The organism is Pseudomonas sp. F007 (assembly GCF_057814275.1).
Window position 1 is genome coordinate 1 of record NZ_JBVATA010000009.1, and the last position, 230,686, is coordinate 230,686.

A 230,686-nucleotide genomic window follows, 5' to 3' on the forward strand; every position below is an offset into this window, starting at 1 on the left:
AGCATTGGAACCACCTGATCCCATCCCGAACTCAGCAGTGAAACGATGCATCGCCGATGGTAGTGTGGGGTTTCCCCATGTGAGAGTAGGTCATCGTCAAGATTAAATTCCGAAACCCCTATCTGCGACTGCAGGTAGGGGTTTTGTTTTTGCGCGCGAAAAAGCCCTCCTTTCCCCACCTATACTCCAGGGACCGTCTTCGAAACTGCCAGGCGTCCCATCCGGGTTGATGCGTGGCATCGGCTGCCGTATCGATTCTGGAGGGCCTGCGATCTTGAGTCTGCGCGTCCTGTTGATGGTTCTGCTTGTGATCCTCGGTGGATGCTCCTCGGCGCGTCGCAATGAGCCGATGGCGCCCATCGTGATCAGCGAGGCGACCTGGCAGCAGATTGATCAAGACATTCAGGCCGCTTCCGCGTCCTCCAGGGAAACTGTCAGGACCTACACCCGCAAGGCCATGGAGCGCTGGCGTGAACAGGTTTTCCAACGCACCGAGACCGACTTCATTCCCTGGTTTACCGGCTACTGGACGCAACAGTGGCTGGGGGTAAAGGTCGGCTGGTACAAGATGAGCGCCAAAGGCGAGACGGATACGGTGGTCAACCGGTTGGCGGTGTACCTGCAGGAGCAATATCACGAACGGGTGTTGGACCCCGTCGCGAAAGTGACGGATCCGAACGTGATCATGGGCGATGCGGTGACCTTGTACCTGCAGATGCTCAGAGCCCATTTGCTGGAAATCCAGCAGCACTACTCAGTCCCCCAGAATCAGTTTGACCAGCGCCTCAACCTGATTCCGGCCATCACTCTCGCACCACCGCCGGCGCGCAACGCCTCGCTCTACCAGATCGTGCATGCCGAACCTGTCAACCGCCTGCCCGCCTATCTGGCGTTGGTCGAACAGGTGCGCAGTTCCAATAGCGGTGCCGGTGCCGGCTTGTCGGACGCGGGAATCTCCTCAGTGGCAAAACGTGCCAGTGAGCGGCTGGAAGCGCAGATTGCCTCGCGCAGTGTGGCCAGCGCGGTTGCCGCGGCCGTCGGGCGGGTCGCCGGCGCAGTGATTTCAGTGGTGTCGCTGGGCATTGGCGCCATGTCCAACGAAAGCGACCGGCCCGAAGCCCAGACGCAAATGCGCAAGAGCCTGAATGCGGCCTTCGACAAGGCGTGGCTGGGCTTGATGGAGAATGAAACCAATGGCGTGATGGCCGGCGTCAATTACATCAGCGGACAAATTGCCGGTGGACTTGCAGCCAGCGTGCCGGTCGAGCCCAAACCCAATGAAGTGTTCAGTCCGGACACGACCGACAGCGGCGTTGAATGAGCAACCCAGCTCAATCAAGGACAGCGCGTACTACTCGCCGCCTGGCGGATGGCGGCGGCCAGGCGTTTGACGTTGTTCTGATGTGCCACCACCAGATCATCGATGGTCGGGCCTGCCGGGGTCTGCACCGTGGTTCGGCACGTCAGGGCGCTCGCGTCGCTGCCTGTGGTGACGGCATTGCGCAATCGCCATTGCGCATCCACCAGCGCGTACTGTCCGGGAACCGTGTCAAAGCGCTGCACCTCGACCCGTAGCAACCACTTGCGGCCATTACCTGTGCTCGACAGTTGATCGACCAGCGCACTTTGTAGTTCTTCCGACAGACTCGCTCCCCACCATTCGGTTTCCAGAATCGCCAGGCCGCTGCTGCCTTCGCGAATCACCATTTGCGGGCGATCGACCTGGGGCGGCACGCTGACCGACTCGAATTGGATGTTCGCCCCGCCTTGGGCATCAGCCGCCGGTTGGGCGGGGATCAGGGTGTGATAGTGAATCGGATCGCTGCGACAGGCTGCGAGCAACAACAGGGCACCGACTAATGACACTTTCAACGGCAAAGACATGGACCTGCTCCTGTGGTCAGCGACGCGAAGACGGTTGCAGATTTTTCGGCGAGGCGTCGTCCGGACGGCCACGCAACAAGGATTCCGGATTCCGGCTCAGGTAATCCGACAACTCACGCAGAGAGCGCGACATACGCCCCAGTTCGTCCAGGGTTTCGGTCAACTGCTCGCGTTGTGGCGAACCTTCGGCGAGGGTCGAGTTGGCCGACTGCAGGGTTTTGCTGACATCTTCCAGGGTGCTCTGTACACCCGGCAGGGTCTGGCCGCTGAACTGTTTGATGCCCTTGCGCATTTCCGTCAGGTTGCTGTCGAGGTTGTTGGCAATTCGTTCGATCGGCAGTTTGTTGATCTTCTCGATCATCGCCTGGAACTGCGCCTGCAACAGTTCGAGGCTGGCTGGTATGGTTGGAATCATCACCGGACGGGCATTGGCATCGAACACCACTTTTGGCGCCTTGGGCACGAATTCCAGGGCGATATACAGCTGGCCGGTCAGCAGGTTGCCACTGCGCGCCTGGGCCCGCAGGCCGTTCTCGATAAAAGTGCCGATCAGGCGGATGCCGGCCTGCTCGTCCTCGGGGTTGTGATTGAGTGCCGCGAGCATTTTCAGATGGGCCTGGCCGAGGCGTTGAGGGTAAATCACGATGCCGACGTTGATCGGGAAGGTGCGGGTTTTTTCGTCGAAGTCCAGGTTGATCGCCACCACTTTACCGATTTCCAACCCCTGGAACTCCACCGGCGCATCCACCTTGAGACCGCGCAAGGCCTGGTCGAAGCGCAGCGCCAGATACTGTGGCTTGCCATTCGGCGGGGCGAGGGCGGTCACCTGGTCCTCAAACAGTTCGAAGTTCCGGTCTTCGCTGGCGGGCTTGTCACCCGGGCTATAGGCGGGCGCGCGGAAGGTGATTCCACCGAGCAGCAGAGCCGAGAGGGATTCGGTCTTGACCGCAAAACCATTGGCGCCGACGTCGATGTCCAGGCCACTGGCGTTCCAGAAGCGGGTATTTTCGGTGACGTAGGCATCGTTCGGCGAGGTCACGAACACCTCGATGTTCACCCCTTTGCCATCGGCATCCAGGGCGTAGGCGACCACCTGGCCAACCGGAATCTTGCGGTAGTACACCGGCGAGCCGATATCCAGTGAGCCAAGGTCTTCAGCGTGCAACATGAAGCGCTTGCCGGGTTCGCCATAGGTGATCGGCGGAGGGGCTTCCAGACCGATAAAGTGTTTTGCGCGATCATTCGACTGGCCGGCATCGGCACCGATAAAGTCGCCCGACAGCAGGGTATCGATCCCCGAGACACCGCCCGCGCCGATCCGCGGGCGCACCACCCAGAACTGCGAGTCCTTGCGGGTGAAGGATTCAGCGGTTTTCGACAGTTTCACTGTGGCGTTGACGCTCTTCTGGTCATTGCTCAGCTCGACCTCCGAGACGTGACCAATCACCACGTTACGGTACTTGACCTCGGTCTTGTTCGCCGTGAGGCCCTGGCCGGTCTTGAAGTTGAGGACAATCTCCGGCCCCTGCTGCATCACGTTATGGATCACCAGGGAAATGCCCACCAGCACTGCCACGATCGGTACGATCCAGACCAGCGAAACACTCCAGCGACGGGTCTTGATCCTGGCTGACCCCGGCTGCGGCTGCCCCTCAGTGACTCGCGATTCCATCCATGACCTCCTCTGATTGACGGTTATCCCAGATCAGCCGTGGGTCGAAGCTCATGGCTGAAAGCATGGTGAACACCACCACCATGCCAAAGAAAAGAATGCCGGCGCGTGGCTCGATATCGCCGAGCGCCTGGAATTTAACGAGTGCGGCCACCAGTGCCACGACAATCACGTCGAGCATCGACCAGTAGCCGATCAGTTCGACAAAACGGTACAGCTTGGAGCGCTCCTTGCGCGCCCACAAACTGCCCCGTTGCGCGGTGATCAGCAGCAGACTGAGGGCGACGAATTTGACCCCGGGTACGGCGATACTGGCGATGAAAATAATCAGCGCAATGTCCCAGGCGCCGTGCTCCCAGAACTCCAGCACCCCGCCAATGATGGTGCTGTCGGAGCCGCTGCCGAGCATGCTGGTATTCATCACCGGCAGCAGGTTGGCCGGAATATAGAACACCAGTGCCGCCAACAGGTAGGCCCAGGTCCGGGTCAGCGAGTCGCTCTTGCGCCGGTGCAGGGGCGCTCCACAGCGCTCGCACTCATGGGGCTCGCCGGTCATGTCACACGCCAGGCCACAGCTGTGACACAGGCACAGATTCAGGTCGCGTGCTTCAGGAAGATCGTTCATAGGATGTCCCACAACTCACGCACGTCGCGTCCGGCAATGCGGATCAGCAGCAGGCTGAGGACCGCCAGGGCAAACAGGCCGATACCGGGAATCACATCGAGTAGCCCGGCGAGCTTGAACACTGCGACCATCGCGCCGAGCAGGCAGACTTCGAGCATGCTCCAGGGACGCAGGGTTTCCAGCCAGCGCATGCACAGTTTGAACGCCGGTGATCGACGCGATGCCAAGGCGAAACTCAGGACCCAGATCAGCAGTAACAGTTGGAATGCCGGGGCAATGATGATGGAGATGGCTGCCACCAGGGCAATGAACAGGATCGGCCCGTCACTCAAGGCCACCACCGAGTCCCAGAGGGTTGCGCTGTTTTTCAGGCCCTTGAGGCTGATGCTCATGACCGGGTAGAAGTTGGCGAATATCCACAGCACCCCGGCCGTCAGGGTCAGCGCCAGGCGTTGCTGCACGGTCAAGCCGTTGTAGCGCTGCAGCACACCACCGCAACGCTGACAAACAGCAGTCTGGTGTTTGGCGAGCATGGCTTTTTCATACACGCCATCGCAGTGCTCACAGATGATCAGTTGGTCAGTCCTGGCCATGGTTAGCACTCAAGGGGAGACAGAACACTTCAGGGAGTTAAATGAATATAGAAGTGCCTCGCGATAGAGCAAATATAAAGTGACGAGGATTGCGTGGGCGCCAATAAAAAAACTGCGCGCCTCCCTGCAGGCAGGCGCGCAGTTCGTGGAGCCGGGAGAAAGTTATTCGCCGCGGATGTACTGTTCCAGTTGCTTGATCAACTCGGCCTGCTCGGAGATGGACTCCTTGACCAGGTCGCCAATCGACAGCAGCCCCAGCAGCACCCCGTCTTCGACCACGGGCAGGTGGCGCAGGTGTTTGTCGGTCATGATGTTCATGCAGGTCTGCACGTTCTGATGGGAATCAACGGTAATTACCGGCGAGTTCATGATCTCTTTGACTGGCGTCGCCATCGACGAGCGGCCCTTCAGCACCAGTTTTCGCGCGTAGTCCCGCTCGCTGATGATGCCAGCAATTTGACCTTCTTCCAGCACCGGCAAAGCCCCCACGTTTTCCTTCGCCATCAACAGCAGCGCCTCGAACACCGTCTGATGGGAATCGATGGTATGAACCTTTTGCTCGGTTTTCAGCTTGAGCAGTTGCGCGACGGTTTTCATGGAGGAGCCTCTGCAGTGTTGTCATTATTGGCAGGCGCCAGGCGCCCGGACATGAGTACAGCATCCTCGACGCCAGCCCGGGGAGCAAGTAGGCAAAGCGGCGTCAAGCGCATTCGATAACGTCACCGACAAGTCGGCGCCCACAAAAAAGCCGCTGATCACCCGTAAGGTCATCAGCGGCTGTGCGAGGCAACTCAGCAGTAGCGGTCGATGACACGTACTTCAGGCTTGGCCTGCAGGTTCTGCCATTCCTGGGTCAGGGTCGCCAGGACCCGGCCAACAAAGTCTCTGTCGGCGGCGGCTTTTTTACCGACATAACCCTGGCCGCGGCGGAACATCTTCATCCGGGCACGCAACTCACGGTTGTTCTTTTCGAAATCGTCTTCATGGGCGTGGGGCGACAGGCAGTCGATGTGTACCTGGCCAGACTCGGCAACCCACAGGATATGACTGTCGTGGGTGTCTTTCTGAGCGGCGATGATACGAGCCAGTTGATCGATAGTCGGTTGGTTGTTCAGATTCATGTTAAAGCCCCTTGACCAATGTTTGATCTGTCTAGTTGATTCGCACGTTCACTTCTCTAATTCGGTAAGTTGATATCTGGTACCGAAACCAGGGCGACAGTGGTTGTCTGCCGAATATCGGCAGGGCCTTGGATGGATGCATGTAGTCTTGCCGAGAAACTGCTACGCACTTGCGGCACAGCGGGGAGAAACAGCGATTGCCTGGAAGTTGCTACCGACTCTTGCCAGCTCGGCCACAAGCATCTTGAGGATTGATCGCCGGCGTTTCTCGCCCGAGTAGTGGACGCCCATGCCAGGTCAGCTTCATCAATCTGCCTTGTGGGCAGTACACATCCGGGAACAGCTCGGCGGTCAGTCGAGCCTTTGTCACAACACTTTTGCCTGAACTCCCGATCGGGGAGATGGCTGCATCATGCAAGGTGGAAAACCGCTCGTCAACGGTTTTGTAGTGAAATATTTCATTCACTACAAAAATAGCTACAGCCCGTGACGAAGCGGATTTCACCTTGTCCTACAATCCCTTGCGCAAGACATGCGAAGGCAACCTGATGCCTCAATGACAGGTAGAATCACCCTGAGATCATCTTCGAGGTAGCAGTGGTGGATTCACAGCAGGGCTTTGTCCTGACCCGGCATTGGCGCGACACCCCGGCCGGCACGCTGGTCGAGTTCTGGCTGGCTACCGATACCGGGCCCCGGCGCGTGCGCCTGCCCGTGCAACCGTCGGTGGCGTTCATTCCCGAACGCTTTCGTGAACAAACCGAGGCGCTGCTGGGCGAAGAGACGGGTGTCGAACTGCGTCCGCTGGGGCTGCAGGACTTCCAGCATCGCCCGGTGTTCGGTCTCTATTGTCAGCAGCACCGGCAGTTGATGCATTTGGAAGGCGTACTGCGTCGCGCCGGTATCGACATCTTCGAAGCGGACATCCGCCCACCCGAGCGCTACCTGATGGAGCGGTTCATCACCGCCCCCGTGACTTTTCGCGGTACCCCCGACGCCGAGGGCGTGCTGGTCGATGCCCACCTCAAGCCGGCTCCCGACTATCGTCCGCGCCTGAAACTGGTCTCGCTGGACATCGAGACCACCGAGCAGGGCGAGTTGTATTCGATTGCCCTCGAAGGCTACGGCCAGCGCCAGGTGTACATGCTCGGCGCGGCCAATGGCGATGACCAGGACGTGGACTTCGACCTGGAGTATTGCGACTCCCGCGCCGCGCTGCTGAAAAAACTCAACCAGTGGTTCGCCGAGCACGACCCGGACGCGATCATCGGCTGGAACCTGGTGCAGTTCGACCTGCGGGTGCTGCACGAGCATGCCCGTCGCCTGGCGGTGCCCTTGCGTCTGGGGCGTGGGGCGGAGGAAATGCAGTGGCGTGAACATGGTTCGGGCAACAACCACTATTTTGCTTCAGCGGCCGGCCGGCTGATTATCGATGGCATTGAATCGCTGCGTTCGGCCACCTGGAGTTTCCCTTCGTTCAGCCTCGAGAACGTCGCGCAAACCCTGCTGGGTGAAGGCAAGTCGATCGACAATCCGTACCAGCGCATGGACGAAATCAACCGCATGTTCGCCGAGGACAAGCCGGCCCTGGCGCGCTACAACCTCAAGGACTGCGAGCTGGTCACGCGGATTTTCGCCAAGACCCAACTGCTGACCTTCCTGCTTGAGCGCGCCAGCGTCACTGGTTTGCCGGCCGATCGCAGCGGCGGCTCGGTGGCAGCGTTCACTCACCTGTACATGCCGCTGATGCATCGCCAGGGTTTCGTCGCGCCGAACCAGGGCGAACGTCCGCCCCAGGCCAGCCCCGGCGGCTTCGTCATGGACTCGAAGCCGGGTCTTTACGAGTCGGTGCTGGTACTCGATTACAAGAGCCTGTACCCCTCGATCATCCGCACCTTTCTCATCGATCCCGTAGGTCTGATAGAGGGCCTGCGCCATCCCACCGACAGCGACTCGGTGCCAGGTTTTCGCGGCGCGCGTTTCTCCCGCAGCCGGCATTGCCTGCCGGCGATCGTCGCCCGGGTTTCCGAAGGTCGGGAAGTCGCCAAGCGCGAGCACAACGCGCCGTTGTCCCAGGCGCTGAAAATCATCATGAACGCGTTTTACGGCGTACTCGGCTCCAGCGGCTGCCGGTTCTTCGATACCCGCCTGGCGTCATCGATCACCCTGCGCGGGCACGAAATCATGCAACGCACCCGGCAGTTGATCGAGGCCCAGGGGCATGCGGTGATCTACGGTGACACTGACTCGACCTTCGTCTGGCTACGTCGTCCCCATGGCCAGGAAGAAGCGGCGCGGATCGGCCGTGCGCTGGTGGCGCACGTCAACCAGTGGTGGCGCGAGCACCTGTTGGCCGAGTTCGGCTTGCACAGTGTGCTGGAGCTGCAATACGAAACCCATTTCCGCCGCTTCCTGATGCCGACCATCCGCGGTGCCGAGGAGGGCAGCAAGAAACGCTACGCCGGCCTGGTGATGCGCGACGATGGCCGCGAGGAGATGGTCTACAAAGGCCTGGAAACCGTGCGCACCGATTGGTCGCCACTGGCCCGGCAGTTTCAGCAGGAACTCTACCTGCGGATCTTCCATCGCCGGCCCTATCAGGACTATGTGCGCGAGTTCGTGCGCGCGACCCTGGCCGGTGAACATGACGAGTTGCTGATCTATCGCAAGCGCCTGCGTCGACGCCTGGATGACTACGAACGCAACGTGCCGCCGCATGTGCGCGCCGCGCGCATGGCCGACGAATACAACGCCCGGCAGGGGCGACCGCTGCAGTACCAGCGCGGCGGCTGGATCAGCTACCTGATCACCGTCGCCGGACCTGAGCCGTTGGAAACACGCAGTGCCGCCATCGACTACGAGCATTACCTCAGTCGTCAGCTACAGCCTGTGGCGGACGCGATCCTGCCCTTTGTCGACGACGACTTCAGCACCCTGGTCGGTGGGCAACTGGGCTTGTTCTAGAAAGCAAAAAAACGTCCCGGGGCCGCAGCCTGGCGGTTATGCAATGCACAACCGCCAGGCAACGAACCAGGGACGTTCGAATCACCGTGGCCGAGGGAGCCCGGTGATTCTCCGTTCATATTGCCGCAGCGCTGGTACGCCGCCTGAACGGTGGTGCAAACCGCGCCCCCGACGGGCGCGGCAGATTTACTTGCCGAGTTTTACCCGGGTCCAGCCGCGGGTCATGATCCTCTGCGAGGTGATCGGCACGTCCGGCACCGCGTAAAGCGTCGCCATTACTGCCTCCGGCGGATACGACCCCGGCTCGTTGCGGATTGCCTCGTCCACCAGCGGCGTTGCGGCCGAGTTGGCGTTGCTGTAGCCGACGCTGTTGGTGATCTCGGCCATGATTTCCGGACGCATCAGAAAGTTCATGAACAGGTAGGCGTTGTCGACGTTGGCCGCGTCCTTGGGAATCGCCACCATGTCATAGAAGCTGCCGGCGCCTTCCTTGGGAATGCTGTATTCGACCTTGACCTTGCCCCCGGCTTCCTGGGCGCGGGCCTTGGCTTGCAGCACATCGCCGGAGTAGCCGACGGCGACGCAGATGTTGCCGTTGGCCAGGTCGGAGATGTATTTGGACGAGTGGAAGTACGCCACCGACGGGCGAATCTTCATGAACAGGGCCTCGGCCTCGGCGATCTGCTGCTTGTCCTTGCTGTTCACCGGGTAGCCCAGGTAGTGCAGGGCGGCGGGGAGCATTTCGGTCGGCGAATCGAGAAAGCTGATGCCGCAGGCTTTGAGTTTTTCCGCATTTTCCGGCTTGAACAGCAGGTCCCAGGAATTCACCGGCGCATCGCTGCCCAGTACTTCCTTGACCTTGGCCGGGTTGTAGCCGATACCGATCGAGCCCCACATGTAGGGGAAAGCGTGGGCGTTGTCCGGGTCGCTGGCCGAGGCGTTTTTCAGCAGCACCGGGTTGAGGTTTTTCCAGTTCGACAGTTTCGACTTGTCCAGCGGCTGATAAACCCCAGCCTTGATCTGCTTGGCCAGGAAACTGTTGGACGGCACCACGATGTCATACCCGGACTTGCCGGCCAGCAGCCGCGCCTCGAGGGTTTCGTTGCTGTCGAAGACGTCGTAGGTGACGCTGACCCCAGTCTCGTCCTCGAACTTCTTGAGGGTGTCCGGGGCAATGTAATCGGACCAGTTGTACACACGCAGAACCTTGTCATTGGCCTGGGCGCCGGTGGCGATCGCGCCCAACAGGGACAGTGTCAGCAGCGTTCTGCCAAACATTTTCATCGGTACAACTCCAATTCTTTTTTATTCAGGTCACAGGGTGAAGATTTTTTTTGTAGGAGCTAGCTTGCTAGCGATGGTCGTTAACGAAGACGCGCGCATTCTGGATGAACGCGGCGTCCTCGGGTTCTTCGCGAGCAAGCTCGCTCCTACAGGTTGGGTGGTGGACTCAGGCCGTTGCGGGTTGCTGCCACGACTCATTCGCCGTCTGTTCCATGGCTTCCTGAATCGCCCGCTTACGGCTGGCTTCGGCACGGCGGCCGAAGTACCAGACGAGGAAGGTCACCAGCGACACCGCCAACAGAATCAGGCTGGCCACCGCGTTGATCTCCGGCTTCACGCCCAGGCGCACCGCCGAGAACACTTCCATCGGCAAGGTGGTCGAGCCCGGCCCGGAAACGAAGCTGGCGAGCACCAGGTCGTCCAGCGACAAGGCGAACGACATCATGCCGCCCGCGGCCAGCGAAGGCGCAATCATCGGGATGGTGATCAGGAAGAACACTTTGAACGGCTTCGCGCCTAGGTCCATGGCGGCTTCCTCGATCGACAGGTCCAGCTCGCGCAGGCGGGCGGAGACTACCACTGCCACGTAGGCGGCACAAAATGTCGTGTGGGCGATCCAGATGGTGACGATGCCACGCTCCATCGGCCAGCCGATCAATTGCGCCATGGCCACGAACAGCAAGAGCAACGACAGACCCGTGATCACTTCTGGCATTACCAGCGGAGCAGTAACCAGGCCGCCGAACAGGGTGCGACCCTTGAAGCGGGTGACCCGGGTCAGCACGAACGCGGCCAGGGTGCCCAGCGCCACGGCGGCAATCGCGGTGTAGCAGGCGATTTCCAGCGAGCGCACGACTGAACCCATCAGCTGCGAGTTATCCAGCAGGCCGGCGTACCACTTCACCGACCAGCCGCCCCACACCGTCACCAGCTTCGAGGCGTTGAACGAGTAGATCACCAGGATCAGCATCGGCAGATAGATAAACGTCAGGCCGAAGATCAACATGAACTTTGCAAATCCGAAGCGTTTCATCCCCGTGCCTCCATCTCTTTGGCCTGGCTGCGGTTGAACAGCAGAATCGGCACAATCAGGATCAACAGCATCACCACCGCCAGGGCGGACGCCACCGGCCAGTCGCGGTTATTGAAGAACTCTTGCCACAGCACGCGACCGATCATCAGCGTCTCCGGGCCACCCAGCAGTTCAGGGATGACGAACTCGCCCACCACCGGAATGAACACCAGCATGCAGCCGGCAATAATTCCGTTCTTGGCCAGCGGCACGGTGATTTTCCAGAAGCTGTTGAAGGTGCTCGAACCGAGGTCCGACGCCGCTTCCAGCAGGCTGCCGTCGTGCTTGACCAGGTTGGCGTACAGCGGCAGCACCATGAACGGCAGGTAGGCGTAGACCACGCCGATGTACACCGCGGTGTTGGTGTTGAGGATTTCGATCGGGTGATCGGTCAGCCCGCTCCACATCAGAAAACCATTGAGCAGACCGTTGTTGCTGAGGATCCCCATCCACGCATAGACGCGGATCAGGATCGCGGTCCAGGTCGGCATCATGATCAACAACAGCAGGACGTTTTGCGCTTCCTTGCTGGCCTTGGTGATCGCGTAGGCCATCGGGAAACCGATCACCAGGCACATCAGCGTACTCAGTGTCGCCACCTTCAGCGAACCGAGGTAGGCCGACAGGTACAGCTCATCCTCGCCGAGCATGGCGTAGTTGCCGATGTTCAACAGCAGCTGGAATTTCTGTTCGGCGAAGCTGTAGATCTCGGAGTAGGGCGGGATAGCCAGGGCCGCTTCGGAGAAGCTGATCTTCATCACCAGGAAAAACGGCAGCATGAAGAACAGAAACAGCCACAGGAATGGAATACCGATCACGACCTTGCGACCGCTCGGCAACAACCGCTGGAACTGCTGAGTGAGGGTATTCATGCGCGCAGTACCACGCCGCTGTCATCTTCCCACCAGACGTACACCTGATCGTCCCAGGTCGGGCGCGCGCCACGGCGTTCGGCGTTGGCCATGAACGACTGGACGATCTTGCCGCCAGGCAGTTCGACGTAGAACACCGAGTGGCCGCCGAGGTAGGCGATGTCATGCACCTTGCCGCGGGACCAGTTGTATGGGGTCTCGGGCTTTTGGGTGCTGACCAGGGTTTTTTCCGGGCGGATCGCGTAGGTGATCGACTTGTCCTGCACCGAAGTGCTGACGCCGTGGCCAACGTAGATCTTCTGCTCGAGGTCTGGGCTGTGGATGATCGCGTGACCTTCGAGGTCTTCGACCACGGTGCCGTCGAAGGCATTCACGTTGCCGATGAATTCGCAGACCATGCGGCTGACCGGCGCTTCGTAGATGTCCACCGGACTGCCGATCTGGGCGATCCAACCGAGGTGCATGATCGCGATGCGTTCGGCCATGGTCATGGCCTCTTCCTGGTCGTGGGTCACCATCACGCAGGTCACGCCGACGCGCTCGATGATCTCCACCAGTTCCAGCTGCATCTGCGAACGCAGTTTTTTATCCAGTGCGCCCATCGGTTCGTCGAGCAGCAGCAGCTTCGGCCGCTTGGCCAGGGAGCGGGCCAGCGCCACACGCTGGCGCTGGCCGCCGGATAGCTGGTGGGGGCGGCGCTTGGCGTACTGGGTCATGTGCACCAGGCGCAGCATTTCCTCGACGCGGGCATCGATTTCAGCGGCGGGCAAACGGTCCTGCTTGAGGCCGAAGGCGATGTTCTGTGCCACGGTCATGTGCGGGAACAGCGCGTAGGACTGGAACATCATGTTGATCGGCCGTTCGTACGGCGGCATGTCGGTGATGTCCACGCCGTCGAGCAGGATCCGTCCTTCGGTAGGACGCTCGAAACCGGCGAGCATGCGCAACAGGGTCGACTTGCCGGAACCGGAGCCACCGAGCAGGGCGAAGATTTCGCCCTGATGGATCTCCAGGGACACATCGTCCACCGCCGTGGTCTCGTCGAATTTCTTGGTGACGCGATCGACTTTCACCAGAACCTTTTTCGGTTGCTGGTGACCCTCAAGAGCCTTCCTGTAAGTGCTGGAGGCGTTTGCCATGTGAAACTCCCAACAGGTTTCAGTCGCCGGGCCAACGCGGCCTGACTTAATAGTTGATTGCAAACCCAGCGTTATCTGCGTCCCTTTGTGTAGGAGCTGGCTTGCCAGCGAAGGCGGCCTGACAGACAACCTATGTCGACTGTCCGGGCCTCTTCGCTGTCAAGCCAGCTCCTACGCGCGGGGTTATGCATTGGCCGGGTTTATTCGGCGCCGCCGTCCTGGCTGCCTGGTAGTGCTTGTTGTTATCGCAGGGTGTTGCTGTCACGAGCGGCAGACGCGCAAAAGCGGCCCGCCATGCTCGTGGGGGCAGTAAATCGATGGTTCGGGTTTTTAAGTCAGCGCGCGTTGCGTTGCGCGGCCCGTTGCCGGCACGCGTCACCAAAGGCCTGGAAGATTCTCAAGTAGGGAGGGTTGGCCAGGACCTGCCACTCCGGGTGCCATTGCACACCGAGGGCGAAGGCCTTGCTGTGCTCGACGGAAATCGCCTCGATCAGCCCATCGGGCGCGACGGCTTCGCTGCGCAGGCCCGGTGCCAGGCGGTCGATGCCCTGGCTGTGGATCGAATTGACCTGGAACACCGGCGGCAGGTCGAGGGCTTCGAACACACCGCCCGCCAGCACATTGACCGGGTGCGCCGGTGCGTACTGCACTGCCAGGTCGGGATGATTGGCTTCGCGGTGATCGAGGTAGCCCGGTAGTTCATGGACCTTCTGATGCAGGCTGCCACCGAACGCCACGTTCATTTCCTGGAAGCCACGGCAGATGCCCAGCACCGGAATACCGGCCGCCACCGCCGCGCGGATCAACGGCAGGGTCGTGCTGTCCCGTTGCGGGTCGTGTTCGGTGCCGGGGGCGCTGGCCGGGCCTTGATAGTGGAAGGGCTCCACATTCGACGGCGAGCCGGTCAGCAACAGACCATCGAGCTGCGGCAGCAGGTCCTCGATTTCGGTCAGTTCGGCCAGGGAAGGAATGATCACCGGCAACCCCAAAGCCGCGACGCTGACGGCACGCAAGTACTTGTCGCCGCTGACATGGTAGGGGTGCAGGCCAATCTGTTTGACGCACGCAGTAACGCCGATCAATGGCTTGAATGCCATTTTTATCACCTCGAAGTTTGACACTTGAACGAGCTTTTCCAGAGCTTAGCCTCGTTGATTTTTTTTAACAACTCTCATGTAAATAATTCTAAACGGCTTGAGGTCTGGAACCCTGATTGGCTGCGGGTTTGCTGAAGGTTATTCGACGATGAGTGGCTGCGATGACCAATAAAATCAACAAAAAACACCGATTACCCCTGCTTGACTTCACATTGCCTTTCGGATTGACTGAGCTCCAGAAAGTGCAGTGAACATAATAATTAACAGCTAATAGGTGCATCATGTCGGTCCCTCTGCGTGCCGTTCAACTCAACGAAGCAAACGCATTCCTTAAGAAACATCCTGAGGTTTTGTACGTCGACCTTCTGATTGCGGATATGAACGGTGTGGTGCGCGGCAAGCGCATCGAGCGCACCAGTCTTCATAAGGTTTACGAGAAAGGCATCAACCTGCCGGCCTCGCTGTTTGCCCTGGACATCAATGGTTCGACGGTGGAAAGCACCGGGCTGGGCCTGGATATCGGCGACGCCGACCGGATCTGCTACCCGATCCCCGGCACCCTGAGCATCGAGCCCTGGCAGAAGCGCCCGACCGCGCAACTGTTGATGACCATGCACGAAATCGAAGGCCAGCCGTTCTTCGCCGACCCACGGGAAGTGCTGGCCAACATCGTGCGCAAGTTCGATGACCTGGGCCTGACCATCTGCGCCGCGTTCGAGCTGGAGTTCTACCTGATCGACCAGGACAACGTGAACGGTCGTCCGCAATCGCCACGTTCGCCGGTGTCGGGCAAGCGTCCGATGTCGACTCAGGTGTACCTGATCGACGACCTCGACGAATACGTCGACTGCCTGCAGGACATCCTCGAAGGTGCGAAAGAGCAGGGCATTCCGGCTGACGCCATCGTCAAGGAAAGCGCCCCGGCGCAGTTCGAAGTCAACCTGCACCACGTTGCCGACCCGATCAAAGCCTGCGACTACGCGGTCCTGCTCAAGCGCCTGGTGAAAAACATCGCCTACGACCATGAGATGGACACCACCTTCATGGCCAAGCCGTACCCGGGCCAGGCGGGTAACGGTCTGCACGTGCACATCTCGATCCTTGATAAAGAAGGCAACAACATCTTCGCCAGCGAAGATCCCGAGCAGAACGCCTCGTTGCGTCACGCCATCGGTGGTGTGCTCGAGACCCTACCGGCGCAGATGGCCTTCCTCTGCCCGAACGTCAACTCCTATCGCCGTTTCGGTGCGCAGTTCTACGTACCGAACTCGCCGAGCTGGGGCATCGACAACCGCACCGTGGCGGTACGCGTGCCTACCGGTTCGGCGGATGCCGTGCGCATCGAACACCGCGTGGCCGGTGCCGACGCCAACCCGTACCTGCTGATGGCCTCGGTCCTGGCTGGCGTGCATCACGGCCTGACCAACAAGATCGAGCCGGGTGCTCCGGTCGAAGGCAACAGCTACGAGCAGAACGAGCAGAGCCTGCCGAACAACCTGCGCGACGCGTTGCGCGTGCTGGACGACAGCGACGTCATGGCCAAGTACATCGACCCGCTGTACATCGACGTGTTCGTCGCCTGCAAGGAAAGCGAGTTGGCCGAGTTCGAGAACTCCATCTCCGACCTTGAGTACAACTGGTATCTGCATACCGTTTGATCCATCGATGTCGCCTGATGCATACCCTTCGCTGGCAAGCCAGCTCCTACAAGGTTGTGTGTCGGGCGCGACATCCGTGAGCGACAACGATCAACTGTAGGAGCTGGCTTGCCAGCGAAGGCGGTCGGTCAGCCAACGCCCCTCCGTCGCCTGACACACCGATATCCAATATTCCCCTGCGTCGAGTCACAACCATGACAAACACTCGCAGCGACTGGGAACAACGCTTCCAGTCCCTAACTATCGAAAGCCGTGCCTTCATCGACGGCCAATACTGCGCAGCGGCAAGCGGCGCGACCTTTGAATGCATCAGCCCGGTCGACGGCCGCTTCCTGGCCAATGTCTCCAGCACCGACGAAGCCGACGCCAATGCCGCTGTCGCCGTCGCGCGCCAGACCTTCGAATCCGGCGTCTGGGCCAAGCTGGCTCCGGCCGAACGCAAGCGCACCCTGATCCGCTTCGCCGACCTGATCCTCGCCCACCGCGAAGAACTGGCGCTGCTGGAAACCCTGGACATGGGCAAGCCGATCAGCGACTCGATGAACGTCGACATCCCGGCAACCGCCAACGCGATCCGCTGGACCGCCGAGGCCATCGACAAAATCTACGACGAAGTCGCCGCCACTCCCCACGATCAACTGGGCCTGGTCACGCGCGAGCCGGCCGGCGTGGTCGCGGCCATCGTGCCGTGGAACTTCCCGCTGATCATGGCCAGCTGGAAATTCGCCCCGGCGTTGGCGGCGGGCAACTCGTTCATCCTCAAGCCTTCGGAAAAATCCCCGCTGACCGCGATCCGCATCGCCCAGTTGGCACTGGAAGCCGGTATTCCCAAGGGCGTGTTCAACGTCCTGCCGGGCTACGGCCACACCGTGGGCAAGGCGCTGGCGTTGCACATGGACGTCGACGTGCTGGCCTTCACCGGTTCGACGGCGATTGCCAAGCAACTGCTGATCTACGCCGGGCAGAGCAACATGAAGCGAGTCTGGCTGGAAGCCGGTGGCAAGAGCCCGCACGTGGTGTTCGCCGACGCGCCGGACCTGCGCGTCGCTGCGCAGGCTGCGGCCAGCGGTATCGCTTTCAACCAGGGCGAAGTCTGCACCGCCGGCTCGCGGCTGTTGGTGGAACGCTCGATTCGCGAGCAGTTCATTCCGTTGCTGGTCGAAGCGCTGCAAGCGTGGAAACCAGGGCACGCACTGGATCCGGCGACCACCGTCGGTGCGCTCGTCGATCAGCGTCAACTGGACAACGTGCTGCGCTACATCGAGATCGGCAAGGAGCAGGGCGCCGAGCTGATTGCCGGCGGCCGGCGCACCCTCGAAGACACCGGCGGCCTTTACGTCGAACCGGCGATTTTCGACGGTGTGAGCAACGCCATGACCATCGCCCGAGAGGAAATTTTCGGCCCGGTGCTGTCGCTGATCAGCTTCGACACCGCGGAAGAAGCCCTGGCCATCGCCAACGACAGCATCTTCGGCCTGGCCGCCGGCGTCTGGACCAGTAACCTGAGCAAGGCCCACACCTTCGCCCGTGGTCTGCGCGCCGGCAGCGTCTGGGTCAACCAGTACGACGGCGGCGACATGACCGCGCCGTTCGGCGGGTTCAAGCAGTCGGGTAACGGTCGCGACAAGTCGTTGCATGCCTTCGACAAGTACACCGAGCTCAAGGCCACCTGGATCAAGCTCTAACTATTTTCACAGCAGCGGCGGCAGGCAGCAGCGTGCCGCCGCTCGGGAATTCAATCATGCAAAAACACGTAAACAGCTACTACGCCGCGACCCGCAACGAAGTCATCGACTTTCCGGTGCTCGAAGAATTGGTCGAGTGCGACGTCTGTGTGATCGGCGCCGGTTATACCGGTCTGTCCTCGGCCCTGTTCTTGAGCGAAGCCGGCTACAGCGTCACCGTGCTGGAAGCTGCCAAGGTTGGCTACGGCGCCAGCGGGCGCAACGGCGGGCAACTGGTCAACTCCTACAGCCGCGACGTCGATGTGATCGAGCAGCGCTACGGCGAAAAGACCGCTGAAGTCCTCGGCAGCATGATCTTCGAAGGCGCGGACATCATCCGCTCGCGGATCAAGCAGTACGACATCAAGTGCGACTACAAGCCCGGTGGCATTTTCGCCGCGTTGAACAAGAAACAACTCAAGGGCCTGGCCGAGCAGAAAAACGGTTGGGAGCGCTACGGCAACCACAACCTGCGCCTGCTGGATGCGGCGGAAATCGCTAGGGAAGTCGGCACGAAAAACTATGTCGGCGGCCTGCTGGACATGCAGGGCGGACACGTCCACCCACTGAACCTGGCCTTGGGCGAAGCCGCAGCTATCCTCAGCCTCGGCGGGAAAATCTACGAACAATCGGCGGCGGTGGAAATCACCTACGGCGAGCCGATCGTGGTTCGCACGGCCAAAGGCGTGGTGCGCGCAAAGTACCTGCTGATCGCCGGTAACGCCTACCTGCCGCAAGACCTCGACAACCGCGTGACCCGCAAAAGCATGCCGTGCGGTTCGCAGATCGTGGTCACCGAGCCGTTGTCGGAGAAGGTCGCCAAAAGCCTGATCAGCAACAACTACTGCGTCGAGGACTGCAACTACCTGCTCGACTACTACCGTCTGACCGCCGACAACCGCCTGCTGTACGGTGGTGGCGTGGTCTACGGTGCGCGCGAGCCGGACGACATCGAACAGTTGATCCGGCCGAAAATCCTCAAGACCTTCCCGCAGCTCAAGGACGTGAAGATCGACTACCGCTGGACCGGCAACTTCCTGCTGACCATGTCACGCATGCCGCAATTCGGCCGTATCGAGAAAAACGCCTACTACATGCAGGGCTACAGTGGCCACGGCGTGACCTGTTCGCACCTGGCCGGCAAGCTGATCTCGGAAATGATCCGCGGCGATGCCGAGCGCTTCGACGCATTCGCCTCCCTGCCGCACATGCCGATGTTCGGCGGGCGCACCTTCCAGGCGCCGCTGACGGCGATGGGCGCGGTGTATTACGCCATGCGTGACCGTTTCGGCATCTGATAACGGCATGATCGACACAGCTCCCGAGGCGCGGCGCAATCCGCCGCGCCTCGGGGGAACCGGCATTTGCGACACCGTTTATCGAAGCTACTGAGCTGCGGGGACAAACGTGATTTAATAGCCGCCTTTCACGTCTTCGGGACAGAGGAACGGCGATTTTCGCGACATTGGTCGCCCGCCATCCACTCGCACCACCCTTAAGTTTTTCTCACATAAGGCTGTCATGGACACGGGCTCTCGACTCAAATTAGTACGCGAAAGCTACAAACTCTCCCAGCGCGAGCTGGCCCGGCGTAGCGGCGTCACCAATGCCACCATTTCCCTGATCGAGCAGAATCGGGTCAGCCCTTCCGTCAGTTCGTTGAAGAAACTGCTGGAAGGCATTCCCATGTCGTTGGCGGACTTCTTCACCTTCGACCAGCCACCCCGCGAACACCAGTACATCTTCCGCGCCAACGAGCAACCCGACCTCGGCCGCCACGGCCTGCGCCTGCTGCTGATCGGCGCCTCGGTGCCGAGCCGGCAGATGCGCCTGCTGCGCGAGCAATACGCCCCCGGCGCCAGCTCCGGAGAAGAGCCGATCGTGCATGCCGAAGGCGAGGAGTGCGGTCTGGTGACGCGAGGCACGGTGGAGCTGACCGTCGATGGCCAGGTCAGCGTGCTCAATGCCGGTGATGGCTACTACTTCCCGACGACCCTGCCGCACCGCTTCCGTAACATTGGTGCGGATGAAGCGGAAATCATCAGCGCTAACACCCCGGCGAACTTCTGAGACTGGGCTGCCCGGCAGCCCGCTACCTCAATGCCGAACCTGCGGCTCGTGGGCGATATGTTTTGGCCCCGCCACCGCCCAGAGCACCAGCCCGATCAGCGGCACAAACACAATCGCAACAATCCACACGCCCTTGTTGCTGGCCTTGCCCTGGCTCTTCACCACCCGGTTGATTGCCCACAATTCGGCGAGCAATAGCAGCGCCGCGAGGGCGATCCACAGGTATTCGATTTGCATGCTTTACCTCCTGAAAAATCTCCTGATAGTCATCGGGTTAGGGCGATGGCACTGAGGACGGTTCAATTTTTTTCAGGAGCGGGGCTTTCTGTAGGAGCGAGCCTGCTCGCGAAAAACGTCAACGATTACGCGTGCATCCTGAATGCACGCGGCGCCCTCGAGTTTTTCGCGAGCAGGCTCGCTCCTACAGGATCATTGCCCGTAACGGTTATTGCACATCAGGTTGCATCAACAACGCCTCAGCCAATTCTGCATCCGTGGCATTCAGCCCCGGATTGTCCTGGCGGATCTGCTGGAGCACCGACTCCAAATAGGCGCCGCGGATGGTGCCGCCACTGGCGACGAAGCTGGAGAGGTCATCACGGGCGGGGACCACCAGTTTGTGGTCCTTGAAGGTCGAGTACAGCGAGGCGGATACCCCGGCTGAGGTCGCGACATCGCCGGCGTCGACATCGGCCATGGCCGAACCAAGGGGCAGGGCGAGCAACATGGGAACAAGCAGTAGGCGGCGCATGGTGTGTCCTCCAAAAGCGTGAAGCCTAAAGGGTTTGCCACATACTCATATGAGGTGCGCGCAGTCCCGGGAGTTCCGCTGACTGCACGGGTGGGCGACGGACGATGCACCGCGCTGCGGATTAAACCTGTCTGTTGCGGGCCTGACGGGCGATAATGCCGGGCATTCAAGTCTTCAACTTCGCCAGAGAGCGCCGCCCTGATGTTCGAGATCAAGCCGTGGAACCCCGAAACCTTTCGCCAGCAGACGCGCCGCAGCACATTGATCATCGCCGTGACCTTCATTGCCTTGGCGATGGCCCTGTCGACCTTGGCGGTGATGGCTTTCGGTGAGCCCGGTGGCGATAACTTCCGCTTCAACCTCGGTGGCGTGATCGCGGCGCTGCTGCTCTGTGCGGCGCTGATGAAACTGAAGTTCTGGTCCCAGCCCTGGATGGCCGCCGCCGTCTACGGCTGGCAGCTCAAGCGTAGCCTGATGCGCATCACCAACGTCATGCACCAGGTCACCGATGCGGTCCAGGCCGGTAACCCAAGTGCAATGAAACTGTTGCGTTTCTACCACCTGGGGCTGACGCAAATGCACCAGCTCGATGGCAATTCCAGCGACCACAGTCAGCTGATCCGCGAGGTCGACCAACACCTGGAGCGCATGCGGGCCCAAGGCCTGGACACCGAGCAGAGCCGACTGCAGCCCGAGTGGCTGGCAGCAGTGAAAGCCAAGGCCTGAGCCCACTCACTTTTTCCCGGACCTCTTCCTCGGAACCCCAGATCGATGTTTACCCTGAGCCATTTCGACACCCCGTGCCCGGAGACGGTGACCGACCAGATCCTGCAACTGGTGGTCGACAACCTGACCGACATCAGCAGCGTCGCCTTGCCGCCGAGCAACCCGCTGTTCGCCATCTATCAATACGCGGTGGGCTACGAGGTCCACCTGTACCTGCAGGCCCTCGATGGCACCCGCGGGGTCAACGTCGAATTGATCACCGCCATGGACGCCGCAGACCCGGACAAGGTCCTCGGTTTCGTGCTGTACCTGCCGGTCAAGGACAATCCCCAGGCCTGCGGCGTGGCGTTCGTGGCGGTCGATGCCACCCAGCGCCGCCGGGGTATCGCCCGCGCCATGCTCGAGGAGTTGCGCCAGCGCTGCCCGCACATCGAACTTTGCTGCGCGGTGGCCAAGGTTCCGTACTTCGAGGCGCTGGGCTTCCAGGTGTTGGGCGCGCGCGGTACGCAGGTGCTGATGAACACCCACGAGCAGGTCACCGACGGCCTGATCGCCGTGCTGGATGTGGCGCCGATCTACCGCTCCACCGAAGTGCGGCAGATCCACAGCTACCTGCTGCAACGCAACGGCAAGCGGGCGATGGTTGATGCGGAAAAACAGCGCGATCGTCACCTCGATCAACTGACCGCCAAGGTCCAGGCCTTTTTGCAGGAACGCCAGGCACGCTAGGGCTGCCAGAACCCGTCGTCGCCACTGAGCTTGCGATCGAGAAAACACGCGGCGCTGATCAGCGCCAGGTGACTCAGCGCTTGCGGGGTGTTGCCCAGGTGGCGGGCGTGGCTGTCGAACTCCTCGGCGTACAAGCCTAACGGATTGGCGTAGCGCAGCAGCTGTTCGAACTCCAGGTGGGCCTTGTCCAGTTGCCCGGCGCGAGCCAGGCACTCGACGTACCAGAACGAGCAAGCGACGAACGCGCCTTCGGTGCCACTCAAGCCGTCGATCTGGCTGTCGTCATTGTGATAGCGGTAAACCATGCCATCGCGCACCAGGGATTTCTGGATCGCCTCCAGGGTCGACAACCAGCGTGGGTCCCGGGCGCTGACGAAACGCATCAGCGGCATCAGCAACATCGAACCGTCGAGCGCAGTGCTGCCGATGTGCTGCACGAAATGCCCGCGTTCCTCGTTCCAGAAATTGCTCCAGATGTCGGCGTAAATCGCCTGGCGCGTCTGGTCCCAGCGCGCGAATGGCGCCGGCAGCGAGCGTTTCGAAGCCAAGCGAATCGCCCGGTCCAGCGCCACCCAGCACATCAGTCGCGAATGCAGGAAGTGATGCTGCTCGCCGCGCATTTCCCAGATCCCGACGTCCTCCTGCTGCCAGGTGGCGCAGACCTGATCGACCACTTCGACCGCATGCTTCCAGCCCTCATGGGAGATCGCCTCGCCGTATTTATTGACCAGATACACCGCGTCCATCAGCTCGCCATAAATGTCCAACTGCACCTGGTCATAGGCCTGATTGCCGATGCGCACCGGCCGCGCGTTGCCATGGCCAGACAAGTGATCGAGCGCCTGTTCCGGCAGCTCCTGGCGGCCGTCGATGGCGTACAGGACGTTGAGTTTCATCGAGTGGCCCTGGCAGTCGCTGACCCGCCCGCGCAACCAGCGCATATAGGCGTTGGCCTCATCGACAAAACCCAGGCGCATGAAGGCGTAGACGGTGAACGAGGCGTCGCGGATCCAGGTGTAGCGGTAGTCCCAGTTGCGGATGCCGCCCGGGGTTTCCGGCAGGCCGAAGGTCGCGGCGGCGAGTATTGCGCCGTGCTTGCGCGAGGTCAGCAGCTTGAGTGCCAGCGCCGAGCGATTGACCCTCTCGCGCCAGCGTCCACGGTAAGTCGAGCGGCCGATCCAGTCGCGCCAGAACTTGAGCGTGCGTTGCAGGCACAGGTCACTGTTGTCGGCCTGGAAGCGCGGGTCATCAACCGCACCGAGAATGAACTCGGCGCACTGCTCCTGGTGCAGTTCAAATCGGGCGCAGGCGGCGTTGTCGGTGATCTGCAACGGCTGGCTGCTGCGCAGGCGCAGGCCGCGCAGGCCATCAGCGGCAAAACACACATCTTCGCCAGCACGCTGCGCGGTGGTCGCGGCCCGGGCATAGTCAAAACGCACCGCGCAACGCAGGTCCAGGCGGGCGCTGCCGCTGACCAGGCGCACGCGACGGATCAGTAGCGGCAAATCATCTTCGCTGTCGCCGATGGCCAGCAGGTCGGTGATTTCCACCACCGCTCGCGCGCTCAGCCAGCGAGTCAGCAGGACATTGGTGTCGGGCAGGTAGATCTGTTCGCGACGAGCGTCGGGCAGGTCCGGGGCCAGCTGGAAGATTCCGGCGTCAGGGGTGTCCAGCAGCGAACAAAAGATCGACGGGCTGTCGAATTCCGGCCAGCAGAAAAAATCCACGCTGCCCTTGTCGTTGACCAGCGCGGCACTGCGCAGGTCGCCGATGATGCCGTGGGCATCGATCGCGCTTTGGCGTTCTTGATGAGGATCGGACATGCCAGCTCAGCCTTGCACGGAGGAGGTATTCAGCTGACTGGTACGAGGGGCAGGAGTTCCGGGATCAGCTCCGATAGCGCCCGCTGCTTTGATGCCACTCCAGACTGCCGCCCACCCAGGCCTTTACGCCGGCGAGAAACCGTACAAGCTCGGCGCACGCCCCAGGCAACACTGCCTGTTCCGCCATTTCGTAGGCCCGCACGATATCGTCATGGACCTTCGCGGTCAGGTGCATGGCGTGCGCCAGCGAACAGCGCTCATGGGCGACGAGTAATTGGGGCAGGTTGAAGTCCTGTTGGCTGGTCTGGCTTTCCTTGTGTGCCGAATAGAGGTCATTGGCAAGAATCGTCGCGCTGGCGGCAAGGGCAGTGACTCGGCGCACCGCCGGCGCCGAATAGAGATTGGCCGGCAGCTCGTAGCCACCGATGATGTCGATCAGCGCCAGGCACGGCAAAAAGCTGTTGACCTGACGGTGCGCCAGATACTCCCAGAGCCTGGGTGACCGTCCAGTGAGGCGCCACGAGGCTTCGGCGCCCATGGTCACGAACATGGCGATGATCTCGTGGCGGACCCTGGCCAGTTGCGCCGGCGTGGCGAACTGGCCGACGCGACTCATGTAGGCCAGCAGCCCCCTGAGCACCGGGTCGGCTCGCAGTCCCCGGCGCAGATCGGCCGCGTACTCATCGCTCAGGTGCGCCTGTTCCAGGGCGGCCAGCGCCAGGGACAGGCGCGCGCCCAGCAGCGTCGGCACCGAGCCGCGGCTGTCATCGTCACAGTAATAGTCATCCACTGCGAACAGTGCGGCGAAGCATTGCGCCGCCAGCAACAGCCGGTCGGGATCGTCGCTGTCCGGATGGCAGAGCATGGCGAAACGGCCAAACTGCGAGGCGCGGATTTTTGGCATTTGCTCGCTGAAAATGCCGACCGCTGCGACCCATGGCAACAACAAATCATCCACTTGCTGGCCGAGGCCTTCATTGATGCGCACAGGCAGCGGGCAGTGCAGCGCGGGAACGGACAGGTCTGCTGGCTTCATGACGAGCTCCTGGTGTTATGTAACGCTCAACGCGGATCGCGGGCCAATGCCTTCCAGCGCCGCAGCCCGGCGGCCCCGACTTGCTGGAAGATCTGCACGAACCACACGCTGAACGCCTGTGGGTCGTCTGCGATCAACGGTCCAAGGCCGGCAATGGACTGCCAGCGCCAGTGCAATGCTTCGTCCGGATTGGCCATGGGCGCACAGCGGCTGATGCCGACGAACACGTGGTCGTATTCATGCTCGATCAGATGATTGGACACCTGCTCGTGGTAGAGCAGGGTGTGCACCGCGGTCAGCTCGCAACGCAAACCCATTTCCTCGTACAGTCGGCGTTGGGCGGCCGCGCGGGTGCGCTCTCCCGGCCGCGGGTGGCCACAACAGGTGTTGGTCCACAGGCCTTGCGAGTGGTATTTGCCCAGGGCGCGTTGCTGCAGGAGCAGGCGCCCGTTGCTATCGAAAATGAACACTGAAAAGGCTCGGTGCAGCAGGCCTTGTTGATGCGCGCGCAACTTCGCCGCCGAACCGATTTCACGGTCTTGCGGATCAACCAGGATCAGGGACTCTTCCATCGCCGGGCACCCGTGTGCGGTCAGGCAATTACTATGCTGCAAACTACCCGGGCCTGCCTACTGACAGAACTGTTAGTCGTGCCGAGCATCCTCTGCAGCACCTTGGCAATAAGGGGTGGGTGGCGGGCCGCCTTTCCTGTGTCGACGCTTTATGGCAAGTTGCTCGCCCTCAAGGAGAGGTTGGACACCCATGGCAAACCCTTACTCGGCGCTTTTCACCGCCCCCGGCAGCCGCGCCTTTGTGCTGGCGGGGATGATTGCGCGCATGCCGATCTCCATGACCGGGATCGGCTTGATCACCATGCTCTCGCAGCTGCACGGCGGCTACGCGCTGGCCGGTGCGGTGGCGGCGACCTTCGCCCTGGCCACGGCCTTCTGTGCGCCGCAAGTGTCGCGACTGGTCGACCGCTATGGGCAAGGTCGGGTGTTGCCCATGGCCGCGCTGGTCGGTGGCGGCGCCTTGTTGCTGCTGTTGCTCTGCACCCGTTTGCAGGCGCCACAGTGGACCCTGTTTGTGTTTGCTGCGCTGGCCGGCTGCATGCCGAGCATGTCGGCGATGGTGCGGGCGCGCTGGACCGAGATCTATCGCGGCCAGCCGCAACTGCAAACCGCCTATGCGCTGGAGTCGGTGCTGGACGAGGTGTGTTTTATCGTTGGGCCGCCGCTGTCGGTGGGGCTGTGCGTGGTGCTGTTTCCCGAAGCCGGGCCACTGGCGGCCTTGCTGGCGCTGGCTATCGGCGTGACCGCGTTCGTCCTGCAACGCAGTACCGAGCCGGCGATCCATCCCCATGATCAACAGCAACCGGGCTCGGCGATTGCCTCAGTGCCCGTGCGCTGGCTGATCCTGCTGATGGTCGCCCTGGGCACCATCGTCGGTGTGGTGGATGTGGTCAGCGTCGCATTCGCCCAGCAGCAAGGCCAGCCTGCGGCGGCGAGCATTGTGCTGTCGGTGTATGCAATCGGTTCCTGCCTGGCCGGCCTGGCCTTCGGCGCCTTGAAGCTCGACGTGCCGCTGCCACGGCTGTTTCTGTATGGCGGAGTGGCCACGGCCCTGACCACCTTGCCGCTGCTGTTGGCCAGCGACATCCTCAGCCTGGCGTTGACGGTATTTGTCGCCGGCTTGTTCTTCGCCCCGACCCTGATAGTGGCCATGGCGCTAATCGAGCGCATCGTGCCGCCAGCGAAACTGACCGAAGGCCTGACCTGGCTGGTGACAGGGCTGAGCATCGGCGTGGCGGTTGGCGCCGCCGGTTCCGGCTGGCTGGTGGATGCCTATGGCGCCCGCAGTGGTTTCTGGTTGGCGATAGTCGGCGGGCTGGTGGTGCTGCTGGCGGCGCTGCAGAGTTATCGCAGTTTGAAGTGAGCGACCGCACACCCACCGCCGGCGCAAAAAAAACGCCGCTGCCCATCTCTGGGCCAGCGGCGTTGTGTTGCTCGGGGCAGTGATCAGAAGTTGTAGGTCATGTCCGCCGTGACGGTGCGACCCTCGCCGTAGTAGCAGTCCAGGGTGCTGTTGCAGCTGGCCACGTACTTCTTGTCTTCGATGTTTTCCAGGTTGAGCTTGACCTTGACGCCCTTGACCCGCAGTGGCGAACGCTCGAGGTCGTAGGAGACCATGCCGTCGTACACGGTATAGGACGGGATCTGGAACGAATCTTCCTCGTAGTCCGAGCCGTAGCTGCTGCGCACGTAGCGCACGCCGAGGCCGGCACCAAGGCCGGCGAGGGCTCCCTGGTCAAAGCTGTAGTCAATCCAGCCGGAGGCGGTCAGCGGCGGCATGGTAGCCAGGGTGCGGCCTTCGCGACCGTCATTGACGCTGTTCCACTTGATCTGGTTGCGCGACACCGCACCCAGCACCCGCAGGTTCTCGGTGACGTTGACCTTGCCTTCCAATTCCACGCCACGCGAACGCACTGAACCGCTCTGAATGCTGCGCCCCGGATTGTCGAGGTCGTTGGTCAGCATGTTTTCCTGGTCGATCTGATACACCGACAGTTGGATAAAACCATCGATGACTGTCGGCTCGTACTTCACCCCGGCTTCATACTGCTTGCCTTCGGTGGGCTTGAACGACTTGTTGTCGAAGTCGACACCGGCTTGCGGGAGGAACGACTCGGAATAGCTGACATACGGCGTCAGACCGTTGTCGAACATATAGCCAAGGCCGGCACGCCCGGTGAATTTCTCATCGGTGGTACGGGTGTCCGCCGCCGTGCTGCCAGGTTGGGTGTTCTCGGTGATGGCGTAGTCATAACGGCCACCGAGGGTCAGGAACCATTTGTCCCACTTCATCTGGTCCTGCACGTACAGGCCGGTCTGCTTGATGGTGTTATCCCAGCGATACGGTTGAGTGAAGGTGAACTCGCTGCCGTAGACCGGATTGAACAGGTCGATCGGCGGCCCACTGCGGTCGTACAAGCCGAGGAACCGGGTGTTGAAGTGGTAGTAGTCGACGCCCAGCAGCACCGTGTGGTCGAGTTCGCCGGTCTTGAATTTGGCCTGGGCGGTGCTGTCGATGCCGTACACCTTGTTGGTCTGCGACCAGTCGACGCCGTAGCGATTCTGGTAGCGTCGGTCGTTGGCCCCGGTGATCGGGTTGGTCGCGTAGGAGTAGCCGTGCAGCGGCGCGACGTATTGATCATCGACATAGGCGTAGCTGGTGCGCTGCTTGAGGGTCCAGATGTCGTTGAGTTCGTAGGCGACGTCGTAGCCCATCACGAACTGTTCGCGGTCGTACTTGTTCAGGCCCGGCTCGCCAATGAACAGGTCGCGGCTGATCTTGCCGTTGGGGCTGTCGAACACCGTGCCTTCAGCCGGCAAGCCCTGGGCTTCCGGGGTGTCGCGGTCTTTCTGGTACTGGGCGAATACGGTCACGCTGGTGCGGTCGTTCGGCAGCCAGGTCAGGCTGGGCGCGAGCAGCATGCGGTTGGTGTCGGCGTAGTCGATGTTCGAGTTGGCGTCGCTGGCCAGGCCGGTCAGGCGATAGAGGAATTCACCCTGATCGTCGATTGGCCCGGCGAAGTCGAAGGCGCCGTACTTGCGGTCGTAGCTGCCGGTGCCCAGCACCACTTCATGCAGCGGCGTGGCGGTCGGGCGCTTGCCCACCAGGTTGACGATGCCGCCCGGCTGGTTCTGCCCGTAGAGCACCGAGGCCGGGCCCTTGAGGACTTCGATGCGTTCCAGGGTGTAAGGGTCGATCTGCAGCGAACCGCCAGTGCTGCCGCCGCCGTACGGCAGGTGCAGGCCATCGAGGTACACCGGGGTGGGCGAGAAGCCACGGGAGGTCGGCTCGTCGAAAATCCCCACGCGATCGGAGAAGCCGCCACCGGTCATGCCGGCGGTGTAGCGCAGGGCTTCGGTGACCGTCTGCGCGCCGCGCACCTTGACTTCGTCGGCGGTGACCACGTTGATGGTCTGCGGAATTTCATTGAGTGGGGTATCGGTCTTGGTCCCGGTGCCGCTGCGCTTGGCGACGATCCCGTCGACCGGGCCGTAGGCCTGCTCCTGGATGGCGAACACGTTGGTCGGGTCGAGGTCCACCGAGTTCGCGCTGCTGCGCACCCGCAGGGTCACGGTGTTGCCTTGCACGCTGTAGTTGATGCCGGTGCCTTGCAGCAACTGGGCAATTGCCGCGTTGGCGTCCAGGCTGCCCTTGATCGCGGTGCTGCGCAGGCCGGCCACGTCATCCGGGCTGTACAGCACTTGCAGGTTGGTCTGGCGGCCAAATTCCTGCAGTGCACTGGCCAGCGCTTGGGCCTGGATGTTGACCTCGACCACTTGTGCCTGGACCTGGCTGATCAGCGGCGCGGTCAGCGCCAGGGCGCTAAGCGTCGGCAGGCGTGGACGGAAGGAATGGCGCAGGCGCAGAGCCTTGGTGAGTGGGTGGAGACCGAGTGGTGCGGGCATTATTCTTTTACTCTTCAAGGTGTTGACTGAGAACTATTTCTATTCACTGTAAGTAAGACGTTGCACCTCCGGGAAACCGGAAAGTTCCTACGTTTTTGTTTACGAAATGCTCTCAGTCATGCCCGCTACGGCTCTGGGACGAGCTTTTCTGCTGCGTTACCAACCCCCTCCCAATGCCTTGTACAAGCCAACGCTGGCTTGCACCCGCGCCAGGCGCAGTTGCACGTTGAGGTCCTGGGCGGCGTACAGGGTGCGCTGGGTTTCCAGCACCGTCAGCAAATCCTCGGCCCCGGCCTGGTAGCGGCTCTGGGCGATGTTGAAGGCGGTCTGCGCGTGACTCAGCTCCTCGGTTTGCCACTGGCGTTGCTGGTCGAGGCCGTGGATCGCGGTCAGGGCTTTTTCGACGTCGGCAAAGCCGTTGATGATCGCCCCGCGATAGTTTTCCAGCAGCTCTTGCTGGCGCGCGGTGGCGCGGTCGCGTTCGGCGCTGAGGCTGCCGTTGTTGAAGATCGGTGCCACCAGGCCGGCGGTGAGGTTGTAGAAAGGGCTGCGCAGCAAGTCGCCGAAGGTATCGGCGCCGGAGCCGAGGTTGGCCGTCAACGTCAGGGTCGGCAGCATCGCCGCTCGGGCCACGGTGACGTCGGCCTGGGCAGCGGCCAGTTGCGCTTCGGCGCGGGCGATGTCCGGGCGGCGGCGCAGCAGGTCGCTGGGCACGCCGGCGCTGATGTCTGGCCAATGCAACTGCTCGAAGCGCTCACTGCTGCGCGGCAGCGCCTGCACCGGTTGGCCGAGCAGGGCGGCGAGGGTAATCCTCGCTTCTTCGGCCTGCTGACGCACCAGCGGCAGTTGCCGTTGCTGGGCGGCCACCAGGCTTTTCTGCTGGGCCAGTTCCAGGGCGGTGGCCGAGCCTGAGTCATAACGGGTCTGCACCAGTTTCAACACGCTTTGTGCATTGCTCAGGTTCAGTTCGGCAATCCGGTTTTGCTCGATCAGCGCCAGGCTCTGGGTGTAGCTGTTGGCGACGCCGCTGAGCAGGGTCAGTTCGACGGTGATCTGGTCGAACTCGCTGGCGCGCACACTTCGCAAGGCGCTGTCGCGGGCGGCTTGGCGGCCGCCCCAGAAATCGACCTCATAGCTGGCGCTGAGGCTGGTATCAAAGTAATCCACCGCCTTGTTGCTGCTGTCGGCATCCAACTGGCTGTAGCCGTTGCCGCGCAGCAGCTTCTCGCGGCTGGCGTTGAAGCCGGCCTGCACCTGGGGCAGCAGCGGACCGCCGGCGACCACCGCGCTGGCCTGGGCCTGACGCACGCGCGCCATGGCTGCGGCGAGGTCATGGCTGCCGAGTTGCGCCTGGGCAATCAGGCGGTCGAGTTCGGTGCTGCCAAAGGTTGTCCACCATTGTTGGTGCTGTTCGGTGGCGGCGCGGGTGTTGGGTGATTGCCAGGTCGATGGCGCGACGATGCCGCTGTCCAACGGCTTGCTGGGAGAGGCGCAGGCGCTGAGTAACAGGCACAGGGGCAACAGGCTCAAAGGCGACTTCATGGCTCGATCATTCACTGGTAAGGGCCGTCACCGGGTCAAGCCGGGCAGCTTTACGGGCCGGCATGAAGCCGAAGACAACGCCGGTAACCAGCGCGCAGGCAAAGGCGCCGAGGACCGCGAACAGGGAAAACGCCACTGCCACTTCGCTGAGGATCAGCACGCCGCCGACCAGCAAGGCCAGGGCGATCCCGGCGATGCCGCCGACCACCGAGAGCATCACCGCCTCGGTCAGGAACTGGCGCAGGATGTCGCGTTGGCGAGCACCGGTGGCCATGCGGATACCGATCTCGCGGGTCCGCTCGCGCACGGTCATGAGCATGATGTTCATCACCCCGATGCCGCCCACCAGCAGCGAGATCGCGGCAATCGAGCCGAGCATCAGCGACAGGGTATTTTGCGTGCGCGCCTCGGCCTGGATCATCGCCGCGTTGTTGGTCAGCTCGTAGTCTTTCTTGCCGTCGTGCAGCTTGAGCATCAACTGGTCGATGGCCTGCTCGGCTTCCTTGACCTTGCGCGCGTCCGCCGCGGCGATAGCGATGTACTCCGGCTCGTACTTGCCGAACAGGCGCACGCTGGCGGCGGAGTAGGGGATGGCGATGCGGTCGTCGCTGTCCGAGTCCCCGGAGCTGGAGCCTTTTTCCGCCAGCACACCGACCACCTGGAACGGCACGTTTTCGATCAGGATGTACTGGCCGAGGGGGCTGGCCATGTCCTTGAACAGCTTGTCGCGGACCTTCTTGCCAATCACCGCCACGGCGGCGGCATTGCGTTCGTCGGCGTCGGTGAAATAGCTGCCCTCGACCACTGGCCAGTTGAAAATCTCCGGGAAGTTGGTGTCATTCCCGCCGACGTAACTCAGGTGGTCGGCATTGCCGAAACGCACCCCGGCTTCCGAGCCGTTGACCGGCATGATCCTTTTGACCTGCGGCAGGCGCGCCAAAGCGGCGACGTCGCTCAAGCTGACGATGCCCGGCGGCGTACGCGGATTGGGCGCCGAGCCACTGAGATAAATGATGTTCGAGCCGAAGGCGCCCATCTGCGCCATGACCTGGCGCTTGCTGCCTTCGCCCACCGCCAGCATCACCACCACCGACGCCACGCCAATGATGATCCCTAGCAGGGTCAGGGCGGTGCGGAAGCGGTTGATCCACATCACCCGCCAGGCCGCGTGCAACGCATCCACCAGTTCGCCTTTCCAGGCGCCGGTGGCGTCGCTGCCTTCGCTCAGGCGTTTGCGCAGATCCACCGCCTGCAAGGCGCCGGGATTGGCCGAGTGTTGCGCTTCAGGGTTGTCGACGGCGCTGTCGCTGATGATCAGGCCATCACGAATCTCGATCACCCGCTTGGCCCGGGCAGCCACTTCGCGGTCATGAGTAATGAGGATCACCACATGACCCTGGCTCGCCAGCTCATCGAGCAGGGTCATGACCTCGGCGCCGCTGTGACTGTCGAGGGCGCCGGTGGGTTCGTCGGCGAGAATGATGTGCCCGCCATTCATCAATGCACGGGCGATCGACACCCGCTGCTGCTGGCCGCCGGAGAGTTGATGCGGACGGTTGCCAGTGCGTTCGGCCAGGCCGAGACGGGCGAGCAGCGCGGCGGCGCGGGCATGGCGTTCGGCCGCCGGGGTGCCGGCGTAGATGGCCGGCATCTCGACGTTTTCCTGAGCCGAGCCGGACGGGATCAGGTGGTAGCCCTGGAACACAAAACCAAAGGCTTTGCGACGCAGCCAGGCCAGTTCATCGCTGTCCAACTGGGCGACGTTCTCCCCGGCAAAGCGGTACTCGCCAGAGGTCGGGCGATCGAGGCAACCGAGGATGTTCATCAGCGTCGACTTGCCGGAACCGGAGGCGCCGACGATCGCCACGAACTCGCCGGCGTGAATCGCCAGGTCGATGCCACGCAGTACATGAACTTCTGGGGCGTCACCGCCGCCGTAGGATTTACGCAGGTCTTTGAGGTCGATCAGCGGCGTGTGCATTCAACCCTCGTGACCGTCGAGTGGCCCGATCAGCAGGTGGTCGCCCTCGTTCAAACCGTCGAGGATCTGCACTTGCAGGCGATCGCTGAGGCCGGTGCGCACTTCCCGTGATTGGACATCACCGTTTTTCGCCACCACTCGTGCGCGTTGGGTGCCGGCCTGCGTGCCGTTCTGCAGGGCGGACACCGGTGCGGTGAGGACGTTTTTCGCCTCGCCGTTGACGAAAAATACCTGGGTGGTCATTTCCGCCATCAGCGCGTTGTCGGCGTTGTCGACGTCGAGCAACACGGTGTACAGCACCACTCGGCCGCTGCCGCTTTTACTGCTGCTGGATGGGCTGCCGCTGCCTTGGGCACTTTGGTCCAGGGGCTTGGGCGGGACCGGGAGGATCTGTCGTACCGTGCTGTGCCAGCGTCGCGTGCCGCCGGCGAGCGTGGTGAAGTAGGCCTGCATGCCGGGTTTGACGTGGCCAATATCGGCTTCCGAGACTTCCGCCCAGACGGTCATCGGCGACAGTTTGGCAATGCGCAGGATCAGCGGTGTCTGCTGCTGGGCGTTGAGGGTCTGGCCGGCGCGGGCGTCGAGCGCGACCACGGTGCCGGACATCGGCGCGTAGATGCGCGTATAGCCCAGTTCGGCCTGATCACTGCGCAAGCTGGCTTCGGCCTGGCGAATCTGCGCCTGGAACATCTGGATCCGCGCCTCGGTGGCGCGCAGTTCGGCGTGGGCGGTCTGCACGTCTTCTTCGCGGGTGGCGCCACCGGCGGCGAGGTTTTGCTGGCGCTGGTATTTCTGTCGCGCCAGCTCGTTCTGCGCACGCTGCTCGAGCAATTGCGCCTTGAGGTTGTCGATGGAAAACCGCCCGGCATCAAGCTTGGCGTTCTGGGTCGCCGGGTCGATCTCCACCAGCAATTGGCCTTCCTTGACGAGGTCGCCGACCTCGACATGGATCTTGCGGATCTGCCCCGACGCCTGGGCGCCAACGTCGACATAGCGTCGCGGTTGCAGGGTGCCGAGGGCGGTGACGCTGCTTTCGATGTCGCCACGGCCAACCTGCACAGTGGCGAATTTATCGCGCCCGGGGGGGATCATCTGCCAGGCGGCGAGGGCGATAGCGGGGATCAGGCACAGGGCGACGAGCAAGGCACGGCGCGGCTTTCGGGGGTGTTTCATGCAGGGTTCCGGTCAATGGAAATCGTCCCGTTGCCCAGCCGGCGGCGCTTCCCGCGCAGCACTGGGCGCCGCCAGGCCACTGGCAGCCAGGGGGAACTGTCCTTAGTACGAAGAAAAAACACACAAATTTAGGCGTCGACTCAAAGGTTTACACCCGTGCTCGAGCTTTATTTGCTGCGCAACGGAAGCGGTGCTTTAAATCTATATGAGAATTACTATAAATTACACGGCTGCAAGTTGCCATCATCGTGCCTTTACCTTTTTTCGCGAGCAGGGCTCGGATTCAGGGATTGAAGCCGTTCATTCAGGCGGTCGGGAGTCAGGTTGGAAAACTACTATCGCGAGCTGGTGTGTTTTATCAACGCCAAGCTGGGCAACCGTCAGGTGGCCGAAGATGTGGTGCACGACGCCTATGTCCGGGTGCTTGAGCGGGCCAGCGATACGCCCATCGAGCAACCCCGGGCCTTTCTCTATCGCACTGCATTGAACCTGGTGATCGACGGCCATCGGCGCAACGTCGCACGCCAGGTCGAACCGCTGGAAGTGCTCGACAGTGAAGAGCGCTTCGAGACGCCGTCACCCCACAGCAGCTTTGATCACGGCCAGCGGCTGGACCTGTTGCAACGGGCATTGGACGAACTGCCGCCGCTATGCCGCGAGAGTTTCCTGCTGCGCAAACTCGACGGCATGTCGCACCCGGAAATAGCCCAGCGCCTGGGTATTTCCCGCAGTCTGGTGGAGAAGCACATCGTCAATGCGATGAAGCATTGCCGCGTGCGTCTGCGGCAATGGGAGGGCCTGTGAGTGCTCCTATAGCCAGCCCGAGCGTTTGAAGCTCGCCCACAAACCAACACAACCGACGGTGATGAACCCCAGCACGCCGAAGTAGCCGTAGTGCCAGCTCAGCTCCGGCATGTTCTGGAAGTTCATCCCGTAGATCCCGGCCACGGCCGTGGGGAACGCGAGAATGGCGGCCCAGGCGGCGAACTTGCGTTGCACCACGCTTTGCCGCGAGGCCTCCAGTAGCACACCGATCTCGATGGTCTGGCTGGCGATGTCGCGCAGGGTGGTGAGATCTTCCACCTGTCGCGTGACATGAATCTGCACGTCGCGAAAATACGGGCGCATGTTTTTGTCGATAAACGGGAACTTGAGCTTCTGCAATTCCTCGCTGATCTCCACCATAGGCGCTGCATAGCGGCGCAGGCGAAGCACGTCGCGACGCAGGCCGTGGAGGTTCTGGATGTCCCGCTCGTTGAGAGCGCTGCATAACACGTTGCGCTCCAGCTCATCGATCTCGGCATGGATCGCTTCGCCCACCGGCTGATAGTTCTCGATCACGAAATCCAGCAGGGCATAGAGCACGAAATCTTCGCCGTGCTCCAGCAGCAGCGGTCGCGCTTCGCAACGCTGGCGCACATGGCCATAGGAGGCCGAGTGGCCATTGCGGCAGGTGATGATGTAGCCGTTGCCGGCAAAGATATGGGTCTCGATGAAAATCAGCACGCCGTTCTCGCGCACCGGTGAGTAGGTGACGATGAACAGGGCGTCGCCAAAGGTCTCGAGCTTGGGTCTACTGTGCTTTTCCAGGGCGTCTTCGATGGCCAGTTCATGCAGGTTGAACTGGCGTTGCAGGTTGGCCAGCTCCTGGGCGTTCGGCTCTTCGAGGCCGATCCAGACAAAGTGGTCCGGTTTCGCCGCCCAGGCCGCGCCTTCATCGAGGGTGATATTGGTGACTTTCTTCCCGGCGCTGTAAACAGCAGCCGCAACGACTCTACCCATAGTGCCTATTCACTTCTTCCAGTGACAATCAGCGTGCAGCTTAGCCTGCTTGTGAGTGGAGCGGGGCGCTCAAGCCGCCTGCAGTTGTCGATCCAGCCCGTCGATGCACTCGCGCATCTGCGCCTGGCACTGTTCGATCAGCGCGGGCATGTCATCCAGGGTCAGGCCGGCGGTAGGAATCGGCGGCAGCGAGCGGATCAGGATCTTGCCGCTGTTCCAGCGATTGAGGCGCATGTGATTGATGTAGTTGCTGACGCACACCTGGACAATCGGCACACCGGCAGCGATGGCCATGTGGAACGCGCCTTTCTTGAATGGCATCAACTCCTTGCCGAGATTGCGCGTGCCCTCGGGGAACACCCAGATCGAGGTGTCCTTGTGTTGCAGCGTATCGGTAGTGGTCAGCATCGCCTGGCGCGCCTTGTGGGCGTTGCCGCGGTCGATCAACACATTGCCGGCGAGCCAGAATAGCTGACCGAACAGCGGTACCCACTTCAGGCTCTTCTTGCCGATGCACACGGTGCGGTGTGGCACCACGTTGCCCAGCACGAACAGGTCATAGTTGGACTGGTGGTTGGCGATCACCACGCAGCTCTGCTTTTTGTAGGTCAGCGAGTCGACGTCGGCACTGACCCGCAACCGCAGAATGCACATCGCCGGCCAGGCATAGAGGCGGGCGCACAGGCGGCTGTTGTCCGGATTGAACGGGCGAAGCAGACCGAGCACCACGCCGAGCACGCCGGCCAGAACAAAATGCAGGCCCATCAACAACATACGGAACACAAACAGCATCTACAGGCCCACCAGGGACAAAAGGTGGCGCAGTGTACGGATGTGCACTGTTTTCGGCAATTACTCCGATAGGAGCAGGAGATGGGCGATGTTTAAGCGCATGTTTCCGACATTTGCTGTCAGGCGCAGGCTAGAGCCGTTGAGGCTGGATTCATCCATTGCGTAGGGAAAAGCCCGACTCGGTTGTCAGGCTTTTCTTTGCTGGTGGCTGAGCCGTTAAATCAGATGGGCCTGATCCTGGACGATCGCTGCATCCAGGGTATCCAGCAGGGCCTTGCGCACCTTGAGCTTGGTGTTCTTGTGCGCGGTCATATTGATCTTCTTCAGCTGACGCGCTGCCGCCAACGCGGCACCTTGCAGTTCTTCGGCGGTCACCACCTTGTCGAGGAACCCGGCATCCACTGCGCCTTGTGGATCGAACATCTCGCCGTTGATCACCGAACGATGGAACGCCGACTTGCGCAGGCGATCACGGGCCAGCTCGATGCCGGCGTGGTGCATGGTCATGCCGATCTGCACTTCGTTCAGGCCAATGCTGAACGGGCCGTCGACACCAATCCGGTAGTCGGCTGACAACAGGATAAACGCCCCCTTGGCCACCGCATGCCCCGGGCACGCGACGATCACCGGGAAGGGGTGGGCCAGCAGGCGGCGGGCGAGGGTGGAGCCGGCAGTGACCAGGCTCACGGCTTCTTTCGGGCCGGCCGTCATCACCTTCAGATCGTAACCGCCAGAGAGGATGCCCGGCTGACCGGTGATGATCACCACCGCCCGATCCGTCACCGCCTGATCCAGCGCAGCATTAAAAGCGCCGATCACGTCCGGCGAGATGGCATTGACCTTGCCATTGCTCAAGGTCAGGGTCGCGATACCGTCTTCGAGATGGTACGAAATCAACTCACTCATGACGCTATTCCTTATAGAGAAGTGGGGCAGACGTTACCCATGGCCGTAGGCCAGGTAAAGCGCCGTGACTGACCGGCCAGTCAGCCAAACCAGCGCCGCCCGCCACTGGCGGCCACGCGTGTGCAGCATTCGCTTCTATATAGACGGATGCACCTGGCCGAAGCTTGGCCGGTTTGCCCTGCCCGCAAACCCACGGGAATCAACAAATCGCTTAAGCGCATGAAAATTCTGAAAAAAAAGTTTGCCATCAGAAAAGCTTTCGACTACATTAGCGCGCCTCGACAGACAGAACTTGTTTGAAGAGATACGGTGAAGTGTCCGAGTGGCTTAAGGAGCACGCCTGGAAAGTGTGTATACAGGAAACTGTATCGAGAGTTCGAATCTCTCCTTCACCGCCACATTCTGTAAACACAAACCCCTGATTTTCCTAGAGAAAGTCGGGGGTTTGTGGTTTTTGGCGTGTGGAAAATGTGGCTTAGTTGTTCATGGCGCCGATGATGGCGCCACAGGGGGGGCGGACACAGCGTTCAAGTCGCGTAGAGCTTCCCACTTTAATGCTCTGCATTTCACTGCAAGGCGAACCTCACCAATCCTCAGAGCGCTCGTTGCGCTCATGAAGAATGCGCAGGATCTGGATCTGGCTACCGACGACTCGGTAGGGAGCGATGAAGGGGAGCCTGGACAGCACCAGCTCCCTGATATCTGGCATTTGCGAAGGTCTGCCCATGCCCGTGAACAGTTCCAGTTTTTCCAGCGCTTCGAAAATTTCGGCGATCACATCGTCTGTGAAGCGTGCGCCCCTGCAAGATGTGTAGTGCTCATGGATTGACGCTAAATCACTGTCCGCTTTGTCCGTCAATGCGATGCTTGGCACGATTCACCCATTTAGCCTTAACCGTATTCAGATCTGTGAGGTTGCCTGCATCAGCATCAGCGATGCCTTCGGCGATTGCATTGATGTGCCAGGATTCCGCCTCAACGTATCGGGCCAAGGCGCGTTTGAGATGGTACTGGCGATCGCGATCAGTTGCTTCAGCCAGTTGATCCAATTGTTGAATCAATAATTCCTCGACACGAAACGACAACACAGGCGAAGCCATAATTTGCTCCTTCAATAACATCTGTATACGTTGTAAACAATTGTCTGAAATGTAAACGATGCGGCGGGAGAAACCAATGATTTTGTCGTTGAAAAATGACAGTGGAAGATTTCGCAGGTTCAGCGGTCGCCGGTATGCTCCGCCACTGTCAATCAATGGTCAGGACTGTTCGCGAGGTACGCGCGCGCCGGGTCACGTGTCGAAAACAGCTCAATACCCACCCCCTCCACCCCCGCTCGAAGGCTCCCGCGCTTTTTTCTGGGCCATGCTCCATTCGGCGCAGGTCATGAAGCTTTTGTGATCGACCCGGCCGTTGCCATCGAAACTGACGTTGTAGTGTTGCGTGCGATCCGCCTGGGTCAGCAGGTAGTCGTTGCAGGTGCCGGGTTCGATGGTGCGAACGCTGGTGGAGAGGGGGTTGCCGCCGATTTGCTCGACTTGGGCCTGGCTCATGCCGTCTTCGACCTTGGCCACCAGTGGCTGATTGGCGAAGACCTGGGCGTTGGTGCTGCAGCCCGTAGTCAGCAGCAGGGCAATGGCCAGGGCAATGGAAGGGGTATTCATGGTGGGCTCCCGTTCGTGAGTGTCATGTCGAAACTCCTGGGTGCATCAGAGAAATTAAAGTCGAGTTCGGCGGGCGATGCCAGCGTCAGGGCGGATCTGAGTGCTGGTCGGCGAGGACAAGTGCAGCTACATTTTCCCTTTTGGGTGCAAGGAACAATTATGCGGATATGCATCGCGGCGCTGGCGGGTGTGCTGTTGGCGGGGTGTTCGTTGCCGGCTTCGCTGGTGCCGGGTGAGCCGAACCTGAGCAAGGAATCGGCCAAGCCGCCCAAGGAGGTCGCCGAGTGCGTGCTGCCGGCCTGGCAGCGTGAAGTGCCCAAGGCGAGTCAGACCTCGGTATCCAACGGTTACCGGATCAACGCACCTAGCCTGATCACCGCCGACGAGATTCTCGACATCGTCAAATACAAGGACGGCAGCAAGGTCTCGCTCTATCAGGGGCCGCCGTGGGCCAAGTCCGGGGCATTGCGCGAGGCGGTGCGCAATTGCCTGTAGGTTAGGGCTCGACCTGGGTTTCGCAGACGAAGTAGTTGCTTTGGCGGTTTTTCGCGGTAAGGTCGCGGGTCAATCGCTTGGCCTCGGCGACGCACAGTTGATAGGCGTCAGCCTGCACCCAATGTTCGACCGGGATCACCTGGCAACTGCTGCGCGACGCGTCGGTACACAGGTACAGCAACAGAAATACCGTCATACACACTCCTGCGCATCCTTGAGCGACAGGCAACTGCCGTCTTCATTGAGTATGTACGTCTCCAAGGCTTCGGCCAGTTCTACAAGGAACACTTCATGATTATCACCACCACCCACAGTGTCGAGGGCCGGCAGATTGCTGCCTACCTGGACGTCATCAGCGCCGAGTCGGTGCAGGGCATCAACGTTGTGCGGGATATGTTCGCCGGGATGCGCGACTTCTTCGGCGGGCGCTCGCAGACGCTGGAGAAAGCCTTGCGCGAAGCACGGGCCCAGGCCACGGATGAGCTCAAGGAACGTGCCGCAAAACTGCAGGCCGATGCGGTGGTGGGTGTCAACTTTGAAATCAGCATGCCGTCGGGCAAGGGCAGCATGTTGGTGGTGTTCGTTACAGGCACGGCGGTCAGGCTCAAATAAGCGGATTAGAGCCATTCGTCGGTTGCTTGTAGTTTGAATGGGTGGTCCTGGAATGACCGGCTAGTCTGGAACCTCTTGAGGGGCTGTGTTCTTTAGGCAATCAGTTGCTTGCCGGCGCAGGCCCATGTGGAGGGACGCAGAGATGAGCAATCCGTACATTGAAGATGATGGCGCTGAGTACCCGGTGAATAACTGTGTGCACTGCGGGCAGACGGATTACGTCTCGGGGTTTGGTGAAACGCCGACCAAGCCAGGCCAGGCCCGGTTGCCTTCGACAAGCAAAACCACGGCGAAACCCTTTATGCCCAGGGTCGCAATGCGCTTGCGCAAGTGATCCAGCGCCCCACTGACCCCGCCGATGTGCGGGGTTTTTTCTGTCTGCTTATTGGTGTCACATCTTGTATTGAAGTCGGTTGGGACGGTCCGGTCCTTTCACGTTTCTTTCACAACTCAGGTCGTAGTCTCGAATCATCCGTTAGAAGCAAGTTTGTCAGCCCGTTCCCCAGCGGGCTTTTTTTTGCCTGCGATAAAACTCTTGGCGAAAATGCTGTCCAACCCTCGCGCGCAGAAGGGTTGCCGCCGCGTTGGCTGAACGTAAACCCTTCATCAGCCGCGAATAATCAACGGATTCGTACACTTTTTGAGGTTCATGTCATGCGTTTAACTCTGCCTGCTCTGGTTCTGGGCCTTCTGGTTGCTCAAGGTGCGATGGCGGCCAGCAATGGCACCGCAGCGCTGGGCGGTGGCCTGGGTGGTGCGCTGGGTAACGTGGTTGGACAAAAGCTCGGTGGCAGCACTGGCGCAACCATCGGTGCCGGTGTCGCGGGTGCGGCCGGTGGCGCAGCCGGTGCGCACAAGGGCAACCGCACCAAGGCGGCTATCGGTGGCGGCGTTGGCGCTGCCGGTGGTTCGGTGATCGGCCGTTCGTTGGGTGGCAAAGACGGCGCCACTATCGGTGCCGGGCTTGGCGGTGCGGCAGGTGGCGCAGTGGGCAACAGCATGGGCAAGAAAGGGCACTGATCCTTCGACCTGTCTGCAGCATCAGAGCCCGGCGAAATGCCGGGCTTTTGCATGGCGCCGGGAAGGGCCCGTGAGGCGTTACAACTCCAGTTGATCAGCGCGGATGCCGAACGCTGCAGCGATTTTCTCGCGAGTCGCCCGGCGCGGTTTGTTGACCGCTTCCTGTTGGGCAAACGCCGGCTGGGAGATACCCAGGCGTCGGGCGACTTCATCCTGGGTCAGGTTCAGGTGTTCGCGCCAGGCGCGGATCGGCGTCGCGCCGTCGACGATACGGCTGACCACCGCGTGGGGAATCAGTTCGTCGCTGCCTTGCTGGGCGATGTACTGCTGGTAGGGGATGACCACGAAGGCAGGCTCGCCGTCAGGGCCGTGGATGATTTGTACGTCAGTAGGTGCGTTCATCGCGCTTTTTAACCTCTTGAATGCTGGTCACCTGAATCGCGCCGTCCCAATCGAACAACACCCGATAATCGCCGACTCTCAGCCGATAGCCATAGGTGTGCTGGGTGAGGACTTTGACATTGGGCACATCCGGCATCTGTTCGAGTTGAGTGATTGCATCGCGGATCCTGCCACGGTGGTCGCTGTGTATTCGCAGCAATTGCTTGACGGCTTTGCGGGTCCAGAAAATTGAATTCATGAGAGTTTAATAAGATATCCATAAGTTATGCAATGCTTTGCTTATTAAAATATAAGCAAATAATCCACGCTTTCCTTGCGCTCACGAACCACCTTAGTCAGGGATCGGGGGAGGTGGAGCCCGCAAATAGTTGCCCGATGTAAACCTGACTCGCTATGCTGCTGAACCCTTTCATCGCGCCAGGCTGCGGGGTGGATCGGGTCATGGCTTTACCTGAGCCGTTCCCGGAATGTTGTGTTGATAACGGATCAGATGCGATGAATGCACCGTTGAAGCTGGCCCCGATCAAGGCCGTTATTTTCGATATGGATGGTTTGCTGCTCGATACCGAGGGGATCTACACCGAGGTCACGCAGATCATTGCGCAGCGCTATGACCGGCATTTCGACTGGGCCATCAAGCAGAACATCATTGGTCGCGGCGCGCTGGACCTGGCGCGCTATGTGGTGCAGGCGCTGGACTTGCCAATCAGCGCCGAGGAGTTCCTGCGGATTCGCGAGCCGTTGTTGCAAGAGCGATTCCCCCATGCCCCGGCGATGCCGGGCGCACGTGAGTTGGTCGAGCACTTGAAGGCCCGGCGGATTCCGATCGCCATCGGCACCAGTTCCTCGAGCGGTTCATTCGCCCAGAAAGCCACCCGGCATGGTGATTGGTTTGCCCTGTTCGATACCATTGTCACAGCGGATGACCCCGAGGTGGGGGCGGCCAAGCCTGCACCAGACATCTTCCTCACTGCCGCGCGACGCCTGGGCGTGGCGCCCGCTGATTGCCTGGTGTTCGAGGATTCGCCGTTCGGCGTGACCGCTGCCAAGGCTGCCGGCATGACCGCCATTGCGGTGCCGGATGCGGCCATGGCTGATGAAAAGTATGTTCATGCCGACCGCATTCTGCGCAGTCTCGATGCCTTCCCGTTGCAGGCTTATGGCTTGCCGGTGTTCGAGACGGCCTGAACAAAACGCCGGGTAACCTGATCGGGGTTCCCGGCGTTGGTTTTGCTGGTCTCGCGTCAGGCGCCGAAACCACCATCGATCGTCAGGCTTGCACCCGTGATGTAACCCGCTTGCGGGCCCACCAGGTAGGCGACAAAGCTGGCGATTTCCTCAGCGGTGCCATAGCGACCCACAGCCATCAGCGGGATCAGGCTCTCGGCAAAGTCGCCATGGGCCGGGTTCATGTCGGTGTCCACCGGGCCGGGCTGCACATTATTGATGGTGATGCCCCGCGGCCCCAGATCCCGCGCGAGGCCCTTGGTCAGGCCCACTAGCGCGGCCTTGCTCATGGCGTAGGGACCGCCACCGGCGAAGGGCATGCGGTCGGCGTTGGTGCTGCCGATATTGATGATGCGACCACCTTCGCCCATGTGCCGGGCGGCTTCCTGGGTGGCGATGAACACGCTGCGCACGTTGATCGCCAGGGTCTGGTCGAAGTCTTCCAGTTTGAACTCGTCCAGCGGTGCGACTGCCAATACACCCGCGTTGTTGACCAGGATGTCCAACTGGCCAAAGGTTTGCACCGTGGCGTTGACCGCGCTGCGGATGGCCTCTGCATCGGCGCTGTCGGCCTTGATCGCCAGGGCCTTGCCGCCGTTGGCGGTGATGCTGTCACGCAGGGCTTCGGCCTTCGCGGCGGAGCTGACGTAGGTGAAGGCCACGGCGGCGCCTTCAGCGGCCAGGCGTTGGACGATGGCTGCACCGATACCGCGGGAGCCGCCCTGGATCAGCGCTACTTTGCCGCTGAGGGTTTGAGTGGTCATGTTGATCTCCAAAGTCCCGAGGCGGTATGCCTCGGTTGATGGAGCCTAGTATCGATTTCCGATTACCTGCTGTGTAGACGGTAATTGCGATAGTCTGTGTAAACCAGAAGTTTATAGTGGCCGCCATGGAAACCTTCAGCAGTATCGAATGCTTCGTACGCAGCGCCGAAGTCGGCAGTTTTGCCGAGGCGGCGCGGCGCTTGAGCCTGACGCCGGCGGCGGTGGGCAAGAGTGTCGCCAAGCTCGAGGCGCGCCTCGGTGTGCGGCTGTTCCAGCGCAGCACCCGCAGCCTGCGGTTGACCGAGGCCGGGCAGCTGTTTCTGGCGGAAGTCAGCACGAGCCTGCACACCATCCAGAACGCGGTCGCCAACCTGGCCAGCGCCGAGGGGCGGCCGGCCGGTACGCTCAAGGTCAGCATGGGTACGGTGTTCGGGCGCTTGTACATCGTGCCGTTGCTCGGCGAATTTCTGCGGCGTTTCCCGGCGATCAATCCGGATTGGCACTTTGATAACCGTCAGGTCGACTTGATCGGGCAGGGCTTCGATGCGGCCATCGGCGGCGGTTTCGAACTGCCCCAGGGCGTAGTGGCGCGCAAGCTGACGCCGGCGCATCGGGTGCTGGTGGCGTCTGCCGAGTACCTGGCACGAAGCCCTGCGGTGCATGAACCAGATGACCTGAAGCAGCACGACGGCATCCTGATTCGCTCGCCGCAGACCGGGCGCGTACGTTCCTGGCAACTGACGAGTCGTGATCAGCAACACAGTCCGTTGAGCCTGCGGGCGCGGATGACCATGAGTGATTCGGAGGCCGCTTGTGCCACGGCGGCCCAGGGACTTGGGATTGCCCTGGTGAGCATGCCGTTCGCGCTGGGTTATTTGCAGGCGGGCACCCTGCAGCGGGTGTTGCCGGATTGGTACGTCGACGACGGCAATATCTCGATCTATTACGCCGAGCACAGACTATTGCCGGGCAAGACCCGGGCGTTCGTCGATTTTGTCATCGAGCAGTTTGCCGAGCAGGGCCTGGCGCGGCGTTTCAGCGCGGTCTGAACCTCGAGTTCAGCGGGCGGGCCAGCCGACGATGGCTTTCGCCCGCGGGGCGGCATAGGTGCGTACCTTGGAGGTCGACAGGCCAAGGCGGACCAGCGATTCGGCCAAGGTCACCGCCGCCGTCACCCCGTCCACCACCGGTACGCCGCAGCGCTGGCGAATCTGCTCGGCCAGCCCGGCCATGCCGCCGCAGCCCAGGCAGATGACTTCGGCCTTGTCTTCGCGCACGGCGATGTCGGCCTGTTGCACGATGGCCCGCAAGGCGCGCTCGGGATCTTGCTCCAGTTCCAGTACCGCCAGCCCGCTGGCGCGCACCGAGGCGCAGCGTTGCCAGAGGCCGGAGAGCTTCAAGCGATCCTCGATCAACGGCACCGTGCGGTCGAGGCTGGTGACCACCGAGTAAGCGTGGCCCAGGAACATCGCGGTACTGGCCGCGGCATCGGTAATGTCGACTACCGGCACCTCAAGCAATTCCTGCAAACCCTCGCGACCGTGTTCGCCGTAGCCGGCCTGAATCACCGCATCGAACGGCTGGTCATAGGCCATGACCCGCTGCATCACCGCGACCGCTGCCAGATAGCTCTCGAAGTTGCCTTCGATCGAGTCGGCACCGAAGTGCGGGGTCAGGCCGATGATTTCGGTGCCGGGCGCTGCGATGCTTTGCGCCTGGCGAGTGATGGCCTGGGTGATGGATTCGCAGGTGTTGACGTTGACCACGAGTATGCGCATGGACCGTCCTTGCAACGTTCTGTTGTGGGTGCGGGAATGGCAGTTGTACCGTGGTTCGGGATGATTGCATACAAAAATTGCATGCAATATTTCTGGCGAGCAAATTGCACCCTGTAGGAGCTGGCTTGCCGGCGAATGCGATAGCGGCCGTTAGACCCTTCGCTGGCAAGCCAGCTCCTACAGGGGAGAGGGGAGTCAGGCTTTCTTGATGATGTTGCCCGCGTGCAAACCACACTCTTTCTGCGTGGCTTCTTCCCACCACCAGCGACCTTCGCGCTCGTGCTGGTTCGGCAGCACAGGGCGAGTGCAGGGTTCGCAGCCGATGCTGATGAAGCCGCGCTCGTGCAGGCTGTTGTAGGGCAATTCGAGCATACGGATGTAGCCCCAGATCTCTTCGCTGGTCATTTGCGCCAGCGGGTTGAACTTGTACAGGGTGCGCTCGGGGGTGGAGAACGCGCCGTCGACTTCCATCACCGCCACCTGGCTGCGGGTGCCGGGGCTCTGGTCGCGGCGCTGGCCGGTGGCCCAGGCGCGCACGGTGGACAGCTTGCGCCGCAGCGGTTCGATCTTGCGGATGCCGCAGCACTCGCCGTGGCCGTCCTTGTAGAAGCTGAACAGGCCTTTTTCCTTGACGAACGGCTCGAGCTTGCTGTGATCCGGAGAGACCAGTTCGATCTGGATGTTGTAGTGCTCGCGCACCTGATCGATGAAGCGATAGGTCTCCGGGTGCAGGCGGCCGGTGTCGAGGCTGAACACCTTGACGTTCTTGTTCAGCTTCCAGGCCATGTCCACCAGCACCACGTCTTCGGCACCGCTGAACGAGATCCACAGCTCGTCGCCGAATTCGGCGAAGGCCAGCTTGAGAATGTCCTGGGCGGATTTGTTGGCATAGGTCGCGGCGAGTTCGGCGACGTCGAACGTTGGGCTCATCAGGGCGGTTTCCTACAGGTCGGTGGCGCTAAGCGCTCTATATGTCGGCGATGGTAACAAAATCCCGGGGCGCCTGGCGTAATGCTATTGAGTCAAGACAGCGGGGGCCCGGTAGGAGCGAGCTTGCTCGCGAAAAACGTTAACGATAACGCGGGCATTCTGAATGGGCGTGGCGTCCTGAAGTTTTTCGCGAGCAGGCTCGCTCCTACAGAGGCCTGAACATCCAGGTGGCCTGGTGCGCTCGTCTGCGTTGCGCCGCAGGTGATGACTCGCTAGAGTTCGGCAGTCCTTTTGCTCGCTCAACTCAATAATCAGTACAAATGGGAGTGTGTTGTGGAAATTGCCTGTCTCGATCTGGAAGGTGTCCTGGTTCCGGAAATCTGGATCGCCTTCGCCGAAAAAACCGGGATTGAATCCCTCAGGGCAACCACCCGGGATATTCCCGACTACGACGTGCTGATGCAGCAGCGCCTGCGAATTCTCGATGAGCATGGCCTGAAACTGGCCGACATCCAGGAAGTGATCGGCACGCTGAAGCCGCTGGACGGCGCTATCGAATTCGTCAACTGGCTGCGCGAGCGCTTCCAGGTGGTGATTCTGTCCGACACCTTCTACGAATTTTCCCAGCCGCTGATGCGCCAACTGGGTTTCCCGACCTTGCTCTGCCATCGTCTGATCACTGACGAGACCGGGCGGGTTACTGGCTACCAACTGCGTCAGAAAGATCCCAAGCGTCAGTCGGTACTGGCCTTCAAGAGCCTGTACTACCGGGTGATTGCGGCGGGTGATTCGTACAACGACACCACCATGCTCGGTGAGGCAGATGCCGGGATTCTGTTCCATGCGCCGGACAACGTGATCCGCGAATTCCCGCAGTTCCCGGCGGTGCACAGCTTCGACGATCTCAAGCAAGAGTTCCTCAAGGCGTCGAATCGTCAGTTGAGCTTGTAAGAAGCTGGCGGGGGAGTGCGCTCCCCCGACCGGTTAGCGTCATAGCCCCTGCAAGGTGTCCAGCAGCACTTTGACCTTGGTGATCGATTCCTGGTATTCCGCCTGCCAATCCGAGTCGGCCACAATCCCGCCACCGCCCCAGCAGCACACCTGACCGTCCTTGACCAGCAAGCTGCGGATGGCAATCGAGCTGTCCATTTCCCCGCGTACGTCCAGATACAGCAGCGAACCGCAGTACAAGCCGCGGCGGGTAGGCTCCAGCTCGTCGATGATCTGCATCGCGCGGATTTTTGGTGCGCCGGTGATCGATCCACCGGGGAAACTGCCGGCGATCAGGTCGAGGGCATCCCGGTCGGCGGCCAGTTCGCCGGTGACGCTGCTCACCAGGTGGTGCACGTTGGGGTAGCTTTCCAGGCTGAACAGCTCCGGCACCCGCACCGAGCCGATGCGGCAGGTGCGGCCGAGGTCGTTGCGCAGCAGGTCGACGATCATCAGGTTTTCTGCGCGATCCTTGGGGCTGGCCAGCAGTTCGGCGGCGTTGGCTGCATCTTCGCTGGCGCTCGCCCCGCGTGGGCGGGTGCCCTTGATCGGCCGGGTTTCGACATGCCCGGCACTGACTTTGACGAAGCGTTCGGGCGACAGGCTGAGGATTGCGTCGCCGCCGGGCAGGCTCTGGAAGCCCGAGAATGGCGTCGGGCACGCCGCGCGCAAGGCGCAATAGGCGGCCCAGGCATCGCCCTGGCACTGGGCGCGGAAGCGTTGGGCAAAGTTGACCTGATAACAGTCGCCGGCCTGGATGTACTGTTGGATTTGCTCGAAGGCCTGCTGGTACTGGCTGGCACTCAAATCGGCCTGCATCGCGCCGGCGAGGTTGAAGCGTGAATCCGTCGCCGTCGTCGGCTGGCTGAACAATTCGATCAATCGCTGGCGTTCGCTGTCCGCCAGTTGCGGGTGAAACACCAATTGGCTGCTGCACGCCTGGTGATCGCTGATCAGCGCCCAGGGGTACAGGCCGAAGCGCGCATCGGGCAGTTGTAGATCGTCCTCGGCCTGAGAGGGCAGGGCTTCCAGGTGACGGCCGAAGTCGTAGCTGAGGTAGCCGATCAATCCGCCGGCGAAGGGCAGTTCAAGGCCGCTCGGCAGGTCGGCGTTGCCCAGTTGGTTGAGTGTCTCGCGCAATCGTTGCAGAAATGCCGCGCCGCTTTCCTCGGACGCTACCGCCAGGGTCGCCAATGGCCAGGCGCTGAGCAGGTCGAAGCGGCCACGTTCGGCACTCGGCCGCCCGCTGTCGAGGAGCACGCTGCCGGGGGCATGGCGGATCGCCGCAAAATACTCGGCGGGGTTGGCGCGGTAGGGCAGTGGGTGTACGGAACAGGTCTGCATGAGCGGGGTAGATCAGCCATCGAGGCGGGGTGGCGATTGTATTCCTCTGTAGGAAATGCCTCTAGAGGAGATGTCGGGAATTGGCAGGTTGAGGGCTGTGGTGTTTGTGAGATTTTTTCGCGAGCGGGCTCGCTCCTACAGGAGCGGGCCTGTCGCACCGTCGCGAAAATTCTGGATCAACCCTCAACCGGCGGAATATGCCCAAACATTTCCTGAACAAAGGCCACGCGCTCTTCAACGCTTTCCGTGACACCGCGTGCCTTCAGCGCTTCCAGGCGCGCCTCGACCGCGTGGGTGCGCAAGGTCAGCCCGCAGTCGTTGGCGATCTGGATGTTCAGCCCCGGGCGCGCATTCAGCTCAAGAATCAGCGGGCCTTTTTCCTGGTCGAGGACCATGTCGACACCGATGTAACCCAGGCCGCACAGCTCGTAGCAACCGGCCGCGAGTTTCATGAAACCGTCCCAGTAGGGCAGTTGCACGCCGTCGACGGCGTTGGTGGTGTCCGGGTGTTTGTTGATGATGTTGTTCAGCCAGGTGCCGCGCAGGGTCAGGCCGGTGGCCAGGTCGACGCCGACGCCGATCGCGCCCTGGTGCAGGTTGGCCTTGCCGCCGGACTGACGGGTCGGCAGGCGCAGCATGGCCATCACCGGGTAGCCCATCAGGACGATGATGCGAATGTCCGGCACGCCTTCATAACTGATGCTCTTGAAGATCTGGTCGGGAATCACCCGGTATTCGATCAGCGCACGGTCGCGGTGCCCGCCCAGGGAATACAGGCCGGTGAGGATGCTCGAAATCTGATGCTCGATCTCCTCGTGGCTGATGATCTTCCCCGACACCGTGCGGTAGCGGCCCTCGAAGCGATCGGCGATCACCAGGATGCCGTCGCCGCCGGCACCCTGTGCCGGCTTGATCACGAAGTCGGTATGGCCGTCGATGATCTCGCCGAGCTTGTCGATCTCCTTCTCGGTTGAGATCACCCCGTACATCTGCGGCACATGGATGCCGGCCTTGATCGCCCGTTCCTTGGTGATGATCTTGTCATCGACGATCGGGTACAGGCTGCGCTTGTTGTACTTGAGCACGTAGTCGGCGTTACGCCGGTTGATGCCCATGATGCCCCGCGCTTCCAGGGCCTTCCAGGTCTTCCAGAGCCCGAACATCAGGAGTCAGCCTTGAGGAAGGCTTTGAAACGCACCAGCTCGGTCAGGCGGTAGCCGCGATAACGACCCATGGCCAGCATGAAGCCCACCAGGATCAGCAGGATCGCCGGGAAGGTGAATACGAAGTACACCAGTTCCGGCACGCTCATGATCAGGTGCGCCAGGGACGCGGCGAACAGCGTGCCGATCGCCACTTTCATGGCATGGCCGCCACCGCGTTCTTCCCAGGTGATCGACAGGCGCTCGATGGTCATGGTCAGGATCACCATCGGGAACAGTGCCACCGACAGGCCGCGTTCCAGGCCCAGTTTGTGGCTGAACAGGCTGATGGCGGCGATCAGCACCACGACGAAGGTCAGCACCACCGAAAGACGCGGCAGCATCTGCAGCTTGAGGTGCTCAAGGTAGGAGCGCAGCGACAGGCCGAGGGCGGTGATCACGGTAAACAGCACGATGCCGAAGCCCAGTTGGGTCTCGCGGAAGGCCAGGGCGATCAGCACCGGGGTGAAGGTGCCTAGCGTCTGCAGGCCGATCAGGTTGCGCAGGATCAGGATCACCAGCACGCCGATCGGGATCATCACCATGATCATGAAGGTCTGCTGGGTCTGCAGCGGCAGGCCGTAAAGCGAGTACTCGAGGAAGTTGGCGTCGGTGTTCTCGTCGGTCAGCTTGGCCAGGCGAATGGCGTTCATTTCGCTGTTGTTCAGGCTGAAGGTCACGGTGGCTTTCTTGCCACCGTCGACGGTGATCAGGTTGTCATCGCCGGTCCACCACAGCAGGCGGTCGCTGGGCAGGCCCTGCTCGCCGGTTTCCGGATTGAAGTACAGCCAGTCGGTGCCATTGAAGCTGCGCAGCCACAGTTCAGGTGACTGCGGCTGGTCGGCCACGAGGCGAATGGTGTGGACCTTTTCCACCGGGACGTGGGCGATCGACAGCAGCAGTTCGACGATCTTGGCCTTGTGCGCCGGCGTCGGGTCGCCCGCCAGGAGCATCTTGGCGTTGTCGTCATTGCTGTTGTTGACCCGCTTGATCGCTTCGCTGATGAAAGTCTCGACGTCCGCCGAGTGCTGGCGAATCGGTGCGAGCAGGGCTTCTGCGGCGATTTTTTCCGGGCCTTCGATGGCGATGCTGTCGCGGAAGGTCGGGCCTTTGACCTTGGGTTTTTCCCCGGTGTAGCGCTTGGTCAGCACCAGGCGGTAGTAGAGGGTCTGGTTGCCCTTGGCGCGACGAGCCGACCAGGTGACCTTGCGGTTGCCGTCGACACGGTTGACCGCAACCCCATAGTTGTTGGAGATGAAACTCTCATTGAGGCTCACATAGTCGCGGCTCAGCGGCGGCACGAACATCTGGATCTTCACCGGATCCTTGGCGCTGGCGACGAACTCGACCTTGGCGTCGATGTTCCACAGGTCGTCGGTGGCGTCTTCGGTCACCGGAATGCCCAGCACGAAAATCTGGTAGGCCGTGACTGAAATGCCCAGGACCACCAGGATGGCGATGAGGACTTTCAGGTGGAGGGTAAGAGAGCGCATGGGTATTACTCTGCGGTGTGAGCGGCGGTGGCGCAGGCAGGCTTGCCAGCAGCGTATTTAAGGCTTGGGTCGACCAGTGCATCGAAGCGTTTGAGCGCTTCGGAGCCGATCAGGAGCGGATATTGGAATGCACTTCGGTCGGTCAAGTTCACTTCTATGCTGCGCAAGGCGGTGCCCATGCAGATATCCAGCTCGATGACCGGACGCGCGGTGTAGTTCTTGCCCTCTTCGGGATCGTAGTCACCGGCACGGCGTTTGATCTTGCTGACCCGCGCCAGAGGGCGCTCGATCGGGTGCGAGTGCGCAGCGTCGATGGCGAGGTAGAAGCGGACCCAGGATTCACCGTTGCGTTTGAAGCGCTTGATGTCGCGGGCACTCAAGGAGGCGGTCTTTGCCCCGGTATCGAGCTTGGCCGCGACTTCCAGGTCGATGCCTGACAGTTGCGCGTACTCGTTGAGGCCATACACGGTTTTTTCACCCGCGTAACCGAGGCCCGGCAGGCAGAACAGGCAGAGCAATAAAGGGAGGTGCTTGAGTCTCATAAATCCTGGCGCGTTGCGGTCCATTCTTCAGTTCAAGGTGACTGGCAGTAACTGCACAAGCGCCCTCGTATGCCTATCACACGAAGGTGACAGGCAAATGCGGGCGGCATTCTAACACGCTGTTTTTCTGGTGCCAGCGCCGAGGCGGTCCTTTGATTTCGCTTTAGCCAATCGGTTTATTAGACGATTGTCGACAATCTAACTATTTTCTTTGACTGTGATGAGGATATTGGTTAGTTTTTGCCTCACTGACTTGCAAGGTGTCGACAATATGCTGGATCAACTTGATCCCCCGGTGGTGGCCGCGGATGATTCGGAAACCCTTTCCGAAAACGTCTTCCGGCGCATCCAGGCGGCCATCGTCAAAGGTGACATCGCCCCGGGCAGCAAAATCTCCGAGCCGGAGCTGGCGCGCACCTACGGCATCAGCCGCGGCCCCCTGCGCGAGGCCATCCATCGCCTCGAAGGCCAGCGACTGCTGGTGCGCGTGCCTCATGTCGGCGCCCGTGTGGTGTCGTTGAATCATGCCGAGCTGATCGAACTCTACGAAATTCGCGAGTCCCTCGAAGGCATGGCCTGTCGCCTGGCCGCCGAGCGCATGAGCAACGAAGAGATCGACGAGTTGCGCCAGGTGCTGGAAACCCATGAGCGCGACGCCGCGTTCCAGGCCGGTGTCGGCTACTACCAGCAGGAAGGCGATTTCGACTTCCACTACCGAATCATCCAGGGCAGCGGCAACCGCACGCTGACCCAAATGCTCTGCGGCGAGCTGTATCAACTGGTGCGCATGTACCGCATGAAGTTTTCCGCCACGCCCAATCGGCCGCGCCAGGCGTTTGCCGAGCACCACCGGATTCTCGATGCCATCGCCGACCGTGACGGTGAGCTGGCCGAGTTACTGATGCGTCGTCACATCGGCGCCTCGAAACGCAACATCGCCCGTCACTATCAGGACGGCGCCCATCAGACAGTCACTCCACGAGGTGAGTCATGAGTTCCAACAAGAGCACACCAGGCCAGCGTTTCCGTGATGCGGTTGCCAGCGAGCAGCCGTTGCAAGTGGTCGGCGCGATCAACGCTAACCACGCGCTGCTGGCCAAGCGCGCCGGTTTCAAAGCTATTTACCTGTCGGGTGGCGGCGTCGCTGCCGGCTCCCTCGGCGTACCGGACCTGGGTATCACCGGCCTGGATGACGTGCTGACCGACGTGCGTCGCATCACCGACGTCTGCGACCTGCCGCTGCTGGTGGATGTCGACACCGGTTTTGGTTCCTCGGCCTTCAACGTGGCGCGCACCGTGAAGTCGATGATCAAGTTCGGCGCCGCGGCGATCCACATCGAAGACCAGGTCGGCGCCAAGCGCTGCGGTCACCGTCCGAACAAGGAAATCGTCACCCAGCAGGAAATGATCGACCGCATCAAGGCCGCCGTCGACGCGCGTACCGATGACAGCTTCGTGATCATGGCCCGTACCGACGCCCTGGCCGTTGAAGGTCTTGAGTCGGCGCTGGATCGCGCTGCTGCGTGCATCGAGGCCGGTGCCGACATGGTGTTCCCGGAAGCCATTACCGAACTGGAAATGTACAAGCTGTTCGCCAGCCGCGTGAAAGCACCGATCCTGGCCAACATCACCGAATTCGGCGCCACCCCGCTGTACACCACCGAGCAGCTCAAGGCCGCCGACGTGTCGCTGGTGCTGTACCCGCTGTCGGCGTTCCGCGCCATGAACAAGGCCGCGGAAAACGTCTACACCGCCATCCGCCGCGATGGCACCCAGCAAAACGTCATCGACACCATGCAGACTCGCATGGAGCTCTACGATCGCATCGACTACCACACCTTCGAGCAGAAGCTCGATGCGTTGTTTGCCCAAAAGAAAGGCTGATACACCCCCTGTAGGAGCTGGCTTGCCAGCGAAGGACGCTAACGATAACGCGCGGAACCTGATGACCGCGCAATGGCGACCACCATCGCGAGCAGGCTCGCTCCTACAGGGAATCCGCCGACCAGACAGGCCGGCGACAAACAAAGATTCTCTGACAAATTCAAGAAAACTGGAGACAGCAATGGCCGAAGCAAAAGTACTGAGTGGCGCCGGGCTCCGTGGCCAGGTAGCCGGGCAAACCGCACTGTCCACCGTTGGCCAGGAAGGTGCTGGCCTGACGTATCGCGGCTATGACGTGCGCGAACTGGCAGCCGAGGCGCGCTTTGAAGAAGTGGCCTACCTGTTGCTCTACGGCGAACTGCCGAGCAAGGCGCAACTGGCTGCCTACGTGGCCAAGCTGAGCAAGCTGCGCGACCTGCCGCAAGCGCTGAAGGAAGTGCTGGAACGCATTCCGGCCGACGCCCATCCGATGGATGTGATGCGCACCGGTTGCTCGTTCCTCGGCAACCTGGAAGCGGAGAACAACTTCTCCGAGCAACACGACAAGACCGACCGCCTGCTGGCTGCCTTCCCGGCGATCATGACCTACTGGTATCGCTTCAGCCACGACGGCAAGCGCATCAATTGCGTGAGCGATGAAGAGTCCATCGGTGGGCACTTCCTGCACCTGCTGCACGACAAGAAGCCGAGCGAGTTGCACGTCAAGGTGATGAACGTTTCGCTGATCCTCTACGCCGAGCACGAGTTCAACGCCTCGACCTTCACCGCGCGCGTCTGCGCCTCGACCCTGTCCGACCTGTTCTCCTGCATCACCGCCGCCATCGGCTCGCTGCGCGGCCCGCTGCACGGTGGCGCCAACGAAGCAGCGATGGAAATGATCGAGCGCTTCAGTTCGCCTGAAGAGGCGATCAAGGGCACCCTCGGCATGCTGGAGCGCAAGGACAAGATCATGGGCTTCGGCCACGCGATCTACAAAGACAGCGATCCGCGTAACGAAGTGATCAAGGGCTGGTCGAAAAAACTCGCTGACGAAGTGGGCGACAAAGTGTTGTTCCCGGTTTCCGAAGCCATCGACAAGACCATGTGGGAGCGGAAGAAACTGTTCCCCAACGCCGACTTCTACCATGCCTCGGCGTACCACTTCATGGGTATCCCGACCAAGCTGTTCACGCCGATCTTCGTCTGCTCGCGCCTGACCGGCTGGGCGGCACACGTGTTCGAACAGCGTGCCAACAACCGCATCATCCGCCCGAGCGCCGAGTACACCGGCGTCGAACAGCGCAAGTTCGTGCCAATCGAACAACGCTGAATGGTGGGGGGCAGTCACCGAATGATCAGGTGACCCTGTAGGAGCTGGCTTGCCAGCGAAGGCGTCGGGTCAATCGACGAAGAGGTTGAATGACCCACCACCTTCGCCGGCAAGCCGGCTCCTACAGAGGTCCTTGTTCATATCGGTTACCGCGTCTGGCCCCACCCTTTGAAACTACCGTGACCGAGTCCCGACGATGAACACAGAATTTCGCAAATCGCTGCCAGGCAGCCAACTGGATTACTTCGACGTCCGTGCGGCGGTCGAAGCCATTCAGCCAGGCGCCTACGACACCCTGCCGTACACCTCCCGCGTGCTGGCGGAAAACCTTGTGCGTCGCTGCGACCCGGCCACGCTCACCGAATCCCTGAAGCAGTTCATCGAGCGCAAGCGCGACCTCGACTTCCCATGGTTCCCGGCCCGTGTGGTGTGCCACGACATTCTCGGCCAGACCGCATTGGTCGACCTGGCCGGCCTGCGCGACGCCATCGCCCTGCAAGGCGGTGATCCGGCGCAAGTCAATCCAGTGGTGCCGACCCAATTGATCGTCGACCACTCGCTGGCCGTCGAGCGTGGTGGTTTCGATCCCGAGGCGTTCGAGAAGAACCGCGCCATCGAAGACCGCCGCAACGAAGACCGCTTCCACTTCATCAACTGGACCAAGAAGGCGTTCAAGAACGTCGACGTGATCCCGCCTGGCAACGGCATCATGCACCAGATCAACCTGGAGAAAATGTCTCCGGTGATCCAGGTCCGTGACGGCGTTGCTTTCCCCGACACCTGCGTCGGCACCGACAGCCACACCCCGCACGTCGATGCCCTGGGTGTGATCGCGATTGGCGTTGGTGGTCTGGAAGCCGAGAGCGTGATGCTCGGTCGTGCGTCCTGGATGCGCCTGCCTGAAAGCGTTGGTGTCGAGTTGACCGGCAAACTGCAACCCGGCATCACCGCCACCGACATGGTGCTGGCGCTGACCGAGTTCCTGCGCAAGCAGAAAGTCGTGGGTGCCTGGCTGGAGTTCTTCGGCGAAGGCGCCTCGGCCCTGACCCTCGGCGACCGCGCAACCATTTCCAACATGGCCCCGGAATACGGCGCCACCGCAGCGATGTTCTACATCGACCAGCAGACCATCGACTACCTCAAACTCACCGGCCGTGAAGACGAGCAGGTGCAGTTGGTGGAGAGCTACGCCAAGCAGGTCGGCCTGTGGGCAGACAGCCTCAAAGGCGCGCAATACGAGCGCGGCCTGACCTTCGACCTGTCGTCGGTGGTGCGCAACATGGCTGGCCCGAGCAACCCGCACGCCCGTGTCGCGGTGTCGGACCTGGCCGCCAAGGGCATCTCAGGTCAGTGGGAAGAAGTGCCTGGCCAGATGCCGGACGGCGCGGTGATCATCGCGGCTATTACCAGCTGCACCAATACCAGCAACCCGCGCAACGTGATTGCCGCCGGTCTGCTGGCGCGCAACGCCAACAAGCTCGGCCTGACTCGCAAACCATGGGTCAAATCTTCCCTGGCCCCGGGCTCGAAAACCGTGGCGCTGTACCTCGACGAAGCTGGCCTGACCAAAGAGCTGGATCAACTCGGTTTTGGCGTCGTGGCCTTCGCCTGCACCACCTGCAACGGCATGTCCGGAGCACTGGATCCGGTGATCCAGCAAGAGATCATTGATCGCGACCTGTACGCCACCGCCGTGTTGTCGGGTAACCGCAACTTCGACGGCCGGATCCACCCTTACGCCAAGCAGGCGTTCCTCGCCTCGCCGCCGCTGGTGGTGGCCTATGCCATCGCAGGCACCATCCGTTTCGACATCGAAAAAGACGTGCTGGGCGTGGTCGATGGCAAGGAAATCCGCCTGAAAGACATCTGGCCAAGCGACGAAGAAATCGACGCCGTGGTCAAGGCGTCGGTCAAGCCGGAGCAGTTCCGCCAGGTCTACATCCCGATGTTCGCGATCCACGAAGACACCGGCCCGAAAGTCGCGCCGTTGTACGAGTGGCGTGAAATGAGCACCTACATCCGCCGTCCGCCGTACTGGGAAGGCGCACTGGCCGGCGCGCGTCCGCTCAAGGGCATGCGCCCGCTGGCGGTGCTGCCGGACAACATCACCACCGATCACCTGTCGCCCTCCAACGCGATCATGATGGACAGCGCCGCTGGCGAATACCTGGCGAAAATGGGCCTGCCGGAAGAGGACTTCAACTCCTACGCGACCCACCGTGGTGACCACCTGACCGCGCAGCGTGCGACCTTCGCCAACCCGAAACTGTTCAACGAAATGGTCCAGGAGAACGGCAAGGTCAAGCAAGGTTCGCTGGCCCGAGTCGAGCCGGAAGGCCGAGTGATGCGCATGTGGGAAGCCATCGAAACCTACATGGACCGCAAGCAGCCGCTGATCATCATCGCCGGTGCCGACTACGGCCAGGGTTCGTCCCGTGACTGGGCGGCCAAGGGCGTCCGCCTGGCGGGTGTCGAAGCGATTGTCGCCGAAGGCTTCGAGCGCATTCACCGCACCAACCTGGTGGGCATGGGCGTGCTGCCGCTGGAGTTCAAGCCAGGCACCGACCGCAAGACCCTTGGCATCGATGGCACCGAGACCTACGACGTGGTCGGCGAGCGCACCCCGCGTGCGACCCTGACCCTGGTCATCACCCGCAAAAACGGTGAGCAGGTGTCGGTGCCGGTGACCTGCCGCCTCGACACCGCGGAAGAAGTTTCGATCTACGAAGCCGGTGGCGTGCTGCAGCGTTTTGCCCAGGACTTCCTCGAATCGGCAGCCGCCGTTTAACCCCGACGTGCCGCGCGGGACGCAGGTCCTGCGCTGGCCAAAAGGAGCATCATGGCTCACGCACCGCAAATCAAGATTGCCGCCACCTACATGCGCGGCGGCACCAGCAAAGGCGTGTTTTTCAGCCTGCAGGACCTGCCCGAGTCGGCGCAGGTTCCGGGCCCGTCCCGCGACGCATTGCTGCTGCGGGTCATCGGCAGTCCCGACCCCTATGAAAAACAGATCGATGGCATGGGCGCGGCGACCTCCAGCACCAGCAAGACGGTGATCGTGTCCAAGAGCATCAAGGCCGATCACGATGTGGACTACCTGTTCGGCCAGGTCTCGATCGACAAGCCTTTTGTCGACTGGAGCGGCAACTGCGGCAATCTCTCGGCTGCCGTCGGTTCCTTCGCCATCAGCAGCGGCCTGGTCGACGCCAGCCGTGTGCCCTACAACGGCGTGGCCGTGGTGCGCATCTGGCAGGCGAACATCAGCAAGACCATCATCGCCCACGTCCCGGTGACCAATGGCGCCGTGCAGGAAACCGGTGATTTCGAACTCGACGGCGTGACCTTTCCGGCTGCCGAAGTGCAGCTGGAATTCATCAGCCCGGCCGCCGAGGAAGAGGGCGCAGGCGGTTCGATGTTCCCCACCGGCAATCTGGTCGACGACCTCGAGGTTCCCGGCGTTGGCACTTTGAAAGTGACCATGATCAACGCCGGCATCCCGACGATCTTCGTCAATGCCCAGGACATCGGCTACACCGGGACCGAGTTGCAAGGCGCGATCAACGGTGATGCAAAGGCGCTGCAGATGTTTGAAACCATCCGTGCCTACGGCGCATTGCGCATGGGCCTGATCGCCAATGTCGACGAAGCGGCCAAGCGTCAGCACACGCCGAAGGTGGCGTTTGTCGCGCGTCCGACCGACTACGTATCGTCGAGCGGCAAGCCGGTGGCGGCCGGGGATGTCGACCTGCTGGTACGGGCACTGTCCATGGGCAAGTTGCACCACGCCATGATGGGCACCGCCGCGGTGGCGATCGGCACAGCGGCAGCAATCAACGGCACCCTGGTGAACCTGGCGGCCGGCGGTATCGAGCGCAACGCTGTACGCTTCGGCCATCCGTCCGGCACCTTGCGCGTGGGCGCCGAGGCCAGTCTGGTCGATGGCGAATGGACCGTCACCAAGGCCATCATGAGCCGCAGCGCACGGGTGTTGATGGAAGGTTGGGTGCGCGTGCCGGGTGATTGCTTCTAGTCACCCCGCACCCTTGCTCGCGATGGTGTTGGCATAGGCAGAATTGATGTTGCCTGACACTCCGCCATCGCGAGCAGGGTTGATCCCACAGTAAGTTTTCAGCGTTTGAACCACCTCTCCACCGGCAGCTTGGTGATCGCAAATCCCGCCAGCAGCACCGCCGAATAACCCATCAATTCTGCAGAAATCTCCTGCCCCTCGTACCACGCGCCAATCATCACCGCGAACACCGGAAAGATGATGAACACAAACGACAGGATGATCGGGCTCAAGCGCTTGAGCAGCAGGAAGTACACGATAAACCCGCCCACCGAAGCCACCAGTCCCAGGTACAGCAGGGCGCCCCATGAGCGTGCGCTGATGGCCGAAAAGTGTGGGTTTTCCAGCCCCAGGCCGGCGACAAACAGCATCAACCCGGCAATGCCGATGGGCAGGGTGTTGTAGGTGATGACGCTGATCGCGCTGCCGTGTTTCTTGGTCACCACGTAACACAGCGCATGCAGGATTGCCGCCGTCAGAATCGCCAGCACGCCGAACAGTTCCGCATGATCCAAATGCAAGCCCTGGCTGCGAATGATCATGAACAGGCTGGCAAAGCCGATGGCGATGCCCAGCACTTGCGAGGCGTAGATTTTTTCCCGCAGGAACAGCGCGGTGAAGATCAGGATGAACACCGGCATGCAACTGAACAGCAACGCGGTGAGCCCCGAGGAAACGTGCATCTCGCCGTAATTGAGCAGGTAGTACGGCAGGCTGAAGTACGCCAGGGTGACGAACAGGAAAAACCAGCGGCTGCCCTTGGGAAACATCAGCGGTTCGCGGCGCCAGGCAGCGAAGCCCAGGAACAGCGGAAAAGCAATCAAGAAGCGCAGCCCCGCGGCCGTCAGCGGCGGCACGCTTTCGACGGCTATTTTGATCCCCAGCCAGGTAGTGCCCCAGCTCAGGCACACCACGAGAAACAGCAGGCTGGTCACTGTACCTTTCAGCCAGTGGGTGTGAACCGTCGGTGCAGTGTCGCTTGCGAGAATTGATCTGGTCATGAAAAAGGTCTATCTCTGATTGAACCTGTTTTCGGCACGCTATTAGGGGTTGATATGGCTGTCAAAGTAAGTATTGCCATGGTGTCAATCCTGCGGGATGCCTTGCTCAATGGCGCCGGGGTCAAGTACCAGCGCTTGGCGGACGGCGTGGAGCAGGGCATCGCCGACGGTGTGATTGCACCGGGCTGCAAGTTGCCGCCCCACCGTTTGTTGGCCGACAGCCTCGGCGTGACCGTGGGCACCATCAGTCGCGCTTATGCCGAGCTGGAGCGCCTGGGCAAAGTGGTCGCCCGGGTGGGTGATGGCACCTACGTACGCGAGCAAGGTTTGGAGCGTGTGCGTGATGGCGGTTTTCGCAATGTCAGCGTCGAGCCACAGCCGTATTTCGACTTGAGTCGTAACCAGCCGATTCCCGGCTATGACACTCAATTGTTGAGTCGGGGATTGCAGGCCCTGGCCGCTGATCCCCAAGCCATGCAGCGCATTGGCGGCTACACCAACGACGCCGGACTAATGATCCATCGTGCGGCGGGTGCGCAGTGGATCAGTCATGGAAGTTTCGTTGCCGACGCCGAGCAGGTAATTTGCGTCAACGGCGCCCAGCACGGTCTGTCCTGCACCTTGATGGCGTTGCTCAAGGCCGGCGACACGCTGGTCACCGAGCAATTGACCTACCCGGGGCTGATCAGCATCGCACGCAGTCTCGGCATAAAACTCATCGGTCTGGCGATGGACGCTGAAGGACTGCTGCCAGCAGCGCTGGACGAAGTGTGCCGTCATCACCGGGTCGCGGCGCTGTATTGCACGCCGACTATCCAGAATCCCACGGCGGCGGTGATGTCAGTTGCCAGGCGGGCGGAGCTGGTTGAGGTGTGTCGAGCGCACAATCTGTTGATCATCGAGGACGAAGCCCACGCCGTGCTGGAGCCGGAGCGACCGCTGCCGCTGAGCCATTTTGCCCCTGAGCGCACGGTGCTGATTGCCAGCCTGAGCAAGGCCGTATCAGCGGGATTGCGGGTGGGCTATTTGCATGGGCCGCAGGCGTTGGTCAGCCGTTTGTCGGCGGCAGTGCGGGCGTCCTGCTGGATGGCGACGCCCCTGGCCATGGAACTGGCCCTATCGTGGATTGAAAGCGGTACGGCCCAGCAACTGCTCGCACAGCAAGTTGCCGAAATCAGCCGTCGTAAAGCGTTGGTGATGCCGCTGCTGCAGGGCTTGATTTATCGAACTCAGCGGCACAGTCCGCATGTCTGGATCGAGGTGCCGGAACCCTGGCGCGCCTCGCAGATCGAGGCCGAACTCAAGCAGCGTGGCTACCTTGTGGCCACCGCTGAAGCATTCGCGGTGGGGCATGGCGCGGTGCCACAGGGGATTCGGTTGAGTGTCTGCAATGCCAGCGGCGATGACCGGTTGTTGCTGGAGGGCGTCGAGGCGGTGGTGAGCGCGTTGGAGCAAGGGGCGGCAGCCGCAGCAATGGGGGCGTGATCGCCCCCGTTTGAGCCGCTGGCGGAGTTACTTGAACCGGCGCTCGACGCCTTTTTCAACGAGGATCTTCGCCGAGATTTCTTCCACCGAAAAATGCGTGGAATTGATGTTCGGGATGTTCTCGCGGCGGAACAGGTTTTCCACCTCGCGCACCTCGAACTCGCACTGGGCGTAGCTCGAATAGCGGCTGTTGGGCTTGCGCTCGTTACGGATCGCGGTGAGGCGGTCCGGGTCGATGGTCAGGCCGAACAGCTTGTGCTGGTGGGCGCGCAGGGCGGCCGGCAATTGCAGGCGTTCCATGTCGTCCTCGGTCAGCGGGTAGTTGGCTGCTCGGATACCGAATTGCATGGCCATGTACAGGCAGGTCGGGGTCTTGCCGCAGCGCGACACGCCCACCAGGATCAGGTCGGCCTTGTCGTAGTAGTGGGTGCGGGCGCCGTCGTCGTTATCGAGGGCGAAGTTCACGGCCTCGATGCGCTCCATGTAATTGGAGTTGTGCCCGATGGAGTGGGACTTGCCCACGGAGTAGGACGAATGCTCGGCCAGTTCCTGTTCCAGCGGCGACAGGAAGGTAGAGAAAATATCGATCATGAAACCGTTGGACGTGGCGAGGATCTCACGGATGTCCTGATTGACGATGGTGTCGAAGATGATCGGCCGAAAGCCGTCCTTTTCGGCGGCTGTATTGATTTGTTGTACCATGGCGCGGGCTTTTTCCACGCTGTCGATGTAGGGGCGCGTGAATTTGCTGAAGGTAATGCTTTCGAACTGCGCCAGCAGACTTTGACCCAGGGTTTCGGCAGTAATGCCCGTGCCGTCGGAAATAAAGAACGCAGATCGTTTCATTTGCACCTTGGGCCTTAAGCTAGTGACGATTCTTGGATATGATAGGCGCGATTTTGCCGGCCCGGATTGGCCCGCATTCTCACTTATTTTCCAGGTCCAGGCCATATTGCTGGCAAATGCTCCCCTGAGCCGCCGGTACCCTGAGCTTTTCCAACACAGTTAGTGGAGAGATCACCTTGGTAGAGTACGTAGTTTCCCTCGATAAGCTCGGCAAACACGATGTTGAGCATGTGGGGGGCAAGAACGCATCCCTGGGCGAGATGATCAGCAACCTCGCAGGTGCCGGTGTATCGGTGCCTGGTGGCTTTGCCACAACCGCACAGGCTTATCGTGATTTCCTCGAACTGAGCGGCCTGAACCAGCAGATTCACGACGCCCTGGATGCCCTCGACGTCGACGACGTGAATGCCCTGGCCAAGACCGGCGCACAGATCCGTCAATGGATCATGGAAGCCGAGTTCCCTGAAAAACTGAATACCGAAATCCGCACCGCGTTCGCCGCGCTGTCGGCCGGCAACCCGGACGTCGCCGTAGCGGTACGTTCGTCGGCCACCGCCGAAGACTTGCCGGACGCTTCGTTCGCCGGCCAGCAGGAAACCTTCCTGAACATCCGTGGCGTCGAGAACGTCATCCGTGCCGCCAAGGAAGTCTTCGCTTCCCTGTTCAACGACCGCGCCATTTCCTACCGCGTCCACCAGGGCTTTGACCACAAACTGGTCGCCCTGTCTGCCGGTGTACAGCGCATGGTGCGTTCGGAAACCGGCACTGCCGGCGTGATGTTCACCCTCGATACCGAATCCGGCTTCCGTGACGTGGTGTTCATCACCGGCGCCTACGGCCTGGGCGAAACCGTCGTACAAGGCGCGGTGAACCCGGATGAGTTCTACGTGCACAAGGGCACCCTGGCGGCCGGTCGTCCGGCGATCCTGCGCCGCAACCTGGGCAGCAAAGCCATCAAGATGATCTACGGCGACGAGGCCAAGGCCGGTCGTTCGGTCAAGACTGTCGACGTCGACAAGGCCGAGCGCGCGCGTTTCTGCCTGACCGATGCCGAAGTCAGCGAGCTGGCCAAGCAGGCGATGATCATCGAGAAGCACTACCAGTGCCCGATGGACATCGAATGGGCCAAGGACGGTGACGACGGCAAGCTGTACATCGTTCAGGCGCGTCCTGAAACCGTGAAGAGCCGCACCCAGGCCAACGTCATGGAACGTTACCTGCTGAAAGAAACCGGCACCGTTCTGGTGGAAGGCCGTGCCATTGGCCAACGCATCGGCGCCGGCAAGGTGCGGATCATCAAGGACGTGTCCGAGATGGACAAGGTCCAGCCAGGCGACGTACTGGTTTCCGATATGACCGATCCGGACTGGGAGCCGGTCATGAAGCGCGCCAGCGCCATCGTCACCAACCGTGGCGGTCGTACCTGCCACGCGGCGATCATCGCTCGCGAACTGGGGATTCCTGCCGTTGTGGGCTGCGGTAATGCCACCCAACTGTTGAAAGACGGCCAGGGCGTGACGGTTTCCTGCGCCGAAGGCGACACCGGTTTCATCTTCGAAGGCGAACTGGGCTTCGACGTGAAGAAGAACTCGGTAGACGCCATGCCAGAGCTGCCGTTCAAGATCATGATGAACGTCGGCAACCCGGACCGTGCCTTCGACTTCGCCCAACTGCCGAACGCCGGCGTGGGCCTGGCCCGTCTGGAATTCATCATCAACCGCATGATCGGCGTGCACCCCAAGGCACTGCTGAACTACGACGGCCTGCCAACCGACATCAAGGAAAGCGTCGACAAGCGCATCGCCGGTTACGACGATCCAGTCGGCTTCTACGTCGAGAAGCTGGTCGAGGGCATCAGCACCCTGGCCGCGGCCTTCTACCCGAAAAAGGTTATCGTGCGCCTGTCGGACTTCAAGTCCAACGAATACGCCAACCTGATCGGCGGCAAGCTCTACGAGCCGGAAGAAGAGAACCCGATGCTGGGCTTCCGCGGTGCTTCGCGTTACATCAGCGAATCGTTCCGTGACTGCTTCGAACTCGAGTGCCGTGCCCTGAAGCGTGTGCGTAACGAGATGGGCCTGACCAACGTCGAGATCATGGTGCCGTTCGTCCGCACCCTGGGCGAGGCGAGCCAGGTAATCGACCTGCTGGCGGAAAACGGTCTGGCCCGCGGTGAAAACGGCCTGCGCATCATCATGATGTGCGAACTGCCGTCCAACGCGATCCTCGCTGAAGAGTTCCTTGAGTTCTTCGACGGTTTCTCCATCGGCTCCAACGACCTGACCCAACTGACCCTGGGCCTGGACCGCGACTCCGGGATCATCGCGCACCTGTTCGATGAGCGTAATCCGGCGGTCAAGAAGTTGCTGGCCAACGCCATTGCCGCCTGCAACAAGGCCGGCAAGTACATCGGTATCTGCGGTCAGGGTCCATCCGACCACCCGGACCTGGCCAAGTGGCTGATGGAGCAGGGCATCGAAAGCGTTTCGCTGAACCCGGACTCCGTACTGGAAACCTGGTTCTTCCTGGCAGAAGGTCAGGCTTCGGCTTGATGATGTAGTGTGAGCGGCTCCCTCCTCTGATTTTGTAGGAGCGAGCTTGCTCGCGAAGGTCGTCAACGATGACGTGGTTCTAATGGATAAACGCGTCGATCTGAAGTCCTTCGCGAGCAAGCTCGCTCCTACAAGGTTGGGCGGGGGAGTCGTTCGGATTTGAAGCAGGGCGAGCTCCTCCGGATGCCGCCCTTTTTTGTGCAAGAAGAATATGCAAAGCAGCAGTAACCTGTTTCCTGTCGCCTTGATCAGCGCCGAACGTCGTGGCGATCTGAGCGAGGACGTCTATCGCCTGAAACCGGGCAACAGTCCCGATTTCACCGTCGAGATCGCGGTCACCCGCCTGGGCATGGCCGACGAACCCGCTTTGCGCGGCGTTCCGGTGATCTTGCTGCACGGCAGCTTTTCCAACCGGCGATTCTGGTTTTCCCCCAAGGGCCTGGGCTTGGGCGCGCACCTGGCGCGCGCCGGTTTTGATGTGTGGATCCCGGAAATGCGCGGCCATGGCTTGTCGGCGCGCAATCAGCAATACCGCAAGAACCGTGTCGCGGATTACGCCCGCTACGACCTGCCGGCCATTGCCGCGTTTGTTCGCGAGCAAAGCGGGCAGGCGCCGCACTGGATCGGCCACTCCCTGGGCGGTATCACCCTGGCGGCGGCGTTGGGTGGGCAATACCTGACTGAAACCGAGGTCGCCAGCGCGGCATTTTTCGGCACCCAGGTCAGCCGCACCTACTGGCCGCTGAAAATTCCCCCGGTGGAGTGGAGCGGGCGCTTCATTCTCAAGCGTTTCGCGCAACTGTCGGGTTCACGCCTCAAGCGTGGGCCGGAAGACGAACCGATCGGCCTGGCCATCGAAAGCATGCGCTGGTACGGCTTGTTTGGTCGCTTTGGCGATGCCTACAAGGACTGGTGGGCTGGCCTCGCCGAGGTCACGGTGCCGGTGCTGGCGGTCAGTGCCAGCAACGATCATCAGGATCCGGACTGGGCTTGTCGCAAACTGTTCGCGCAGATCGGCTCGGCGCACAAGCAGTTCGTATGCCTGGGCCGTGAGCAGGGCTTTGCCGACAACTTCGGGCATGTCGAAATGCTCGTCAGCAAGGCCGCGCAAGCCGAGGTCTGGCCGCTGGTTCAACGTTGGCTGGCCAATCCGCAGGCGCCGCTGCTGGCAAATACCCCCGACCTGGCCGCCGCCAGCTGACGCGAAGGCTCTGACAAGGGCGTTTCGCTTCGGGCGGTCAACGGTTAAGATATGACGAATTGAGCTTTTTTGGTCACTTTACGTGGCGATGTCGGCCTGGTGTTCGTGACAAATGCGCGTTAAACCACACCTCTCGACGCTCGTTTCATTTAAGGTGACAGCCTCGGTTGTCTTCCTCTTTACAGGAGTTTCTCGATGAATCATTACATCACTCCCGACCTGTGCGATGCCTATCCGGAACTGGTGCAGGTGCTGGAGCCCATGTTCAGCAATTTTGGCGGCCGGGATTCCTTCGGCGGCGAAATCGTGACCATCAAGTGCTTCGAAGACAACTCGCGAGTCAAGGAACAGGCTGAACTCGATGGCAAGGGCAAGGTGCTCGTCGTCGACGGCGGCGGCTCCCTGCGTTGCGCGCTGCTGGGCGACATGATTGCCGAGCGGGCGGCGAAAAACGGCTGGGAAGGCCTGGTGATCTACGGCTGCATCCGCGATGTCGACGTGATTGCACAAACCGATCTCGGGGTGCAGGCGCTTGCCAGCCATCCGAAGAAGACCGACCGTCGTGGTCTCGGCAACATGAACGTGCCGGTGACATTCGCGGGCATCACTTTCCATCCGGGTCAGTACATTTATGCGGACAACAACGGCGTGATCGTCTCGCCAAGCCCGCTGAAAATGCCTGAATAAATACCGACCAGACAGGGGTGAGGATGTTCGAGGAAGAAAACGCGCAGTGGGGGCTGGTTCACGCCCTGGTACTGGATGGCAAAGGCGGTGCGCGTTCGATTGCCCGGACTGAACTCGATGACCTGCAACTGCAAGCCCACGAAAGCCTTTGGTTGCACTGGGATCGCAGTCACCCGCAAACCCAGACCTGGCTGCGCAAATCCAGCGGCCTGAGTGAGTTCAGTTGCGACCTGCTGCTCGAAGAAAACACCCGGCCGCGCCTGTTGGCGCTGCCGGATGCCGAGCTGCTGCTGTTCCTGCGTGGGGTCAACCTCAACCCGGGTGCCGAACCGGAAGACATGGTCTCGGTACGCATCTTCGCCTCCGCCCAGCGGGTCATCTCCCTGCGTCTGCGGCCCTTGCGCGCCACCGACGAATTGCTGGTGCAACTGGCGGAAGGCAAGGGGCCCAGGACCACCTCCGAACTCATCCTTTATATGGCGCAGTACCTCACCCACAAGGTGCAGGATCTGGTCGGCGACCTCTCGGAAGTGGTCGATGAAGAAGAGGAAAGGCTGGATGCCGACGAACGGTATACCCCGGAGCATGGCTCGATTCTGCAGATCCGACGGCGGGCGGCCGGGCTCAAGCGTTTTCTCGCACCGCAGCGGGATATTTTCGGCCAGCTGACGCGGATCAAACTGCCCTGGTTCGTCGAGGATGACGGCGACTACTGGAACGAATTGAACAACAGCCTGACCCGTTATCTCGAAGAGCTTGAATTGACCCGAGAGCGCGTGGGGCTGGTGCTGGAGGCCGAAGACCGACGTCTTTCGGTGAAGATGAATCGCACCATGTACCGCTTCGGGATCATCACCGGCATCTTTTTGCCGATGAGTTTCCTGACCGGTCTGCTGGGTATCAACGTCGGGGGCATTCCGTTCTCCGAAAGCCCCTATGGCTTCCTGGTAGCGTGCCTGCTGATGATCTCGGTGGCGCTCGGCCAGTGGTGGTTGTTCCGGCGTTTGCGCTGGGTATGAAGGCGCGTCATGTGACCCGGGGAAATTTGATCGCGTCTTTCACAGATATCACGAGAGGTGCGTATGCACGATCCGTTTGAACAGTCTTTGCGTGACATGCTCCAGGCGTCCCCGTCCACTCGCGACGACGATGCGTGCCTGGGTCGTGTACTGAAAACCGCCAACCGCCAGGTCGGCGCCGGTGACCTGTTCAGTCTGCTGGGCCGCTGGCTGCCCGCGCTGATGATCGCCCTGAATAACGGATCGGCCCACGTCTCGCCGGTTTCCCGCAAGAAAACCTCTGCTCGTACTGCTGATAAGGCTGATTGAATATGGAACTTGATCTCTGGACTCAGAGCCTCGTCACGGCAATGACCGCCTTGTGGACCAAAGTCGCGAACTTCATTCCCAACCTGTTCGGCGCCCTGGTGGTGCTGCTGCTGGGTTTTGTCGTGGCCAAGTTGCTGGACACCCTGTTGTCCAAATTGCTGGCAAAACTGGGGCTGGATCGGCTGATGGGCGGCACCGGCCTGACCAAGCTGATGTCCCGTGCAGGGCTGCAGGTGCCGATCTCGACCCTGATCGGCAAGATCGTCTATTGGTTCGTTCTACTTATTTTTCTGGTTTCAGCCGCCGAATCCCTTGGCTTGGAGCGAGTTTCGGCTACGCTCGATATGCTAGCGCTGTATTTGCCGAAAGTGTTCGGTGGCGCGCTGGTGTTGTTGGTGGGGGTTTTGCTGGCGCAACTGGCCAATGGCCTGGTGCGCGGCGCCGCTGAAGGGGTAGGTCTGGACTACGCGTCGGGACTGGGTCGAATTGCCCAGGGCCTGGTGATCATCATCAGTATTTCGGTGGCGATCAGTCAGTTGGAGGTCAAGACCGACCTGCTGAACCATGTCATTGTCATCGTTTTGATAACCGTTGGTCTGGCTGTAGCCTTGGCCATGGGGTTGGGGAGCCGGGAAATTGCCGGTCAGATTCTTGCGGGAATCTACGTGCGTGAATTGTACGAGGTTGGGCAACAAGTGCGTGTTGGCGAGGTCGAAGGGCAGATCGAAGAGATCGGCACGGTCAAAACTACATTGCTGACCGATGAGGGTGAGCTAGTCTCACTCTCCAATCGGATCCTCCTGGAGCAGCATGTTAGTAGCCGCTAACCCGGCAAACCCTGCTAATGTATGCCGCCGCAAAATGCCCGATACCCTTGGGCTGCGGTGGACATTGACCTGACTGTCGGCCCGACTTGTTTTGAATAAAGCCCAATCGCTATCCACGCGCTACGACCCCCGCGAGCTCTCTGATGAGGAGTTGGTCGCGCGCTCGCACACCGAGCTGTTTCACGTAACGCGCGCCTACGAAGAGCTGATGCGGCGTTACCAGAGAACTTTATTTAACGTCTGTGCACGATATCTTGGGAACGATCGCGACGCGGATGATGTCTGTCAGGAAGTGATGCTGAAGGTGCTGTATGGTCTGAAGAACTTCGAGGGCAAATCGAAGTTCAAGACATGGCTATATAGCATCACGTACAACGAATGCATCACACAGTATCGAAAGGAACGGCGTAAGCGTCGCTTGATGGACGCTTTGAGTCTGGACCCCCTCGAGGAGGCGTCGGAAGAAAAGGCGCCGAAACCTGAGGAAAAGGGTGGACTCGATCGCTGGCTGGTGTATGTGAACCCGATTGACCGGGAAATTCTGGTGCTACGATTTGTCGCAGAGCTGGAGTTCCAGGAGATCGCAGACATCATGCACATGGGTTTGAGTGCAACAAAAATGCGGTACAAACGCGCTCTAGATAAATTGCGTGAGAAATTTGCAGGCATTGCTGAAACTTAGTTCGGCGCAAATATCTCTTACGTGTAGGCAAGTTCTGATAGACTTGTCGCCGAGTTGTCCCCCGGTTTGTGGGACTGCTTTACAATCACCAGATGGGGATTTAACGGATGAAACTGAAAAACACCTTGGGCTTGGCCATTGGTTCTCTTATTGCCGCTACTTCTTTCGGCGTTCTGGCACAAGGCCAAGGCGCAGTTGAAGGCGAGCTGTTCTACAAGAAGCAGTACAACGATAGCGTCAAGCACATCGAAGACGGCTTCAACCCAGGCGCTCGTATCGGTTACTTCCTGACCGACGACGTTTCGATCGATCTGAACTACGATCAGACCCACCACACCCGTTCGAACGACGGTACTGGCAACCAGAAAATCAAAGGTGACACTGCGTCCCTGCTGGGTACCTACCACTTCGGTCAGGCTGGCGTAGATTCCCTGCGTCCATACGTTTCCGGTGGTTTCGGTCACCAGAGCCGCACCAACGTGCAGGCTGATGGCCACAGCGGTCGCGATCAGACCACTCAAGCCATCGTTGGTACCGGTGTGAAGTACTACTTCACCGACAACCTGTTCGCCCGTGCTGGCGTTGAAGCAGACTACGGTCTGGACAACGGCAAGTGGGACTACTCCGCCCTGGTTGGTCTGGGTGTGAACTTCGGCGGCAACGCTGGCGCAGTAGCTCCAGCTCCAGTCGTAGCACCAGCTCCAGAACCAGAGCCAGAAGCTCCGGTTGCTGAAGTGGTACGCGTTGAACTGGACGTCAAGTTTGACTTCGACAAATCCGTTGTTAAGCCAAACAGCTACGCTGACGTGAAAAACCTGGCTGACTTCATGAAGCAGTACCCACAGACCACCACCGTGGTTGAAGGTCACACTGACTCCGTAGGTCCAGACGCTTACAACCAGAAGCTGTCCCAGCGTCGTGCTGACGCTGTTAAGCAAGTTCTGGTCAAAGACGGCATCGACGCTAGCCGCGTTAGCTCCGTTGGTTACGGCGAATCCCGCCCAGTTGCTGACAACGCAACTGAAGCTGGCCGTGCTGTTAACCGTCGCGTAGAAGCGCAGGTTGAAGCTCAAGCTAAGTAATTAGCTTCGCAGCTCTGAAAAACCCGGCCTCGGCCGGGTTTTTCTTTGCCTGCGATTCGGGTTCTACAGTGCCGCGCGGGCGCTCCCTTCGTGTTCGGGCAGAGCCTGTTCTATGGCAGTGCATGCTGCCACTGCACCGATCACCAGGATAGCCGGGCTTTTCAGCTGGAAGCTGTGGGCGTCGTCCTGCATGTTTGTGAGATTGCTCCGGCATTCGCGCTGATGGGGCAATGAAGCATTTTCGATCATGGCCACCGGCGTATCAGCCGCCATCCCGGCGGCCAGCAACTGCTGACGAATGTCCGCCAGCTTGGCCACCCCCATGTAGATCACCAGTGTCGTGCCGCCTTGGGCCAGGGCGCGCCAGTTGAGTTCGCTGTCGTCCTGAGTGTGAGCCGTCACCAGGGTCACGCCGCGCGCCACGCCGCGCAAGGTCAGGGAAATGTCACATTGTGTGGCGCCCGCCAGGCCGGCGGTGATGCCATTGACCAGTTCGACTTCGATTCCCCGTTCGCGCAACCACTGCGCTTCCTCGCCACCGCGGCCGAAAATGCACGGGTCGCCGCCTTTCAGTCGCACCACGCAATGGCCCTGGCGGGCGTAGCGCAGCATCAGGCGATGGATGAATGCCTGTGGCGTCGAGCGGCAACCGCCACGTTTGCCGACAGCAATCACCCGTGCCTGGGGGCAATGTTCCAGTACCGCGGGATTGACCAGGTCATCGATCATCACTACATCTGCCGTCCTCAGGGCCCGTACGGCCTTGAGGGTCAACAATTCCGGGTCACCAGGACCTGCACCGACCAGCCAGACTTTTGCGCTCATGTTCGATTCCTCACGAGGTGATGGCTAACGGCTGCACGTTGGCGGCCAATAGACGCTTGATTTCCGGGACACAGGAACCGCATTGCGTGCCGCAGCCCAGTTGTTGTTTCAGTTCCTGCAGATTCAGGCCGTCGTTGATTCCCGCGCAGACTGCGCCTTGGCTGACGTTCTTGCAGTTACAGAGGATTCTTTGCCCGCCTGGCGCACCGCCATCGCCGCCCGGAGGCGCACTCAACGGCGCCAGCAGCCAGCGCCGCAGTTGAGCGTCGACGCGACCTTCCAGCCACAGGCGCTGCAGCCAATGCTGGGCCAGGGTTTCGCCCGCCAGACGGATCGCGGTGATGCGCCCCTGTTCGATGCGCACCCGTTTGCCGATCGAGCGCCGTGGATCGTCGTAGGCCAACACCGGCCCTGAGTCGAGCCCCAGCAGGTGATCGATGGCCTGCAGGTGTTGCGGATCCGGTGCCTGGGTGCTGGCGGCGCGGATCAGCAGTGCCGGGCGTTCGCGTCCGGCAAGGCTGAGGCTGACGTAGGCAAAGTCCTCGCATAGGGGGCGAAGCGCCTCGAAGTGCTGTTGAACATCGCCCTCAACCAAGGCAAACAGGTTCCACGCCAGGGTGACGGGCTCGATGCGCACACCGCTGTGTTTCAGTTCCGGTTGTTTGGACAAAGGGTCGAACGCCGGTTGGGTGAGGACGTTGACCCCGCCCTTGAGGAAACGATCGCCCCAGTGCATGGGCAGAAAGGCCTGGCCCGGACGCACACTGTCATCCGCACCGACCGCCACGATCACGCGGCCTCGACGACTCTGCAGGCTGACCAGATCGCCGCTGTTCAAGTGCTGGTCGCGCAAATCGTCCGGGTGCAGGCTCAACAGCGCTTCGCTGACGTGCCCGAACAGTTGCGCGGCAGTGCCGGTGCGGCTCATGCCGTGCCACTGATCGCGCAGGCGGCCGGTCATCAGGGTCAGGGGGTAGTGTGCGTCACGCTGCTCCTTTGCGGCGTGGTAAGGCTCGGCTATGAACCGCGCGCGACCATTGGCAGTGGGAAATATGCCATCGGTATAAAGCCGTGGCGTTCCCGCTTTGGCGCCTTCGGGGAAGGGCCATTGCTGCGGGCCCAGCTGGTCGATCAGTCCGTGGCTGATCCCTGACAGATCGAGATCACGGCCCTGGGTCAGGTATTTGAACTCATCGAAAAGCTGTGCCGGATGCTCGAACCCGAAGAGGCTGGGTTGCCCTGGACGCAGCTTTTGCTCCAGGCGTTGTGCGAAATTCACGGTAATCGCCCAGTCCGCTCGCGATTCGCCGGGTGGGGTAATGGCGCGGCGAACGTGGGAAATGCGCCGTTCGGAGTTGGTCACGGTGCCTTCTTTTTCGCCCCAACTGGCGGCGGGCAGCAACAGGTCGGCGAAAGGCGCGGTTTCGGTGGTGCGAAACGCCTCTTGCAGGACCACGAACGGGCAGGCTGCGAGGGCGGCACGCACATGTTGTTGATCCGGCAGCGACTGCGCCGGGTTGGTGCAGGCGATCCACAGGGCCTTGATCTGCCCGCTGCGGACCTGCTCGAACAGTTCAATGGCGCTGAGCCCGGGTTTCTCCGGCAGGCTGTCGACGCCCCAGTATTCTGCGACCTCGGCACGATGCCCGGCATTGGCTGCGTCGCGATGCCCCGGCAGCAGGTTGGACAGGCTGCCGGTTTCGCGGCCGCCCATGGCATTCGGCTGACCGGTGAGCGAGAAAGGTCCGGCACCGGGGCGGCCGATTTGCCCGGTAGCCAGGTGCAGGTTGATCAGTGCGCTGTTTTTCGCGCTGCCGGCGGTGGATTGATTCAGGCCCATGCACCACAGCGACAGGAAGCTCGGCGACGTGCCAACCCACTGGGCGCATTGTTGCAGGTGCTCGACGCTGATCCCGCACAGTTGCGCCACCATGGCCGGGGTGTAGTCATGTACCAGGCTTTTCAGGTGCGCCAGGCCCTCGGTGTGGGCCTCGATGAATGCGCGGTCGGTCCAATCTTCCCACAGCAACAGGTGCAGGATTCCGTGAAACAGGGCGACGTCGCTGCCCGGCAGAATCGCCAGGTGCAGATCGGCCAGGTCGCAGGTGTCGGTGCGGCGCGGGTCGATGACGATGACTTTCATCTGTGGCCGGCGCGCTTTCGCCTGTTCCAGGCGGCGAAACAGCACCGGATGGGCGTAGGCCATGTTGCTGCCGACGATCATCACGCAATCGCTCAGTTCCAGGTCTTCATAGCTGCAGGGCGGGGCGTCAGCGCCGAGGCTGCGCTTGTAGCCGACTACGGCCGAGGACATGCACAGGCGCGAGTTGCTGTCGATGTTGTTGGTGCCCACCAGGCCCCGGGCGAGTTTGTTGAAGGCGTAATAGTCTTCTGTCAGCAGTTGCCCCGAAATATAGAACGCCACACTGTCAGGACCATGCTCCGCGATGGTGTGGGCAAACACCGTAGCGGCATGCTCGAGGGCGCTGTCCCAATCGGTGCGGCTGCGGGCCAGGCCCTTGCCCAGGCGCAGTTCCGGGTACAGGGCGCGGGCCGCGAGATCGCCGGTCAGGTGCAGGGTCGAGCCCTTGCTGCAGAGCTTGCCGAAGTTGGCCGGGTGCGCCGGATCGCCGCTGACGCCGAGGATCTGCTCGCCGTCATGCTCGATCAGCACGCCGCAGCCCACCCCGCAGTAACAGCAGGTCGAGGCAGTCGTCTGGCGGTTCATCAGCGTGCTTCCTGCAGTGCCGGCGTGTCACCGAACATCAAGTGATCGCGAATCTGCCGGATGTTGCACTGCTCGCGGATCTGCCGGAAATACCAGCCGCCATTGGCGGTGTCGCCGTACAGGCAGGCACCGACCAGCACGTCGTCCTTGATCACCAGCTTTTTATAAATGCCGTCGATGGGATCGCGCAGGGTGATGGTCTCGGTGCCTTCATCGCCCTTGAAATCCCCGGCGGAGAACAGGTCGATGCCGGTGACTTTCAGTTTGGTCGAGGTCACCGAGCCCGGATAACGGGCGAAGCCCAGTTGCGCCAGGTGATTGGCGCAGACTTTGGCCTGCTCGAACAGCGGCGCCACCAGGCCGTAGGTAATGCCGCGATGACTGGCGCATTCGCCGATCGCATATATCCGTGGGTCGTAGGTTTGCAGGGTGTCATTCACCAGGATTCCGCGATTGCAAGGCAGCCCGGCCTTTTCCGCGAGTTCGGTGGCAGGGCGGATGCCGGCGGCCATCACCACCAGATCGGCGGGAATCACCTCACCATTGTTGAACTGTACCGATCCGACCCGACCGTTGCCGGCATCGTGCAGGGCCTGGGTCTGCTCACTCAGGCGAAAATGCAGGCCGCGGCTTTCCAGCGCGGTTTGCAGCAGTTGCCCGCTGGTTTTGTCGAGTTGCCGTTCCAGCAGCCATTCGCCGATGTGCACCACGGTCACGTGCATGCCGCGCAACATCAGGCCGTTGGCAGCCTCCAGGCCCAGCAGGCCACCGCCGATGACCACCGCGTGGCGGTGGGTTTTTGCGGTGTCGATCATCGCCTGGGTGTCGGCGATGTCGCGGTAGCCGATCACCCCCTGCAAGGTATTGCCGGGAATCGGCAGCCTGAACGGCGTCGAGCCAGTGGCGATCAGCAGGCGATCGTACTCGGCCTCGGTGCCGTCGTCGGCAATCACCCGGCGCTTGATGCGGTCGATTTCCACCACTTTGCGGTTGAGCAGCAACTTGATGTTGTGGTCCTGGTACCAACTGAGGTCGTTGAGCACGATCTCGTCGAAGGTCTGCTCGCCGGCCAGCACCGGCGACAGCAGGATGCGGTTGTAGTTGGCGTGGGGCTCGGCACCGAAAACGGTGATGTCATACAGTTCGTTGCTCAGCTTGAGCAGTTCTTCTAGCGTGCGGACCCCGGCCATTCCGTTGCCGATCATCACCAGTTTCATTTTTTTCATCAGGTTCTCCGCAAGCCCGCTGCCTGGCTCGATGTTTTTTGCGCAAACAAAAAAAGGCGTCCCGCCAGTTACCTGGCGAGGACACCTTTGTCCTGAACCCGTTCTATCGGGTGGCCTGGTCTCCAACGTTGGAGGCCGGGCGTTATGTAGAGTGAGAGGACTGATGCAGCGGTTGTGCCAAGTCTGGTAAAGCGCGCAATCAGCGGCCTGCAAGCAACCTGAGCAGGCGAATAAGCGTGCAGATGCGCACCGATTGAAGGCAGTGTGCACAGGGATGGCGCGGCGGGTATCAGCCGTGGAACAGGGCGAACAACAGCAGCAGGTTGATCAGCAGTGAGACCAGGGCCAGGGTGCGCCAGACTTTCAGCGGTTCGCGCTCGAGCAAGGGCCGTGGCCGTGCGCTCAGGCTGCGCCGTTCGCCTTGTTCAAGCACCAGCAGCCATTCTTCGGCGGTTTCATAGCGCTCAGCCGGTTGGGCATTGACCCCCCGTTCCAGGCTCTGGCCCAGCCAGTCCGGGAGATCCGGTCGATAGCGCTGGGCGCTGACCGGCACGCCGAACCGTGGGCGCTGGAAGGCTTCGATCTCACCGTAGGGATAGTGCCCGGTGGCCAGGTAATACAGGGTCACGCCAACGGCATACAAGTCTTGCTGCGCTGTAGGAGTGTCGCCGTTGAACGCTTCCGGAGCGATGTAGCTGGGGGTGCCGGGCAGCAGGTTGGACGGATCGGCGGACAGTCCCGGACAATAGGCCAGGCCAAAATCCAGCAGGCGCAACTCGCCGTCAGCCGCCAGCAACAGATTCTCCGGCTTGATATCGCGGTGCAGGATCTGTCGTCGATGGAGCATGCCCACCGCCCGCAACAAGCGCTCGGCCAGCGCCCGCCACTGTTCGATGGGTAGCGGGCCGTGCTCGTTGAACAGCTGCGCCAGGGTCTGGCCCGGGTATTCGCGCATCACGTAGTACAGATGCTGACGCTGGGTCGCCGGGTGAATTTCCGGAAAGCTGCGACCGGCAACCCGCTTGAGAAACCATTCCTCGGACAACAGGGCCTGGGCCGCTGCCGGGTCATCACCCATCGGCAAGGTCTTCAACAGCCAGGGTTGCTGCTGGCTGTCGCGCACTCGATAAAGCAAGGATTGCTGGCTTTGCCCAATCAGGCTTTCGACCTGCCAGCCCTCGAACGCCTGACCCGGCTTGAGCGGCGGCGGTAACGGCCATTGCTGCAAGTGAATCAGCGCATCGCCGATGCTCGCTTCACCGAGGGCATCGACCCGCACCAGCAGCGCGCTGGCATTGTCCTGGCTGCCGGCCAGGTGCGCGGCGTTGACCAGGGTCTGCGCCGCGCTGTCGAGGTCCGGTTGATCGCGCAGGATAGCGGCGATAGCAGTGTCGCCCAGCGTCGCCCAGACGCCGTCGCTGAGCAGCACGAAACATTCGCCGGCGCGCAGTTCGCCATCGAGGAAATCCAGCACCAGATGCTGGTCCAGGCCCAGGGCACGCTTGAGCACATGCTGCATGCCCGGTTGTTCCCAGACGTGATCCTCGCTGATGCGCTGCAACTGTTCGGCGTGCCAGCGATAGACCCGGCAGTCGCCGACGTGGGCCAGGGTGAAACGCTGCCCGCGCAACACCAGCGCGCTGACCGTGGTCAACAGCGGCAAGCCGCCACCGTTGGCCTGCAACCAGCGGTTCTGCGCCAGCAGCAGGCGGTCCAGGGACTGCGCGACCCCCCAGGTCTGCGGTGTCGCGTAGTAGTCCAGCGCCAGCGCCTGCAGGGTGGTGCGCGCCGCCAGTCCGCCATCGGCGCATTGGCTGACGCCGTCGGCGATGGCAAACAGAAAGCCCTTGCTGGCGGCGATGTCGGCGGCCGGGGTCACCAGGCGCAGGGCGTCCTGGTTTTCCTCCCGTGGGCCGATGGCGCTGGCCTCGGCAAAGCTCAGTTGCAGGCTCATCGATTGATCAGACCCGCGCCGCGGTCACGGCCGCCGAACCCCAAGTGGTTCTCCAGCGGCGCTTGACCCCATGCAGGCCAAACCAGGCCAGCACGCCGAGGCTGGCGAACAGCCACAGGGCCAGTTGGTAGCTGCCAGTGCTCTGTTTGATCGCGCCCATGCCCGCCGCCAGGGCGAAGCCGCCAATGCCGCCCGCCATGCCGATCAGCCCGGTCATCACCCCGATTTCACGTCGAAAGCGCTGCGGGACCAACTGGAACACTGCGCCATTGCCGGCACCGAGACCGAGCATGGTGCAGACGAACAGTGCCAATGCCGCGTAGGAATTCGACAGGTTGAAGCCCACGGCCGCGATGCAGATGATGGCAACGCTGTACATCAGCAGCAGGGTGCGGATGCCGCCGAAGCGATCCGCCAGCGCGCCGCCGAGGGGGCGCATCAGGCTGCCACCGAACACGCAGGCCGCGGTGTAGTAGCCGGCCGTCACCGGGCTCAGGCCGTACTGGTCGTTGAAATAGCCGGGCAGGGCGCTGGCCAGGCCGATGAAGCCGCCGAAGGTCACGCAGTAGAAGAACATGAACCACCAGCTGTCGCGGTCGCCCAGGGCCTTGAAGTAGTCGGTCATGGACTTGGCTTTCGGGCGCTCCGGAGCGTTTTTCGCCAGCCAGGCGAAGATCACCAGGGTCAGGATCAGCGGGATCAGGGCGAAGCCGAAGACGTTGTTCCAGCCAAATGCCGCCGCCAGCAACGGGGCGATCAGGGCTGCCAGCACGGTGCCGGAGTTACCGGCACCCGCGATGCCCATGGCCTTGCCCTGGTGCTGCGGCGGATACCACTGCGAGGCCAGGGGCAGGGCGACGGCGAACGAGGCACCGGCCATGCCGAGGAACACCCCGAGCAGCAGGGCTTGTTCGTAGCTGTGGATGCCCAGCTTCCAGGCGCCGAACAGTGCGCAGATGACGATCACCTGGCCGATCAGCCCGGCGGTTTTTGGTGACAGGCGATCAGCCAGCAAGCCCATCACGAAACGCAGCAGGGCGCCGGCGAGGATCGGCGTGGCGACCATCAGGCCGCGCTGTTGGGTGGTCAATTGCAGGTCGGCGGCAATCTGCACTGCCAGCGGGCCGAGCAGGTACCAGACCATGAAGCTCAGGTCGAAGTACAGGAAGGCCGAGAACAGGGTCGGGGTATGGCCGGATTTCCAGAAGCTTGAATTCATCGCGCACCTCAGCGGTTAAAAGGGAGTCGTGAGCTTTGCGGTGGGGCGCCACAACTGCCGCACCACCGGCCCCGGGCTGTGGGGCCAAAACGAAAAAACGCCGCAACCCGCTGCGCTTGCGCGTAAGGGGTGTGCGACGTCGTTGTCGTGGATGGGGCAACCGCCGTTGGCTACCGGTAACCTTTACTTAGCGAGATCTGTGCCAACCGTCCGGGTACGGTCAAGACTGACCGCCCAGCAGCTCGCTCATGGCGATGATCTGTTCGGCGACCTGGATCAGCTTCTGCTGACGGCTCATGGCCTGGCGGCGCATCAGGGTGTAGGCCTGCTCTTCGTTGCAGTCCTTCATTTTCATCAGCAGCCCCTTGGCCAGCTCGATGCGCTTGCGCTCGGCCAGTTGCTGGTCGCGAGCTTGCAACTGGGCGCGCAGGGCCTGGTCGCTCTCGAAGCGCGCCATGGCGACATCGAGAATCGGCTGCAGGCGCGCAGCATGAATACCTTCGACTATATAGGCACTGACCCCGGACTTGATTGCCTGGCGCATCACGCCGGGGTCGTGCTCGTCGGTGAACATCACGATCGGCCTTGGCTGGTCGCGGCTGACCAGCACGACTTGCTCCAGCACATCGCGGCTGGGTGACTCGGTATCGATCAGGATCACGTCCGGGCGCACCGTTTCGACGCGTGCCGGCAGGTCGATGGTCAGGCCGGATTCGTCTATCACTTCAAAGCCGGCTTCGGTCAGCGCGGTTTTCAGGCGCCCGACCTTTTTTGCGGTGTCGTTGATCAGCAGGATACGCAACATGCTCTGGCTCTCCTGTCAGCGGCTGGCGTGCCGGGGGGCGATGTCGGCCATGGCGTGCAGGCGGAAGCTGCGGGCATAGGCAGCGGGGTCGGAGCCATCCCAGACTTTGCCGTCGATCAGTTGGCTGCTGCGCATTTCCTGGCGCTGGCCTGGCACACCAAGGGCGCCTGCGGCATCGTTATAGAGATCGAGTTGCTGGACCTGACGGGCCACCTGCAGGTAGTCCGGGTCATCGCGCAACAGGCCCCAGCGGCGGAACTGGGTCATGAACCACATGCCATCGCTCAGGTAAGGCTGATTGACCTCGCCGTCGTTATGAAAGCGCAGGGCATGCGGGTCCTGCCAGCAATTGCCCAGGCCGTCGTCGTAGTCACCGAGCAGGCGCGGGGCGATGCATTCCAGCGGCGTGTCGAGGTAGTCCGTGGCACTGAGTAATTGCGCGGTGCTGCGGCGATTCTCCTGACTTTGCTCGATGAATCGGCTCGCTTCGAGGATCGCCATCACCAGCGCCCGGGCGGTGTTGGGGTATTGCTCGACGAAGGTGCGGGTGCAGCCAAGGACTTTTTCCGGGTGATCCGGCCAGATCGACTGGCTGGTGGCCATCGTGAAGCCGAGGTTCTGTTTCACCGCGCTGGCGCTCCACGGCTCACCGACGCAGAAGCCGTCGATCCGCCCTGCCTGCAGGTGTGCGACCATTTGCGACGGCGGCACCACGACACTGTCGACATCCTGCAACGGATGGATGCCTTGGCTCGCCAGCCAGTAGTACAGCCACATGGCATGGGTGCCCGTAGGAAAAGTCTGGGCGAAGGTCAGTTTTGCGCGACTTTGGTGCACGTGCCGATGCAGCGCTTCAGGACTGCTCACGCCCAGTCCCTGCAGGCCATGGGACAGGTTGATGCTCTGGCCGTTCTGGTTGAGGCCCATGAGCACTGCCATGTCGGTAGCAGGCGTGCCGCCGATACCCAGGTGCACCGCATAGATCAGGCCGTAGAGGCTGTGGGCGGCGTCGAGTTCGCCGCTGACCAGCTTGTCCCGCAGGTTGGCCCAGGACGATTGGCGCTTGAGGTTCAGGGTCAGGCCGTAGGGTTGGGCGAAGCCCTGCGTGGCGGCGACCACCACCGAGGCGCAGTCGCTCAAGGCCATGAAACCCAGGTTGATGGTGGTTTTTTCCGGGGCATCGCTGCCATTGACCCAGGCCAGCGGGTCGACTGTCGGTTCGTTCATTGCTGGAGCACCTTGGCAAAATCGGTGGAGCGCGCGGCGGGCGCATTTTTTGCGGGCAGGCCCACTCCCGCAGGGACTGCGTTGCTGATAGCGCAGCGAGTGCAAGGCATATGCCATCGCCCATGGATTTGCTCGTGCGCCTCGCTTGCGGGCCCACGCCCGGCTATAATCGCCGGCTCATTTCGCCGCCCATCGAGTCAAGTCCGCCCATGTATACCCTGGCCCGCCAACTGCTGTTCAAACTCTCCCCGGAAACCTCCCACGATCTGTCCCTGGACCTGATCGGCGCGGGCGGGCGTCTGGGCCTGAACGGCTTGCTGTGTAAGGCGCCGGCGGCGCTGCCGGTGAACGTCATGGGGCTCGACTTCCCGAACCCGGTGGGCCTGGCGGCTGGCCTGGACAAGAACGGCGCCGCCATCGACGGCTTCGCCCAACTGGGCTTTGGCTTCGTCGAAATCGGCACCATCACCCCGCGCCCGCAGCCGGGCAATCCAAAACCACGGATTTTCCGCCTGCCGCAAGCCGAGGCGATCATCAATCGCATGGGCTTCAACAACCTCGGCGTCGATCACCTGCTGGCGCGGGTTGCCGCAGCCAAGTACAAGGGCGTGCTGGGGATCAATATCGGCAAGAACTTCGACACCCCGGTCGAACGCGCGGTGGACGACTACCTGATCTGCCTGGACAAGGTCTACGCCCACGCCAGCTATGTCACGGTCAACGTCAGCTCGCCAAACACCCCGGGCCTGCGCAGCCTGCAATTCGGTGACTCGCTCAAGCAATTGCTCGCCGACCTGGCCCAGCGTCGCGCCGAGTTGGCCTTGCGCCACGGCAAGCACGTACCGCTGGCGATCAAGATCGCTCCGGACATGAGTGACGAAGAAACCGCACAGGTGGCGCAGGCGCTGATCGAAACCGGTATGGACGCGGTCATCGCCACCAACACCACCCTGAGCCGCGTCGGTGTCGAAGGCATGGAACACGGTGACGAGATGGGCGGCTTGTCCGGTGCACCGGTTCGTGAAAAGAGCACCCACACCGTAACGGTGCTGGCCTCGGAGCTGGGCGGTCGTCTGCCGATCATCGCGGCGGGTGGCATCACCGAAGGCAAGCACGCGGCTGAGAAAATCGCTGCGGGCGCCAGCCTGGTACAGATCTATTCGGGCTTCATCTATAAGGGCCCGGCGCTGATCCGCGAGTCGGTGGATGCTATCGCCGCCATGCGCTGAGGCTGTTGCGCAGGCATAAAAAAGGGCTCCTCGAGGGAGCCCCTGGGCCGAAGCCCGCCGTCCGGAGAGGACGTGCGTGGTTAAGTCGTTAACTGCTCAAATTGTCGTGTCGGATGTGTGCCCTGATTAGCCGACGGCGTGAAGTTCGTTGAGTCTATGGATTCCCGCAGTGCCGGTCATACCGTCCCAGTTGTCGCCGCGTCCTTCTCGCCAGCCGTTAATCCAGGCTTGGCGTACCGACGGTAGAGTAAATGGGCAAAGCTCACGGGATTTGCCACCAACGCCATATTGATATCCGCGCAAAAATGCTCTTTCCAACGGATCACGCTTAAGTCTTCTCATAGGGTGTTGCCCTCACTTGTTGACTGTATGTGTCGCGTCGACCCCTATCGAGGTCAGGCAGAAAAACTCTGCCAATGGCGGCTCGCTGCCGGCGTGGCGAGCCAAGGTGTTGACGTCGTTGCGGCGTCAACCTGAGATGAGTTCTAACCAATGCGTCACATGGATGGAATGATCGTTTTGTCATAAGGACGTAACGATAAAGATGTTATGGCCATAAGTAATTTGCCGCGTTTTCCCGGGGTATCGGCCAAACCCCGGTATGATCAGCCTCTGGCAGAATGATGAGGCTAATCCCTTAGTGAGAATGTCCACCTGTTGCACTCAGGTACTATTCGACGAAGGGTCGAGTTATGACATTTTGTTTCGCAGAATTTTTTATCTGCCCGGGCATCTAAGCTCACTCCAGCCGGTTGGCTGGATGAGTGGCCGGGGTGGGACGGCACACTTTCGTGCCACGCGAGCGTTCTTTTAGAAAAGCGCTTGATTGAAAACCGAGCGGGCAATGCGTTGCCCGTTCACTTATTGCCAAAGGCACTGGAACCCCATGTCGGATCGTTACGAACTCTTCCTCACCTGCCCCAAAGGTCTTGAAGGCCTGCTTATCGAGGAAGCCGTCGGGCTTGGCCTTGAGGAAGCGCGCGAGCACACCTCGGCCGTGCGTGGCATGGCCACCATGGAAACCGCCTATCGCCTGTGCCTGTGGTCGCGTCTGGCGAACCGGGTGCTGTTTGTGCTCAAGCGCTTCCCGATGAAGGACGCCGAAGACCTGTACCACGGCGTGCTCGACGTCGACTGGCAAGATCACATGCTGGCGGACGGTACCCTGGCGGTGGAGTTCAGCGGCCACGGTTCGGGCATCGACAACACCCATTTCGGCGCCTTGAAAGTCAAGGACGCCATCGTCGACAAACTGCGCACGCCATCCGGCGAGCGCCCGTCGATCGACAAGCTCAACCCGGACCTGCGCATTCACCTGCGCCTGGACCGCGGCGAAGCGATCCTCTCCCTCGACCTCTCCGGCCACAGCCTGCACCAGCGCGGCTACCGCCTGCAGCAAGGTGCCGCGCCGCTGAAGGAAAACCTCGCGGCGGCGATCCTGATCCGTTCCGGCTGGCCGCGGATTGCCGCCGAAGGTGGCGCGCTGGCCGACCCGATGTGTGGTGTGGGGACCTTCCTCGTCGAAGCCGCAATGATCGCCGCCGATATGGCGCCGAACCTGCGTCGCGAGCAGTGGGGCTTCACCGCCTGGCTAGGCCACGTGCCGGCGCTGTGGAAAAAACTCCATGAAGAGGCGACCGAGCGTGCTGCTGCTGGCCTCGCCAAGCCGCCGCTGTGGATTCGCGGCTACGAAGCCGACCCGCGCCTGATCCAACCGGGCCGCAACAACGTCGAGCGTGCTGGCCTCAGCGAGTGGATCAAGATCTACCAGGGCGAAGTGGCCACCTTCGAACCGCGTCCGGACCAGAACCAGAAAGGCCTGGTGATCTGCAACCCGCCGTACGGCGAGCGTCTGGGCGACGAGGCGAGCCTGCTCTACCTCTATCAGAACCTCGGCGAGCGCCTGCGCCAGGCCTGCTTGAACTGGGAGGCAGCGGTGTTCACCGGCGCCCCGGACCTGGGCAAGCGCATGGGCATTCGCAGCCACAAACAGTATTCGTTCTGGAACGGCGCGCTGCCGTGCAAGCTGCTGCTGATCAAGGTTCTGCCGGACCAGTTCGTCACCGGCGAGCGCCGCACCCCCGAGCAACGCCAGGCCGAGCGCGAGCAGGCGGCCTACGAGCAGTTGCCGGTCGAGCCCGAGGAACGCAAGTACAACAAGAATGGCAACCCGATCAAGCCGGTGCCGGCTCCGGCGCCGGTGATCGAGCAGCCACGCCTGAGCGAAGGCGGGCAGATGTTTGCCAACCGCCTGCAGAAGAACCTCAAGGCCATGGCCAAGTGGGTCAAGCGTGAAGGCATCGACTGCTACCGCGTGTACGACGCCGACATGCCCGAGTACTCGATGGCCATCGACCTGTACCACGACTGGGTCCATGTGCAGGAATACGCTGCGCCAAAATCCATCGACCCGGAAAAAGCCTCGGCGCGCATGTTCGATGCCCTCGCGGCAATTCCGCAGGCCTTGAACGTCGACAAAAGCCGCGTGGTGGTCAAGCGTCGTGAGCGCCAGAGCGGCACCAAACAGTACGAGCGCCAGGCGGCCCAGGGCAAGTTCGTCGAGGTCAATGAAGGTGGCGTCAAGTTGCTGGTCAACCTGACCGACTACCTCGACACCGGGCTGTTCCTCGATCACCGGCCGATGCGCATGCGCATCCAGAAAGAGGCCGCGGGCAAGCGCTTCCTCAATCTGTTCTGCTACACCGCGACCGCCAGCGTGCACGCGGCCAAGGGTGGTGCGCGCAGCACCACCAGCGTCGACCTGTCCAAGACCTACCTCGACTGGGCGCGGCGCAACCTGTCGCTCAACGGGTTCTCCGACAAGAACCGCCTGGAGCAGGGCGATGTCATGGCGTGGCTGGAGGCCAATCGTGACGAGTTCGAACTGATCTTCATCGATCCGCCGACCTTCTCCAACTCCAAGCGCATGGAAGGCATTTTCGACGTGCAGCGTGACCACGTGCAGTTGCTCGACCTGGCCATGGCGCGCCTGGCGCCGGGCGGCGTGCTGTACTTCTCGAACAACTTCCGCAAGTTCCAGCTCGAAGAGAACCTCTCGGCACGCTACGCCGTCGAGGAAATCACCGCACAAACCATCGACCCGGACTTTGCCCGTAACGGCAAGATCCACCGTGCCTGGAAAATCATGGCGCGTTAAGGTCTGAATGGAGCCATGGAGCCTTGATCTGTCAGGGCTCCATGGTTTTTTTGTGCTGGCTAATCTAGTGGCTAATAGCTATAACTTCAGACATGGCCAAGGTGACGCCAAAGCTCGCTGGCGTTTGAGTTTTGCTTATGCCGTTGCATGTCGCACGCCCCAAAATTCTCGGCCTCATCAATGAAGATGCGTCGGCCTGGCTTATAGCCCTGCTGGCCCTGGTGGTCGGTGGCCTGCTCACGGGCCTGCTGGCGTGGGCTACCCTCAGCGTGCATCACCAGCAGGTGGCGCAGCGCTTTCAATTGCTGGTCAGCGAACGCAAGAGCCGAATCACCGAGCGTTTCCAGGACCAGGAACTGCGTCTCGACAGCCTGCGGCGGTTTTTCGTCAATTCTCGAAGCGTCTCCCGCGAGGAGTTCGCCGGCTACACCCAACCCCTGTTGCAGCGGACCCAGGCCTACGGCTGGGCGCCGTTGATCAGCCATGAGCAGCGCCCGGTATTTGAGCGGGAAGTGCGCGAGCAGGGGCTCAAGGACTTTGCCATTCTCGATCTGGACGTAATGGGCCATGTGCAAGTGGCAGCGCCACGGGAAGAGTACGCGCCGCTGTTGTACAAGCAGACCTCAAGGATCCCCGGAGCGCCCCTCGGGGCTGATCTGCTGGCCGATCCCCCCCGTCGTGCGGTGTTGCACAAGGCCCGCGAGTCGGAGGTGATGGTGGTCTCGCGACCGATGCTGTTGAACGGCGTCGAGCCACCTTTTTCCCGAGGCGTCCTGCTGGTCGAGCCGGTGACCAGGGCGTCGTCCGCAGCGCAGGCGGGTGGGGGCAGTGGATACGTGGTGGCGCTGATCAGCATGCGTCAGTTGGTGGCCGATGGCTTCCCGCCACCGGGCCAGGACAACCTGGTGGTGGACATCAATGGCCGCACCGCGGACGGCCAGCGCGAGGCGTTCTACGAATCCACCAACGCCATTGCGCAGGAGCCGTTGTACTACCATTCGATGCTGCGCTTGGGGGACCAGGTCTATGACCTGGAAATCCAGACCAGCGCGGTATTCGAGCGCGGCAATCATCCGCCAATTATCGGCCTGGTGGTGATGGGCGCTTTGTTGAGCCTGTTGCTCAGCGTCTTGCTGCAGATTCTGGTCAGTCAGCGCCGGCGCGCCCTGGCGCTGGTCGAGCAACGGACCGCCGAGTTGCACCTGCGCGAGCAGGAACTGCGTGGGGCCCATGCACAATTGCGCGGCTTGCTCGATGCCGCGACCCAGGTGGCGGTGATTGCCACCGACCTGCGCGGGGTGATCACCACCTTCAACGCCGGCGCCGAGCAGATGCTGGGTTATCGCAGCAGCGCGGTGCTGGGCCAGGTCACCCTCGAAAGCCTGCATCTGCCCAGGGAGCTGGAAGCGCGGGCCGTCGAGCTCAGTCAGCGCTACGGCAAACGGGTGCCGGCGTGCCAGGCGATGCTGGTGGAAGACGCGAAGGAGCCCGGGCATGTGCCGCGCGAGTGGACCCTGGTGCGCGCGGACGGCAGCCACCTGGCGGTGAACATGCTGGCCACTGCGGTGCTCGATGATCAGGGGTTGTGGGTCGGGCACCTGGCGATCTGCATCGATATCACCGAGCGCAAGCGCGTGCATGAATCCCTGGCAGCTCGCGACCTGCTGCTGAAGAAACTCAGCGCCCATGTGCCGGGCGGAATCTACCAGTTCATGATGGCCGCCGATGGACACTTCAGCGTGATCTACGCCAGTGACGGTATTCGCGATATCTATGAACTGGAGCCGGACGTGTTGCTGAAGAACGCCGAGGCGATTTTCCAGCGTATCCATCCGCTGGATGTCAGTCGGGTGCGCAACTCGATCGGCCTGTCCTCACAGCGACTCAGCCATTGGCGCGAGGAATATCGGGTGATACTGCCCAGCCGCGGAATGCGTTGGGTGCGCGGGGAAGCCACGCCGGAAGAACTGCCGAGCGGTGGCGTGCTGTGGCACGGTTATATCTCGGATATTTCCGATATGAAGCGCGTCGAGGATGAACTGCGCGCGTTGTCGGTGACCGATTCGCTGACCGGGATTCACAACCGGCGCTATTTCCAGGAGCGCCTGACCCTGGAGATGGCCCGTGTATCGCGGGGCAACGGTGAATTGGCGGTGATCATGCTGGATATCGATCACTTCAAGGCGACCAACGACCGACATGGGCATGCCGCCGGTGATCGGGTGCTGCAGATGGTCTGCGAGCGGATCGGCAATCGCCTGCGCCGCACCGATGTGTTCTGTCGCCTGGGTGGCGAGGAGTTCATGGTGTTGTGCCCGGACACGGACGGCCGTCAGGCTCACAGCCTGGCGCTTGAATTGTGGTTGAGCCTGCGCACCCAGCCGTTCGAAGCCATGGGCACGGTCACCGCCAGTTTCGGGATTGCCAGCTGGCGTGCCGGGGAGGGCGCCGACGAAATGCTGCTGCGTGCGGATTCGGGGGTGTATGCGGCGAAGCAGGCGGGACGGGATCGGGTCGAGGAGGAGTTGCCCTAGGGGGCAGGCAGGAGATCGCGGTGGGCGACCTCCTGCTGTGGGCCGTGGCCTAGAGGTTCGACGCGGTGGCGGCCAGTTTCGGCTGGCGGTACAGGTCCAGCAGGACTTGATCGAGCACCGACGAAGCGCCAAACGGCGCCTTGTCGTTGAGGATCGCGACCACGGCCCAGGTGTTGCCGTTGTTGTCGCGGCTGAACCCGGCAATCGCGCGGACGGTGTTCAAAGTGCCGGTCTTGACGTGAGCCTCACCGCGCATCGCGGTGGTCTTCAGGCGCTTGCGCATGGTGCCATCCATGCCGGCAATCGGCATCGAGCTGACGAACTCGGCCGAGTACGGGCTGTGCCAGGCCGCTTGCAGCATGTTAGCCATTTCCCGGGCGCTGACACGCTCGGCACGGGACAGGCCGGAGCCGTTTTCCATGACCAGGTGGGGCGCGGTGATGCCTTTCTTCGCCAGCCACTGGCGTACGACGCGCTGGGCCGCCATGGCGTCGTCGCTGTCGGCGCTGGTGCGGTACTTCGCGCCCAGGCTGAGGAACAACTGCTGGGCCATGGTGTTGTTACTGTACTTGTTGATGTCGCGGATGATTTCCGCCAGGTCAGGGGAGAAAGCCCGGGCCAGGAGCTTGGCGTCTTTCGGTACGGCGCCCTGCAGATCACGGCCCTGGATGCTGCCACCCAACTCCTGCCAGATCGCCCTTACGGCGCCGGCGGTGTAGGTGGCGTGGTCGAGCAGCGACAGATAGGTCTGCGAGCTGCAGCCGTCGCCCAATTGGCCGGCCACGGTCACAGTGACGCTGCCGTCGGCCTGGGTCACCGGGTTGTAGCGCACGCCACCGGTGCATTGTTTGGAGTTGATCGCCTTGACCGTGTTCTCGATGCGGATACTGGCAATCGGCGGCTCGACCGAAACCAGCACGCGTCCGGAGTCGTTGCGGGCGACGAAGCGCAGGGCCTTGAGGTTGACCATGGCCGCGTCGGGCTTGACCAGGAACGGCTTGTTGTCGTCGTTGCCGTCGTCATTGAATTGCGGCAGTTGCGGCTGGTTGAAGAAACTGCGGTCGAGCACCAGGTCGCCGGTCACTTGCTGCACGCCATTGGCCCGCAGGTCGCGCATCAGCAGCCAGAGTTTTTCCATGTTCAGCTTTGGATCGCCGCCGCCCTTGAGGTACAGGTTGCCGCGCAGGATGCCGCCGCTGAGAGTGCCGTCGGTGTAGAACTCGGTTTTCCACTGGTGGTTGGGGCCGAGCATTTCCAGGGCGGCATAGGTGGTCACCAGCTTCATGGTCGACGCCGGGTTCACCGACACGTCGGCATTGAACACGGTCGGGGTGCCCGGACCGTTCAGGGGAATCATCACCAGCGACAAGGCGCTGTCGGGCAACTTGCTGGCCTTGAGGGCCTTTTCGACGTTAGGGGTCAGGGCGGTGTTGACGGGAGCGGCAGAAACGGGGAAAGCCAGAGGAACAAGCAGGCTGGCCAGCAACAATGGACGCAAAGATTTGATCATCTGAAATAAGACCCTGCAGTCGAGGGGAAAAGAGATGAGGGCATGAAAATGAATTCCCTCGGCAGTCACGAAATTGTCGGCATTATGCCCAAGGTATAGCGCTTTGTGCCGCTTACCGGTGAGCTATTGGGCGATTTTTTTTACCGACGGTAGGACGCCCTCGGCAGAGAGTCGGGCAAACGGTGGCTGAAAATGCTAAAGTGCCGCCCGATATTACTTATGAGGATTGTTCCAATGGCGACTAACCGTTCCCAGCGTCTGCGCAAAAAACTGTGCGTTGATGAATTTCAAGAGCTGGGTTTCGAACTGAACCTGGATTTCAAGGAAGACTTGGCTGATGAAGCCATTGACGCTTTCCTCGATGCATTCCTCAAAGAAGCCATGGAAGCCAACGGTCTGGGTTATGTTGGCGGCGACGACTACGGTCTGGTTTGCCTGCAGAAGCGTGGCTCGGTCACCGAAGCACAGCGCGCTGCAGTAGAAGCCTGGCTCAAAGGCCGCACCGAGCTGACCAGCGTTGAAGTCAGCCCGCTGCTGGACGTCTGGTACCCGGAAAAGCCGATCAATCCGGTAGCTTGATGTTAAAAAAAACGGCGACCTCAGGGTCGCCGTTTTTTTTCGCCTAGGCTTTACGCCAGTTCAGCACCATCAGCGTCACCACCCCCGCGACAATCCCCCAGAAGGCCGAGCCGATGGAGAACAGCGTCAGCCCCGACGCGGTGACCATGAAGGTGATCAGCGCCGCTTCCCGCTCCTTGACTTCGCTCATGGCGATGCTCAGGCCATTGATGATCGAGCCGAACAACGCCAGCGCGGCGATCGACAGCACCAGCTCCTTGGGCAGCGCGGCAAACAGGGCGGCCAGCGTGGCGCCGAACACCCCGGCGATGCCGTAGAAAATCCCGCACCAGACGGCGGCCGTGTAGCGCTTGTTGCGGTCTTCGTGGGCATGCGGCCCGGTGCAGATGGCTGCGCTGATGGCCGCCAGGTTGATCCCGTGGGAGCCGAACGGCGCCAGCAGCAGCGAAGCGATGCCGGTCGCGGTGATCAGCGGCGAGGCGGGAACGTTGTAGCCGTCGGCGCGCAGCACGGCGATGCCGGGCATGTTCTGCGAGGTCATGGCCACCACGAACAACGGGATGCCGATGCTGATGGTTGCCGCCAGGGAGAAGTGCGGGGTGGTCCATACCGGGGTTGCCACTTCCAGGTGGAAACCGCTGAAGTCCAGCAGGCCCATGAACCCGGACAGCGCGGTGCCGATCAGCAGTGCGGCGAGCACTGCGTAGCGCGGTGACAGGCGCTTGACCACCAGGTAGGTGAAGAACATCCCCAGTACCAGGCCGGTGCGGTGCTGGGCAGCGACGAAAATTTCGCTGCCGATCTTGAACAGAATCCCCGCCAGCAGGGCCGCGGCCAGCGATGCCGGGATTTTTTTCACCAGGCGCTCGAAGCTGCCGGTCATGCCACAGAGGATCACCAGCACCGCGCAAGTGATGTAGGCGCCAATCGCCTCGCCATAGCTGACCCCCGACAGGCTGGTGATCAGCAGGGCGGCGCCGGGGGTCGACCAGGCAATGGTGATGGGGGTGCGGTAGCGCAGGGACAAGCCGATGGAGCACACGGCCATGCCAATCGAGATCGCCCAGATCCACGAGGAAATTTGCCCGCTGGTCAGGCCGGCGGCTTGGCCGGCCTGGAACATCAGCACCAGCGAACTGGTGTAACCGGTCATCATCGCGATGAACCCGGCGACGATGGCCGATGGCGAGGTGTCGGCCAACGGGCGGAGTTGAGTGTGGCTGGCGTCGTTCATGACGGCGGGGGTTCCTTAAACAGATGAAGATGTCCGCAGACTCTGGGGACAAGCCTAAACTCAAACGTAACTGATCGTTGCAATACAGCCGGGGGCGTAGTTGGCCGTACAGTCGTCTTGCCACCAGCAGTTGTGTACAATGTGCCGTGTTTTTTACGCGATACTTGCCAGCGACCTGCTGTGCCGTATTACAGTCACGGTAATTCGCCGCAATTTTCCCGACCCCGAGCGCCCATGAACGAACAGTTGCAGCCCCTCAAGAAACAACCGCGAGCTGGCAAGGCCGGCCGCAGCGGCACCCAGGACGACATAGTCTATGCGCACATCTTCGAGGCCATTCTTGAACAGCGCCTGGCGCCCGGGACCAAATTGAGCGAAGAGGCGCTGGGCGAGATTTTCGGGGTCAGCCGCACCATCATCCGTCGCGCCCTGTCGCGTTTGGCCCACGAAAGCGTGGTGTTGCTGCGGCCCAACCGCGGTGCCGTGGTTGCCAGCCCGAGCGTGGACGAAGCGCGCCAGGTATTCATGGCCCGGCGCCTGGTGGAGCGGGCGATCACCGAACTGGCGGTCGAACATGCCACGGCCGAGGATCTCGGCGAGTTGCGGCAGATGGTCAATGACGAGCGCGACAGCTTTTCCCGCGGTGACCGTGGTGCCGGTATCCGCCTCTCGGGCGAATTCCACCTGAAACTGGCCGAGGCGGCGAAAAACGCGCCGCTGATCAGCTTCCAGCGCAGCCTGGTGTCGCAGACCTCCTTGATCATCGCCCAGTACGAAAGCGGCAACCGCTCGCACTGTTCCTACGATGAGCACACCCAGTTGATCGACGCCATCGAGGCCCGCGACGCGACCCTGGCGGTGAACCTGATGATGCATCACATGGATCACATCGACAGCAAGCTCAACCTCGACGAAGAAAGCGCGTCGGACGATCTGCATGCAGTGTTCTCGCATTTGCTGCAGACCAAGAAGCCGGGGCGTTCGCCGGCGAAAATCTGAGAGACCGCGTCGCGCCTATCGCCAGCAGGCTGGCTCCCACAGTTGATCTTCAGTGGTCACAAATTTTGCATTAGACACAGAATCCTGTGGGAGCCAGCCTGCTGGCGATGGCGGCAGGACCGGCAATAAAAATCCCCCGGGCTGAAAAGCGACGGGGGATTTTTTATGCCCGAAAACCTTACCGCTGATGCACCAGGTTGCCCGCCGCATAGGTCTGCAGCACGGTGCGGTCATCACCCAGCGTCATCAGCACAAACAACGTCTCGGCAATGTTGTTGGCCTGTTTCAGGCGGTAGCTGAGCAGCGGCGTCGAGTTGTAGTCGAGCACCAGGAAGTCGGCGTCGGTGCCCGGTTGCAGGGTACCGATCTTGTCCTCGAGGCGCAGGGCGCGGGCGCCGCCGAGGGTGGCCAGGTACAGCGATTTGAACGGGCTCAGGCGCGCGCCCTGCAATTGCATGACCTTGTAGGCTTCGTTGAGCGTATGCAGCAGCGAGAAGCTGGTGCCGGCGCCAACGTCGGTGCCCAGGCCGACATTGAGGTTGTGTTTCTCGGCCATCGGCAGGTTGAACAGACCGCTGCCGAGGAAGAAGTTCGAGGTCGGGCAGAAGGCCACGGCCGAACCGGTCTGCGCCAGGCGCGCGCATTCGTCGTCGCACAGGTGCACGCCATGGGCAAACACCGAGCGCTCACCCAGCAGCTGGTAGTGATCGTAGACGTCGAGATAGCCCTTGCGCTCCGGGAACAGTTCCTTGACCCACTGGATTTCCTGCAGGTTCTCGCTGATGTGGGTCTGCATGTACAGGTCGGGGTATTCGCCCAGCAACTGGCCGGCGAGGGTCAGTTGTTCCGGCGTACTGGTTGGGGCGAAGCGCGGAGTCACGGCGTAATGCAGGCGACCCTTGCCGTGCCAGCGCTCGATCAGCGCCTTGCTCTCGAGGTAGCTGGATTCGGCGGTGTCGGTCAGGTAGTCCGGAGCGTTGCGGTCCATCATCACCTTGCCGGCGATCATCCGCAGATCGAGCTTTTGCGCCTCTTCGAAGAACGAATCCACCGACTGCGGGTGCACGCTGCCGAACACCAGCGCGGTGGTGGTGCCGTTGCGCAGCAGTTCCTTGATGAAGATCCCGGCGACTTCCTCGGCGTGGGCCTTGTCGGCGAACTGGCTTTCGCAGGGGAAGGTGTAGGTGTTGAGCCAGTCCAGCAGTTGCTCACCGTAGGCGCCGACCATGCCGGTTTGCGGCAGGTGGATGTGGGTGTCGATGAAACCCGGGGTGATCAATGCATCTTTGTGGTGAACCACTTCAACGTCCGCCGCCAGGCTGGGGAGCAGTTCGCTGGCGTGGCCGATGGCACTGATCCGGCCATTTTCCGTGACCAGCAGGCCGTCCTCGAAATACTCGTAGGAGGCGTCGATACCGACTACGGCAGGGTCGGCGATGCTGTGCAGGATGGCGGCGCGGTAGGCTTTGCGAGTCTGAGGCATGGGATTCTCAATTCGAGGCTTTCAGGTTTGCGGTTTGGCTGCGGCGTGAAGCAGGCAGCAGTTTGGCAATCGGTTCGGCGCTGGAACTTTGCTGGCCGAAGTTGGCGTTGTAGGTGGCGATGATTTCGCCGGCGATGGAGATGGCGATTTCCACTGGCAGCTTGCCCTTGACCTCGCCAATGCCCATCGGGCAGCGCATGCGCTGCACGACGCCGGGCTCGAAGCCGCGATCGCGCAGGCGGTGTTCGAACTTCACGCGCTTGGTCTTCGAGCCGATCAGGCCGAAGTAGGCAAAGTCGTTACGCTTGAGGATGGCTGCGGTCAGCTCCAGGTCGAGCTGGTGATTGTGGGTCATGACGATGCAATAGCTGCCAGCGGGCAGGTCGTCGATTTCATCCACCGGCTCTTCGCTGACGATCTTGCGCACGCCATGGGGGATCTGCTCGGGGAATTCATCTTCCCGCGAGTCGATCCAGCGCACCCGGCACGGCAGGCTGGCGAGCAGCGGCACCAGGGCGCGGCCGACGTGGCCGGCGCCGAAGACGGCGATCTGCGCCTGCACCTGGCCCATGGGTTCGAACAGCAATACCGTGGCGCCGCCGCAGCACTGGCCGAGGCTGGCGCCGAGGCTGAAGCGCTCCAGGTGGGTGTCCTGCTTGCCGCTGGCGAGCATTTCCCGGGCGATGTGCATGGCCTTGTATTCCAGGTGCCCGCCACCAATGGTGTCGTAGGCCTGCCTGGCGCTGATGACCATCTTCGAGCCGGCATTGCGTGGCGTCGAGCCGAGCTCCTCGATGATCGTCACCAGCACACAGGGCTCACCCTGGTTTTGCAGGTCGGCGAGGGCGTCGATCCAGTTGTACATGTTCACCTCAACATCTGTGGTGTTTTCCAGATCCTCTTCGCTGGCAAGCCAGCTCCTACGGGGTGGGTGTCGATTGCGCCACCGCAAATGTGTAGGAGCTGGCTTGCCAGCGAACCAGTCACCTCGGTCTTACAGCGAAGCCAACTCGGTTTCGGGCTCAACAGCCTTCGCCGCCTTCAACTGGCGCATCTGCTCGCAACCCCACAACACCCGCTCCGGAGTGGCCGGGGCGTCGATTTTCGGCTGGTGTTTGTAATCACCCAGGCTGGCCACGGCGTCCTTGATCGCGCACCAGGCGGCGATGCCGAGCATGAACGGCGGCTCGCCCACAGCCTTGGAATGGAACACCGTGTCTTCCGGGTTCTTGCGGTTTTCCACCAGCTTCACCCGTAGATCCAACGGCATGTCGGCCACGGCGGGAATCTTGTAGCTGGCCGGGCCATTGGTCATCAGCTTGCCCTTGTTGTTCCACACCAACTCTTCCATGGTCAGCCAGCCCATGCCCTGGATGAAACCGCCTTCCACCTGGCCAATGTCGATGGCCGGGTTCAGCGAGGCGCCGACGTCATGCAGGATGTCGGTGCGCAGCATCTTGTATTCACCGGTCAGGGTGTCGATCAGCACTTCGCAGCAGGCGGCGCCAAAGGCGAAGTAATAGAACGGACGGCCCCGCGCCTGGCTGCGGTCGTAGTAGATTTTCGGGGTCTTGTAGAAGCCGGTGCTCGACAGCGACACCTGGTTGAAATACGCCTGCTGAATCAGCGCTTCAAACGTCAGGATGTGATCGCGAACGCGCACGTGGCCGTTGTGGAACTCGACGTCTTCCTCGCTGACCTTGTACTGGCGCGCGGCAAATTCCACCAGGCGCTGCTTGATGGTTTCGGCGGCGTTCTGCGCGGCCTTGCCGTTGAGGTCGGCACCGCTGGACGCGGCAGTCGGCGAGGTGTTCGGCACCTTGTCGGTGTTGGTCGCGGTGATTTGCACGCGGTCCATTTCCACCTGGAACACTTCGGCCACCACCTGCGCGACCTTGGTGTTCAAGCCCTGGCCCATCTCGGTACCGCCGTGGTTGAGGTGGATGCTGCCGTCGGTGTAGATGTGGATCAGCGCGCCGGCCTGGTTGAGGAAGCTGGCGGTGAAGGAGATACCGAATTTCACCGGGGTCAGCGCCAGGCCTTTTTTCAGGATCGGGCTGTTGGCGTTGTAGCGGCGGATCGCTTCGCGGCGCTCGGCGTACTGGCTGCTTTCTTCCAGTTCGGCGGTCATTTCCTCGAGCATGTTGTGCTCGACGGTCTGATAGTAGTGGGTGACGTTACGCTCGGTCTTGCCGTAGTAGTTGGCCTTGCGCACCGCCAGCGGGTCGAGTGCCAGGTGACGGGCAATCGCGTCCATCACTTCCTCGATCGCCACCATCCCCTGCGGGCCACCGAAGCCACGGTAGGCGGTGTTGGAGGCGGTGTTGGTCTTGCAGCGGTGACCGTTGATGGTCGCATCGCCCAGGTAGTACGAGTTGTCCGAGTGGAACATCGCCCGGTCGACGATCGATGCCGACAGGTCAGGCGAGCAGCCGCAGTTGCCGGCGAGGTCGAGGGCGATGCCGTGCAGGCGCCCGGTGCTGTCGAAGCCGACGTCGTACTCGACGTAGAACGGGTGACGCTTGCCGGTCATCAGCATGTCTTCGACCCGTGGCAGGCGCATCTTGGTCGGCTGGCCGGTGAGGTGCGCGATCACCGCACACAGGCACGCCGGGCTCGCCGCCTGGGTTTCCTTGCCGCCGAAACCACCGCCCATGCGGCGCATGTCGACAACGATCTTGTTCATCGACACGTCTAGGACTTCAGCCACCAGTTTCTGCACTTCGGTGGGGTTCTGGGTCGAGCAGTAGACGATCATGCCGCCGTCTTCGGTGGGCATCACCGAAGAGATCTGGGTTTCCAGGTAGAAGTGTTCCTGGCCACCGATGTGCAACGTGCCCTGGATCCGGTGTTCAGCCGAGGCCAGTGCGCCGGCCGAATCGCCGCGCTGATGGGTATGGCTGTCGAGCACGAAATGGCGTTTGCGCAGGGCGTCGACCACATCCAGCACTGGCTCCAGGTCTTCGTATTCGATGACCGCGGCCATGGCCGCCTTGCGTGCGGTTTCCAGGTCTTTGGCGGCGACGGCAATCACCGGCTGGCCGACAAACTGCACAGTGTCGATGGCCAGCAGCGGATCGCCGGGCAGCAACGGGCCGATGTCTTTGAGACCGGGTACGTCTTCGTGGGTGATGGCGATGCGCACGCCTTCGAAGGCGTAGCAGGGCGCAGTGTCGATGCTGATGATCCGGGCGTGGGCGCGGTCCGACAGGCGTGCATAGACGTGCAGCTGATTGGGAAATTCCAGGCGGTCGTCGATGTACTGGGCTTCGCCGGACACGTGTTTGGCGGCGCTGTCGTGCTTGACGCTGCGGCCGACACCGGTGGTCAGGTCCTTGGCGAACAGTTCAGCCAGTTCGGCTTGGGTCTTCTCGATGGCGTGATGATTAGACATAAGCGGTCACCCGAGTCTCGATGTGCGGTGTTTGCAGTTCGATGAAGTATTTGCGCAGCAGGTTCTGCGCGCTGAGCAGGCGGTACTCCTTGCTCGCGCGGAAGTCCGACAGCGGGGTGAAATCATCGGCCAGGGCGATGCAGGCGCGCTCGACGGTGGCGTGGTTGAACGGCGCACCGAGCAACACCGCTTCGCAGGCAGCCGCCCGTTTCGGAATCGCCGCCATGCCGCCGAAGGCCACGCGGGCCTCGGCAATCACGCCGTTTTCCAGGCGGATATTGAACGCTGCGCACACCGCGGAAATATCATCGTCCAGACGCTTGGAGACCTTGTAGGCGCGGAACAGTTTTTCCGCACTGGCCCGTGGCACGATGATCTTCTCGATGAATTCGCTTTCCTGGCGCGCGGTGACCCGGTAATCGATGAAGTAGTCTTCCAGCGCCAGCGTGCGGCGGGTCTCGCCCTTGCGCAGGACAATCTGCGCGCCCAAAGCGATCAGCAGCGGCGGCGAATCACCAATGGGCGAGGCGTTGCCAATGTTGCCGCCCAGGGTGCCCTGGTTACGGATCTGCAGCGAGGCGAAGCGTTGCAGCAATTCGCCGAAATCCGGGTACTCGGCCTTCAGCGCTTCATAGCAGTCGGAGAGGGGGGTGGCCGCGCCGATTTCCAGGCGGTCGTCGAAGCGTTCGATGCGCTTCATTTCGGCGACGTTGCCGACGTAGATCATCACCGGCAGGGTGCGATGGAACTGTGTGACCTCCAACGCCAGGTCGGTACCGCCGGCCAGCAGGCGGGCTTGCGGGTAGGCGTCGTACAGGTCGGCGAGGTCGGCGATGGTCAGCGGCACCAGGCAGCGCTTGTCGCCGCTGTTCAGCTCGCCGGTGGTGTTCGGAGCGATGGCCTTGAGCCGGGCAATGGTCTCGGCCTCGCGGGCGTCGAACTGATCGGGCTGTTTGCCACAGCAGGCTTGCTGCGCGGCTTCGAGGATTGGCCGGTAGCCGGTGCAGCGGCAAAGATTACCGGCGAGGGCTTCGTGAGCCTTGTGGCTGTCGGGCTGCTCGCTGTTTTTCTGCAGGGCGAACAGCGACATGACGAAGCCCGGCGTGCAGAAACCGCACTGCGAGCCGTGGCACTCGACCATCGCCTGCTGCACGCTGTGCAATTGCCCCTGATGCTTGAGGTCTTCAACGCTGATCAACTGTTTGCCATGCAGCGACGAGACAAACGTCAGGCACGAGTTGAGGCTGCGATAGCGAATGTGTTCGCGACCCTGGTCGTCGGCCTGCAACTCGCCGACCACCACCGTGCACGCACCGCAGTCACCGCTGGCACAGCCTTCTTTGGTGCCGGGCTTGCCCAAATGGTCGCGCAGATAATTCAGCACGGTCAGGTTCGGGTCCAGGGCGTGCTCGCTACGGAGTTCCTGGTTAAGTAAAAACTGGATCACGGAAGGCCTCGCAGACGTATTTATTGTTGTTAACCGTTGTGCCTGAATCTATCAGGTCTGACTTTACGGTCAATGATTTTCTGACTTAAAGGTCAGGAAATTGCAATTTGTCGATCAACTGTCGTTGCTTTCATTATTGACCCTTTGGACATGACTCGCTTTTTGCTTGAATCGTGCCAATTTACCCGGCCCGGGTCCTGCGTTATCTGTGTCCAAGTGCGCTACACTGCGCCGCTTGTACAGTTCGAAGAGTTTGAAGGAAAACCATGACGTTCAAGGCGCCGGACAGCCTCGCCGAGCAAATTGCTCAACACCTCGCCGAACGCATCATTCGCGGCGAAATGAAGCCAGGAGAGCGCATCCAGGAACAGAAGGTCACGCTGGCGCTCAACGTCAGCCGCGGTTCGGTCCGCGAAGCCTTGCTGATCCTTGAACGGCGCCACCTGATCGCGATCCTGCCGCGTCGCGGCGCGCATGTCACCGAGCTTACGGCGCACAAGGTGCAGAGCCTGTGCACGCTGATGAGCGAGCTGTACATCCTGCTGGGCAATGCGGTGGCCAATGGCTGGAAGGTCCAGGCCGACATGGCGCCGTTCCTGCAGATCCAGCAGCGCCTGAACGCCAGCTACGAACGCCAGGACATCCGCACCTTCGTCGACGACAGCTTCAACGTGATGCGCGCGGCCTATCCGTTCGCCGACAATCCGTACCTGCAGGAAACCGTCGAGAACCTGCAACCGGCCATGAGCCGCGCCTACTTTCTTGCCCTGGACCAGCGCAAGGCGGAAATGAGCGAGTACCTCGAACTGTTCGACCGCCTGCTCGCGGCGGTGCTGGCCCGCGACCTGCCACAGATCCGCATCGTGCTCTCGGCCTACGCCCAGCGCAGTTGCGACCTGGTGCTGTCTGCCTTGCCGGCTGCCTGAGCATGCGGCTCAAGTGCATCAAGCTGGCGGGGTTCAAGTCCTTCGTCGACCCGACCACGGTGAACTTCCCCAGTAACATGGCGGCAGTGGTCGGTCCCAACGGTTGCGGCAAGTCGAACATCATCGACGCCGTACGCTGGGTGATGGGCGAGAGTTCGGCGAAGAACCTCCGTGGCGAGTCGATGACCGACGTCATCTTCAACGGTTCCACCAGCCGCAAGCCGGTGAGCCAGGCCAGCATCGAACTGGTGTTCGACAACTCCGACGGCACCTTGATCGGCGAGTACGCGGCCTACGCGGAAATCTCCATCCGGCGCAAAGTGACGCGCGACAGTCAGAACAGCTATTTCCTCAACGGCACCAAGTGCAGGCGCCGTGACATCACCGACATTTTCCTCGGCACCGGCCTTGGCCCGCGCAGCTATTCGATCATCGAACAGGGCATGATCTCCAAGCTGATCGAAGCCAAGCCCGAGGATCTGCGCAACTTCATCGAGGAAGCGGCGGGCATCTCCAAGTACAAGGAACGTCGCCGCGAGACCGAGAATCGCATCCGCCGCACCCACGAAAACCTCGCGCGCCTGACCGACTTGCGCGAAGAACTGGAGCGCCAGCTCGAGCGTCTGCACCGCCAGGCCCAGGCCGCCGAGAAGTATCAGGAATACAAGGCCGAGGAACGTCAACTCAAGGCCCAGCTGTCGGCATTGCGCTGGCAGGCCCTGAACGAGCAGGTCGGTCAGCGCGAAGCGATCATCGGCAATCAGGAAATCAGTTTCGAAGCCCTGGTGGCCGAGCAGCGCAATGCCGACGCGAGCATCGAAAGGCTGCGTGACGGTCACCACGACCTCTCCGAGCGCTTCAATCTGGTGCAGGGGCGCTTCTATTCGGTGGGCGGCGACATCGCCCGGGTCGAGCAGAGCATCCAGCACGGTCAGCAGCGCTTGCGCCAATTGCAGGACGACCTCAAGGAAGCCGAGCGCGCGCGCCTGGAGACCGAGTCGCACCTGGGCCACGACCGCACCCTGCTGCTGACCCTCGGCGAAGAGCTGGACCTGCTCATCCCCGAGCAGGAAGTCACCAGTGCTGCCGCCGAAGAGGCCGCCGCTGCCCTGGAAGAATCCGAAACCACCATGCATGGCTGGCAGGAGCAGTGGGACAGTTTCAACCTGGCCTCTGCGGAACCTCGGCGCCAGGCGGAAGTGCAGCAGTCGCGCATCCAGCAGCTGGAAACCAGCGTCGAACGCCTCGCCGAGCGCCAGCGCCGGCTGGGCGAAGAGCGTGACCAGTTGGCGGCCAATCCGGAAGACGCGGCGATGCTCGAACTCAGCGAGCAGCTCGCCGCCAGCGAAGCAACCCTGGAAGACCTGCAAGCCAGCGAGGAGTCCCAGGTCGAGCGCCTCGAACAATTGCGCCAGGAGCTGCAAACCGCGCTGCACAACCAGCAGCAGGCCCAGGGCGATCTGCAGCGCCTGAACGGTCGCCTGGCTTCGCTGGAAGCCTTGCAGCAAGCCGCGCTGGATCCGGGCACCGGCACCGCCGAATGGCTGCGCGAGCAACAGTTGGCCGAGCGTCCGCGGCTGGCCGAAGGCCTCAAGGTCGAGGCCGGCTGGGAATTGGCGGTGGAAACCGTGCTCGGGGCCGATTTGCAGGCGGTGCTGGTGGACGATGTCGGCGGTTATGACCTGTCCGGGTTTGCCCAGGGCGATCTGCGTCTGCTCAGTCCGGCCAGCGACGGCGTGCGCGTCGCCGGCAGTCTGCTGGACAAGGTCGAGGCGTCCATCGATCTGTCGCCCTGGCTGGGCCAGGTCAAGCCGGTCGATAGCCTTGAACAGGCGTTGGCGCTGCGCACGACTCTGACGGTCGGCGAGAGCCTGATCAGCCGCGACGGCTATTGGATCGGCCGGCACTTCCTGCGGGTGCGGCGCGCCAGTGAAGCCGAAAGCGGGGTATTGGCCCGTGGTCAGGAAATCCAGCAACTGGGGCTTGAGCGCGAAGAGCGCGAAGCCACGGTCGAGACGCTCGAAAGCACCTTGCAGAACTTGCGCGCCCAGCAGCGCCAGCAGGAAAACGGCCGCGAACACCTGCGCCGCCTGCTCCAGGACGAAGCGCGCCAGCAAGGCGAATTGAAAGCCCAGCTCTCCGCCGGCAAGGCCAAGGCCGAACAATTGACCCTGCGCCGCCGCCGGCTCGATGAAGAGTTGGCGGAGTTGGCCGAACAGCGCGAGCTGGAGCACGAACAGATCGGCGAGGCGCGCCTGCAATTGCAGGAGGCCCTCGACAGCATGGCCCTGGATACCGAACAGCGCGAACTACTCATGGCCCAGCGCGACAGCTTGCGTGAACGCCTCGATCGGGTGCGCCAGGAAGCGCGCCAGCACAAGGATCACGCCCACCAACTGGCGGTGCGCCTGGGTTCGCTCAAGGCCCAGCACGACTCCACGCGTCAGGCCCTGGAGCGCCTGGAGTTGCAGTCCGAGCGCCTGACGGAAAAGCGCGAACAGCTGAGCCTCAACCTGGAGGAGGGCGAGGCGCCGCTGGAAGAGATGCGCCTGCGCCTGGAAGAACTGCTGGAAAAACGCATGAGCGTCGACGAAGAGTTGCGCACCGCGCAGATCGCCCTTGAAGACGCCGACCGCGAACTGCGCGAAGCGGAGAAACGGCGGACCCAGGCCGAGCAGCAATCGCAGATGATCCGTGGTCAGCTTGAACAGCAGCGCATGGAATGGCAGGCGTTGAGCGTGCGACGCAAGACCTTGCAGGACCAATTGCTCGAAGACGGCTACGACCTGCACGGCGTGCTGGCGACCCTGGTGGCCGAGGCCAACGAGAAAGACGCCGAGGAAGAACTCGAGCGGATTGCCGCGCGTATCCAACGCCTGGGCGCGATCAACCTCGCGGCCATCGACGAATATCAGCAGCAGTCCGAGCGCAAGCGCTATCTGGATGCCCAGGACGCGGATCTGGTGGAAGCGCTGGAAACCCTGGAAAACGTCATTCGCAAGATCGACAAGGAAACGCGCAACCGCTTCAAGGATACCTTTGATCAGATCAATGGCGGTTTACAGGCGCTTTTCCCAAAAGTTTTCGGTGGCGGCAGCGCTTATTTGGAACTGACGGGCGAAGATCTACTCGATACAGGGGTGACAATCATGGCGCGTCCACCCGGGAAGAAGAACAGCACCATCCATTTGCTCTCCGGCGGCGAAAAAGCCCTGACGGCTTTGGCCCTGGTATTTGCCATCTTCAAACTCAATCCGGCGCCGTTCTGCATGCTCGATGAAGTTGATGCCCCGCTGGATGATGCCAACGTCGGACGCTACGCCAAACTGGTCAAGGAAATGTCGCAAACCGTGCAATTCATCTATATCACCCACAACAAGATCGCCATGGAAATGGCTGATCAATTGATGGGCGTAACCATGCATGAGCCGGGCTGTTCGCGCCTGGTGGCGGTGGATGTAGAGGAGGCGATGGCGATGGTGGACGCCTGACGGCGAGCATCAAGTTGCGAGCTTCAAGCTGCAAGTAAGGCAGCTTGCGGCTTACAGCTCGAAACTTGTCGCTGCGCAGCCCTGTAAAGTTACCTTTGGTCGTGCTAGTTTAAGATCAATTTTTCGTGTACGTGGGCAAAAGCCTGTCAGAACATAGAGTTGGCTCCACGTTTTAAAGCGGTTTACAGGTTGTAAACCCCTTATTTTTCAGCATTTTTCATAGAGGCACGGGATTACATGGAAATCGGTCTGCGCGAGTGGCTGATCGTCATCGGCATTATTGTCATTGCCGGTATTCTTTTTGATGGCTGGCGGCGCATGCGCGGCGGCAAGGGCAAACTCAAGTTTCGCCTCGACCGCAACCTGTCCAACCTGCCCGACGAAGACAGCGGCGCCGAAGTGCTGGGCCCGCCGCGCGTGCTCGATACCCACAAAGAACCGCAACTGGACGAGCACGATCTGCCGTCGGTGAGCATGCCGGCCCGCGAGCCCCGTGAATCGGGTTCCAAGCGTGGCAAGCGCGGCCACGGCGAGCCGGCCCAGGGTGACTTGAACCTAAACCTGGATCTGGATGGCGGCCCGAGCTTCAGCAGCCGTGACGACGATTTCCCGGACGAAGGCAAGGTTTCCAGCGGGTCCTCCGACAAGGAACAACCGCAAGCCGAAGAAGTGCTGGTGATCAGCGTAATCTGCCGCGATGCCGCCGGCTTCAAAGGCCCGGCGCTGCTGCAGAACATTCTCGAAAGCGGTCTGCGGTTTGGCGAAATGGATATTTTCCATCGTCACGAAAGCATGGCTGGCAACGGCGAAGTGCTGTTCTCCATGGCCAACGCGGTCAAGCCGGGTGTTTTCGACCTGGACGACATCGACCACTTCAGCACCCCGGCGGTGAGCTTCTTCCTCGGCCTGCCAGGCCCTCGTCATCCGAAGCAGGCCTTCGACGTGATGGTGGCGGCGGCGCGCAAGCTGTCCCAGGAACTGAACGGCGAGTTGAAAGATGACCAGCGCAGCGTACTGACTGCGCAAACCATCGAGCATTACCGTCAGCGCATCGTCGAGTTCGAACGCCGCGCCCTGACCCAGAAGCGCTGATATTGCCCCGTTGTGAATGATCCTTGTAGGAGCCGGCTTGCCGGCGATGGCGTCATCGAAGTCGCCAACGCCTACAATGAATCTGCACCGCATCTACAAATAGAGCAGCCTCGGCTGCTCTTTTGCATTATGAGAGAACACCGATGAACGCCGCCGAACAACGCATCCTGGCCCTGCGCGCTGAGCTCGATCAGCACAACTACCGCTACCACGTGCTGGATGAGCCGAGCATTCCGGATGCCGAATACGATCGCCTGTTTCATGAGCTCAAGGCGCTGGAAGCGGCCAATCCGGAGCTGATCACGGCCGATTCGCCAACCCAGCGCATTGGCAGCGCGGCGCTGACGGCTTTTACTCAAGTGCGCCACGAAGTGCCGATGCTCAGCCTCGGCAACGCCTTCGAAGAAGTCGACATGCGCGAGTTCGATCGTCGCGTCACTGAGGGCCTGGACCTGCCGGTCGGTGACCTGTTCGGCGCCGGCGCTGAGGTGGAATACAGCTGCGAGCCCAAGCTCGACGGCCTGGCGGTCAGCCTGTTGTACCAGGACGGCGCGCTGGTGCGTGGCGCCACGCGCGGCGATGGCACCACCGGCGAGGACATCAGCGTCAACGTGCGCACGGTGCGCAACATCCCGCTCAAACTGCAGGGCAGCGGCTGGCCGGCGACCCTCGAAGTGCGCGGCGAAGTCTATATGTCCAAGGCCGGCTTCGAGCGCCTTAATGCCACCCAGCTGGAAGTTGGTGGCAAGACCTTCGCCAATCCGCGTAACGCGGCGGCGGGCAGCCTGCGTCAGCTGGATTCGAAAATCACCGCCAGCCGTCCATTGGAGTTCTGCTGCTACGGCATTGGCCAGGTGTCGGCCGATATCGCCGACACCCACATCGGCAACCTGCAGCAACTCAAGGCCTGGGGCATGCCGGTCAGTCGCGAGTTGAAACTGGCCAAGGGCATCGATGAGTGCCTGGATTATTACCGCGATATCGGCGAGCGGCGTAATGCGCTGCCCTATGAAATCGATGGCGTGGTGTTCAAGGTCAACAGCATTGCCGCGCAGCGTGAGTTGGGTTTCCGCGCGCGCGAGCCACGCTGGGCGATTGCCCACAAATTCCCGGCCATGGAAGAAATGACCGAGTTGCTCGACGTCGAGTTCCAGGTCGGTCGTACCGGCGCGGTGACGCCAGTGGCGCGGCTCAAGCCGGTGAAAGTAGCTGGGGTCACGGTATCCAATGCGACCCTGCACAACATGGATGAAGTGGCGCGCCTGGGCTTGATGATTGGCGACACGGTGATCATCCGCCGTGCCGGTGATGTGATCCCGCAAGTGGTGCAGGTGGTCGCCGAGCGGCGTCCGGCTGACGCCCGGCCGGTGCAGATTCCCGAAAGCTGCCCGGTCTGCGGCTCCCACGTCGAGCGCACGCAACTGGTCAAGCGCAGCAAGGGCAAGGAAACCGTGACCGAGGGCGCGGTCTATCGTTGCGTCGGGCGCCTGGCCTGTGGCGCGCAGTTGAAGCAGGCGATCATTCATTTCGTCTCGCGCCGGGCCATGGACATTGAAGGCCTGGGCGAGAAGAGCGTCGAGCAACTGGTCGATGAGGGGCTGGTCAGTTCGCCGGCCGATCTTTATGCACTGACCTTCGAGCAGATTGTCGATCTGGAAGGCTTCGCCGAACTGTCGAGCAACAACCTGCTGGCGGCGATTGCCGACAGCAAACAACCGACGCTGGCGCGCTTCATTTATGCGCTGGGCATTCCCGACGTCGGCGAAGAGACCGCCAAGGTGCTGGCGCGCTCCCTCGGGTCGCTGGAACGGGTGCAGCAGGCATTGCCGCAGGTGCTGACCTATCTGCCGGATATCGGCCTGGAAGTGGCCTACGAGATCCACAGCTTTTTCAGTGACGAACATAACCGGCAGGTGATCAAGCAGCTGTTGGGGCATGGCCTGCAGATTCAGGATCAAGGTGAGTTGGGCGCCGAGTTTGCCGCCAGCACCACCCTCGGCGGCCTGCTCGACAAACTGCACATCCCTTCGGTCGGCCCTGGCGGCGCGCAGAAGCTGGCGGACAAGTTCGGCAGCTTGCAGGCGGTGATCGACGCCGACTGGCTGGACATGCGCCAGGCGCTGCCGGAGAAGCAGGCCAATGCAGTGCGCGAGTTCTTTGCGGTGCCTGAACACCGTCTGCAAGCCTTGCAGGCCGAGCAGCAACTGCGCGACTTCGGCATGCACTGGCAGAGCGAGAAAAAGGTCGTGGAAGGCTTGCCGCTGGCCGGACAGACCTGGGTGCTCACCGGCTCCCTGGAGCTGATGAGCCGCGACGTGGCCAAGGACAAGCTGGAAAGCCTAGGCGCCAAGGTGGCGGGTTCGGTGTCGGCGAAGACCTATTGCGTGGTGGCGGGGCCGGGCGCTGGCTCGAAACTGGTCAAGGCCAATGAGCTGGGGCTCAAGGTGCTGGACGAAGAGGCGTTTGTCGCGTTTCTCGCGGGGCACGGCATCAGCGCCTGATGCCGGCATAAAAACGGAACGATCGACGCTGCCGGGGGATCTAGTCTTGGGTGCCCCGGGAGAGATCGTCATGCAGCGCTTCTTCGAACAACTCAGCTCGCGTATTGCCGCACCCTTCATCGGCGCAATCCCGCGCGACAGCAAGGTCTGGCAGTGTCGTTGCGGGCAAGCGGTATTTTTTCGCAACAGCCAGTGCCTGGCCTGTTCGGCGGTGCTCGGCTATGCGCCCGGACAGGCCTGCGTTTCATCGTTGCAGGCGGGGCTCGAGCCGAGCACCTGGCGGCTTGACGCGCAGCCGGAGGCCGGGCTGTTTCGCCGTTGCGCCAACCTCGATACCCCGGCGGCCTGCAATTGGCTGGTGCCGCTTGCGGATACCGGCGCGTATTGCCTGGCCTGCAGCCTGAACCAGACCATCCCCGACCTGTCGATCCGGCAAAACCATGAGCTGTGGCGCAAGGTCGAGACCGCCAAGCGGCGGCTGGTGGCACAGTTGCTGGGCCTGGGTTTGCCGGTGATGGGTAAGACAGCCGATGCCGAGCGCGGCCTGGCCTTTGATTTTGTCGGAGTCGATCTTGAGGGCAAGTTGCCTACCACCGGCCACGCCAACGGCCTGATCACCCTGGATATCCGCGAGGCCGACGATGCGCATCGCGAGCGGGTCCGGTTGCAGATGCACGAGCCCTATCGCACCTTGCTCGGGCATTTTCGCCATGAGATCGGCCACTATTATTGGGATCGGCTGATCGCTGGCGGTCCGTGGCTCGATGACTTCCGCCGTTTGTTCGGCGACGAACGCGACAACTACGCTCACGCAATGCAGCGCCATTATCGCCAGGGTGCGCCCTTGGGCTGGCAGCAGCGGCATGTCAGCGCCTATGCCAGCATGCATCCCTGGGAGGACTGGGCGGAGACCTGGGCACATTACCTGCACATGATGGATGCCCTCGACACAGCCCTGGGCTTCGGCATGAGTACCCGCGAAATGGACCTCGACTATCAACCCTTCCCTGCGAACGTGCTCTACGCTGCGCAGGACCCGAGTGCGCCGGCGTTCCTTGCCTTCGTCAATGCCTGGATCGAACTGGCCGGCATGCTCAATGAGCTGTCGCGCAGCATGGGACAGCCAGACTTCTACCCCTTCGTCCTGTCGCCCGCCGTCATCGGCAAACTGCATTTCATCCACTTGGTGATCCAGGAACAGGGCGGCAGGGCCGACGAGGTGCTCGTGCAATGAAACCGGGGCTGTCGCAGGTCATTGAACGCACTCATTTTTTTTAATCTGTGTGAACGGTTGTAACTTCGTCGCAGATAGGTACAATGGCGCGGCTCGCCGACTGGCGAGTGTCGTTATGGTGACCCCATCGGTCCCCCCGCAACGATTACCCGTGAACCTGGTCAGATCCGGAAGGAAGCAGCCACAGCGGGAACATTGTGTGCCGGGGTGTGGCTGGTGGGGTTGCCACCTATCTCCAAGTCCTTGAGTTCTCAAGGCGTCGTTCAAAAACTCCCGAATCCTGATAACGCCCTGAGCGCTGTTGCTCGTTTCCGATCGCTCAACTGAAGCGTTTCTGCTGCGAAAATCCCTGGCAAACGCTTACACTCGCGACCTATCAGCCGATTTCTCCCAGGCAGTCCCCCATGGCGCTCGATCCTCCTACGCTATTGATGCTTTCGATTGCCCTTGCCGGCGCGGCTGCGCTGTATCTGGCGATCGAGTGGCGGATTATCGGAGAGTCTTCGCTGCTGTTCTGGAGCGCGGGTTTCGCCACCATTTCCGTGGGTTCGACCCTGGCCTTGCTGCGGGTCAATGGCTATCTGTTGATGGGTATCTGGTTCGCCAATGGCCTGCTGATCGTCGCCCACTGGTTGTTCCTGCAGGGGGTGGCGCGGTTTACCCAGCAGCGGCTGTCCCGCGGTTGGTACCTGATTTTCCTGCTGTGGCTGGGGCTGTTGTGGCTGCCGAACGAGCCGTCGTGGTCGAAGATCATGCTGATGGCCAACTCCTTGCTGGTTGCCGTGCTGATGCTGCGGGCCAGCCTGCTGCTGCGGCCCCATGGCAGGTCGTTGAGTATTGGTGCGGTGCAACTGCGTTATGTGCTGCTGGGGCACGGCCTGTTCTATTTCATCAAGGCGTTGATCGCGGTCATTCCTGGCACCTTTATCGACCTGGCGGCCTTTCGCGGGGAGATCATCCAGATTTCGCTGGTCGAGGGGGCAATGGCGATCATGCTGATCGCGCTGTCGATGACCGGTACCGAGCGCTATCGCCGGGAGCGGCAGATCGCCCGTCTGGCCGCGCGTGATCCGCTGACGGCGCTGTACAACCGGCGGGCCCTGGAAGTACGCGCCCCGCGTCTGCTGGGCGCGGTCTCGGCCACGCAACCGGGTGCGGTGCTGTTGATCGACATCGATAACTTCAAGCTGGTGAACGACCTCTACGGGCATACCGCGGGGGATCGCCTGCTGGTCACCCTGAGCGAATTGATTCGGGCGCAGTTGCCCGAAGGTGCGCTGGTCGCGCGGCTGGGTGGCGATGAGTTTGTGATCCTGTTGAACAACACCTCGAGCGCCAAGGTCGTCGGCCTCGGCGATGCGTTGCGCAAGCAGTTCCAAGAGGTGGCCGAGCAGGCCTTTGTCACCCCGGAACCGGTCACCCTGAGCATTGGCGCAAGCCTGTTCGACCAGCCGCCCGCCAGCCTCGCCTTCCTGATCGAGCAGGGCGACAGTGCGCTGTATGAGTCCAAGCGCAGCGGCCGTGACCGGATTCGCCTGGTGGACCGCACCCGTGCCAGCAGCGAGCCGCTCACCAGCGGCTGACAGGCGGTTTTGCGCACGGGCACACACCCGCAGTGGCAACGAAGATCGTTGCCACTGCGGGTTTTTTGTTTCTGGCTCTAAGGCTTGGACAAGGCGTGATCAACCGCTGCGATCAGCTTTCCCAGATCCTTTGGGGGTGCTTTGTGTATGACACCGAATAGATAGGCTCGTTGTTCGTCTTCGTCGCCATAATCGGCGAAAAAAACCTTGAGCTTCACTCCCAGCGCGCTGGCAAGCGTGAACAGGGCTTCCACGCTGGGGGTATAGGTGCCGGTTTCGAAGCGGCTGATGGTTTTGGGGTCAAAACCGGTTCTTTCGCCGAGTTCAGCCTGAGTGAGCCCCGCTACCTTGCGATAGCGTTTGATGGCTGGACCCAAACTTGAAATCTGCATCGCTCAATTCCCATTTAGAATCAAGAACTTAACGATAGTTTTTCGCATTGCGCAACTGCATGATTCATCACCTTGCTTTCCAAAATGTGATGTATTTCGTAGAATCGTCGTTTCGTACGGGTATTTGGGCGCCTGAGTATCGCAGTCAAGGCGATATGAAACCGCCATTATCGGCCCGGATTTCACCCATCGGGGTGTGGCACCTGACGGGTATAAGGTCATCAAGGCTAGTTGTTCTTTGGCTATTTGTGGGCCATCACCCGTCGATCATGGAGGGTTGATGTGCAACTGATTTCACTCGCCGCCGGACAATCCAGCGTCCTCTTACCCAACTCTTCCGGGCGTTGCGCACTGGTCGAACGTTACGACCGCTAGTCACAACGGGCCAGACTCATGGATGAGAAATACCGCAAGGCAGTGGATGCCGCTGCCTTGTTTTGCGAAACCGACCTCGATGGCCGGATTACCTACGTCAACGATCAGTTCTGCAGCGTTTCCGGCTATCGGCGCGAAGAGCTGCTGGGCGCCGAGCATCGCCTGGTCAATTCCGGCCTGCACCCGGCGGATTTCTTCGCCACGTTGTGGCGGACCATTGCCCTGGGCAACGTCTGGAAGGGCGAAATCTGCAATCGCGCCAGGGATGGCAGCCTGTATTGGGTCGACTGCACCCTGTTGCCGGTGCTGGAGCCAGCGTCCGGGCGGGTGCATCGGTATCTGTCGATTGCCTTTGATGCCACTGAAAAGCGCCGGCTGCTGCATGCCCTGCAATGGCGGGTCGGGCATGACGTACTGACCGGGCTGCCCAACCGGGCGTTCCTCTCCGAGCTGTTGAACCAGGCGCTGGAGGGGGCGCGCATCGAAGCGGTGCCGCTGGCTGTGTGCATGCTCGACCTCGATGGCTTCAAGGCGGTGAACGACGGTTATGGCCATGCCAGCGGCGACCTGCTGCTGGTCGAGGTCGCAAAGCGCCTGCGCAGCATTGTACGGGGCGAGGACGTAGTGGCACGGTTGGCCGGCGACGAGTTCGTGCTGATCCTGCGCTACGTGCACGATGTCGCGGAGTTGCGCGGGGTCCTCAATCGCCTGCTCGGGGCGATTTCGGCGCCGTATTCGATCCTCGGCCAGGATATCCAGGTCTGCGCCAGTATTGGTGTTACCCAGTTTCCGTTCGACAACGAAGATGCCGAAACCCTGTTGCGCCACGCCGACCAGGCGATGTACGTGGCCAAGCACAGCGGGCGCAACCGCTTTCATCTGTTCGATGTGCACCGTGACCGCGAAGTCAAGGCGACCTACCGGCGCTCTGGCGCCTAGGGCTGCGCCGCCTGCGTGCCGGTGTAGAGTTGGATGATGTCGTCGATTTCCCCGGACATTTTCATTTTCAGCAGGGTACGCAGGATCAGTTGCACCGGCAGGTCCGGGTCGTTGCGCAGGTAACAGCCCAGATTGTGTTCCTGCAGCACCGCAACGGCGCTCATCTATCGCTCAGGCGCCAGCTTCTGGTTGAACCAGTCCAGGGTCCATTGGTTGCTCACCGCGTAGTGCGTGCGTCCGGCCCGCAGTTTTTGCAGCACCTGCTCCTGGTTGCGCGCGTCGTCACGCCGGAGTTGGCCGTTGTCAAACAGCGGTTGCAGGGTGGGGTAGTCGTAGCCCAGCACGGTGCCGATGCTCTGTGGCGCGAGGTTGGCCAGCGTCACCGGCGCGTGGCCCACCTGGCTGCTGAGTAGCAGGTCGCGCTGGAACCACAGGGGCACACTCCAGAGATAGTCGCCGGACTGGTTGGGCAGCCAGGACTGCGCGGCATAACAACGGATATCGACTTCGCCGTGCTCCATGGCGTTTTGCACCCGGGCGCGGGCCAGCACGTGGAACTCGACAGGCATGCCAACCTGGGTCGCCAGGCTGAGCATCACGTCATGGAGGATGCCTTGGGTCGGGCGGCCCTGTTCGATCTGCACCATGGGCATCGTCCAGCTGTCGGTGATGGCAAAACGCAGTGGCGTGGGCGCCGCGATCGTGCTGGCGCTGAACAACAACAAAGCCCCCAAGGCTGAACGCATAAACTCTCCGACAAGGACTGCCTGACGCCGATTAAAACGCCCCCGAACTCCAGCTTAGCCAGATTAGCCGAGCACACCGGATGCAATTTTGGCCTTGCTCCGCTAGCATTACCGGCTTCTGTTTCCCAGTCGCGACGGTTTTCGATGAGTTATCAGGTTCTTGCACGTAAATGGCGTCCGCGCTCGTTCCGCGAAATGGTCGGCCAGACCCATGTGCTCAAGGCTCTGATCAATGCCTTGGACAGCCAGCGGCTGCACCACGCCTATCTGTTCACCGGTACGCGCGGCGTGGGCAAGACCACCATTGCGCGGATCATAGCCAAATGCCTGAACTGTGAAACAGGCATCACCTCCACGCCCTGTGGCACCTGTTCGGTGTGCCGGGAAATCGACGAGGGGCGTTTTGTCGACCTGATCGAGATCGACGCCGCGAGCCGGACCAAGGTCGAGGACACCCGCGAGCTGCTCGACAACGTGCAGTACGCGCCGAGCCGTGGGCGCTTCAAGGTCTACCTGATCGACGAAGTGCACATGCTCTCCAGCCATTCCTTCAATGCGCTGCTGAAAACCCTCGAAGAGCCGCCGCCGTACGTCAAGTTCATCCTGGCGACCACCGACCCGCAGAAACTTCCTGCAACGATTTTGTCGCGGTGCCTGCAGTTCTCCCTGAAAAACATGACGCCGGAGCGTGTAGTCGAGCATTTGACCCACGTCCTGGGTGTGGAGAACGTGCCGTTCGAAGACGACGCCCTGTGGTTGCTCGGTCGCGCGGCTGACGGCTCGATGCGTGACGCCATGAGCCTGACCGATCAGGCAATCGCCTTCGGTGAAGGCAAGGTCATGGCCGCCGACGTGCGGGCGATGCTGGGCACCCTTGATCACGGCCAGGTCTACGACGTCTTGCATGCGCTGATCGAGGGGGACGCGAAGGCGTTGCTCGAGGCGGTGCGCCATCTGGCCGAGCAGGGCCCGGACTGGAATGGCGTGCTCTCGGAAATTCTCAATGTGCTGCACCGGGTGGCGATCGCCCAGGCCTTGCCGGAAGGTGTCGATAATGGCCATGGCGACCGTGACCGGGTGCTGGCACTGGCCCAGGCGCTGCCGGCCGAAGACGTGCAGTTCTATTACCAGATGGGCCTGATCGGGCGCCGCGACTTGCCCCTGGCGCCGGACCCCCGTGGCGGCTTCGAGATGGTCCTGCTGCGCATGCTGGCGTTCCGCCCGGCTGACACCGCCGATGCGCCGAGACAGCCACTAAAGCCAGTGGGGATCAGCCAGGCCACAGTTGATTCCGCTCAATCAGTGGCGGTCCCGCAGCGTGTAGCGCCGCCGGCACCCACAGCAGCGCCGGCCGTAGCGCCCGCGCCGCAGCCCGAGGTGCCAGCGGTGGTTGCCGAAGTGGAGCCTGCGCCGGTGGTGGCCGAGGAGGTCGTCGACCTGCCGTGGAACGACCCGCTCCCGGTGCCGGACGAGCCTGTGCTGGAAACCGTCGCCGAGCAGCCAGACCTGACGCCGATGCCCGTGCCAGTACCCGACAGCGTGGTACCTGACGCGCCGGAATGGGCCGCTGCGCCGATTCCCCAGCCGTCCGTGGCCGAAGTCGAGGCCGCGACGCCGGGCATGGACCTGGACGACGAGCCGCCGCTGGATGAGGACTACATCGAGCCGGACATGGATTCGGCCTACAGCTACCTGGATGAACTGGCCAGCGAGCACGCGGCCGAACCTGCGCCCGAGCCGGAACCCGAGCCCGCTGCCATGCCGGCGACCGGTCTGGCCCTGCAATGGCTGGAGCTGTTCGCCAAACTGCCGATTTCCGGGATGACCGGCAGCATCGCCGCCAACTGCACGCTGATCGCCGTCGACGGCGACCATTGGCTGCTGCACCTGGACCCGGCGCACAGTGCGCTGTTCAACGCGACCCAGCAGCGCCGGCTCAACGATGCGCTGAACCAGTATCACCAGCGCACCCTGACCCTGACCATCGAGCTGATCAAGCCGGAGCAGGAAACCCCGGCCCAGGCGGCGTCGCGGCGCCGTGCCGATCGCCAGCGCGAGGCTGAGGATTCGATCCACGGCGATCCGTTCATCCAGCAGATGATGCAACAGTTCGGCGCAGTGATCCGTAACGATACTATTGAACCTGTCGAGGCCCTGGTCAGCCAGGGTTAATAACTGAAGGTGTTCGGCCTGTTGGCCGGGCGCCGTTTTGATCCAAGTACTTTTGAGGTGATTCCCATGATGAAAGGTGGCATGGCCGGCCTGATGAAGCAGGCGCAGCAGATGCAGGAAAAAATGGCCAAGATGCAGGAAGAGCTGGCCAACGCCGAAGTCACCGGTAAAGCCGGTGGCGATATGGTCACCGTGGTAATGACCGGTCGTCACGACGTCAAGCGCGTGACCATCGACCCAAGCCTGGTGGAAGGCCTGAGCGAAGACGACAAGGAGATGCTCGAAGCGGTGTTCGCTGCGGCCGTCAACGACGCCGTGCGCAAGATCGAAGCCAACAGCCAGGACAAAATGTCCGGCATGACCGCTGGCATGCAACTGCCGCCGGGCATGAAACTGCCATTCTGATTCGCGTCAGCGCGGCAGATGGACTACAAAAAATGCCAGGCAGCCCGCCTGGCATTTTTGTATCCGGCGCCTGCGCAAAACACCTCGGCCAGCGAAACATCGAACACCCGCTGCGCCCTGCGGTCTGCTCTATACCTTTGAATTCATCGCTCAAGGAGACGCTGACATGCCCGACGAACTAACCCTCAACCAACGCATCGTGCTGGCTTCCCGGCCGGTCGGTGCGCCGACCCCGGAGAATTTTCGCCTGGAGCGTGAGGCCCTGCCGGACCTGGCCGACGGTCAGGTATTGCTCAAGACCCTGTATCTGTCGCTCGATCCCTACATGCGCGGACGCATGAGTGACGCACCGTCCTACGCGGCGCCGGTGGAAATCGGTGAGGTAATGACCGGTGGCGCTGTCAGCCGCGTCGAGCGCTCGCTGAATCCGAAGTTCCAGGAGGGCGACCTGGTGGTGGGGGCCACGGGCTGGCAGAGCCACAGCATCAGCGACGGCCGAGCGCTGATTCCGCTGCCGTCGGGGTTGCCCAGCCCGTCCATGGCGCTGGGAGTGCTCGGCATGCCGGGCATGACCGCCTACATGGGCCTGATGGACATTGGTCAGCCCCAGGCCGGGGAAACCCTGGTGGTGGCGGCAGCCTCCGGTGCTGTGGGCTCGGTGGTGGGGCAGGTGGCGAAGATCAAGGGCCTGAAAGTAATTGGCGTGGCTGGCGGCGCCGATAAATGCCGCTACGTGGTGGATGAGCTGGGCTTCGATGCCTGCCTCGACCACAAGGCCGAGGACTTTGCCGAGCAATTGGCCCGGGCCTGCGGCGAGGGCATCGACATCTATTTCGAGAACGTCGGCGGCAAGGTGTTCGACGCGGTGCTGCCCTTGCTCAAGCCCAGGGCGCGGATCCCGGTCTGTGGCTTGATCGCCCAGTACAATGCCACCGAGACCCCGGCGGGACCTGACCGCATGCCACTGCTGCAGCGCACCTTGCTGACCAAGCGGGTGAGGATGCAGGGCTTTATCGTGTTTGATGACTATGGCGATCGACACTCGGAGTTCTTCAAGGCCATGGCGCCGTGGGTGCGTGATGGCAAGATGAAGTTTCGCGAGGACGTGGTCGATGGCCTGGAGCAGGCGCCCGAGGCCTTTATCGGGCTGCTGGAGGGGCGCAACTTCGGCAAGCTGGTGGTGAGGGTCGCCAGCGACTGAGCCGGACATGAGCATTTGACGCTGGCCAGAGGCGCGGGTATAAACCGCGTCTCGTTGTTTTGTCGGACCTTTCCCCATGAGCTTCAGCCCTTTGATTCGCCAACTGATCGACGCCCTGCGCACCTTGCCAGGGGTAGGTCAGAAAACTGCCCAGCGTATGGCGTTGCAGTTGCTCGAGCGCGACCGCAGCGGTGGTTCGCGCCTGGCATTGGCCTTGAGCCAGGCGATGGAGGGCGTGGGGCATTGCCGCCTGTGCCGCACGCTGACCGAAGACGACCTGTGCCCGCAGTGTTCAGACAATCGTCGCGACGACAGTCTATTGTGCGTGGTAGAAGGCCCAATGGACGTCTATGCCGTGGAGCAGACCGGCTTTCGTGGTCGCTACTTCGTGCTCAAGGGGCATTTGTCGCCGCTGGACGGTCTGGGGCCGGAGGCCATCGGCATCCCGCAATTGCTGGCACGGATTGAAGCGGCTGGCACCTTCACTGAAATCATCCTGGCCACCAACCCGACCGTGGAAGGCGAAGCCACTGCCCACTACATTGCCCAGTTGCTCGCCAACAAGGGCTTGATCACCTCGCGCATCGCCCATGGCGTGCCGCTCGGTGGCGAGCTGGAACTGGTGGACGGCGGCACCCTGGCGCATTCGTTTGCGGGGCGCAAACCGATTTCCCTCTAAAGGGCTTTACGCACAATTCGGTTGAAAACCAAGCAAGCGCTCGGTTAACTTCGCTGAACCCTTCAGTGGAGTTCGCCGATGCCTGCCTTTCAGGAATACTTCGATCCCAGCCATGAATTGGTCCGCGACAGCGTAAGACGTTTCGTCGAGCGCGAGATATTGCCGGACATTTCCCAGTGGGAGGAGGCCGAGGGCTTTCCTCGTGAGCTCTACGGCAAGGCCGGCGCAGCCGGGATTCTCGGCATTGGCTACCCCGAGGCTCTGGGGGGCAGCCACGAAGGCGATCTGTTTGCCAAGATCGCCGCCAGCGAGGAGCTGATGCGCTGCGGCTCGGGCGGGCTGGTCGCCGGGCTGGGGTCGCTGGATATCGGTTTGCCACCGATCGTCAAATGGGCGCGTCCCGAGGTGCGCGAGCGCATGGTGCCTCAAGTGCTGAGCGGCGAGAAGATCAGCGCCCTGGCGGTCACCGAGCCCAGCGGCGGTTCGGATGTCGCCAACCTGCAGACCCGCGCTGTGCGCGAGGACGATCATTATCGGGTCAATGGCAGCAAAACCTTTATCACCAGCGGTGTCCGTGCGGATTTCTACACAGTTGCGGTGCGCACCGGCGAGCCCGGTTTCGGCGGCATCAGCCTGTTGCTGATCGAAAAGGGCACGCCCGGATTCACCGTCGGGCGCTCGCTGAAAAAAATGGGCTGGTGGGCCTCGGACACCGCCGAGCTGTTTTTCGAGGACTGCCGGGTGCCGGTGGAACACCTGATTGGCGCCGAGAACATGGGCTTTGCCTGCATCATGGGCAACTTCCAGAGTGAGCGCCTGGCGCTGGCACTGATGGCCAACATGACCGCCCAGCTCGCACTGGAAGAGAGTCTGAATTGGGCGCGCCAACGCGAAGCCTTCGGCAAACCGATCGGCAAGTTCCAGGTGCTCAAGCATCGCCTGGCGGAAATGGCCACCGCGCTGGAAGTGTCCCGCGAGTTCACCTATCGCCAGGCGGCGAAAATGGCCGCCGGCAAGAGCGTGATCAAGGAAATTTCCATGGCCAAGAACTTCGCCACCGACACCGCCGACCGCATCACCCACGACGCGGTGCAGATCCTCGGCGGGATGGGTTACATGCGTGACAGCCTGGTGGAACGCCTGTACCGCGACAACCGCATCCTGTCGATCGGTGGCGGCACGCGGGAAGTGATGAATGAAATCATCAGCAAGCAGATGGGGCTGTAAAACCGCAGATGTAGATACCCCTGTAGGAGCTGGCTTGCCAGCGAAGAACGTCAACGATGACGCGGGCATCCTGAATGTATGCGGCGCTCTCAGGTTTTTCGCTGGCAAGCCAGCTCCTACAGTGGGGGGGTGTTATTGCTCGGACAACGCAAACTGGGTCAGGCAGAACGTCGGGATGCCCATGTCTTCCAGGCGCTGCGAGCCGCCGAGTTCCGGCAGGTCGATGATCGCCGCTGCTTCGAAGATCTTCGCACCCATGCGTCGGGCCAGGTTGGCCGCGGCAATCAGGGTGCCGCCGGTGGCGATCAGGTCATCGAACATCAGCACCGAATCACCCTCGCACAGGCTGTCGGCGTGGACTTCGAGGAAGGCTTCGCCGTATTCGGTCTGGTAACCCTCGGCCAGTACGTCCGCTGGCAGCTTGCCTTGCTTGCGGAACAGCACCAGGGGTTTGTTCAACTGGTAGGCGAGCACCGAGCCGATCAGGAAACCGCGGGCATCCATGGCGCCGATGTGGGTGAAATCGGCTTCGACATAACGATGGGCAAAGCTGTCCATCACCAGGCGCAGGGCCTTGGGCGACTGGAACAACGGGGTGATGTCACGGAAGATCACGCCTGGCTTGGGGAAGTCGATCACGGGGCGGATCAGGGATTTGATGTCGAAAGTGTCGATGAGCATCGTCGAGATGTCCTGGCAGGCTGCAAACGCAGGAGTATAACGGCAGCCGGGCAGGTTCGCCCGGCTGCCTGCACGGCCTCAGCCTTCGACGGAACCGCCGGCCAGCGCGCATAGCTGGATCGGGTCGAGGATGTGCACTTCCTTGCCTTCGGCGGCGATCAGCTCGTTCTGCTGGAAGCGCGTGAACACCCGCGACACAGTTTCCACCGCCAGGCCCAGGTAATTGCCGATTTCGTTGCGCGACATGGCCAGGCGGAACTGGTTGGCCGAGAAGCCGCGGGCGCGGAAACGTGCGGACAGGTTGACCAGGAAGGTGGCGATGCGCTCGTCAGCGGTTTTCTTCGACAGCAGCAGCATCATTTGCTGGTCGTCGCGAATCTCCCGGCTCATCACCCGCATCAACTGACGACGCAGCTGCGGTAGTTGCAGGGCCAGTTCATCGAGGCGCTCGAAGGGAATTTCGCACACGGAGGTGGTTTCCAGAGCCAGGGCCGACACCGGGTGGGATTCGGTGTCCATGCCCGACAGGCCGACCAGCTCGCTGGGCAAGTGGAAGCCGGTGATCTGCTCTTCGCCAGTGTCGCTCAGGCTGAAGGTCTTCAGCGCACCGGAGCGGACGGCGAACACTGAGTCGAACTGGTCGCCCTGGCGAAACAGGAACTCGCCTTTCTTCAACGGTCGTCCACGTTTAACGATGTCGTCCAGCGCATCCATGTCTTCCAGATTCAGCGAAAGCGGAAGGCAGAGGGGGGCCAGGCTGCAATCCTTGCAATGGGCCTGACTGTGAGCGCGCAGCTTAACTGGCTCGGACATTTCTTGGATCCTTGTGGGAAGAACACACATAAGGTGTAAGGGTAACCCACGAAAGGACCTTCAGACCAGTGCGCGGCATTTTGGCGCAGGCTATCGCAGCATCAATTGGCGCTAAATCACCCGCGAGAAGCGCTGGCGGTTCTGTTGCTGCAGATAGGCGTCAAACACCATGCACACCGAACGCACCAGCAGCCGTCCTGCCGGCAATACGACGATTGCGTCGCGGTCGAGCTGGATCAGGCCATCTTTGGCCATGGCGCTCAGTTGTGGCCAAAGTTCGGCGAAGTAGCCGCGAAAGTCGAGATTGAACTGCTGCTCGATCGTCGAGAAATCGAGGCTGAAATTGCACATCAGTTGCTGAATCACCTCCCGCCGAATCCGGTCATCCTGATTGCAGACCAGGCCACGGCTGGTGCCCAGGTGCGAGCTGGCCAGGGCATTCTGGTATTCGTTGAGGTCGCTGCTGTTCTGGCAGTACAGATCGCCGATCTGGCTGATGGCCGAGACACCCAGGCCAATCAGATCGCAATGACCGTGGGTGGTGTAGCCCTGGAAGTTGCGTTGCAGGGTCGACTCTTCCTGGGCGATGGCCAATTCGTCGTCGGCCAGGGCGAAATGATCCATGCCGATGTAGCGGTAACCGGCGGCAGTCAGTTGTTCGATGGTGCGCTGCAGCATCTGCAGTTTTTCTGCAGGCGCGGGCAGATCCTCGCTGTTGATCCGCCGCTGGGGCATGAAGCGTTCGGGCAAATGGGCGTAGTTGAACACCGAGAGCCGGTCGGGCTGCAGGCTGATGACTTCGTCGACAGTGCGGGCAAAGTTTTCCACCGTTTGCCTGGGCAGGCCGTAGATCAGGTCGATGTTGATGGAGCGAAACTGCAGGGTCCGCGCAGCGTCGATCACCGCCCGGGTCTGGTCCAGGCTCTGCAGGCGATTGACCGCCCGTTGCACGGCCGGGTCGAGGTCCTGCAGGCCGATGCTGACCCGGTTGAAGCCCAGTTCGCGCAGCAGGCCCATGGTCGACCAGTCGGCCTCCCGTGGGTCGATCTCGATGCCGTAGTCGCCGGAGTCATCGTCCAGCAGATTGAAATGTCTGCGCAGTTGCGCCATCAGTTGGCGCAGTTCGTCGTGGCTGAGGAAGGTCGGCGTGCCGCCACCGAGGTGTAATTGCTCGACGGTCTGTTTCGGGTCGAGGTGGCAGGCGACCAACTGGATTTCCTGCTCCAGGCGCTGCAGATAGGGCAGTGCCCGGCCGCGGTCCTTGGTGATGACCTTGTTACAGGCGCAGTAGTAGCAGATGTTCGCGCAGAACGGCACATGCACGTATAGCGACAACGGGCGCTGCGCCTTGCGGCTGTCGCGTAGCGCATGCAGCAGGTCGAAGCTGCCGACCTGGCTGTGGAATTGCACCGCGGTCGGGTAGGAGGTGTAGCGTGGGCCCGGGAGGTCGTAGCGGCGGATCAGATCTGGGTCCCAATGAATGGCGTCGAGCATGCGGGCATTCCCCGGAGAGGCTGGCAATGGCGCCAGTCTAGGGGGAGGTCCGGCAGGGCATGTTGATTTGTATCAACGCTGACACGGGCCTGCAGGCGGCTAGTGACCCATCAACCAATGCTGGTGTGGCCCGGGCAGGGTCCACAGGCCGAACAGGATCACCAGCAGGCCACCGGTCATGCGCAGGCTGCGTTTGCGCAGCAGCGCCGTGACCCGCTCGGCGGCGAGACCAGTGGCGAGCAATACTGGCCAGGTGCCAAGGCCGAAGGCGAGCATCAGCAACGCACTGACGAGGGCGTTGCCCTGACTGGCCGACCACAGCAGCGTGCTGTACACCAGGCCGCAGGGCAGCCAGCCCCACAGGGCGCCGAGCAGCAGGGCACGAGGCAGGCTGGAGACCGGAAGCAGCCGATTGGCCACCGGCTGGATGTGCCGCCACAGCCCGCGTCCGAGGCTTTCAATACGGGTCAGGCCGCTCCACCAGCCCGCCAGGTACAGGCCCATGGCAATCAGCAGCAGCCCGGCCAGCACCCGCATGAACAGCGCCGCCGGGCTATTGGCCACCGCCCAGCCCGCCAGGCCGATCAGCAGGCCGGCGGTGGCGTAGCTGAGGATCCGACCCAGGTTGTACGCCAGCAACAGGCGAAAACGCCGGCTGCGTTGTTCCTTGGGAATCGCCAGGGTCAGGGCGCCCATCAGGCCGCCGCACATGCCCAGGCAATGGCCGCCGCCGAGCAGCCCGAGGATCAGCGCCGAGACCAGCAGTGGCGCCAGTTCAAGCATGGGGAGGGGTCTTGTCTTGAGGTTTGTCTGGCGGCGTTGGTGTGCCGTCGGCCTCGTTGATGGCCGCCTTGTGGTTTGGGTCCTGGTCGTCGAACAGGATGCTGTGGGCCGGACCGTCGAGGTCGTCGTACTGGCCGCTGTCGACCGCCCAGAAGAAGATGTAGATGGCGATGGCGACGATCAGCAGCGCCGCCGGGATCATCACGTAGAGAGCTGGCATCTGGACTCCATGGCGAGCGGCTCAGGCCGGTAGCGCGCGGGTGTGTGGCGTTGCAGCGGCGACCTGCCTGGGCAGGCGGGTCAAGCGCAAGGCATTGAGCACCACGGTCAACGAACTGATGGACATACCGACCGCGGCCCACACCGGCGTGATCCAGCCGAGGGCGGCGAACGGCAACATCAGGCCATTGTACAGCCCGGCCCACAGCAGGTTCTCGATAATCACCCGACGGGTCCGGCGTGCGAGGCTGAAGGCTTGCACCAGGGCGTCCAGGCGGTTGGACAAGAGCACCGCGTCGGCGCTGGTTTTCGCCAGGTCGGTGGCCGAGCCCATCGCCACGCTGATGTCGGCGGCGGCCAGCACCGGCACGTCGTTGACCCCGTCACCGAGCATCAACACCTTGCGCCCCTGTTGGTGCAGTTGCTGCAGCACCTGCAGTTTGTCGTCCGGGCGCAGGCCGCCGCGGGCTTCGTCGATGCCCAGTTCAGCGGCGACACTGGCGACCATCGGCGAGCTGTCGCCCGACAGCAGCAGCGTACGCCAACCGCGCGCCTTGCAAGCGGCAAGCAAGGCGGGAGCGTCGGCCCGCAGGCGATCGTCGAGGACCAGCCAGGCGAGGGCGCCGCGGCTGTCGCCCAGCAACAACCACTGACCAGCTTCGTCGGGCATCGCCGGCACTGCGCAACCGCTGAGGGCGCAAACGAAGGCCGGCTGGCCAATGCGCAGGCGTTGCTCCCCGACCTGGCCTTCAAGGCCCAGGCCGGGACTGCTCAGTACTTCGTCGGCAGCCAGTGGGGCGCGACCGAATGCGCGGGCAATCGGGTGTTCGGAGCGGTTTTCCAGGGCGGCGGCGAGGGCCAGGCACTGATCGCTGTCGAGGTCCGCCAGCGGCCTGATCGCCCGCAGCGCCAGGCGGCCCTCGGTGAGGGTGCCGGTCTTGTCGAAAATCACCGTGTCGATCTGATTCAGGCCCTCCAGCACGTGACCTCGGGTCAGCAACAGGCCGAGTTTGTGCAGGGTGCCGGTGGCGGCGGTCAGGGCGGTCGGTGTGGCCAGCGACAGGGCGCAGGGGCAAGTGGCGACCAGCATCGCCAGGACGATCCAGAACGCGCGACTCGAGTCCAGTTGCCACCACAGCAGGCCAATGGCCGCCGCCGCCACCAGCGACAGCAGCAGGAACCATTGCGCGGCCTTGTCGGCGATTTCCGCCAATCGTGGTTTTTCCGCCTGGGCGCGGTCCAGCAGGCGGACGATGGCGGACAGTCGGGTGTCCTGGCCCAGGGCGAGGACTTCGACGGTCAACGCGCCCTCGACATTCAGCGTGCCGGCCGTCACCGCATCGCCTCGGGCGCGCGCTTGTGGCAGGTATTCGCCGGTCAGCAGCGACTCATCAATGCTTGATTGGCCCTCGAGAATCTTGCCGTCCGCCGGCAGGATGGCGCCGGGATGGACCAGCACTCGATCGCCCAGGCGCAGTTCACTGAGCAGGATCCGTTCCGATTGGCCATCGGCCCCCAGGCGCAGGCAGGACGCCGGCAGCAGGTTGACCAGTTGCGCGGTGGCCGCGGCGGTGCGCTCGCGGGCGCGACGTTCGAGGTAGCGGCCAGCCAACAGGAACAACGCAAACATGCCGACCGCGTCGAAATACAACTCGCCAACCCCGGTGATCGAGGTCCAGATGCCGGCCAGGTACGCGCCGCCAATGGCCAGCGAGACCGATACGTCCATGGTCAGGTGGCGGGTACGCAGATCGCGCATCGCGCCCTTGAAGAACGGCGCGCAGCTGTAGAACACGATGGGTGTGGTGAGGAACAGCGCGACCCAGCGCAGAATCGCGTGCAGTTCCGGGCTGAGGTCGATGTTGAATTCCGGCCAGGTAGCCATGGTTGCCATCATTGCCTGGAACCACAGCAGCCCGGCAACTCCCAGCTGACGCAAAGCCAGGCGGTTTTCGCTGGCCAGTTGTTCGCTGGCGCGGTCGGCCTGATAGGGGTGGGCGGCGTAGCCGATGTGACGCAATTCGCTGAGCACCTGGCTCAGGGGCAGTTGGCTGTCGGCCCAGCTCACGTGCAAGCGATGGTTCGACAGGTTCAGCCGGGCCTCGGCCACGGCGGGCAGGCTGCGCAGGTGTTTCTCGATCAGCCAGCCGCAGGCGGCGCAGCTGATGCCCTCCATCAACAGGGTAGTCTCGGCGAGGTCGCCCTCATGACGGACGAAGGGTTGCTGCACATCGGCGCGATCGTAGAGCGCCAGTTCGTCCACCAGTTGCACTGGCAAGGCTTCGGGGTTGGCCGAGGCTTCGCTGCGGTGTTGGTAGTAGCTGTCCAGCCCGCCGGCGACAATCGCCTCGGCCACGGCCTGGCAACCCGGGCAGCAGAACTCGCGGGACTCCCCGAGCACGACGGCGGTGAAGCGGCTGCCGGAGGGGACGGGCAGGGCGCAGTGGTAGCAGGGGAGTGGGGTGGTCATCTGATCAGTCTATGTCGTCCGCAAGGGCCTCTTCGCGGGCAAGCCCGCTCCCACAGTGGATCTTCAGTGTCCTCCGAACCTGTGGGAGCGGGCCTGCCCGCGATGCGCGAAGCGCAGGATTACTGCTTCAGGTCTTCGGCACCTTGCAGCGGTTCATCGCCCAGCAGCAGGTCCTTGTCATGGCTGACCTGTTCTTCTTCGAACATGCGCCAGACATGGTCGTCCTGGGTGCCCAGCAATTCGACAAAGCGCCGGCCTTCGACCTTGTCGTTGAGCTGGCCGACGTAGCGACCCTGCTCGGTGTCACTGCGGGTGAGGATGATCTTGCGGTCCTTTTCCGGCTGGGTCGGCGAGATCAGGTTGAGTTCCAGGGTCTGCGGCTGGCTGTCGCCGGTCAGGTGCAGGGCGACTTCACCGGTCATGCCGTCCAGGTGCATGCTGGCGCGCAGTTGCAGGTTCTGGGCCAGCAGCTCGCGGTCGAGCGAGCGGTTGATGCCTTTGCCGGCCTCGTAGTAGTTGTCGTTGACCAGGTTGTCCGGGTTGTTTACCGCGATGGTCACCATCGACAGGGTCAATGTCACCGAACAGGCCAGGATGCCGATGATGATCCATGGCCAGAGGTGCTTGTACCAGGGGCTGGTGACGTTTGCTGCAGGCATGATGACTTCTCTCAACGATTTTGTGGGCCGATGAATCGGCTCTTGGCTTCAACGTGGACGCTGGCGTCTTCGGCATCGCGGAGGATGAATTTCACCTCGTTGGTGCTCGACGGCAGTTGCTCCGGCGCACTCGACAACTCGACCGGCATGCTGAAAATTTCACCGGCGCCGACCTTGATCTCGCGCTTGCCCTGCAGTCGCAGGTCTGGCAGGCCGGCGGCTTCGAGGACGTAGGTGTGGTCGCGCTGGTCCTTGTTCATGACTTTCAGGCTGTAGACGTTCTCGATCCGTCCTTCGGCGTTCTCGCGGTACAGCACGCGGTCCTTGCTGACGTCGAACCCCACCAGCGGGCGCATGAAGAACGCGGTGATCAGCAGGCTGATCATCGCCAGCAGCACCAAGGCGTAGCCGATCAGGCGCGGGCGCAGTTTATGTGTTTTTTGCCCGGACAGGTTGTGTTCGGTGGTGTAGCTGATCAACCCGCGGGGGTAGTTCATCTTGTCCATGATGCTGTCACAGGCATCGATGCAGGCCGCGCAGCCGATGCACTCGATCTGCAGGCCGTCGCGGATGTCGATCCCGGTGGGGCAGACCTGCACGCACATGGTGCAGTCGATGCAGTCACCCAGGCCCTGGGCCTTGTAGTCCACGCCTTTCTTGCGTGGGCCACGGGCTTCGCCACGGCGCGGATCGTAGGAAACGATCAGGGTGTCCTTGTCGAACATCACACTCTGGAAGCGCGCGTACGGACACATGTAGATGCACACTTGCTCACGCAGCCAGCCGGCGTTGCCGTAGGTGGCGAGGGTGAAGAAACCGACCCAGAAGTACGACCAGCCATCCGCTTGCCCGGTGAAAAATTCGATCACCAGTTCACGGATCGGCGAAAAGTAGCCGACGAAGGTCATGCCGGTGACAAAGCCTATGAGCAGCCACAGCGTGTGCTTGCTGAACTTGCGCAGGAACTTGTTGGCGCTCATCGGCGCCTTGTCGAGCTTGATGCGCTGGTTGCGATCGCCTTCGGTGACTTTTTCGCACCACATGAAGATCCAGGTCCAGACACTCTGCGGGCAGGTGTAGCCACACCAGACGCGCCCGGCGTACACGGTAATGAAGAACAGGCCGAAGGCGGCGATGATCAGCAGGCCTGAGAGCAGGATGAAGTCCTGGGGCCAGAAGGTCGCACCGAAAATGAAGAATTTACGTTCCGGCAGGTTCCACCAGACCGCTTGATGTCCGCCCCAGTTCAGCCAGACGGTGCCGAAGTACAGCAGGAACAGGCCGACGCCACCCATCATGCGCAAATTGCGGAACAGGCCGGTGAAGGCGCGGGTGTAGATTTTTTCCCGGGAGGCGTAGAGGTCGACGCTGTTGTTCGCGTTCTTGGCGGGCGGTGTGACGTCGTGTACAGGAATCTGATTGCTCATCGATGCATCCCACGGCAGTGGAAAAATGCCTCGGTCAGTACGTGCCAACCGGGGTCAAAAAGGCTATTGCAGTGGCGTAATGATACGCCTGTCGCTCTAGCTCAAGGGTGCGACCTTTGGTCGCGTTGGGGGAAGGCCCTGAATGGTGTAGCAAATGTAACAAATCATGATGCAGGTCAATTGACTTGTTCAGTATGGACGATTTTCGTCTGGTGACTGGGCGAAGGTAGGGGTGGCTTCGTGCTATTGCCCTGAAATATCGGCAGTTAATTGCAGGGCACTCATGTATTTCTCGATTCATGCAGGGGCGGTAAGTTGTCTGCCGGTCAGGCTTGACCTGGCTGGTTTACCTCAACCCTTTATGAAAAAGGATTTTTATGAAGCCCATGAATCGCTACACGCTTGTCGCACTGCTGGCATTTTTTTGCCTGGCTCCTGCGGCACAGTCTGCCAATGAGCAGTACCCGCCCGAGCACCTGGTGTTTACCTCGGATCCCCAGTACCCATGGACCGAAAGCTCCGATGACGGGGGCGAAGAATCCGAATCGCAAAGGGACGCCCGCTCCAAATGGTTGATTGAAACCCAGTACGCGGATATTGCCGCTTTCAGGAACAACTTCGGTGGCCCCGGTCGGGTGCCCGTGATGATCAACGGCGACCTCACTGCATTCGGGCATGATTGGCAGCGCTCGGTGGTGATGCCGATTCTCGATGCAAAACTGCAACGACTATACGACTACGGCCTGGGCAATCACGACTACGAAAACAATGTGGATGACTGCTTTCTCAATCGCTGCGCCGCCACCAGTGTCGAGGCGATCAAGGAGCGTTACTGGGGCAAGGTCGACAGTATGGATTTCGGCATTCGGCTGGCGGGCAATACCGACATCTATTACGGCAGCCTGGCCTATGCCCGGACCCTGGGTGACGTGCTGCTGGTCCAGTTGCACAACGAACCGACCTACACCGCCAACTTCAGCACGGGGGTGCCCTGGATCAATGCGAAAGAATTCGAGATCAATGACTCATTGGACTGGCTGGAAGGCAATCTGAGGAAGGCCCGGGAGCAGGGGCGCATTATCATTCTCAACATGCACAAGCCACGGGGGTGGGCCGGTAGCGATCAGCAGATCGAACGGTTCCGCAACATGATCGAGCACTACAAGGTCACTGCGGTGTTCGCCGGGCATTACCACGAGAACCCGGGGCGTTACTGGGGCGCGCAAGAGCAGTTTGGTTCGGTGCCGGTGTTTCTCAGCGGTTCCGCGTCACAGCAGACGTACTTGATTGCGAGCTTTTCCCCAGACCGCAAGACCCTGACGGTGAATCGGGTCAGGGGCAACAACTGGTCCGGCCGGCAGGTCGAGTCGGAGATTGAAGTGCGCTATTGACAGGCTCCGCGTCCTCAAGCAAAACGGCCCCGTCAGTGTCCTGACGGGGCCGTTTTTTTGTTGCATCAAGCGTTGGCCTTACTCGGCGTCCGCTGCCTTCTCACCGTGAGAAAGGCTGTAGACGTAAGCAGCCAGCAGGTGAACCTTGTCGTTACCCTGCATTTGCTCTTGCGCAGGCATCTGGCCCTGACGGCCGTAACGGATGGTCTGCTGCAGTTGCGCGAAGCTCGAACCGTAGATGAACGCGGCCGGATGCGTCAGGTTTGGTGCGCCCATGGCGGGAGTGCCTTTGCCTTCCGGACCGTGGCACACCGCGCAGTTGGTGGCGAACAGCTTCTGGCCAGCGACTGGATCGGCCTTGGCGCCTTCCGGCAGCTTGCGGCCATCGAGGTTGGTCAGGACAAATGCAGCCACGTCGTTGACGCCTTGTTCACCGATCACTTCAGCCCAGGCTGGCATCACGGCGTGACGACCGCCCATGATGGTGGTCTTGATTTCTTCCGGCGAACCGCCCCAGCGCCAGTCGGCGTCGGTCAGGTTCGGGAAGCCGTAGGCGCCCTTGGCGTCGGAACCGTGGCAAACCGAGCAGTTGGAGGCGAACAGACGGCCCCCCATCTTCAGGGCTTGAGGGTCCTTGGCCACTTCTTCAATCGGCATGGCCGCGAATTTGGCGAAGATCGGCCCGAACTTGGCGTCCGACTTGGCCATTTCCTTTTCCCACTCGTGAACACCGGTCCAGCCGGACTGGCCGTTGGCGAAGGGGGTCTGCTTCTCGTTGTCCAGGTAGGTGTAACCCGGCAGCAGGCCTTTCCAGTTGCCCAGGCCCGGGTAGAGCACCAGGTAACCGAGGGCAAAAATGATGGTGCCGACGAACAGCATGAACCACCATTTCGGCAGCGGGTTGTCGTACTCCTCGATCCCGTCGAACGAGTGGCCAACGGTCTCGTCCGTCTGCTCGCTGCGCTGGCCCTTGCGGGTCGACAGCAGCAGCCAGGTCAGGGCGAAGATGGTACCCAGACTGAGGACTGTGACGTACAGACTCCAGAACGTAGTCATTCTTTGTTACTCCTAGAAGCTTGCTCGACGTGCTTGATGGCTTCGGGATCATCCGCAAAAGGCAGCAAGGTCGCGTCTTCAAACTCGGACTTGCGCTTGGGGCTGAACACCCACAGGGCCAGGCCGATAAAGGCAACCATCACGACAACGGTGCCCAGGCCACGAATCATCCCGATATCCATCCAGATCACCGTTTGCTTTTGATGATGGTGCCCAGGCCTTGCAGATAGGCCACCAGCGCGTCCATTTCGGTCTTGCCCTTCACGGCATCCTTGGCACCGGCGATGTCTTCGTCGGTGTAAGGGACGCCGAGCGTGCGCAGGACTTCCATTTTCTTGGCGGTGTCCTTGCCGTCGAGCTTGTTTTCCACGAGGAACGGGTAGGCCGGCATTTTCGACTCGGGCACCACGTTGCGCGGGTTGTACAAGTGCGCACGCTGCCAGTCATCGGAGTAACGACCGCCGACACGGGCCAGGTCCGGACCGGTACGTTTGGAACCCCACAGGAACGGGTGGTCCCAGACGCTTTCACCGGCAACCGAGTAGTGGCCGTAGCGTTCGGTTTCAGCACGGAACGGACGGATCATCTGCGAGTGGCAGCCGACACAGCCGTTGGCGATATAAACGTCGCGGCCTTCCAGTTCAAGGGCGGTGCGCGGCTTCATGCCTTCGACCGGCTTGTTGGTGACGTCCTGGAAAAACAGCGGAACGATTTGGGTCAGGCCGCCAACGCTGACGGCGATGACCATGAAGAAGGCCAGCAGGCCAATATTCTTCTCGACTGCTTCATGCTTCATCAGTGAGCTCCAACGACAGCGATCTTGGTAGCGGCTTCAGCTTCGGCCGGGTCCGAGGCACGTACGGTACGGAATACGTTGTAGGCCATGAACAGCATGCCGGCAGCGAAGAACGCACCGCCCAGGGCACGCACGATGTAACCAGGGTGGCTGGCTTGCAAGGCTTCAACGAAGGAGTAGGTCAGGGTGCCGTCGTCGTTGATTGCACGCCACATCAGGCCCTGGGTGATGCCGTTGACCCACATCGAAGCGATGTAGAGCACGGTACCGATGGTCGCGAGCCAGAAGTGGGTGTTGATCAGCGCGGTGCTGTGCATCTGCGCACGACCGAACAGTTTCGGGATCATGTGGTAGATCGCGCCGATCGAGATCATTGCTACCCAACCCAAGGCACCGGCGTGTACGTGGCCGATGGTCCAGTCGGTGTAGTGAGACAGCGAGTTCACGGTCTTGATGGCCATCATCGGGCCTTCGAAGGTCGACATGCCGTAGAACGCCAGCGACACGACCAGGAAACGCAGGATCGGGTCGGTCCGCAGCTTATGCCAGGCGCCCGACAGGGTCATCATGCCGTTGATCATGCCGCCCCAGCTTGGCGCCAGCAGGATGATCGACATCGCCATACCCAGGGACTGAGCCCAGTCCGGCAGTGCGGTGTAGTGAAGGTGGTGCGGACCGGCCCAGATGTACAGGGTGATCAGTGCCCAGAAGTGCACGATGGACAGGCGATAGGAGTAGATCGGACGCTCGGCCTGTTTCGGCACGAAGTAGTACATCATCCCCAGGAAGCCGGTGGTCAGGAAGAAACCTACGGCGTTGTGGCCGTACCACCATTGGATCATCGCGTCAGTCGCACCGGCGTAGGCCGAGTAGGACTTGAAGAAGCTGACCGGCAGCGAGGCGTGGTTGACGATGTGCAGCATCGCCGTCACGACGATGAATGCACCGTAGAACCAGTTGCCCACATAGATGTGTTTGGTCTTGCGCTTGGTGATGGTGCCGAAGAACACCAGACCGTAGGTTACCCAGACGATGGCCAGCAGAATAGCCAGGGGCCATTCCAGTTCCGCGTATTCCTTGGTGGTGGTGTAACCCAGCGGCAAGGTAATGATCGCGCCGACGATCACCGCTTGCCATCCCCAGAAGGTGAAGGCAGCGAGGCTGTCGGAAATCAGTCGCGTTTGGCAGGTTCGCTGCACGACGTAATAGGAAGTGGCAAACAATGCACAACCACCGAAGGCGAAAATCACCAGGTTGGTGTGCAGTGGGCGCAGGCGTCCAAAGCTCGTCCATGGCAGACCGAAGTTCAACTCCGGCCAGACCAGTTGCGAGGCAATGAATACACCGAGCCCCATGCCAAGGATCCCCCAGACCACCGTCATGATGGCGAACTGGCGGACTACCTTATAGTTATAAGCAGTCGGACTGATTGCTGTGCTCATTCTAAGGTTCCACGGTTTGGGTGTTTTATTAGGGATAAAAATCGGCCGCAAGTATGGAGAAAGCGGGGGGTCATTGCAACGCGCCATGACCTGGGTCAATGCTTTCAAAAGCTGATTCTGCGGCCTTTCCATGCGCCGCGTAGGGTCAAATTTACCCAGGGGCAAAATGTCCCGGCGGACGAAAAAGGCGAGGGGGTCGAGTCAGTTGTAACGGGGTGTGTTTAAACGAGGCGTTCAGGTGACAGACGGCAACTTGGTCGACAGCCGGTATCTACCGGCGTTTGCGGCCTGTCATCGAACAGATTCGTCGAAACCATCCTGTACGGTTGACCTGTGACCGGCCGTTGCCAGTCCGCTTCGCAGCAAGCTTAGACGCGAATCCTGGGAACCGAAAGGCAGACCTTTTCGGGGTGCGACAATGGGTCGCAAAGGGGGAGGGAACTGCCGCATCGGGGAGATGCGGCAGTGATGCGGATGGGAGTTATTCGCCTTTGACCTCTGCCTGCAGGGGTTGCCCGCTGTTGCCGTGGGAGAGGCTATACACATACGCCGCCAGCAACTGCACCTTGTCATTGCCGAGCAGTTCGTTCTGCGCCGGCATATGGCCCTGGCGACCATGGCGAATGGTCTGCTGCAGTTGCGCCAGGCTGGTGCCGTAGATGAACGCGGCCGGTTGCGTCAGGTTCGGTGCGCCCATCGCTTCCATGCCCTGACCGTTGGCGCCATGGCACGCTACGCAGGTGGTGCTGAACACCTGCTGTCCGGCTTGCAGGTCGGCACCACTGTCCTGCGGCAACGGCAAGCCCGCCAGGTCGTGGCGCACATAGGCCGCGACGTTCTTCACGCCCGCTTCGCCGAGCATTTCACCCCAGGCCGGCATCGCCGCGATGCGTCCGCCCATGATGGTGGTCTTGATCGCCTCGGCACTGCCGCCCCAGCGCCAGCTGCTGTCGGTCAGGTTGGGGAAACCGAAGGCACCCTTGGCGTCCGAGCCGTGGCACACCGAGCAGTTGGAAGCAAACAGGCGTCCGCCCATTTTCAGGGCCTGCGGGTCCTTGGCCACTTCTTCCACGGGCATCGCTGCAAATTTGGCGAAGATCGGCCCGAACTTGGCGTCGGCCTTGGCCATTTCCTTGTCCCATTCCTTGGTCTGGGTCCAGCCGTCCTGGTAGCCCGGCAGGATGCCTTTCCAGTTACCCAGGCCCGGGTAGAGGATCAGGTAGCCGACGGCGAACACCAGGGTGCCGGCAAACAGCAGGAACCACCATTGCGGCAGGGGGTTGTCGTATTCCTCGATGCCATCGAAGGCGTGGCCCATGGTCTGGTCGACGCTGCCCTTGGTCTCGCCCTTGCGGGTGCCGACCAGCAGCCAGGTCAGGCCGATCAGGCTGCCGATGGTCAGTACGCAGATCCACGTACTCCAGAAGGTGGTCATGGCCGGGTGCTCCTTGTGCCAGTTTCTTGGGTGCTGTCGGGTTGCGGCTCGTCGGCAAACGGCAGCAGGCGCGCTTCGGCGAATTCCGGGGTGCGCTTGCTGTTGAACACCCACAGCGTCAGGCCGATGAAGGCCACGAACACCACGAGCGTGCCCAGGCCGCGGATCATTCCAGTGCTCAGATCAATCACCATGGCTCACCTCTTGCTCTTGATCGCAGTGCCGAGCACTTGCAGGTAGGCGACTAGCGCGTCCATTTCCGATTTGCCCTTGAGCGATTCGGTGGCGCCGGCAATGTCTTCGTCGGTGTACGGCACGCCGAGGGTGCGCATGGCCTTGATCTTGGCTTCGGTGTGACTGCTGTCGAGCTGATTGGCCACCAGCCACGGGTAGGCGGGCATCTTCGACTCCGGCACGACGTTGCGCGGGTTGTACAGGTGCGCGCGGTGCCAGTCATCGGAGTAACGGGCGCCGACGCGGGCCAGGTCCGGACCGGTACGCTTGGAGCCCCACAGGAACGGGTGATCCCAGACGCTTTCACCGGCCACCGAGTAGTGGCCGTAGCGCTCGGTCTCGGCGCGGAACGGCCGGATCATCTGCGAGTGGCAGCCAACGCAGCCTTCGCGGATGTAGATGTCGCGGCCTTCGAGTTGCAGCGCGGTGTAGGGCTTCATGCCTTCGACCGGCTTGTTGGTGACGTCCTGGAAGAACAGCGGGACGATCTGGGTCAGACCGCCGATGCTCACCGCAAATACCATCAGCAGCAGGAGCAGGCCGACGTTTTTTTCAATCGTTTCGTGTTTCATGGCGGACTCCTCAGGCCATCTGCGCCGCGGCGGCGACTTCGGCAGGTTGGGCTTCACGCACGGTGCGCCAGGTGTTGTAGGCCATCAGCAACATGCCGCTGAAGAAGATCGCACCGCCGACCAGGCGCACGACGAAGCCTGGGTGGCTGGCCACCAGGGTTTCGACGAAGGAGTAGGTCAGGGTTCCGTCTTCGTTGACCGCACGCCACATCAGGCCCTGGGCGATGCCGTTGACCCACATCGAGGCGATGTAGAGCACGGTGCCGATGGTCGCCAGCCAGAAATGCGCGTTGATCAGGCCGATGCTGTGCATCTGCTGGCGGCCGAAGATTTTCGGGATCATGTGGTACAGCGCGCCGATGGAGATCATCGCCACCCAGCCGAGCGCACCGGCGTGTACGTGGCCGATGGTCCAGTCGGTGTAGTGGGAGAGGGCGTTGACGGTCTTGATCGCCATCATCGGACCTTCGAAGGTCGACATGCCGTAGAACGCCAGGGATACCACGAGGAAACGCAGGATCGGGTCGCTGCGCAGCTTATGCCAGGCGCCCGAGAGGGTCATCATGCCGTTGATCATGCCGCCCCAGCTTGGCGCCAGGAGGATCAGCGACATCACCATGCCCAGCGACTGCGCCCAATCCGGCAGCGCGGTGTAGTGCAGGTGGTGCGGGCCGGCCCAGATGTACAGGGTGATCAGCGCCCAGAAGTGCACGATCGACAGGCGATACGAGTACACCGGACGTTCGGCCTGTTTCGGCACGAAGTAGTACATCATCCCCAGGAAGCCTGCGGTGAGGAAAAAGCCTACCGCGTTATGCCCGTACCACCACTGCACCATGGCGTCGGTCGCACCGGCATACACCGAGTAGGACTTGGTCAGGCTGACCGGCAGTTCCATGTTGTTGACGATGTGCAGGATGGCAACGGTGATGATGAAGGCGCCGAAGAACCAGTTGCCGACGTAGATGTGCTTGGTCTTGCGCTTCATCAGCGTGCCGAAGAACACGATGGCGTAGGCGACCCAGACGATGGTGATCAGGATGTCGATCGGCCATTCCAGCTCGGCGTATTCCTTGGAACTGGTGTAGCCCAGTGGCAGGGTGATGGCCGCCAGCAGAATCACCAACTGCCAGCCCCAGAACGTGAACGCGGCGATTTTCGGCGCGAACAGCTGGGTCTGGCAGGTACGTTGCACCGAGTAGAACGAGGCGGCAAACAGCGCGCAGCCACCAAAGGCGAAGATCACCGCGTTGGTGTGCAGCGGGCGCAGGCGACCGAAGCTGGTCCACGGCAGGTTGAAGTTCAGTTCGGGCCAGACCAATTGCGCCGCGAGAAAAACCCCGAGGCCCATGCCGACGATGCCCCATACCACCGTCATAATGGCGAATTGGCGGACCACCTTGTAGTTATAGGCGGTACTTGTAGAAGTGTTCATGGTTCCCCATCCACGGTTCAGCCGAAGCGAGCGACTGCAAGGCAGCGACTCTCCCTTCGCCTGGAGTTATAGGCAGATTAAAAGCGAGGCAAGCATGGACAATGAGCACAACGCCAGTATTGACGGGGATCAATGGGCGCAGTGTGTGCAGGACAATGGCTGGCTGTGGAACGCGGCGGCTGGCAAGGCTTCGCCGACACTGATCCTCGCCCATGGCGCTGGCGCCCCGATGGACAGCGACTGGATGAGCGACATGGCTGCACGCCTTGCTGCACAAGGCGTGAACGTAGTGCGCTTCGAGTTTCCCTACATGGCGCAGCGGCGTCTGGACGGTGGTAAGCGCCCGCCAAACCCGGCGCCGAAACTCCTGGAATGCTGGCGAGAGGTGTACGCCCAAGTGCGACGCCATGTCACTGGGCCTTTGGCGATTGGCGGCAAGTCCATGGGCGGGCGCATGGCCAGTTTGCTCGCCGATGAGGTGGCGGCGGATGCGTTGGTGTGCCTGGGTTATCCGTTCTATGCGGTGGGCAAGCCGGAGAAGCCGCGGGTCGAGCATCTGGAGGGGCTGAAAACCCGGACTTTGATCGTGCAGGGAGAACGGGATGCGTTGGGTAATCGCGAGGCGGTCGAGCGTTACGCACTATCACCGAGTATTGAAGTGCTGTGGCTGGTGGCAGGCGATCATGACCTGAAGCCGTTGAAGGCTTCAGGCTTTACCCATGAGCAGCATCTGGCGACGGCGGCGGGGCGGGTGGCGGCGTTTCTTCAGTGAGATTCTTGCCAGCAGGTCTGGCCTCTTCGCGGGCAAGCCCGGTCACCACCTTGTAGGAGCGGGCTTGCCCGCGAAGAGGCCTGTGAGAGCAGCACACCTTTCAGCCCGACAATAAAAAACCCGGAAGCTCTCGCCATCCGGGTTTTTTGATATTGCCAGGGCGATCAGCGGTTAAACCGCTCCACCAACGAATACTGGGTATTCGCGGTCTTGGTCAGCTCTTCACTCAACAGCGCCGAGTTCTGTGCCTGCTCCGAGGTCTGGTCGGCCAGTTCGGAGATGTTGCTGATGTTGCGGCTGATTTCCTCGGCCACCGCGCTTTGCTCTTCGGTGGCGGCGGCGATCTGGGTGGTCATGTCGGTGATATTGGCCACCGCCTCGCTGATCCCCACCAGCGCCTGATCGGCTTCCAGCACCCGCGCCACACCTTCTTCGGCCTGACGATGCCCGGCTTCCATGGTCTGCACGGCGGTGCTGGCGGTTTGCTGGAGCTTGGCGATCAGGCTGTGGATCTGCCCGGTGGATTCGCTGGTGCGTTGCGCCAATTGCCGCACTTCGTCGGCCACCACGGCAAAGCCGCGGCCCATCTCGCCAGCACGGGCGGCTTCGATGGCGGCATTGAGGGCGAGCAGGTTGGTCTGGTCGGCAATGCCCTTGATCACATCGACTACGCCGCCGATTTCGTCGCTGTCCTTGGCCAGTTGGGTGACGGTCAGGCCGGTTTCGCCGACCACCACTGACAGGCGCTGGATGGCTTCACGGGTTTCCCCGGCAATATCGCGGCCACGCCCGGTCAGGCGATTGGCTTCCTGGGTGGCGTCAGCGGTGCGCTGCACGTGGCTGGCGACTTCCTGGGTGGTGGCGGCCATCTGGTTGACCGCCGTGGCCACCTGTTCGGTCTCGACGCGCTGACGCTCCAGGCCGCTGGAGCTGTCGTGGGCCAGTTGATCGGACTGACGAGCTTGGCCGGTCAGGTGCTCGGCGGTGTCCTGCAGGCGGGTCAGGCAGGTTTTCAGGCGTGCTTCCTGACTGAGGATCGACATTTCCAGACGCGCCTGGGCGCCGCGGCTATCGGTGTACATCTGCGCGATCAGCGGGTCGGAGGTGGTTTGCTCGGCCAGGCGCAGCAAGCGCTTGAGGCCGCGCTGCTGCCAGCTCAAACCGAGCAGGCCCAGCGGCACCGAGAGGCCGGCAGCCAGGGCAAAGCCCCATTGCGAATTAAGGGTGGCGCCGATCATGAAACTTAATTGGCTGACCAGGATGAACGGCAGCCAATCCTGCAGCACCGGCAACCACTTGTCGCGCTGGGGAACGGCGGACTTACCCTGGTTGATGCGCTGGTACAGGGTTTCGGCGCGGCGGATCTGTTCGGCGGTCGGCTTGACCCGCACCGACTCGTAGCCGACCACCTGGTTGCCGTCGAACACCGGCGTCACATAGGCGTTGACCCAATAGTGGTCACCGTTCTTGCAGCGATTCTTGACAATGCCCATCCATGGCAGGCCTTGTTTCAGTGTGCCCCACATGTGCGCGAACACCGCCGATGGCACGTCGGGGTGACGGACCAGGTTGTGCGGCGCACGGATCAGTTCTTCCCGGGAAAAACCACTGATCTCGACGAATGCATCGTTGCAGTAGTTGATCACGCCCTTGGCATCGGTGGTGGAGATCAACCGTTGCTGAGCCGGGAAGGTCCGTTCGCGCTGTGTAATGGGCTGGTTGTTACGCATGGCTGTTTCAATCCGCAAGGCTTTGACAGGGTTTCGGCCAGCCTGGCGAAATGTTGAAATTATTTTTCAACAATGGGCCATGCGTCGCAAAATGACTGGTGCGTCATGACTCGAATCATACCCGGACCCTGTAGGAGCGAGCCTGCTCGCGAAAAACCTGAGACCGCCGCGGCGTGTCAGGTTTTGAGCGTTATCGTTGACGTTTTTCGCGAGCAAGCTCGCTCCTACAGAGGAGGGTGGGCGGCGTGGCCCTATCCCGCAATCAACTGCCGCAACACATAATGCAAAATCCCCCCCGCCTTGAAGTACTCCACTTCGTTCAAGGTATCGATCCGGCACAGCACCTCGATCCTCTCGCTGCTGCCATCCTCCCGGGTAATGATCAGCGGCAGGTTCATCCGCGGTGTCAGTTCGACGCCACTGAGACCCTGGATGCTCAAGGTTTCCTTGCCGGTCAGCTTCAGGCTCTTGCGGTTCTGATCGAGCTTGAACTGCAGCGGCAGGACGCCCATGCCCACCAGGTTGGAGCGGTGGATCCGCTCGAAGCTCTCGGCGATCACCGCCTTGATCCCCAGCAGGTTGGTGCCCTTGGCGGCCCAGTCGCGGCTGGAGCCGGTGCCGTATTCCTGGCCGGCGATCACCACCAGTGGCGTGCCGCTGGCTTGATAGCGCATCGCTGCGTCGTAGATCGCCAGTTTTTCGCCACTGGGGATGTACAGGGTGTTGCCACCTTCTTCGCCGCCCAGCATTTCGTTGCGGATACGGATGTTGGCAAAGGTGCCGCGCATCATCACTTCATGGTTGCCGCGCCGTGAGCCGTAGGAGTTGAAATCCCGTGGTTCCACGCCTTGCTCACGCAGGTAGCGCCCGGCCGGGCTGTCGGTCTTGATGTTGCCGGCGGGGGAGATGTGGTCGGTGGTCACCGAATCGCCGAGCAGGGCCAATATGCGCGCGTCCTTGACGTCCTCGATCGCCGGCGGTGGGCTGCCAATGCCGTCGAAAAATGGCGGGTGTTGGATGTAGGTGGATGAATCCTGCCAGACGTAGGTCGCCGCTTGTGGCACTTCAATCGCTTGCCATTGCGCATCGCCGGCGAACACCTCGGCGTATTCCTTGTGAAACATCGCGGTGTCGACCTGGCTGACCGCCGCGGCGATTTCCTGGCTGGTGGGCCAGATATCCCGCAGGTACACCGGATTGCCGTTCTGGTCGTTGCCCAGTGGTTCGCTGGCGATGTCGATCCGCACCGTGCCGGCCAGGGCATAGGCCACTACCAAGGGTGGCGAGGCCAGCCAGTTGGTTTTCACCAGCGGGTGGACCCGGCCTTCGAAGTTGCGGTTGCCCGACAGCACCGAGGCGACGGTCAGGTCGGAGCCCTGGATGGCTTTCTCGATCGGCTCCGGCAGCGGCCCGGAGTTGCCGATGCAGGTGGTACAGCCGTAACCCACCAAGGCGAAGCCGAGCTGATCGAGATAAGGCGTCAGGCCCGCGGCCTTGTAATAGTCGGTGACCACCTTGGAGCCGGGGGCCAAGGAACTCTTGACCCAGGGTTTGCGGGTCAGGCCCTTTTCCACGGCCTTTTTCGCCAGCAGTCCGGCGGCCATCATCACGCTCGGGTTGGAGGTGTTGGTGCAGGAGGTAATGGCGGCAATCACCACCGCGCCGTTTTTCAGGCGATAGGTGTGGCCTTCATATTGATAATCCGCCTCGCCGACCAGATCGGCATTGCCCACCGCGACACCGCCGCCGCCCTCACTTTCCAGGCGACCCTCTTCCTTGCTGGTGGGTTTGACCGCCAGGCCGAGGAAGTCGCTGAAGGCCTGGGCGACGTTGGGCAGCGATACCCGGTCCTGCGGGCGTTTCGGCCCGGCAAGACTGGCTTCGACGCTGCTCATGTCCAGCGCCAGGCTGTCGCTGAACTGCGGTTCCTGGCCGGGCAGGCGCCACAGGCCCTGGGCCTTGCTGTAGGCCTCGACCAGCTTGACCACGGCATCGGGCCGCCCGGACAGGCGCAGGTAGTCCAGAGTGACGTCATCCACCGGGAAGAAACCGCAGGTGGCGCCGTACTCCGGCGCCATGTTGGCCAGGGTCGCACGGTCGGCTAATGGCAGCTCTGCCAGGCCATCGCCATAGAACTCGACGAATTTGCCCACCACGCCTTTCTTGCGCAGCATCTGCGTCACCGTCAGAACGAGGTCGGTGGCGGTGATGCCTTCCTTGAGCTTGCCGCTGAGCTTGAAGCCGATCACTTCCGGAATCAGCATCGACACCGGTTGCCCGAGCATCGCCGCTTCCGCTTCGATCCCGCCAACGCCCCAGCCGAGCACGCCGAGGCCGTTGATCATGGTGGTGTGGGAGTCGGTGCCCACCAGGGTGTCGGGAAAGGCGTAGGTGCGGCCGTCTTCTTCCTTGGTCCAGACCGTGCGGCCGAGGTACTCGAGGTTGACCTGGTGGCAGATGCCGGTGCCGGGCGGCACCACGCTGAAATTATCGAACGCGCTCTGGCCCCAGCGCAGGAACGCATATCGCTCCCCGTTACGCTGCATTTCGATGTCGACGTTCTGTTCGAACGCACCGCTGCTGGCAAAGGCGTCGACCATCACCGAGTGGTCGATCACCAGGTCCACCGGCGACAGCGGATTGATCCGCTGCGGATCGCCACCGGCCTTGGCCATGGCGGCGCGCATGGCCGCGAGGTCGACCACCGCCGGCACGCCGGTGAAGTCCTGCATCAGCACACGCGCCGGGCGGTACTGGATTTCCCGGTCGCTGCGCCGCTCCTTGAGCCAGCCGGCGAGGGCCTTGAGATCGGTGCCGGTGACGGTCTTGCCGTCCTCCCAGCGCAGCAGGTTTTCCAGCAGGACTTTCAGGGACATCGGCAACGCATCGAGGTTGCCCAGGGCTTTGGCGGCTTCCGGCAAGCTGAAGTAATGGTAGGTCCGGTCGTCGACTGGCAGGGTCTTGAGGGTTTTCAGGCTATCGAGGGACGGCATTGAAGTCACTCCTTTGAGTCCGCACGGCTACGGACTGACGGGACGGGCAGAGCACTAAACCTAGCGCTGTTTTCAGTAGCTGGCTAATAACTGGACTCTATGGGCAAGTCCAAGGTTCCGAAGTCAGCTATCATGCGCCGGTTTTCGTGACAGGCTTTGCTACAGGGCAAGTTTGCGCACAATTGCCCAGGAGATTTAATGAACACGCTCTTTATGCATTGCCGTCCAGGTTTCGAAGGCGAAGTCTGCTCGGAAATCGCCGATCTCGCTGCACACCTGAATGTGTCCGGTTACGCCAAGGCCAAGCCGAACACCGCTTGTGCCGAATTTGTCTGCACTGAAGCCGACGGTGCCGAGCGCCTGATGCGTGGCCAACGCTTTTCGCAGTTGATCTTCCCGCGGCAATGGGCGCGCGGCACCTTCATCGACTTGCCGGAAACCGACCGCATCAGCGTGATCCTCGCCCACATGGCCGATTTTCCGGTGTGTGGCAGCCTGTGGCTGGAGATGGTCGACACCAACGACGGCAAAGAGCTGTCGAACTTCTGCAAGAAATTCGAAGTGCACCTGCGCAAGGCGCTGATCGCCGCCGGCAAGCTGGTGGACGATGCGCACAAGCCGCGCCTGCTGCTGACCTTCAAGAGCGGTCGTGAAGTGTTCCTTGGCCTGGCCGAAGCGAACAACTCGGCGATGTGGCCGATGGGTATTCCGCGTTTGAAATTCCCCCGCGAGGCGCCGAGCCGCTCGACCCTCAAGCTGGAAGAGGCCTGGCACCACTTCATCCCCCGCGAACAATGGGACGAGCGCCTGCACAGCGACATGACCGGCGTCGACCTCGGCGCCGCGCCGGGCGGCTGGACCTGGCAACTGGTCAACCGCGGCATGCTGGTCACCGCCATCGACAACGGTCCGATGGCCGAAAGCCTGATGGACACGGGTCTGGTGCAACACCTAATGGCCGATGGTTTTACCTTCAAGCCCAAGCAGCCGGTGGATTGGATGGTCTGCGACATCGTCGAGAAACCGGCGCGCAACGCCGCCATGCTCGAAGAGTGGATCGGCGAAGGGCATTGCCGTGAGGCGGTGGTCAACCTGAAGCTGCCGATGAAGCAGCGTTACGCCGAGGTCAAGCGCTTGCTCGAGCGCATCGAGGAAGGCTTTAAGGCCCGTGGAATCAAGGTCGACATTGGCTGCAAGCAGCTGTATCACGACCGCGAGGAAGTGACCTGCCACCTGCGTCGGCATGATGTGAGCAAGCCAAAGAAACGCTGAGTTCGCGTCACAGATGACGATACCCCCGGCATTGCGCGACAATGCCGGTCAGTTTCAGGAGTCCACCATGAGTGAAATGATCAACACGCCGGTCGACGGCACCCTCGACGCCACAGGCCTGAATTGCCCGGAGCCGGTGATGATGCTGCACCAGCACATCCGCGACCTGGTCCCCGGTGGCCTGCTCAAGGTCATCGCCACCGACCCCTCGACCCGCCGCGATATTCCCAAGTTTTGCGTGTTCCTCGACCATGAACTGGTGGGGCAGCATGAAGAGGCGGGGACCTATCTGTATTGGATTCGCAAGAAAGCCTGACAATACAACCCTTGTAGGAGCGAGCCTGCTCGCGATGGCGGTGGGTCAGTCGACACCTCTGTCGGATGTGCCGTCTGCTTCGCTGGCAAGCCAGCTCCTACAAGGATTTCGCAGGACTCATGCCCTAGGGAATCGACTCGAAACCTCCAGAAAGGCTCTTACTGCACCAACCGAATCCGCTTGCGCGCACTGCGCACCAGCCTGATCGACAGCATCAGCGCCGCGCAGCTCAGGCCGGCGATCAAACCTTCCCACAGCCCGCTCGGGCCGCTGGCCGGGCCGAACCAATCGGTCAATCCCAACACGTAACCCACCGGCAAGCCGATCCCCCAGTAGGCGAACAGGGTCAGGATCATCGTCACCCGGGTGTCCTGGTAACCACGCAGGGCGCCGGCGCAGATCACCTGGATCGCGTCGGAGAACTGGTACAGCGCGGCATACACAATCAGCATCGAAGCGATCTGGATCACCGTCTGGTCCGGGGTGTAGATCGAGGCAATGGGTTCGCGCAGCACCAGGATCAAGGTTGCCGAGAAGGCCGCAAACACCAGCGCCGCGCCAAGCCCGACCTTCGCCGCAAAGCGTGCCTGATAAGGATTGCCGGCGCCCAGCGCCTGACCGACCCGCACCGTAACTGCCATTCCCAGCGAATAGGGAATCATGAACAGCAGCGAGCTGATGTTCAGGGCAATCTGGTGCCCGGCGACCACGGTCGAGCCGAGGCTGCCGATCAGCAGCGCGATGACGGCGAATATGCTCGACTCGGCGAACACCGCGATGCCGATCGGCAGGCCGATGCTGATCAGGCGCTTGATCGGCGCCCACTGCGGACGATCGAAGCGCACCAGCACCCGTGTCCTGGCATAAAACGCTGCGCAGCGAGTCCAGCCGGCCATGCTCAGGGCCATGAACCACATGACAATCCCGCTGGCCCAGCCGCAACCGACGCCGCCCAGGGCCGGGAGGCCGAAGTGACCGTAGATCAGTGCATAGTTCAGCGGGATGTTCAGCAGCAGGCCGCAGACGCCGATGATCATGCTCGGGCGGGTGCGGCCCATGCCGTCGCTGTAGCAGCGCAGCACATAGTAGAAGGCGATCCCGGGGAAACCGAAGGCGATGCCCTGCAGGTAGCCCATGCTCGGCTCGATCAGCTGCGGATCGACCTTCATCCAGTGCAGGATCGGCTCGGCGCTGAGCAACAGGGCACTGCCGAGCAGGCCGACACACAACGCCAGCCACAGTGCCTGACGCACCAGCGGGGCAATCTCGTCATGCTGCTGTGCACCGAAACGCTGGGCGACCTTCGGTGTGGTGGCCAGCAGCACGCCGGTCATCAGCAGGTAGACCGGAATCCAGATCGAGTTGCCCAGCGCCACGGCTGCGAGGTCTCGCGGGCTGACCCGGCCGGCCATGACCGCATCGACGAAGCCCATCGCGGTGGTCGCCAGCTGCGCGATCATGATCGGCACGGCCAGGGCGAGCAGGCCCTTGAGTTCCAGGCGAACCGGCGTGGTGCGGGGCAGGGTGGCGGTGTTGTCAGTCACGGAATTCACAGGCAAAGCGTCCAAAAGGTTTTGATGCGCAAGGCGGCGCATTCTACGCCTTGACGCAACAGTCAGGAAAATTCCTCTGTTAGGGATTTGTAAAGCCGCCCCAGGGGAGCTGCGCTACACTGCCGGTCCGCCAAAGGAGCCTGCCATGCTGATTGTTGCTGACGAAAATATCCCGTTGCTCGATGCCTTCTTCCAGGGCTTCGGCGAAATCCGCCGGGTGCCGGGCCGCAGCATTGACCGCGCCACGGTCGAACAGGCCGACGTGCTGCTGGTGCGCTCGGTGACCAACGTTAGCCGCGAGCTGCTCGAAGGTAGCAAGGTCCGCTTCGTCGGCACTTGCACCATCGGCACTGATCATCTGGACCTCGATTATTTTCAACAGGCCGGAATTACCTGGTCCAGCGCGCCCGGTTGCAACGCTCGGGGCGTGGTCGACTACGTACTGGGTAGCCTGTTGACCCTGGCGGAAATCGAAGGGGTGCCACTGGCTGAACGCACCTATGGTGTGGTCGGTGCCGGTGAGGTCGGCGGTCGGTTGGTCAAGGTGCTCAAGGGCCTGGGCTGGAACGTGCTGGTCTGCGACCCGCCACGCGCGGGGGCCGGCGGCGATTACGTGGCGCTGGAGCAGATCATCGCGCAGTGCGACGTGATCAGCCTGCACACGCCCCTGACCCAGGCCGGCGAACATCCGACCTGGCACTTGTTCGACCGTCAGCGCTTGCAGCAGCTCAAACCCGGCGCCTGGTTGATCAACGCCAGCCGTGGCCCGGTGGTAGACAACAACGCCCTGCGCGAAGTGATGCTCGAGCGCGAGGACCTGCAAGCGGTGCTGGATGTCTGGGAAGGTGAGCCGAGTGTCGATATCGCCCTGGCCGATTTGTGCGTGATCGCCACCCCGCATATCGCCGGCTACAGCCTGGACGGCAAGCAACGGGGCACGGCGCAGATCTATCAGGCGTTCTGCCAGTTCCTCGGTCAGCCGGCCACGGTGTCCCTCGATCAACTGCTGCCTGCGCCTTGGCTGGCGCAGGTCGGCCTGAGTGCCAGCAGTGATCCGGCCTGGGCCCTGGCCATGCTGTGTCGCGGCGTCTACGACCCGCGCCGTGACGACGCCGACTTCCGCCGCAGCCTGGTGGTGGCCGGTGCCGAGCAGCGCAGTGCCTTCGACCTGCTGCGCAAGCAATACCCGGAACGCCGCGAGATCGACGGCCTGAACGTGCGGATCGAGGGCGATTCCCCTGAGTTGCGGCAGCTCGTCCAGGCCCTCGGCGCGCAGTTGGCCTGAGAAAACGGGGGCATAAAAAACCCGGCGCAAACGGGGCCGGGTTCGAAGATTTCAGGCTGTAGTCACTTTTGTTCGGCAGGCTTGACCAATCGCTGGTCCAGTTCGCGGCATGCGTCCTGGATCATGTCTTCAGTGATCGGTACTTCGCGCCCTTGAGCGTCGATGATGGCGCACCCCAGAGACTGGTGCGGCTGCGTGCGGATCACTTGAATCTTGTCATCGCTGCGGTGTTGCAAGGACATGGCCTGTCTCCTCATCAGGTGGTGCGTTTACTTTAGATCCGCCAAATGACCACACTGTGACAAACCGGTCACGTGAGCAGGCGGTATCTCAGTCCAACAGAAATATCCGGTAACTTCCAGCCGCACTTTAGACCGATAGCATCTAGCTTCTAGTATTGGCGGACATATTCAATCCGACTGATTGCTATTCACCGGGTTCCCGGCCACTTGTCGGTGTACGCTCATTTCCACGACTTACCGATTCGGATGATTCTGATGCTGTCTGCCCGTCACCGCCGCGCGCTGCGCTTGTCCCTGGATTTCATTGCTCCCTATCGCTGGCAGGCGCTGGGTGCGTTGCTGGCACTGGTCGTCACTGCCGGCATCACCTTGTCCATGGGCCAGGGCATTCGCCTGTTGGTGGACCAGGGCTTCATGACCCAGTCCCCGCACTTGCTCAACCAGAGCATCGGTTTGTTCCTGTTGCTGGTGGTAGGCCTGGCAATCGGTACTTTCGCCCGGTTCTACCTGGTGTCGTGGATCGGCGAGCGCTGCGTGGCGGATATTCGCCGACAGGTGTTCAACCATCTGATCTACCTGCATCCGGGCTTCTACGAAGATAACCGCAGTTCCGAGATTCAATCGCGGCTGACCGCCGATACCACCTTGTTGCAATCGGTGATCGGTTCCTCGCTTTCGCTGTTTCTACGCAACGCGCTGATGGTCCTTGGCGGCATTGTGCTGCTGTTCATCACCAACCCTAAATTGACCAGCATAGTCGTGGTGGCCTTGCCGCTGGTGCTGGCACCGATCCTGATCTTCGGTCGGCGTGTGCGCAGCCTGTCGCGCCTGAGCCAGGACCGGATTGCCGATGTCGGCAGTTACGTTTCCGAAACCCTGGGCCAGATCAAAACCGTGCAGGCCTACAACCATCAGCCGCAGGATGAGCAGCGTTTCGCGGTGACCGTGGAGCAGGCGTTCGACACTGCACGTAAACGCATCCTGCAGCGTGCCTGGCTGATTACCCTGGTGATCATCCTGGTGCTGGGGGCGGTGGGGGTGATGCTCTGGGTCGGCGGCATGGACGTGATCGCCGGGCGCATCAGTGCCGGTGAGTTGGCGGCGTTCGTGTTCTACAGCCTGATCGTCGGCAGCGCCTTTGGCACCCTGAGCGAAGTGATTGGCGAACTGCAGCGGGCCGCTGGTGCCGCGGAACGGATTGCCGAACTGCTGCGTGCGCAGAACATCATTCAGCCGCCGGCGACAGGCAAGGTCATCCTGCCGGAGCGGGTAAGGGGCGAATTGCAACTGGAGGATGTGCGCTTTTCCTATCCATCACGCCCTGAAAGCTATGCCGTCGATGGCTTGAGCCTGACGATCAACGCCGGCGAAACCCTGGCGCTGGTGGGGCCTTCGGGGGCAGGCAAGTCAACGGTTTATGACTTGCTGCTGCGTTTCTACGACCCGCTGCACGGGCGCATCCTGCTGGACGGCGTGCCACTGACCCAACTCGATCCCGAGGACTTGCGCCGCTGCTTCGCCCTGGTCTCGCAAACCCCGGCGCTGTTTTTCGGCAGCATTGAAGAGAACATCCGTTACGGCAAACCCGATGCGACCCTGGCAGAAGTCCAGGAGGCCGCGCGGATTGCTTATGCCCACGACTTCATCGAACAGATGCCCCAGGGCTACCAGACTCATCTCGGTGATGGCGGGCTCGGGCTGTCCGGTGGCCAGCGCCAACGCCTGGCCATCGCCCGCGCCTTGCTGGTGGATGCGCCGATCCTGCTGCTCGACGAAGCCACCAGCGCCCTCGACGCCCAGAGCGAACACCTGATCCAGCAAGCCCTGCCGAGCCTGATGCAAAACCGCACCACCCTGGTCATCGCCCACCGCCTGGCCACGGTCAAAAACGCCGACCGGATTGCGGTGATGGATCAGGGCAAGTTGGTGGCGGTAGGCACCCATCAGGAGCTGATCGCGAGCAATGCGCTGTATGCACGATTGGCGGCGTTGCAGTTCAACGATGGGCGGGCGACCGCATGAGCTGGCACACCCTTTTTGACCGACCAAGTAACCGACCAAGTAACCGACTAAGTAGCAAAGCCGCTGCGGGCACTTGACGATCTGCAGGTGTGAACGGGTTTGCACCTAAGGTCGTTATCATTTGTTTGAAATAAAAAATGCCCGCATTTCTCAATGCGGGCTTTTTCATCAGCGCCTCAAATCGCCTCACTGATCATCAAAATACCGCTCATGCCAATCCACCAGCGGTTGCGGTGAATTGAGCTTCTGGCCGTAGATCACCGAATACGACAGGACGTTCTGCACGTACTGGCGGGTTTCGTCGAACGGGATGCTTTCCACCCAGACGTCGAAACTCAGGTGATCGGCGCCACGCAGCCACTGCCGTACGCGACCGGGGCCGGCGTTGTAGGCGGCGGAAGCGAGGACCCGGTTGCCGTTGAACTGACTGTGGACCTGACTCAGGTAGGCGGCACCGAGCTGGATGTTCTTGTCCGGATCCAGCACTTGCTGGGGCGAGGCCAGCGGGATGCTGAACTTGCGCGCGGTTTCCTTGGCGGTGCCGGGCATCAACTGCATCAGGCCGCTGGCGCCGACGCCGGAGCGGGCGTCATCCATGAAGGCGCTTTCCTGGCGGGTGATGGCGAATACCCAACTCGAATGCAGGCCACGGACCTTGGCTTCGCGGACCAAAGTGTTGCGGTGGGCCATCGGGAAGCGAATGTCCAGATCGTCCCAGTACTGCGCCTGGCTGATGGTGCGGATGGCCGGGAAATACCATTTCAGGTCGTAGGCCAACTTGGCCTGGGCGACCATTTCATCGCGGTTGAAGTGACGGCTGACGTGGTACCACTCGCGACGGCCATCGACGATCTGCCCGCGTGCATGGAACTCCAGGGCGCGGCGCACACCGGGGGTGTTGCGCACCTTGTTGATCACCGCCTGGCTGAGCACCAACGGTTTGTTGTTCAGTGAATAGGGCGATTGCGAGCGATCGGCGGCGAGGAAACCGTAGAAGTCACGTTCGCGCGCCAGATTCTTGTACAGGGTCTGCGCTTCCGGGTTTTGCGGTTGCGCCAGCTCCAGGCTGCGGGCCTGCCAATACCGCCAGCGGTTGGTGGTGGCGAGGTCTTGCGGCAGGCGTCGGGTCAACTGGTAGGCGTCGTCCCAGCGGGCCAGGCGCAGCAGCAGGCGCAAGCGCCATTCGGACACCGTGTTGTCGCGCAGTTCCGGGTCGTATTTGGTCATCACATCGAGGGCGCGACCGTCGAAACGGCGGGCCAGGGTCAGGCCGATTTCCCGGGCGATCGCGACTTTTTCATCGCGGGAAAAGTGCATGCTGCTGGCGTAGCCGTCAAGCAGGGCCATCGCCCGGTCCGGGTCCTGGCGCGCCAGACGGCGCAGGCCGAGGCTGACCACGTCGGCCATGGGTTCATCGGCCGGGGCGAAGCGTGACGGGTTGTTCAGCAGTTCCGGATTTTGCGCCACGTCCACCAGCAGGCGGCCGCGGGGGGCGAGGGTGGTCATGCTGTTGACCAGGCTGTTGGCCAGCGCATAGTTGCGGGCCTGGGCGGCCAACTTGGCGCGCTCCCAGCGCTTCTGCTCGGTCAGTTGGCCTTGCGATGCCCACATGCCGAACAGCGCATCGCAGGCCGCCGGTTGGGATTTGCCGGTCAGCCATAGCTTCTCGGTGTTGGCGTAGCCTTCGGCCTTGAGGTTGTGGCTGATCTGGTACTGCGCGTTGAGGCAGTCCAGTTCGGTGAAATTCATCTTCGGGTCGTAGTACTTGACGAAGGTCGTCCAGTCGCCGCGATCGGCCAGCCAGCGCAACCAGCGCAGTTTCATCCAGTTGGCTTGGGGCAGGTCGCCGTGCTCGGCGAGGAATTTCTCGATCTCTTCGTTGCTCGCGCTTTTCAGGCGGGCGGTCAGTTCGTCGTACGCCAGGTACGGCTCAAGCGGGTAGTCGGCGAGGGCCTGGCTGTAGCGAAAGTACGGGCCGGTGTCGCCCTTGGCCAGCGCGCGTTTGGCTTCATCGTAGTACTGGCGCTGGGTGGAGAGGTCCACCGCCTGGGCGGATTGAACGGCGGAGGCCGAGAGGAGCAGGCAGGATAAAAAGCTGAAAAGGCGACTGCGCATGTGACATCCGGGCAGAGAAAACATGACAAGTGCCAGCAGGAGCCAGCACTGATTATCCGTAGCTTAGCCTTTTGCCAGCAACGGGTGAAAGCTTTGCCGGCCCGTCGGCACAAGTTCGCAACAATTAATGTGCAGAGTGCTCCGACAGTGAAAATGCCGGCCTTCTGCAGCCTCAACTCAGGTAGAATGCGCGCCCGGTTTTTGGAGAAGCTCATGACCCTGCTCAAATTCAGCGATGTGTCCCTTGCATTCGGCGCGATGCCGTTGTTGGACAAGGTGTCCTGGCAGATCGCCCGTGGTGAGCGGGTGTGCATCATCGGCCGCAACGGCACTGGCAAGTCCAGCATGATGAAACTGGTCAAGGGCGACCAGAAGCCCGATGACGGCTCGGTGTGGCGTGCCCCCGGTCTGAAAATCGGCGAATTGCCGCAAGAATTGCCGGTGGCCGACGAGCGGACAGTGTTCGACGTGGTTGCCGAAGGCCTGGATGGCGTTGGCGCGCTGCTCGCCGAATATCACCACCTGAGCCAGAACATCGTCACCGACGCCGACCTGGACAAACTGATGCACGTCCAGCACGACCTCGAAGCCCGCGACGGCTGGCGCTTGCAGACTCTGGTCGACAGCACCCTGAGCCGCCTGCAGTTGCCGGCTGACAAGACCCTCGCCGAATTGTCCGGCGGCTGGCGTCGTCGCGTCCTGCTGGCGCAGGCGCTGGTGTCCGAGCCGGACCTGCTGCTGCTCGACGAGCCAACCAACCACCTGGACATCGGTGCAATCGCCTGGCTTGAAGAGGCGCTGAAGGATTTCCAGGGCGCCGTGCTGTTCATCACCCACGACCGTTCTTTCCTGCAGAACCTCGCGACCCGCATCCTCGAGCTGGATCGCGGCGGCCTGATCGACTGGAACGGCGACTACGCCAGCTTCCTCGTGCACAAGGAAGCCGAACTCGCCGCCGAAGCCACCGCCAACGCGCTGTTCGACAAGCGCCTGGCCCAGGAAGAGGTGTGGATTCGCCAAGGCATCAAGGCCCGGCGTACCCGTAACGAAGGCCGTGTACGTGCCCTCAAGGCCCTGCGTGTCGAGCGCAGCGAGCGTCGTGAACGCACTGGCAAGGCCAACATCCAGCTGGAAACCGCCGAGAAGTCCGGCAAGCAGGTGATGGTTCTCGAGAACGTCAGCTTCGCCCACCCGGGTGGTCCGTTCCTGATCAAGGACTTCTCCATGGTCCTGCAGCGCGGCGACCGCATCGGCCTGCTCGGCGCCAACGGCACCGGCAAGACCACTTTGCTCAAGCTGATGCTCAGCGGCCTGCAGCCGAGCAGCGGCAAGGTCGAGGAAGGCACCAAGATCGACGTCGCTTACTTCGATCAGTTGCGTCACCAGTTGGACCTGGAAAAGACCGTGATCGATAACGTCGCCGAAGGCCGCGACTTTATCGATATCGATGGCCAGAGCCGCCACGTGCTGAGCTACCTCGGCGACTTCCTGTTCAGCCCGCAGCGTGCGCGCACGCCGGTCAAGGCGCTGTCTGGCGGCGAGCGTGCCCGTCTGTTGCTGGCCAAGCTGTTCAGCAAGCCGGCCAACCTGCTGGTCCTCGACGAGCCGACCAACGACCTCGACGTGGAAACCCTCGAGCTGCTCGAAGAAGTGCTGTTGACCTTCAACGGCACCGTGCTGATGGTCAGCCACGACCGGGCATTCCTCGACAACGTGGTCACCAGCACCCTGGTCTTCGAAGGTGAAGGCAAGGTGCGTGAATATGTCGGTGGTTATCAGGACTGGCTGCGCCAGGGTGGCTCGCCGCGCCTGTTGGGTGTGACCGAGAGCAAATCCGGCAAGGCCGACCTGAACTCGGCAGTGGTCACCGCAGCCCCGGCTCCGGTGGCTGCCGTGGAAGCACCGGCGGCGAAGAAGAAGCTCAGCTACAAGTTGCAGCGCGAACTGGAAGCCCTGCCGGCGCAGATCGACGCCATGGAGCAGCAGATCGCAGCGGTCGAAGCACAAATGGCCGACGCCGGCTTCTACCAGCGTCCATCGACCGAAACTGCAGCGGTGATCGCGCAGTTGGAAAAGCTGCAGGCTGAGCTGGACCTGCTGGTCGAGCGCTGGGCCGAGCTGGATGCCTGATTGATCCGGCATTAAAAAAGCCCGGCCTCAGTGATGAGTGCCGGGCTTTTCACATATCAGAAGCGCTGTTATTTGCTTTTGCTTTGCAAGCGTACAGCCAGTACGTCACAGGGTGCGCCGTGCAGGACGTCGTTGGCGGTGGAGCCCAGCAGCAGCGCCAGGCCGTGGCGGCCATGGCTGCCGACCACGATCAGGTCACAGGTTTGTTCCTTGGCCAAGCCGTGGATCTCCTGGCGTGGCTGGCCGTAGGTCAAATGACTGTTGTCCTTGGTCAGCTCCGGGTATTTCTGGATCAGACGATCCAGGCGTTCCTTGGCCTGGTCGAACTGCTGTTGTTGCAGTTGCGACAGGTCCATCGGCACGTCGCCGCCAAACGCCATGGCCATGGGTTCGACGATATGCACCAGCGACAGTTTGGCGCCATTGCTCGTTGCCAGCTCGCGAGCGCGATGGATCACGGGGTCGCACTCTTCGGTCAGGTCTACAGCGACCAGAATGTGGTTGTAAGGCATGAGGTGCACCTCCGGTGGATGGCGATAGTAATAAGTATGGCTGGTTTCAGGCGGATTGGTTTCGACAGAGATCAATGCCCCGATCAAAAAACGGGAGTACAGATATGACGGTCTGGATAGTGGTGTCAATCCTTGCAGTGATGCTCAGCCCCCTGGCATGGCTCGCGCCGTCGCGTCGCCAGGGTGGCCGGATGGCCCTGCGCATGGAAGCGCGCCGCATCGGCCTGGCCATGCAGCTGGCGCCCCAGGAGTGGCCGCACTGGTTGCTGCCAGAGCCGCCCAACCCCTGTGCGCAGTACCATCGACCACGGCGTGGCACTCAGCCGGCGTGCTGGAGTTACTGGCAGAAAAGCCCGGGGCTGTGGGTCAATCAGTGGCAGGAAACTTGTGAAGATCCGGCCTTGCTGATTCATTTCGAAAAGTTGCCGGGCAATGTCTACAAAGTCGAGGCCGACAAGCAGATGATTACCCTGTACTGGGGTGAAAAGGGCGATGCGCAGGTGCTGCAGCAGATCGACGCAACGCTCAAGGCGCTCGCCTGAGCGCCAATCGCAGGCATTAAAAAGCCCGACATTCAGCATCGGGCTGGAGTTGGCCAGGCAGGCCGGAAATTTTCTGTAGCGCTGATTCCGCGTTTGGGCACTCGCCGCATACGCACGGTTTTTCGTCTATCGTCCCCGCCAGCGTAGCGCCTTGCGCGCGATCTGCAACAGATTAGGGCGACGTTTCTAAATATTGATTCTATGAATGACAGTGCATGCAGCGGCGTGTTGCTGGTCTTCGTGCTACGGAAATGACCGCAAAGTCGCGTTTCAACCCGTGTTTCAGGCGATTGACAATTGTCGGAAATTCCGTGAAGGTGACGTACCCAAATCAAACGGGCGTATGAATTGAGCGTTTGTATTTCAGACCGCTCCTACAGAATCCCGACTATCGCGTTGGCGGGTGTGTGTCTGGTGGATAGGTGTCAGTATCGACGTCAGCGTCCTTGCCGACCCAGAACATCAGCGTCCGACGTGTACTGTTCAGCTTCCATATCGTGGAGATCAGTTGATGATTTACGAAGGTAAAGCCATCACGGTTAAGGCTCTTGAAAGTGGCATCGTCGAACTCAAGTTCGACCTCAAGGGTGAGTCCGTCAACAAGTTCAACCGTCTAACCCTGAACGAACTGCGTCAGGCCGTGGACGCCATCAAGGCAGATGCGTCGGTCAAGGGTGTGATCGTCAGCAGCGGCAAGGACGTGTTCATCGTCGGCGCCGACATCACCGAATTCGTCGACAACTTCAAGCTGCCGGATGCCGAGCTTGTGGCGGGTAACCTCGAAGCCAACAAGATTTTCAGCGATTTCGAAGACCTCAACGTGCCGACCGTTGCCGCGATCAATGGCATCGCGCTGGGTGGCGGTCTGGAAATGTGCCTGGCTGCGGACTACCGCGTCATGTCCACCAGCGCCAAGATCGGCCTGCCGGAAGTCAAGCTGGGTATCTACCCGGGCTTCGGCGGCACCGTGCGCCTGCCGCGTCTGATCGGTGCCGACAACGCCATCGAGTGGATTGCCGCCGGCAAGGAAAACCGTGCTGAAGACGCGCTCAAAGTCGGCGCAGTCGATGCCGTGGTCGAAGCCGACAAGCTGCAGGCTGCTGCGCTGGAACTGATCAAACGCGCGATCTCCGGCGAGTTCGACTACAAGGCCAAGCGCCAGCCGAAGCTGGAAAAGCTCAAGCTGAACGCAATCGAGCAGATGATGGCTTTCGAAACCGCCAAGGGTTTCGTGGCCGGCCAGGCTGGCCCGAACTACCCGGCGCCGGTTGAAGCGATCAAGACCATCCAGAAAGCCGCCAACTTCGGTCGTGACAAGGCGCTGGAAGTCGAAGCCGCCGGTTTCGTCAAACTGGCCAAGACCTCTGCCGCGCAGAGCTTGATCGGCCTGTTCCTGAACGATCAGGAGCTGAAGAAAAAGGCCAAGGCCTACGATGAAATCGCCCAGGACGTGAAGCAGGCTGCCGTATTGGGCGCCGGTATCATGGGTGGCGGTATCGCCTATCAGTCGGCCTCCAAAGGCACGCCGATCCTGATGAAGGACATCAACGAGCACGGGATCGAGCAGGGTCTGGCCGAAGCCGCCAAGCTGCTGGTGAGCCGCGTTGAGAAAGGTCGCATGACCGCGGCGAAAATGGCTGAAGTGCTTAACGGCATTCGTCCTACCCTGTCCTACGGCGACTTCGGTCACGTCGACCTGGTGGTTGAAGCGGTCGTCGAGAACCCGAAGGTCAAGCAAGCGGTGCTGGCTGAAGTCGAAGACAAGGTCAAGGAAGACACCATCCTGGCCTCGAACACCTCGACCATTTCCATCAGCCTGCTGGCCAAGGCCCTCAAGCGTCCGGAAAACTTCGTCGGCATGCACTTCTTCAACCCGGTGCACATGATGCCGCTGGTGGAAGTGATCCGTGGCGAGAAGTCCAGCGAGCTGGCCGTCGCCACCACCGTTGCCTACGCCAAGAAAATGGGCAAGAACCCGATCGTGGTCAATGATTGCCCGGGCTTCCTGGTCAACCGCGTGCTGTTCCCGTACTTCGGCGGTTTCGCCAAGCTGGTCAGCGCCGGCGTGGACTTCGTGCGCATCGACAAGATCATGGAAAAATTCGGCTGGCCAATGGGCCCGGCGTACCTGATGGACGTGGTCGGCATCGACACCGGTCACCACGGTCGTGACGTGATGGCAGAAGGCTTCCCAGACCGCATGAAGGACGACCGTCGCTCGGCCGTCGACGTGCTCTACGAAGCCAAGCGCCTGGGCCAGAAAAATGGCAAGGGCTTCTACGCCTACGAGACCGACAAGCGCGGCAAGCAGAAGAAGGTTGCCGATCCGTCGGTGCTTGAAGTGCTCAAGCCGATCGTCTACGAGCAGCGCGACGTCACTGACGAAGACATCATCAACTGGATGATGATCCCACTGTGCCTGGAAACCGTGCGTTGCCTGGAAGACGGCATCGTCGAAACCGCTGCCGAAGCCGACATGGGCCTGGTCTACGGTATTGGTTTCCCTCCATTCCGTGGCGGTGCGCTGCGCTACATCGATTCGATCGGTGTCGCCGAGTTCGTTGCCCTGGCTGACCAGTACGCTGACTTGGGCGCGCTCTACCACCCGACCGCGAAGCTGCGCGAAATGGCCAAGAACGGCCAGAGCTTCTTCGGTTAAGCGCCCCCAACTAGAGTGAGAGTGAACGTATGAGCTTGAATCCTAGAGACGTCGTGATTGTCGACTTCGGTCGTACTCCGATGGGCCGCTCCAAGGGCGGCATGCACCGCAACACCCGCGCCGAAGACATGTCGGCGCACCTGATCAGCAAGTTGCTGGAACGCAACGTCAAGGTCGACCCGAACGAAGTCGAAGACGTGATCTGGGGCTGTGTCAACCAGACCCTGGAGCAGGGCTGGAACATCGCCCGCATGGCTTCCTTGATGACGCAGATCCCGCACACCTCGGCCGGCCAGACCGTCAGCCGCCTGTGTGGCTCGTCGATGAGCGCCCTGCACACCGCTGCACAAGCAATCATGACCGGTAACGGTGACGTTTTCGTGGTTGGCGGCGTCGAGCATATGGGTCATGTGAGCATGATGCACGGTGTCGATCCGAACCCGCACATGTCGCTGTACGCGGCAAAAGCCTCGGGCATGATGGGCCTGACCGCAGAAATGCTCGGCAAGATGCACGGCATTACCCGTGAGCAGCAGGATGCCTTCGGCGTGCGCTCCCACCAACTCGCCCACAAGGCGACCGTGGAAGGCAAATTCAAGGACGAAATCATCCCGATGCAGGGCTACGACGAGAATGGTTTCCTGAAACTGTTCGACTACGACGAAACCATTCGTCCGGAAACCACCCTGGAAAGCCTGGCGGCCCTCAAGCCAGCCTTCAATCCAAAGGGCGGCACCGTGACTGCCGGTACTTCGTCGCAGATCACCGATGGTGCTTCGTGCATGATCGTGATGTCGGCGCAGCGTGCCCAGGACCTCGGTATCCAGCCTATGGCGGTGATCCGCTCCATGGCAGTGGCGGGTGTGGATCCGGCGATCATGGGCTATGGTCCAGTACCGGCAACCCAGAAAGCGTTGAAGCGTGCCGGCCTGGGTATTGCCGATATCGACTTCTTCGAGCTCAACGAAGCTTTCGCTGCACAGGCCCTGCCAGTGCTGAAAGATCTGAAAGTGCTCGACAAGATGAACGAGAAGGTTAACCTGCACGGCGGCGCGATCGCCCTGGGTCACCCGTTCGGTTGCTCCGGTGCCCGTATCTCCGGCACCTTGCTGAACGTGATGAAGCAGAATAGCGGCACCTTCGGGGTAGCCACTATGTGCATTGGTCTCGGCCAAGGCATCTCCACCGTCTTCGAACGCGTTTAAGCGATCGTTTGACGCAAGCCGGGGCCTAGTGCCCCGGTTTTTGTTTTTCCGAAGATTTTTTTGTTTTTTATTTCTACAGAATTTGACGAGACCCAGAACATGCCGATCCAGCCCGGGCTGTACCAACATTACAAAGGTCCGCAGTACCGTGTTTTCAATGTTGCACGGCATTCCGAAACCGAAGAAGAAGTGGTCTTCTACCAAGCCCTGTATGGCGATTACGGTTTCTGGGTGCGGCCGTTGAGCATGTTTCTGGAGTCGGCCGAAGTTGACGGCGAGCAGGTCCCGCGCTTTGCTTTGGTGCAGGCCGAACCGAGCCTTTTTTCCAGGTCATGAGGCGAGTGCGCGCAAGACCCTGCGCTTGACCTCACCTTGTAGCCACTATATATAGCGGTGCCGCGTCAGGCGCCAACCGCCTTTCACTTCTCGAATTCAGGAATTTTCTGATCCATGGGCAAATCGCTGGTCATTGTGGAATCCCCGGCTAAGGCCAAGACCATCAACAAGTATCTGGGCAACCAATACGTGGTGAAGTCGAGTATCGGCCATATCCGAGACCTGCCCACCAGTGGATCGGCGAGCGCCAGCAAGGAGCCTGCCGCCAAGCGTGGCAAGGCCGCTGCTGGTGAAGCGCCGGCGCTGTCGCCAAAGGAAAAGGCGCGCAAGCAACTGGTCGCGCGCATGGGTGTCGATCCCGATCATGGCTGGAAAGCCAAGTACGAGATCCTCCCGGGCAAGGAAAAGGTCATCGAAGAACTGCGTCGGCTCGCCAAGGACGCCGACACCATCTATCTCGCAACGGACTTGGACCGCGAGGGGGAAGCCATTGCCTGGCACCTGCGCGAAGCCATCGGTGGGGATGACAGCCGCTACAAGCGCGTGGTGTTCAACGAAATTACCAAGAAGGCGATCCAGGAAGCTTTCTCCGAGCCGGGCGAGTTGGACATCGACCGTGTCAACGCGCAGCAGGCGCGGCGTTTTCTCGATCGCGTAGTGGGTTACATGGTCTCGCCACTGCTGTGGTCGAAGATCGCCCGTGGCCTGTCGGCCGGCCGTGTGCAATCGGTGGCGGTGAAGCTGGTGGTGGAGCGTGAGCGCGAGATTCGTGCCTTCATCCCGGAAGAGTACTGGGAAGTGCACGCCGATCTCGGCACCGCCAAGGGCGCCAATGTGCGCTTTGAAGTAGCTCGCGAAAACGGCGAGGCCTTCAAGCCGCTCAACGAAGCACAGGCCATGGCGGCGCTGGAGAAGCTGAAATCTTCCAGTTACACCATCGCCAAGCGCGAAGACAAACCGACCAGCAGCAAACCGTCGGCGCCGTTCATCACGTCCACCCTGCAACAGGCTGCGAGTAACCGCCTGGGCTTCGGCGTGAAGAAAACCATGATGATGGCTCAGCGTCTGTACGAAGCCGGCTACATCACTTATATGCGTACCGACTCGACCAACCTCTCGGCCGATGCCGTGGCGATGGCTCGTACCTATATTGAAGGCGAGTTCGGCAGCAAGTACCTGCCGGAAACCCCGAACGTCTACAGCAGCAAGGAAGGCGCCCAGGAGGCTCACGAAGCGATTCGTCCTTCCGACGTCAACACCGACCCGAGCAAGCTGTCGGGCATGGAGCGTGATGCCGAGCGGCTCTACGAGCTGATCTGGCGTCAGTTCGTCGCCTGTCAGATGCTCCCGGCCAAATACCTGTCGACCACCGTCAGCGTCGCTGCCAGCGGCTTCGAGTTGCGTGCCAAGGGCCGTATCCTCAAGTTCGACGGCTACACCCGGGTCATGCCGCAGATGGCCAAGCCGGGCGATGACGATGTGTTGCCAGACATGGCTCAGGGCGACGTGCTCAAGCTGATCAAGCTCGATCCAAGCCAGCATTTCACCAAGCCACCGGCGCGCTACTCGGAAGCCAGCCTGGTCAAGGAAATGGAAAAACGCGGGATCGGTCGTCCGTCGACCTACGCGGCGATCATTTCGACCATTCAGGACCGTGGTTATGTGGCGCTGCACAACCGCCGTTTCTACTCGGAAAAAATGGGCGACATCGTCACCGAGCGTCTGTCGGAGAGCTTCTCCAACCTCATGGACTACGGTTTTACCGCCGGCATGGAAGAGAACCTCGATGACGTCGCCCAGGGCGAGCGTGACTGGAAAAACGTGCTGGACGAGTTCTACGGTGACTTCAAGAAGAAACTCGAAGTAGCCGAGAGCCCGGAAAACGGCATGCGCGCCAACCAGCCGGTGATGACCGATATCCCGTGCGTGACCTGCGGTCGTCCGATGCAGATCCGTACCGCCTCGACCGGCGTGTTCCTGGGGTGCTCGGGTTACAGCCTGCCGCCGAAAGAACGCTGCAAGGCCACCGTCAACCTGGTGCCGGGTGATGAAATCGCCGCGGACGACGAGGGTGAGTCGGAGTCGCTGGTACTGCGTGGCAAGCACCGTTGCCCGATTTGCAGCACCGCGATGGACGCTTACCTGCTGGATGAGAAGCGCAAGCTGCACATCTGCGGTAACAACCCTGACTGCAACGGCTACGAGATCGAAGAGGGTAGCTATCGCATCAAGGGCTACGAAGGTCCGAGCCTGGAGTGCGACAAGTGCGGCAGCGAAATGCAATTGAAGACCGGCCGTTTCGGCAAGTTCTTCGGCTGCACCAATGCCACCTGCAAGAACACTCGCAAGCTGCTGAAAAGCGGCGACGCGGCGCCGCCAAAAATGGACCCGGTGAAAATGCCGGAGCTCAAGTGCGAGAAGGTCAACGACACCTACATCCTGCGTGACGGCGCGTCCGGCCTGTTCCTGGCGGCCAGTCAGTTCCCGAAAAACCGCGAGACCCGCGCGCCGCTGGTACTCGAGATCGTGCCGCACAAGGATGAGATCGATCCCAAGTACCACTTCCTCTGCGAAGCGCCGAAGAAGGATCCGGACGGCCTGCCGGCGGTGATCCGCTTCAGCCGCAAGACCAAGGAGCAGTACGTGCAGACCGAAGTGGACGGCAAGCCTACGGGCTGGAAGGCGTTCTACGACGGCGGCAAATGGGTGGTTGAAGACAAGCGCGTGGCCAAGTAAACCAGCTTCGCGTCGGTAAAAAGGCCGCAGGCCAGCCCTTGGGTTGGCCTGCGGTTTTTTTTGCGCTTGCAGTGGGCTTGCCTGATCCTTGACACTGTCAGGCCAGCATTACCCGCCCTAACTCGTTGTGGAGACTGCCATCATGGCCCACGAGCTCTATACCCGCACCAATCAGAAAATCTACTTTGCCGGTCTGTCGCTCGAGGCGCTGGCCCGGGCCGAAGACGGGCGGGCCATGAATTCTCCAGCGCTGATCCAGGCAGGACGCGAATCCGCGTTGTTTCATCTGTATGGCGCCTTGCTCGGGCTGTGCCATGAAATTGCCGGTTTCTACCGCTTGCCAGAGGCCAATGCGCCTCGGGCGGAGATGCTGTTGACCCGCGAAATACTCGACAGCATTGCCATTCCGGAAATGGCCGAGATGGTCGAGCTGGCCCATAACCGCGAAACCTGGCTGGCGAAACTGCTTCAGGCCCATGCTGATCTGTTCCAGCCACCCCGCGCGCCGCGCAAGCCCAAGGGCGACGTGACTCAGCCGCTGATTGTCGCGGTGAGTCTCGATGAAGAGCCCGAGGCCGAGCTGAGCAGGGAAGAGCTGGAGAGCTGGCGGCAGAATCTGAAAAGCCTGGCGTTGCGCTTTCGCGAGGGCTTGAACGAGTGCTGAGTCCAGTGGGAAAAGTGTAGGACGATGGGTGGTCATGGATGACGTCAACAGGGTGACCTGCAGCCGGTCAAGATCCCGAGCGAAGTGCCACCGATGCCTATATAATCCCCGCCTTTCGTGGAGAACAGACTTTTATGCCAACGTCCTTTCTAGAAATTGTCGAATTGCCAGACGGCCGAATCGAGCTGCGTCGGGCTGAGGACGAGGGTTCCCTGGTCACCCTGGACTTCTCCGAAGATGCCAAGGCATTCCTGCAGGGCCAGCACGTTGAGGTCGCCAAGGCGATGTTGAGCGTTGGTGTGCAGATGGCGGGTCGTCTGGTTGAAGGCGAACTCGACAAGGAAGAAGGACCGCGGGTTCTGCACTGATCCCGTTGGTCGGCTGTTTTCGTTACGCATCATCACAGATCATCGTTACAGATTGGCTTCTCTGCCCTGGAGAAGCCCTGTGGCTTTACGCTTAGCCCAATCGAATATTCAGACTTTGTGCATCCCCGACGCGGGCGGCACCGATCAACTGTTGCCGTGCGCTGCTGTTCAGCGGGTTCAGCCAGCTGACCACGGTATGGCTACGGCCCAGGCGCAAGGCTTCGCAGGCCAGTTGCTGGGCACTCTGATTGCCGCGCGGTTGCAGCAACAGGATGCGCTCACGGTTCAGCCCGGCATCGCGCAGCCAGGCTTGAGTCAGGCTGGCGGGCGGGGCAATCAGGGTCAACCAGCGAGCGTCCTGCTCCTGGCTCAGTTCACGAAGAATGGGTGCCAGCAGGCTCAGGCAATTCCCGGCCGCACCACGTAGGGACAGTTCACTGAACGCTTCAGGCTCGGCGTTCCAGGGCGTTTCGACCACGTCCTTGAGAACCGGCGCCAGTGGCTGGGCCATGAACGCTTCGAACAGTGGAAGTTGTGTCTGCTGTGGTGTGTGTGGGAACTGCATGGCGCCTCCTTTAGCGGCGAATGACGCCGACACTCAAGCCTTCGATCACCAGATCCTGTTCTTTCAGGTTCACTTCGATCGGGGCGAACTCGGGGTTTTCGGCGATCAGCCAGACCTTGCTGCCATCACGCTTGAAGCGCTTGACCGTCACTTCGTCGCCGATCCGCGCGACGACGATCTGGCCGTTACGGGCTTCGCGAGTGGTGTGCACGGCCAGCAGGTCGCCGTCGAAAATCCCGACGTCCTTCATGCTCATGCCGTGGACGCGCAACAGGTAGTCAGCGCGGGGATGAAAGAAGGTGGGATTGATGTTGCAGGATTCTTCGATGTGCTGCTGCGCGAGAATTGGTGCGCCGGCAGCGACCCGGCCGATGATGGGCAGGGTGGAATCGTCTGGCTTGGCTTCGAAACCCGGGATACGGATGCCCCGAGAGGCGCCGGGGGTCATCTCGATAGCGCCTTTGCGGGCCAAGGCCTTGAGGTGCTCTTCCGCCGCGTTGGGCGACTTGAAACCGAGTTCCTGGGCTATTTCCGCACGGGTCGGGGGATAGCCGTTGTCTTCAAGGCAGCGTTTGATAAAAGCCAGAATCTCAGCTTGGCGTGGCGTCAGTTTTAGCATCTCGATCGCTCTGTCTTTTTATACAGTGACTGGGATTATATACAGTGGAATGATCTTGGCAATCCTCCTTTTACAGGAGGGCGCCGGACGGTCGGTTTCCGCAGCCAGAAATCTTGTCCCGGGGATCAGCTACAGCCACCGGTTTATATGGTTAAATGTCCGACTGACCGTTCCCAAAATGAATGGCCAGACTTGACAATCCACAGGCTGAAACGTATGTTTCAAACAAGTGTTTGTCAGGCGGAGTAGCCATGGCCCAGTCGGAAACCGTTGAACGCATTCTCGATGCTGCCGAGCAATTGTTCGCGGAAAAAGGTTTTGCCGAAACTTCATTGCGGCTGATCACCAGCAAGGCTGGGGTCAACCTGGCGGCGGTGAACTATCATTTCGGCTCCAAGAAGGCCTTGATCCAGGCGGTCTTCTCGCGTTTTCTCGGGCCGTTCTGCCTCAGTCTCGACCGTGAACTGGAGCGCCGTTCAGCCAAGCCGGACATCAAGCCGAGCCTTGAAGAACTCCTGGAAATCCTCGTCGAGCAAGCCCTCGTGGTGCAGCCTCGCAGCGGTAACGATCTGTCCATCTTCATGCGCCTGTTGGGCCTGGCCTTCAGTCAGAGCCAGGGTCACCTGCGGCGTTACCTGGAAGACATGTACGGCAAGGTGTTCCGCCGCTACATGCTGCTGGTCAACGAAGCTGCTCCGCGAATCCCGCCTATCGAGCTGTTCTGGCGCGTGCACTTCATGCTTGGCGCCGCAGCGTTCAGCATGTCCGGGATCAAGGCGTTGCGGGCGATTGCCGAAACCGATTTCGGCGTCAACACCTCGATCGAGCAGGTCATGCGCCTGATGGTGCCGTTCCTGGCGGCCGGCATGCGCGCTGAAACCGGCGTGACCGACGAAGCAATGGCGGCGGCCCAACTGCGTCCGCGCAGCAAGACCGCGCCGGCTGTCGCCAAGGTTTAAGTGCCTGTGGGTGGGCGCGGCAGCGGACATCCGCTAAGCTAGCCGCCCATGCCGACTCTCGTTGCAGGCCTACTGCATTTCTGCGTTAACTATTCTGCTGCGCCAGGCGGCGTGCCTGGCGGCAACGTTGCGTGCGCGCCATTCGATATCAAGGAATCTCTATGACTGCTGGCCTGCAAGGCTCGTTGATGGTGGACGTCGCCGGTACCTGGCTGACGGCCGAAGATCGCCAACTGTTGCGTCAGCCCGAAGTGGGCGGCCTGATCATTTTCGCGCGCAATATCGAGCACCCGCGCCAGGTGCGCGAACTGAGCGCATCGATTCGCGCGGTGCGCCCGGACCTGCTGCTCGCCGTCGATCAGGAAGGCGGTCGGGTGCAGCGTCTGCGCCAGGGCTTCGTGCGCCTGCCAGCGATGCGCGCAATTGCCGATAATCCGAACGCCGAGTACCTGGCCGAGCAGTGCGGCTGGATCATGGCCACCGAAGTACTGGCGGTCGGCCTCGACCTGAGTTTCGCCCCGGTGCTGGACCTCGATTATCAACGCAGTGCGGTGGTTGGCACCCGTTCTTTCGAAGGTGACCCGGAGCGTGCCGCGTTGCTTGCCGGTGCCTTTATCCGTGGCATGAACCTGGCGGGCATGGCCGCGACCGGCAAGCACTTCCCGGGTCACGGCTGGGCCGAGGCCGATTCGCATGTCTCCATCCCCAATGATGAGCGCAGCCTGGACGAAATCCGCGCCAATGACCTGGTGCCATTCGCCCGCCTGAGCAAGCAGCTCGCGGCCGTGATGCCGGCCCATGTCATCTATCCACAAGTCGACACCCAGCCAGCGGGTTTCTCGCGGCGCTGGCTGCAAGACATCCTGCGCGGCGAGTTGCAGTTCGATGGGGTGATTTTCAGTGACGACCTGTCGATGGCGGGCGCCCACGTGGTCGGCGATGCGGCCAGCCGGATCGAAGCCGCGCTGAGTGCGGGTTGCGACATGGGCCTGGTGTGCAACGACCGGGCGGCGGCCGAGCTGGCCTTGTCGGCCGCGCAACGCCTGAAGGTCACGCCTTCTGCGCGCATTGCACGGATGCGCGGCCAGGCATTTGCCAGCACCGATTACCGCCAGGATCCGCGCTGGCTGGTGGCCATTGGTGCGCTCAAGGAAGCGCAGTTGATCGACTGAGCCCCTTGCAAGGCGGCACTTCAAGCCGCCTTGCTACAACTTCGATTTGTCCGGCAACGGCGCAAACAGCGCATCGATATCCTCGCCCTGCAACTTCCAGTCACCGCTGGTGCGGCCGTCCAGCACTCCCGCAGCAAGCTCGGATTTTTCCTTCTGCAAGTGCTGGATTTTCTCTTCAACCGTACCCCGGGCAATCATCTTGTAGACGAACACCGGTTTCTCCTGGCCGATCCGATAGGCGCGGTCGGTGGCCTGGTTTTCCGTGGCCGGGTTCCACCAGGGATCGTAGTGAATCACCGTGTCGGCTTCCGTCAGGTTCAGGCCGACGCCGCCGGCCTTCAAGCTGATCAGAAAGATCTGACGCTTACCGCTCTGGAAGTCTTTCACCGGGGTACGCCGGTCGCGGGTTTGTCCGGTCAGCAGGGCGTAGGCAATTCCACGCTTGTTCAGTTCGTCTTCGATCAGCGAGAGCATCGAGGTGAACTGGGAGAACAACAGGATCTTGCGGCCTTCCTCGAACAATTCCTCAAGCATTTCCATCAGGCTGTCGAGCTTGCCCGAGGTGCTGCCGCGGGCGGGCAGGGCGGCTTCATTGACCAGGCGCAGGTCGCAGCAGACCTGGCGCAGCTTGAGCAGTGCCTCAAGAATGATGATCTGGCTGCGCGCCACGCCTTTGCGGGTGATTTCATCGCGCACCTTCTTGTCCATGGCCAGGCGCATGGTTTCGTACACATCGCGCTGGGCCTCGTTGAGGTCGACCCAGTGGATGATTTCGGTTTTCGGCGGCAGCTCGGTGGCCACCTGCTCCTTGGTGCGACGCAGCAGGAACGGTTTGATCCGGGCGTTGAGGTGCTGCAGGCGCACCTCGCTGGCATGCTTCTCGATCGGCACCCGGTAGTCGCGGTTGAAGCTTTTGACGTCGCCGAGCCAGCCCGGCAGCAGGAAGTGAAACAATGACCACAGCTCGCCGAGGTGATTCTCCAGCGGCGTGCCACTCAGGCACAGGCGCTGGCGCGCGTTCAGCTCCCGCGCGGCCTGCGCGGCCTTGCTGGTGGGGTTCTTGATGTACTGCGCTTCGTCGAGCACCAGCACATGCAGCGGCTGCTTGGCGAGGCGCTCGACATCCTTGGGCAGCAGGGCATAGGTGGTGAGGATCAGGTCGTAGTCGGCCAGATGCTCGAAGTGCTTTTTACGCGCGGCGCCGTACAGGGCCAGGACCTTGAGTTGCGGGGCGAAGTGCGCTGCTTCGTCGAGCCAGTTGGGAATCAGGCTGGTGGGCATCACCACCATGCACGGCCGGTCGAGGCGTCCGGCGTTTTTTTCGCTGAGCACGTGGGCCAGGGTCTGTAGGGTTTTGCCCAGGCCCATGTCGTCCGCGAGAATCCCGCCGACCTCGAGTTGTCGCAGCGACTGCATCCAGCTCAGGCCTTCCAGTTGGTAGGGCCGCAGGGTCGCATTGAGGCCTTCTGGGGCCTCGGCGCTGTAGTCCTTGATGTCACGCAGGCGTTGGGCAAAGGTGCGGATGTGCTCGCCGCCTTCCCACAGCAACGGCATGTCTTCCAGCGGATTGAGGCGGGTGGCGTCGGCGCTGCTCAAGCGCAGGCTGGTTTCTCCCAGCTCCTGCAGATAGAACTCGCCGAGGGTGGCCAGCACCGGCTTCAACCGGCCCAGCGGCAGCGCCACTTGCAGCGGGCCGTGCTCGGAGTTGGGGCGGTGAGGGATGTTGACCAGGATCAGCTCGTCATCGCGGCGTTTGGCCAGGCGCTCCGGGTTGAGGATCTCGGTGTGCGAGCGCATCAGGTTGAGCAGGATCGGCAGCAGGCTCAGGCGCTCGCCGTTGACGATGATCCCCAGTTCGAGGTCGAACCAGTCGCGCTCCGGTGCTTCATCGACGGTGGCGTACCAGTCGTCGACGGCAGTCAGGTCGAAGCCGAACTCGTCGTCGATCTGCAATTCCCAGCCCTGGCTGCGCAGCTTCGGCAGCTCGTTGAGGGTAAACGTCAGCCAGGCGCTGTCGTTGACCATCTCGTAGAGTTCGCCGGCACTTTCCGGCAGGGCTTTGCTCTGCCGGGTGGCGATCTTGAAGCCGAGGACGCGTAGTTGTTCGCGGTAGGTCTTTTCCACTTCCAGTTGACGTTTGATGCGCAGGGTCTGGTGTTCCTGGCGAATCAGCACGTCGGAGTTTTTCTGCCCGCTGACGTATTCGTCCAGGTAGCTGAAGGACAGCGCCGCACGGTGCTGGATATAGCGCTGCATCTTGCCGTTGCGCGGCTCGAAGGCGCTGAATTCGACGCTGGCCAGCCACAGGCGTGGGACCGGCTGCACATTGTCGATCAGTTGTTGTGGCAGCGGCGCGGGGGCGCGGTTTTCCAGTACTGCCTGGAGTTTTTCCAGCAGCTGGGCGTCCTTGGCTGCCGCCGGAAACTCGAGGGTGTCCTGCACCTGCATCAGTACGGCTGCGCAATGTTTGCAATTCGTGCGTACCGGGCAACTGCAGGAGGCTTCGACCAGCAGCAGGGTGTTTTTCGCCGACTCGCGCAAGCTGATGGTCTGGCGGTAGATGTTGCCGCCAGAGCCTTCGCAGCTGGCGGTGATGATGCTGTCGCCGGCCTCGACGATCCTCACGCGGTTCTCCAGCGCGTAGCGCCGGCCGCGCTCCAGGCTCTGTTCCTTGAATCGGGTGGCCCAGGAAGGGGCCAGGGGTTTGCTCATGTTCGCGGACATAGGGACTTCAATCAGTCCGGAACGACATCAGGCGCCTGGCGCGGCGCGGGGGCCGTCAGCGAAGTGATCTTGATCAGCAGGCCGAGGTGACCGTTGTCGAGAAAATTCAGCTGGCCATTCTTGGTGTGGCTCTCCTGTTGCAGGCGTTCGCTGGCGGCAACCAGGCCGTCATTGTTGAGCTGGTTGACCCAGAAGTTGGCATTGACGTCGGTGAAGCGCCCGAGTTGCAGAACCAGGGTGCCCTGGATCGGGAATTGGCCGTACTGTTCGGCCCCTTCGCCGATCAATACTTTGCGCGGCTCTTCACCGAGGGTCTGCTCCCAGCTTTTGTGCAGCAGCACGGTGTATTCGTTACTGGCGGTGAGCTTTTCCACCACGCCATTGAGGGCGGGCGTGCGCAGGCTGTCGGGGCTGATTGGTTGCGCGCCGCGAGCCCAGTCTTCCGGTGGTGCGGGGCTGACAATCGGCGCGACGGCATTTTGCCGCACGAGGATCATTTCTACCTGGTACAAATCGTCGGCGAACGCAGTCGGGGCGATCAACGTCAGCAGCAAGGTCAGTGAGCGAAACAGGCGCATGCGGCGTCCTTCAAGCAGTTTTCGGGATGAGGCGCTCGAACAGCGCCTCCACAGTATTGAAGCGCTCTTCCGGGCGCTCCATCGGCACCAGGAATTTGAACATCGTGGCGCCTTCGAATTTGTAGCGTTTGGGCTGGCTCTGGATCAGCTTGATCAGTACCAGCGGATCGACCGGGGTCTGCGCGCCGAACTCGATGCGCCCGCCCTGCGGACCGCCGTCGACCTTCTTGATCCCCAGCTGTTCGGCCTGCAGCTTCAGTGCCGTGATGCGGATGAGGTTCTTGGTCGGTTCTGGCAGCAGGCCGAAGCGGTCGATCATCTCCACTTGCAGGTCCTTGAGACCGTCCTCGTCGGTGGCCGAGGCGATGCGTTTGTAGAGGATCAGCCGTGCGTGAACGTCCGGCAGGTAGTCCTCGGGGATCAGTGCAGGCACCCGCAGGTTGACTTCCGGACCGCCGCCCAACGGCTGTTCGAGGTTCGGTTGCTCGCCCTTGCGGATCGATTTCACCGCGCGCTCGAGCATTTCCATATAGAGGGTGAAGCCCACTGCCTGGATCTGCCCGCTTTGCCCGTCACCGAGCAATTCGCCAGCGCCACGGATTTCCAGGTCGTTGGTGGCCAGCACGAAGCCGGCGCCAAGGTCCTGGGTGTTGGCGATGGCTTCCAGGCGCTTTTCCGCGTCGCCGGTGATTTGCTGGCGCGGCGGCGTCAGCAGGTAGGCGTAGGCCTGGTGGTGACTGCGCCCGACACGACCGCGCAACTGGTGCAACTGGGCCAGGCCGAACTTGTCGGCGCGCTCGATGATGATGGTGTTGGCGCTCGGCACGTCGATCCCGGTCTCGATGATGGTCGAGGCGATCAGCACGTTGAAGCGCTTGTGATAGAAGTCGCTCATCACCTGTTCGAGTTCGCGCTCGCGCATCTGTCCGTGACCGATGCCGATCCGTGCCTCGGGCACCAGTTCGGCGAGGTCGGCGGCGCATTTCTCGATGGTTTTCACATCGTTGTGCAGGTAGTACACCTGGCCGCCGCGCAGCAGCTCGCGGAGCAAGGCTTCCTTGACCGTGCTCTTGTTCTGCTCCATGACGAAGGTGCGCACCGACAGGCGCCGCGCCGGTGGGGTGGCGATGATCGACAGGTCGCGCATGCCCGATACCGCCATGTTCAGCGTACGCGGAATCGGCGTCGCGGTCAGGGTGAGGATGTCGACTTCACTGCGCAGGGCCTTGAGCTGTTCTTTCTGGCGCACGCCGAAGCGGTGTTCCTCGTCGATGATCACCAGGCCGAGGTTCTTGATCTTGACGTCGTCGGACAGCAACTTGTGGGTGCCGATCACGATGTCGATCTTGCCTTCGGCCAGGTCGGCCACCGCCGCGTTGACTTCCTTGGCCGACTTGAAGCGGCTCATCACCTCCACCGTCACCGGCCAGTCGGCGAAGCGGTCGCGGAAGCTGTTGTAGTGCTGCTGGGCGAGCAGGGTGGTCGGCACCAGGATTGCGACCTGACGACCGCCATGCACGGCAATGAAGGCGGCGCGCATGGCCACTTCGGTCTTGCCGAAGCCGACGTCGCCGCAGACCAGCCGGTCCATCGGCTTGGGCGCGAGCATGTCGGCGCGCACCGCCTCGATGGTGGTTTGCTGGTCGGGGGTTTCCTCGAACGGGAAGCCGGCGCTGAAGGTCGCGTAATCGGCTTTCGGATCGGCAAAGGCATAACCCTCGCGGGCAGCCCGTCGGGCGTAGATGTCGAGCAGCTCGGCGGCCACGTCGCGCACCTGTTCGGCGGCCTTGCGCTTGGCTTTCTGCCAGGTCTCGGAGCCGAGTCGATGCAGCGGCGCCAGGGCATCATCACTGCCGGTGTAGCGGGCGATCAGGTGCAGGTTGGCCACCGGCACGTAGAGCTTGGCGCCCTCGGCGTATTCGAGGGTGAGGAATTCGGCAGCCTGGTCTTCGATCTCCAGGGTGGCGAGGCCGAGGTAGCGGCCGACCCCGTGATCGATATGCACCACCGGCGCGCCTTCACGCAGCTCGGTGAGGTTCTTGATCACCGCGTCGTTGTTGGCGTCGGCACGTTTCTCGCGACGCCGGCGTTGCATCACCCGCTGTCCGAACAGCGGGCTTTCCGCCACCAGCGCCAGGGCCGGGTCGTTGAGCAGCAGGCCTTCGTCCAGCGGCGCGATGGTGATGGCCAGGCGCTCTTTGCCGGCGACGAAGTCCGGCCAGCTATCGACGGTTTTCGGTCGCAGCTTCAGGCGCTCCAGCAGCTCCAGCAACACCTCGCGGCGGCCGGCCGATTCGGCGGTGAACAGTACCCGTCCGGAAAATTCGTCGAGGAAGTTGGCCAGGGCCTGCAGCGGCTGAGTGGCCTTGGCTTCGATCGCCAGCTCCGGGAACGGCTGTGCCGGGAAGCGCTCGCGGCCGACACCGGGGTCGACGTCCTGCTGGCTGGCGACCACCCGTGGCCAGTTTTTCAGGCGGGCGAAGCAGTCCTCGACCGGCAGGAACAGTTCCGCCGGAGGCAATAAAGGACGCGAAGGATCGACGCGGCGCTCTTCGTAACGGTTGCGTACGTCGTTCCAGAAGTTTTCTGCGGCTTGCTCGATGCCCGGCAGGGAAAACACCTGGGTGTCCTGGGGCAGGTAGTCGAACAGGGTCGAGGTTTCTTCGAAGAACAGCGGCAGGTAGTACTCGATACCGGCCGGGGTAATCCCGCTGCTCAGGTCCTGGAAGATCGGGCAGCGGCGGAAGTCGACATCGAAGCGCTCGCGAAAGCGCGCCTTGAAACGGGTGACGGCCTCTTTCTGCAGCGGGAATTCCTTGGCCGGCAGCAGCTTGACCGAATCGACCTTGTCGATCGAACGCTGGTTTTCCGGATCGAAGGTGCGCAGGGTTTCGATTTCGTCGTCGAACAGGTCAATGCGATAAGGCAGCTTGCTGCCCATCGGGAACAGGTCGATCAGCGATCCGCGTACGGTGAATTCGCCATGCTCATAGACGGTGTCGACGTAGCGATAGCCGGTGGCTTCCAGGCGCGTGCGCATCTGCTCGACGTCGAGCTTCTGGCCGACGTCCAGCACCAGGCTGCTGCCGAGCAGGAACGTGGTCGGCGCCAGGCGGTGCAGGGCCGTGGTGATCGGCACCACCAGCACGCCGTGACTCAGCTCCGGCAAGCGATAAAGGCTGGCAATGCGCTGGGAGATGATGTCCTGGTGCGGCGAAAACAGATCGTAGGGCAGGGTTTCCCAGTCGGGGAAATGCAGTACCGGCAAATCGGGGGCGAAGAACCCCAGCTCCTGTTCCAGCCGTTCGGCACTCTGGCTGTCGGCGGTCAGGAGCAGGGTAAAGCGCTTGGCAGCGCTGGCGGCCTCGGCGATCGCCAGGCTCAGGGCGGCACCGGGCAGGTTGCCCCAGTGCTGTTTACCTGCCGCGGCAGGGAGAAGTGGTAGACGCAGGACAGGCACGGAAGGTTGAGCTCCAGCGTTGCGACAAAGTCGGTAATTGTAGCGGGCCCGGGTGCCGCCTGTCAGTTGCAGACTGTGTCTATTACGCCAGTTGGACGAAATGTAGTGGTAAACACAAAAAACCGCGGATTTTTAGCGGTTATGTAGTGCAGTAATGGGTGAGTGTTACGGAGGGTTACAGACAAGACAGCGCTATCCACGATTTCAGACGTTTGCTGCAAGCCACGGTTTTACTGGGCTCCAGCGGGGTCGTTTTTTTTCTGAAGGGAAATTGTTACCGCTTGCACGACAAGCGCGCATTGCTACGGGAGGGACACGGCGGCATAATGTAGCCCCTTTTTTCAGCCCCTACATGTGGAAGGTTCCCGTGACTCAGAAGCCCGACCAGTGTCTTGGTGAATGGATCGACCGTGAAGCACTCGCAGAAGCGATGATTCCGCTGATCGGCCAGCTCTACCGCAATAACAACGTGGTGAGCTCGATCTATGGCCGCAGCCTGATCAACCGTTCAGTCATCGCGATTCTCAAAGCCCACCGCTTTGCTCGTCACCGTCAGTCCGACGACACCGAATTGTCCGTCCACGAAACGTTCCCACTGATCAAGGCGATGAGCGAGCTCAAGCTCGGCGCCGCTTCGGTCGACCTGGGCAAGCTGGCCAGCAAGTTCAAGGCGCAAGGCAACGGCCGCACTGCCGAGCAGTTCGTCCGTGAAGAACTGGCCGATGTGGTTGGCCAGCAGAACGCTTCCGCACGCAAAGGCACCGACGTTGTCCTTTATGGCTTCGGTCGTATCGGCCGTCTGCTGGCGCGCATCCTGATCGAAAAAACCGGTGGTGGCGACGGCCTGCGTCTGCGCGCCATCGTTGTCCGCAAGGGCGCCGAAAACGACCTGGTCAAGCGCGCCAGCCTGCTGCGCCGTGACTCGGTACACGGTCCGTTCGATGGCACCATCACCATCGACGAAGCCAACAACACCATCACCGCCAACGGCAACCTGATCCAGGTTATCTACGCCAAGAGCCCGGCCGAAGTCGACTACACCCAGTACGGCATCGAGAACGCGCTGATCGTCGACAACACCGGCGTATGGCGTGATGCCGACGGCCTGGGCCAGCACCTGGCTTGCCCGGGCGCTGCCCGCGTGATCCTCACCGCACCTGGCAAGGGCGCGCTGAAGAACATCGTGCACGGCATCAACCACGGCGACATCACTGCCGATGACAAGATCATCTCGGCTGCGTCCTGCACCACCAACGCCATCGTGCCGGTGCTCAAGGCAGTCGACGACAAGTACGGCATCGTCAACGGCCACGTCGAAACCGTTCACTCGTTCACCAACGACCAGAACCTGATCGACAACTTCCACAAGGGCAGCCGTCGTGGCCGCGCCGCGCCACTGAACATGGTGATCACCGAGACCGGTGCCGCCACCGCAGCCGCCAAGGCGCTGCCAGTGCTCAAGGGCAAGCTGACCGGTAACGCGATCCGCGTTCCAACGCCAAACGTGTCGATGGCCATCCTCAACCTGAACCTTGAGAAAGCCACCACCCGTGACGAAATCAACGAGTACCTGCGCCAGATGGCCATGCACTCGGACCTGCACAAGCAGATCGACTACGTCAGCTCCCAGGAAGTGGTTTCCACCGACTTCGTTGGCTCGCGCCACGCAGGCGTAGTGGACGCAGAAGCGACCATCACCCAGGACAACCGCGTTGTACTATACGTCTGGTACGACAACGAGTTCGGTTACAGCTGCCAGGTGGTTCGCGTGATGGAAGACATGGCCGGGGTCAACCCGCCTGCATTCCCGCGCTAAGCCTTAGCTGCAGTTAAAAACGCCCCGACATGTTCGGGGCGTTTTTGTTTTTGTGGACTTATATTTTTATAATATTGGCGATGCCATTTATAGAAGTGTTCGAGTATCAATTATTAATCTGCGTGAAGATGACTTTATAAAATATCCAGAGAAAATAGTGACTTGTAGAAGTACGTCGTCATAGTGTTTTCCATGGCTCCAGCGTTGTGTGCGGTGCCTATTTGACGTCATTTATTTGCTCGCCGAGAACGCTTGACATGATTTACCCCGGAACCTAGTGTCGCCCCTGTACCAACCCGCTCTGCCACGGGCCGATATACCGCTGTTACGCGAACGAACCCTCCAAAAAGACAGGAATCTCATTCCTGCTCACATCACCAGAACAATCAAATAAAACGGCGTCGGACAAGTTGAATTCCGGCCGCCTCTGTTTTGCTTTGCTCACCCTGCCAACAGTACTTCGCGGTTATGGCGCGTTATCGCCTGACTGATCTGCAGTTGGTCTGAAGGGAGAGTCAAGCATGGCGCAAGAACGCTCGAAGTTATTGTCACTGTTGCCCCGTCTGGTGGGCCTGGGTGTGCTTGGTTTTATTCTCTGGTTGTTGTTGTCCACCTTGCTCATGCCCTTGGTATCAGCGTCGGCGACACGGGCAATCTTGAATGCCCCGGTGATCCTGCTGACCACGCCGATTGATGGCGTAGTCAGTACATTGCAGGTCAAGCCCGGCACGACCTTCACCCAGGGCCAGAAGATCGCCGTGGTGGAAAATCCACGGGCCAACCAGGAGACCTTGCTGACCCTGCAAACCCGACGCCTCACCCTGGAGCAGCAGTTGGCTTCGTCCACCAGCCAGGCCGAGCACGATTTGCGTTACTACGAGGAGCTGGAGAAAACCAGCCAGCAGTACCAGGCCGCCTTTCATACTCGCCAGCTCTACACCCAAAAAGCCCTCAAGGCCGAGAACAGTGCGGCCAGTGCACGGTTGGTGGACGCTCGGAACACGGTTGAACGCAACCTTGAGCTGTTCGACCAGGGAGCCGTGAGCGAAGCGGTGGTGGCGTCGTCCAAAGCTCAGTTGGCGTCGTTGCAAGGCGCGGCGGAGTCGGTGCGTTCGCAACTGCGGATCACCGACGGTGACGTCAGTGCGGCGAGCAATCGGGTTTATCTGGATCCCGATCAACTGCGCATGTTCGATCTGACGACACAGATGACCACGCTCAAGCTCAGTCTGGAGAACCAGGCGCGCAACCGCGTGGCGTATCAGCAGGAACTGGACAACCTCAAGCAATTGATCGAGTCGGAGCAGCAGCGGGTCCGGTTGACCGCAGGCTATGACGTCATTGCCTACTCTGCCGGCACTGTCCAGGAACTGCTGGCGCCGCAAGGGACGTTGGTTCAGGCCGGTTCGACCCTGTTGCGTGCCACGGATTGCGGGCAAAGCTATGTGATCGCGGTATTCCCGGAGCGCATGGCAAGCAAGATTGACCGTGACAGCGTGCTCACGGTGAAAATTCGCGGCCTGGATGAGCCGTTGAAGGCCAGCGTGGTGCAGTTGCTGTCCAGCGCCTCCGACATGCGCGCCAATACCTATAGCGTGCCATTCCCCTATGCAGAGCAAAACTCGGTGTACGTGGTCGGTACATTTGCCGCTGACCTGACGCAGGCCCAACGCACCATGACCTGCAATCCAGGGTTGTGGGCGAGTGCCGAGGTGTCGCGGCCATGAGCAGGATTGTCCGCACAGTGCTGGGCATGACGCTGATCGTCAGCGGGGAATTTGCCATGGCGAATCAGCCGAGGCCGCAGTTGGCGGCGATCACCTGTGCCGCGCTGGACCAAGCGGTCACAGCCTTGCCGGCAGGGCCTGTGCTGGTGGCCAGTTACCCACCACTGGAGGGCCACCCAGCACCGATCATGGCGTTGCGTGGCGTGGCATTTACCTACGATAACGCACTGGCCAGCATTGCCCTGTTTGCCTGCGGCAAGGCGCAGTCGGCAAAACGCATCGCCGACGCGTTGGCGTTCGCCACGCTGCATGATCCCGAGTACCGCGACGGTCGCTTGCGTAATGCCTACGCGGCAGGCGCCGTGGGCGCGCCGACCATGACCCTGCCGGGTTACTGGAGTGTCGAACGCAACGCCTGGAATCAGGACGCCTATCAAATCAGTAGCGCCACCGGCAATCAGGCATGGGCTGCCCTGGCGCTGTTGGAAGCGTATCGACGCAGTGCACAGGCGTCTTATCTTGAAGCCGCACAGAAGATCCTGCATTGGTCGCAGCAAAACACCTTTGACGGACAATCACCGGCCGGATTCACCGGTGGTTATTACGGGTATTTCTCGCAACAGGTGCGCCAGCGCTGGAAATCCACGGAGCACAACGTCGACCTCGCTGCTGCATGGGCCGCTCTCGATGCAGTGGCTCCGACCAGTGATTCGGCGGCGCAGGCGCAGATCGCCCGGCAGTTTGTCGCCAGTCAATGGGATGCCGCGCAGGGGCGGTTCCTGATCGGCACGGGCGCGGATGGGCAGACGTCAGATCTTGTGCGCTCAGGGCTCGATGCGCAGATCTGGCCGTTGATTGCGCTGCGTGATCCGCCCGGGGACTGGCGCCGGGTATTTACCTTCATCGATCAGGCTCACCGTGCTGGCGAGGGTTATGGATTCAAGCGCGACCCCGATGGCCTGTGGACCGAGGGCACCGCGCAGGCCGCTGCCGTGGCGGACTTGAGCGGTTTGAGTGACAAGGCACAGCCGCTGTGGCGCGTGCTGCTGGCCCAACAGGCGAGTGATGGCTGGTTGTTCGCAACGCCAGCGCCGCGCATCAGCACAGGGTTGGCGATCGGTCCGGATTCGCTCGGCAACGACTTCTTCTATTACCACTTGCCCCACTTGGGTGCCACCGCCTGGGCAGCGATTGCGGCTGTTGGCGTCAATCCTTTCACCGGCTTTCAAGAGGCTGACTGACATGCAGGCACTGGACTCGTTGCAACTGCTGCAAATCAATTTCTGGACGCTGGCGGTGGTGGGGTTGTTCACCTGCCTGACGCATCGCGATCAATGGGCGGAGCGCGCGGGGTTCGGCGCAGTCACCGCGTTGCTGCTGGTTAACTACGCCGCCTGGCGGATACGCGACACCTTGCCCGATGCGCATTCGGGCTTTGCCACGGTCTGGGCCTATGCCTTCCTGTTTTTCGAGATGCTGGCCATTGGTTACACGCTGTTCTCGATCGTCGTAATGCTCTGTCGTACCGATCACAGCAAAACGGCCGACGCCGGTGAGCGCCGGCTGCGCGCACAAGGTGACGCGGTGCCGGCGGTGGACATTCTGATTGCCACCTACAACGAAGGCCTCGAAATTCTTGAAAAAACCATCATTGCCGCGCAAGCGATCGATTACCCGAACTTCAACATCTGGGTGCTCGACGATACCCGGCGCGACTGGTTGCGCGACTACTGTGCCGAAGTGGGGGTCCACTATGCACGACGCCCCGACAACGCTCACGCCAAGGCCGGCAATTTGAACAACGGCTTGCGCCAATCGGCGGCCGTCAGCAATGCGCCGTACATTCTGGTGCTGGATGCCGATTTTGCGCCGCAGCAGCCGATTCTGATGCGCACGCTCGGGCTGTTTGACGATCCCAGGGTCGGGTTGGTGCAGACGCCGCAGTTTTATTACAACCCCGATCCGATCCAGCACAACCTTGGCACGTCGGACTGTTGGGTGGACGAGCAACGGGTGTTCTTCGATGTGTATCAGCCAGCGAAGGACGGCTGGGATGCTGCATTTTGTGTCGGTACGTCCTTCGTGATACGGCGCGATTTGATCACCGAAGTTGGCGGTTTTCCTACGGGTTCGGTCTGCGAAGACATCTACACCACCTATCGTTTGCTGCAAAAAGGCTACGTCACACGCTGGTTGAATGAACGCCTGTCGATCGGTTTGTCCGCTGAAGGCCTGACCGAGTACATCAATCAGCGGGCACGCTGGTGCCTGGGGACGATCCAGGTGGCGCTGCTCAAGGAGGGGCCGCTGCGAGGCAGTGGCTATACGCTCAACGACCGTCTGCATTATCTGCACGGTCTGATGCACTGGTTTTCCAAGCCGTTCATCCTGATGATGCTGGTTTCACCGGTGCTGTACTGGTATTTCGGCATCGCCGGGTTCTACGCCAGTCCCGTGGATTTCCTGGCCTTTGGCATGCCGGCGTTGATTGCGTTCTGGGGGTATGGGACCTGGGTTACGGATCGGCGCACCTTGCCGATTTTCACCGAGGTCACCCAGATCGTCGCTTCGCTGGCGGTCACGGCGACCATCGCCAGCGCCATGATCCGGCCCTTTGGTCGCCCGTTCAAAGTCACCGCCAAGGGCCTGGACCGCTCGCGCACGATGGTCCACTGGAAGTTGTTCGGGCTGTTTTTTTCATTGACGCTGCTGTCGCAGATGGGCGCTTTTGTTGTCATCAGCAACGCCGCTTCATTCGACGCAAACATGCTGTTCAACCTGTGCTGGACCGTCGTGGCGCTGGTCTACAACCTTGCCACGCTGGTGGCCTGTGTCGACCGGCCGCGGCTGCACGGGGAAGAACGGTTCCCGTTCGACAAAGCCACCGGGTTTCGCTTTGGTGGCAAAGTCATTGCCGGTCGCCTGGTGGACATTTCCCTCAGTGGCCTGTCGATGACGTGCGCGTTTGCAGCCTCGATCAAGCCGGGACTGTGCGCCGAAGTGTGGATCGACAAGCTGGGCTGGCTGGGCGTGGAGGTCATGCGCAATCACGGGGAGGACCGGCTGGGCCTGAGATTCGTGGAGCTGGATGAAGCGACACGGCGGCAGTTGATAGCGCGCCTGTTCAGTGATGCGACCGTTAATGTGGTCAGCAAGGCCAATCCGGTGCAGGCCTTCGGCACCCTGCTGCAGCGCGGCCTGTTGGGCGAAAAACGCCTGGCGCCACGAGTGCCCACGCCAGCCGCGACGCCAGCCTATGCCGCGCCTGCGCGCTGGCGTGCGGTCGGTGTGCGTTCGCGCCGCCACTCCCTGCCGTCGATCAATGTCAGTCGTTCAAGCCTTTGGACGTCACTGCTTTCTCCCTTGCGGGCTTTGCTCGGCCAACGCTTTTAGGTGCACGCCATGAACCGTTGCTTACCCATGTGCTGTTTGATGTCCTTGCTGCTGGGTGGCTGCTCACTGGAGCCGACCTACGAGAAACCGGAAGCGCCGATCGACCAGCAATGGCCGGCCAACACCGGCGGTGCGTGTTGTGACGCCCGGCAGGCGTTCGAGGCCGATTGGCGAGGTTTTGTCGTCGATGAGCGGCTGCGCCAGTTGATCGACATGGCCCTGGCCAACAACCGCAGCCTGCGCCAACTGGCGGCGGGTGTCGAAGAAGCGCGTGCCGGCTATGACAGCGCGCAATCGGGGCTTTTCCCGACCATCGGCATCGACACCTACGCGGGGCGCAGCAAATTGCCGCCGTTGGTGCGCACGTCCGGAGGTGGCGATACATCCGGCAGCATTTCCAATACCTTTCAGGCCACGGCGGGCGTGACCTCCTACGAACTGGACCTGTTCGGCCGCCTGCGCAGTCAGCGCAATGCTGCTGGAGCGCGCTTCGAAGCGTCCGCGGCGGACTATCAAACCGCGCGCCTGGCGCTGATCGGCGAAGTCTCCAGTACCTGGCTGAGCCTCAAGGCCAACCAGCATTTGCTGGACCTGGCGCAGAGCACCTATCAATCCCAGGATCGCTACGGGCAGTTGTTGCGCAAGAGCTACAACCTCGGCTCCAGTGCACGGATCGACGTGCATCAGGCCGACGCGCAAACCAACACAGCAGCGGTGCAGGTCAACACGTACCGCATGCAAGTGGCGCAGAACATCAACGCGCTGCGGGTGCTGGTGGGGCAGCCGGTGCCTGCCGGCCTGCTGCCCACGGGGGCGCTCGGTGAGCAGATGGCGACACTGGATGTGCCGGCGGGCTTGCCTTCGGCGTTGGTCGAGCGTCGGCCGGACATCATGTCGGCCGAAGCGCAGTTGCGAGCGGCCAATGCCGATATTGGTGCGGCACGCACCGCGTATTTCCCGAGCTTTTCCCTGACCTCGGCGCTGGGTAGCCTGACCGGGGATTTTTCCCGCTTGCTCAGCGGTCCTGCCGAGTTTTGGGCGCTGGCCCTTGCGGGTTCGATGCCGTTGATCGACGGCGGGGCTCGGCGCGCCCAAGTGGACGCCAGCCACGCGCGTTTCGATGGCAAGGCGGCGGCTTATGAGGCCACGGTGCAGAATGCTTTTCGTGAAGCGGCAGACGCGTTGAATGCCCGCCAGGAAATGCTCACCCAGGTGGCGTTCCAGAAAAAACTGGTGGGCGATTATCAAGAGGCCTACCGGCAATCGCGCTTGCGCTTCGAGGCTGGCCTGGACAGTTATTTCTCCACCATGGATGCCCAGCGTTCGTTGTTCGATGCGCAGCAGAAGTGGGCGCAACTGGAGCTGGCGCGGGAGATCAATCAGGTGACGCTGTACAAGGCGTTGGGAGGCGGGTGGAGCCCATCGTTGAAGGTCGCGGATCGTTGAGGTGGTTGCTTGAGTCGATCCAGGCGGGATGGCGTTTGACCCCGGGTTTCTCGAAAAAAGCTCCACAACGCCCCTTCGGGGCGTTTTTGTTTGAACCTCGGCAATGGAATGTTAGGTTGGTGCGTTTTTCGTTCACGCTGAACATTTAAGGACGACTTGAATGCGTTTGATCCAACACTGCTGTACCGCCCTGCTCGCATTGACCAGTACAGTGGCCATGGCCAGCTCCGAGCAGGGCGCGATTGACGGCGCTGCCCGGCAAGTCATGCAGCAATACGCCATTCCCGGCCTGGCCATTGCGGTGACGGTCGATGGCCATCGCCGTTTCTACAACTATGGCGTGGCCTCGAAGCAGACGCAGCAGCAGGTCACCGACGAGACGCTGTTCGAAATCGGCTCCATCAGCAAGACCTTTACCGCCACCCTCGCGGCTTACGCCGAAGTTGAAGGCAAGCTGTCGCTCACCGATCATCCCGGCAAGTACCTGCCAGAACTCGCCGGCAGTGCATTCGACAAGGTCAGCCTGATCAACCTGGGCACCCACACTGCCGGCGGCTTCCCGTTGCAGGTGCCGGATGAGGTCCAGGACAACCGGCAGTTGATGGATTACTTCAAGGCCTGGCAGCCGTCCTACCCGGCCGGCACCCAGCGCACCTACGCCAACCCAAGCATCGGCGCCCTGGGCATGATCACCGCCGCCAGCCTCGGCGTGCCGTTCGCCTCGGCACTGGAGCAGCAACTGTTCCCCGCACTGGGCATGCACAACAGTTTTGTCCAGGTGCCGGCCAGCAAGTTGGCGCTGTATGCCCAGGGCTATAACAAGCAGGACGCCCCCGTGCGCCTGAATCCCGGGGTGTTGGCTGACGAGGCGTATGGGGTGAAGACCGGCTCCGCCGACTTGATTCGCTTCGTCGAGGCCAATCTGGGAGTGGTCAAGGTCGAGGCCCAGCTGGCCCAGGCGCTGCAGCAGACCCGCACCGGTTATTACCAGGTCGGCGCGATGACCCAGGACCTGATCTGGGAGCAGTACGACTATCCGGCGCCGCTGCAAACGTTACTCGACGGCAACTCCAGCGCGATGATTCTGGGCAGTCATCCGGTGACGGCCCTGAATCCACCGCGGCCACCGCAGCAGGCGGTGTGGGTCAACAAGACCGGATCGACCGGCGGCTTCTCGGCTTATGTGGCGTTTGTGCCGGAGAAGAAAATCGGCATCGTGATTCTAGCCAACAAGAGCTATCCCAACGAGCCGCGCGTGCAGTTGGCGCACCTGATCCTGAGTGAGCTTGCGCGTTAATGCTGTCGATGAAAGGGCTGCGCGGGCTTGGCTGCGGGCTGATGCTGGTCGGCCTGACTGGCTGTGGCAGCGGCGACTCTCAGGAAAGCTTCAGCGGGCCGACCATGGGCAGCAGCTATTCGATCCAGTATGTTCGTAAAGTGACGGTGGCTGGCCCGGTGGAGGTGCGTCGGCAGGTCGAGGCGATACTCGATGAGGTGGATCGGCAGATGTCGACCTTCCGTGGCGACTCCGATATCGAGCGTTTCAATCGCTCACCGGCCAACAGCTGTCAGACGATGCCGGCGCCGGTCCTGGAACTGGTTGGTGTCGGCGAGCAGCTGTCGCAGCAAAGCGAAGGTGCCTACGACCTGACGGTAGGGCCGCTGATGAACCTTTGGGGCTTCGGCCCACAAGCCCGGGTCGAGCAGGTGCCGAGTGCGCAGGCTCTGGGCTTGGCCCGTCAACGGGTCGGCCATGGGCATTTGCGCATCGAAGGTGACCGGCTGTGCAAGGACGCTGCGGTGGAGGTCGACTTCGACAGCATTGCCGCTGGCTACACGGTCGACCGAATAACCGCGATGCTGCAGGCGCAGGGCATCGACAGTTTTCTGGTAGAGGTCACCGGCGAGCTCAAGGCGGTGGGCAGGAAGCTCGACGGCAGCGCCTGGAAGATCGCCCTGGAAGAGCCCCGCGACGATCGCCAGGTGCTGGAGCGGGTGATCGAACTGGACGGCTATGGTGTGTCCACTTCAGGCGACTACCGTAACTATTTCGAGCAGGACGGCCAGCGTTATTCCCACACCTTCGATGCGCGCACCGGTGCGCCGGTGCGTCATCAGTTGGCAGCGGTGACGGTGATTGATCGTTCGGCGTTGATGGCCGATGGTTTGTCCACGCTGTTACTGATCCTCGGGCCGGAATGCGGTCTGGCCTACGCTGAGCAGCACCAGATCGCGGCATTTTTTATAGTGCGTTCCGACAGCGGCTTCGTCACACGCACCAGTCAGGCTTTCGATCACCTCGAGGCCGCTACGGGCCAATGAATGCTCGGCAAGTTGGCGTTGTAGTGCAGGCAAAACTAGCCTACGACGCGACCAAGGGTTAATGTGCGCGGCGTTGACGCTTCTATAGACTGTTCCCGGGTTTCAGATTGACCCCAAATTGTTCCTTCATGTCGCCTTGCCGGCATGATTTAGCCGCAGGTGCCAACCGGGTGCCGCGGCCTGTTCTGAGGAGTACGCATGGCTGTCTACAACTACGACGTGGTGGTGCTGGGTTCCGGCCCGGCGGGAGAAGGCGCGGCAATGAATGCCGCCAAGGCAGGACGCAAGGTGGCGATGGTCGATAGTCGTCGCCAGGTCGGCGGCAACTGCACTCACCTGGGCACCATCCCGTCCAAGGCGTTGCGTCATTCGGTCCGGCAGATCATGCAGTTCAACACCAACCCGATGTTCCGGGCCATTGGTGAGCCGCGCTGGTTCTCGTTCCCGGACGTACTGAAAAGCGCAGAGAAGGTCATCTCCAAGCAGGTCGCCTCGCGCACCGGCTACTACGCCCGCAACCGGGTCGACGTGTTCATCGGCACCGGCAGCTTCGCCGACGAGCAGACCATCGAAGTGGTATGCGCCAATGGCGTGGTCGAGAAACTGGTGGCCAAGCACATCATCATCGCCACTGGCTCGCGCCCGTATCGCCCGGCGGACATCGATTTCCACCACCCGCGTATCTACGATAGCGACACCATCCTCAGCCTCGGCCACACCCCGCGCAAACTGATCGTCTACGGCGCCGGTGTCATTGGTTGCGAATACGCTTCGATCTTCAGCGGCCTGGGCGTGCTGGTAGAGCTGGTGGATAACCGTGGTCAGTTGTTGAGCTTCCTCGACTCGGAAATCTCCCAGGCCCTCAGCTACCACTTCAGCAACAACAACATCACCGTGCGTCACAACGAAGAGTATGACCGCGTCGAAGGCGTCGACAACGGCGTGATCCTGCACCTCAAGTCCGGCAAGAAAATCAAGGCCGACGCCTTGCTCTGGTGCAACGGCCGAACCGGCAACACCGATCAGTTGGGCCTGGAAAACATCGGCGTCAAGGTCAACAGCCGTGGCCAGATCGAGGTCGACGAGAACTACCGTACCGGGATCCAGAACATCTACGGTGCCGGCGACGTGATCGGCTGGCCAAGCCTGGCCAGTGCGGCGCACGACCAGGGCCGCTCGGCGGCGGGCAGCATTGTCGATAATGGCAGCTGGCGCTTCGTCAACGACGTGCCAACCGGGATCTACACCATTCCCGAGATCAGCTCGATCGGCAAGAACGAGCAGGAGCTGACCCAGGCCAAGGTGCCGTACGAAGTGGGCAAGGCGTTCTTCAAGAGCATGGCGCGGGCGCAGATTGCCGGCGAGCCGCAAGGCATGCTGAAGATCCTGTTCCACCGCGAAACCCTGGAAGTGCTGGGCGTGCACTGCTTCGGCTATCAGGCTTCGGAGATCGTGCACATCGGCCAGGCGATCATGAACCAGCCGGGCGAGCTCAATACCCTGAAGTATTTCGTCAACACCACGTTCAACTACCCGACCATGGCCGAAGCCTATCGGGTAGCCGCGTACGACGGCCTCAACCGGCTTTTTTGAGCGGCTCCGGCCGGTGGCCTGAGCCGGCCGGGGAGACCGATTTCAGCAACTCTCGAGCGTGGCAGTGGCCAAACCGGGAAAGTCTGTAATCAGGCTGTCAACGCCGAAATCAGCGAGCCTGCGCATCAGCGCGGGTTCGTTGACGGTCCACACCGACACATGCAGCCCCTGGCGCTGCGCCTTCTCCAGGCGTTCCGGCGTGCACAGGGTCCAGTTCAGCGCCAGAATCTCGCAGCCATAGCTTTGCGCGACCTTCAACGGGTCGAGCCAGGCGTATTCGGCCACCAATCCCCGTGACACATCCGGCACCAGGTCGAGTGCGGCCTTGAGCACTTCCCGCGAGCTCGAGGTGATGGTCACCTTGTCCCGCAGGTTATGCCGCTGGACCATTTCGCGAATCGCCAGCACGGTGGTCGCGGCGCGGGTGCGCGAAGCGCTTTTGACTTCCAGTTGCCAGTGATCGAAATCGCACTGTTCGAACAACTCTTCCAGGCGCGGGATGGGGCAGCGAGTCACCCAGCCAGGGCCACCCTTGCGTGCGTCGTAGGTCACCAGATCGTTCGCCGAATGCTCGACCACCTTGCCGCGGCGGTCGGTGGTGCGCTTGAGCGTCGAGTCGTGGATGACCATCAGCTCGTTGTCCATGGACAGGTGCAGGTCCAGCTCGCAGCGGCGCACGCCGTGCTTGAGGCACTGCTGGAAGCTGGTCAGGGTGTTTTCCGGTGCTTCGCCTTTGGCGCCGCGGTGGCCGTAGATGAGGGTCACGGTTCTTCCTTAATTAAATGCCGGATTCGGACTGTTCGCGCGCCAGGCGGCGTTCTTGCGCCTGTCGTTGCAGAATATAGCGTGCCAGTAGCTGGCGTTGAGCGTCGCTGGGCTGGACAAACTCGGTGCCTACGTCAAAGCCGCTGCCCTTGGCGTCGCAATGGGTGACGCGGGCGCGCAGCAACAGGCCGAGCGCCTGGGGCATGAGCACCAGCTTGACCGCCAGGGTGCTGCCGGCGGCAATCGGGGTCGGGTGCTGGAAGTCGATGCCACCTTCGGAAATGATCACCGGCTGCGGCTCGCCGATCTGCCCGAGCACAGTCAATGCCACCACCTGGCCCAGCAGGTCGATGCGTTTGTTGAGTACCTTGAGGTAGGCGGCGGTGTTGCGGTCGCGCTCGCTGATCTGGCGCAGCAGGTGCTGGGATTCGAACTCGCTCAGGTGCAATTCACTGAGCAGATTGAACAATGGCGAAGCATCCAGCAACACTTCTTCACCGGTGGCCTGGGGGCCCGACAGGGGCTGAATTTCCAGTGCGATCGTGTCCTCGATACGGTAGTATTCGCGGCGATCTTCTTCATCTAATGTCGACATGGCGAACCCATGGTAGCGGCGGTGGTCTGAGTGTAAAGCTGGATATCGACCCCCGCCACAAGGACGTTCCTTTTCCCTCCGAACAAGCCCCGACATGTTCAGACCTCTCTTCGTATTTATCGGCACGCGTTACACCCGTGCAAAGCGCCGCAATCATTTTGTGTCGTTCATTTCCCTGACTTCGATGATCGGCCTCGCCCTCGGCGTGGTGGTGATGATCGTGGTCCTGTCGGTGATGAACGGTTTCGATCACGAGATGCGCACCCGCGTGCTGGGCATGGTGCCCCACGCCACCATCGAGTCTGGCGACCCCATCAGCGACTGGCCGAGCCTGGCCGCCAAGGTCAAGCAGAACCCGCAGGTGCTGGCCGTTGCGCCCTTCACCCAGATGCAGGGCTTGCTGACCAACAATGGCCAGGTGTCCAAGGTGTTGCTCAACGGCATCGACCCGGCGCTGGAACGGCAAGTCTCGATCATCGACCACTTCATGCAGCAGGGCCAGCTCGACGCCCTGGCCCCCGGCAGCTTCGGCATCGTCATCGGTGACAAGGCGGCGGCCAAGCTCGGCGTCGGCATGGGTGACAAAGTCACCTTCGTCGCCCCGGAAGTCACCGTGACCCCGGCCGGGATGTTCCCGCGCATGAAGCGCTTCACCGTGGTCGGCATCTTCCACGTCGGAGCCGGTGAGATCGATGGCTACCTGGGGGTGACCAACCAGCAGGACCTGTCGCGCCTGCATCGCTGGAAGCCGGACCAGATCCAGGGCCTGCGCCTGAAGTTCGATGACCTGTTCCAGGCGCCGCGCGTGGCCTGGACCATCGCCCAGCAGTTGGGCGACGATCGCTACTATGCCCGTGACTGGACCCGCACCCACGGCAACCTGTACCAGGCCATCCGCATGGAAAAAGCCATGATCGGCCTGCTGTTGCTGCTGATTGTCGCGGTGGCGGCGTTCAACATCATTTCGACCCTGGTGATGGTGGTGAACGACAAGAAAGGTGACATCGCGATCCTGCGCACCCTCGGCGCCACACCGGGCACCATCATGGCAATCTTCATGGTCCAGGGCACGGTGATAGGCGTCGTCGGTACGGCGATTGGCGCGGTGGTCGGGATGTTGGCCGCGCTCAACGTCAGCGCCGCGATCTCTGCCCTCGAAAGCCTGATCGGGCACAAGTTTCTCAACGCTGATGTGTACTTCATCGATTACCTGCCTTCGCAACTGCAGGCCCAGGACGTGGTGATGGTCTGCGGCGCGGCGTTGGTCCTGAGTTTCCTCGCCACCCTGTATCCAGCCTGGCGTGCCGCGCGCACCCAGCCGGCGGAGGCGCTACGTTATGAGTGAGTTGGGCATGAGCGAAAAAGCAATCTTGAGCTGCCGCAACCTGGGCAAATCCTACGAGGAAGGCCCGGAGTCGGTGGTGGTGTTGTCCGGCCTGCAACTGGAGTTGCATCCGGGCGAGCGGGTAGCGATTGTCGGCACCTCGGGTTCGGGCAAGAGCACCTTGCTCAACCTGCTGGGCGGCCTCGATACGCCGACCCAGGGCAGCGTCTGGCTGGCGGGTGAAGAGCTGTCGGCGCTGAACGAGAAGAAACGTGGTTTGCTGCGTAACCGGTCGCTGGGCTTCGTCTACCAGTTTCACCACTTGCTGCCGGAGTTCACCGCGCTGGAGAACGTCTGCATGCCGTTGTTGATCGGCAGCACCTCGATTGCCGAGGCGCGCCAGCGTGCGACCGCCTTGCTGGAGCGGGTAGGGCTGGCCCATCGTCTGGAGCACAAGCCGTCGGAGCTGTCCGGTGGTGAGCGCCAGCGCGTCGCCATTGCCCGCGCCCTGGTCAACAAGCCAGGGCTGGTGATGCTCGACGAGCCCACCGGCAACCTCGACTCGCACACCGCGCAGGGCATCCAGGACTTGATGCTGGAACTCAGCACTTCGATGCGCACGGCGTTCCTGGTGGTGACCCACGACATGAACCTGGCCCGGCAGATGGACCGTGTCCTGCACTTGCAGGACGGTTGCCTGACGCCCATCTGACGGCTTGCAGCCCGGCGTGCCTTGAGGGCTCGCCGGGTCATTTATTTTTCTACGGTGCCCCAGCGAATGTTCAGACCGTTATCGATCTTTATCGGCATGCGCTATACCCGCGCCAAGCGCCGCAATCGCTTCGTTTCGTTTATCTCGATGACCTCGATGATCGGTCTCGCCCTGGGCGTGCTGGCGATGATCGTGGTGCTCTCGGTGATGAACGGCTTCCAGCGCGAAATGAGCTCGCGCATCCTCGGCATGGTGCCCCACGCGACCATCGTCGGCGTCAAGCCGATCGACGATTGGGCGCCGGTGGCGGCGGCGGCCATGAAGAATCCAGAAGTCACTGCCGCCGTGCCGTTCACCGAGATGGAAGGCATGCTCTCGTACAAGGGGGCAATGCAGCCGATCCAGATCAGCGGGGTCGATCCGGCGCAGGAAGGCAAGGTCTCGATCGTTGCCCAGCACATCGTCCAGGGCAGCCTGGATGACCTCAAGCCAGGCGAGTTCGGGGTGGTGGTTGGGGAAATCACCGCACGCCGTTTCCGTCTGAACGTTGGCGACAAGCTGACCCTGATCGTGCCTGAAGTCAGCACGGCACCCGGCGGTATTACCCCGCGCATGCAGCGCCTGAACGTGGTCGGGGTGTTCAAGGTCGGTGCCGAACTGGACGGCTCGATGGCCCTGATTCATGTGGCCGACGCCGCGCAAATGCAGCGCTGGGAACCGAACCAGGTGCAAAGCGTGCGCCTGGCGGTCAAGGACCTGTATGCCGCGCCGCAGGTCTCGTCGGCGATTGCCGCGAGCCTCGGTGCCGGTTTCAAGGCGGACGACTGGACCCACACCCAGGGCAGCCTGTTCAGTGCGATGAAGATGGAAAAAACCATGATCGGCCTGTTGCTGCTGATGATCGTCGCCGTGGCGGCGTTCAACATCATCGCGACCCTGATAATGGTTGTGAACGAGAAGGGCGCCGACATCGCGATCCTGCGCACCATCGGCGCCACGCCCCGGCAGATCATGGCGATCTTCATGGTCCAGGGCACGGTGATCGGTATCGTCGGCACCTTGATCGGCGGTATCCTCGGGGTGATCGCGGCGCTCAATGTCAGCGAGTTGGTGGGGTGGCTGGAGCGGGTCAGTGGCCAGCACATCTTCAGCTCCGACGTGTACTTCGTCAGCAACCTGCCTTCGGAGCTGCAGGGCGGTGATGTCCTGTTGATCTGCTCGGCAGGCTTTATCATGAGCTTCCTCGCCACCCTGTACCCCGCCTGGCGCGCGGCGAAGACCGAACCGGCGACGGCGTTGCGGTATTCGTAAGTTGTAGGAACCAGCCTGATGGCGATGAGGTCATCAGCTGCACCGCATCAACTTCATCGCTAGCAGGCTAGCTCCCACATGGTTTAGTGATCGATCACAATATCTGCTGTCACTGCAAAATTCCTGTGGGAGCAGCCCGGGCGGTGCTCCGCTGCTGGCGATGAGGCCAGGCCTGCTGGCCTCAATTTCCCTTCGGCACCTCCACGACAAACCGCGTCCAACCATTGCCCGACTCGCAGGCAATGGTCCCGCCATGGGCGCGAACGATCGACTGGGTAATCGCCAGACCTAATCCCGCATGCTCGCTACTGCCCTCACGGCGCGCCGGGTCGGCGCGGTAGAAGCGATCGAACAAACGCGGCAACAGTGCCTCGGGAATCCCTTCGCCGGTATTGGCAATACTCAATTGCACGGATGTCGGCTGCTCGACGATTCGCACCTGCACCTGGCCCAGAGGCGGGGTAAAGCGCAGGGCATTGTCCAGCAGGTTCGACAGGGCGCGCCGCAGCATGCTGCGGTCACCGCTGATGGATGCATCACCTTCGCGGCTCAGGCTGATCTGCGCGTCTTCGGCCAGGGGTGCATAGAACTCCAGCAACAGATCGGTTTCCTCGCCCAACGGCAACGGCTCACGACTGGGCATCAACAAGCCGTGATCGGCCTTGGCCAGGTACAGCATGTCGTTGACCAGTTGCGCCATCCATTGCAGCTCCTCGAGGTTGCTGTGCAGCGCCTCGCGGTACTCTTCCAGGTTCCGTGGCCGGGTCAGGGTGACCTGGGTGTGGGTCAGCAGGTTCGACAACGGGGTGCGCAATTCATGGGCAATGTCGGCGGAAAACGCCGACAGGCGCTGAAAGGAGTCATCCAGGCGCGCGAGCATGGCGTTGAAGGCGTGGGCCAATTCCGCCAGTTCGGCGGGCATCTGGCCTTCGGGCAAGCGCTGGGTCAGGGAGCTGGCGGACACCCCGGCCGCGACCTCGCTCATGCGCCGCAATGGCCGCAAACCGCTGCGTGCCGCCCAGGCGCCGAGCAGCGCGGTGGCCAGCGCTGACAAGCCGACCGTCAACCAAATCAGATGCTGCATGCGCTGCAGAAAGTGCTGGTGGTGCGTGATGTCCAGCAGCAGGGTCAGTTGCGGTGAATCGCTGCGCCCAGGGTCCAGCGGCGCGCTGTACACCCGGTAGGCGGTGCCGGCGCTCTGCAAACTGTGCAGGCCGGGGGGCGTCGGCAGGTCGGTGGTCAGCGTGCTGGCGCTGTCGAACCATAGGCTGCCGTCGCGACCGCGTACCCGCAGGGCGAGGTCGGTTTGATGATTCATCTCGTCGCGCAAGGTAGCGCTGCGCTCAGCGAATCGCACTGGGTCGTCTGCACCCTGCAGGGCGCTGCGCAGGGCAATCAGCTTGCTGTCGAGCAGCTGCTGGTCGAGTTCCAGGAAGTGGCTTTCACTGGCGCGGCTGAACAGCAGTCCGGCGCACAGTGAAACCACCGCGGTGCAGGCCGCGAACAGCAAGGCCAGGCGACTGCCCAGGGACAGGCGGCGCATCAGGCTTGGCGCTCTTCGAGCACGTAGCCCATGCCACGCACGGTATGAATCAGCTTGTCGGGGAAATCGTCGTCGATCTTCAGGCGCAATCGGCGGATCGCCACCTCGATGACGTTGGTGTCGCTGTCGAAATTCATGTCCCAGACCTGCGAAGCGATCAGTGACTTGGGCAGCACTTCGCCCTGGCGGCGCAGGAGCAGCTCCAGCAGGGCGAACTCCTTGGCGGTGAGGTCGATGCGCTGGCCGCTGCGCTCGACCCGGCGGCGAATCAGGTCCAGGCGCAGGTCTGCCAGTTGCAGGCTGGTTTCCTGCGGCGTCACGCTGCCGCGGCGCAACAGGCTGCGGACCCGGGCCAGCAACTCGGAGAAAGCGAAGGGTTTGACCAGGTAATCGTCGGCCCCCAGTTCCAGGCCATGCACCCGATCCTCGACCGCATCCCGCGCCGTGAGGAACAGCACCGGGATTTCCAGCCCGGCACTGCGCACCGCTTGCAGAATCTGCCAGCCGTCGCGCCCGGGCAGCATCACATCGAGGATCAGCAGCGCATAATCACCGGTCAGGGCCAGGTGTTGGCCAGTATTGCCGTCCGCCACCAGTTCGGCATTGAACCCGGCCTCGCTCAGGCCCTGGCGCAAGTAGTGGCCGGTTTTTGGTTGGTCTTCGACGATCAGCAGTTTCATGGGCGACTCTGGGTAAAAAGGGACATGTGCTTTATAGCGTGCAGGGCGGTTTCTCCGCTCAACCTGACAAAGTTGTAATCTGCGCGTCAGCCAACTGGCAGCGCCACGGCCCTAGAGTTTCCCACAGGCTGAACCTCATCTTGTTGGAGTGTGACCATGTTTTTGCGCAATCGATTGATCCTCGCGGGCTGCCTGTTGGCGTTGAGCTTCCCGGTGTTGGCCTCGCCGGCCCAGAGCTACCCATTCGGCGCGCCCGCACCGGCGGCCAAGGCCACGCGCACAGTGGAAATCGTCATGGGCGATATGTCGTTCAACCCCAAGGCGCTGCAGATCAAGGCCGGTGAAACCATCCGGTTTGTGCTGATCAATAAAGGCCAGTTGCTGCACGAATTCAATCTCGGCGACGCGGCGATGCACGCCGCGCACCAGGCCGAAATGCTCAAGATGCAGCAAAGTGGCGCGCTCACGCCGACTGCCATGAAAGCCGTGCCCATGGATCATGCTGCCATGGGCCATGGCTCGATGGCCGGCATGGATCACGGCGCCATGAAGCACGACGACCCGAACAGCGTGCTGGTGGAGCCGGGCAAGACCGGTGAATTGACCTGGACCTTCAAGCAGGCCAGCCAGCTGGAGTTTGCCTGCAACATTCCCGGGCATTACCAGGCCGGGATGTTAGGAAAACTGACGGTCAGTCAGTAAGCGCTCAAAGGTGCGGGCAAAGGCTGATAGAATCGGCTGATTCTTCAGTCAGGTTTCCGTCATGCATCCCGCAGCCGAACACTCGCCGCTGGGCAAATCCAGCGAATACATCGCCACTTACACGCCGTCCCTGCTGTTCCCGATTCCGCGCACCGCGAAATGGGCCGAGTTGGGGCTGACGGCCGAGACCCTACCGTATAAGGGCGTGGATTTCTGGAACTGCTTCGAGCTGTCCTGGCTGCTGCCCTCGGGCAAGCCGGTGGTGGCCATCGGTGAGTTCAGCATTCCTGCTGACTCGCCGAACATCATTGAGTCCAAGTCGTTCAAGCTGTACCTGAACTCGCTGAACCAGACGCCGTTTGCCGATACGCCGACGCTGCAGGCCACCCTGGCCAAGGATCTTTCCGCTGCCGCCGGCAAGCCGGTTGGCGTGCGCATCCGCAGTCTCGCCGAGGTGCAGGCCGAAGGTGTCGTGGCGCTGCCAGGTGTGTGCATTGATGATCTGGATATCAGCGTCAGCGACTACGAGCAACCGCGCCCGGAACTGCTGCGTTGCGATGCTTCACGCATCGTCGAAGAAAGCCTGCACAGTCATCTGCTGAAATCCAACTGCCCGGTCACCAGCCAGCCGGACTGGGGTAGCGTCGCCGTCGAATATCGCGGCGCGGCGCTGGATCACGCGAGCCTGTTGGCTTACCTGGTGAGCTTTCGTCAGCATTCAGATTTCCACGAGCAATGCGTCGAGCGGATCTTCCTGGACCTGCAGCGTCTGCTGAAGCCGGAGAAATTGACGGTGTATGCGCGCTATGTGCGCCGTGGCGGGCTGGACATCAATCCTTCCCGCAGCACTGAAGCGCTGCAGTTGCCGAATCATCGGTTGGTGCGTCAGTAGGAGCGAGCTTGCTCGCGAAAAATGTCAACGATGACGCGGACTTTCTGAATGTTCGCGGTGTCCTCACGCCATTCGCGAGCAGGCTCGCTCCTACAGAAACCAGAACAGCCCCGCGCCATCGCAGCGGGGCATTCCTTGCTGAAGGGCTTAGATCCCCATACTCACCAAGCTCTGCACAATGTTGCGCAGGGTGCCGGCCAGTGTCGGGTGATCGACTTCGAAGCGATCCACCGCCAGGTTGACGCTGTCTGAAAGACTGGTGTCCTGAACGGCAGCTTCCAATTTGATCTGCGCTTCAATCTCCTCCATCAGTTTATGCAGGTCCTCACGTTCCACCTCTGACAGCGGCGGATTCTGCTCCAGTTGTGCGCGCAGGGTTTCGAGCTGTGTTTGCAGTTCGCGGGCAGGCATGGCTTCGTTCCTTTTATCGATAGGCACTGGCATAGACCACGGCATCGTCGCAAAGGTCTACCTCTGACCAGTAGATTAATCCACTGGCGAGCGCCGTGCATGATCCTGATCAACAGAGGCTTTTCAGGGCTTCTCGCCCTTGCGTCGACGCAGGCCGATGTCCGACAGGCAGGTGTCGAGTTCCCCCAGGTGATCGATCACCGAATGCACGCCAAGGCTGAACAATTGCAGGGTGGCCTTGCCGCGCTTGAGTTCGCGTTCCTGTTGGCTGAGGGCCTGCCATTGTTCGGGCGCCAGCCCGCAGAGTGAACCGCAGGACGCCAGGCCGATGGTCCATAGCCCGGCATTGAGCCCTGATTGCAGCAACCGGGGTTCGCCGCTGACCAGCACGCAGCCGTCGAGGCGATCGATATTCAGGCTCATCAACGATTGCCAGCAGGCGTCGGGGGAGGGCCATTGCCCGGCGTTTGGCGAGCGTGGGCTGGCGGCAATCCAGTCGGGTAATGCGCCGGCCAGCGCCTGGCTGTGGCTCGATGACAGGTCATCCAGCCACGCGCAGGGGATGCCTTGACGTTGCAGCGAGAGCAAGGCGTGCTCGGCACCCGGCGTCAGCAGCCCGTGCTGGGCGCTATCGAGGCGCTGGTGACGGCTCTGGGCGCCAAAGTCGACCAGGCAGCCGCTCAGGCCAAAGAGCACGGCGGTGGGCTGGGGGAGGGGCTGCGAGTGCGTCTGGACCTGGGGCATTTCAACATCCCTGAAAAAATAACCCCGGAGCATAGGTGGCCCCCGTGACGGTTAGATGACAGGCAGCTGACATGCATCAGGCAAACACCTGATCCCTGTAGGGTAATTCCCAGAAAGTCGGCATACGACATATACTCAACATCTTATCGCGTGGGTTTGCGACTCGCGCCAGTACAATCCAAGGAGTTTCCTCTATGCGCTGGAGCAATTGCCTGGCCCGTCTAAGTCTGTTTGCCGGCGTTCTGATGGTCCCGTTCGCCACCCAGGCCGCCACCGAAGAAGACCCTTGGGAAAGCTTCAACCGTCCGATCTACAAGTTCAACGATGTGCTCGACACCTACGCCCTCAAGCCTCTGGCGCAGGGCTATCAGTTCGTCACGCCGCAATTCCTCGAAGACGGCATCCACAACATGTTCCGCAACATCGGTGACGTCGGCAACCTGGCCAACGACATCCTGCAGGCCAAGCCACGTGCCGCCGGCATCGACACCGCCCGCTTGCTGATGAACACCACCCTGGGCCTGGCCGGTTTCTTCGATGTCGGTACCAAAATGGGCCTGCAACGCAACGACGAAGACTTCGGCCAGACCCTCGGCTACTGGGGCATGCCCAGCGGTCCTTACGTGATGCTGCCATTCTTCGGCCCGAGCACCCTGCGTGATGCGCCATCGAAATACGTCGACAGCTATGCCGATCCCTACCGCTACATGAATGACGTTCCGGCGCGCAACATGATGCTCGGCATGGAAGTGATCGACACCCGTGCCAGCCTGCTGTCGGCCGAGAAGCTGATCAATGGCGACAAGTACGTGTTCATCCGCAATGCCTACCTGCAGAACCGCGAATTCAAGGTCAAGGATGGCCAGGTCGAAGACGATTTCTAAGTCGTTGCTTCAGTGATGGGAAGGCGGCCCTCGAGCCGCCTTCTTCTTTTCTTGTGGGCTTTGGGTCCTTTCTTTTAGTTGCCAAATTCCGGCTTCTTATAACTCCCGGTGATTTGCAGGGCGAAGTCACTCGATCACCCTCGGCGTGAGCTTGAAACGCCTCGCGGATGGGAGTACCGTCTGCGCCTTAGAAGGGCACCTCTGATGAACAGGCGTGTAGGGCAAATGCCCGAAAGCGGTGCAGCAGAGAGGCTAGAAAGCGAATCCAGTAGTGTGTGCCGGGCCACTTGCCCCGCCAGCTACGCCAACCTAATTCTGGCGCCGTTTGCCCACATGCAGAAAACCAGTGCCACGCTGCTGATCATCGATGACGACGAAGTAGTGCGCGCGAGTCTCGCGGCCTATTTGGAAGACAGTGGATTCAGCGTCCTGCAGGCCGGCAATGGCCTGCAAGGGCTAGAGGTATTCGAACAACGCCACCCTGACCTGGTGATCTGCGATCTGCGCATGCCGCAGATGGGCGGGCTCGAACTCATTCGCCAGGTGACCGACCTGTCTCCGCAAACACCGGTGATCGTGGTGTCCGGTGCCGGCGTCATGAACGACGCGGTCGAAGCGCTGCGCCTGGGTGCCGCCGATTACCTGATCAAGCCATTGGAAGACCTGGCCGTGCTCGAGCATTCGGTGCGCCGGGCCCTGGATCGCGCGCGGCTGCTGCTGGAAAACCAGCGTTACCGAACCAAGCTCGAGACCGCCAACCGCGAACTCGAAGCCAGCCTGAACCTGTTGCAGGAAGACCAGAACGCCGGGCGCCAGGTGCAGATGAACATGTTGCCGGTCAGCCCCTGGACCATCGACGAATTCAGCTTTGCGCACCAGATCATTCCGTCGCTGTACCTCTCCGGTGATTTTGTCGATTACTTCCGGGTCGACGAGCGTCGGGTCGCGTTCTACCTGGCGGATGTTTCCGGGCATGGCGCGTCATCGGCCTTCGTCACGGTGCTGCTGAAGTTCATGACCACGCGCCTGCTGTTCGAGTCCAAGCGCAGTGGCACGCTGCCAGAATTCACCCCTTCCGAGGTCCTCGGTCATATCAACCGGGGCCTGATCAGCTGTAAGCTGGGCAAACATGTCACGATGGTCGGTGGAGTCATCGACGAGGAGACAGGCTTGTTGACCTATAGCATCGGTGGCCATCTGCCGTTGCCTGTGTTGTACACGCCCGACAGTGTGGGTTATCTCGAAGGTCGTGGTCTGCCGGTGGGCTTGTTCAATGAAGCCACCTACGAAGACCACGTCATCAAGCTGCCACCGGCCTTCAGCCTGACGCTGATGTCCGATGGCATCCTGGACCTTTTGCCAGAGCCTACACTCAAAGAAAAAGAAGCCGCCTTGCCGCAACGGGTAAGGTCGGCGGGCGGCAGCCTGGACGGTCTGCGCCAGGTTTTTGGATTGGCCACGCTAGGGGAGATGCCGGATGATATCGCCCTGTTGGTGTTGAGCAGGAATCTTCAATGAGTACCGGTAGAATCCAGTTCGCCGAGCAGGACGGCACCTTCGTCCTGAAGTTCGTCGGTGAAGTGCGCCTGACCCTGTGTTCGGCGCTGGATGCAACGATAGATCGAATCTTCACCGCGCTGAACTTCAACGCGATCGTCATTGACCTGACCGAAACCCGCAGCATCGACAGCACCACGCTCGGCCTGCTGGCCAAGCTGTCGATCCTGTCGCGGCAAAAGGTCGGCTTGCTGCCGACGGTCGTCACCACCCACGACGACATCACCCGGCTCCTGGAATCCATGGGTTTCGAGCAGGTATTCAACATTGTCCATCAGCCGGTGCCGTGCCCGGAATGCCTGGACGACCTGCCAGACCAGGACCAGTCCGAGGAAGTGGTGCGAATCAAGGTGCTCGAAGCGCACAAGATTCTGATGGGGTTGAACGAGTCCAATCGGGAAGCGTTTCATGACCTGGTGAATGCGCTGGAACGGCACTGACCCTGCGACCCGCATAAAAAAGGCGAACCCTTCGAGGTTCGCCTTTTTTTGTTGCCGCTAACTGACCTTACAGCTTGGCCTGCAGCAGCGCTTCCAGTTTTTCCTGGTCGCGGGCGAACTGGCGAATGCCTTCGGCCAGCTTCTCGGTGGCCATGGCATCTTCGTTCGATGCCCAGCGGAACTGTGCTTCATTCAGGCTCTGGCGTGCTTCACCGGCGTGACCCGGAGCCAGTTTACGCTCCAGCGAGCCGGTGTCTGCCGCCAGCCTCTCGATCAGGTCGGGGCTGATGGTCAGGCGATCGCAGCCGGCCAGTTGCTCGATCTGGTTGAGATTGCGGAAGCTCGCGCCCATGACCACGGTCTTGTAGTCATTGGCCTTGTAGTAGTTGTAGATGCGCGTCACCGATTGCACGCCCGGATCGTCGGCGCCGCTGTAGTCGGTGCCGGTGGACTTCTTGTACCAGTCGTAGATGCGGCCCACGAATGGCGAAATCAGGAACACCCCGGCTTCGGCGCAGGCCACGGCCTGGGCGAAGGAGAACAGCAGGGTCAGGTTGGTCTGGATGCCTTCGCGCTCCAGTTGCTCGGCGGCACGAATGCCTTCCCAGGTGGAGGCAATCTTGATCAGCACCCGATCGCGGCCGATGCCGGCCTTGTCGTACAGGTCGATCAGGCGATGGGCGCGCTGCAGCATGGCCTCGGTGTCGAACGACAGGCGTGCATCCACTTCGGTGGAAATGCGCCCCGGAATCACTTTGAGGATTTCCTGCCCCACCGCCACGGCAAAGCGGTCGCTGGCCAGGCCGACGTCGCCCTTGCAGTCCTTGACGCTGTCATTGAGCAGGCCAGCGTAACCGGAGATGGCGGCGGCCTTGAGCAGCAATGAAGGATTGGTGGTGGCATCCACCGGTTTGACGCGGGCGATGGCTTCGAAGTCGCCGGTGTCGGCAACAACGGTGGTGAATCGTTTAAGTTGTTCCAGCTTGGAAGTCATGGGCGTGCTCTATCCTGTGGGTCTGATGACATTACCCGAGCGCTGACAGCCACTCAAGGGCACAAATGCGTAACAACGGTCCGGGCGGCAACATCCGCGAAACAGATGTTTGAAAGGCCCAGTGCTATCCGTTGATTTCGATGTCAAAACAGCCCACAGGTTCAACCTTTCGGACGGCTAGCGGCCTTCGAGCAGTGCGCCGGCCTGGTCGAGCAGGGCCAGCGGGTCCTGGGTCTTGTGGATGTCCACCGACAGCAACTGGCGAAACTTGCGCGCCCCCGGAAAACCGGTGCCCAGGCCCAGCATGTGACGGGTGATGTGATGCATCGCGCCGCCAGCCTGCAGGTGGGCGGCGATATACGGGCGCATCCTGGCCAGCGCTTCAGCGCGGCTGATCACTGGCGCGCTGCTGCCGAACAGTTGCTGATCGACCTCGGCCATCACATACGGATTGTGATAAGCCTCACGCCCCAGCATCACCCCGTCGAAGGTCTGCAGGTGTTCGTGGCAGGCTTCCAGCGTCTTGATCCCGCCGTTGAGGATGATCTCCAGTTCCGGGAAATCCGCTTTCAACTGCGCCGCCACGTCATAACGCAGGGGCGGAATCTCGCGGTTTTCCTTGGGCGACAGGCCTTCGAGAATCGCAATCCGCGCGTGCACCGTAAAGCTGGTGCAGCCGGCATCGCGCACCGTGCCGACGAAATCACACAACTGCGCATAACTGTCACGCCCGTTGATGCCGATGCGATGCTTGACCGTCACCGGAATCGACACCGCGTCATTCATCGCCTTGACGCAATCGGCCACCAACTGCGGGTGCGCCATCAGGCACGCACCAATCATGTTGTTCTGCACCCGATCACTCGGGCACCCGACATTCAAGTTCACCTCGTCATACCCATGCTCCTGCGCCATCCGCGCACACGCCGCCAGATCCAGCGGCACACTGCCGCCCAACTGCAACGCCAACGGATGCTCCGCCTCATCGTGACGCAGGAACCGCTCGTGATCGCCGTTGAGCAGGGCACCGGTGGTAACCATCTCGGTGTAGAGCAGGGCGTGACGGGAGAGCAGGCGCAGGAAGTAGCGGCAGTGGCGGTCGGTCCAGTCCATCATCGGGGCGACAGAAAAGCGGCGCGACAAAGGTGCTGGGCTTGCAGGGGCAGTCAAGTGGGGCATGGGTATCTGAATCTGGAGGGTAAGGCGGGGCGTGAGTTTAACATTTACGGGCCAGGGGAGGTTGGTCGCTTTCAAGGCGGAAATACAAGCGTCCTAGGACTTTTCCTACCTGTCGCGTCGACTTTGGCTGACTTGTTCCTGCTGCACTCAGCCGCTAAATTCCGCCGGTCGCTGCAAATTCAGCGACCGGGTTTAGCAGCTCGGGTAAAATCAAGGCACGCAGGTGCCGTCTTTCGTTCAGTCGGCGCTTTTTTTGCGTTTGCTGTCCTGTGTTATGGCGGCTGTGCGGGGGGCACCTTCGGGTGCGCCGGGTTCCTTGATTCCTGGTCTGCTAACCCGCGTACAGTCGCCACCCTTTTCGTTTAGCAGCGATGTCTGGTGACTCCATCAATCAAGGAGCTTCACTCGTGAAAAAAATCACCCCTGATCCGCCCGATCACGCACTTGTCTGCCTCATCATTCCCTCATCCAGCGTGTTGCTCGCCAGGCGAATGCTCGTCGAATACTCATCAAGCAGTGCTGATGAGGTTTGATCATGGCCAGGTACATGGCTATCACTGGAATAGACTGCTCAATCCCAGCTTTGCTTATCGATACCGAGGCGCCTCTGGATGTCTTGCACGAGACGGCCGCCTATCGCATTCGCTGCGTCACGCAGTTGCTGGAAAGCCTTGCCCTGTCCGACCGCATCAACGGTGACCAGGTGCTGGTCCGCGACCTGACTCGCGTGCTGGCGATCCCATTGCGCGATGGTTGCGATTTGCTGGATGTGCTTGGGCGTCGACTGCAGGCAACGGTCTGTCACTCCTGAGATGTTGCAGCAGGGCACCCTTTCAGGATGCCCTGCTGTTCAAGTCGAGCAACTCACCCCCACCGCTTGAACAACACACTCGCATTAACCCCACCAAAGCCAAACCCATTGGACAGCGCGTACTCCATCGGCATCCGCCGCGCTTCACCGCGCACCAGGTCCAGGCCGTCGGCGGCGCTGTCCGGGGTGTGCAGGTTGAGGGTGGCGGGGGCGATCTGGTCGCGCAGGGCGAGGATCGCGAAGATGGCCTCGATGCCGCCGGCGGCGCCCAGCAGGTGGCCGGTGGCGGATTTGGTGGCGCTGATGACCAGGCCGCTGTCGGTGCCGAACAGGGCTTTGACGGCTGCCAGTTCACCTTTGTCGCCCACCGGGGTCGAGGTGGCGTGGGCGTTCAGGTGCTGGACCTGGGAGGGAGCGACGCCGGCCTGGCGCAGGGCCTGTTCCATGGCGCGGCGGGCGCCGTCGCCGTCTTCCGGGCCGGCGGTCATGTGGTAGGCGTCGGCGCTGGTGCCATAGCCGACCAGTTCGGCGATGGGGGTCGCGCCGCGGGCCAGGGCGTGTTCCAGTTCTTCGATCACCAGCAGGCCAGCGCCTTCGCCCATGACAAAGCCATCGCGCGCCGCGTCGAAGGGGCGCGAGGCTTGTTCCGGGGTGTCATTGAAATCACTCGACAAGGCTCGTGCCGCGGCGAATCCGGCGAGGCTGACCCGGTGGATGGTCGCCTCGGCGCCACCGCACACCGCAATATCCACTTCACCGGCGCGGATCATCCGGGCCGCGTCGCCAATCGCTTGTACGCCAGCGGCGCAGGCGGTCACCGGCGCGCCCAGCGGACCCTTCAAACCGTACTGGATGGATACGTGGCCAGCCGCCATGTTGCTCAGGAACGACGGAATGGTGAAGGGCGACAGACGTCGTGGACCCTTGCTGTCCGAGGTGCGAACCGCTTCGGCAATGGCCGGAAAACCACCAACGCCCGAGGCGATGATGGTTGCCGTGCGTGTTTGCTGCTCCGCGGTCTGCGGTGCCCAACCGGCCTGCGCCAGCGCTTCCTTGGCGGCAGCCAGGGCAAACAGAATGAAGCGGTCCATCTTGCGCTGTTCCTTGGGTGCCAGCAGTTGGTCGGGGTCGAATCCGGCTTCGGGGTCCGCGATCGGGTCGGGCACCTGGCCCCCAATGCTGATCGCCAGGTCGCCAATCAACGACTCTGGCAGTCGACGAATCCCGGATTGCCCAGCCAGCAGGCGTTGCCATACCTGTTCGACGCCGCAACCCAGCGGGGTCAGCGCGCCCATGCCGGTGACAACAATGCGTTTGCTCATGAGGGTCCAACTCCTTCAGTTCGTCAGGGTAATGACCTATGGACGTCACTATCATCATGAAAGTAACATGGCCGAACGATAAATACCCAACCCTCAAGGATTGTTCATGCAGCGCAAGACCCTGGCCGACGCCGAATGCCCGATTGCCCGCAGCCTGGAAAGGGTTGGCGAGTGGTGGAGCATCCTGATCATGCGCGACGCCCTGCACGGCCTGCGCCGCTTCGATGAGTTTTCCCGCAGTCTCGACATCGCGCCGAACATGCTCACCCGACGCCTCAACTCACTGGTCGAGGACGGCCTGCTGGAACGTCGCGCCTACAGCGAGCGGCCGTTGCGCCATGAATATGTGCCAACCGCCAAAGGCCAGGATTTTGCCGGGGTGCTGCTGGCATTAGTCGCCTGGGGTAATCGGCATTACGCGCCGGAAGGGGAAAGCGTGCAGATTGTCGAGCGTGCAACCGGGCGGCGGGTCGAGCCGGTCATGGCCGACATGAGTGATGGGCGACTGCTGTCGCTGGAGCAGTGCACGGTGCAGGCGGGGCCGGCAGCCAGCGATGCGATACGCCAGCGCCTGGGTAGCGGGCCAGATCGTTCCTGACAACCTGGCCGATGGATAGACCTTAAAGCCCCAACCCCTCCTCAACAATCCACAGCAAATTCTCCTCATTCCACGCCACCGGCGCCTGCGCTGCCTGCCCCAGGGGCGGCACCTTCTGCAGGTGCCACACCGATTCACCGTGCTCATCGGCGGTGCGCAGCACGCGGTAGTGCTTGCCGCGCAGGTGAATCTCGATCAGGCCATCGGCGGTGGGGGAGAAGCGGGCGATGGGGTCGAAGGTGATGGTGTAGGGGTGGGCTTCGAGCAGTAGCTGGTCGATCGCGTATTCGTAGGTCGCGCCGCTGTGGTGACCTTCGTGGACGTGGGTCGGGTTGCGGCGGATGTTCAGGCCGGCTTCGCTCAAGGGCGTCAGCCAGTGTTCGATCTGCTGGTAGAGGTCGTTGACCTGAGTCGGCCAGTGGTCGATGGCGGTATCGGCACAGGTTTCGTCGTTGTCGACGCGCTGTAGGCGATTGCGCAGTTTTGCCGCCAGTTCGTCTGCCTTGTTCATCATCTCGGTTCCCTTTGAAGGTGTCTGCTCAATAGTAGCCAGATCTGAGGGCGAGGTGTCTTGCCGTGGATCATCGACAAGGCTGCGCCCAGCGGATTCAAGTCAGGGAGCTGGCGAATCGACAGCATGAAACCGGCTTCAACCGCCGCTCCAGCGCATTGAACCGCGTCGAACATTTTACCCGGCATCCATCGCTTAGCGTTTTCCCTCATCGTCCATACCGCGTATTATTCCTACAAATATGTCTGAAGATGTCCATTGCGTAACTCGTGGGGCATCTGCCGTGCGACCTCGTGTGCTTGGCATGGTGCGTGCAGACAAGAAAATCAGCTTCAGGTGACGTTTAACGACTTGCCAAAAATTGTATCGGCCAGACATGCGGCTGTCCGCAGGATAGGACGGTGTCTGGTTGAGATGAAAGGAATGGGTTTTGACAAAGCGTAGACAGGTAGCAATTGTTGGTTGTTCTTTTCGTTTTCCCGGTTCGACCACCCAGAGTTTCTGGCAAAACCTGATGTCCGGGCGAGACCTGGTCACTCAGGTCGACGCCTCGCGTTGGCAGCACGACGAGTTCCTGCACCCGGATAAAGCCAATCCTGCGACCAGCTACACCTTCGCCGCAGGCTCCCTGGGCGATATCAGTGCCTTCGATGCCGGCTTCTTCAACATCTCGCCGCGCGAAGCGATGGTCATGGACCCGCAGCAACGCATGCTGCTGGAGATGTGCTGGGAAACCTTCGAGAACGCCGGCGTCAAGCCGTCGAGCCTGCGCGGCAGCAACTGCGGGGTGTACCTGGGGATTGGCGGCGTCGAGCAAGCCTATCGCCTGGTCGAAGACCTGGCGTCGATCGATGCTGCCACGGCTACCGGCAATACCATGAGTATTGCCGCCAATCGCCTGTCGTTCTTCTATGACCTGCGCGGCCCGAGCATGGCCATCGATACCGCGTGTTCGTCATCGCTGGTGGCGTTCCACCAGGCCTGCCAGGCGATCATCAGTGGCGATGTCGACCAGGCGGTGACCGGCGGCATCAGCCTGCACATGCACCCGTTCGGCTTCATGATTTTTGCCAAGGCCTCGATGCTTTCGCGCACCGGGCGTTGCCACGCGTTCGATGAAAGCGGCGACGGCTATGCTCGCTCCGAGGGCGGTGGACTGTTCCTGCTCAAGGATTACGAGCAGGCGCTGGCCGACGGCAACCCGATTCTCGCGGTGGTGGCGGGCAGTGCGGTGAACACCGACGGGCGCAAGTCGAGCCTGACCCTGCCGAGTGCCGAGGCCCAGGCCGCGCTGCTCAAGAGCACCTACGCCAAGGCCGGGATCGATCCGGCGCAACTCGATTACCTGGAAGCCCACGGCACCGGGACTGCGGTCGGCGATCCGATCGAGACCCGCGCCATCGGCGAAGCCCTGGGCCAGGCCCGCGGCGCCGGCAACCCGCTGCCGATCGGCTCGGTGAAGAGCAACCTCGGTCACCTCGAGGCGGCCTCCGGGGTCGCCGGCCTGATGAAGGCGCTCAATTGCCTGATCCAGCGCGAAGTGCCCGCGACCATAGGCGTCGAAGCGCTCAATCCGAACATCCCGTTTGCCGACCTCAATCTGCAGGTAGTGACCGAAAGCCGCGCGCTGAAATCCGCCGGGCAACTGACCGTTGGCATCAACTCCTTCGGCTTCGGTGGCGCCAACGCGCACGTGATCCTGCAGAGTGCCGAGCCGTTGCCGGCCTCGAACACCGCTACCCAATCACGCCGCCTGCCGCTGATGCTCAGTGCCAAGGACGTCGATGGCCTGCGCGCCACGGCCGAACGGTTTGCCGAGTACCTGGCGGCGCAGTCGCCGGTCAACTATTACGACGTCGCCTATCAGGCCATGTTCCGTCGCGATGCCCACGGGCAGCGCCTGGTGCTGATCGAGTCTGATCCGGCGCAAGCCGCACAGGCGCTGGCGGACTATGCCGAAGACCCGAGCCTCAGCGAACTGAGTTCGGTGCTCGAGACAGGTCAGGCCCTGGAGCAGGTCAAAGGGCCGGTGCTGGTGTATTCCGGCAACGGTTCGCAATGGCAGGGCATGGGTCGGGCGATGCTCGGCAACCCGGTATTTGCCGCGGCAGTGGCCGAGGTCGATGGGCTGTTCCAGCCGTTGGCCGGCTATTCGCTGCGCGCCGAATTGCTCGGCGAGAATGGCGACGACCGCTACGTACGCACCGAGATCGCCCAGCCGGCGTTGTTCGCGCTGCAGGTGGCCGTCACCCGTGTGCTGGCGGCCGAAGGTTTCCATCCGGCGGCGGTCATCGGCCACAGCGTTGGCGAAGTGGCGGCGGCCTGGGCCAGCGGTGCGCTGAGCCTGGAAGACGCGACCCAAGTCATCTATCACCGCAGCCGCCTGCAGGGCCTGACCCGTGGCACCGGGCAGATGTCGGCCGTGGGCCTGAGCGGTGAAGCCACCGCACTGCTATTGGTTGAATTGGCCTTGGATGATCGTGTGGTCCTGGCCGGCGAAAACAGCGCCCGTGGTGCGACCGTGGCCGGCCCGGACGATGCATTGAGCGAGCTGGAGCAGGCCCTGACCGAGCGTCAGGTGTTCGTCCGCCGCCTGGCCCTCGACTACGCCTTCCACTCGCCGGCGATGAACCCGATCGAGCAGCAAGTGATTGCCGATCTGGCGCACATCCGCCCGCGCAACGCCGATATTCCGTTCTTCTCCACAGTGGTCGGCGGCGAGCTGGACGGCCAGCGCCTGGACAGCGGCTACTGGTGGCAGAACATCCGCTTCCCGGTGCTGTTCCAGGGGGCGATGGACGAGCTGGTAGGGCAGGGCTTCAACCTGTTCGTCGAGGTCGGTCCGCATCCGATCCTGCGCTCCTACGTGACCGATGCCCTGACCCAGCGCGAGCTGCCTGGTCAGGTGATCGCCACGCTGGTGCGCAATGACGACAGCCCGGCACTGCTGGAACGCTGCGTCGCCCGGCTGTTGATCGCCGGTGCCGAGCCGGATTGGCAGCATCAATTCCCGGTGGCGGGCAACAACGTGCGCCTGCCGAACTACGCCTGGCAGCGTGAGCGTTATGAACTGCCGGTCAGCGCCGAGTCGTTCGCCACACTGCAACGCGAGCGGGTCCACCCGTTGCTCGGTTACCCGTTGGCCGACCGCGCGCTGACCTGGGAAAACCGTCTCGACACCCAGCTGTTCCCGACCCTGGCCGACCACAAGGTCGGTGAAGCCGTGCTGTTCCCCGGCGCCGGGTTTACCGAGCTGGCGCTGGCCGTGGCACTGGTGCACCAGCCGGGTGAGTTCGTCGATATCGAAGAACTGGAAATCCATAACCCGCTGCTGCTCGGCAACGAAGGCAGCAAGAAGATCCGGGTCAACATCGAAGAAGCCGACGGCACCCTGCGCATCACCTCGCGCACCCTGGCCCAGCGTGAAGAGTGGGTCCAGCACGTGGTCGCGCGCCTGCCCGGCGAAGCTCGCGGCGTGATGCTCGACGCGCGTGCACCGGCCTTGCCGCAACGTCCGGCGGATTTCAGCGGCGAACAGCACCTGGCGCTGACCCGTGCCGTCGGCCTTAACTACGGTCCGGCTTATCAGGCAGTGGCGGCAGTGTGGGTCGAACCGGCCTACATCCTCGCGCAATTGAGCGTGCCCGAGGCCATCCGCGAAGAACTGCCGTCGCTGCACCTGCACCCGGCGTTGCTCGATGGCGCATTCCAGTTGATCACCGAGTTGCTGGTCGGCCAGCCGGGCAGCAACAAGGGCCTGGCGTTCATTCCGGTCAAGCTGGGGCGCATCGCCTTCGCCAAGGCCGGCGGGGTGCCGTGCCTGGCCGAAGTGCGTCAGCTCAAGCGCACCGAACACTCGCTGCTGGTGGACTTCACCCTCTACGACGCCGCTGGCAATGCCGTGCTGTGCATCAAGGACGCGCGCTTCCGGGGCGTGCGCCTGCAACGCGATCGCTCCCACGACATCAAGCGCCTGGCCCACGTCGGTCTCGCTGCTCCGGGCCAGGTGGTGCCGGTGTTGCGTGCGGCCGCGACCGCCACGCCGCTGGCCAACCATCTGCAAGGCTTGAATGATGAGCCGGTGCAGGTGCGTTACCTGAATGAAGTCGAGCCGTTGCTCGACGCCCTGTGCTCGAGCTTCGTGCTGGACCTGATCGAACAACTGGGCGGCCGCTTGAGCGCCGAGCAGGTTGCGCTGTGGTCGCAGCAGGACGGTGTGCCGAGCGATTACCTCAACACCCTGCTGCGCCAGGGACGTGACGATGGCAGCCTGAGCGTCGATGCCGACGGCCACTGGTCGATTGCCGATGCCGGCGAGCGCCCGGCGTCGGAGGCGATCTGGCAGGAGTTGTTCCAGAGCTATCCGGAACACTTCCAGCTGATTCATTCGGTGGGCCGTATCGGTCGCCATCTGCTGGCCTTGCTCGAAGGCACGCAAACCCTCGAACAACTGCTGCCGCGCGAAACCAGCGCAGCCAACCTGGCGCGCCTGGTGCTGGGTGCGGCCGGTCAGCAGCGGGTGCTCGCCGGCCTGCGCGAGACCCTCGCCCAGCGCCTGGCCGCCTTGCCGGCCGGGCAGCGCCTGCGGGTGCTGGAGTTCGGCTTTGGCGGGCCGTCGTTCGCCGAGTCGCTGTACGCCGGCATCGATTTCGACCGGGTCGACTACAGCTACTGCGTGCAAGAACCGGAGCTGATGCAGATGCTCGGCGACGATTGCCCGGCGCTGGAAGTCCTCGGTTTCGATCAATTGGCCGCCGCCCAGGCTTACGACTGGGTGCTGCTGCCGTCCGACCTGGCGCCGCTGGACAGCGTCGGCGAAGCGCTGCGCCAGACCGCCAGCCACCTCAACCCGCACGGCCAGTTGGCCTTGCTTGCGCAGTACCCGGCACGTTGGGCCGACTTCGTCTTCGGTGCCCAGGCCGCCTGGTGGCTGGCTGGCCCAGAGCACGCGTTGTCGCGCCAACAGCGTCCGCAATTCTGGCTGCACGAACTGCAGCGCCACGGCCTGAGCGTCAGCCACACCCTCGAAGCCTTGCCCGGCAATGCCTGCGGCAGCTACCTGCTGTTGGCTGGACGGAAGGTCGGCGAGCGCGTGGCAACTGCCGAGATCGCTGTGCAGCGCTGGGCGTTGCTGGCCGAAGCTGGTCAGGCGAATGCCGAGCAACTGGCCCAGGCCCTGCGCGAGCAAGGTCAGCAGGTCAGCCTGTTGCTGCCCGGCGATGCCCAGGCGATCGCCAAGCAATTGGCCGCAATGGACCAGGCGCCGGAGCACGTGCTGCATCTCGCCGGGCTGGACGCTGATCAGGGCCTGGACGCTCAGGGCGCTCGTTGCATGCTGGCGGCTGCGCTGGTCCAGGCCTGTGAGTCGCTGGCGATTGCGCCGCAATGCTGGCTGCTGACCCGGGGTGCTGCCGGCCATCTCTATGATGCGCCGCAGACTACTGACGTCGACGCGATTGCCGATGCCGCGCTGTGGGGCTTCGGTAGGACCCTGGCCAACGAATCCGCCAGTTGCCGCATTCGCCTGCTCGACCTGGCGCACGCTGCGCCGATCAGCAGCCTGGTCCCGGCGCTGCTGCAGGCTGATGGCGAGACCGAGCTGGCGATCAATGTCGACGGTCAGCGCTACGTGCCGCGCCTGCGGGTGCTGCAGGATCAGGTCCGCGCCAGCAACGATGGTCAGACCCGCATCAGCCTCGGTTTCGATCTGCCCGGACAACTGCGCAACCTGCGCTGGGAAGCCCGTGAGCTGACCGCACCGGCCGCTGACGAGCTGGACATCGAAGTGCGCGCCACCGGCCTGAATTTCCGTGACGTGATGTTCGCCCTCGGCCTGTTGTCCGACGAAGCCATCGAGAATGGTTTCTCCGGTCCGACCATGGGCTTTGAGTTCTCTGGCGTGGTGCATGGCAAGGGCGCTGCGGTGCTCGGCGACTTCGCCCCGGGTGATCGGGTGGTGGGCTTCGGTCCGCGCAGTTTCGCCAACCGCCTGGTGACCAACGCCAATGCCGTCGCGCGCATCCCTGAAGGCATGTCCTTCGAGGCGGCGGCGACCATTCCAAGTACCTTCTTCACCGTGTACTACGCGCTGCACTATCTGGCGCGACTGGAGCCGGGCGAGAAGGTGCTGATCCATGGCGCCGCCGGTGGTGTCGGCATCGCCGCGATCCAGATTGCCAAATGGTGCGGGGCCGAGATCTACGCCACCGCCGGCAGCGACGAGAAGCGCGACTTCCTGCGCCTGCTGGGTGTGGACAAGGTGTTCGACTCGCGCTCCCTGGCCTACGCCGACGAAGTCCTGGCCCTGACCGGTGGCCGCGGTGTCGACGTGGTGCTCAACTCGCTGGCGGGTGAAGCGATCAACCGCAACTTCCGCGTGCTCAAGCCGTTCGGGCGTTTCCTTGAACTGGGCAAGCGCGACTTCTACCAGAACACCCGCATCGGCCTGCGTCCGTTCCGCAACAACATCAGCTACTTCGGCATCGATGCCGACCAGTTGATGAGCGAGCGTCCGGACCTGACCCGGCGCCTGTTCGGGCAAATGATGGAGTTGTTCGAGCAGGGCATCCTGCACCCATTGCCGTTCCGCGAGTTCGACGCCAACCACGTGGTCGAGGCGTTCCGCTACATGCAGCAGGCGCGGCAGATCGGCAAGATCGTCGTGACCTACGGCAACCCGATCGAGCGCCTGGTGGAAACCCGCGAGCAGCCGGTGCAGCCATTGCAACTGAGTGGCGAGGCGACTTACCTGGTCACTGGCGGCCTGGGTGGCTTCGGTCTGCGCACCGCGCAGTGGCTGGTGGACAAGGGCGCGCGGCACCTGGTACTGCTCGGCCGGCGTGGCCCGGCCAGTGTCGAGGCGCAGCCGTGCCTGGCGGCCTGGCAGGTCCAGGGCATCGACGTGCAGGCGCTGGCTTGCGACATCACCGATCCGCTTCAGGTGCGCGGGGTGTTCGAACGCATCGCCGCCAGCCCGTACCCGCTGCGCGGCCTGGTGCACGCGGCGACCGTGATCGACGACAGCCTGATCCGCAACCTCGATGGCGAACAACTGCAGCGTGTGCTCGAGCCCAAGGCCAAGGGCGCGCAATACCTGCACGAACTGACCCGTGAGCTGCCGCTGGACTTCTTCGTGATGTTCTCCTCGGCCACCACCCTGTTCGGTAATCCGGGGCAGGCCAACTATGTGGCCGCCAACCATTGGCTGGAAGCGCTGGCGCGGCATCGTCGTGGCCAGGGCCTGGCGGCGACTGCCGTGCTCTGGGGGGCGATCGACGACGTCGGTTTCCTCGCGCGCAACGAGCAGATCAAGGACGCCCTGCAAAGCCGCATGGGCGGTGCTGCACTGCGGGCCGAAGTGGCGTTGGCGCACCTGGAGCAGATGCTGCTCAAGGGTGACGACGGCATCGGCGTGCTGGAGCTGGAATGGAAGGCCCTGTCGCGCTTCCTGCCGAGTGCCAGCACCCCGCGTTTCCTCGAACTGGTGCGCGCCCATGGCGGCGACCAGGACGATGACAACGACGCCGAAGACATCCAGCGCATGTTGGCCGAGTTGGACGACGAGCGGGTGCTGGAGCGCTTCGTCGAACTGCTCAAGCACGAAGTCTGCGAGATCCTCCGGCTGCCGGCAGCCCGCCTCGACACCCAGCGGCCGCTGCAGGAACTGGGCCTCGACTCGTTGATGAGTGTCGAGCTGGTGGTCGCTCTGGAAGAGCGTTTCGGCATTCGCCTGCCGGTGATGGAGCTCAGCGAGAGCTCCAGCATCGACAAGCTCAGCGTGCGCATCCTCGACTTGCTGCGGGGCGAGGCGGCGGGCAACGAAGCGCCGGCGCCGGTCGCCCTGGCCGAGAACGTGCTGGCCCGTCACGGCACTGAATTGAGCCCTGAGCAAATGGCCGAGCTGAACGCCGAACTGGCCGCCAGTACTGCAACACCTAACCGTTTGATTGAGTGATAGTTGATGACTGCAAAAACGCCTACCGGCCTGAGTGTCGGGATCAAGCAGCGGCTGATTCAGCAAGCGCTGGAACGCCGTCGCAGCGAGGCGGGCGACCCGGCTGGCGGCGCCACCCTGGAGCAGGCGCAACAGGCGGCGCTGAAAGTGCCGGAAGCGTTCTATCGGTTCGACCAGCACCCCGGCTATCAGCAATTGCGGGTGATGCAGCAGGGTGCCGCGCGCCTGGGCCTGAGCAGTCCGTTCTTTCGCCTGCATGAAGGCCTGGCCGGTGCCGAGACCTGCATTGGGGCGCAGCAATACGTGAACTTCGCCAGCTACAACTACCTCGGTTACTCCGGGCATCCGGACGTGGCCGAGGCGGCCAAAGCGGCGATCGACCGTTACGGCACCTCGGTGTCGGCGAGCCGCCTGGTGTCCGGCGATCGGCCGTTGCACCGTGAGCTGGAGCGTGAGTTGGCGAGCCTGTATGAGGTCGACGACGCCATCGTTTTCGTCAGTGGGCATGCCACCAACGTCACCACCATCGGCCATCTGTTCGGCCCGCGTGACCTGGTGCTGCATGACGAGCTGATCCACAACAGCGTGCTGCAGGGCATCCAGTTGTCCGGCGCGCGCCGTTTGAGTTTCGCCCACAACGACTGGCAGGCCCTGGACCGGATCCTCGGCGAGCAGCGTCAGCACTTCGAGCGGGTGCTGGTGGTGGTCGAAGGCATCTACAGCATGGACGGCGACTACCCGGACCTGCCGCGTTTCGTCGAACTCAAGCGCAAGCACAAGACCTTCCTGATGGTCGACGAGGCGCATTCACTGGGAGTGATGGGGGCGACCGGCAAGGGCATCCGCGAACACTTCGGCCTGGCCGGGGATGACGTGGATATCTGGATGGGCACCCTGAGCAAGACCCTCGCCAGTTGCGGCGGCTACATTGCCGGCAGCACGGCGTTGGTCGAGCACCTGAAATTCCTCGCGCCGGGGTTCCTCTACAGCGTCGGCATGCCGCCTGCGGTGACCGCTTCGGCGCTGGCCGCGTTGCGTTGCCTGGCCAATGACCAGGAGCGGGTGCAGACCGTGCAGGCCCGGGGCGATTTGTTCCTGCGCCTGGCCAAGGCCGCTGGCCTGGACACCGCCACCAGCACCGGGCTGGCGGTGATCCCGGTGATCACCGGCAGTTCGTTCAAGGCCGGACGCCTGTCCAGCGCGCTGTTCGAACGCGGCATCAACGCCCAGCCGATCCTCTATCCCGCCGTCCCGGAACACGTCGCCCGGGTACGCTTCTTCGTCTCGTGCGAGCACAGCGAAGAGCAGATCCGCCAGACCGTGGCGATCGTTGCCGAGGAATTGGCGAAGATCGGGTGACACCCAGATCAACGCAGCCTTGACGCATCCCCTGTAGGAGCCAGCTTGCTGGCGAAGGTCGTCAACGATCCCGCGATGACCCTGATGCCGCGCGGCGGTCTCAGGTTTTTCGCTGGCAAGCCAGCTCCTACAAGGGTTCGCGGATACCGCAGGTTTTGTGTTCGACCGCAAAACCCTGTGGGAGATCCGCCAGACCGTGGCGATCGTTGCCGAGGAATTGGCGAAGATCGGCTGACACCCAGATCAACGCAGCCTTGACGCATCCCCTGTAGGAGCCAGCTTGCTGGCGAAGGTCGTCAACGGTCACGCGATGAACCTGATGCCGCGCGGCGGTCTCAGGTTTTTCGCTGGCAAGCCAGCTCCTACAAGGGTTCGCGGATACCGCAGGTTTTGGGGGCGGCCACAGGTTGGGTGTCGATCACAAATCCTGCGGTGCCTGCAAAACCCTGTGGGAGCCAGCCTGCTGGCGATTCAAGCGCCGCGGTGCGTCTGGTTCCCCGCCATCGCGAGCAGGCTCGCTCCTACCGTTTGATTTCAGATGTACGGCTTTTCGTAGGCGTTGAGCTGTTCGATGAAGCGCCAGTGGCTGCGTTTGTCGAAGCCCATCAGGCGTTTCAGGCGGATGTCCCAGCGCATGTGGTGGTTGGCGATCATCGGCAGGGCGAACAGGTGGGCGCCGCGCCAGGGGATGAAGGGGTTGCGGCGCAGGCTGGCGTAGATTTCCACGCGGTGGCTGGGGCGCAGGCTTGGGCAGCGGGCGTGGAAGCCCGAGGTGTCGGCCACTACCAGGGTGTTGGCCGGCACCGAGAAGCGCCGCGGTGCCGGCAAGCCCAGCGCCGCCAGTTCGTGCTCATGAATACGGAACGAACCTTCGCGGTGCATCTGTTCATCGGAACGGGCCGCGCCGAGGCTCTGGCGGTACTCCCAGGCCAGACGCTCCGGGGTCAGCCGATGGGAGCCGGGCACGTAGCTGAACGGTCCCTGGTCATCGGCCACGTCATCAAGAAACAGCCAGGCCTTGGCGGTCGGATGAAAAGTGTCAGCGTGCAAGCGCGTCTGCGGGTCCTGCTCGGCGTTGACCCCATCGATCACGATCGACTGCAATTGATAGGTGATGCCACCGGTATTCGACGAGGCATAGGCGATCAAATCGCGCACCCCAGGGTCGGCAACAAAGGCCGCGCTGGCCGGGTTGCGCGCCAGCACATCCTGGTCAAGGCTGACCCGACGCGTCACCGCCTTGCCCTGGCGCATCTCCCAACCGGTGCTGCGCAAATCGCCAAGCTCGGCCCGCAGCGCCGCAAACTGTTCAGCGGGCAGGGCGTTCTCGCGGACGAAAAATCCCTGTTCCTCGAAACTCGCCAGCTCATCGGCATTCAGCCGTGGCGCCAGCGCGCGCCGGCGCATGGCGGCCATGCCCATCGCCAGTTGGCGGCGCTGCACATGCAGGCCCAGGGCATTGAGCCGGGCGCTGCCGAGCACCGGGTTGTTTTCGAACGATTTGGCATGGGTCAGCAGTTGCAGGCAGTGCCAGGGCAGTGCCGCATAACGGCCAAGATCCTTCATAGAGGCGGGCATGGTCTAGTCCTTGAGGGGGGGCTGCGGTCGGCCGCAGCCGAGCATGGTCCGAGTGTAATTGAGCAGCGGCAGCAGGCGCGGGTGTTGCGCCAGGCGCGGCGGCCTAGGGTTCGACAGGCATGTCAGGGCATGCCAGGCATCGCAGGGCAGGGCTTGCTGGGGGTCGGCATAGCGCGCATAGCGCAACAGGGCGCCGGCTACCAACTGGTCCAGGGTCAGGCGCCGGGTGCGGCGCGGCAAGGGTTGCCGGTCGTGGGTCAGGCCCCAGCCGGCATAAAACGGTGAACCGTAGGTGGTCACGGGCAGGCCACGCAGCAAGGCCTCGAACCCGGCGGTGGAACTCAGGGTGTGCAGTTCATCGACCTGTTCATACAGGCGAACAATATCGACCCCCGGCAGCACCTGGTCGACCAGCCCGTGCAGCGCCTCGGCGGGCAGCGCGCCGTGGCGCTTGCCGGCTTCGACATCCGGGTGCGGCTTGTAGACGATCCACGCATCCGGCGCGCTGGCGCGAACCTGCTTGAGCAACGCCAGATTGTCGTAGCCTTCGCCGACACTGCAGCGCAACGCAGCATCGTCCTCGACCTGGCCGGGCACCAGGATCCGCCGCTGACCGGGCGGCGCAGCCACCGGCTGGTGCAGATCGCTCTTGAGATTGAACTTGCTCGCGCCCAGCGCCACGATCGATTCACGCAGGCGTGCGGCCTCGGCGAGGGTGGCGCTGTCGAACTCGGCGTGTTGCAGCAGGGTTTGCAGGTCGCTCTCGGCGCGAGCATCGAAATGCATGCCGCTGCGGTCCAGCACCAATGACAACGCGGGTGCGTTCATTGCGCCAAGGCCGATGGAGCGCAAAAAGCCGTCTTCCACCCGCCACAGCGGGACATTGGCCGTGGCGGCACGGGCGCAAAGATCCGCCGGCTCACGAGCGGCCCACACCAGCAACTTGCCGCCCTGGCGCGCCACGTCCGCCACCAGCGTCGGGCTGTCCTCGGCAAATGTCAGGCGGCCCCAGCGGCTGCTGAAGAAGCGTCGGATATTGTGCTGCTTGTGCCGCTTGACCCCCAGCACGGTGATCGGCCCGGCGAACTCGGCGTCCCGGGCTTTCTTGCGCGCCAGTTGATGGGCCACGGTCAGCGCATCGGTCGGTTGCCCGGTCAGCGGGTCGATGTAGCGGCAGTAGCGCACGTAGGCTGCCGCCACCAGCTGCAGCAGATTCAGGGTTGCCTGGCGCCGGGGGATCGGCATGCGATCGTCGGTCAGGCCCCAGCCGGCGTAGAACGGCAGCCCGAAGCAGGTGACCGGCACGCCCTGGATCAATGCCTCCAGACCGGCCTGGCTGGTGCCGATGTACACCCGCCGCGCCCGTTGGGCCAAGGACGCCCAGGACACCGGACGCGCTTCCAAAGTGACGCCACGTTCGCTGGCCGCGGCCAGCAGGCAACTGGGTTTCTGCCCACCGACGCAATCCGGGTGAATCCGCACCCGCACCTCGGCATCCGGGTTCTCCGCAATGGCCGCGTCGAGCATGCGCACATAATCGGCCTCGCACAGACCGCCGCCCGGGATCGAATAGTCGCCGGCGGTCTGGTCCACCACCAGCACCAACGGCCGCTCGCGACCCAGGGGATCGTCGGGATCTAGGTCGGGGCTGTTGTTGTACTTGCCGATGCAACTGCTGCGCATCAGGGCGATCAATTGCTCGGCGCACTGCAGTTCAGCAGCGCTCAGCTCGTGCGGCTGCTGCAGGATGTTTTCCAGCAGCGAAGGGCGGTCGGCCAGGTAGTGGATGCCCACCGGATCGACCACCAGTGACATCGGCGTGTCGCCCTCGATGCCCAGCGACGACGAGCGCAGGAAGCCGTCCTCGATGGCGATGTACGGCAGGCCCCAGCGCTGGCACAGGGCGCGGGCAGGGGCCGAGCTGTCCTTGTAGCCGATACCGGCGATGGCCTTGAGGTCTTTCGGTGCCCGCTGCCCGCGTTGCCACAGCCAGTAAGGCGGGCCTTCCGGGCCGAGAAACTGTGGCAGGTGCAGCACGTTCCACGCCACCCATTGCTGGGTGATGCCAATCCAGCCCGGGCCCGGCACCAGCGCCGGCAGGTTCAGTGGCGGCAGGGGCAGGCCGTTCACAGGGCCACCTGCAGACGCCGCAGCATGCTGCGCACCGGTGGCCAGGGCACCCAGCGCTGGCGCAACAGCTGGAAGCCGTTGTGCAGGTACAGCGCACGGGCGCGGTCGTTGTCCAGGGGCACTTCGAGAAACACCTGTTGAAACCCGGCGGCAGCCGCCTGCTCGCAACAGGCCTGCACCAGCGCCGAGCCGACACCCTGGTTGCGCGCGGCCTTGCTCACCCGCAAGCCGTACAGCAGAAACGGGTAGCGCCACTCGCGCAGCTCGCTGAGGCAGAAACCGGCAAAACGCACCGCGCCCATCAGCCAGCCAAACTCGCGGACAAAGGGCCGCAAGCGCAGGGCGAACGGGCCGCGGCGTTGATGCTTGAAGGCCACGTAGCCGGTCGCTTCGTCATCCTCGAAGGCCAGTAGCACGCGGTCCCAATGAATGCTGCTGCCGAGCAGGCGCTGGCGGCAGTCATTGTCACCGATCAGGAATGCCAGCGAACCGCGCCCGCCGGTCACCAGGTGGGCCAGTTGCGGGTTGGCGCGGACCGCGGAGGGCAGCTCGGAGCCGAGCATGATCTTCACCGCGACCTCAAACCACGGGCGCGCTGGCACTGGCTGCACGCGCCGGCTGGGCACAGGCGAGCAGGCGGCTCGACAGCGCGTCGACCCGCAGCGGGGCAGGGCTGGCGCCGGGTTGCCGGCGGTTGGACCAGATCAGGTAATCGGTGTCGCCCGCCGGCTCGCCAACCGCCTGGTAGACGTTGGGCAGAATCGGCACGTGATCGCCAAAGAAGCACAGCAGGGTTTCGCCGGGCTGATCGAGCAAGGTCGCGCGCAGTTTGCCGAGCATCCGGTCGGCATTGGTGATGTGCCGCAGGTAGGGCGCCAGGTCATCCATGCCGGCGAGCAGCGGGCGGTCGAACCAGGTCGGCAACTCGCTGGCGGTGACTTTTTCCAGGTGCAGCGGGCCGTGGTTTTCCATGGTCACCGCGTGGATGAACAACGGTTGGGTGCGGTTCGGGTCATCGAGCAATTCGCGGATCTTGTCGGCCACCGCGCAATCGCCAATGAACGGCCCGGCTTTCTGCGAGTCGTTGAAGGCACGCACGTCGATGAACTCATCGAAGCCCAGGGCCGGCAGCACCTTGTTGCGCCCGTAGAAACTGCCGTCGTAAGGGTGCACGCAGACGGTCCGGTAGCCCTGCGCCTTGAGGTGCGCGGCGATGCTCGGCAGGCCACGCCGGGCGAGGACCCGGTAGGGATTGAAACGGTGTACGCCAAGGCGGTCGCCGGGGATGCCGGTCAGGTAGGCGAACTCGGTGCGCACGGTATTCGCGCCCCAGGCGGCGACTTGCAGCTTGCCACGGGCCAGGGCTTCGTCGGCGAGGCGATCGTATTCGCCGAGCACCTCGCTCCTGACCCCGGGCCACAGGTCGCGCACGTCGAAAAACGATTCGCTCTGCACCGAGACCAGGTCGGGCAGCGGCGCTGACGGTGCGCGGCTGGCGGCGTTGCCGAAAGGCGAACCCAGGGTGCTCGGCTCGACCGCCACCCGCGCGGCGCGGAAATAGCGCCACAGGCAGGCAGCCATACCCCAGCGCTTGACGTCCACCTCGGCGTCGAAGCTGGGCACGCTGCGGTCGCGCTGACCCAGCCACAACAGGCCCAGGCCGAGCACACCGAGCAGCAGTGCGCCAGTGCGGGCGCCGTCAACTGCAGGTTCGAAACTCAAGCCCGCCCACAGGTACACCAGAAAACCCAGGGCCAGCAACGCCGCCTTGCCGAAGCCGAAGAACGGCAGGTACAGGCGCGGAAAACGCACCGCGTCGCTGAAATATTCGAAGTCGGCGCAGACGAAGGGCTCGCGCAGCGAGTGGTATTTGGCGTTGCTGACCATCACGATCAACAGCCACAACAGCATCAGGTTGATCGCGCTGAACAGCGGGCGGGCAGTGATGGCGTAGAGCAGCGCCAGGCCAACGCACCACAGGCCGCTGTGCAGCCACCAGCAACTGAGTGGGCGGCGCAGGTTCGGCCGCGGTTGCAACAGGCGTTCGATCAGTACGGTGAGCAGCAGGCCGACGACCGCGACCTGGAGGATGGAGATTTCACTCACTGTAATTCAGACCACGCAAGATAAACGAAGAGAGGCGCTGGGGAATCACCCCCAGCAACCAGGTGCCGAGGTTCAGCGGGAACGGAAAGCTGATGCGCGCCTGATTGGCGGCCAGCCCACGCTTGATCCGGCGCGCGGCTTTTTCCGCGGTCCACAGGAAAGGTTTCGGCCCGGGCATTTCAAAGCACATCTTCGACTCGACGTAACCGGGCACGATCACGTTGACCTTGATTCCGTGGGGCGCCAGCCAGTCGCGGATCGCCTCGCCGTACACCCGAATCGCCGCCTTGCTGGCGCTGTAGGTCGGGGTCACCGGCAAGCCGCGCCAGCCGGCCAGGGAGCTGAACAGGGCAATCTGCCCATGGCCACGGGCACGCATGGCCGGCAGCGCGGCTTCGACGGTGGCCAGCGCCGCCATCACGTTGACCTCCAGCAGGGCGCGGCTGTCGTCCCAGCACTCCGCCTCACCGTTACTGCCGACCGCGGTGTTGAGCCCGGCGCCGACCAGCACCAGGTCCGGCTGCTCGGCCTCGCTGACGCGGCGGATCATCGCGCGCAACTCATCCAGGTCGCGCACATCCAGGGCTTCGAGCAGCACGCGGGCGCCGAGGGCACGGCATTCGGCGGCCATCTCTTGCAGCCGATCGAGGCGCCGGCCTTGCAGGATCAGGGTCACGCCGGGTGCGGCGTACGCCGGGGCCAGGGCGCCGCCGATGCCGCCGGTGGCGCCAGTGATGAGGATGCAGCGGGGCGAAGAGTGTTGCGTCATAGGAAGTTTTCGATTCTCGATTTTTTTGCCAGCAACACGTTCAGGCAGTTGTTCACTGCCATGTCGATCCCGCAGCCGGTATAGAAGCCGCCGTTGACCTGGGTGGTGTGGATGACGGTGTTGCGAAAATGCTTGAACAGCGCCATGTCCGGCGCTTCGGGGGAATGCCAGAAGTCGTCGAGGCTGCCTTGCTGGGTCAGCCCGGGCATGGCGTAGATCGGGTTGGCGAGGACGAAGGTCGGGCGTTTGTGCAGGATCGCCGAAGCCCCCGCCGTGCTGTTGACCGTGATCATCCCGGCAATGTGCGAGAGCAGCGTCGGCATGTGCCCGCTCTGCAGGAAGTCGACGCGCTCGGCGACCCCGTATTGCGCCGCCAGGGTGTCGGTGATGCGCCGATAGTTCACCAGCCCCGGGGTCAGCGGGTGGTTCTTCACCAGCAGCCTTGCCGAGCCCGGCGCGTGAGCGGCGAACGAGGCGATCACATGGTCGATGACTTCGAGCATGTTGGCGAACGGCGAGTGATCCTTGATCTGCGCATCGCTGTCCAGTTGCAGTGGGAGCAAGAAGGTCGGCTGACGTTCACGGGCAACCTCGGTCACCAGCGCATCATCGCGCCGCCCGCTGAGCAGCAGGCGCACGCCCTGGCGAATGAAGCCGGCGTACTCCTTGGCCGCACTGAACGGCGCGTGGGTGCGGTAATGCGGGAAGCACAGTTTATTCAGCGCACCGCCGCTGTGGTACAGCACGTCGTGGGCAGCGCGGGCGGCGAACGACAGCTTGAACGGGTTGCCATTGTCGTAGCGCGGAATGTGCTTGCCGACTTCGCGGTACCAGTCCGGATCACGGGGCAGCAGCGAGTTGTTGTTGACGCCGTCGCGCTCGAGGGGGATCCAGTAGGGGCGGAAATAACCCTCCTCGAACACGTGCACGCGAATCCCCAGGCGCTTGGCCAGGGCGATGGCGGGGCGATGGACTGGGCGGCAGTCGCCGAAGAGCACCAGATCGGTGATGGCGAGGTCATGGAAACGCTGGTTGTAGAACGCCTCCAGCTCGTCGGGATGGGCCGAATAGGTGCTGCGCGAACCCGGGCTGTAGAGCACGTCGCCGACGTTGAAACTGATGCAATGCACCCGCTGGTCGATCGCCCGCAGGGCCTTGGCCAGTCGAGCGAAAAACGGCGAACTGACCCCCTGCAGAAACAGGAAGCTGTTGCGTGGCTGAGGCGGAACCGGGCGCAGTGGCGCCGGCGCCTTCAGCTTCTCAGGCGTTTCATGCCCAATAAACTGCTCAAGCGCTGTTTCAATTCCTGCCATCTGGATGTTGCTCCTGGCTGCGGTAAAGCGTGCCAATGCTGTAATTCGTAAAGTGTCTGTTCGGCGGTGGTGAAGCGGTTGGTGATCCGGCTGACGTACGTGGGGTAGAGCAGCAGGGTGCCTGCCACCAACTCGTCGAGCCCCAACTGTCGCGAGCGCCTGGCCTGTACCTCGGGGTGCAGGTCCAGGTCGCGGGTCAAGCCCCAGCCGGCGTAGAACGGCTGGCCATAGGTGGTCACCGGAATACCGCGCAACAAGGCCTCGAAACCGGATTGGGAGGTCAGGACGTGCACCTCATCGACGGTTTCCAGCAACTGCTGCAGCGGCGTGTTGCCGATCACCTCATCACACCAATCGACCGTTTGTGCTTCATCACTGCCCCGCGCTCGTGTGCCCGCCAGTACTTCAGGGTGCGGCTTGTACAGCACCCAAGCCCCGGGGTTTTGTTCACGTACCGCCTGCAGCAGTTGCAGGTTGCTGCGGATGTGATTGGCGCCAAAGCGGATCGACGCGTCGTCTTCCACCTGGCCGGTGACCAGGATCACCTGCCGTGCCGCCGCCGGGCGTTGCCAGGCGTGGCCGGGCAAGTTGTATTTGGTCAGCCCGGCGCGGCAGATGGTCTCGCGCAGGGCCTGGGCCCGCGCCACCAGCGTCGGGTCAAAGTGCTGATCCAGCAAGATGCGTTCCAGGCGCGAGCTGCGCCGGGCGTCGTAATAGATGCCGAGGTCATCGACCACCCAGGACAACGGCCGGGCCTTGCCGGCACCCAGGCCGACCGAACGCAGGAAGCCGTCTTCCACGCGGTTGACCGGTCGTGGGTGTTGCATCAGGTCGGCGTCGTGCTTGCAGCCCCAGGACACTACCGGCACATCGGCCTTCAGCGGCTGCTGGGGTTTGATGAACTGGATCGCGGAGCCGTCGAAAAACAGCTTCACCAGCGGTTCTTTCCAGCGACTGAAACCGAGCATCTGCACCGATTCGGGCAGCGCGCTGCGATGACGGCGTTGCAGGCCGAGCCAGTTGATCAACACTTCCGGGGTGCACGGCCGGCCGGTTTCCGGGCTCACATAACGCGGGTAGTCCACCAGGCTGGCGTGTACCAACTGCGCAAGCGTCGCGGGTTGGCGGCGCGGCGGCGCGGGCAGGCGGTCTGCGGTCAAACCCCAGCCGGCATAGAACGGCATGCCCCAGGTGTGCACCGGAATGTTCCACAGCAGGGCATCGAAGCCCAGTTGCGAGGTCATCACGTACACCGCCCGCATGCGCGGCAGCAACTCGGCGGGATGGACGTTCTGCGCCAACACCCGGACCCGCGGATGATCTTTCAGCGCCGCGAGATCGAAATGCCCGCGCTTGCGCCCGGCGACCACATCCGGATGCACCTTGAGCAGCAGGGTGCTGGTGGGATAACGCGTCAGGGCGGCCTCAAGCATGGCCATGAAGTCGGCAGGTCCGGCGCCTTGCAGCGATGCGTCGGCGAAGGTCTGGTCGGCGACCAGTACACAGTCGGCGGGCAGTTCGATGGATTCGATACGTGCGTCGTTGTACTTCGACACCCGCTGCTGTTGCCACAGTTGCTGCAACGCCATGGCGCGCTCGGTCTGGGCACTGCTCAGAGGTTGGGCGATCAGTTGTTCAAGGCGTGAAGGGGCGCTGGCGTCGTAATACACACCGACGTCGTCGACAATCAGCGACAGCGGCGGTTCTTCGGCGCCCAGGCCCACCGAACGGAGGAAGCCGTCTTCGAGGGTGAGGATGGGGAGGCCGGCTTTTGCCGCGTGGGCCATGGCCTTGATCGCGCTGGGTTTGCGGCCCCAGGCCATTATGCAGTCGGCTTGCTCCAGGTCGCCCACAGTCCCATTGTGCAGCGCGTAATCGGGCAGCAACGCGGGGAGCGTGACGATGCGTTGAGCCCCTTTGGAGAGGATCAACAAGCGCGGGCGTAGAGAAGCGTCATCCATAAACGTGGAACGAAATTCCGTTTGTGTGGGTAGAAGCACAGGGGCGTGTCGATGAACAGTCCATCGACAAAATTTATGTCGCGAATGTTAATACAAATTAACAAAGTGAGAACGGACTTTCAGACGAATACGTAGGACGCGTAGCAAAAACAGCCGACGCGCCCTTGATTCAAGGCGCGTGGGCGTCAGAGCAGGCCGAGCAGGTAGTCGTATTTTTCCCGCAGCAACGGCATGCGCTGCTTTTCCTGATACTCGGCGATGGTCTCGGGGCGCAGGCAGTGGAACAGGGCGTTGAGCAAAAACAGGTAACGCAGGTTGCGCAGTGCGTCCTCGGCGTCGAACTCGCTCGGCAACGCTTCGCGGTAGGTGTCGAGAAACTGTTGTTGCGCCGCGAGAAACGCCGCCATGTCCTTGCGCCGAAACAGGCTGCCCAGATAGGCCCCGCCGTCAAAGCCGACACGGCCGACCTTGACTTCGCTCCAGTCGATCAACTGCAACTTGCCGGCATCGACGAACAGGTTCTTGCGCAGGTAGTCCATGTGACTGATGCAGCGCGGACTGCGCCGGGCAGCCCGGGCAAGGCGTGCCAGCAGCGGTTCGAAGGCCTTGAAGGCGTCGGCCAGGCCACTGAAGCGTTCATCGGTCTTGCCCAGTTGGGCCAGTTCCGGCAGGCAGCGGGCGAAGTTGAAACGCGGGCGCAGCAGGAACCAGGGGCGGAAGAAATCCATGCTCCAGTACAGCGGCGCCTGGTGCAGCGGGCGATTTTTCAGGAAGCGGTGACTGAGGGTTTCCAGCTCGGCGATACCCAGGGCCAATGGCTTGGCGATCAAGTGCATGCGCGGCGGCTTGCCTTTGACAAAACCCGTGAAGATCAGGCTTTCGAGGGGCGTCTCGATCACCCCAAAACACGAAGGATACTGAAACTGATCGCTGCCGTGCAGCATGTCGGCATTGCGGTAGAAGCGTGCTTCCTGGCTGCCAATAAAAGCCACCTTGCGAATGGACTTTTCCACCAGATCGATGGTCTGACCAGTGCTCGGGTCGAGTAGTTGGTGGCGGCGTACGTAGTTGACGAACGAGGCATTGGAGTCCAGGTCCTGACTGGTGATGGTAAGTGGCTCTTTGCCCAAATGTGGCATAAATGCACGTAAGTGCTGTTCCAGGTCACCTTGTTGCCAGCGGTAATGGGTTCTGCGGCCTTGCAGGGGGTGTAGATCCAGATTCATGACTTCAACTTAGGCAAGTGCCATATGTCCGATTTGTAGCGGTTTTGGTAACAATATGCTGAGTGATACAGATCGCGGATACAACGAAAAGTTTACTGAAAGCACCGCATTTCTGGCTCGGCACGCCACTAAATTGTTTAAAATGCCCGGCTGGTCGGATTGGGACTTTGCTAAATGTTGCAAAGACCTTAAAATTCGCGCTCAACACCACGTTGTTTTCAGGGACGAAAGTCAAACATGAATCATCTTGCTATCGCAAAAGAAGCTCTCATCGCTCAAGCGCAAGCGGTCACGCAAATGGCCGATCGCCTGGACGGCGAGTTCCAGAATGCCGTTGAACTGATCTTCGGCTGCAAGGGGCGCGCGGTCGTGTGTGGCATGGGCAAATCCGGCCTGATCGGCCAGAAGATGGTCGCCACCTTCGCTTCCACCGGCACCCCGAGCTTCTTCCTGCACCCGGCCGAAGCCTTCCACGGCGACCTCGGCATGCTCAAACCGATCGACGTGCTGATCCTGATCAGCTACAGCGGTGAAACCGAAGAAGTGATCAAGCTGATCCCGAGCCTGAAGTCCTTCGGCAACAAGATCATCGCCATGACCGGCAACGGCAAATCGACCCTGGCCAAGCACGCCGACATCTGGCTGGACATCTCGGTCGAGCGCGAAGTGTGCCCGAACAACCTGGCACCGACCACCTCGACCCTGGCCACCATGGCCATGGGCGATGCACTGGCCGTGGCGCTGATCGAAGCCCTGCAATTCAAGCCGATGGACTTCGCCCGCTACCACCCCGGTGGCAGCCTCGGTCGTAAATTGCTGACCCGCGTCAGCGACGTGATGCACTCGCCCGCGCCGATCGTCACCCCGGCCACCAGCTTCCACGATTGCCTGATGGTGATGACCCAGAGCCGCATGGGCCTGACCGTGGTAATGGACAATGGCGTGCTGGTGGGCATCGTCACCGACGGCGACCTGCGTCGTGCGCTGCTGGACGACGAAGGTGTGATCCACACCACCGCGGCCCACTTCATGACGGCCAAGCCACACACCATCAAGGAAGATTCGCAGTTGGCAGAAGCTGAAGCCTACATGCTGGATAACAAGATCCGTGCCTTGGCGGTCACCAATGACGCCAACAAGGTGGTGGGTGTCGTCGAAATCTTCGATTGAGGTCTCTGGCCGCCCGTAAGGCTGGGTAAGCGTGTGCTCCAGCCTTATATAAGCGCTTAGAATTATGTTATTTGTTGGGAGGTCATTTTTTTCAGCGGGTAGCAAAGTCTATCAAGTGTAATTCGATTAATTTTTGTTGTGTCTTTGATGCGCCGACACAGTGAGCAGTCCTGGCGGCTAGGTGAGAGATACCTTAAATTGATTTTCATTAAGGGTTCTGTGTGGATATTAATAGCTGCTTCAAGTCTGCAAATATCGTCGCCAATACTAAATCGATTGCAGGTGATGGATTTCTTGAGGAAGGTTCTGTTATTCAAGGTAACTTGAACTCTCGCTTTTTTGTAGGCGCTTATTCGCTTGTGGATAGCGGAACATTTGTAAAAAATTCATTTGTCGGCAGGTTCACGACTATCGAGAAAAATTGCCATATTGGTTATCCAGCTATTCGGAGTAAAAATTTCTCCAATCACTTTTTTTCCCGAAATCTACCGATCTCGGGGGCGGATGATTATTATAAAAGTATAAAGACTTCGCGTTATTATTTTGAGCAAAATAAGTATACTTTCGTAGGCAGTGATGTGTTTGTGGGGAAGGGAGCCATCATTCAGGAAGGTGTAACTATAGGGGATGGCGCAATTATCCATCCCAACGCCTATGTGACTGAAGATGTTCCGCCGTATGCAATTGTTTCGGGATCTCCGGGTGTAGTCGTGGGTTATCGATTTGATGCAGAAACTGTAGCGGCGCTGTGTAACTCTAAGTGGTGGCGGTGCGATATTTCCCCGTTGCTCGCAAAATACAAAAATAATGCAATTGACTATCATGATAATCAGGAATTTATCTCCCAAGTTACGCTCGGTGAATTTGAGAAGCTTGAAAAGAAGGTGTTCTATTTAAATACAGAAAAGAACACCTTTGAGGAGAATTCCGCGACTAATATGATTGTTGGTCCATCGCATATCGAACGTTGGTACATTTTTTCCCAAAAAGGGTTGGTTGATAAACCTGAGGGGTATCACATATTCCCGATTCCCGCTCTTTCGTTGTTCAGTGATCAATTGAAGAAGTTGGTTGAGTGGTGGTCAGAATGGTTCGATAATGTTTTATTGTTCGTCCCTGATTTTAGAATCGGAAATGTAGCAGTAGATCTTGAACGTAAGGAAGGGCGACTGGTAAAGCCAGAGGCTGTGTCCGATGATAACTCTAGAAAATGCTATAACTTGGGCTTGAAGAGCTTGGATCATTTTTCTCAGTTGAAGAATGTTAAGTTCTGGTTTTGGTGCTTAAATGGTCGAGAGGAATTCAATCGGGTTAACGGTCAATATCTAGATGATTCTGGCAGCTACAAACATCCGATATGGAATTACACTGAGCTTTTATCGCTATACGGAGAGCGTGTTATTGATATCAGAAGGCACTTCGATAGTGTGCTGGATTTGATAGTGGATGGCAGTATTCATCCAACAAATGACTGTTATGGAAAGATGTCAAAAGTGTTTGAGAAGGTATCTTGGAAGTGAGTGTCGCTTGAGCGAGTGACGAAAAACACTGTTGTTCTGTGTTAAGGGTATTAAAGCTGCTTGCGGTGGTTGTGTCGTTATTGTCTAAACATTTTATGATCATAGCGCATGCGGCCGCCGATTTTTGTCATTCATGATGCATCAGCGCGGTTGCTGCGCTGATACACCACGAAAAGTGTGGGTCACTGCGCCATCTTCTCCATCACCTGCGCATAACCCGCCGCAGTCCCCAGCACCGCATCCTTGCCCTGGGCAAACAGAATCGCATCCGCCACTTCACGGAACGCGCCGGTGCCACCGGCTGCCGTCAGCGTGTGGGTCGCCGCTGCCTTCACGTACACCGGCGCATCTGCCACCGCAAACGACAGGGCGCACGCAGCAAAGGCCGGCAAGTCGATGCAGTCGTCGCCGATGCAGGCGGTTTGCGCCGCGCTGACCCCGGCTTCAGCCATCAATTGATTGCAGGCCGCCTGCTTGTCCTTGACGCCGAACTGGCACAGGGTGATCCCCAGGTCCGCCACGCGCTTGCGCAGGGTCGCCGAATCACGCCCGGACAGCACCGCCACGCGCACGCCATTTTCTTCCAGCAGGCGCATGCCCATGCCGTCGCGCACATGGAAGCGCTTCAGGCATTCGCCGGTGGCGTCGTAGTAAATGCCGCCATCGGTCAGCACGCCATCGACATCGGTGATCACCAGGCGCACGTCGTTCAGCGTCGGCTGCGGGGCAGGGGCCTGGCCGCTCATGATCGCCCGCACTTGCTCCAGGCATTCCGGGGTGTCGACACCCGGACCGGTCGGCTCCACCAGGTACGCACGAATGCAATAACCGGCGGCCATCAGGCGCAGTTGTTCAAGCTTCTCCGCATGCTCCAGCATCGGCTGCGGCAGGCCGCTGTAGTCGGCCAGCACGTCGCGCCGATAACCGTACACGCCCACGTGTTTCAAGTAGTGCGCGACTTCACCATCCCGCGGATAGGGAATCGGCGAACGGCTGAAATACAGGGCGTTGCCGTTGTTGGCCAGCACCACTTTCACGGTGTTCGGGTTGCCGGCTTCCTCGGCTTCGATCGGGTGGCACAGGGTGCCGACCTTGACCTGCGCGTCGGCGAGCATGCCCGCGGCGAGGGCTTCGATGTCCGCCGGGCGCACCAGCGGCTCGTCACCCTGGAGGTTGATGTAGATGTCTGCCTCGACCTGAGCCATGACTTCCGCCAGGCGATCGGTGCCGGACGGATGGTCCGGCGAGGTCATCACATACTGGCCGCCAAAGGCTTGCACGGCTTGCGCCACGCGCTCGTCGTCGGTGGCAATCACCACCACCTGCGCGTTGCTGACTTGCAGCGCACGTTCGTAAACGTGCTGCACCATCGGCTTGCCGGCGATATCCGCCAGTGGCTTGCCCGGCAGGCGGGTCGAACCGTAGCGGGCCGGAATGACAATCGCGACCCGTTGTTCTGTACTTGCCATGTTCAGAATCCTTGTTTCAACCAGCGCTGTTTCAGGCAATGTTCAGGGGGGCAAACGACTTGATCAGGTCATCCAGGGCCTTGATCTGTGCCAGGAACGGCTCCAGTTTGTCCAGCGGCAGGGCGCTCGGGCCGTCGCACTTGGCCTGGTCCGGGTTCGGGTGAGCTTCCAGGAACAGACCGGCCAGGCCAACGCCCATACCGGCACGCGCCAGGTCAACCACCTGGTCACGACGACCGCCGGACGCAGCGCCCGATGGATCACGCTGTTGCAGGGCGTGAGTCACGTCGAAAATGATCGGCAGGTTGTCGCAGGTTTTCTTCATCACGCCGAAACCGAGCATGTCCACCACCAGGTTGTCGTAACCCAGGCAGGTGCCACGGTCGCACAGGATCAGCTGATCGTTACCGGCTTCCTTGAACTTGTGCACGATGTTCTGCATCTGCGACGGGCTGAGGAACTGCGGCTTCTTGATGTTGATCGGCTTGCCGGTCTCGGCCAGGGCCGTCACCAGGTCAGTCTGGCGTGCGAGGAACGCAGGCAGTTGCAGCACGTCAGCCACTTCGGCCACTGGCGCGCACTGATAGATCTCGTGCACGTCGGTGATCACCGGCACGCCGAACTCAGCCTTCACTTTTTCGAAAATGCGCAGGCCTTCTTCCATGCCCGGGCCACGGTAGGAGTGGATCGAGGAACGGTTAGCCTTGTCGAAACTGGCCTTGAACACATAAGGAATGCCCAGCTTCTCGGTCACGCGCACGTACTCGGCGCAAGCGGTCAGGGCCAGGTCCAGGGACTCGAGAACGTTGATGCCGCCGAACAGGACGAAGGGGGCGGTGTTAGAACATTCGATGGTAGGGGTGATTTTGATCAATTTCTTGTCCTGTAATTTCGTTGAACTGTATTTTAAGTTGGTCTGAAAGACCGGGACCCTAAAACTTTCTAATCAGGTCAGATCGCGCGTGTTCGAAATATCTCTCTCCGTACTTGTTACGGAAATTTTGCTTGAACTCCGCCTTTAAAGAATCCGCACCGTGAATCTTAAAGTAGGCGCTAGCGGTGCGCAGAGAGTGAGGTGCGCTAAGCATCGCGCTTTCTAGGTATTCTATTTTTTCAGACTTTTCCTGTGCTAAAACAGAGCGCCAATATTGAATTAGCGCGAAATAGCTTCTGTCAGTCCTAGTCTTGTTTGCTAGATCGGTTAAGGTTTCTCGAACCTGGCCAAGCATAGCTTCGTTTTTCGTTCTGGCTTTGGAGAGCGCGTAGGCTCTCCATAAAGTCTTACATGTGAAAAGGGAACCAGTGATATGGCCGCGTTCAATAACTTTCGGAGAAATTGGGCGGCTATTCAATAGGGAGTTCAATATCCCGTCCATGCCCTCAGAAAGGAATATCGCTTCGATCGTGCCATGACCCTCATGCGCAAATGTTTGTAATGGAATGTTTGTAAGGCTTTTTAAAGTACAGAGTTGGTTTAAGTCACTCTCGCACTCTTCGCCGTAGAAGATATTAACGTTTTGGCATTCGCGGAGCTCGGCCCATAAGTCGCGTAAATCAGTTTTTGGGCCCTTGTAATAGTTGGAGCTAAACGAGTATTTCCCGAAAAGATCAATCTCCGGGCAAAATGCGAAAGATTGCTCAATTTCCAAGCCGGCAGTTAAGCCGATGAGCCCCGAGGCACCCATAGACGAGCCAAATGCATAAATTTTAGAGCCGGAAAATCTCGAATCTATAAGAGCTTTTAAAGAGCTTCTGGAGCTACTGATAGAGTCACCTAGACCTGGGACGCCCTGAATATACCAAGAGTTATTCGGGCAGTTTAGGTAGATTACATTAACATCCAAGTCTGATAATTGACGCTCAAAGCGAAACCTTCCTGGTAACGTGTGGATCGAACTGAAAACTATTATTGTTTTATTTGCGTTTTTATCTTGAACTTTTAAGTAGTCAGTATTCATGGCGTTGCCGGGCTTTCTTGAGGGTTTTTAACGTATCTTCATCGAACTGAAGCGTAATCGGAATAGTAGCTATACGATGTTAATTTATCGGTGTCAATTACGCAATGACAATTTTTTGACGATTGTTTCCCTGGAAATTTTCCTGGTGTAACGCAGGCCAATATATTGGCCTGCGTTTTGGTCATGAATAGTTACAAGTCTCCAGGTATCTCATATTTGTTTTCACCAAATACTATTCTAAGTATCGGGTGTTTCAATGTGAGTAGACGTAGTTTTAGTTTTTTATTTTCCGGCATAAGTGTCTTGGCCTTGGTTAGCACTTCAATGGCGGATTGTTTATCATTGGCAAGTAAAAAGGCCTCACTCGCCGCACGCAATAAGTTGGGTTTGGCGGGACTCGCTATAAATGCGTTATGAAACTCATTCGCGGCCTCTTTAAATTTTCGAGTGGCATATAACTTACGTGCTGATTTTTCTAGATCGATATACTGTTTGTGGATGTCTGTGCGCGCTTTTTTCTTGCTTTCCAGAACTGCACTATTTTTCTTTTCCAGTGCGGCATCTTGTTGGGCTTTCAAGGCGTTTTTGAGCGCTTGAGTGCCTTCCTTCCAGAGGACGGGAGTAACATCCATGCGGTTTTTTGGCGGCACGAAATACCGAAGTGGGCGACCTGCAAAATAGTTTTCAATGGTGATTCCAGAGAATACTTCGGCATCTCGCAACATCGGTGATTCAAGCATTGAAAACAGACGCTCACATGCATCGTCATACATCCAGAGTTGACTAGTCTGGATTGAGGCGAAGCATTTTTGAATCGTATCGAGCAGGTCCTGAGTATATTTCAGAGAGCCTTGATGAATGGATTGGTTAAAGGTGATTCGTGCGCGTTCGTGACCTTCCAGAAAGCTCGGAATTAGTTGGTTGTTTTCTTTGTGGAGTCGCAGGAATGTTCCTTTGTCATTCAAGAATAGCGATTCGATCACAAGCGCATAGCGGATGTACTTTTGTGCTCTGTCTGATGTGCTGATTCTATCTCGATAGAAGCCGCTACCCTTGTGATCACCTGTGGCGCTCGCGAGTGTCGCGTCGATCCCATCGTACGTACAGAAGTAATAGCCACGAGTAGAGGTGAGGCCGCGTGCTTTGGCAAGGCTGGCTTGGAGAGATCCGTTGTGACCAATATCGACTATGCCGATAGGGGCTTCAGATTGGATGAGGCCCGCCTCATCGAGGTACTCTGAGTAAAGGAGTCGCTCTTCTGCCGCATTTTCCAGAATCCTGGTAATCAAAGACTCTGACTTCAGCCAACTGTCAAGCAGGGCCGGAGCTGCTTCATTTCCTGCAGAAAGGATCAAGTCGTTGAGATCTTTGATCCCCAGTTGAGCCAATAGGTCGTTTGATAGACCAAATCGTAGAGACAGATACTGAACGAGATCGGACCTATTAGGATTTTTCGTATACTCAGAAACTACTTGTTCAATTTCAGCAAGCACGTCCTGATCGGAACGCAGTGAGACTACTCGAGTAGAGCGGCGTGAAGCGAGAAGGTACTGTGTTCTGATTGTATTGCCAGGAATGCGGCTTAAAAGTTCGTCGGCGACTTTTTTGACAATTTCACCATCGCGGGCCAAGAAAAATAGCGTTCTTACGCCGTCAATTTTTGCTTTTTCAATTATCCAGGAGGCGAAAGCAAGCATCATATCGCCGACGATGCTGTATCCCAAATTATACGACTTACCACTCGTATAACCTGCACCATTGGTAATAGAAGGGTAGCCGGTAATATTCCGTTGGATTAGACCATTTTTAATTGCCCCGTAAGGGCCCTTTGATCTTACAAATTGGGGGGTGCTACCTTTGAATTGGTCGTGATTTGAGATCACCCAGCTGGAGTTTATTTGATTTGCATTTGCGTTGGTGATGTCAGCTTTGTAGTTGTCGCCCACGTGCAGCAGTTTGTCGGTCTCTTTTTCTAGAAGGACCTTGTATAGACCGCCAGCTTCTTTAGTTTGGTCGTATGTGCTGGAGGCATAGAACTCATCGGGGAAGATCTCAGCGTCAGCCAGGAACTCGCGAATCTGTTCTTCGGTAAAGTAAGTGTCAGATGTGATGACGACACGTTTTCCTCTCGACTGCGCATACTCTAGAGCCAGTTTTCCTACGGTGCGAGCTTCAAGCAGACCTTTTTCGATCTCCACTTCGAAGCTATACAGTTGAGACGCTACCGCTGGTTCAAGCTTCAGAATTTTACCGATGATTTCGTACCGCTCAGTAAGTGGTACTTCATGCTTGGTCGAATGCTTTTTGGCTTCTCTACGCGCACTTACGAAGTCTTCTGCGATTATACCTAATTCAAGTTGGGCTCTGTGAGCTGTTAAGGTGATTACGTCGCCCGGCACCCAGACCTTTCTTTGCAAAAGAGTGTCAAATACGTCAAAAGAGATAGTTTCATGTTGATCGATCAGTCGCTCCAGTTTTTTCAGTGATGGAGGGTTCGCCTGAAGTCTCTCTGAGGTGAATTTTACCGCTTTTGCTGCCGGTTTTTCTTGGCGTTTGATGTTTTTTGATTTTGTAGCATCTACGAAGGATGCGTGATTTTTATCAAATACATGAGTATTGTAATATAGAGCCAGCATATCTCTATAGTTGGATGTGGCGCTCAAGAAGTCGTACTGACGCGCGCTCGGTTCAACCGGTAGCACAGTTTGAAGAATGGTCTGCCAAAAATTTGGCGAATGAAGCTTGGAGAAAATGGAAAAATAGCCTGATGTCGTCTCTTGATCGTAAATCTCTAATACGGGTCGATATAGATAGCTGAAATCTTTTCCAAAAAACTTGGATTCATACATGAGTGACGAAGATACGCCGGTCACGTGTTCAATTGACTCAGTACACAGAAGTTTGTAGCCAGGTTCCGTGGTCAGACTGGTATTTTCATGCGATAGAACAAAGTCAATTTGTGCAGCGTCATCACCCTTGATCATTGGGTGGCGAGAAAAATATACGTGGCTAAACTTTTTCGTGAGCTCAGTGAACTCCGTTTTGAAGTTCAATACGTTTAGCATCGTGCCGTCGCGACAAACGGCTTTGTCAGTTAGCGTCTGGCCAACGAAAAGGGCAGAGTTCGCCTTGAGTGCGTTATCTAGCCCATTTTTATATTTGTCCCAGCCCATATAAGACTGGATTTTCAGCTTGTCTGCATATAGCGTATAAATATCGTCTTTCAGGTGAAATTGTTCTAATGCTTCATTAATGCTTTCTATGTTTGATCTAAATGCGAAGAAATTGTCGTCGAGAAAGCGGATGGGGTGCAGCCATATGTCGATGTAGGCGATGTCTGCCTTCGACAGAATGCTTCTCGTCTCCTCTGAGAGCTCATATCCAACAAGCAGAGCTCCTTCAAGAGGCGACTTGATCAGTTGAAGAGACTTTTCAGATATCGAACTCTCATTGAAGTGAAAGTGAGACACAGTTTCATTAAGGATTATTCCGCTGTGAGCGAAAAAATCACGGCGGCTAAAAGTGTCGCTCTGGTCGCTTAGAAAGTCTGTCGGTGTTACTTTCAATGCACGCTTTAAAGAAGTATTGAGAATTGTTGAGAGCCAGCGCAAGTGATAGCGCTGGGTTTCAGGGCGAGTCATTAAGAAGTCACAGCACAAAAAGATCTTGGAAAGCATTTTCTGTCTCACTGATTTTAGCTTCAGCATTTACGTGCCGGCGCGTATTGTTTGATCCATAAACAGCAGGAAGACCTGCAATTAAGTGCGCATGAAGAAAAATTGTTTTTGTGTTTTCTGTGCACTCTTAGTTCGCGTGATTATTTGTAAGCACCTGTCGCGCGTCCCAGCAACATGGTCTGTACCACTGGCGAAATAACTTTTTGCCACTCGTAGATCGCTGCGTTGGTTACGTAAATGGTGTCGTCGGGCTTGATGATGATCTGGCGAGCGTAGAAAACGGCTGCCGGATCACGCATGTCCAGACGTAGGACCGTAGGTTTCGAATTGGTTCCTTCCCCCATTCGAAATACGAACACACCCTC

188 protein-coding genes, 1 tRNA gene, 1 rRNA gene, 1 other RNA gene and 3 pseudogenes (1 of these 194 cut by a window edge) are annotated in these 230,686 nt (G+C 61.5%); 90 read left to right on the top strand and 104 right to left on the bottom strand.

Going from position 1 to position 230,686, the window contains the following annotated elements:
- Both rrf and ACZYR5_RS22225 read left to right on the top strand, forming a co-directional pair.
- Nucleotides 1-102: ribosomal RNA gene (gene rrf, locus ACZYR5_RS22220) — 5S ribosomal RNA — on the top strand; the annotation flags it as partial.
- Between the two features lie 172 nt (nt 103-274).
- Nucleotides 275-1,321 carry a hypothetical protein gene (locus ACZYR5_RS22225; RefSeq protein ID WP_489091890.1) on the top strand — a complete coding sequence of 349 codons (1,047 nt, stop codon included), beginning with the start codon at nt 275-277 and terminating at the stop codon, nt 1,319-1,321.
- A gap of 14 nt (nt 1,322-1,335) precedes the next feature.
- Here ACZYR5_RS22225 and ACZYR5_RS22230 read toward each other — a convergent pair whose 3' ends face one another.
- From ACZYR5_RS22230 to ACZYR5_RS22255, 6 genes are all read right to left on the bottom strand, one after another.
- A complete protein-coding gene (locus ACZYR5_RS22230; protein WP_489091889.1) occupies nt 1,336-1,884 on the bottom strand; it encodes a PqiC family protein in 549 nt (182 codons plus the stop codon).
- A gap of 16 nt (nt 1,885-1,900) precedes the next feature.
- Nucleotides 1,901-3,556, bottom strand: coding sequence for a PqiB family protein (locus ACZYR5_RS22235; RefSeq protein WP_489091888.1), 1,656 nt, complete (start codon nt 3,554-3,556; stop codon nt 1,901-1,903).
- Entirely contained in the window at nt 3,537-4,181 is a 645-nt protein-coding gene (locus ACZYR5_RS22240) for a paraquat-inducible protein A (RefSeq protein ID WP_489091887.1), read from the bottom strand. The genes ACZYR5_RS22235 and ACZYR5_RS22240 overlap by 20 nt, the downstream gene beginning before the upstream one ends.
- On the bottom strand, nt 4,178-4,774 hold the full coding sequence (locus tag ACZYR5_RS22245; protein WP_489091886.1) for a paraquat-inducible protein A: 597 nt from the start codon (nt 4,772-4,774) through the stop codon (nt 4,178-4,180). The genes ACZYR5_RS22240 and ACZYR5_RS22245 overlap by 4 nt, the downstream gene beginning before the upstream one ends.
- A 162-nt stretch (nt 4,775-4,936) precedes the next feature.
- On the bottom strand, nt 4,937-5,371 hold the full coding sequence (locus ACZYR5_RS22250) for a CBS domain-containing protein (protein WP_489091885.1): 435 nt from the start codon (nt 5,369-5,371) through the stop codon (nt 4,937-4,939).
- A 194-nt stretch (nt 5,372-5,565) separates the two neighbouring features.
- Nucleotides 5,566-5,895 carry a hypothetical protein gene (locus tag ACZYR5_RS22255; protein WP_489091884.1) on the bottom strand — a complete coding sequence of 110 codons (330 nt, stop codon included), beginning with the start codon at nt 5,893-5,895 and terminating at the stop codon, nt 5,566-5,568.
- 600 nt (nt 5,896-6,495) lie between these two features.
- Here ACZYR5_RS22255 and ACZYR5_RS22260 point away from each other — a divergent pair.
- A complete protein-coding gene (locus ACZYR5_RS22260) occupies nt 6,496-8,859 on the top strand; it encodes a DNA polymerase II (protein WP_489091883.1) in 2,364 nt (787 codons plus the stop codon).
- A gap of 186 nt (nt 8,860-9,045) precedes the next feature.
- On the opposite strand, the gene ACZYR5_RS22265 is transcribed toward ACZYR5_RS22260, so the two are convergent.
- The 5 genes from ACZYR5_RS22265 to ACZYR5_RS22285 form a co-directional block, all read right to left on the bottom strand.
- Nucleotides 9,046-10,143 (bottom strand): polyamine ABC transporter substrate-binding protein, encoded by a 1,098-nt coding sequence (locus tag ACZYR5_RS22265; RefSeq protein WP_489091882.1) that lies wholly within the window; start codon nt 10,141-10,143, stop codon nt 9,046-9,048.
- Between the two features lie 166 nt (nt 10,144-10,309).
- The gene (locus tag ACZYR5_RS22270) at nt 10,310-11,176 is read right to left on the bottom strand and encodes an ABC transporter permease subunit (RefSeq protein WP_489091881.1); all 867 of its coding nucleotides are present in this window, start codon (nt 11,174-11,176) and stop codon (nt 10,310-10,312) included.
- A complete protein-coding gene (locus tag ACZYR5_RS22275) occupies nt 11,173-12,054 on the bottom strand; it encodes an ABC transporter permease subunit (RefSeq protein ID WP_177433257.1) in 882 nt (293 codons plus the stop codon). The genes ACZYR5_RS22270 and ACZYR5_RS22275 overlap by 4 nt, the downstream gene beginning before the upstream one ends.
- Before the next feature lie 29 nt (nt 12,055-12,083).
- Nucleotides 12,084-13,226 carry a polyamine ABC transporter ATP-binding protein gene (potA, locus tag ACZYR5_RS22280; RefSeq protein WP_489091880.1) on the bottom strand — a complete coding sequence of 381 codons (1,143 nt, stop codon included), beginning with the start codon at nt 13,224-13,226 and terminating at the stop codon, nt 12,084-12,086.
- Nucleotides 13,227-13,561: 335 nt separating this feature from the next.
- A complete protein-coding gene (locus ACZYR5_RS22285) occupies nt 13,562-14,323 on the bottom strand; it encodes a gamma-glutamyl-gamma-aminobutyrate hydrolase family protein (RefSeq protein ID WP_489091879.1) in 762 nt (253 codons plus the stop codon).
- Between the two features lie 281 nt (nt 14,324-14,604).
- On the opposite strand from ACZYR5_RS22285, the gene ACZYR5_RS22290 reads away from it, so the two are divergent.
- The 4 genes from ACZYR5_RS22290 (at nt 14,605) to ACZYR5_RS22305 (ending at nt 19,775) form a co-directional block, all read left to right on the top strand.
- The gene (locus tag ACZYR5_RS22290) at nt 14,605-15,981 is read left to right on the top strand and encodes a glutamine synthetase family protein (RefSeq protein WP_489091878.1); all 1,377 of its coding nucleotides are present in this window, start codon (nt 14,605-14,607) and stop codon (nt 15,979-15,981) included.
- A gap of 194 nt (nt 15,982-16,175) precedes the next feature.
- On the top strand, nt 16,176-17,666 hold the full coding sequence (locus ACZYR5_RS22295; protein ID WP_489091877.1) for an aldehyde dehydrogenase: 1,491 nt from the start codon (nt 16,176-16,178) through the stop codon (nt 17,664-17,666).
- 53 nt (nt 17,667-17,719) lie between these two features.
- Nucleotides 17,720-19,003 carry an NAD(P)/FAD-dependent oxidoreductase gene (locus tag ACZYR5_RS22300; protein ID WP_489091898.1) on the top strand — a complete coding sequence of 428 codons (1,284 nt, stop codon included), beginning with the start codon at nt 17,720-17,722 and terminating at the stop codon, nt 19,001-19,003.
- Between the two features lie 223 nt (nt 19,004-19,226).
- The gene (locus tag ACZYR5_RS22305; RefSeq protein ID WP_027618083.1) at nt 19,227-19,775 is read left to right on the top strand and encodes a cupin domain-containing protein; all 549 of its coding nucleotides are present in this window, start codon (nt 19,227-19,229) and stop codon (nt 19,773-19,775) included.
- A 27-nt stretch (nt 19,776-19,802) separates the two neighbouring features.
- Here the strand turns inward: ACZYR5_RS22305 and ACZYR5_RS22310 are convergent, their stop codons facing one another.
- Complete coding sequence (locus tag ACZYR5_RS22310; protein ID WP_489091876.1) at nt 19,803-20,012, bottom strand: PLD nuclease N-terminal domain-containing protein; 210 nt, start codon at nt 20,010-20,012, stop codon at nt 19,803-19,805.
- 208 nt (nt 20,013-20,220) lie between these two features.
- The gene (locus ACZYR5_RS22315; protein ID WP_489091875.1) at nt 20,221-20,526 is read right to left on the bottom strand and encodes a DUF2388 domain-containing protein; all 306 of its coding nucleotides are present in this window, start codon (nt 20,524-20,526) and stop codon (nt 20,221-20,223) included.
- Between the two features lie 201 nt (nt 20,527-20,727).
- Here ACZYR5_RS22315 and ACZYR5_RS22320 point away from each other — a divergent pair, with 201 nt between their 5' ends.
- Nucleotides 20,728-21,252 carry a DUF3087 domain-containing protein gene (locus ACZYR5_RS22320; RefSeq protein WP_489091874.1) on the top strand — a complete coding sequence of 175 codons (525 nt, stop codon included), beginning with the start codon at nt 20,728-20,730 and terminating at the stop codon, nt 21,250-21,252.
- A gap of 45 nt (nt 21,253-21,297) precedes the next feature.
- Nucleotides 21,298-21,981 (top strand): GNAT family N-acetyltransferase, encoded by a 684-nt coding sequence (locus ACZYR5_RS22325; RefSeq protein WP_489091873.1) that lies wholly within the window; start codon nt 21,298-21,300, stop codon nt 21,979-21,981.
- Here the strand turns inward: ACZYR5_RS22325 and ACZYR5_RS22330 are convergent.
- From ACZYR5_RS22330 to idi, 3 genes are all read right to left on the bottom strand, one after another.
- The gene (locus tag ACZYR5_RS22330; protein ID WP_489091872.1) at nt 21,978-23,804 is read right to left on the bottom strand and encodes a glycoside hydrolase family 15 protein; all 1,827 of its coding nucleotides are present in this window, start codon (nt 23,802-23,804) and stop codon (nt 21,978-21,980) included. The two genes, ACZYR5_RS22325 and ACZYR5_RS22330, sit on opposite strands and share 4 nt — an antisense overlap.
- Before the next feature lie 64 nt (nt 23,805-23,868).
- Nucleotides 23,869-24,840 carry a family 2 encapsulin nanocompartment cargo protein terpene cyclase gene (locus tag ACZYR5_RS22335; protein ID WP_489091871.1) on the bottom strand — a complete coding sequence of 324 codons (972 nt, stop codon included), beginning with the start codon at nt 24,838-24,840 and terminating at the stop codon, nt 23,869-23,871.
- 26 nt (nt 24,841-24,866) lie between these two features.
- Entirely contained in the window at nt 24,867-25,412 is a 546-nt protein-coding gene (gene idi, locus ACZYR5_RS22340) for an isopentenyl-diphosphate Delta-isomerase (protein WP_489091870.1), read from the bottom strand.
- A 190-nt stretch (nt 25,413-25,602) separates the two neighbouring features.
- Between idi and ACZYR5_RS22345 the strand changes: the two genes are divergently transcribed.
- Nucleotides 25,603-26,775, top strand: a complete 1,173-nt coding sequence (locus ACZYR5_RS22345; protein ID WP_489091869.1) for an MFS transporter — start codon at nt 25,603-25,605, stop codon at nt 26,773-26,775.
- Nucleotides 26,776-26,858: 83 nt separating this feature from the next.
- Here ACZYR5_RS22345 and ACZYR5_RS22350 read toward each other — a convergent pair whose 3' ends face one another.
- The 4 genes from ACZYR5_RS22350 to ACZYR5_RS22365 all read right to left on the bottom strand — a co-directional run bounded on the left by ACZYR5_RS22350 (nt 26,859) and on the right by ACZYR5_RS22365 (nt 34,014).
- Nucleotides 26,859-29,318, bottom strand: coding sequence for a TonB-dependent siderophore receptor (locus ACZYR5_RS22350; protein ID WP_489091868.1), 2,460 nt, complete (start codon nt 29,316-29,318; stop codon nt 26,859-26,861).
- A 156-nt stretch (nt 29,319-29,474) separates the two neighbouring features.
- Nucleotides 29,475-30,860, bottom strand: coding sequence for an efflux transporter outer membrane subunit (locus tag ACZYR5_RS22355; protein ID WP_489091867.1), 1,386 nt, complete (start codon nt 30,858-30,860; stop codon nt 29,475-29,477).
- 7 nt (nt 30,861-30,867) lie between these two features.
- The gene (locus ACZYR5_RS22360) at nt 30,868-32,841 is read right to left on the bottom strand and encodes a MacB family efflux pump subunit (protein ID WP_489091866.1); all 1,974 of its coding nucleotides are present in this window, start codon (nt 32,839-32,841) and stop codon (nt 30,868-30,870) included.
- On the bottom strand, nt 32,842-34,014 hold the full coding sequence (locus ACZYR5_RS22365) for an efflux RND transporter periplasmic adaptor subunit (protein WP_489091865.1): 1,173 nt from the start codon (nt 34,012-34,014) through the stop codon (nt 32,842-32,844).
- A gap of 324 nt (nt 34,015-34,338) precedes the next feature.
- On the opposite strand from ACZYR5_RS22365, the gene ACZYR5_RS22370 reads away from it, so the two are divergent.
- Nucleotides 34,339-34,818: a sigma-70 family RNA polymerase sigma factor gene (locus tag ACZYR5_RS22370; RefSeq protein WP_489091864.1), complete on the top strand. Its 480-nt coding sequence runs from the start codon at nt 34,339-34,341 to the stop codon at nt 34,816-34,818.
- A gap of 6 nt (nt 34,819-34,824) precedes the next feature.
- Here ACZYR5_RS22370 and ACZYR5_RS22375 read toward each other — a convergent pair whose 3' ends face one another.
- The 3 genes from ACZYR5_RS22375 to ACZYR5_RS22385 all read right to left on the bottom strand — a co-directional run bounded on the left by ACZYR5_RS22375 (nt 34,825) and on the right by ACZYR5_RS22385 (nt 37,494).
- A complete protein-coding gene (locus ACZYR5_RS22375; RefSeq protein ID WP_489091863.1) occupies nt 34,825-35,796 on the bottom strand; it encodes a magnesium and cobalt transport protein CorA in 972 nt (323 codons plus the stop codon).
- A 69-nt stretch (nt 35,797-35,865) separates the two neighbouring features.
- Nucleotides 35,866-36,588, bottom strand: coding sequence for a lysophospholipid acyltransferase family protein (locus tag ACZYR5_RS22380; RefSeq protein WP_489091862.1), 723 nt, complete (start codon nt 36,586-36,588; stop codon nt 35,866-35,868).
- A 216-nt stretch (nt 36,589-36,804) separates the two neighbouring features.
- A complete protein-coding gene (locus ACZYR5_RS22385; RefSeq protein ID WP_489091861.1) occupies nt 36,805-37,494 on the bottom strand; it encodes a crotonase/enoyl-CoA hydratase family protein in 690 nt (229 codons plus the stop codon).
- 308 nt (nt 37,495-37,802) lie between these two features.
- Here ACZYR5_RS22385 and ACZYR5_RS22390 point away from each other — a divergent pair.
- Nucleotides 37,803-37,892, top strand: a tRNA-Ser gene (locus tag ACZYR5_RS22390).
- A gap of 185 nt (nt 37,893-38,077) precedes the next feature.
- Here ACZYR5_RS22390 and ACZYR5_RS22395 read toward each other — a convergent pair.
- The 3 genes from ACZYR5_RS22395 to osmE form a co-directional block, all read right to left on the bottom strand.
- The gene (locus tag ACZYR5_RS22395; protein WP_489091860.1) at nt 38,078-38,368 is read right to left on the bottom strand and encodes a type II toxin-antitoxin system RelE/ParE family toxin; all 291 of its coding nucleotides are present in this window, start codon (nt 38,366-38,368) and stop codon (nt 38,078-38,080) included.
- Nucleotides 38,331-38,594 carry a CopG family ribbon-helix-helix protein gene (locus tag ACZYR5_RS22400; protein ID WP_489091859.1) on the bottom strand — a complete coding sequence of 88 codons (264 nt, stop codon included), beginning with the start codon at nt 38,592-38,594 and terminating at the stop codon, nt 38,331-38,333. Before ACZYR5_RS22400 ends, ACZYR5_RS22395 begins: the two co-directional genes overlap by 38 nt.
- Before the next feature lie 210 nt (nt 38,595-38,804).
- Complete coding sequence (gene osmE / locus ACZYR5_RS22405) at nt 38,805-39,158, bottom strand: osmotically-inducible lipoprotein OsmE (RefSeq protein ID WP_489091858.1); 354 nt, start codon at nt 39,156-39,158, stop codon at nt 38,805-38,807.
- Nucleotides 39,159-39,317: 159 nt separating this feature from the next.
- Here osmE and ACZYR5_RS22410 point away from each other — a divergent pair, with 159 nt between their 5' ends.
- Nucleotides 39,318-39,653 (top strand): hypothetical protein, encoded by a 336-nt coding sequence (locus ACZYR5_RS22410; protein ID WP_489091857.1) that lies wholly within the window; start codon nt 39,318-39,320, stop codon nt 39,651-39,653.
- 1 nt (nt 39,654) lies between these two features.
- On the opposite strand, the gene ACZYR5_RS22415 is transcribed toward ACZYR5_RS22410, so the two are convergent.
- Entirely contained in the window at nt 39,655-39,849 is a 195-nt protein-coding gene (locus tag ACZYR5_RS22415; RefSeq protein ID WP_489091856.1) for a hypothetical protein, read from the bottom strand.
- A 95-nt stretch (nt 39,850-39,944) separates the two neighbouring features.
- Here ACZYR5_RS22415 and ACZYR5_RS22420 point away from each other — a divergent pair, with 95 nt between their 5' ends.
- The 3 genes from ACZYR5_RS22420 to ACZYR5_RS22430 all read left to right on the top strand — a co-directional run bounded on the left by ACZYR5_RS22420 (nt 39,945) and on the right by ACZYR5_RS22430 (nt 41,285).
- Nucleotides 39,945-40,265, top strand: coding sequence for a YbjQ family protein (locus tag ACZYR5_RS22420; protein WP_489091855.1), 321 nt, complete (start codon nt 39,945-39,947; stop codon nt 40,263-40,265).
- 142 nt (nt 40,266-40,407) lie between these two features.
- A complete protein-coding gene (locus ACZYR5_RS22425) occupies nt 40,408-40,599 on the top strand; it encodes a hypothetical protein (RefSeq protein WP_489091854.1) in 192 nt (63 codons plus the stop codon).
- Nucleotides 40,600-40,919: 320 nt separating this feature from the next.
- Entirely contained in the window at nt 40,920-41,285 is a 366-nt protein-coding gene (locus ACZYR5_RS22430; RefSeq protein WP_027618063.1) for a glycine zipper domain-containing protein, read from the top strand.
- A 78-nt stretch (nt 41,286-41,363) separates the two neighbouring features.
- Here ACZYR5_RS22430 and ACZYR5_RS22435 read toward each other — a convergent pair whose 3' ends face one another.
- Together ACZYR5_RS22435 and ACZYR5_RS22440 are read right to left on the bottom strand one after the other, a co-directional pair.
- Nucleotides 41,364-41,687, bottom strand: coding sequence for a helix-turn-helix domain-containing protein (locus ACZYR5_RS22435; RefSeq protein WP_489091853.1), 324 nt, complete (start codon nt 41,685-41,687; stop codon nt 41,364-41,366).
- Nucleotides 41,671-41,925, bottom strand: a complete 255-nt coding sequence (locus ACZYR5_RS22440) for a type II toxin-antitoxin system RelE family toxin (RefSeq protein WP_489091852.1) — start codon at nt 41,923-41,925, stop codon at nt 41,671-41,673. The genes ACZYR5_RS22435 and ACZYR5_RS22440 overlap by 17 nt, the downstream gene beginning before the upstream one ends.
- 257 nt (nt 41,926-42,182) lie before the next feature.
- Here ACZYR5_RS22440 and ACZYR5_RS22445 point away from each other — a divergent pair, with 257 nt between their 5' ends.
- Nucleotides 42,183-42,875 carry an HAD-IA family hydrolase gene (locus tag ACZYR5_RS22445; protein WP_489091851.1) on the top strand — a complete coding sequence of 231 codons (693 nt, stop codon included), beginning with the start codon at nt 42,183-42,185 and terminating at the stop codon, nt 42,873-42,875.
- Nucleotides 42,876-42,931: 56 nt separating this feature from the next.
- Here the strand turns inward: ACZYR5_RS22445 and ACZYR5_RS22450 are convergent, their stop codons facing one another.
- The gene (locus tag ACZYR5_RS22450; RefSeq protein WP_489091850.1) at nt 42,932-43,678 is read right to left on the bottom strand and encodes a 3-oxoacyl-ACP reductase family protein; all 747 of its coding nucleotides are present in this window, start codon (nt 43,676-43,678) and stop codon (nt 42,932-42,934) included.
- A 125-nt stretch (nt 43,679-43,803) separates the two neighbouring features.
- Between ACZYR5_RS22450 and ACZYR5_RS22455 the strand changes: the two genes are divergently transcribed.
- A complete protein-coding gene (locus ACZYR5_RS22455) occupies nt 43,804-44,727 on the top strand; it encodes a LysR family transcriptional regulator (RefSeq protein ID WP_489091849.1) in 924 nt (307 codons plus the stop codon).
- A gap of 9 nt (nt 44,728-44,736) precedes the next feature.
- Here the strand turns inward: ACZYR5_RS22455 and ACZYR5_RS22460 are convergent, their stop codons facing one another.
- Nucleotides 44,737-45,456: an aspartate/glutamate racemase family protein gene (locus tag ACZYR5_RS22460; protein ID WP_489091848.1), complete on the bottom strand. Its 720-nt coding sequence runs from the start codon at nt 45,454-45,456 to the stop codon at nt 44,737-44,739.
- A 195-nt stretch (nt 45,457-45,651) separates the two neighbouring features.
- Nucleotides 45,652-46,386, bottom strand: a complete 735-nt coding sequence (locus tag ACZYR5_RS22465) for a phosphoadenylyl-sulfate reductase (protein WP_489091847.1) — start codon at nt 46,384-46,386, stop codon at nt 45,652-45,654.
- A 333-nt stretch (nt 46,387-46,719) separates the two neighbouring features.
- Here ACZYR5_RS22465 and thrH point away from each other — a divergent pair, with 333 nt between their 5' ends.
- Nucleotides 46,720-47,337, top strand: a complete 618-nt coding sequence (thrH, locus tag ACZYR5_RS22470; RefSeq protein WP_489091846.1) for a bifunctional phosphoserine phosphatase/homoserine phosphotransferase ThrH — start codon at nt 46,720-46,722, stop codon at nt 47,335-47,337.
- 39 nt (nt 47,338-47,376) lie between these two features.
- Here the strand turns inward: thrH and pabB are convergent, their stop codons facing one another.
- From pabB to rloA, 4 genes are all read right to left on the bottom strand, one after another.
- Complete coding sequence (gene pabB, locus ACZYR5_RS22475; protein ID WP_489091845.1) at nt 47,377-48,720, bottom strand: aminodeoxychorismate synthase component I; 1,344 nt, start codon at nt 48,718-48,720, stop codon at nt 47,377-47,379.
- Between the two features lie 176 nt (nt 48,721-48,896).
- Nucleotides 48,897-49,883, bottom strand: a complete 987-nt coding sequence (locus ACZYR5_RS22480) for an alpha-L-glutamate ligase-like protein (protein WP_489091844.1) — start codon at nt 49,881-49,883, stop codon at nt 48,897-48,899.
- Nucleotides 49,883-51,415: an osmotic stress tolerance membrane protein RloB gene (gene rloB / locus ACZYR5_RS22485; RefSeq protein ID WP_489091843.1), complete on the bottom strand. Its 1,533-nt coding sequence runs from the start codon at nt 51,413-51,415 to the stop codon at nt 49,883-49,885. The genes ACZYR5_RS22480 and rloB overlap by 1 nt, the downstream gene beginning before the upstream one ends.
- A 5-nt stretch (nt 51,416-51,420) precedes the next feature.
- The gene (gene rloA, locus ACZYR5_RS22490) at nt 51,421-51,957 is read right to left on the bottom strand and encodes a retropepsin-like aspartic peptidase RloA (protein WP_489091842.1); all 537 of its coding nucleotides are present in this window, start codon (nt 51,955-51,957) and stop codon (nt 51,421-51,423) included.
- Between the two features lie 271 nt (nt 51,958-52,228).
- Here rloA and ACZYR5_RS22495 point away from each other — a divergent pair, with 271 nt between their 5' ends.
- The 5 genes from ACZYR5_RS22495 (at nt 52,229) to prpF (ending at nt 59,180) form a co-directional block, all read left to right on the top strand.
- Nucleotides 52,229-52,951, top strand: coding sequence for a GntR family transcriptional regulator (locus ACZYR5_RS22495; RefSeq protein ID WP_489091841.1), 723 nt, complete (start codon nt 52,229-52,231; stop codon nt 52,949-52,951).
- Nucleotides 52,948-53,841 (top strand): methylisocitrate lyase, encoded by an 894-nt coding sequence (gene prpB / locus ACZYR5_RS22500; RefSeq protein WP_489091840.1) that lies wholly within the window; start codon nt 52,948-52,950, stop codon nt 53,839-53,841. The genes ACZYR5_RS22495 and prpB overlap by 4 nt, the downstream gene beginning before the upstream one ends.
- A gap of 181 nt (nt 53,842-54,022) precedes the next feature.
- Complete coding sequence (prpC, locus tag ACZYR5_RS22505; protein WP_489091839.1) at nt 54,023-55,150, top strand: bifunctional 2-methylcitrate synthase/citrate synthase; 1,128 nt, start codon at nt 54,023-54,025, stop codon at nt 55,148-55,150.
- Nucleotides 55,151-55,346: 196 nt separating this feature from the next.
- Nucleotides 55,347-57,938, top strand: a complete 2,592-nt coding sequence (gene acnD / locus ACZYR5_RS22510) for a Fe/S-dependent 2-methylisocitrate dehydratase AcnD (RefSeq protein ID WP_489091838.1) — start codon at nt 55,347-55,349, stop codon at nt 57,936-57,938.
- 51 nt (nt 57,939-57,989) lie between these two features.
- Nucleotides 57,990-59,180: a 2-methylaconitate cis-trans isomerase PrpF gene (prpF, locus tag ACZYR5_RS22515; RefSeq protein ID WP_489091837.1), complete on the top strand. Its 1,191-nt coding sequence runs from the start codon at nt 57,990-57,992 to the stop codon at nt 59,178-59,180.
- Between the two features lie 98 nt (nt 59,181-59,278).
- Here prpF and ACZYR5_RS22520 read toward each other — a convergent pair whose 3' ends face one another.
- Nucleotides 59,279-60,220: a DMT family transporter gene (locus ACZYR5_RS22520; RefSeq protein ID WP_489091836.1), complete on the bottom strand. Its 942-nt coding sequence runs from the start codon at nt 60,218-60,220 to the stop codon at nt 59,279-59,281.
- A gap of 54 nt (nt 60,221-60,274) precedes the next feature.
- On the opposite strand from ACZYR5_RS22520, the gene ACZYR5_RS22525 reads away from it, so the two are divergent.
- Complete coding sequence (locus ACZYR5_RS22525) at nt 60,275-61,705, top strand: aminotransferase-like domain-containing protein (RefSeq protein WP_489091835.1); 1,431 nt, start codon at nt 60,275-60,277, stop codon at nt 61,703-61,705.
- Nucleotides 61,706-61,732: 27 nt separating this feature from the next.
- Here the strand turns inward: ACZYR5_RS22525 and ppsR are convergent, their stop codons facing one another.
- A complete protein-coding gene (gene ppsR / locus ACZYR5_RS22530; RefSeq protein WP_489091834.1) occupies nt 61,733-62,551 on the bottom strand; it encodes a posphoenolpyruvate synthetase regulatory kinase/phosphorylase PpsR in 819 nt (272 codons plus the stop codon).
- Nucleotides 62,552-62,727: 176 nt separating this feature from the next.
- Here ppsR and ppsA point away from each other — a divergent pair, with 176 nt between their 5' ends.
- From ppsA to ACZYR5_RS22570, 8 genes are all read left to right on the top strand, one after another.
- A complete protein-coding gene (gene ppsA, locus ACZYR5_RS22535; RefSeq protein ID WP_489091833.1) occupies nt 62,728-65,103 on the top strand; it encodes a phosphoenolpyruvate synthase in 2,376 nt (791 codons plus the stop codon).
- 211 nt (nt 65,104-65,314) lie between these two features.
- Nucleotides 65,315-66,304 carry an alpha/beta fold hydrolase gene (locus ACZYR5_RS22540; protein ID WP_489091832.1) on the top strand — a complete coding sequence of 330 codons (990 nt, stop codon included), beginning with the start codon at nt 65,315-65,317 and terminating at the stop codon, nt 66,302-66,304.
- A 195-nt stretch (nt 66,305-66,499) separates the two neighbouring features.
- Complete coding sequence (rraA, locus tag ACZYR5_RS22545) at nt 66,500-66,991, top strand: ribonuclease E activity regulator RraA (RefSeq protein ID WP_489091831.1); 492 nt, start codon at nt 66,500-66,502, stop codon at nt 66,989-66,991.
- A 23-nt stretch (nt 66,992-67,014) separates the two neighbouring features.
- Entirely contained in the window at nt 67,015-68,010 is a 996-nt protein-coding gene (locus ACZYR5_RS22550) for a zinc transporter ZntB (RefSeq protein WP_489091830.1), read from the top strand.
- A 63-nt stretch (nt 68,011-68,073) separates the two neighbouring features.
- Nucleotides 68,074-68,319 carry a CrfX protein gene (locus tag ACZYR5_RS22555; protein ID WP_489091829.1) on the top strand — a complete coding sequence of 82 codons (246 nt, stop codon included), beginning with the start codon at nt 68,074-68,076 and terminating at the stop codon, nt 68,317-68,319.
- A gap of 2 nt (nt 68,320-68,321) precedes the next feature.
- On the top strand, nt 68,322-69,146 hold the full coding sequence (locus tag ACZYR5_RS22560; RefSeq protein WP_489091828.1) for a mechanosensitive ion channel family protein: 825 nt from the start codon (nt 68,322-68,324) through the stop codon (nt 69,144-69,146).
- Nucleotides 69,147-69,237: 91 nt separating this feature from the next.
- Nucleotides 69,238-69,828 carry an RNA polymerase sigma factor SigX gene (gene sigX, locus ACZYR5_RS22565; protein WP_017337463.1) on the top strand — a complete coding sequence of 197 codons (591 nt, stop codon included), beginning with the start codon at nt 69,238-69,240 and terminating at the stop codon, nt 69,826-69,828.
- 107 nt (nt 69,829-69,935) lie between these two features.
- Nucleotides 69,936-70,910 (top strand): OmpA family protein, encoded by a 975-nt coding sequence (locus ACZYR5_RS22570; RefSeq protein ID WP_489091827.1) that lies wholly within the window; start codon nt 69,936-69,938, stop codon nt 70,908-70,910.
- A gap of 63 nt (nt 70,911-70,973) precedes the next feature.
- Here the strand turns inward: ACZYR5_RS22570 and cobA are convergent, their stop codons facing one another.
- The 7 genes and pseudogenes from cobA to ACZYR5_RS22605 all read right to left on the bottom strand — a co-directional run bounded on the left by cobA (nt 70,974) and on the right by ACZYR5_RS22605 (nt 80,894).
- Nucleotides 70,974-71,735, bottom strand: a complete 762-nt coding sequence (cobA, locus tag ACZYR5_RS22575; RefSeq protein ID WP_489091826.1) for a uroporphyrinogen-III C-methyltransferase — start codon at nt 71,733-71,735, stop codon at nt 70,974-70,976.
- 10 nt (nt 71,736-71,745) lie between these two features.
- Nucleotides 71,746-74,463 carry a nitrate reductase gene (locus tag ACZYR5_RS22580; RefSeq protein ID WP_489091825.1) on the bottom strand — a complete coding sequence of 906 codons (2,718 nt, stop codon included), beginning with the start codon at nt 74,461-74,463 and terminating at the stop codon, nt 71,746-71,748.
- 26 nt (nt 74,464-74,489) lie between these two features.
- Nucleotides 74,490-75,689, bottom strand: a pseudogene (locus tag ACZYR5_RS22585) (NAD(P)/FAD-dependent oxidoreductase); the annotation flags it as partial.
- 289 nt (nt 75,690-75,978) lie between these two features.
- On the bottom strand, nt 75,979-77,643 hold the full coding sequence (locus ACZYR5_RS22590) for a bifunctional protein-serine/threonine kinase/phosphatase (protein ID WP_489091824.1): 1,665 nt from the start codon (nt 77,641-77,643) through the stop codon (nt 75,979-75,981).
- A 7-nt stretch (nt 77,644-77,650) separates the two neighbouring features.
- Complete coding sequence (locus ACZYR5_RS22595; RefSeq protein WP_489091823.1) at nt 77,651-78,862, bottom strand: nitrate/nitrite transporter; 1,212 nt, start codon at nt 78,860-78,862, stop codon at nt 77,651-77,653.
- A gap of 220 nt (nt 78,863-79,082) precedes the next feature.
- Nucleotides 79,083-79,667, bottom strand: a complete 585-nt coding sequence (locus ACZYR5_RS22600; protein WP_489091822.1) for an ANTAR domain-containing response regulator — start codon at nt 79,665-79,667, stop codon at nt 79,083-79,085.
- A 15-nt stretch (nt 79,668-79,682) separates the two neighbouring features.
- The gene (locus ACZYR5_RS22605; RefSeq protein ID WP_489091821.1) at nt 79,683-80,894 is read right to left on the bottom strand and encodes a CmpA/NrtA family ABC transporter substrate-binding protein; all 1,212 of its coding nucleotides are present in this window, start codon (nt 80,892-80,894) and stop codon (nt 79,683-79,685) included.
- A gap of 209 nt (nt 80,895-81,103) precedes the next feature.
- Between ACZYR5_RS22605 and ACZYR5_RS22610 the strand changes: the two genes are divergently transcribed.
- The gene (locus tag ACZYR5_RS22610) at nt 81,104-82,123 is read left to right on the top strand and encodes a quinone-dependent dihydroorotate dehydrogenase (protein WP_489091820.1); all 1,020 of its coding nucleotides are present in this window, start codon (nt 81,104-81,106) and stop codon (nt 82,121-82,123) included.
- A 126-nt stretch (nt 82,124-82,249) separates the two neighbouring features.
- Here the strand turns inward: ACZYR5_RS22610 and rmf are convergent, their stop codons facing one another.
- Nucleotides 82,250-82,465, bottom strand: coding sequence for a ribosome modulation factor (rmf, locus tag ACZYR5_RS22615; RefSeq protein ID WP_003223300.1), 216 nt, complete (start codon nt 82,463-82,465; stop codon nt 82,250-82,252).
- 544 nt (nt 82,466-83,009) lie between these two features.
- Here rmf and rlmKL point away from each other — a divergent pair.
- Together rlmKL and ACZYR5_RS22625 are read left to right on the top strand one after the other, a co-directional pair.
- Nucleotides 83,010-85,280, top strand: coding sequence for a bifunctional 23S rRNA (guanine(2069)-N(7))-methyltransferase RlmK/23S rRNA (guanine(2445)-N(2))-methyltransferase RlmL (gene rlmKL / locus ACZYR5_RS22620; RefSeq protein WP_489091819.1), 2,271 nt, complete (start codon nt 83,010-83,012; stop codon nt 85,278-85,280).
- Nucleotides 85,281-85,417: 137 nt separating this feature from the next.
- The gene (locus ACZYR5_RS22625) at nt 85,418-87,814 is read left to right on the top strand and encodes a sensor domain-containing diguanylate cyclase (RefSeq protein ID WP_489091818.1); all 2,397 of its coding nucleotides are present in this window, start codon (nt 85,418-85,420) and stop codon (nt 87,812-87,814) included.
- 49 nt (nt 87,815-87,863) lie between these two features.
- Here the strand turns inward: ACZYR5_RS22625 and dacB are convergent, their stop codons facing one another.
- A complete protein-coding gene (dacB, locus tag ACZYR5_RS22630; RefSeq protein ID WP_027618028.1) occupies nt 87,864-89,324 on the bottom strand; it encodes a D-alanyl-D-alanine carboxypeptidase/D-alanyl-D-alanine endopeptidase in 1,461 nt (486 codons plus the stop codon).
- A 234-nt stretch (nt 89,325-89,558) separates the two neighbouring features.
- Between dacB and ACZYR5_RS22635 the strand changes: the two genes are divergently transcribed.
- Entirely contained in the window at nt 89,559-89,903 is a 345-nt protein-coding gene (locus ACZYR5_RS22635) for a YggL family protein (RefSeq protein ID WP_489091817.1), read from the top strand.
- A 43-nt stretch (nt 89,904-89,946) separates the two neighbouring features.
- Here ACZYR5_RS22635 and ACZYR5_RS22640 read toward each other — a convergent pair whose 3' ends face one another.
- Entirely contained in the window at nt 89,947-91,137 is a 1,191-nt protein-coding gene (locus ACZYR5_RS22640) for a benzoate/H(+) symporter BenE family transporter (RefSeq protein WP_489091816.1), read from the bottom strand.
- Nucleotides 91,138-91,371: 234 nt separating this feature from the next.
- Between ACZYR5_RS22640 and ACZYR5_RS22645 the strand changes: the two genes are divergently transcribed.
- The gene (locus ACZYR5_RS22645) at nt 91,372-92,136 is read left to right on the top strand and encodes a GntR family transcriptional regulator (RefSeq protein WP_489091815.1); all 765 of its coding nucleotides are present in this window, start codon (nt 91,372-91,374) and stop codon (nt 92,134-92,136) included.
- A gap of 178 nt (nt 92,137-92,314) precedes the next feature.
- Here the strand turns inward: ACZYR5_RS22645 and guaD are convergent, their stop codons facing one another.
- The 4 genes from guaD to xdhA form a co-directional block, all read right to left on the bottom strand.
- Nucleotides 92,315-93,619, bottom strand: a complete 1,305-nt coding sequence (guaD, locus tag ACZYR5_RS22650; RefSeq protein WP_027618024.1) for a guanine deaminase — start codon at nt 93,617-93,619, stop codon at nt 92,315-92,317.
- Nucleotides 93,620-93,626: 7 nt separating this feature from the next.
- Nucleotides 93,627-94,484 (bottom strand): xanthine dehydrogenase accessory protein XdhC, encoded by an 858-nt coding sequence (gene xdhC / locus ACZYR5_RS22655; RefSeq protein WP_489091814.1) that lies wholly within the window; start codon nt 94,482-94,484, stop codon nt 93,627-93,629.
- Between the two features lie 129 nt (nt 94,485-94,613).
- Nucleotides 94,614-97,013 carry a xanthine dehydrogenase molybdopterin binding subunit gene (gene xdhB, locus ACZYR5_RS22660; RefSeq protein WP_489091813.1) on the bottom strand — a complete coding sequence of 800 codons (2,400 nt, stop codon included), beginning with the start codon at nt 97,011-97,013 and terminating at the stop codon, nt 94,614-94,616.
- The gene (gene xdhA / locus ACZYR5_RS22665; protein WP_489091812.1) at nt 97,006-98,460 is read right to left on the bottom strand and encodes a xanthine dehydrogenase small subunit; all 1,455 of its coding nucleotides are present in this window, start codon (nt 98,458-98,460) and stop codon (nt 97,006-97,008) included. The genes xdhB and xdhA overlap by 8 nt, the downstream gene beginning before the upstream one ends.
- A gap of 266 nt (nt 98,461-98,726) precedes the next feature.
- On the opposite strand from xdhA, the gene ACZYR5_RS22670 reads away from it, so the two are divergent.
- From ACZYR5_RS22670 to ACZYR5_RS22700, 7 genes are all read left to right on the top strand, one after another.
- The gene (locus ACZYR5_RS22670; protein WP_489091811.1) at nt 98,727-99,386 is read left to right on the top strand and encodes a GntR family transcriptional regulator; all 660 of its coding nucleotides are present in this window, start codon (nt 98,727-98,729) and stop codon (nt 99,384-99,386) included.
- 2 nt (nt 99,387-99,388) lie between these two features.
- Nucleotides 99,389-102,877 carry a chromosome segregation protein SMC gene (smc, locus tag ACZYR5_RS22675; protein WP_489091810.1) on the top strand — a complete coding sequence of 1,163 codons (3,489 nt, stop codon included), beginning with the start codon at nt 99,389-99,391 and terminating at the stop codon, nt 102,875-102,877.
- A 237-nt stretch (nt 102,878-103,114) separates the two neighbouring features.
- Entirely contained in the window at nt 103,115-103,969 is an 855-nt protein-coding gene (zipA, locus tag ACZYR5_RS22680) for a cell division protein ZipA (protein ID WP_489091809.1), read from the top strand.
- A gap of 143 nt (nt 103,970-104,112) precedes the next feature.
- Complete coding sequence (gene ligA, locus ACZYR5_RS22685; RefSeq protein WP_489091808.1) at nt 104,113-106,470, top strand: NAD-dependent DNA ligase LigA; 2,358 nt, start codon at nt 104,113-104,115, stop codon at nt 106,468-106,470.
- 70 nt (nt 106,471-106,540) lie between these two features.
- Nucleotides 106,541-107,704 (top strand): zinc-binding metallopeptidase family protein, encoded by a 1,164-nt coding sequence (locus ACZYR5_RS22690; protein WP_489091807.1) that lies wholly within the window; start codon nt 106,541-106,543, stop codon nt 107,702-107,704.
- A gap of 125 nt (nt 107,705-107,829) precedes the next feature.
- Nucleotides 107,830-107,926, top strand: an RNA gene (gene ffs / locus ACZYR5_RS22695) — signal recognition particle sRNA small type.
- 182 nt (nt 107,927-108,108) lie between these two features.
- A complete protein-coding gene (locus ACZYR5_RS22700; protein ID WP_489091806.1) occupies nt 108,109-109,287 on the top strand; it encodes a GGDEF domain-containing protein in 1,179 nt (392 codons plus the stop codon).
- 77 nt (nt 109,288-109,364) lie between these two features.
- Here ACZYR5_RS22700 and ACZYR5_RS22705 read toward each other — a convergent pair whose 3' ends face one another.
- Complete coding sequence (locus tag ACZYR5_RS22705) at nt 109,365-109,679, bottom strand: helix-turn-helix domain-containing protein (RefSeq protein ID WP_489091805.1); 315 nt, start codon at nt 109,677-109,679, stop codon at nt 109,365-109,367.
- 393 nt (nt 109,680-110,072) lie between these two features.
- Here ACZYR5_RS22705 and ACZYR5_RS22710 point away from each other — a divergent pair.
- Nucleotides 110,073-110,978, top strand: a pseudogene (locus tag ACZYR5_RS22710) (diguanylate cyclase domain-containing protein); the annotation flags it as partial.
- 11 nt (nt 110,979-110,989) lie between these two features.
- Here the strand turns inward: ACZYR5_RS22710 and ACZYR5_RS22715 are convergent.
- A pseudogene (locus ACZYR5_RS22715) lies at nt 110,990-111,739 on the bottom strand (substrate-binding periplasmic protein).
- Nucleotides 111,740-111,883: 144 nt separating this feature from the next.
- Between ACZYR5_RS22715 and dnaX the strand changes: the two are divergent.
- The 5 genes from dnaX (at nt 111,884) to ACZYR5_RS22740 (ending at nt 117,423) form a co-directional block, all read left to right on the top strand.
- Nucleotides 111,884-113,911 (top strand): DNA polymerase III subunit gamma/tau, encoded by a 2,028-nt coding sequence (dnaX, locus tag ACZYR5_RS22720; RefSeq protein WP_489091804.1) that lies wholly within the window; start codon nt 111,884-111,886, stop codon nt 113,909-113,911.
- Between the two features lie 66 nt (nt 113,912-113,977).
- On the top strand, nt 113,978-114,316 hold the full coding sequence (locus ACZYR5_RS22725) for a YbaB/EbfC family nucleoid-associated protein (RefSeq protein ID WP_008028561.1): 339 nt from the start codon (nt 113,978-113,980) through the stop codon (nt 114,314-114,316).
- A gap of 166 nt (nt 114,317-114,482) precedes the next feature.
- On the top strand, nt 114,483-115,517 hold the full coding sequence (locus ACZYR5_RS22730) for an NADP-dependent oxidoreductase (RefSeq protein ID WP_489091803.1): 1,035 nt from the start codon (nt 114,483-114,485) through the stop codon (nt 115,515-115,517).
- Between the two features lie 76 nt (nt 115,518-115,593).
- Entirely contained in the window at nt 115,594-116,196 is a 603-nt protein-coding gene (gene recR, locus ACZYR5_RS22735) for a recombination mediator RecR (protein ID WP_489091802.1), read from the top strand.
- Between the two features lie 78 nt (nt 116,197-116,274).
- Entirely contained in the window at nt 116,275-117,423 is a 1,149-nt protein-coding gene (locus tag ACZYR5_RS22740; protein ID WP_489091801.1) for an acyl-CoA dehydrogenase family protein, read from the top strand.
- A 132-nt stretch (nt 117,424-117,555) separates the two neighbouring features.
- Here the strand turns inward: ACZYR5_RS22740 and ACZYR5_RS22745 are convergent, their stop codons facing one another.
- The 8 genes from ACZYR5_RS22745 to ccoG all read right to left on the bottom strand — a co-directional run bounded on the left by ACZYR5_RS22745 (nt 117,556) and on the right by ccoG (nt 125,969).
- Entirely contained in the window at nt 117,556-118,104 is a 549-nt protein-coding gene (locus ACZYR5_RS22745; protein WP_489091800.1) for an adenine phosphoribosyltransferase, read from the bottom strand.
- A gap of 78 nt (nt 118,105-118,182) precedes the next feature.
- Nucleotides 118,183-118,917, bottom strand: a complete 735-nt coding sequence (fnr, locus tag ACZYR5_RS22750) for a fumarate/nitrate reduction transcriptional regulator Fnr (protein ID WP_489091799.1) — start codon at nt 118,915-118,917, stop codon at nt 118,183-118,185.
- A gap of 111 nt (nt 118,918-119,028) precedes the next feature.
- Entirely contained in the window at nt 119,029-120,411 is a 1,383-nt protein-coding gene (gene hemN, locus ACZYR5_RS22755; RefSeq protein ID WP_489091798.1) for an oxygen-independent coproporphyrinogen III oxidase, read from the bottom strand.
- 99 nt (nt 120,412-120,510) lie between these two features.
- Nucleotides 120,511-121,194: a sulfite exporter TauE/SafE family protein gene (locus ACZYR5_RS22760; RefSeq protein ID WP_489091797.1), complete on the bottom strand. Its 684-nt coding sequence runs from the start codon at nt 121,192-121,194 to the stop codon at nt 120,511-120,513.
- The gene (gene ccoS / locus ACZYR5_RS22765; protein WP_489091796.1) at nt 121,187-121,414 is read right to left on the bottom strand and encodes a cbb3-type cytochrome oxidase assembly protein CcoS; all 228 of its coding nucleotides are present in this window, start codon (nt 121,412-121,414) and stop codon (nt 121,187-121,189) included. Before ccoS ends, ACZYR5_RS22760 begins: the two co-directional genes overlap by 8 nt.
- A 21-nt stretch (nt 121,415-121,435) precedes the next feature.
- Nucleotides 121,436-123,883 carry a heavy metal translocating P-type ATPase gene (locus ACZYR5_RS22770; RefSeq protein ID WP_489091795.1) on the bottom strand — a complete coding sequence of 816 codons (2,448 nt, stop codon included), beginning with the start codon at nt 123,881-123,883 and terminating at the stop codon, nt 121,436-121,438.
- 119 nt (nt 123,884-124,002) lie between these two features.
- Complete coding sequence (locus ACZYR5_RS22775; RefSeq protein WP_489091794.1) at nt 124,003-124,542, bottom strand: FixH family protein; 540 nt, start codon at nt 124,540-124,542, stop codon at nt 124,003-124,005.
- Between the two features lie 11 nt (nt 124,543-124,553).
- Nucleotides 124,554-125,969, bottom strand: a complete 1,416-nt coding sequence (ccoG, locus tag ACZYR5_RS22780; protein ID WP_489091793.1) for a cytochrome c oxidase accessory protein CcoG — start codon at nt 125,967-125,969, stop codon at nt 124,554-124,556.
- A 377-nt stretch (nt 125,970-126,346) separates the two neighbouring features.
- Here ccoG and ACZYR5_RS22785 point away from each other — a divergent pair, with 377 nt between their 5' ends.
- Complete coding sequence (locus ACZYR5_RS22785; RefSeq protein ID WP_489091792.1) at nt 126,347-127,360, top strand: metallophosphoesterase family protein; 1,014 nt, start codon at nt 126,347-126,349, stop codon at nt 127,358-127,360.
- Between the two features lie 78 nt (nt 127,361-127,438).
- Here ACZYR5_RS22785 and ccoP (ACZYR5_RS22790) read toward each other — a convergent pair whose 3' ends face one another.
- The 8 genes from ccoP (ACZYR5_RS22790) to ccoN (ACZYR5_RS22825) form a co-directional block, all read right to left on the bottom strand.
- A complete protein-coding gene (gene ccoP / locus ACZYR5_RS22790; RefSeq protein WP_489091791.1) occupies nt 127,439-128,416 on the bottom strand; it encodes a cytochrome-c oxidase, cbb3-type subunit III in 978 nt (325 codons plus the stop codon).
- Nucleotides 128,413-128,598 (bottom strand): CcoQ/FixQ family Cbb3-type cytochrome c oxidase assembly chaperone, encoded by a 186-nt coding sequence (locus tag ACZYR5_RS22795; protein WP_003175465.1) that lies wholly within the window; start codon nt 128,596-128,598, stop codon nt 128,413-128,415. Before ACZYR5_RS22795 ends, ccoP (ACZYR5_RS22790) begins: the two co-directional genes overlap by 4 nt.
- Nucleotides 128,599-128,603: 5 nt before the next feature.
- Nucleotides 128,604-129,212 (bottom strand): cytochrome-c oxidase, cbb3-type subunit II, encoded by a 609-nt coding sequence (gene ccoO / locus ACZYR5_RS22800; protein WP_007905434.1) that lies wholly within the window; start codon nt 129,210-129,212, stop codon nt 128,604-128,606.
- Nucleotides 129,212-130,654 (bottom strand): cytochrome-c oxidase, cbb3-type subunit I, encoded by a 1,443-nt coding sequence (gene ccoN / locus ACZYR5_RS22805; RefSeq protein ID WP_489091790.1) that lies wholly within the window; start codon nt 130,652-130,654, stop codon nt 129,212-129,214. The genes ccoO (ACZYR5_RS22800) and ccoN (ACZYR5_RS22805) overlap by 1 nt, the downstream gene beginning before the upstream one ends.
- Before the next feature lie 481 nt (nt 130,655-131,135).
- Nucleotides 131,136-132,089: a cytochrome-c oxidase, cbb3-type subunit III gene (ccoP, locus tag ACZYR5_RS22810; protein WP_489091789.1), complete on the bottom strand. Its 954-nt coding sequence runs from the start codon at nt 132,087-132,089 to the stop codon at nt 131,136-131,138.
- Complete coding sequence (locus tag ACZYR5_RS22815; RefSeq protein WP_027617996.1) at nt 132,086-132,283, bottom strand: cbb3-type cytochrome oxidase subunit 3; 198 nt, start codon at nt 132,281-132,283, stop codon at nt 132,086-132,088. Before ACZYR5_RS22815 ends, ccoP (ACZYR5_RS22810) begins: the two co-directional genes overlap by 4 nt.
- A 3-nt stretch (nt 132,284-132,286) precedes the next feature.
- Nucleotides 132,287-132,895, bottom strand: coding sequence for a cytochrome-c oxidase, cbb3-type subunit II (ccoO, locus tag ACZYR5_RS22820; protein WP_489091788.1), 609 nt, complete (start codon nt 132,893-132,895; stop codon nt 132,287-132,289).
- 10 nt (nt 132,896-132,905) lie between these two features.
- The gene (gene ccoN / locus ACZYR5_RS22825) at nt 132,906-134,330 is read right to left on the bottom strand and encodes a cytochrome-c oxidase, cbb3-type subunit I (RefSeq protein ID WP_489091787.1); all 1,425 of its coding nucleotides are present in this window, start codon (nt 134,328-134,330) and stop codon (nt 132,906-132,908) included.
- A 94-nt stretch (nt 134,331-134,424) separates the two neighbouring features.
- On the opposite strand from ccoN (ACZYR5_RS22825), the gene ACZYR5_RS22830 reads away from it, so the two are divergent.
- Entirely contained in the window at nt 134,425-135,102 is a 678-nt protein-coding gene (locus ACZYR5_RS22830; protein ID WP_489091786.1) for an alpha/beta family hydrolase, read from the top strand.
- A gap of 164 nt (nt 135,103-135,266) precedes the next feature.
- Here ACZYR5_RS22830 and ACZYR5_RS22835 read toward each other — a convergent pair whose 3' ends face one another.
- Both ACZYR5_RS22835 and acnA read right to left on the bottom strand, forming a co-directional pair.
- Complete coding sequence (locus tag ACZYR5_RS22835; RefSeq protein ID WP_489091785.1) at nt 135,267-136,832, bottom strand: methyl-accepting chemotaxis protein; 1,566 nt, start codon at nt 136,830-136,832, stop codon at nt 135,267-135,269.
- Nucleotides 136,833-137,083: 251 nt separating this feature from the next.
- The gene (gene acnA, locus ACZYR5_RS22840; RefSeq protein ID WP_489091784.1) at nt 137,084-139,825 is read right to left on the bottom strand and encodes an aconitate hydratase AcnA; all 2,742 of its coding nucleotides are present in this window, start codon (nt 139,823-139,825) and stop codon (nt 137,084-137,086) included.
- A 198-nt stretch (nt 139,826-140,023) separates the two neighbouring features.
- Here acnA and rlmM point away from each other — a divergent pair, with 198 nt between their 5' ends.
- A complete protein-coding gene (rlmM, locus tag ACZYR5_RS22845) occupies nt 140,024-141,097 on the top strand; it encodes a 23S rRNA (cytidine(2498)-2'-O)-methyltransferase RlmM (RefSeq protein WP_489091783.1) in 1,074 nt (357 codons plus the stop codon).
- A 67-nt stretch (nt 141,098-141,164) separates the two neighbouring features.
- A complete protein-coding gene (gene tusA, locus ACZYR5_RS22850) occupies nt 141,165-141,413 on the top strand; it encodes a sulfurtransferase TusA (protein ID WP_489091782.1) in 249 nt (82 codons plus the stop codon).
- 158 nt (nt 141,414-141,571) lie between these two features.
- On the opposite strand, the gene ACZYR5_RS22855 is transcribed toward tusA, so the two are convergent.
- On the bottom strand, nt 141,572-142,966 hold the full coding sequence (locus tag ACZYR5_RS22855) for an MATE family efflux transporter (protein ID WP_489091781.1): 1,395 nt from the start codon (nt 142,964-142,966) through the stop codon (nt 141,572-141,574).
- A 145-nt stretch (nt 142,967-143,111) separates the two neighbouring features.
- Between ACZYR5_RS22855 and pdxB the strand changes: the two genes are divergently transcribed.
- Nucleotides 143,112-144,251 (top strand): 4-phosphoerythronate dehydrogenase PdxB, encoded by a 1,140-nt coding sequence (gene pdxB / locus ACZYR5_RS22860; RefSeq protein ID WP_489091780.1) that lies wholly within the window; start codon nt 143,112-143,114, stop codon nt 144,249-144,251.
- A gap of 62 nt (nt 144,252-144,313) precedes the next feature.
- On the opposite strand, the gene ACZYR5_RS22865 is transcribed toward pdxB, so the two are convergent.
- Entirely contained in the window at nt 144,314-144,493 is a 180-nt protein-coding gene (locus ACZYR5_RS22865) for a PA1571 family protein (RefSeq protein WP_489091779.1), read from the bottom strand.
- 246 nt (nt 144,494-144,739) lie between these two features.
- Here ACZYR5_RS22865 and ACZYR5_RS22870 point away from each other — a divergent pair, with 246 nt between their 5' ends.
- The gene (locus ACZYR5_RS22870) at nt 144,740-146,515 is read left to right on the top strand and encodes an ABC transporter transmembrane domain-containing protein (protein WP_489091778.1); all 1,776 of its coding nucleotides are present in this window, start codon (nt 144,740-144,742) and stop codon (nt 146,513-146,515) included.
- 186 nt (nt 146,516-146,701) lie between these two features.
- Here ACZYR5_RS22870 and ACZYR5_RS22875 read toward each other — a convergent pair whose 3' ends face one another.
- Nucleotides 146,702-148,630 (bottom strand): transglycosylase SLT domain-containing protein, encoded by a 1,929-nt coding sequence (locus ACZYR5_RS22875; RefSeq protein WP_489091777.1) that lies wholly within the window; start codon nt 148,628-148,630, stop codon nt 146,702-146,704.
- Between the two features lie 213 nt (nt 148,631-148,843).
- Between ACZYR5_RS22875 and ACZYR5_RS22880 the strand changes: the two genes are divergently transcribed.
- Nucleotides 148,844-150,760, top strand: a complete 1,917-nt coding sequence (locus tag ACZYR5_RS22880) for an ATP-binding cassette domain-containing protein (RefSeq protein ID WP_489091776.1) — start codon at nt 148,844-148,846, stop codon at nt 150,758-150,760.
- A 68-nt stretch (nt 150,761-150,828) separates the two neighbouring features.
- Here ACZYR5_RS22880 and ACZYR5_RS22885 read toward each other — a convergent pair whose 3' ends face one another.
- A complete protein-coding gene (locus ACZYR5_RS22885; RefSeq protein WP_489091775.1) occupies nt 150,829-151,272 on the bottom strand; it encodes a universal stress protein in 444 nt (147 codons plus the stop codon).
- Between the two features lie 104 nt (nt 151,273-151,376).
- Here ACZYR5_RS22885 and ACZYR5_RS22890 point away from each other — a divergent pair, with 104 nt between their 5' ends.
- The 7 genes from ACZYR5_RS22890 (at nt 151,377) to ACZYR5_RS22920 (ending at nt 159,782) form a co-directional block, all read left to right on the top strand.
- A complete protein-coding gene (locus ACZYR5_RS22890; RefSeq protein ID WP_489091774.1) occupies nt 151,377-151,814 on the top strand; it encodes a hypothetical protein in 438 nt (145 codons plus the stop codon).
- 511 nt (nt 151,815-152,325) lie between these two features.
- A complete protein-coding gene (fadB, locus tag ACZYR5_RS22895; RefSeq protein ID WP_489091773.1) occupies nt 152,326-154,473 on the top strand; it encodes a fatty acid oxidation complex subunit alpha FadB in 2,148 nt (715 codons plus the stop codon).
- Between the two features lie 29 nt (nt 154,474-154,502).
- A complete protein-coding gene (fadA, locus tag ACZYR5_RS22900) occupies nt 154,503-155,678 on the top strand; it encodes an acetyl-CoA C-acyltransferase FadA (protein WP_489091772.1) in 1,176 nt (391 codons plus the stop codon).
- A gap of 99 nt (nt 155,679-155,777) precedes the next feature.
- A complete protein-coding gene (locus ACZYR5_RS22905; RefSeq protein ID WP_489091771.1) occupies nt 155,778-156,014 on the top strand; it encodes a DUF1653 domain-containing protein in 237 nt (78 codons plus the stop codon).
- Between the two features lie 114 nt (nt 156,015-156,128).
- The gene (gene topA, locus ACZYR5_RS22910) at nt 156,129-158,750 is read left to right on the top strand and encodes a type I DNA topoisomerase (RefSeq protein ID WP_489091770.1); all 2,622 of its coding nucleotides are present in this window, start codon (nt 156,129-156,131) and stop codon (nt 158,748-158,750) included.
- 142 nt (nt 158,751-158,892) lie between these two features.
- A complete protein-coding gene (locus ACZYR5_RS22915) occupies nt 158,893-159,414 on the top strand; it encodes a DUF6586 family protein (protein WP_489091769.1) in 522 nt (173 codons plus the stop codon).
- A gap of 134 nt (nt 159,415-159,548) precedes the next feature.
- Nucleotides 159,549-159,782 carry a hypothetical protein gene (locus ACZYR5_RS22920; RefSeq protein ID WP_047538925.1) on the top strand — a complete coding sequence of 78 codons (234 nt, stop codon included), beginning with the start codon at nt 159,549-159,551 and terminating at the stop codon, nt 159,780-159,782.
- A 91-nt stretch (nt 159,783-159,873) separates the two neighbouring features.
- Here ACZYR5_RS22920 and sulA read toward each other — a convergent pair whose 3' ends face one another.
- Both sulA and lexA read right to left on the bottom strand, forming a co-directional pair.
- The gene (sulA, locus tag ACZYR5_RS22925; protein WP_489091768.1) at nt 159,874-160,347 is read right to left on the bottom strand and encodes an SOS-induced cell division inhibitor SulA; all 474 of its coding nucleotides are present in this window, start codon (nt 160,345-160,347) and stop codon (nt 159,874-159,876) included.
- 10 nt (nt 160,348-160,357) lie between these two features.
- Complete coding sequence (lexA, locus tag ACZYR5_RS22930) at nt 160,358-160,966, bottom strand: transcriptional repressor LexA (protein ID WP_489091767.1); 609 nt, start codon at nt 160,964-160,966, stop codon at nt 160,358-160,360.
- Between the two features lie 251 nt (nt 160,967-161,217).
- Here lexA and ACZYR5_RS22935 point away from each other — a divergent pair, with 251 nt between their 5' ends.
- Both ACZYR5_RS22935 and nagZ read left to right on the top strand, forming a co-directional pair.
- Nucleotides 161,218-161,925 carry a TetR/AcrR family transcriptional regulator gene (locus tag ACZYR5_RS22935; RefSeq protein ID WP_489091766.1) on the top strand — a complete coding sequence of 236 codons (708 nt, stop codon included), beginning with the start codon at nt 161,218-161,220 and terminating at the stop codon, nt 161,923-161,925.
- A gap of 161 nt (nt 161,926-162,086) precedes the next feature.
- Nucleotides 162,087-163,097 (top strand): beta-N-acetylhexosaminidase, encoded by a 1,011-nt coding sequence (nagZ, locus tag ACZYR5_RS22940; RefSeq protein WP_489091765.1) that lies wholly within the window; start codon nt 162,087-162,089, stop codon nt 163,095-163,097.
- 33 nt (nt 163,098-163,130) lie between these two features.
- On the opposite strand, the gene ACZYR5_RS22945 is transcribed toward nagZ, so the two are convergent.
- From ACZYR5_RS22945 to mfd, 3 genes are read right to left on the bottom strand one after another with little or no spacing between them, the layout of a single operon-like run.
- Nucleotides 163,131-165,821, bottom strand: coding sequence for an SNF2-related protein (locus tag ACZYR5_RS22945; RefSeq protein ID WP_489091764.1), 2,691 nt, complete (start codon nt 165,819-165,821; stop codon nt 163,131-163,133).
- 11 nt (nt 165,822-165,832) lie between these two features.
- On the bottom strand, nt 165,833-166,399 hold the full coding sequence (locus ACZYR5_RS22950) for a CsiV family protein (RefSeq protein WP_489091763.1): 567 nt from the start codon (nt 166,397-166,399) through the stop codon (nt 165,833-165,835).
- Nucleotides 166,400-166,409: 10 nt separating this feature from the next.
- Nucleotides 166,410-169,859, bottom strand: a complete 3,450-nt coding sequence (gene mfd / locus ACZYR5_RS22955; RefSeq protein ID WP_489091762.1) for a transcription-repair coupling factor — start codon at nt 169,857-169,859, stop codon at nt 166,410-166,412.
- Nucleotides 169,860-170,211: 352 nt separating this feature from the next.
- On the opposite strand from mfd, the gene ACZYR5_RS22960 reads away from it, so the two are divergent.
- From ACZYR5_RS22960 to sthA, 8 genes are all read left to right on the top strand, one after another.
- Nucleotides 170,212-171,675, top strand: a complete 1,464-nt coding sequence (locus ACZYR5_RS22960) for a glyceraldehyde-3-phosphate dehydrogenase (protein ID WP_489091761.1) — start codon at nt 170,212-170,214, stop codon at nt 171,673-171,675.
- 521 nt (nt 171,676-172,196) lie between these two features.
- Complete coding sequence (locus tag ACZYR5_RS22965; RefSeq protein ID WP_489091760.1) at nt 172,197-173,402, top strand: HlyD family secretion protein; 1,206 nt, start codon at nt 172,197-172,199, stop codon at nt 173,400-173,402.
- Nucleotides 173,399-174,643 carry a hypothetical protein gene (locus ACZYR5_RS22970; protein ID WP_489091759.1) on the top strand — a complete coding sequence of 415 codons (1,245 nt, stop codon included), beginning with the start codon at nt 173,399-173,401 and terminating at the stop codon, nt 174,641-174,643. The genes ACZYR5_RS22965 and ACZYR5_RS22970 overlap by 4 nt, the downstream gene beginning before the upstream one ends.
- Before the next feature lies 1 nt (nt 174,644).
- The gene (locus ACZYR5_RS22975) at nt 174,645-176,795 is read left to right on the top strand and encodes a glycosyltransferase family 2 protein (RefSeq protein ID WP_489091758.1); all 2,151 of its coding nucleotides are present in this window, start codon (nt 174,645-174,647) and stop codon (nt 176,793-176,795) included.
- Nucleotides 176,796-176,834: 39 nt separating this feature from the next.
- Nucleotides 176,835-178,241, top strand: coding sequence for an efflux transporter outer membrane subunit (locus ACZYR5_RS22980; protein ID WP_489091757.1), 1,407 nt, complete (start codon nt 176,835-176,837; stop codon nt 178,239-178,241).
- A 160-nt stretch (nt 178,242-178,401) separates the two neighbouring features.
- Nucleotides 178,402-179,538 carry a class C beta-lactamase gene (gene ampC / locus ACZYR5_RS22985; RefSeq protein ID WP_489091756.1) on the top strand — a complete coding sequence of 379 codons (1,137 nt, stop codon included), beginning with the start codon at nt 178,402-178,404 and terminating at the stop codon, nt 179,536-179,538.
- Between the two features lie 8 nt (nt 179,539-179,546).
- On the top strand, nt 179,547-180,563 hold the full coding sequence (locus tag ACZYR5_RS22990; protein WP_489091897.1) for an FAD:protein FMN transferase: 1,017 nt from the start codon (nt 179,547-179,549) through the stop codon (nt 180,561-180,563).
- A 198-nt stretch (nt 180,564-180,761) separates the two neighbouring features.
- A complete protein-coding gene (gene sthA, locus ACZYR5_RS22995; protein WP_027617964.1) occupies nt 180,762-182,156 on the top strand; it encodes a Si-specific NAD(P)(+) transhydrogenase in 1,395 nt (464 codons plus the stop codon).
- A 42-nt stretch (nt 182,157-182,198) separates the two neighbouring features.
- Here the strand turns inward: sthA and ACZYR5_RS23000 are convergent, their stop codons facing one another.
- Together ACZYR5_RS23000 and ACZYR5_RS23005 are read right to left on the bottom strand one after the other, a co-directional pair.
- Entirely contained in the window at nt 182,199-182,921 is a 723-nt protein-coding gene (locus ACZYR5_RS23000) for a glycerophosphodiester phosphodiesterase (protein WP_489091755.1), read from the bottom strand.
- Nucleotides 182,922-182,934: 13 nt separating this feature from the next.
- Nucleotides 182,935-183,516, bottom strand: a complete 582-nt coding sequence (locus tag ACZYR5_RS23005) for a PilZ domain-containing protein (protein ID WP_489091754.1) — start codon at nt 183,514-183,516, stop codon at nt 182,935-182,937.
- 94 nt (nt 183,517-183,610) lie between these two features.
- On the opposite strand from ACZYR5_RS23005, the gene ACZYR5_RS23010 reads away from it, so the two are divergent.
- The 3 genes from ACZYR5_RS23010 to ACZYR5_RS23020 all read left to right on the top strand — a co-directional run bounded on the left by ACZYR5_RS23010 (nt 183,611) and on the right by ACZYR5_RS23020 (nt 186,863).
- The gene (locus ACZYR5_RS23010) at nt 183,611-184,861 is read left to right on the top strand and encodes a lipoprotein-releasing ABC transporter permease subunit (RefSeq protein ID WP_489091753.1); all 1,251 of its coding nucleotides are present in this window, start codon (nt 183,611-183,613) and stop codon (nt 184,859-184,861) included.
- Nucleotides 184,862-184,868: 7 nt separating this feature from the next.
- Nucleotides 184,869-185,552 carry a lipoprotein-releasing ABC transporter ATP-binding protein LolD gene (gene lolD, locus ACZYR5_RS23015; RefSeq protein ID WP_489091752.1) on the top strand — a complete coding sequence of 228 codons (684 nt, stop codon included), beginning with the start codon at nt 184,869-184,871 and terminating at the stop codon, nt 185,550-185,552.
- 66 nt (nt 185,553-185,618) lie between these two features.
- On the top strand, nt 185,619-186,863 hold the full coding sequence (locus tag ACZYR5_RS23020) for a lipoprotein-releasing ABC transporter permease subunit (RefSeq protein ID WP_489091751.1): 1,245 nt from the start codon (nt 185,619-185,621) through the stop codon (nt 186,861-186,863).
- Nucleotides 186,864-187,044: 181 nt separating this feature from the next.
- On the opposite strand, the gene ACZYR5_RS23025 is transcribed toward ACZYR5_RS23020, so the two are convergent.
- Entirely contained in the window at nt 187,045-188,406 is a 1,362-nt protein-coding gene (locus ACZYR5_RS23025) for a heavy metal sensor histidine kinase (RefSeq protein ID WP_489091750.1), read from the bottom strand.
- Nucleotides 188,406-189,086 (bottom strand): heavy metal response regulator transcription factor, encoded by a 681-nt coding sequence (locus ACZYR5_RS23030; RefSeq protein WP_489091749.1) that lies wholly within the window; start codon nt 189,084-189,086, stop codon nt 188,406-188,408. The genes ACZYR5_RS23025 and ACZYR5_RS23030 overlap by 1 nt, the downstream gene beginning before the upstream one ends.
- 156 nt (nt 189,087-189,242) lie before the next feature.
- On the opposite strand from ACZYR5_RS23030, the gene copI reads away from it, so the two are divergent.
- On the top strand, nt 189,243-189,788 hold the full coding sequence (gene copI / locus ACZYR5_RS23035) for a copper-resistant cuproprotein CopI (RefSeq protein ID WP_489091748.1): 546 nt from the start codon (nt 189,243-189,245) through the stop codon (nt 189,786-189,788).
- Between the two features lie 61 nt (nt 189,789-189,849).
- Nucleotides 189,850-190,680 carry an NADPH-dependent 7-cyano-7-deazaguanine reductase QueF gene (gene queF / locus ACZYR5_RS23040; protein ID WP_489091747.1) on the top strand — a complete coding sequence of 277 codons (831 nt, stop codon included), beginning with the start codon at nt 189,850-189,852 and terminating at the stop codon, nt 190,678-190,680.
- 147 nt (nt 190,681-190,827) lie between these two features.
- Here the strand turns inward: queF and ACZYR5_RS23045 are convergent, their stop codons facing one another.
- Together ACZYR5_RS23045 and pcrP are read right to left on the bottom strand one after the other, a co-directional pair.
- Nucleotides 190,828-191,091 (bottom strand): DUF4404 family protein, encoded by a 264-nt coding sequence (locus tag ACZYR5_RS23045; RefSeq protein ID WP_489091746.1) that lies wholly within the window; start codon nt 191,089-191,091, stop codon nt 190,828-190,830.
- A 123-nt stretch (nt 191,092-191,214) separates the two neighbouring features.
- On the bottom strand, nt 191,215-191,835 hold the full coding sequence (pcrP, locus tag ACZYR5_RS23050; RefSeq protein WP_489091745.1) for an HAD superfamily inactivated hydrolase PcrP: 621 nt from the start codon (nt 191,833-191,835) through the stop codon (nt 191,215-191,217).
- A gap of 194 nt (nt 191,836-192,029) precedes the next feature.
- On the opposite strand from pcrP, the gene ACZYR5_RS23055 reads away from it, so the two are divergent.
- From ACZYR5_RS23055 to rssC, 3 genes are all read left to right on the top strand, one after another.
- Nucleotides 192,030-192,719 carry an MlaA family lipoprotein gene (locus ACZYR5_RS23055; protein ID WP_489091744.1) on the top strand — a complete coding sequence of 230 codons (690 nt, stop codon included), beginning with the start codon at nt 192,030-192,032 and terminating at the stop codon, nt 192,717-192,719.
- Between the two features lie 333 nt (nt 192,720-193,052).
- Entirely contained in the window at nt 193,053-194,237 is a 1,185-nt protein-coding gene (rssB, locus tag ACZYR5_RS23060) for a two-component system response regulator RssB (protein ID WP_489091896.1), read from the top strand.
- Nucleotides 194,234-194,716: an anti-sigma factor antagonist RssC gene (rssC, locus tag ACZYR5_RS23065; protein WP_489091743.1), complete on the top strand. Its 483-nt coding sequence runs from the start codon at nt 194,234-194,236 to the stop codon at nt 194,714-194,716. Before rssB ends, rssC begins: the two co-directional genes overlap by 4 nt.
- A gap of 67 nt (nt 194,717-194,783) precedes the next feature.
- Here the strand turns inward: rssC and tal are convergent, their stop codons facing one another.
- Together tal and dusA are read right to left on the bottom strand one after the other, a co-directional pair.
- Entirely contained in the window at nt 194,784-195,710 is a 927-nt protein-coding gene (tal, locus tag ACZYR5_RS23070; RefSeq protein ID WP_489091742.1) for a transaldolase, read from the bottom strand.
- Nucleotides 195,711-195,887: 177 nt separating this feature from the next.
- Nucleotides 195,888-196,889, bottom strand: coding sequence for a tRNA dihydrouridine(20/20a) synthase DusA (gene dusA, locus ACZYR5_RS23075; protein WP_489091741.1), 1,002 nt, complete (start codon nt 196,887-196,889; stop codon nt 195,888-195,890).
- Nucleotides 196,890-197,296: 407 nt separating this feature from the next.
- On the opposite strand from dusA, the gene ACZYR5_RS23080 reads away from it, so the two are divergent.
- Nucleotides 197,297-197,422, top strand: coding sequence for a hypothetical protein (locus ACZYR5_RS23080; protein ID WP_489091740.1), 126 nt, complete (start codon nt 197,297-197,299; stop codon nt 197,420-197,422).
- A 2-nt stretch (nt 197,423-197,424) separates the two neighbouring features.
- On the top strand, nt 197,425-197,700 hold the full coding sequence (locus tag ACZYR5_RS23085) for a hypothetical protein (protein WP_489091739.1): 276 nt from the start codon (nt 197,425-197,427) through the stop codon (nt 197,698-197,700).
- A 53-nt stretch (nt 197,701-197,753) separates the two neighbouring features.
- On the opposite strand, the gene fabF is transcribed toward ACZYR5_RS23085, so the two are convergent.
- A complete protein-coding gene (fabF, locus tag ACZYR5_RS23090) occupies nt 197,754-199,022 on the bottom strand; it encodes a beta-ketoacyl-ACP synthase II (protein ID WP_489091738.1) in 1,269 nt (422 codons plus the stop codon).
- 106 nt (nt 199,023-199,128) lie between these two features.
- Between fabF and ACZYR5_RS23095 the strand changes: the two genes are divergently transcribed.
- Nucleotides 199,129-199,620 carry a winged helix-turn-helix transcriptional regulator gene (locus ACZYR5_RS23095; protein ID WP_489091737.1) on the top strand — a complete coding sequence of 164 codons (492 nt, stop codon included), beginning with the start codon at nt 199,129-199,131 and terminating at the stop codon, nt 199,618-199,620.
- Nucleotides 199,621-199,642: 22 nt separating this feature from the next.
- On the opposite strand, the gene ACZYR5_RS23100 is transcribed toward ACZYR5_RS23095, so the two are convergent.
- A complete protein-coding gene (locus tag ACZYR5_RS23100) occupies nt 199,643-200,131 on the bottom strand; it encodes a hypothetical protein (protein ID WP_489091736.1) in 489 nt (162 codons plus the stop codon).
- Nucleotides 200,132-200,561: 430 nt separating this feature from the next.
- Here ACZYR5_RS23100 and ACZYR5_RS23105 point away from each other — a divergent pair, with 430 nt between their 5' ends.
- Both ACZYR5_RS23105 and ACZYR5_RS23110 read left to right on the top strand, forming a co-directional pair.
- On the top strand, nt 200,562-208,085 hold the full coding sequence (locus tag ACZYR5_RS23105; RefSeq protein ID WP_489091735.1) for an SDR family NAD(P)-dependent oxidoreductase: 7,524 nt from the start codon (nt 200,562-200,564) through the stop codon (nt 208,083-208,085).
- 6 nt (nt 208,086-208,091) lie between these two features.
- Nucleotides 208,092-209,444: an aminotransferase class I/II-fold pyridoxal phosphate-dependent enzyme gene (locus ACZYR5_RS23110; protein WP_489091734.1), complete on the top strand. Its 1,353-nt coding sequence runs from the start codon at nt 208,092-208,094 to the stop codon at nt 209,442-209,444.
- Nucleotides 209,445-209,978: 534 nt separating this feature from the next.
- Here the strand turns inward: ACZYR5_RS23110 and ACZYR5_RS23115 are convergent.
- The 8 genes from ACZYR5_RS23115 to ACZYR5_RS23150 form a co-directional block, all read right to left on the bottom strand.
- On the bottom strand, nt 209,979-211,022 hold the full coding sequence (locus ACZYR5_RS23115; protein WP_489091733.1) for a phytanoyl-CoA dioxygenase family protein: 1,044 nt from the start codon (nt 211,020-211,022) through the stop codon (nt 209,979-209,981).
- A gap of 3 nt (nt 211,023-211,025) precedes the next feature.
- Nucleotides 211,026-213,152 (bottom strand): capsule polysaccharide biogenesis protein, encoded by a 2,127-nt coding sequence (locus ACZYR5_RS23120; RefSeq protein WP_489091732.1) that lies wholly within the window; start codon nt 213,150-213,152, stop codon nt 211,026-211,028.
- On the bottom strand, nt 213,149-213,715 hold the full coding sequence (locus ACZYR5_RS23125) for a GNAT family N-acetyltransferase (RefSeq protein ID WP_489091731.1): 567 nt from the start codon (nt 213,713-213,715) through the stop codon (nt 213,149-213,151). The genes ACZYR5_RS23120 and ACZYR5_RS23125 overlap by 4 nt, the downstream gene beginning before the upstream one ends.
- Before the next feature lie 16 nt (nt 213,716-213,731).
- Nucleotides 213,732-215,243 carry an LTA synthase family protein gene (locus ACZYR5_RS23130; protein WP_489091895.1) on the bottom strand — a complete coding sequence of 504 codons (1,512 nt, stop codon included), beginning with the start codon at nt 215,241-215,243 and terminating at the stop codon, nt 213,732-213,734.
- A 7-nt stretch (nt 215,244-215,250) separates the two neighbouring features.
- Nucleotides 215,251-216,027 carry an SDR family NAD(P)-dependent oxidoreductase gene (locus ACZYR5_RS23135; protein ID WP_489091730.1) on the bottom strand — a complete coding sequence of 259 codons (777 nt, stop codon included), beginning with the start codon at nt 216,025-216,027 and terminating at the stop codon, nt 215,251-215,253.
- A complete protein-coding gene (locus ACZYR5_RS23140) occupies nt 216,024-217,340 on the bottom strand; it encodes a capsule polysaccharide biogenesis protein (RefSeq protein WP_489107625.1) in 1,317 nt (438 codons plus the stop codon). The genes ACZYR5_RS23135 and ACZYR5_RS23140 overlap by 4 nt, the downstream gene beginning before the upstream one ends.
- Nucleotides 217,280-219,301: a capsule polysaccharide biogenesis protein gene (locus tag ACZYR5_RS23145; protein ID WP_489091728.1), complete on the bottom strand. Its 2,022-nt coding sequence runs from the start codon at nt 219,299-219,301 to the stop codon at nt 217,280-217,282. Before ACZYR5_RS23145 ends, ACZYR5_RS23140 begins: the two co-directional genes overlap by 61 nt.
- Before the next feature lie 185 nt (nt 219,302-219,486).
- On the bottom strand, nt 219,487-220,527 hold the full coding sequence (locus tag ACZYR5_RS23150; RefSeq protein ID WP_489091727.1) for a phosphotransferase: 1,041 nt from the start codon (nt 220,525-220,527) through the stop codon (nt 219,487-219,489).
- 237 nt (nt 220,528-220,764) lie between these two features.
- Here ACZYR5_RS23150 and ACZYR5_RS23155 point away from each other — a divergent pair, with 237 nt between their 5' ends.
- Nucleotides 220,765-221,697 carry a KpsF/GutQ family sugar-phosphate isomerase gene (locus ACZYR5_RS23155; protein WP_489091726.1) on the top strand — a complete coding sequence of 311 codons (933 nt, stop codon included), beginning with the start codon at nt 220,765-220,767 and terminating at the stop codon, nt 221,695-221,697.
- A gap of 221 nt (nt 221,698-221,918) precedes the next feature.
- A complete protein-coding gene (locus tag ACZYR5_RS23160) occupies nt 221,919-223,217 on the top strand; it encodes a DapH/DapD/GlmU-related protein (protein WP_489091725.1) in 1,299 nt (432 codons plus the stop codon).
- Nucleotides 223,218-223,399: 182 nt separating this feature from the next.
- Here the strand turns inward: ACZYR5_RS23160 and kdsB are convergent, their stop codons facing one another.
- The 5 genes from kdsB to ACZYR5_RS23185 all read right to left on the bottom strand — a co-directional run.
- The gene (kdsB, locus tag ACZYR5_RS23165) at nt 223,400-224,686 is read right to left on the bottom strand and encodes a 3-deoxy-manno-octulosonate cytidylyltransferase (protein WP_489091724.1); all 1,287 of its coding nucleotides are present in this window, start codon (nt 224,684-224,686) and stop codon (nt 223,400-223,402) included.
- A 31-nt stretch (nt 224,687-224,717) separates the two neighbouring features.
- Nucleotides 224,718-225,560: a 3-deoxy-8-phosphooctulonate synthase gene (gene kdsA, locus ACZYR5_RS23170; protein ID WP_489091723.1), complete on the bottom strand. Its 843-nt coding sequence runs from the start codon at nt 225,558-225,560 to the stop codon at nt 224,718-224,720.
- Between the two features lie 58 nt (nt 225,561-225,618).
- Nucleotides 225,619-226,644, bottom strand: coding sequence for a hypothetical protein (locus ACZYR5_RS23175; protein ID WP_489091722.1), 1,026 nt, complete (start codon nt 226,642-226,644; stop codon nt 225,619-225,621).
- A 191-nt stretch (nt 226,645-226,835) separates the two neighbouring features.
- Nucleotides 226,836-230,321 carry a hypothetical protein gene (locus ACZYR5_RS23180; protein ID WP_489091721.1) on the bottom strand — a complete coding sequence of 1,162 codons (3,486 nt, stop codon included), beginning with the start codon at nt 230,319-230,321 and terminating at the stop codon, nt 226,836-226,838.
- 140 nt (nt 230,322-230,461) lie between these two features.
- A protein-coding gene (locus ACZYR5_RS23185) for a polysaccharide biosynthesis/export family protein (RefSeq protein WP_489091720.1) crosses the window boundary here: on the bottom strand, nt 230,462-230,686 show its final stretch. 867 nt of this gene lie beyond the right edge of the window; the window shows 225 of its 1,092 coding nt (coding positions 868-1,092); its start codon lies beyond the right edge, outside the window — the gene reads right to left on this strand; it ends in the stop codon at nt 230,462-230,464.

Excerpts from the sequence above, each read along its gene's own strand:
- ACZYR5_RS22595 (WP_489091823.1), bottom strand. The coding sequence starts at position 78,862 with ATGAATTCAAGCTTCTGGAAATCCGGCCATACCCCGACCCTGTTCTCG.
- fnr (WP_489091799.1), bottom strand. The coding sequence starts at position 118,917 with ATGTCCGAGCCAGTTAAGCTGCGCGCTCACAGTCAGGCCCATTGCAAG.
- ACZYR5_RS22480 (WP_489091844.1), bottom strand. The coding sequence starts at position 49,883 with ATGTTCGGGCTCTGGAAGACCTGGAAGGCCCTGGAAGCGCGGGGCATC.
- prpB (WP_489091840.1), top strand. The coding sequence starts at position 52,948 with ATGAGTTCCAACAAGAGCACACCAGGCCAGCGTTTCCGTGATGCGGTT.
- xdhB (WP_489091813.1), bottom strand. The coding sequence starts at position 97,013 with ATGTCTAATCATCACGCCATCGAGAAGACCCAAGCCGAACTGGCTGAA.
- ACZYR5_RS22760 (WP_489091797.1), bottom strand. The coding sequence starts at position 121,194 with ATGCTTGAACTGGCGCCACTGCTGGTCTCGGCGCTGATCCTCGGGCTG.
- ACZYR5_RS22465 (WP_489091847.1), bottom strand. The coding sequence starts at position 46,386 with ATGAGCCCAACGTTCGACGTCGCCGAACTCGCCGCGACCTATGCCAAC.
- fabF (WP_489091738.1), bottom strand. The coding sequence starts at position 199,022 with ATGAGCAAACGCATTGTTGTCACCGGCATGGGCGCGCTGACCCCGCTG.
- xdhC (WP_489091814.1), bottom strand. The coding sequence starts at position 94,484 with ATGTACAACTGGATCGACGCCCTCGCCGACCTGCAAAACCAGGGTGAG.
- ACZYR5_RS22935 (WP_489091766.1), top strand. The coding sequence starts at position 161,218 with ATGGCCCAGTCGGAAACCGTTGAACGCATTCTCGATGCTGCCGAGCAA.
- ccoP (WP_489091789.1), bottom strand. The coding sequence starts at position 132,089 with ATGACCACCTTCTGGAGTACGTGGATCTGCGTACTGACCATCGGCAGC.
- ACZYR5_RS22525 (WP_489091835.1), top strand. The coding sequence starts at position 60,275 with ATGGCTGTCAAAGTAAGTATTGCCATGGTGTCAATCCTGCGGGATGCC.
- ACZYR5_RS23145 (WP_489091728.1), bottom strand. The coding sequence starts at position 219,301 with ATGGATGACGCTTCTCTACGCCCGCGCTTGTTGATCCTCTCCAAAGGG.
- ACZYR5_RS22270 (WP_489091881.1), bottom strand. The coding sequence starts at position 11,176 with ATGAAACGCTTCGGATTTGCAAAGTTCATGTTGATCTTCGGCCTGACG.
- ACZYR5_RS23025 (WP_489091750.1), bottom strand. The coding sequence starts at position 188,406 with ATGCGCCGCCTGTCCCTGGGCAGTCGCCTGGCCTTGCTGTTCGCGGCC.
- ACZYR5_RS22975 (WP_489091758.1), top strand. The coding sequence starts at position 174,645 with ATGCAGGCACTGGACTCGTTGCAACTGCTGCAAATCAATTTCTGGACG.
- ampC (WP_489091756.1), top strand. The coding sequence starts at position 178,402 with ATGCGTTTGATCCAACACTGCTGTACCGCCCTGCTCGCATTGACCAGT.
- ACZYR5_RS22550 (WP_489091830.1), top strand. The coding sequence starts at position 67,015 with ATGTTCGAGGAAGAAAACGCGCAGTGGGGGCTGGTTCACGCCCTGGTA.
- ACZYR5_RS22980 (WP_489091757.1), top strand. The coding sequence starts at position 176,835 with ATGTCCTTGCTGCTGGGTGGCTGCTCACTGGAGCCGACCTACGAGAAA.
- ccoP (WP_489091791.1), bottom strand. The coding sequence starts at position 128,416 with ATGACTACGTTCTGGAGTCTGTACGTCACAGTCCTCAGTCTGGGTACC.
- ACZYR5_RS23115 (WP_489091733.1), bottom strand. The coding sequence starts at position 211,022 with ATGCCCGCCTCTATGAAGGATCTTGGCCGTTATGCGGCACTGCCCTGG.
- ccoO (WP_007905434.1), bottom strand. The coding sequence starts at position 129,212 with ATGAAGCATGAAGCAGTCGAGAAGAATATTGGCCTGCTGGCCTTCTTC.
- ACZYR5_RS22495 (WP_489091841.1), top strand. The coding sequence starts at position 52,229 with ATGCTGGATCAACTTGATCCCCCGGTGGTGGCCGCGGATGATTCGGAA.
- ACZYR5_RS22890 (WP_489091774.1), top strand. The coding sequence starts at position 151,377 with ATGACGGTCTGGATAGTGGTGTCAATCCTTGCAGTGATGCTCAGCCCC.
- ACZYR5_RS22540 (WP_489091832.1), top strand. The coding sequence starts at position 65,315 with ATGCAAAGCAGCAGTAACCTGTTTCCTGTCGCCTTGATCAGCGCCGAA.
- nagZ (WP_489091765.1), top strand. The coding sequence starts at position 162,087 with ATGACTGCTGGCCTGCAAGGCTCGTTGATGGTGGACGTCGCCGGTACC.
- ACZYR5_RS22965 (WP_489091760.1), top strand. The coding sequence starts at position 172,197 with ATGGCGCAAGAACGCTCGAAGTTATTGTCACTGTTGCCCCGTCTGGTG.
- recR (WP_489091802.1), top strand. The coding sequence starts at position 115,594 with ATGAGCTTCAGCCCTTTGATTCGCCAACTGATCGACGCCCTGCGCACC.
- ACZYR5_RS22605 (WP_489091821.1), bottom strand. The coding sequence starts at position 80,894 with ATGAACGAACCGACAGTCGACCCGCTGGCCTGGGTCAATGGCAGCGAT.
- pcrP (WP_489091745.1), bottom strand. The coding sequence starts at position 191,835 with ATGCCCCAGGTCCAGACGCACTCGCAGCCCCTCCCCCAGCCCACCGCC.
- ACZYR5_RS22945 (WP_489091764.1), bottom strand. The coding sequence starts at position 165,821 with ATGTCCGCGAACATGAGCAAACCCCTGGCCCCTTCCTGGGCCACCCGA.
- ACZYR5_RS22365 (WP_489091865.1), bottom strand. The coding sequence starts at position 34,014 with ATGAAACACCCCCGAAAGCCGCGCCGTGCCTTGCTCGTCGCCCTGTGC.
- ACZYR5_RS22775 (WP_489091794.1), bottom strand. The coding sequence starts at position 124,542 with ATGCCTGCAGCAAACGTCACCAGCCCCTGGTACAAGCACCTCTGGCCA.
- rlmM (WP_489091783.1), top strand. The coding sequence starts at position 140,024 with ATGAACACGCTCTTTATGCATTGCCGTCCAGGTTTCGAAGGCGAAGTC.
- ACZYR5_RS22990 (WP_489091897.1), top strand. The coding sequence starts at position 179,547 with ATGAAAGGGCTGCGCGGGCTTGGCTGCGGGCTGATGCTGGTCGGCCTG.
- ppsR (WP_489091834.1), bottom strand. The coding sequence starts at position 62,551 with ATGAAACGATCTGCGTTCTTTATTTCCGACGGCACGGGCATTACTGCC.
- topA (WP_489091770.1), top strand. The coding sequence starts at position 156,129 with ATGGGCAAATCGCTGGTCATTGTGGAATCCCCGGCTAAGGCCAAGACC.
- ACZYR5_RS22785 (WP_489091792.1), top strand. The coding sequence starts at position 126,347 with ATGAAGCCCATGAATCGCTACACGCTTGTCGCACTGCTGGCATTTTTT.
- ACZYR5_RS22250 (WP_489091885.1), bottom strand. The coding sequence starts at position 5,371 with ATGAAAACCGTCGCGCAACTGCTCAAGCTGAAAACCGAGCAAAAGGTT.
- dnaX (WP_489091804.1), top strand. The coding sequence starts at position 111,884 with ATGAGTTATCAGGTTCTTGCACGTAAATGGCGTCCGCGCTCGTTCCGC.
- ACZYR5_RS22670 (WP_489091811.1), top strand. The coding sequence starts at position 98,727 with ATGACGTTCAAGGCGCCGGACAGCCTCGCCGAGCAAATTGCTCAACAC.
- tal (WP_489091742.1), bottom strand. The coding sequence starts at position 195,710 with ATGACTTCCAAGCTGGAACAACTTAAACGATTCACCACCGTTGTTGCC.
- ACZYR5_RS22380 (WP_489091862.1), bottom strand. The coding sequence starts at position 36,588 with ATGCTGTTTGTGTTCCGTATGTTGTTGATGGGCCTGCATTTTGTTCTG.
- ACZYR5_RS22285 (WP_489091879.1), bottom strand. The coding sequence starts at position 14,323 with ATGGCATTCAAGCCATTGATCGGCGTTACTGCGTGCGTCAAACAGATT.
- ACZYR5_RS22905 (WP_489091771.1), top strand. The coding sequence starts at position 155,778 with ATGCCGATCCAGCCCGGGCTGTACCAACATTACAAAGGTCCGCAGTAC.
- ACZYR5_RS22970 (WP_489091759.1), top strand. The coding sequence starts at position 173,399 with ATGAGCAGGATTGTCCGCACAGTGCTGGGCATGACGCTGATCGTCAGC.
- ACZYR5_RS22245 (WP_489091886.1), bottom strand. The coding sequence starts at position 4,774 with ATGGCCAGGACTGACCAACTGATCATCTGTGAGCACTGCGATGGCGTG.
- ACZYR5_RS22290 (WP_489091878.1), top strand. The coding sequence starts at position 14,605 with ATGTCGGTCCCTCTGCGTGCCGTTCAACTCAACGAAGCAAACGCATTC.
- hemN (WP_489091798.1), bottom strand. The coding sequence starts at position 120,411 with ATGCTCGACGCCATTCATTGGGACCCAGATCTGATCCGCCGCTACGAC.
- ACZYR5_RS22295 (WP_489091877.1), top strand. The coding sequence starts at position 16,176 with ATGACAAACACTCGCAGCGACTGGGAACAACGCTTCCAGTCCCTAACT.
- ACZYR5_RS22920 (WP_047538925.1), top strand. The coding sequence starts at position 159,549 with ATGCCAACGTCCTTTCTAGAAATTGTCGAATTGCCAGACGGCCGAATC.
- prpF (WP_489091837.1), top strand. The coding sequence starts at position 57,990 with ATGGCTCACGCACCGCAAATCAAGATTGCCGCCACCTACATGCGCGGC.
- ACZYR5_RS22255 (WP_489091884.1), bottom strand. The coding sequence starts at position 5,895 with ATGAATCTGAACAACCAACCGACTATCGATCAACTGGCTCGTATCATC.
- ACZYR5_RS22830 (WP_489091786.1), top strand. The coding sequence starts at position 134,425 with ATGGACAATGAGCACAACGCCAGTATTGACGGGGATCAATGGGCGCAG.
- ACZYR5_RS22375 (WP_489091863.1), bottom strand. The coding sequence starts at position 35,796 with ATGGGTAGAGTCGTTGCGGCTGCTGTTTACAGCGCCGGGAAGAAAGTC.
- ccoN (WP_489091787.1), bottom strand. The coding sequence starts at position 134,330 with ATGAACACTTCTACAAGTACCGCCTATAACTACAAGGTGGTCCGCCAA.
- ACZYR5_RS22870 (WP_489091778.1), top strand. The coding sequence starts at position 144,740 with ATGATTCTGATGCTGTCTGCCCGTCACCGCCGCGCGCTGCGCTTGTCC.
- ACZYR5_RS22425 (WP_489091854.1), top strand. The coding sequence starts at position 40,408 with ATGAGCAATCCGTACATTGAAGATGATGGCGCTGAGTACCCGGTGAAT.
- ligA (WP_489091808.1), top strand. The coding sequence starts at position 104,113 with ATGAACGCCGCCGAACAACGCATCCTGGCCCTGCGCGCTGAGCTCGAT.
- copI (WP_489091748.1), top strand. The coding sequence starts at position 189,243 with ATGTTTTTGCGCAATCGATTGATCCTCGCGGGCTGCCTGTTGGCGTTG.
- ACZYR5_RS22865 (WP_489091779.1), bottom strand. The coding sequence starts at position 144,493 with ATGTCCTTGCAACACCGCAGCGATGACAAGATTCAAGTGATCCGCACG.
- rssC (WP_489091743.1), top strand. The coding sequence starts at position 194,234 with ATGAGTACCGGTAGAATCCAGTTCGCCGAGCAGGACGGCACCTTCGTC.
- ACZYR5_RS22950 (WP_489091763.1), bottom strand. The coding sequence starts at position 166,399 with ATGCGCCTGTTTCGCTCACTGACCTTGCTGCTGACGTTGATCGCCCCG.
- ACZYR5_RS22445 (WP_489091851.1), top strand. The coding sequence starts at position 42,183 with ATGAATGCACCGTTGAAGCTGGCCCCGATCAAGGCCGTTATTTTCGAT.
- ACZYR5_RS22690 (WP_489091807.1), top strand. The coding sequence starts at position 106,541 with ATGCAGCGCTTCTTCGAACAACTCAGCTCGCGTATTGCCGCACCCTTC.
- ACZYR5_RS22770 (WP_489091795.1), bottom strand. The coding sequence starts at position 123,883 with ATGACCACCCCACTCCCCTGCTACCACTGCGCCCTGCCCGTCCCCTCC.
- ACZYR5_RS22440 (WP_489091852.1), bottom strand. The coding sequence starts at position 41,925 with ATGAATTCAATTTTCTGGACCCGCAAAGCCGTCAAGCAATTGCTGCGA.
- ACZYR5_RS22335 (WP_489091871.1), bottom strand. The coding sequence starts at position 24,840 with ATGAAGCCAGCAGACCTGTCCGTTCCCGCGCTGCACTGCCCGCTGCCT.
- kdsB (WP_489091724.1), bottom strand. The coding sequence starts at position 224,686 with ATGGCAAGTACAGAACAACGGGTCGCGATTGTCATTCCGGCCCGCTAC.
- rlmKL (WP_489091819.1), top strand. The coding sequence starts at position 83,010 with ATGTCGGATCGTTACGAACTCTTCCTCACCTGCCCCAAAGGTCTTGAA.
- ACZYR5_RS23020 (WP_489091751.1), top strand. The coding sequence starts at position 185,619 with ATGTTCAGACCGTTATCGATCTTTATCGGCATGCGCTATACCCGCGCC.
- ACZYR5_RS22915 (WP_489091769.1), top strand. The coding sequence starts at position 158,893 with ATGGCCCACGAGCTCTATACCCGCACCAATCAGAAAATCTACTTTGCC.
- ACZYR5_RS22355 (WP_489091867.1), bottom strand. The coding sequence starts at position 30,860 with ATGAAGTCGCCTTTGAGCCTGTTGCCCCTGTGCCTGTTACTCAGCGCC.
- ACZYR5_RS22455 (WP_489091849.1), top strand. The coding sequence starts at position 43,804 with ATGGAAACCTTCAGCAGTATCGAATGCTTCGTACGCAGCGCCGAAGTC.
- ACZYR5_RS22740 (WP_489091801.1), top strand. The coding sequence starts at position 116,275 with ATGCCTGCCTTTCAGGAATACTTCGATCCCAGCCATGAATTGGTCCGC.
- lexA (WP_489091767.1), bottom strand. The coding sequence starts at position 160,966 with ATGCTAAAACTGACGCCACGCCAAGCTGAGATTCTGGCTTTTATCAAA.
- pdxB (WP_489091780.1), top strand. The coding sequence starts at position 143,112 with ATGCTGATTGTTGCTGACGAAAATATCCCGTTGCTCGATGCCTTCTTC.
- ACZYR5_RS23010 (WP_489091753.1), top strand. The coding sequence starts at position 183,611 with ATGTTCAGACCTCTCTTCGTATTTATCGGCACGCGTTACACCCGTGCA.
- ACZYR5_RS22450 (WP_489091850.1), bottom strand. The coding sequence starts at position 43,678 with ATGACCACTCAAACCCTCAGCGGCAAAGTAGCGCTGATCCAGGGCGGC.
- dacB (WP_027618028.1), bottom strand. The coding sequence starts at position 89,324 with ATGATCAAATCTTTGCGTCCATTGTTGCTGGCCAGCCTGCTTGTTCCT.
- ACZYR5_RS23125 (WP_489091731.1), bottom strand. The coding sequence starts at position 213,715 with ATGCTCGGCTCCGAGCTGCCCTCCGCGGTCCGCGCCAACCCGCAACTG.
- ACZYR5_RS22560 (WP_489091828.1), top strand. The coding sequence starts at position 68,322 with ATGGAACTTGATCTCTGGACTCAGAGCCTCGTCACGGCAATGACCGCC.
- ACZYR5_RS22610 (WP_489091820.1), top strand. The coding sequence starts at position 81,104 with ATGTATACCCTGGCCCGCCAACTGCTGTTCAAACTCTCCCCGGAAACC.
- ACZYR5_RS22600 (WP_489091822.1), bottom strand. The coding sequence starts at position 79,667 with ATGTTGCGTATCCTGCTGATCAACGACACCGCAAAAAAGGTCGGGCGC.
- potA (WP_489091880.1), bottom strand. The coding sequence starts at position 13,226 with ATGGCAAACGCCTCCAGCACTTACAGGAAGGCTCTTGAGGGTCACCAG.
- ACZYR5_RS22400 (WP_489091859.1), bottom strand. The coding sequence starts at position 38,594 with ATGGCTTCGCCTGTGTTGTCGTTTCGTGTCGAGGAATTATTGATTCAA.
- cobA (WP_489091826.1), bottom strand. The coding sequence starts at position 71,735 with ATGAGCGCAAAAGTCTGGCTGGTCGGTGCAGGTCCTGGTGACCCGGAA.
- ACZYR5_RS22240 (WP_489091887.1), bottom strand. The coding sequence starts at position 4,181 with ATGAACGATCTTCCTGAAGCACGCGACCTGAATCTGTGCCTGTGTCAC.
- ACZYR5_RS23175 (WP_489091722.1), bottom strand. The coding sequence starts at position 226,644 with ATGAATACTGACTACTTAAAAGTTCAAGATAAAAACGCAAATAAAACA.
- ACZYR5_RS22625 (WP_489091818.1), top strand. The coding sequence starts at position 85,418 with ATGCCGTTGCATGTCGCACGCCCCAAAATTCTCGGCCTCATCAATGAA.
- ccoG (WP_489091793.1), bottom strand. The coding sequence starts at position 125,969 with ATGAGCAATCAGATTCCTGTACACGACGTCACACCGCCCGCCAAGAAC.
- ACZYR5_RS23030 (WP_489091749.1), bottom strand. The coding sequence starts at position 189,086 with ATGAAACTGCTGATCGTCGAAGACCAACCAAAAACCGGCCACTACTTG.
- ACZYR5_RS23055 (WP_489091744.1), top strand. The coding sequence starts at position 192,030 with ATGCGCTGGAGCAATTGCCTGGCCCGTCTAAGTCTGTTTGCCGGCGTT.
- ACZYR5_RS22725 (WP_008028561.1), top strand. The coding sequence starts at position 113,978 with ATGATGAAAGGTGGCATGGCCGGCCTGATGAAGCAGGCGCAGCAGATG.
- ACZYR5_RS22835 (WP_489091785.1), bottom strand. The coding sequence starts at position 136,832 with ATGCGTAACAACCAGCCCATTACACAGCGCGAACGGACCTTCCCGGCT.
- rloA (WP_489091842.1), bottom strand. The coding sequence starts at position 51,957 with ATGAGACTCAAGCACCTCCCTTTATTGCTCTGCCTGTTCTGCCTGCCG.
- ACZYR5_RS22635 (WP_489091817.1), top strand. The coding sequence starts at position 89,559 with ATGGCGACTAACCGTTCCCAGCGTCTGCGCAAAAAACTGTGCGTTGAT.
- ACZYR5_RS22875 (WP_489091777.1), bottom strand. The coding sequence starts at position 148,630 with ATGCGCAGTCGCCTTTTCAGCTTTTTATCCTGCCTGCTCCTCTCGGCC.
- ACZYR5_RS22745 (WP_489091800.1), bottom strand. The coding sequence starts at position 118,104 with ATGCTCATCGACACTTTCGACATCAAATCCCTGATCCGCCCCGTGATC.
- ACZYR5_RS22310 (WP_489091876.1), bottom strand. The coding sequence starts at position 20,012 with ATGCAAATCGAATACCTGTGGATCGCCCTCGCGGCGCTGCTATTGCTC.
- ACZYR5_RS22230 (WP_489091889.1), bottom strand. The coding sequence starts at position 1,884 with ATGTCTTTGCCGTTGAAAGTGTCATTAGTCGGTGCCCTGTTGTTGCTC.
- ACZYR5_RS22360 (WP_489091866.1), bottom strand. The coding sequence starts at position 32,841 with ATGCACACGCCGCTGATCGACCTCAAAGACCTGCGTAAATCCTACGGC.
- ACZYR5_RS22320 (WP_489091874.1), top strand. The coding sequence starts at position 20,728 with ATGTTCGAGATCAAGCCGTGGAACCCCGAAACCTTTCGCCAGCAGACG.
- lolD (WP_489091752.1), top strand. The coding sequence starts at position 184,869 with ATGAGCGAAAAAGCAATCTTGAGCTGCCGCAACCTGGGCAAATCCTAC.
- ACZYR5_RS22350 (WP_489091868.1), bottom strand. The coding sequence starts at position 29,318 with ATGCCCGCACCACTCGGTCTCCACCCACTCACCAAGGCTCTGCGCCTG.
- ACZYR5_RS22795 (WP_003175465.1), bottom strand. The coding sequence starts at position 128,598 with ATGGATATCGGGATGATTCGTGGCCTGGGCACCGTTGTCGTGATGGTT.
- osmE (WP_489091858.1), bottom strand. The coding sequence starts at position 39,158 with ATGAATACCCCTTCCATTGCCCTGGCCATTGCCCTGCTGCTGACTACG.
- fadB (WP_489091773.1), top strand. The coding sequence starts at position 152,326 with ATGATTTACGAAGGTAAAGCCATCACGGTTAAGGCTCTTGAAAGTGGC.
- ACZYR5_RS22815 (WP_027617996.1), bottom strand. The coding sequence starts at position 132,283 with ATGGTGATTGATCTGAGCACTGGAATGATCCGCGGCCTGGGCACGCTC.
- prpC (WP_489091839.1), top strand. The coding sequence starts at position 54,023 with ATGGCCGAAGCAAAAGTACTGAGTGGCGCCGGGCTCCGTGGCCAGGTA.
- sulA (WP_489091768.1), bottom strand. The coding sequence starts at position 160,347 with ATGCAGTTCCCACACACACCACAGCAGACACAACTTCCACTGTTCGAA.
- acnD (WP_489091838.1), top strand. The coding sequence starts at position 55,347 with ATGAACACAGAATTTCGCAAATCGCTGCCAGGCAGCCAACTGGATTAC.
- ACZYR5_RS22330 (WP_489091872.1), bottom strand. The coding sequence starts at position 23,804 with ATGTCCGATCCTCATCAAGAACGCCAAAGCGCGATCGATGCCCACGGC.
- ACZYR5_RS22590 (WP_489091824.1), bottom strand. The coding sequence starts at position 77,643 with ATGAGCCTGCAACTGAGCTTTGCCGAGGCCAGCGCCATCGGCCCACGG.
- ACZYR5_RS22315 (WP_489091875.1), bottom strand. The coding sequence starts at position 20,526 with ATGCGCCGCCTACTGCTTGTTCCCATGTTGCTCGCCCTGCCCCTTGGT.
- fadA (WP_489091772.1), top strand. The coding sequence starts at position 154,503 with ATGAGCTTGAATCCTAGAGACGTCGTGATTGTCGACTTCGGTCGTACT.
- ACZYR5_RS22325 (WP_489091873.1), top strand. The coding sequence starts at position 21,298 with ATGTTTACCCTGAGCCATTTCGACACCCCGTGCCCGGAGACGGTGACC.
- rmf (WP_003223300.1), bottom strand. The coding sequence starts at position 82,465 with ATGAGAAGACTTAAGCGTGATCCGTTGGAAAGAGCATTTTTGCGCGGA.
- ACZYR5_RS22580 (WP_489091825.1), bottom strand. The coding sequence starts at position 74,463 with ATGAACCGCCAGACGACTGCCTCGACCTGCTGTTACTGCGGGGTGGGC.
- tusA (WP_489091782.1), top strand. The coding sequence starts at position 141,165 with ATGAGTGAAATGATCAACACGCCGGTCGACGGCACCCTCGACGCCACA.
- zipA (WP_489091809.1), top strand. The coding sequence starts at position 103,115 with ATGGAAATCGGTCTGCGCGAGTGGCTGATCGTCATCGGCATTATTGTC.
- acnA (WP_489091784.1), bottom strand. The coding sequence starts at position 139,825 with ATGCCGTCCCTCGATAGCCTGAAAACCCTCAAGACCCTGCCAGTCGAC.
- ACZYR5_RS22705 (WP_489091805.1), bottom strand. The coding sequence starts at position 109,679 with ATGCAGATTTCAAGTTTGGGTCCAGCCATCAAACGCTATCGCAAGGTA.
- ccoO (WP_489091788.1), bottom strand. The coding sequence starts at position 132,895 with ATGAAACACGAAACGATTGAAAAAAACGTCGGCCTGCTCCTGCTGCTG.
- rraA (WP_489091831.1), top strand. The coding sequence starts at position 66,500 with ATGAATCATTACATCACTCCCGACCTGTGCGATGCCTATCCGGAACTG.
- ACZYR5_RS23045 (WP_489091746.1), bottom strand. The coding sequence starts at position 191,091 with ATGCCTGCCCGCGAACTGCAAACACAGCTCGAAACCCTGCGCGCACAA.
- ACZYR5_RS22430 (WP_027618063.1), top strand. The coding sequence starts at position 40,920 with ATGCGTTTAACTCTGCCTGCTCTGGTTCTGGGCCTTCTGGTTGCTCAA.
- ACZYR5_RS23150 (WP_489091727.1), bottom strand. The coding sequence starts at position 220,527 with ATGAATCTGGATCTACACCCCCTGCAAGGCCGCAGAACCCATTACCGC.
- ACZYR5_RS22570 (WP_489091827.1), top strand. The coding sequence starts at position 69,936 with ATGAAACTGAAAAACACCTTGGGCTTGGCCATTGGTTCTCTTATTGCC.
- ACZYR5_RS23155 (WP_489091726.1), top strand. The coding sequence starts at position 220,765 with ATGAATCATCTTGCTATCGCAAAAGAAGCTCTCATCGCTCAAGCGCAA.
- ACZYR5_RS22235 (WP_489091888.1), bottom strand. The coding sequence starts at position 3,556 with ATGGAATCGCGAGTCACTGAGGGGCAGCCGCAGCCGGGGTCAGCCAGG.
- rloB (WP_489091843.1), bottom strand. The coding sequence starts at position 51,415 with ATGCGCTCTCTTACCCTCCACCTGAAAGTCCTCATCGCCATCCTGGTG.
- ACZYR5_RS22420 (WP_489091855.1), top strand. The coding sequence starts at position 39,945 with ATGATTATCACCACCACCCACAGTGTCGAGGGCCGGCAGATTGCTGCC.
- ACZYR5_RS22555 (WP_489091829.1), top strand. The coding sequence starts at position 68,074 with ATGCACGATCCGTTTGAACAGTCTTTGCGTGACATGCTCCAGGCGTCC.
- ACZYR5_RS23100 (WP_489091736.1), bottom strand. The coding sequence starts at position 200,131 with ATGAACAAGGCAGACGAACTGGCGGCAAAACTGCGCAATCGCCTACAG.
- smc (WP_489091810.1), top strand. The coding sequence starts at position 99,389 with ATGCGGCTCAAGTGCATCAAGCTGGCGGGGTTCAAGTCCTTCGTCGAC.
- ACZYR5_RS22960 (WP_489091761.1), top strand. The coding sequence starts at position 170,212 with ATGTGGAAGGTTCCCGTGACTCAGAAGCCCGACCAGTGTCTTGGTGAA.
- ACZYR5_RS23180 (WP_489091721.1), bottom strand. The coding sequence starts at position 230,321 with ATGCTTTCCAAGATCTTTTTGTGCTGTGACTTCTTAATGACTCGCCCT.
- ACZYR5_RS22345 (WP_489091869.1), top strand. The coding sequence starts at position 25,603 with ATGGCAAACCCTTACTCGGCGCTTTTCACCGCCCCCGGCAGCCGCGCC.
- pabB (WP_489091845.1), bottom strand. The coding sequence starts at position 48,720 with ATGCAGACCTGTTCCGTACACCCACTGCCCTACCGCGCCAACCCCGCC.
- ACZYR5_RS22700 (WP_489091806.1), top strand. The coding sequence starts at position 108,109 with ATGGCGCTCGATCCTCCTACGCTATTGATGCTTTCGATTGCCCTTGCC.
- ACZYR5_RS23140 (WP_489107625.1), bottom strand. The coding sequence starts at position 217,340 with ATGGCAGGAATTGAAACAGCGCTTGAGCAGTTTATTGGGCATGAAACG.
- rssB (WP_489091896.1), top strand. The coding sequence starts at position 193,053 with ATGCAGAAAACCAGTGCCACGCTGCTGATCATCGATGACGACGAAGTA.
- ACZYR5_RS22640 (WP_489091816.1), bottom strand. The coding sequence starts at position 91,137 with ATGAACGACGCCAGCCACACTCAACTCCGCCCGTTGGCCGACACCTCG.
- ACZYR5_RS22520 (WP_489091836.1), bottom strand. The coding sequence starts at position 60,220 with ATGACCAGATCAATTCTCGCAAGCGACACTGCACCGACGGTTCACACC.
- ACZYR5_RS23005 (WP_489091754.1), bottom strand. The coding sequence starts at position 183,516 with ATGTCGACATTAGATGAAGAAGATCGCCGCGAATACTACCGTATCGAG.
- ACZYR5_RS22730 (WP_489091803.1), top strand. The coding sequence starts at position 114,483 with ATGCCCGACGAACTAACCCTCAACCAACGCATCGTGCTGGCTTCCCGG.
- idi (WP_489091870.1), bottom strand. The coding sequence starts at position 25,412 with ATGGAAGAGTCCCTGATCCTGGTTGATCCGCAAGACCGTGAAATCGGT.
- queF (WP_489091747.1), top strand. The coding sequence starts at position 189,850 with ATGCATCCCGCAGCCGAACACTCGCCGCTGGGCAAATCCAGCGAATAC.
- ACZYR5_RS22885 (WP_489091775.1), bottom strand. The coding sequence starts at position 151,272 with ATGCCTTACAACCACATTCTGGTCGCTGTAGACCTGACCGAAGAGTGC.
- ACZYR5_RS23095 (WP_489091737.1), top strand. The coding sequence starts at position 199,129 with ATGCAGCGCAAGACCCTGGCCGACGCCGAATGCCCGATTGCCCGCAGC.
- ACZYR5_RS22265 (WP_489091882.1), bottom strand. The coding sequence starts at position 10,143 with ATGAAAATGTTTGGCAGAACGCTGCTGACACTGTCCCTGTTGGGCGCG.
- ACZYR5_RS22410 (WP_489091857.1), top strand. The coding sequence starts at position 39,318 with ATGCGGATATGCATCGCGGCGCTGGCGGGTGTGCTGTTGGCGGGGTGT.
- ACZYR5_RS22305 (WP_027618083.1), top strand. The coding sequence starts at position 19,227 with ATGGACACGGGCTCTCGACTCAAATTAGTACGCGAAAGCTACAAACTC.
- dusA (WP_489091741.1), bottom strand. The coding sequence starts at position 196,889 with ATGCCCCACTTGACTGCCCCTGCAAGCCCAGCACCTTTGTCGCGCCGC.
- ACZYR5_RS22645 (WP_489091815.1), top strand. The coding sequence starts at position 91,372 with ATGAACGAACAGTTGCAGCCCCTCAAGAAACAACCGCGAGCTGGCAAG.
- ccoN (WP_489091790.1), bottom strand. The coding sequence starts at position 130,654 with ATGAGCACAGCAATCAGTCCGACTGCTTATAACTATAAGGTAGTCCGC.
- guaD (WP_027618024.1), bottom strand. The coding sequence starts at position 93,619 with ATGCCTCAGACTCGCAAAGCCTACCGCGCCGCCATCCTGCACAGCATC.
- ACZYR5_RS22415 (WP_489091856.1), bottom strand. The coding sequence starts at position 39,849 with ATGACGGTATTTCTGTTGCTGTACCTGTGTACCGACGCGTCGCGCAGC.
- ACZYR5_RS23085 (WP_489091739.1), top strand. The coding sequence starts at position 197,425 with ATGGCCAGGTACATGGCTATCACTGGAATAGACTGCTCAATCCCAGCT.
- ACZYR5_RS22460 (WP_489091848.1), bottom strand. The coding sequence starts at position 45,456 with ATGCGCATACTCGTGGTCAACGTCAACACCTGCGAATCCATCACCCAG.
- ACZYR5_RS22385 (WP_489091861.1), bottom strand. The coding sequence starts at position 37,494 with ATGAGTGAGTTGATTTCGTACCATCTCGAAGACGGTATCGCGACCCTG.
- ACZYR5_RS23110 (WP_489091734.1), top strand. The coding sequence starts at position 208,092 with ATGACTGCAAAAACGCCTACCGGCCTGAGTGTCGGGATCAAGCAGCGG.
- sthA (WP_027617964.1), top strand. The coding sequence starts at position 180,762 with ATGGCTGTCTACAACTACGACGTGGTGGTGCTGGGTTCCGGCCCGGCG.
- ACZYR5_RS23135 (WP_489091730.1), bottom strand. The coding sequence starts at position 216,027 with ATGACGCAACACTCTTCGCCCCGCTGCATCCTCATCACTGGCGCCACC.
- ACZYR5_RS22435 (WP_489091853.1), bottom strand. The coding sequence starts at position 41,687 with ATGAACGCACCTACTGACGTACAAATCATCCACGGCCCTGACGGCGAG.
- ACZYR5_RS22880 (WP_489091776.1), top strand. The coding sequence starts at position 148,844 with ATGACCCTGCTCAAATTCAGCGATGTGTCCCTTGCATTCGGCGCGATG.
- ccoS (WP_489091796.1), bottom strand. The coding sequence starts at position 121,414 with ATGCCAGCTCTCTACGTGATGATCCCGGCGGCGCTGCTGATCGTCGCC.